This is a genomic window from Acinetobacter sp. (genome assembly GCF_039596015.1).
GTDB lineage: Bacteria > Pseudomonadota > Gammaproteobacteria > Pseudomonadales > Moraxellaceae > Acinetobacter.
Map to the genome: position 1 here is coordinate 115,344 of NZ_JBCNKN010000001.1, position 230,686 is coordinate 346,029.

General features: G+C 40.1%; 197 protein-coding genes, 2 tRNA genes, 1 other RNA gene, 7 pseudogenes and 1 CRISPR repeat array (2 of these 208 only partly in view). Of the genes and pseudogenes, 136 read left to right on the forward strand and 71 right to left on the reverse strand.

The genetic code is table 11. The features are described 5' to 3' along the window. The 3 genes from dnaE to ABDV70_RS00445 form a co-directional block, all read right to left on the reverse strand. A protein-coding gene (gene dnaE, locus ABDV70_RS00435; protein ID WP_343594558.1) for a DNA polymerase III subunit alpha crosses the window boundary here: on the reverse strand, positions 1-2,493 show its 5' portion. Its footprint begins 1,080 nt before the window's first position; the window shows 2,493 of its 3,573 coding nt (coding positions 1-2,493); it begins with the start codon at positions 2,491-2,493; the stop codon falls past the left edge of the window. Positions 2,494-2,664: 171 nt separating this feature from the next. Beyond that, positions 2,665-3,723: a type II asparaginase gene (locus ABDV70_RS00440; protein WP_343594560.1), complete on the reverse strand. Its 1,059-nt coding sequence runs from the start codon at positions 3,721-3,723 to the stop codon at positions 2,665-2,667. A gap of 331 nt (positions 3,724-4,054) precedes the next feature. Then, positions 4,055-5,485, reverse strand: coding sequence for a pyridoxal phosphate-dependent aminotransferase (locus ABDV70_RS00445; protein WP_343594562.1), 1,431 nt, complete (start codon positions 5,483-5,485; stop codon positions 4,055-4,057). Between the two features lie 229 nt (positions 5,486-5,714). On the opposite strand from ABDV70_RS00445, the gene msrB reads away from it, so the two are divergent. From msrB to ABDV70_RS00465, 4 genes are read left to right on the forward strand one after another with little or no spacing between them, the layout of a single operon-like run. Then, the gene (gene msrB, locus ABDV70_RS00450; protein ID WP_343594564.1) at positions 5,715-6,134 is read left to right on the forward strand and encodes a peptide-methionine (R)-S-oxide reductase MsrB; all 420 of its coding nucleotides are present in this window, start codon (positions 5,715-5,717) and stop codon (positions 6,132-6,134) included. Continuing rightward, positions 6,131-6,628 (forward strand): glutathione peroxidase, encoded by a 498-nt coding sequence (locus ABDV70_RS00455; RefSeq protein WP_343594565.1) that lies wholly within the window; start codon positions 6,131-6,133, stop codon positions 6,626-6,628. The genes msrB and ABDV70_RS00455 overlap by 4 nt, the downstream gene beginning before the upstream one ends. A gap of 19 nt (positions 6,629-6,647) precedes the next feature. Next, a complete protein-coding gene (locus ABDV70_RS00460) occupies positions 6,648-7,454 on the forward strand; it encodes an AraC family transcriptional regulator (protein ID WP_343594900.1) in 807 nt (268 codons plus the stop codon). Between the two features lie 51 nt (positions 7,455-7,505). Continuing rightward, positions 7,506-8,120: a LysE family transporter gene (locus ABDV70_RS00465; RefSeq protein WP_343594566.1), complete on the forward strand. Its 615-nt coding sequence runs from the start codon at positions 7,506-7,508 to the stop codon at positions 8,118-8,120. 47 nt (positions 8,121-8,167) lie between these two features. On the opposite strand, the gene ABDV70_RS00470 is transcribed toward ABDV70_RS00465, so the two are convergent. From ABDV70_RS00470 to ABDV70_RS00480, 3 genes are all read right to left on the reverse strand, one after another. Beyond that, a complete protein-coding gene (locus ABDV70_RS00470; protein WP_343594567.1) occupies positions 8,168-8,902 on the reverse strand; it encodes a hypothetical protein in 735 nt (244 codons plus the stop codon). A 200-nt stretch (positions 8,903-9,102) separates the two neighbouring features. Next, positions 9,103-9,852, reverse strand: a complete 750-nt coding sequence (locus ABDV70_RS00475) for a YebC/PmpR family DNA-binding transcriptional regulator (protein ID WP_343594568.1) — start codon at positions 9,850-9,852, stop codon at positions 9,103-9,105. Positions 9,853-9,960: 108 nt separating this feature from the next. Further along, positions 9,961-10,524 (reverse strand): 1-acyl-sn-glycerol-3-phosphate acyltransferase, encoded by a 564-nt coding sequence (locus ABDV70_RS00480; RefSeq protein ID WP_343594569.1) that lies wholly within the window; start codon positions 10,522-10,524, stop codon positions 9,961-9,963. Between the two features lie 277 nt (positions 10,525-10,801). On the opposite strand from ABDV70_RS00480, the gene ABDV70_RS00485 reads away from it, so the two are divergent. Continuing rightward, a tRNA-Ser gene (locus ABDV70_RS00485) sits at positions 10,802-10,891 on the forward strand. 385 nt (positions 10,892-11,276) lie between these two features. Here ABDV70_RS00485 and ABDV70_RS00490 read toward each other — a convergent pair. The 4 genes from ABDV70_RS00490 to ABDV70_RS00505 all read right to left on the reverse strand — a co-directional run bounded on the left by ABDV70_RS00490 (position 11,277) and on the right by ABDV70_RS00505 (position 17,893). Continuing rightward, positions 11,277-13,514: a TonB-dependent receptor gene (locus tag ABDV70_RS00490; protein WP_343594902.1), complete on the reverse strand. Its 2,238-nt coding sequence runs from the start codon at positions 13,512-13,514 to the stop codon at positions 11,277-11,279. 253 nt (positions 13,515-13,767) lie between these two features. Beyond that, entirely contained in the window at positions 13,768-14,097 is a 330-nt protein-coding gene (locus ABDV70_RS00495) for a multidrug efflux SMR transporter (RefSeq protein ID WP_343594571.1), read from the reverse strand. A 79-nt stretch (positions 14,098-14,176) separates the two neighbouring features. After that, positions 14,177-15,487 (reverse strand): ammonium transporter, encoded by a 1,311-nt coding sequence (locus ABDV70_RS00500; RefSeq protein ID WP_343594904.1) that lies wholly within the window; start codon positions 15,485-15,487, stop codon positions 14,177-14,179. Between the two features lie 45 nt (positions 15,488-15,532). Beyond that, positions 15,533-17,893, reverse strand: coding sequence for a DUF1989 domain-containing protein (locus ABDV70_RS00505; RefSeq protein ID WP_343594573.1), 2,361 nt, complete (start codon positions 17,891-17,893; stop codon positions 15,533-15,535). A gap of 267 nt (positions 17,894-18,160) precedes the next feature. Between ABDV70_RS00505 and ABDV70_RS00510 the strand changes: the two genes are divergently transcribed. The 9 genes from ABDV70_RS00510 to ABDV70_RS00550 all read left to right on the forward strand — a co-directional run bounded on the left by ABDV70_RS00510 (position 18,161) and on the right by ABDV70_RS00550 (position 27,804). Next, positions 18,161-19,324: an ATP-binding protein gene (locus ABDV70_RS00510; RefSeq protein ID WP_343594575.1), complete on the forward strand. Its 1,164-nt coding sequence runs from the start codon at positions 18,161-18,163 to the stop codon at positions 19,322-19,324. Between the two features lie 34 nt (positions 19,325-19,358). Continuing rightward, complete coding sequence (locus ABDV70_RS00515) at positions 19,359-20,060, forward strand: response regulator transcription factor (protein ID WP_343594577.1); 702 nt, start codon at positions 19,359-19,361, stop codon at positions 20,058-20,060. A gap of 31 nt (positions 20,061-20,091) precedes the next feature. Further along, positions 20,092-20,874 (forward strand): PAS domain-containing protein, encoded by a 783-nt coding sequence (locus ABDV70_RS00520; protein WP_343594579.1) that lies wholly within the window; start codon positions 20,092-20,094, stop codon positions 20,872-20,874. A 106-nt stretch (positions 20,875-20,980) separates the two neighbouring features. Next, positions 20,981-22,117 (forward strand): Fic family protein, encoded by a 1,137-nt coding sequence (locus ABDV70_RS00525; protein ID WP_343594581.1) that lies wholly within the window; start codon positions 20,981-20,983, stop codon positions 22,115-22,117. 130 nt (positions 22,118-22,247) lie between these two features. Continuing rightward, the gene (locus ABDV70_RS00530) at positions 22,248-23,630 is read left to right on the forward strand and encodes an NAD(P)/FAD-dependent oxidoreductase (RefSeq protein ID WP_343594583.1); all 1,383 of its coding nucleotides are present in this window, start codon (positions 22,248-22,250) and stop codon (positions 23,628-23,630) included. Positions 23,631-23,970: 340 nt separating this feature from the next. Then, positions 23,971-24,507 (forward strand): dimethylamine monooxygenase subunit DmmA family protein, encoded by a 537-nt coding sequence (locus ABDV70_RS00535; RefSeq protein ID WP_343594584.1) that lies wholly within the window; start codon positions 23,971-23,973, stop codon positions 24,505-24,507. Then, entirely contained in the window at positions 24,500-25,444 is a 945-nt protein-coding gene (locus tag ABDV70_RS00540) for a PDR/VanB family oxidoreductase (protein ID WP_343594586.1), read from the forward strand. The genes ABDV70_RS00535 and ABDV70_RS00540 overlap by 8 nt, the downstream gene beginning before the upstream one ends. Positions 25,445-25,459: 15 nt before the next feature. Beyond that, positions 25,460-26,476, forward strand: a complete 1,017-nt coding sequence (locus tag ABDV70_RS00545; RefSeq protein WP_343594587.1) for a DUF3445 domain-containing protein — start codon at positions 25,460-25,462, stop codon at positions 26,474-26,476. A 197-nt stretch (positions 26,477-26,673) separates the two neighbouring features. Next, entirely contained in the window at positions 26,674-27,804 is a 1,131-nt protein-coding gene (locus ABDV70_RS00550) for an aminomethyltransferase family protein (RefSeq protein WP_343594589.1), read from the forward strand. A 255-nt stretch (positions 27,805-28,059) separates the two neighbouring features. Here the strand turns inward: ABDV70_RS00550 and ABDV70_RS00555 are convergent, their stop codons facing one another. Then, the gene (locus ABDV70_RS00555; protein ID WP_343594590.1) at positions 28,060-30,219 is read right to left on the reverse strand and encodes a malate synthase G; all 2,160 of its coding nucleotides are present in this window, start codon (positions 30,217-30,219) and stop codon (positions 28,060-28,062) included. Positions 30,220-30,498: 279 nt separating this feature from the next. Further along, positions 30,499-31,671, reverse strand: coding sequence for a hypothetical protein (locus ABDV70_RS00560; RefSeq protein WP_343594592.1), 1,173 nt, complete (start codon positions 31,669-31,671; stop codon positions 30,499-30,501). Between the two features lie 467 nt (positions 31,672-32,138). Here ABDV70_RS00560 and ABDV70_RS00565 point away from each other — a divergent pair, with 467 nt between their 5' ends. The 5 genes from ABDV70_RS00565 (at position 32,139) to ABDV70_RS00585 (ending at position 37,557) form a co-directional block, all read left to right on the forward strand. Beyond that, a complete protein-coding gene (locus tag ABDV70_RS00565) occupies positions 32,139-33,503 on the forward strand; it encodes an MFS transporter (RefSeq protein ID WP_343594594.1) in 1,365 nt (454 codons plus the stop codon). A 48-nt stretch (positions 33,504-33,551) separates the two neighbouring features. Then, entirely contained in the window at positions 33,552-34,982 is a 1,431-nt protein-coding gene (locus ABDV70_RS00570) for an LLM class flavin-dependent oxidoreductase (RefSeq protein ID WP_343594596.1), read from the forward strand. Then, on the forward strand, positions 34,979-35,947 hold the full coding sequence (locus ABDV70_RS00575; RefSeq protein ID WP_343594597.1) for a flavin reductase: 969 nt from the start codon (positions 34,979-34,981) through the stop codon (positions 35,945-35,947). Before ABDV70_RS00570 ends, ABDV70_RS00575 begins: the two co-directional genes overlap by 4 nt. A 434-nt stretch (positions 35,948-36,381) precedes the next feature. Further along, positions 36,382-36,963: a helix-turn-helix domain-containing protein gene (locus ABDV70_RS00580; protein ID WP_343594598.1), complete on the forward strand. Its 582-nt coding sequence runs from the start codon at positions 36,382-36,384 to the stop codon at positions 36,961-36,963. A gap of 42 nt (positions 36,964-37,005) precedes the next feature. Continuing rightward, positions 37,006-37,557, forward strand: coding sequence for an N-acetyltransferase family protein (locus ABDV70_RS00585; RefSeq protein WP_343594600.1), 552 nt, complete (start codon positions 37,006-37,008; stop codon positions 37,555-37,557). Positions 37,558-37,638: 81 nt separating this feature from the next. Here the strand turns inward: ABDV70_RS00585 and ABDV70_RS00590 are convergent, their stop codons facing one another. Further along, positions 37,639-37,977 carry a P-II family nitrogen regulator gene (locus ABDV70_RS00590; RefSeq protein WP_343594601.1) on the reverse strand — a complete coding sequence of 113 codons (339 nt, stop codon included), beginning with the start codon at positions 37,975-37,977 and terminating at the stop codon, positions 37,639-37,641. Between the two features lie 450 nt (positions 37,978-38,427). On the opposite strand from ABDV70_RS00590, the gene ABDV70_RS00595 reads away from it, so the two are divergent. The 7 genes from ABDV70_RS00595 to ABDV70_RS00625 all read left to right on the forward strand — a co-directional run bounded on the left by ABDV70_RS00595 (position 38,428) and on the right by ABDV70_RS00625 (position 45,888). Next, the gene (locus tag ABDV70_RS00595; RefSeq protein WP_343594602.1) at positions 38,428-38,661 is read left to right on the forward strand and encodes a hypothetical protein; all 234 of its coding nucleotides are present in this window, start codon (positions 38,428-38,430) and stop codon (positions 38,659-38,661) included. Between the two features lie 254 nt (positions 38,662-38,915). Next, positions 38,916-39,782, forward strand: coding sequence for a formyltetrahydrofolate deformylase (purU, locus tag ABDV70_RS00600; protein ID WP_343594603.1), 867 nt, complete (start codon positions 38,916-38,918; stop codon positions 39,780-39,782). Next, a complete protein-coding gene (folD, locus tag ABDV70_RS00605; RefSeq protein WP_343594605.1) occupies positions 39,779-40,672 on the forward strand; it encodes a bifunctional methylenetetrahydrofolate dehydrogenase/methenyltetrahydrofolate cyclohydrolase FolD in 894 nt (297 codons plus the stop codon). The genes purU and folD overlap by 4 nt, the downstream gene beginning before the upstream one ends. A gap of 54 nt (positions 40,673-40,726) precedes the next feature. Continuing rightward, entirely contained in the window at positions 40,727-41,965 is a 1,239-nt protein-coding gene (locus ABDV70_RS00610; RefSeq protein ID WP_343594606.1) for an FAD-dependent oxidoreductase, read from the forward strand. A 12-nt stretch (positions 41,966-41,977) separates the two neighbouring features. Next, positions 41,978-42,301: a sarcosine oxidase subunit delta gene (locus ABDV70_RS00615; protein WP_343594608.1), complete on the forward strand. Its 324-nt coding sequence runs from the start codon at positions 41,978-41,980 to the stop codon at positions 42,299-42,301. Beyond that, positions 42,298-45,213: a 2Fe-2S iron-sulfur cluster-binding protein gene (locus tag ABDV70_RS00620; protein ID WP_343594609.1), complete on the forward strand. Its 2,916-nt coding sequence runs from the start codon at positions 42,298-42,300 to the stop codon at positions 45,211-45,213. Before ABDV70_RS00615 ends, ABDV70_RS00620 begins: the two co-directional genes overlap by 4 nt. Positions 45,214-45,216: 3 nt before the next feature. Then, the gene (locus tag ABDV70_RS00625) at positions 45,217-45,888 is read left to right on the forward strand and encodes a sarcosine oxidase (protein ID WP_343594611.1); all 672 of its coding nucleotides are present in this window, start codon (positions 45,217-45,219) and stop codon (positions 45,886-45,888) included. Positions 45,889-45,964: 76 nt separating this feature from the next. On the opposite strand, the gene ABDV70_RS00630 is transcribed toward ABDV70_RS00625, so the two are convergent. Next, positions 45,965-46,246: a DUF1330 domain-containing protein gene (locus tag ABDV70_RS00630; protein ID WP_343594612.1), complete on the reverse strand. Its 282-nt coding sequence runs from the start codon at positions 46,244-46,246 to the stop codon at positions 45,965-45,967. A gap of 62 nt (positions 46,247-46,308) precedes the next feature. Then, positions 46,309-46,971, reverse strand: a complete 663-nt coding sequence (locus tag ABDV70_RS00635) for a GntR family transcriptional regulator (protein ID WP_032034542.1) — start codon at positions 46,969-46,971, stop codon at positions 46,309-46,311. Positions 46,972-47,123: 152 nt separating this feature from the next. Between ABDV70_RS00635 and ABDV70_RS00640 the strand changes: the two genes are divergently transcribed. The 10 genes and pseudogenes from ABDV70_RS00640 (at position 47,124) to ABDV70_RS00685 (ending at position 56,849) form a co-directional block, all read left to right on the forward strand. Then, a complete protein-coding gene (locus ABDV70_RS00640; protein WP_343594613.1) occupies positions 47,124-47,726 on the forward strand; it encodes an amino acid synthesis family protein in 603 nt (200 codons plus the stop codon). Beyond that, complete coding sequence (locus ABDV70_RS00645) at positions 47,695-48,486, forward strand: alpha/beta hydrolase (protein ID WP_343594614.1); 792 nt, start codon at positions 47,695-47,697, stop codon at positions 48,484-48,486. The genes ABDV70_RS00640 and ABDV70_RS00645 overlap by 32 nt, the downstream gene beginning before the upstream one ends. A gap of 30 nt (positions 48,487-48,516) precedes the next feature. Further along, the gene (gene tgnA, locus ABDV70_RS00650) at positions 48,517-49,449 is read left to right on the forward strand and encodes a flavin-dependent trigonelline monooxygenase reductase component (RefSeq protein ID WP_109090544.1); all 933 of its coding nucleotides are present in this window, start codon (positions 48,517-48,519) and stop codon (positions 49,447-49,449) included. A 2-nt stretch (positions 49,450-49,451) separates the two neighbouring features. Further along, entirely contained in the window at positions 49,452-50,489 is a 1,038-nt protein-coding gene (gene tgnB / locus ABDV70_RS00655) for a flavin-dependent trigonelline monooxygenase oxygenase component (RefSeq protein ID WP_057086184.1), read from the forward strand. Between the two features lie 11 nt (positions 50,490-50,500). Then, positions 50,501-51,970 carry a (Z)-2-((N-methylformamido)methylene)-5-hydroxybutyrolactone dehydrogenase gene (tgnC, locus tag ABDV70_RS00660; protein ID WP_343594616.1) on the forward strand — a complete coding sequence of 490 codons (1,470 nt, stop codon included), beginning with the start codon at positions 50,501-50,503 and terminating at the stop codon, positions 51,968-51,970. A 122-nt stretch (positions 51,971-52,092) separates the two neighbouring features. Then, positions 52,093-52,236, forward strand: a pseudogene (locus tag ABDV70_RS00665) (hypothetical protein). A 35-nt stretch (positions 52,237-52,271) separates the two neighbouring features. Continuing rightward, positions 52,272-53,678 (forward strand): cytosine permease, encoded by a 1,407-nt coding sequence (locus ABDV70_RS00670; protein WP_000081163.1) that lies wholly within the window; start codon positions 52,272-52,274, stop codon positions 53,676-53,678. Between the two features lie 25 nt (positions 53,679-53,703). Next, the gene (locus ABDV70_RS00675; protein ID WP_343594618.1) at positions 53,704-54,873 is read left to right on the forward strand and encodes a hypothetical protein; all 1,170 of its coding nucleotides are present in this window, start codon (positions 53,704-53,706) and stop codon (positions 54,871-54,873) included. A gap of 138 nt (positions 54,874-55,011) precedes the next feature. After that, a complete protein-coding gene (locus ABDV70_RS00680) occupies positions 55,012-56,469 on the forward strand; it encodes an NAD-dependent succinate-semialdehyde dehydrogenase (RefSeq protein ID WP_343594620.1) in 1,458 nt (485 codons plus the stop codon). Further along, the gene (locus ABDV70_RS00685; protein ID WP_343594622.1) at positions 56,466-56,849 is read left to right on the forward strand and encodes a carboxymuconolactone decarboxylase family protein; all 384 of its coding nucleotides are present in this window, start codon (positions 56,466-56,468) and stop codon (positions 56,847-56,849) included. The genes ABDV70_RS00680 and ABDV70_RS00685 overlap by 4 nt, the downstream gene beginning before the upstream one ends. A 52-nt stretch (positions 56,850-56,901) precedes the next feature. Here ABDV70_RS00685 and ABDV70_RS00690 read toward each other — a convergent pair whose 3' ends face one another. Next, the gene (locus ABDV70_RS00690) at positions 56,902-58,215 is read right to left on the reverse strand and encodes an ammonium transporter (RefSeq protein ID WP_343594624.1); all 1,314 of its coding nucleotides are present in this window, start codon (positions 58,213-58,215) and stop codon (positions 56,902-56,904) included. 334 nt (positions 58,216-58,549) lie between these two features. Next, positions 58,550-59,146: an XRE family transcriptional regulator gene (locus tag ABDV70_RS00695; RefSeq protein WP_343594626.1), complete on the reverse strand. Its 597-nt coding sequence runs from the start codon at positions 59,144-59,146 to the stop codon at positions 58,550-58,552. Positions 59,147-59,439: 293 nt separating this feature from the next. On the opposite strand from ABDV70_RS00695, the gene glnT reads away from it, so the two are divergent. The 4 genes from glnT to ABDV70_RS00715 are packed head-to-tail and all read left to right on the forward strand — an operon-like array spanning position 59,440 to position 63,885. Further along, a complete protein-coding gene (gene glnT / locus ABDV70_RS00700; protein ID WP_343594628.1) occupies positions 59,440-60,831 on the forward strand; it encodes a type III glutamate--ammonia ligase in 1,392 nt (463 codons plus the stop codon). Between the two features lie 48 nt (positions 60,832-60,879). Then, positions 60,880-61,782, forward strand: coding sequence for a glutamine amidotransferase family protein (locus ABDV70_RS00705; protein WP_343594630.1), 903 nt, complete (start codon positions 60,880-60,882; stop codon positions 61,780-61,782). A gap of 28 nt (positions 61,783-61,810) precedes the next feature. Beyond that, positions 61,811-62,530 (forward strand): protein glxC, encoded by a 720-nt coding sequence (locus ABDV70_RS00710; RefSeq protein WP_343594631.1) that lies wholly within the window; start codon positions 61,811-61,813, stop codon positions 62,528-62,530. A 20-nt stretch (positions 62,531-62,550) separates the two neighbouring features. Then, the gene (locus ABDV70_RS00715; RefSeq protein ID WP_343594633.1) at positions 62,551-63,885 is read left to right on the forward strand and encodes an FMN-binding glutamate synthase family protein; all 1,335 of its coding nucleotides are present in this window, start codon (positions 62,551-62,553) and stop codon (positions 63,883-63,885) included. Positions 63,886-64,032: 147 nt separating this feature from the next. On the opposite strand, the gene ABDV70_RS00720 is transcribed toward ABDV70_RS00715, so the two are convergent. Beyond that, positions 64,033-64,980, reverse strand: coding sequence for a PDR/VanB family oxidoreductase (locus ABDV70_RS00720; protein WP_343594635.1), 948 nt, complete (start codon positions 64,978-64,980; stop codon positions 64,033-64,035). 11 nt (positions 64,981-64,991) lie between these two features. Continuing rightward, a complete protein-coding gene (locus ABDV70_RS00725; RefSeq protein WP_343594636.1) occupies positions 64,992-66,068 on the reverse strand; it encodes an aromatic ring-hydroxylating dioxygenase subunit alpha in 1,077 nt (358 codons plus the stop codon). 640 nt (positions 66,069-66,708) lie between these two features. Between ABDV70_RS00725 and ABDV70_RS00730 the strand changes: the two genes are divergently transcribed. Continuing rightward, complete coding sequence (locus ABDV70_RS00730) at positions 66,709-68,052, forward strand: MFS transporter (protein WP_343594637.1); 1,344 nt, start codon at positions 66,709-66,711, stop codon at positions 68,050-68,052. Between the two features lie 74 nt (positions 68,053-68,126). Beyond that, positions 68,127-69,410 carry an OprD family outer membrane porin gene (locus ABDV70_RS00735; protein ID WP_343594638.1) on the forward strand — a complete coding sequence of 428 codons (1,284 nt, stop codon included), beginning with the start codon at positions 68,127-68,129 and terminating at the stop codon, positions 69,408-69,410. 148 nt (positions 69,411-69,558) lie between these two features. On the opposite strand, the gene ABDV70_RS00740 is transcribed toward ABDV70_RS00735, so the two are convergent. From ABDV70_RS00740 to ABDV70_RS00760, 5 genes are all read right to left on the reverse strand, one after another. Beyond that, positions 69,559-69,972 carry a nuclear transport factor 2 family protein gene (locus ABDV70_RS00740; protein ID WP_343594639.1) on the reverse strand — a complete coding sequence of 138 codons (414 nt, stop codon included), beginning with the start codon at positions 69,970-69,972 and terminating at the stop codon, positions 69,559-69,561. A gap of 1 nt (position 69,973) precedes the next feature. Continuing rightward, positions 69,974-70,672 (reverse strand): alpha/beta hydrolase, encoded by a 699-nt coding sequence (locus tag ABDV70_RS00745; protein ID WP_343594640.1) that lies wholly within the window; start codon positions 70,670-70,672, stop codon positions 69,974-69,976. A gap of 10 nt (positions 70,673-70,682) precedes the next feature. After that, positions 70,683-71,042 carry a protocatechuate 3,4-dioxygenase gene (locus ABDV70_RS00750; protein ID WP_343594641.1) on the reverse strand — a complete coding sequence of 120 codons (360 nt, stop codon included), beginning with the start codon at positions 71,040-71,042 and terminating at the stop codon, positions 70,683-70,685. 15 nt (positions 71,043-71,057) lie between these two features. Continuing rightward, positions 71,058-71,900 carry a gallate dioxygenase gene (locus tag ABDV70_RS00755; RefSeq protein ID WP_343594642.1) on the reverse strand — a complete coding sequence of 281 codons (843 nt, stop codon included), beginning with the start codon at positions 71,898-71,900 and terminating at the stop codon, positions 71,058-71,060. A 107-nt stretch (positions 71,901-72,007) separates the two neighbouring features. Continuing rightward, positions 72,008-73,222: a LysR family transcriptional regulator gene (locus ABDV70_RS00760; protein ID WP_343594643.1), complete on the reverse strand. Its 1,215-nt coding sequence runs from the start codon at positions 73,220-73,222 to the stop codon at positions 72,008-72,010. A 141-nt stretch (positions 73,223-73,363) separates the two neighbouring features. On the opposite strand from ABDV70_RS00760, the gene ABDV70_RS00765 reads away from it, so the two are divergent. The 8 genes from ABDV70_RS00765 to ABDV70_RS00800 all read left to right on the forward strand — a co-directional run bounded on the left by ABDV70_RS00765 (position 73,364) and on the right by ABDV70_RS00800 (position 84,127). Next, on the forward strand, positions 73,364-74,095 hold the full coding sequence (locus tag ABDV70_RS00765; protein WP_343594645.1) for a PIG-L deacetylase family protein: 732 nt from the start codon (positions 73,364-73,366) through the stop codon (positions 74,093-74,095). Continuing rightward, on the forward strand, positions 74,092-74,805 hold the full coding sequence (locus ABDV70_RS00770; protein ID WP_343594646.1) for a 4-carboxy-4-hydroxy-2-oxoadipate aldolase/oxaloacetate decarboxylase: 714 nt from the start codon (positions 74,092-74,094) through the stop codon (positions 74,803-74,805). Before ABDV70_RS00765 ends, ABDV70_RS00770 begins: the two co-directional genes overlap by 4 nt. Position 74,806: 1 nt before the next feature. Further along, positions 74,807-75,883: a 4-oxalomesaconate tautomerase gene (locus ABDV70_RS00775; protein ID WP_343594647.1), complete on the forward strand. Its 1,077-nt coding sequence runs from the start codon at positions 74,807-74,809 to the stop codon at positions 75,881-75,883. A 151-nt stretch (positions 75,884-76,034) separates the two neighbouring features. Beyond that, positions 76,035-77,345 (forward strand): MFS transporter, encoded by a 1,311-nt coding sequence (locus ABDV70_RS00780; protein ID WP_343594648.1) that lies wholly within the window; start codon positions 76,035-76,037, stop codon positions 77,343-77,345. A gap of 546 nt (positions 77,346-77,891) precedes the next feature. Then, a complete protein-coding gene (locus ABDV70_RS00785) occupies positions 77,892-78,320 on the forward strand; it encodes a cation efflux protein, CzcI-like (protein ID WP_343594649.1) in 429 nt (142 codons plus the stop codon). A gap of 140 nt (positions 78,321-78,460) precedes the next feature. Next, on the forward strand, positions 78,461-79,783 hold the full coding sequence (locus ABDV70_RS00790; protein ID WP_343594651.1) for a TolC family protein: 1,323 nt from the start codon (positions 78,461-78,463) through the stop codon (positions 79,781-79,783). Then, a complete protein-coding gene (locus ABDV70_RS00795; RefSeq protein ID WP_343594652.1) occupies positions 79,780-80,994 on the forward strand; it encodes an efflux RND transporter periplasmic adaptor subunit in 1,215 nt (404 codons plus the stop codon). The genes ABDV70_RS00790 and ABDV70_RS00795 overlap by 4 nt, the downstream gene beginning before the upstream one ends. Further along, positions 80,984-84,127 carry a CusA/CzcA family heavy metal efflux RND transporter gene (locus tag ABDV70_RS00800; RefSeq protein WP_343594653.1) on the forward strand — a complete coding sequence of 1,048 codons (3,144 nt, stop codon included), beginning with the start codon at positions 80,984-80,986 and terminating at the stop codon, positions 84,125-84,127. The genes ABDV70_RS00795 and ABDV70_RS00800 overlap by 11 nt, the downstream gene beginning before the upstream one ends. Positions 84,128-84,215: 88 nt before the next feature. Here ABDV70_RS00800 and ABDV70_RS00805 read toward each other — a convergent pair whose 3' ends face one another. The 3 genes from ABDV70_RS00805 to moaC are packed head-to-tail and all read right to left on the reverse strand — an operon-like array spanning position 84,216 to position 87,231. Beyond that, entirely contained in the window at positions 84,216-84,866 is a 651-nt protein-coding gene (locus tag ABDV70_RS00805; RefSeq protein ID WP_343594654.1) for a response regulator transcription factor, read from the reverse strand. Between the two features lie 17 nt (positions 84,867-84,883). Further along, positions 84,884-86,749 (reverse strand): histidine kinase, encoded by a 1,866-nt coding sequence (locus tag ABDV70_RS00810; RefSeq protein ID WP_343594656.1) that lies wholly within the window; start codon positions 86,747-86,749, stop codon positions 84,884-84,886. Continuing rightward, the gene (moaC, locus tag ABDV70_RS00815; protein ID WP_343594658.1) at positions 86,746-87,231 is read right to left on the reverse strand and encodes a cyclic pyranopterin monophosphate synthase MoaC; all 486 of its coding nucleotides are present in this window, start codon (positions 87,229-87,231) and stop codon (positions 86,746-86,748) included. Before moaC ends, ABDV70_RS00810 begins: the two co-directional genes overlap by 4 nt. A 131-nt stretch (positions 87,232-87,362) precedes the next feature. Here moaC and ABDV70_RS00820 point away from each other — a divergent pair, with 131 nt between their 5' ends. The 8 genes from ABDV70_RS00820 to ABDV70_RS00855 are packed head-to-tail and all read left to right on the forward strand — an operon-like array spanning position 87,363 to position 92,598. Continuing rightward, positions 87,363-87,614 carry a MoaD/ThiS family protein gene (locus ABDV70_RS00820; protein ID WP_343594659.1) on the forward strand — a complete coding sequence of 84 codons (252 nt, stop codon included), beginning with the start codon at positions 87,363-87,365 and terminating at the stop codon, positions 87,612-87,614. A 2-nt stretch (positions 87,615-87,616) separates the two neighbouring features. Continuing rightward, positions 87,617-88,078: a molybdenum cofactor biosynthesis protein MoaE gene (locus ABDV70_RS00825; protein ID WP_343594661.1), complete on the forward strand. Its 462-nt coding sequence runs from the start codon at positions 87,617-87,619 to the stop codon at positions 88,076-88,078. Beyond that, on the forward strand, positions 88,066-88,680 hold the full coding sequence (locus ABDV70_RS00830; protein ID WP_343594663.1) for an NTP transferase domain-containing protein: 615 nt from the start codon (positions 88,066-88,068) through the stop codon (positions 88,678-88,680). The genes ABDV70_RS00825 and ABDV70_RS00830 overlap by 13 nt, the downstream gene beginning before the upstream one ends. After that, on the forward strand, positions 88,677-89,882 hold the full coding sequence (gene glp / locus ABDV70_RS00835) for a gephyrin-like molybdotransferase Glp (protein ID WP_343594665.1): 1,206 nt from the start codon (positions 88,677-88,679) through the stop codon (positions 89,880-89,882). The genes ABDV70_RS00830 and glp overlap by 4 nt, the downstream gene beginning before the upstream one ends. 8 nt (positions 89,883-89,890) lie before the next feature. Continuing rightward, positions 89,891-90,463, forward strand: a complete 573-nt coding sequence (gene mog, locus ABDV70_RS00840; RefSeq protein WP_343594667.1) for a molybdopterin adenylyltransferase — start codon at positions 89,891-89,893, stop codon at positions 90,461-90,463. Positions 90,464-90,478: 15 nt separating this feature from the next. Next, a complete protein-coding gene (gene modA / locus ABDV70_RS00845; protein WP_343594668.1) occupies positions 90,479-91,222 on the forward strand; it encodes a molybdate ABC transporter substrate-binding protein in 744 nt (247 codons plus the stop codon). Between the two features lie 12 nt (positions 91,223-91,234). Further along, the gene (gene modB / locus ABDV70_RS00850; protein ID WP_343594669.1) at positions 91,235-91,918 is read left to right on the forward strand and encodes a molybdate ABC transporter permease subunit; all 684 of its coding nucleotides are present in this window, start codon (positions 91,235-91,237) and stop codon (positions 91,916-91,918) included. Then, entirely contained in the window at positions 91,918-92,598 is a 681-nt protein-coding gene (locus ABDV70_RS00855) for an ATP-binding cassette domain-containing protein (protein ID WP_343594671.1), read from the forward strand. The genes modB and ABDV70_RS00855 overlap by 1 nt, the downstream gene beginning before the upstream one ends. Positions 92,599-92,721: 123 nt before the next feature. On the opposite strand, the gene moaA (ABDV70_RS00860) is transcribed toward ABDV70_RS00855, so the two are convergent. The 7 genes and pseudogenes from moaA (ABDV70_RS00860) to ABDV70_RS00890 form a co-directional block, all read right to left on the reverse strand. Continuing rightward, complete coding sequence (moaA, locus tag ABDV70_RS00860; protein ID WP_343594673.1) at positions 92,722-93,696, reverse strand: GTP 3',8-cyclase MoaA; 975 nt, start codon at positions 93,694-93,696, stop codon at positions 92,722-92,724. Positions 93,697-93,818: 122 nt separating this feature from the next. Continuing rightward, positions 93,819-94,559, reverse strand: a complete 741-nt coding sequence (locus ABDV70_RS00865) for a HesA/MoeB/ThiF family protein (RefSeq protein ID WP_343594675.1) — start codon at positions 94,557-94,559, stop codon at positions 93,819-93,821. Positions 94,560-94,629: 70 nt separating this feature from the next. Continuing rightward, complete coding sequence (gene narI, locus ABDV70_RS00870; protein WP_343594677.1) at positions 94,630-95,313, reverse strand: respiratory nitrate reductase subunit gamma; 684 nt, start codon at positions 95,311-95,313, stop codon at positions 94,630-94,632. A 10-nt stretch (positions 95,314-95,323) separates the two neighbouring features. After that, entirely contained in the window at positions 95,324-95,980 is a 657-nt protein-coding gene (gene narJ, locus ABDV70_RS00875) for a nitrate reductase molybdenum cofactor assembly chaperone (protein WP_343594679.1), read from the reverse strand. Between the two features lie 3 nt (positions 95,981-95,983). After that, the gene (gene narH, locus ABDV70_RS00880) at positions 95,984-97,522 is read right to left on the reverse strand and encodes a nitrate reductase subunit beta (RefSeq protein WP_343594680.1); all 1,539 of its coding nucleotides are present in this window, start codon (positions 97,520-97,522) and stop codon (positions 95,984-95,986) included. Positions 97,523-97,539: 17 nt separating this feature from the next. Next, positions 97,540-101,235, reverse strand: a pseudogene (locus ABDV70_RS00885) (nitrate reductase subunit alpha). A gap of 189 nt (positions 101,236-101,424) precedes the next feature. After that, on the reverse strand, positions 101,425-102,807 hold the full coding sequence (locus ABDV70_RS00890; RefSeq protein WP_343594681.1) for a NarK family nitrate/nitrite MFS transporter: 1,383 nt from the start codon (positions 102,805-102,807) through the stop codon (positions 101,425-101,427). Positions 102,808-103,242: 435 nt separating this feature from the next. On the opposite strand from ABDV70_RS00890, the gene dld (ABDV70_RS00895) reads away from it, so the two are divergent. Next, positions 103,243-104,934 (forward strand): D-lactate dehydrogenase, encoded by a 1,692-nt coding sequence (dld, locus tag ABDV70_RS00895; RefSeq protein WP_343594682.1) that lies wholly within the window; start codon positions 103,243-103,245, stop codon positions 104,932-104,934. A 125-nt stretch (positions 104,935-105,059) separates the two neighbouring features. On the opposite strand, the gene ABDV70_RS00900 is transcribed toward dld (ABDV70_RS00895), so the two are convergent. Next, complete coding sequence (locus tag ABDV70_RS00900; protein ID WP_343594683.1) at positions 105,060-105,959, reverse strand: LysR family transcriptional regulator; 900 nt, start codon at positions 105,957-105,959, stop codon at positions 105,060-105,062. Positions 105,960-106,045: 86 nt separating this feature from the next. Beyond that, positions 106,046-106,471, reverse strand: a complete 426-nt coding sequence (locus tag ABDV70_RS00905; RefSeq protein ID WP_343594684.1) for an HD domain-containing protein — start codon at positions 106,469-106,471, stop codon at positions 106,046-106,048. Between the two features lie 154 nt (positions 106,472-106,625). Here ABDV70_RS00905 and ABDV70_RS00910 point away from each other — a divergent pair, with 154 nt between their 5' ends. The 9 genes from ABDV70_RS00910 to ABDV70_RS00950 all read left to right on the forward strand — a co-directional run bounded on the left by ABDV70_RS00910 (position 106,626) and on the right by ABDV70_RS00950 (position 115,244). Continuing rightward, positions 106,626-106,949 (forward strand): hypothetical protein, encoded by a 324-nt coding sequence (locus tag ABDV70_RS00910; protein WP_343594906.1) that lies wholly within the window; start codon positions 106,626-106,628, stop codon positions 106,947-106,949. A gap of 11 nt (positions 106,950-106,960) precedes the next feature. After that, on the forward strand, positions 106,961-107,590 hold the full coding sequence (locus ABDV70_RS00915) for a 2'-5' RNA ligase family protein (RefSeq protein ID WP_343594685.1): 630 nt from the start codon (positions 106,961-106,963) through the stop codon (positions 107,588-107,590). A gap of 2 nt (positions 107,591-107,592) precedes the next feature. Next, positions 107,593-108,114 carry a bifunctional adenosylcobinamide kinase/adenosylcobinamide-phosphate guanylyltransferase gene (gene cobU, locus ABDV70_RS00920; protein ID WP_343594686.1) on the forward strand — a complete coding sequence of 174 codons (522 nt, stop codon included), beginning with the start codon at positions 107,593-107,595 and terminating at the stop codon, positions 108,112-108,114. After that, complete coding sequence (gene cobT / locus ABDV70_RS00925) at positions 108,111-109,163, forward strand: nicotinate-nucleotide--dimethylbenzimidazole phosphoribosyltransferase (protein ID WP_343594687.1); 1,053 nt, start codon at positions 108,111-108,113, stop codon at positions 109,161-109,163. The genes cobU and cobT overlap by 4 nt, the downstream gene beginning before the upstream one ends. Then, positions 109,150-109,761, forward strand: coding sequence for a histidine phosphatase family protein (locus ABDV70_RS00930; protein WP_343594688.1), 612 nt, complete (start codon positions 109,150-109,152; stop codon positions 109,759-109,761). The genes cobT and ABDV70_RS00930 overlap by 14 nt, the downstream gene beginning before the upstream one ends. 1 nt (position 109,762) lies before the next feature. After that, on the forward strand, positions 109,763-110,503 hold the full coding sequence (locus ABDV70_RS00935; RefSeq protein WP_343594907.1) for an adenosylcobinamide-GDP ribazoletransferase: 741 nt from the start codon (positions 109,763-109,765) through the stop codon (positions 110,501-110,503). A gap of 30 nt (positions 110,504-110,533) precedes the next feature. Then, positions 110,534-112,423: direct repeats of the CRISPR family, unit length 28 nt; unit sequence TTTCTAAGCCATCTGTGCGATGGGAAAC. Between the two features lie 279 nt (positions 112,424-112,702). Beyond that, positions 112,703-113,713 carry a 50S ribosomal protein L3 N(5)-glutamine methyltransferase gene (prmB, locus tag ABDV70_RS00940; protein WP_343594690.1) on the forward strand — a complete coding sequence of 337 codons (1,011 nt, stop codon included), beginning with the start codon at positions 112,703-112,705 and terminating at the stop codon, positions 113,711-113,713. A 12-nt stretch (positions 113,714-113,725) separates the two neighbouring features. After that, positions 113,726-114,817 (forward strand): chorismate synthase, encoded by a 1,092-nt coding sequence (gene aroC / locus ABDV70_RS00945; protein WP_343594692.1) that lies wholly within the window; start codon positions 113,726-113,728, stop codon positions 114,815-114,817. Positions 114,818-115,013: 196 nt separating this feature from the next. Beyond that, positions 115,014-115,244 (forward strand): hypothetical protein, encoded by a 231-nt coding sequence (locus ABDV70_RS00950; protein WP_343594693.1) that lies wholly within the window; start codon positions 115,014-115,016, stop codon positions 115,242-115,244. 129 nt (positions 115,245-115,373) lie between these two features. Here the strand turns inward: ABDV70_RS00950 and accC are convergent, their stop codons facing one another. The 4 genes from accC to ABDV70_RS00970 form a co-directional block, all read right to left on the reverse strand. After that, positions 115,374-116,753, reverse strand: coding sequence for an acetyl-CoA carboxylase biotin carboxylase subunit (gene accC, locus ABDV70_RS00955; protein ID WP_343594694.1), 1,380 nt, complete (start codon positions 116,751-116,753; stop codon positions 115,374-115,376). A gap of 15 nt (positions 116,754-116,768) precedes the next feature. After that, positions 116,769-117,197, reverse strand: a complete 429-nt coding sequence (gene accB, locus ABDV70_RS00960; RefSeq protein WP_343594695.1) for an acetyl-CoA carboxylase biotin carboxyl carrier protein — start codon at positions 117,195-117,197, stop codon at positions 116,769-116,771. A 26-nt stretch (positions 117,198-117,223) separates the two neighbouring features. Further along, entirely contained in the window at positions 117,224-117,673 is a 450-nt protein-coding gene (gene aroQ, locus ABDV70_RS00965) for a type II 3-dehydroquinate dehydratase (RefSeq protein WP_343594697.1), read from the reverse strand. 618 nt (positions 117,674-118,291) lie between these two features. Then, a complete protein-coding gene (locus ABDV70_RS00970; RefSeq protein ID WP_343594699.1) occupies positions 118,292-119,719 on the reverse strand; it encodes a coniferyl aldehyde dehydrogenase in 1,428 nt (475 codons plus the stop codon). A 503-nt stretch (positions 119,720-120,222) separates the two neighbouring features. On the opposite strand from ABDV70_RS00970, the gene lldP reads away from it, so the two are divergent. The 7 genes from lldP (at position 120,223) to ABDV70_RS01005 (ending at position 127,918) form a co-directional block, all read left to right on the forward strand. Continuing rightward, a complete protein-coding gene (gene lldP / locus ABDV70_RS00975) occupies positions 120,223-121,893 on the forward strand; it encodes an L-lactate permease (RefSeq protein WP_343594700.1) in 1,671 nt (556 codons plus the stop codon). A 29-nt stretch (positions 121,894-121,922) separates the two neighbouring features. Continuing rightward, on the forward strand, positions 121,923-122,675 hold the full coding sequence (gene lldR / locus ABDV70_RS00980; protein WP_343594701.1) for a transcriptional regulator LldR: 753 nt from the start codon (positions 121,923-121,925) through the stop codon (positions 122,673-122,675). After that, on the forward strand, positions 122,672-123,823 hold the full coding sequence (gene lldD / locus ABDV70_RS00985; RefSeq protein WP_343594703.1) for an FMN-dependent L-lactate dehydrogenase LldD: 1,152 nt from the start codon (positions 122,672-122,674) through the stop codon (positions 123,821-123,823). The genes lldR and lldD overlap by 4 nt, the downstream gene beginning before the upstream one ends. Before the next feature lie 80 nt (positions 123,824-123,903). After that, positions 123,904-125,604 (forward strand): D-lactate dehydrogenase, encoded by a 1,701-nt coding sequence (gene dld, locus ABDV70_RS00990; protein WP_343594704.1) that lies wholly within the window; start codon positions 123,904-123,906, stop codon positions 125,602-125,604. 128 nt (positions 125,605-125,732) lie between these two features. Continuing rightward, positions 125,733-125,963: a hypothetical protein gene (locus tag ABDV70_RS00995; RefSeq protein WP_343594705.1), complete on the forward strand. Its 231-nt coding sequence runs from the start codon at positions 125,733-125,735 to the stop codon at positions 125,961-125,963. Positions 125,964-126,397: 434 nt separating this feature from the next. Further along, on the forward strand, positions 126,398-126,736 hold the full coding sequence (locus ABDV70_RS01000; protein ID WP_343594707.1) for a hypothetical protein: 339 nt from the start codon (positions 126,398-126,400) through the stop codon (positions 126,734-126,736). 444 nt (positions 126,737-127,180) lie between these two features. Further along, a complete protein-coding gene (locus tag ABDV70_RS01005) occupies positions 127,181-127,918 on the forward strand; it encodes a D-Ala-D-Ala carboxypeptidase family metallohydrolase (protein WP_343594709.1) in 738 nt (245 codons plus the stop codon). Positions 127,919-127,982: 64 nt separating this feature from the next. On the opposite strand, the gene mutS is transcribed toward ABDV70_RS01005, so the two are convergent. Next, entirely contained in the window at positions 127,983-130,625 is a 2,643-nt protein-coding gene (mutS, locus tag ABDV70_RS01010; RefSeq protein WP_343594710.1) for a DNA mismatch repair protein MutS, read from the reverse strand. Positions 130,626-131,162: 537 nt separating this feature from the next. Here mutS and ABDV70_RS01015 point away from each other — a divergent pair. From ABDV70_RS01015 to ABDV70_RS01065, 11 genes and pseudogenes are all read left to right on the forward strand, one after another. Then, positions 131,163-132,920, forward strand: a complete 1,758-nt coding sequence (locus tag ABDV70_RS01015; protein WP_343594712.1) for a ShlB/FhaC/HecB family hemolysin secretion/activation protein — start codon at positions 131,163-131,165, stop codon at positions 132,918-132,920. A gap of 75 nt (positions 132,921-132,995) precedes the next feature. After that, positions 132,996-145,781: a hemagglutinin repeat-containing protein gene (locus ABDV70_RS01020; RefSeq protein ID WP_343594713.1), complete on the forward strand. Its 12,786-nt coding sequence runs from the start codon at positions 132,996-132,998 to the stop codon at positions 145,779-145,781. A 1-nt stretch (position 145,782) separates the two neighbouring features. Further along, the gene (locus ABDV70_RS01025) at positions 145,783-146,100 is read left to right on the forward strand and encodes a hypothetical protein (RefSeq protein WP_343594715.1); all 318 of its coding nucleotides are present in this window, start codon (positions 145,783-145,785) and stop codon (positions 146,098-146,100) included. Between the two features lie 80 nt (positions 146,101-146,180). Continuing rightward, complete coding sequence (locus ABDV70_RS01030) at positions 146,181-148,322, forward strand: VENN motif pre-toxin domain-containing protein (protein WP_343594717.1); 2,142 nt, start codon at positions 146,181-146,183, stop codon at positions 148,320-148,322. Then, the gene (locus tag ABDV70_RS01035) at positions 148,323-149,246 is read left to right on the forward strand and encodes a hypothetical protein (protein WP_343594718.1); all 924 of its coding nucleotides are present in this window, start codon (positions 148,323-148,325) and stop codon (positions 149,244-149,246) included. It abuts the gene before it with no gap. After that, positions 149,243-149,737: an endonuclease V gene (locus ABDV70_RS01040; protein WP_343594719.1), complete on the forward strand. Its 495-nt coding sequence runs from the start codon at positions 149,243-149,245 to the stop codon at positions 149,735-149,737. Before ABDV70_RS01035 ends, ABDV70_RS01040 begins: the two co-directional genes overlap by 4 nt. Positions 149,738-150,076: 339 nt before the next feature. After that, entirely contained in the window at positions 150,077-150,397 is a 321-nt protein-coding gene (locus ABDV70_RS01045) for a hypothetical protein (protein WP_343594721.1), read from the forward strand. 61 nt (positions 150,398-150,458) lie between these two features. Then, positions 150,459-151,327 (forward strand): annotated as a pseudogene (locus tag ABDV70_RS01050) (IS982 family transposase). Positions 151,328-151,545: 218 nt separating this feature from the next. Further along, positions 151,546-152,521 (forward strand): annotated as a pseudogene (locus ABDV70_RS01055) (IS256 family transposase); the annotation flags it as partial. An 80-nt stretch (positions 152,522-152,601) separates the two neighbouring features. Continuing rightward, a pseudogene (locus ABDV70_RS01060) lies at positions 152,602-153,465 on the forward strand (IS982 family transposase). A 23-nt stretch (positions 153,466-153,488) separates the two neighbouring features. Next, a pseudogene (locus tag ABDV70_RS01065) lies at positions 153,489-153,734 on the forward strand (IS256 family transposase); the annotation flags it as partial. Positions 153,735-153,782: 48 nt separating this feature from the next. On the opposite strand, the pseudogene ABDV70_RS01070 reads toward ABDV70_RS01065, so the two are convergent. Next, positions 153,783-154,633 (reverse strand): annotated as a pseudogene (locus tag ABDV70_RS01070) (IS256 family transposase); the annotation flags it as partial. A 70-nt stretch (positions 154,634-154,703) separates the two neighbouring features. Between ABDV70_RS01070 and ABDV70_RS01075 the strand changes: the two are divergent. The 11 genes from ABDV70_RS01075 (at position 154,704) to ABDV70_RS01125 (ending at position 167,142) form a co-directional block, all read left to right on the forward strand. Then, positions 154,704-155,078 (forward strand): hemagglutinin repeat-containing protein, encoded by a 375-nt coding sequence (locus ABDV70_RS01075; RefSeq protein WP_343594723.1) that lies wholly within the window; start codon positions 154,704-154,706, stop codon positions 155,076-155,078. Between the two features lie 72 nt (positions 155,079-155,150). Beyond that, positions 155,151-156,848, forward strand: coding sequence for a potassium-transporting ATPase subunit KdpA (kdpA, locus tag ABDV70_RS01080; RefSeq protein ID WP_343594725.1), 1,698 nt, complete (start codon positions 155,151-155,153; stop codon positions 156,846-156,848). Positions 156,849-156,864: 16 nt separating this feature from the next. Beyond that, on the forward strand, positions 156,865-158,874 hold the full coding sequence (gene kdpB, locus ABDV70_RS01085) for a potassium-transporting ATPase subunit KdpB (protein WP_343594726.1): 2,010 nt from the start codon (positions 156,865-156,867) through the stop codon (positions 158,872-158,874). A gap of 9 nt (positions 158,875-158,883) precedes the next feature. Continuing rightward, the gene (kdpC, locus tag ABDV70_RS01090) at positions 158,884-159,498 is read left to right on the forward strand and encodes a potassium-transporting ATPase subunit KdpC (RefSeq protein ID WP_343594727.1); all 615 of its coding nucleotides are present in this window, start codon (positions 158,884-158,886) and stop codon (positions 159,496-159,498) included. A gap of 10 nt (positions 159,499-159,508) precedes the next feature. After that, a complete protein-coding gene (locus ABDV70_RS01095; protein WP_343594729.1) occupies positions 159,509-162,154 on the forward strand; it encodes a sensor histidine kinase KdpD in 2,646 nt (881 codons plus the stop codon). Positions 162,155-162,164: 10 nt separating this feature from the next. Further along, on the forward strand, positions 162,165-162,860 hold the full coding sequence (locus ABDV70_RS01100; protein ID WP_343594730.1) for a response regulator transcription factor: 696 nt from the start codon (positions 162,165-162,167) through the stop codon (positions 162,858-162,860). A gap of 281 nt (positions 162,861-163,141) precedes the next feature. Continuing rightward, positions 163,142-164,107 carry a GTP 3',8-cyclase MoaA gene (moaA, locus tag ABDV70_RS01105; RefSeq protein WP_343594909.1) on the forward strand — a complete coding sequence of 322 codons (966 nt, stop codon included), beginning with the start codon at positions 163,142-163,144 and terminating at the stop codon, positions 164,105-164,107. A gap of 98 nt (positions 164,108-164,205) precedes the next feature. Then, entirely contained in the window at positions 164,206-165,129 is a 924-nt protein-coding gene (gene moaCB / locus ABDV70_RS01110) for a bifunctional molybdenum cofactor biosynthesis protein MoaC/MoaB (RefSeq protein WP_343594731.1), read from the forward strand. Next, a complete protein-coding gene (locus tag ABDV70_RS01115; protein WP_343594733.1) occupies positions 165,126-166,349 on the forward strand; it encodes a molybdopterin molybdotransferase MoeA in 1,224 nt (407 codons plus the stop codon). The genes moaCB and ABDV70_RS01115 overlap by 4 nt, the downstream gene beginning before the upstream one ends. A 71-nt stretch (positions 166,350-166,420) precedes the next feature. Beyond that, the gene (locus ABDV70_RS01120; protein WP_343594734.1) at positions 166,421-166,672 is read left to right on the forward strand and encodes a MoaD/ThiS family protein; all 252 of its coding nucleotides are present in this window, start codon (positions 166,421-166,423) and stop codon (positions 166,670-166,672) included. Between the two features lie 2 nt (positions 166,673-166,674). Continuing rightward, a complete protein-coding gene (locus ABDV70_RS01125; protein ID WP_343594735.1) occupies positions 166,675-167,142 on the forward strand; it encodes a molybdenum cofactor biosynthesis protein MoaE in 468 nt (155 codons plus the stop codon). A gap of 51 nt (positions 167,143-167,193) precedes the next feature. On the opposite strand, the gene ABDV70_RS01130 is transcribed toward ABDV70_RS01125, so the two are convergent. From ABDV70_RS01130 to ABDV70_RS01170, 9 genes are all read right to left on the reverse strand, one after another. After that, a complete protein-coding gene (locus ABDV70_RS01130; RefSeq protein WP_343594737.1) occupies positions 167,194-167,517 on the reverse strand; it encodes a hypothetical protein in 324 nt (107 codons plus the stop codon). A 265-nt stretch (positions 167,518-167,782) separates the two neighbouring features. After that, positions 167,783-167,998, reverse strand: coding sequence for a hypothetical protein (locus ABDV70_RS01135; RefSeq protein WP_343594738.1), 216 nt, complete (start codon positions 167,996-167,998; stop codon positions 167,783-167,785). 159 nt (positions 167,999-168,157) lie between these two features. Then, complete coding sequence (locus ABDV70_RS01140) at positions 168,158-168,385, reverse strand: hypothetical protein (RefSeq protein ID WP_343594739.1); 228 nt, start codon at positions 168,383-168,385, stop codon at positions 168,158-168,160. A 279-nt stretch (positions 168,386-168,664) separates the two neighbouring features. Then, positions 168,665-169,963, reverse strand: coding sequence for a branched-chain amino acid transport system II carrier protein (gene brnQ / locus ABDV70_RS01145; protein ID WP_343594740.1), 1,299 nt, complete (start codon positions 169,961-169,963; stop codon positions 168,665-168,667). Positions 169,964-170,214: 251 nt separating this feature from the next. After that, positions 170,215-170,571, reverse strand: a complete 357-nt coding sequence (locus ABDV70_RS01150) for a DUF1304 domain-containing protein (RefSeq protein WP_343594742.1) — start codon at positions 170,569-170,571, stop codon at positions 170,215-170,217. Between the two features lie 66 nt (positions 170,572-170,637). Further along, positions 170,638-171,615: a zinc-binding dehydrogenase gene (locus ABDV70_RS01155; RefSeq protein ID WP_343594743.1), complete on the reverse strand. Its 978-nt coding sequence runs from the start codon at positions 171,613-171,615 to the stop codon at positions 170,638-170,640. A gap of 31 nt (positions 171,616-171,646) precedes the next feature. Continuing rightward, positions 171,647-173,053, reverse strand: coding sequence for a coniferyl aldehyde dehydrogenase (locus ABDV70_RS01160; RefSeq protein WP_343594744.1), 1,407 nt, complete (start codon positions 173,051-173,053; stop codon positions 171,647-171,649). Between the two features lie 26 nt (positions 173,054-173,079). Beyond that, positions 173,080-173,760, reverse strand: coding sequence for a type 1 glutamine amidotransferase domain-containing protein (locus tag ABDV70_RS01165; protein WP_343594745.1), 681 nt, complete (start codon positions 173,758-173,760; stop codon positions 173,080-173,082). Positions 173,761-173,771: 11 nt separating this feature from the next. Beyond that, complete coding sequence (locus ABDV70_RS01170) at positions 173,772-174,383, reverse strand: TetR/AcrR family transcriptional regulator (RefSeq protein WP_343594747.1); 612 nt, start codon at positions 174,381-174,383, stop codon at positions 173,772-173,774. A gap of 143 nt (positions 174,384-174,526) precedes the next feature. On the opposite strand from ABDV70_RS01170, the gene ABDV70_RS01175 reads away from it, so the two are divergent. The 4 genes from ABDV70_RS01175 (at position 174,527) to ABDV70_RS01190 (ending at position 178,175) form a co-directional block, all read left to right on the forward strand. Then, entirely contained in the window at positions 174,527-175,549 is a 1,023-nt protein-coding gene (locus tag ABDV70_RS01175; protein WP_343594748.1) for an NADP-dependent oxidoreductase, read from the forward strand. A 17-nt stretch (positions 175,550-175,566) separates the two neighbouring features. Continuing rightward, positions 175,567-176,190, forward strand: a complete 624-nt coding sequence (locus ABDV70_RS01180) for a glutathione S-transferase family protein (RefSeq protein WP_343594750.1) — start codon at positions 175,567-175,569, stop codon at positions 176,188-176,190. Positions 176,191-176,472: 282 nt separating this feature from the next. After that, entirely contained in the window at positions 176,473-177,267 is a 795-nt protein-coding gene (map, locus tag ABDV70_RS01185) for a type I methionyl aminopeptidase (RefSeq protein WP_343594752.1), read from the forward strand. A gap of 20 nt (positions 177,268-177,287) precedes the next feature. Then, positions 177,288-178,175, forward strand: coding sequence for an alpha/beta fold hydrolase (locus tag ABDV70_RS01190; RefSeq protein WP_343594754.1), 888 nt, complete (start codon positions 177,288-177,290; stop codon positions 178,173-178,175). 603 nt (positions 178,176-178,778) lie between these two features. On the opposite strand, the gene argF is transcribed toward ABDV70_RS01190, so the two are convergent. From argF to glnL, 4 genes are all read right to left on the reverse strand, one after another. Continuing rightward, the gene (gene argF / locus ABDV70_RS01195; RefSeq protein WP_343594755.1) at positions 178,779-179,699 is read right to left on the reverse strand and encodes an ornithine carbamoyltransferase; all 921 of its coding nucleotides are present in this window, start codon (positions 179,697-179,699) and stop codon (positions 178,779-178,781) included. 107 nt (positions 179,700-179,806) lie between these two features. After that, positions 179,807-180,460 carry a TetR/AcrR family transcriptional regulator gene (locus ABDV70_RS01200; protein ID WP_343594756.1) on the reverse strand — a complete coding sequence of 218 codons (654 nt, stop codon included), beginning with the start codon at positions 180,458-180,460 and terminating at the stop codon, positions 179,807-179,809. A 609-nt stretch (positions 180,461-181,069) separates the two neighbouring features. Then, the gene (gene glnG / locus ABDV70_RS01205) at positions 181,070-182,551 is read right to left on the reverse strand and encodes a nitrogen regulation protein NR(I) (protein ID WP_343594758.1); all 1,482 of its coding nucleotides are present in this window, start codon (positions 182,549-182,551) and stop codon (positions 181,070-181,072) included. Continuing rightward, a complete protein-coding gene (glnL, locus tag ABDV70_RS01210; protein WP_343594759.1) occupies positions 182,538-183,644 on the reverse strand; it encodes a nitrogen regulation protein NR(II) in 1,107 nt (368 codons plus the stop codon). The genes glnG and glnL overlap by 14 nt, the downstream gene beginning before the upstream one ends. A gap of 362 nt (positions 183,645-184,006) precedes the next feature. Between glnL and rimO the strand changes: the two genes are divergently transcribed. The 12 genes from rimO (at position 184,007) to lpxA (ending at position 196,274) form a co-directional block, all read left to right on the forward strand. After that, a complete protein-coding gene (gene rimO / locus ABDV70_RS01215) occupies positions 184,007-185,350 on the forward strand; it encodes a 30S ribosomal protein S12 methylthiotransferase RimO (RefSeq protein WP_343594760.1) in 1,344 nt (447 codons plus the stop codon). A 55-nt stretch (positions 185,351-185,405) separates the two neighbouring features. Further along, entirely contained in the window at positions 185,406-186,134 is a 729-nt protein-coding gene (gene pyrH / locus ABDV70_RS01220) for a UMP kinase (protein WP_343594761.1), read from the forward strand. 75 nt (positions 186,135-186,209) lie between these two features. Further along, on the forward strand, positions 186,210-186,764 hold the full coding sequence (gene frr / locus ABDV70_RS01225) for a ribosome recycling factor (protein WP_343594762.1): 555 nt from the start codon (positions 186,210-186,212) through the stop codon (positions 186,762-186,764). A gap of 3 nt (positions 186,765-186,767) precedes the next feature. Beyond that, the gene (uppS, locus tag ABDV70_RS01230) at positions 186,768-187,517 is read left to right on the forward strand and encodes a polyprenyl diphosphate synthase (RefSeq protein ID WP_343594764.1); all 750 of its coding nucleotides are present in this window, start codon (positions 186,768-186,770) and stop codon (positions 187,515-187,517) included. Between the two features lie 3 nt (positions 187,518-187,520). Next, complete coding sequence (locus tag ABDV70_RS01235; protein ID WP_343594766.1) at positions 187,521-188,345, forward strand: CDP-archaeol synthase; 825 nt, start codon at positions 187,521-187,523, stop codon at positions 188,343-188,345. After that, the gene (gene ispC, locus ABDV70_RS01240) at positions 188,346-189,548 is read left to right on the forward strand and encodes a 1-deoxy-D-xylulose-5-phosphate reductoisomerase (RefSeq protein WP_343594767.1); all 1,203 of its coding nucleotides are present in this window, start codon (positions 188,346-188,348) and stop codon (positions 189,546-189,548) included. Continuing rightward, on the forward strand, positions 189,548-190,903 hold the full coding sequence (gene rseP, locus ABDV70_RS01245) for an RIP metalloprotease RseP (protein ID WP_343594910.1): 1,356 nt from the start codon (positions 189,548-189,550) through the stop codon (positions 190,901-190,903). The genes ispC and rseP overlap by 1 nt, the downstream gene beginning before the upstream one ends. A gap of 40 nt (positions 190,904-190,943) precedes the next feature. Beyond that, complete coding sequence (gene bamA / locus ABDV70_RS01250) at positions 190,944-193,394, forward strand: outer membrane protein assembly factor BamA (protein WP_343594769.1); 2,451 nt, start codon at positions 190,944-190,946, stop codon at positions 193,392-193,394. A 39-nt stretch (positions 193,395-193,433) separates the two neighbouring features. Continuing rightward, on the forward strand, positions 193,434-193,922 hold the full coding sequence (locus tag ABDV70_RS01255; RefSeq protein WP_343594771.1) for an OmpH family outer membrane protein: 489 nt from the start codon (positions 193,434-193,436) through the stop codon (positions 193,920-193,922). Positions 193,923-193,925: 3 nt separating this feature from the next. After that, positions 193,926-194,996, forward strand: a complete 1,071-nt coding sequence (lpxD, locus tag ABDV70_RS01260; protein WP_343594773.1) for a UDP-3-O-(3-hydroxymyristoyl)glucosamine N-acyltransferase — start codon at positions 193,926-193,928, stop codon at positions 194,994-194,996. A 2-nt stretch (positions 194,997-194,998) separates the two neighbouring features. Next, a complete protein-coding gene (fabZ, locus tag ABDV70_RS01265; RefSeq protein ID WP_343594912.1) occupies positions 194,999-195,478 on the forward strand; it encodes a 3-hydroxyacyl-ACP dehydratase FabZ in 480 nt (159 codons plus the stop codon). A 7-nt stretch (positions 195,479-195,485) separates the two neighbouring features. Then, positions 195,486-196,274 carry an acyl-ACP--UDP-N-acetylglucosamine O-acyltransferase gene (gene lpxA / locus ABDV70_RS01270; RefSeq protein ID WP_343594775.1) on the forward strand — a complete coding sequence of 263 codons (789 nt, stop codon included), beginning with the start codon at positions 195,486-195,488 and terminating at the stop codon, positions 196,272-196,274. A gap of 58 nt (positions 196,275-196,332) precedes the next feature. Here the strand turns inward: lpxA and ABDV70_RS01275 are convergent, their stop codons facing one another. Further along, positions 196,333-197,235, reverse strand: a complete 903-nt coding sequence (locus ABDV70_RS01275; RefSeq protein ID WP_343594777.1) for a YbgF trimerization domain-containing protein — start codon at positions 197,233-197,235, stop codon at positions 196,333-196,335. Between the two features lie 259 nt (positions 197,236-197,494). Here ABDV70_RS01275 and ffs point away from each other — a divergent pair. Beyond that, an RNA gene (ffs, locus tag ABDV70_RS01280) (signal recognition particle sRNA small type) lies at positions 197,495-197,591 on the forward strand. Positions 197,592-197,605: 14 nt separating this feature from the next. On the opposite strand, the gene ABDV70_RS01285 is transcribed toward ffs, so the two are convergent. From ABDV70_RS01285 to ABDV70_RS01295, 3 genes are all read right to left on the reverse strand, one after another. Continuing rightward, the gene (locus ABDV70_RS01285; protein WP_343594778.1) at positions 197,606-198,097 is read right to left on the reverse strand and encodes a regulatory protein RecX; all 492 of its coding nucleotides are present in this window, start codon (positions 198,095-198,097) and stop codon (positions 197,606-197,608) included. 58 nt (positions 198,098-198,155) lie between these two features. After that, on the reverse strand, positions 198,156-199,202 hold the full coding sequence (recA, locus tag ABDV70_RS01290; protein WP_343594780.1) for a recombinase RecA: 1,047 nt from the start codon (positions 199,200-199,202) through the stop codon (positions 198,156-198,158). A 145-nt stretch (positions 199,203-199,347) separates the two neighbouring features. Further along, complete coding sequence (locus tag ABDV70_RS01295) at positions 199,348-199,788, reverse strand: S4 domain-containing protein (protein ID WP_343594782.1); 441 nt, start codon at positions 199,786-199,788, stop codon at positions 199,348-199,350. Positions 199,789-199,990: 202 nt separating this feature from the next. On the opposite strand from ABDV70_RS01295, the gene ABDV70_RS01300 reads away from it, so the two are divergent. Continuing rightward, a complete protein-coding gene (locus ABDV70_RS01300) occupies positions 199,991-200,857 on the forward strand; it encodes a 3'(2'),5'-bisphosphate nucleotidase CysQ (RefSeq protein ID WP_343594783.1) in 867 nt (288 codons plus the stop codon). A gap of 47 nt (positions 200,858-200,904) precedes the next feature. Beyond that, the gene (locus ABDV70_RS01305) at positions 200,905-201,642 is read left to right on the forward strand and encodes a phosphoglycerate mutase family protein (RefSeq protein ID WP_343594784.1); all 738 of its coding nucleotides are present in this window, start codon (positions 200,905-200,907) and stop codon (positions 201,640-201,642) included. A 176-nt stretch (positions 201,643-201,818) separates the two neighbouring features. Here the strand turns inward: ABDV70_RS01305 and rpsT are convergent, their stop codons facing one another. Continuing rightward, positions 201,819-202,088 (reverse strand): 30S ribosomal protein S20, encoded by a 270-nt coding sequence (gene rpsT / locus ABDV70_RS01310; protein ID WP_343594785.1) that lies wholly within the window; start codon positions 202,086-202,088, stop codon positions 201,819-201,821. 203 nt (positions 202,089-202,291) lie between these two features. Here rpsT and ABDV70_RS01315 point away from each other — a divergent pair, with 203 nt between their 5' ends. The 5 genes from ABDV70_RS01315 to ABDV70_RS01335 all read left to right on the forward strand — a co-directional run bounded on the left by ABDV70_RS01315 (position 202,292) and on the right by ABDV70_RS01335 (position 209,178). Further along, positions 202,292-202,957, forward strand: coding sequence for an NAD-dependent epimerase/dehydratase family protein (locus ABDV70_RS01315; RefSeq protein ID WP_343594786.1), 666 nt, complete (start codon positions 202,292-202,294; stop codon positions 202,955-202,957). Between the two features lie 14 nt (positions 202,958-202,971). Beyond that, positions 202,972-203,478 (forward strand): ribonuclease E activity regulator RraA, encoded by a 507-nt coding sequence (rraA, locus tag ABDV70_RS01320; protein ID WP_343594787.1) that lies wholly within the window; start codon positions 202,972-202,974, stop codon positions 203,476-203,478. A gap of 128 nt (positions 203,479-203,606) precedes the next feature. Further along, positions 203,607-207,065 (forward strand): transcription-repair coupling factor, encoded by a 3,459-nt coding sequence (mfd, locus tag ABDV70_RS01325; RefSeq protein WP_343594914.1) that lies wholly within the window; start codon positions 203,607-203,609, stop codon positions 207,063-207,065. Between the two features lie 191 nt (positions 207,066-207,256). After that, complete coding sequence (locus tag ABDV70_RS01330; protein ID WP_343594788.1) at positions 207,257-207,691, forward strand: HIT domain-containing protein; 435 nt, start codon at positions 207,257-207,259, stop codon at positions 207,689-207,691. Between the two features lie 107 nt (positions 207,692-207,798). After that, the gene (locus ABDV70_RS01335) at positions 207,799-209,178 is read left to right on the forward strand and encodes an adenylate/guanylate cyclase domain-containing protein (RefSeq protein ID WP_343594790.1); all 1,380 of its coding nucleotides are present in this window, start codon (positions 207,799-207,801) and stop codon (positions 209,176-209,178) included. Positions 209,179-209,350: 172 nt separating this feature from the next. On the opposite strand, the gene fdx is transcribed toward ABDV70_RS01335, so the two are convergent. From fdx to ABDV70_RS01375, 8 genes are all read right to left on the reverse strand, one after another. Then, positions 209,351-209,689: an ISC system 2Fe-2S type ferredoxin gene (gene fdx, locus ABDV70_RS01340; RefSeq protein WP_343594791.1), complete on the reverse strand. Its 339-nt coding sequence runs from the start codon at positions 209,687-209,689 to the stop codon at positions 209,351-209,353. A gap of 10 nt (positions 209,690-209,699) precedes the next feature. Further along, the gene (hscA, locus tag ABDV70_RS01345; protein WP_343594792.1) at positions 209,700-211,562 is read right to left on the reverse strand and encodes a Fe-S protein assembly chaperone HscA; all 1,863 of its coding nucleotides are present in this window, start codon (positions 211,560-211,562) and stop codon (positions 209,700-209,702) included. Between the two features lie 26 nt (positions 211,563-211,588). Then, a complete protein-coding gene (gene hscB / locus ABDV70_RS01350) occupies positions 211,589-212,104 on the reverse strand; it encodes a Fe-S protein assembly co-chaperone HscB (protein ID WP_343594794.1) in 516 nt (171 codons plus the stop codon). A gap of 83 nt (positions 212,105-212,187) precedes the next feature. Continuing rightward, positions 212,188-212,508, reverse strand: coding sequence for an iron-sulfur cluster assembly protein IscA (gene iscA / locus ABDV70_RS01355; RefSeq protein WP_343594796.1), 321 nt, complete (start codon positions 212,506-212,508; stop codon positions 212,188-212,190). A 20-nt stretch (positions 212,509-212,528) separates the two neighbouring features. Continuing rightward, complete coding sequence (iscU, locus tag ABDV70_RS01360; protein WP_343594797.1) at positions 212,529-212,915, reverse strand: Fe-S cluster assembly scaffold IscU; 387 nt, start codon at positions 212,913-212,915, stop codon at positions 212,529-212,531. 76 nt (positions 212,916-212,991) lie between these two features. Next, entirely contained in the window at positions 212,992-214,209 is a 1,218-nt protein-coding gene (locus ABDV70_RS01365; RefSeq protein WP_343594798.1) for an IscS subfamily cysteine desulfurase, read from the reverse strand. A 1-nt stretch (position 214,210) separates the two neighbouring features. Then, complete coding sequence (locus ABDV70_RS01370; protein ID WP_343594800.1) at positions 214,211-214,684, reverse strand: Rrf2 family transcriptional regulator; 474 nt, start codon at positions 214,682-214,684, stop codon at positions 214,211-214,213. Between the two features lie 111 nt (positions 214,685-214,795). Continuing rightward, positions 214,796-215,446 carry a hypothetical protein gene (locus ABDV70_RS01375; protein WP_343594802.1) on the reverse strand — a complete coding sequence of 217 codons (651 nt, stop codon included), beginning with the start codon at positions 215,444-215,446 and terminating at the stop codon, positions 214,796-214,798. A 466-nt stretch (positions 215,447-215,912) separates the two neighbouring features. Here ABDV70_RS01375 and ABDV70_RS01380 point away from each other — a divergent pair, with 466 nt between their 5' ends. The 3 genes from ABDV70_RS01380 to ABDV70_RS01390 all read left to right on the forward strand — a co-directional run bounded on the left by ABDV70_RS01380 (position 215,913) and on the right by ABDV70_RS01390 (position 219,606). Further along, positions 215,913-216,185, forward strand: a complete 273-nt coding sequence (locus ABDV70_RS01380) for an HU family DNA-binding protein (protein WP_343594803.1) — start codon at positions 215,913-215,915, stop codon at positions 216,183-216,185. A gap of 128 nt (positions 216,186-216,313) precedes the next feature. Continuing rightward, on the forward strand, positions 216,314-218,182 hold the full coding sequence (locus tag ABDV70_RS01385) for a SurA N-terminal domain-containing protein (RefSeq protein WP_343594804.1): 1,869 nt from the start codon (positions 216,314-216,316) through the stop codon (positions 218,180-218,182). Between the two features lie 389 nt (positions 218,183-218,571). Continuing rightward, positions 218,572-219,606 (forward strand): 3-deoxy-7-phosphoheptulonate synthase, encoded by a 1,035-nt coding sequence (locus ABDV70_RS01390; protein WP_343594805.1) that lies wholly within the window; start codon positions 218,572-218,574, stop codon positions 219,604-219,606. A gap of 343 nt (positions 219,607-219,949) precedes the next feature. On the opposite strand, the gene ABDV70_RS01395 is transcribed toward ABDV70_RS01390, so the two are convergent. Further along, positions 219,950-220,441 carry a GNAT family N-acetyltransferase gene (locus ABDV70_RS01395; protein ID WP_343594806.1) on the reverse strand — a complete coding sequence of 164 codons (492 nt, stop codon included), beginning with the start codon at positions 220,439-220,441 and terminating at the stop codon, positions 219,950-219,952. An 87-nt stretch (positions 220,442-220,528) separates the two neighbouring features. On the opposite strand from ABDV70_RS01395, the gene ABDV70_RS01400 reads away from it, so the two are divergent. The 12 genes from ABDV70_RS01400 to ABDV70_RS01455 all read left to right on the forward strand — a co-directional run bounded on the left by ABDV70_RS01400 (position 220,529) and on the right by ABDV70_RS01455 (position 230,051). After that, positions 220,529-221,431: a LysR substrate-binding domain-containing protein gene (locus ABDV70_RS01400; RefSeq protein WP_343594807.1), complete on the forward strand. Its 903-nt coding sequence runs from the start codon at positions 220,529-220,531 to the stop codon at positions 221,429-221,431. A gap of 281 nt (positions 221,432-221,712) precedes the next feature. Beyond that, complete coding sequence (locus ABDV70_RS01405; protein ID WP_343594808.1) at positions 221,713-223,032, forward strand: integrase family protein; 1,320 nt, start codon at positions 221,713-221,715, stop codon at positions 223,030-223,032. 287 nt (positions 223,033-223,319) lie between these two features. Further along, positions 223,320-223,517: a helix-turn-helix domain-containing protein gene (locus ABDV70_RS01410; protein ID WP_343594809.1), complete on the forward strand. Its 198-nt coding sequence runs from the start codon at positions 223,320-223,322 to the stop codon at positions 223,515-223,517. A 14-nt stretch (positions 223,518-223,531) separates the two neighbouring features. Beyond that, positions 223,532-223,909, forward strand: a complete 378-nt coding sequence (locus ABDV70_RS01415; RefSeq protein WP_343594810.1) for a hypothetical protein — start codon at positions 223,532-223,534, stop codon at positions 223,907-223,909. Beyond that, positions 223,906-224,100, forward strand: coding sequence for an AlpA family phage regulatory protein (locus tag ABDV70_RS01420; protein WP_343594811.1), 195 nt, complete (start codon positions 223,906-223,908; stop codon positions 224,098-224,100). The genes ABDV70_RS01415 and ABDV70_RS01420 overlap by 4 nt, the downstream gene beginning before the upstream one ends. Before the next feature lie 195 nt (positions 224,101-224,295). Continuing rightward, entirely contained in the window at positions 224,296-226,578 is a 2,283-nt protein-coding gene (locus ABDV70_RS01425) for a VapE domain-containing protein (RefSeq protein WP_343594813.1), read from the forward strand. A gap of 1,115 nt (positions 226,579-227,693) precedes the next feature. Continuing rightward, a complete protein-coding gene (locus ABDV70_RS01430) occupies positions 227,694-228,713 on the forward strand; it encodes a hypothetical protein (protein WP_343594815.1) in 1,020 nt (339 codons plus the stop codon). 13 nt (positions 228,714-228,726) lie between these two features. Next, positions 228,727-228,996 (forward strand): hypothetical protein, encoded by a 270-nt coding sequence (locus ABDV70_RS01435; RefSeq protein ID WP_343594817.1) that lies wholly within the window; start codon positions 228,727-228,729, stop codon positions 228,994-228,996. Further along, on the forward strand, positions 228,980-229,153 hold the full coding sequence (locus ABDV70_RS01440) for a hypothetical protein (RefSeq protein WP_343594818.1): 174 nt from the start codon (positions 228,980-228,982) through the stop codon (positions 229,151-229,153). Before ABDV70_RS01435 ends, ABDV70_RS01440 begins: the two co-directional genes overlap by 17 nt. Further along, complete coding sequence (locus tag ABDV70_RS01445) at positions 229,122-229,475, forward strand: hypothetical protein (RefSeq protein ID WP_343594819.1); 354 nt, start codon at positions 229,122-229,124, stop codon at positions 229,473-229,475. The genes ABDV70_RS01440 and ABDV70_RS01445 overlap by 32 nt, the downstream gene beginning before the upstream one ends. Positions 229,476-229,487: 12 nt before the next feature. Then, positions 229,488-229,655, forward strand: coding sequence for a hypothetical protein (locus tag ABDV70_RS01450; protein WP_343594820.1), 168 nt, complete (start codon positions 229,488-229,490; stop codon positions 229,653-229,655). Between the two features lie 12 nt (positions 229,656-229,667). Continuing rightward, entirely contained in the window at positions 229,668-230,051 is a 384-nt protein-coding gene (locus ABDV70_RS01455; RefSeq protein WP_343594821.1) for a hypothetical protein, read from the forward strand. Positions 230,052-230,187: 136 nt separating this feature from the next. On the opposite strand, the gene ABDV70_RS01460 is transcribed toward ABDV70_RS01455, so the two are convergent. Together ABDV70_RS01460 and fdxA are read right to left on the reverse strand one after the other, a co-directional pair. Further along, positions 230,188-230,264, reverse strand: a tRNA-Ile gene (locus tag ABDV70_RS01460). Between the two features lie 255 nt (positions 230,265-230,519). Next, a protein-coding gene (gene fdxA, locus ABDV70_RS01465; RefSeq protein WP_343594822.1) for a ferredoxin FdxA crosses the window boundary here: on the reverse strand, positions 230,520-230,686 show its 3' portion. 163 nt of this gene lie beyond the right edge of the window; the window shows 167 of its 330 coding nt (coding positions 164-330); the start codon falls outside the window, past its right edge; it ends in the stop codon at positions 230,520-230,522.

A 230,686-nucleotide genomic window follows, 5' to 3' on the forward strand; every position in this document is an offset into this window, starting at 1 on the left:
GCCTTTAATTGCACCTAAACCATAGACAATGGTATTTTCATCGCTGGCATGGAAATGGTAGGTCGACATATTCACCGAAGGTGGCAGTACGGTTAACCCATTGGTTCGGCAGTCGTCAATTAAAAACACCACACTGTCGGTATTTTGCATTTCCGATGACATTACCGCAGCCATAAATTCGGCAGGGTAATGGGCTTTTAGCCATGCGGTATGGTAGGCAACAAGGGCATAGGCAGCCGCATGCGATTTGTTAAAACCATAGCCTGCGAACTTTTCCATATAGTCGAAGATATGGTTGGCAGTGGCTTCATCAATGTCTTTTTTGGCAGCACCTTCAATGAAGATTTGGCGTTGTTTGACCATTTCTTCAGGTTTCTTTTTACCCATCGCACGGCGCAGTAAGTCCGCACCACCAAGAGTATAACCTGCACAGTACTGGGCGGCCTGCATAACCTGTTCTTGGTAGACCATAATCCCGTAAGTCGGTTCTAAAACCCCTTCAAGGAGGGGATGCAAATATTCAAATTCGCCCCCGTGCATACGATGAATAAAGTCAGGAATCAGATCCATCGGGCCAGGACGATATAGTGACACGAAGGCAATAATTTCTTCAAATTTACTCGGTCTAGCTTCCTTGAGCATTTTTTTCATGCCGACGGATTCAAACTGGAACACCGCAGTCGTGTTCGCTTCTGCAAAGACCAAATACGCATCTTTATCGTCGAGAGGGACGTTGGCAATATTTAATGGCGTTTCAGACTGGATTCGCTTATTAATATTTTGTACGGCATCTTCAATAACCGTCAGGTTGCGTAGCCCCAAGAAGTCGAATTTAACCAGACCTGCTGCTTCAACGTCATCTTTATCGTATTGCGCAACACGGTTAGTACCATCAGCATCGCAGAGTACGGCAGAGAAATCGGTAATTTTGCCGGGGGCAATCACCACACCACCCGCATGTTTACCTGTATTTCGGGTAATGCCTTCGAGTTTGAGCGCCATTTCCCAAATTTCTGAGGCATCATCATAGTCAGGGTTAGATGGATTGGTGACCACATCTTTAAGCTGTGGTTCCATTTCAATGGCAGTTGCCAAATCGACCCCGAGTGGTTTGGTCGGCACCATTTTAGAAATACGGTCGGCTAAACCATACGATTTACCCAAAACCCGCGCCACGTCACGGATTGCACCTTTGGCTGCCATCGTACCGAAGGTTGCAATTTGCGACACTGCTTCACGTCCATAATGACGAGACACATAGTCGATCACACGGTCACGCCCTGCAATACAAAAGTCAACGTCAAAGTCGGGCATCGACACACGTTCAGGGTTTAAGAAACGTTCGAAAAGCAGGTCATAACGTAGTGGGTCAAGGTCGGTAATTTTTAAGCTGTAGGCAACCAGAGAACCTGCACCAGAACCACGTCCCGGCCCAACAGGGACGCCATTACTTTTTGCCCACTGAATAAAGTCCATGACGATGAGGAAGTAACCGGGGAATCCCATTTTAAGGATAATCCCAATTTCATACTCAATTCGCTCGTCGTAAGGTTTACGGATTTCTGGCCAGTCTTCATCTCGTTTTTCGGGCGGATAAAGGTGGTTTAAACGCTCTTCTAAACCTTCTTTTGAAAGATGTTCAAAGTAAGTGTCGATGGTGAAACCATCTGGAATTGGGTATTCGGGTAGAAAGTAAGTTCCTAAACGTAGGCTGACATTACAGCGTTTTGCAATTTGTACGGTGTTCTCAATGGCACTTGGAATGTCTGAAAACAATTCAGTCATTTGTTCGGCTGTTTTGAAATATTGTTCTGGGCTGTATAAACGTGGGCGACGACCATCTGCTAAAACATAACCATCGGCAATACAGACCCGTGCTTCATGTGCTTCAAAGTCTTCTTCGGTAACAAAATGCACATCGTTATGTGCAACCACACCCACATTATATTTGGCAGCAAGTTTAACGGCTTCGGCAATGAAGTCTTCTTCGTTGGGACGGTTGGTGCGCGTCAGGGCAAAATAAACCCGATTGCCAAATTTTTCTAACCATTCTTCAAAAAGTGGTTCGGCTTTTTGTGGGTTAGATGAAATCAGCATTTGCCCGACATCACTATGCAGTCCAAGCAGCACGATCATGTCTTGGTGCTGTTCTAAAATCCATTCTTTTTTGATACACGGAATGTCTAGGTGTTGACCTTCAATGAAGCCTCGTGAAATGACCTCGGTGAGGTTGCGCCAACCTTTGTTGGTCATAGAAAGTAAGGTAATACGATGGTCTGCATCATTGAGACGGACATTACTTCCCAAGATGGGTTTAATTCCCTTGCCGAGACAGCTTTTATAAAATTTTACTGCAGCGTGAATATTGGAGAGATCAGTCAAGGCCAAAGCTGGCATTTCTTCGCTTACCGCAGCTTTAATCAGATCAGGTATGCGAACAATCGACTCTGTAATCGAAAATTCTGTATGAATACCAAGATGTACAAACTGCATAAAGCTTTCCTTTACTAGACCAATGGCTATTTTAACATGCTATTGAGGCATTGGACGCTTGAAAAGATTCTTTGCGGAAAAACTATGCAGTCGATGAAAAAAATCCCGACCAAGTTTCAGCGAAGATGGACTTGATCGGGATTTTAGAGTACAGCTTATGCAAACAAGAAATTAATATTCATAGAACATGCGCTGAATTTCTTTTGGATCTTTGGTTTTAGTAAGTGCAAGTGCAGTCAATAAACGTGCTTTTTGTGGATTTAAGTCGTGTGCAGCAACCCAACCATATTTGTCGTCTGGTTGTTCTGCATTGCGGATAACAAAACCTTGAGGGACACGTGATGAACGAACAATTTGTACGCCTTCAGACTGTAACTTGGTGAGTGTTGGAACAATGTAGTTTGGAACGGAGCCGTTGCCCGTACCTGCATGGATAATGGCTTTTGCACCTGCCTGTTGTAATGCAAGATAAGACTGAGGCAGTATGTTATCTGAACCATAAACAATACCGACTAATGGCAGTGCATCACCTTTAATCGATTCAATATTAAATTCAGAAGCATTGTTAAAGCGTTTCACTGAATTTCTAAACCAATATGGCTTACCTTCGACCAATGTGCCTAAAGCACCCCATTGGCTATAAAATGCATTGGTATGAATATTAATGGTTTTGCTGACATCACGTGCCGCAAAAATACTGTCATTCATTAGTACCAAAACGCCTTTGCCTTTGGCTGTGTCCGAAGAGGCAAGTGCAACAGCACTATATAGGTTAAGTGGGCCATCCGCAGAAAGCGCAGTGCTTGGACGCATTGAGCCAACCAGTACAATCGGTTTATCCGTATGAATCACTAAATTCAGGAAGAATGCGGTTTCTTCCATTGTGTCTGTGCCATGTGTAATGACAACGCCATTCACATCTGGCTTTTTAACGAGGTCATTGACCTGACGTGCAAGGTTGAGTAATTCTTTATCGGTAATGCTTTCAGATGCAATTTGAAGTGCTTGTACACCACGAACATTAGCAAGATCACGTATTTGTGGCACAGCATTAATAAGTGCATCGACAGGAACTTTGGCTGCTGAATATGTTGCGCTGTTGGTCGAACTTGCCCCCGCACCAGCAATGGTGCCACCCGTCGCAACAACAACGACATTATTTTTAGCAAAAGCAGAAAATGGTACAGTTAAACTTAACGCTACAGTGAGCGCAGTTAAAGCTCTCTTCATGAGATGCATTCCTTGTCAAGTTTTTAAAATAGCAATATTTATGCCAATTCATTTGGCATGCGAAATATTAACTGACAATTGAGCCATTGGAAAATGGCAAAAGTGAAAAAATTATCTGATTAATAAATGCTGTAAAAAGTGGTGGGGTGTACGCTGTGGTTTGAAGATATAATGGTATTTAATAATTTGATTTATATAATTATTTTATATTTTTAATATGTAAAAACATTTCTAACAAGACCAAGAATAGTGATCTGATCAGAGCCATCTTACTACATAAAAAATGCCAGTTGAACACTGGCATTTTTAGGAGAGATGAATAATTAATCAATTAACGTAGCGTTGCCAGATAACGTCCAATGCGGGTAATCGCTTCTCTTAACTCATTTTCGGCAGGCAAGAACACCACACGGAAATGATCTGGTGTTGGCCAGTTAAAGCCTGTCCCTTGAACCAGAAGCACTTTTTCAGCTCTTAATAAATCAAGCATGAGCTTTTCATCATCTTGAATTGGATAAACTTTTGGGTCAAGACGAGGGAAGCAATACATTGCACCCTCGGGTTTGACACAACTTACACCTGGAATTTCATTGAGCATTTGCCATGCAATATTACGCTGTTCGTATAAACGCCCATTTGGACGGATTAGGTCATTAATGGATTGATAGCCACCAAGTGCGGTTTGAATCGCATATTGTGCTTGGTGGTTGGCACAAAGACGCATCGAAGCCAGCATATCCAGACCTTCGATATAGTCCAGTGCACGAGATTTATTGCCTGTAATAACCATCCAACCTGAACGATACCCCGCAATACGATAAGCTTTTGACAGACCATTGAAGGAAATACAAAGCTGATCACCTGCTAAAGATGCAAGGGCAACATGTTCAATGCCGTCATAAATAATTTTGTCGTAAATTTCATCTGCAAATAAAATCAGGTCATATTTTTTTGCTAAAGCAACAATTTGTTCCAAAATATGACGAGGATAAACCGAACCTGTTGGATTGTTCGGGTTAATCACCACGATCCCGCGAGTATTTGGTGTGATTTTCGCTTCCATGTCGGCAATGTCGGGATACCAACTGTTCTCTTCATCACATTTATAGTGAATTGCTGTACCGCCAGACAAATTGACTGCTGCAGTCCAAAGTGGATAGTCTGGCATTGGCACGAGCATTTCATCGCCATCATCAAGCAAGCCTTGCATTGCCATAACAATAAGCTCTGAAACGCCATTACCAACATACACGTCATTAACATGCATGTTTAAAATGCCTTTGTGTTGGTAATACTGGCAAATGGCTTTGCGTGCAGGGAAAATACCACGCGAGTCAGTATAGCCAATCGCATTTGGTAGGTTGAATGCAACATCGTTGATAATTTCTTGTGGCGCTTCAAATCCAAATGGGGCTGGGTTACCAATATTTAGTTTGATAATTTTATGCCCTTGTTCCTCCATCTCGTTGGCCGCTCGTAACACAGGTCCACGAATGTCATAGCAAACATGCTCAAGTTTTGATGACTTTTTAATTTCGCGTGGGGTTTGGATTGTGTTCGTCATTTTGAGGGTCTCGGAAGGCGTAGGGTCTACTTTTGCATAACGATATAAATAACTTTTGAATGTTTCCGTTGTCACTAGGTCAAGTTCATGTTGATCTCGAAGTAAGGCAACAATTTTTTCATGCGTAAATCCTGCCTGTTGATATTGTTTAATCACAGGCAGTAGATTTTTAAAAATAACGCTCTTTTTTTGCGACATTTTTTAATCCTAAGCAAGAAAGGTTCTAAGGGTAACACTAATATTGCTCACAAAAAAGCATTTGTTTTGTAATTGTTGCTTACTTTAATTTTCTTAATTGCTTTCTTTTTGCTTTTTACGATTTATAAGTGTTTTGTAAATTGTGAAGTAAAGACTAGAAATTTTGGAGTGAATAACGTAAATATAGGATTATCCTATTTTAAACAGCAAAATAGACAAGGAAAGAATAATGGGAAAAGTCAATAAAACAGAGAGAGAATGGCAAAGAGAGCTATCACCTGAAGCATATAGAATTACACGTCAGAAAGGGACAGAAGCACCATTTACAGGGAAATACTGGAATAGTCACCAGTCTGGAACCTATGTATGCCGTTGTTGCGGCGCTGAGCTTTTTACTTCAGATGCTAAATATGACAGCGGTTGTGGTTGGCCAAGTTTTTATAAACCCGTCAATAATAGTGCGATTGAAGAGCATGAGGACTTATCACATGGTATGGATCGGGTTGAAATTGTCTGTCACCAGTGCGATGCTCATTTGGGTCATGTTTTTGAAGATGGACCTCAGCCAACAGGGCTGCGTTATTGTGTCAACTCGGCTTCTTTAGACTTAAAAACACAACAAAAAAGTGATGAGGAAACTTATCCATGACCACACTTTACCAGTTTGAAGTTGAGCGTTTAGATGGACACATACAGTCGATGGCAGATTATCAGGGGAAAGTTCTGTTAATCGTGAATACGGCCAGTAAGTGTGGTTTTACTCCGCAATTTGCTGGTTTGGAAAAACTGTATGAAAAATATAAAGATCAAGGTTTGGTGGTTCTTGGTTTTCCGTGTAACCAGTTTGGTGGCCAAGATCCCGCAACAAATGAAGAAATAGGGGTGTTTTGCAAACGTAATTATGGTGTCAGCTTTCCTATGTTTGCCAAAGTGGATGTAAAAGGCCCCGAAGCCCATGCCATTTTTCGTTTGCTCACTCGTGAGGCCAAAGGCATTTTGGGGAGTCAGAGTATTAAATGGAATTTCACCAAGTTTTTGGTTGCGCGAAATGGAGAAGTTTTAAATCGTTACGCTCCAACGACTAAACCTGAAAACTTAGAACAGGATATTGAACGCGCCCTTGCGGTAACCCAATTTGCTTGAGTTCTGGTCTGACCCTCGCATGCCTTATGTGGAAACGCGGCGGGCATGTCAAAGCTGTATTTGTTATAAAGCGCATAGTCATCCAACTTTATCGATTGGGGCGGTTGATGCGGGGCAGAGTGTTTTTGCTAGTGCCTTTACCGATGAGGTAACGATTCAGAAAGGAAGTCTTGTCGTTATTCCTGCACATATTGAGCATTCTTGTAATCCAGTACCACATCAGCACTGGAGTTATCAAATGCTGCATATTGATGCAACTTGGTTAGAGCAATTATCGAGTGAAGTGCATGCTTTATTGCTTGAAAAAATGCCTATGCCGCAACTCAAGCCTTTTGTATTGCATGATTCTGTCGCCTACCATGCTTTTTGCCAGATGAATCAGACCTTGTTTGACTCACATGTATTAATTGCAGAAAAAGAACACACCTTAATTGAATGCCTTACACAGCTATTATTTCCATATATTGATTGGCAGCAACTACCACAACATGTTTATTTTTATCAGCATTTACAACGGCTCATGACCCTTTGCCACCAAGCACAGGGGTTTTTATCTTTACAGCAGCTTGCGGAAAAGATTGGTGTGAGTCGTTATGTCATCATTCGCCTCTTTAAAGCCAATCTTGGTTTAACGCCACATTTATTCCAAATTAATTTGAAAATCCATCAAGCACGTCAAATATTAAAAACAGGTGCAAAAATTAGTACCTTAGCAACCGATCTGGGCTTTAGTGATCAAAGTCATTTTCATAAAGTTTTTAAGGCGCATACCGGTGTGACTCCGAAACAGTATCAACAAGGTTTTTCCCGCACTTTTTTACAATAAAACGCATCAGCAATTTTCTAAGCTTAAGCCACATCAGTATTTGAGTGCGCTATGAATTTTTTTATTATTGCCGTTACACATTTTCTTGCTTTGCTTTCTCCAGGCCCCGATTTTTTCCTATTATTAACGACATTATTGCGTTATTCACATCGGGCAGCTCGCCATGTCGTTTGGGGGATTGTATTGGGTAATGCGCTTATTCTTGGAATATCCATATTGTTGCTCAATACCCTTGGGCAGTGGAGTTCAACTTTTTTGTATGGATTGCGCTATGTGGGGGCGCTGTATTTATTTTATCTTTCAAGTGTTTGTGTTCGTTATGCCCGCCAACATTTGAAGTTAGATCAGCTGGAAACTCGGCAGGTGAGTGGTGATGTACGTTGGCAATCTTTGTTTGGGTTGGGGTTACAGTCAAGCTTACTTAATCCTAAAAATTGGATGTTTTATAGTAGCTTAATGATTTTACTTCCACAGCAGCCCAGTGTTGGTTACAAAATTGCCATAAGTATTTGGATGGTCATGGTGGTTTTAATCTGGAATATACAAGTGGTGTCATGGTTGACCCGCCCAAAATGCTTACAATATTTGCAGCGTTATACGCCCTATATTTATTATTTGTCAGGCATCTGTTTTTCTATTTTTGCTGTCGTTTTGCTGTGTCTTTAAAAATAAGAGGAGAGCATATCAGTATGATCTCCTCATTAATTTTTAATTTATGTAGTTGCTTTTGATGTACGTTGGGAGATAAAAATAAAGATAAACATCACGACAATAAGAATGAATGATGCACCGAAACGACTTAAATCTAAACCACCATGAGAAATAGGTTTATCCAAGAAATCACCTAAAACTGCACCGAGTGGACGAGTGAGAATGAATGCACCCCAAAATAAAAAGGTGCGTGAGATTTTTGTCCAGAAATAGCTCAGCGTTAACAAGAATAATATGCTGCCAAAAATAATTGCAGAATATAAATAGCCTAAGCCTTGTGTATCTGCAACCCAGTCTCCCAAAGCAGTTCCCAGCGTTTGTGAGAACATAATGGTGACCCAGTAAAATATTTCGGTTTTAGTTGATTGAATATGTTCTACTGAGAGAGAACGCTCACTGTAATACCAGATTGCGAGTGAGCCCAATAGCAAAGAAAGCAATATTAGACTTCCACCGAAGTACCCAACACCGAGCGAACGGTCAACAAAATCGGCAATAGTTGTGCCCAAAGTTGTTGTGGTAATAATAGTGAGCCAGTAAAGATATGGATGATATTGTTTTGCTTTAATCTGTAAACTCACGAAAAAAGCAAATAGTAATAAAAAAATACCGCTACTGAGGATATAGCCCAAATTCAGTGACATTGAGAGCGCATCTCCCGCCGTTTCACCAAGTGTTGTCGCAGCAATTTTAATGATCCAGAAAATTAAAGTGACCTGCGGAACCTTATTAAGCATGAAGAAAAGCCTCTATTTTCTAAATAGGCATGAGTTTAAATGTTGTACATTAAATATTTATGAGATGGATTTTTGCTTTAAGTGATTGATATTAATTTTATTTTTAAAAATATGAGTGGTTGCTTAAATAGTGCAGTTGATCTTTTATTGAAATAAAAAGTGGGATTTAATGACTTAAATCCCACTTTAAGAATGCTATTTTAAGCATCTAGTTGTTCAAGCACTTCATCAGAAAATTCAACGTTGGTATAAACGTTTTGCACATCATCAAGGTCTTCAAGCATATCAATCATTTTCAGAATTTGTTTTGCTTGTTCGATGTCCGTGATTTCTGCTTTTGTTGAAGGGCTCATGACCACTTCAGCATTGTCAGATTTTAAACCAGCAGCAGTCAAAGCATCTTGTACATCACCAAAACTTTCAGGTGATGTAACGACTAGAATTTCATCTTCATCAATTTCGATGTCGTCTGCACCCGCTTCTAACGCAACTTCCATGATTTTGTCTTCTAAAGAAACATCTTCAAAAGTAATCTCACCACGTTTGGTAAACAGGTAAGACACAGAACCATTCGTGCCCAAGTTACCATTGTTTTTGCTAAAACAGTGACGGACATCTGGAACAGTACGGTTTAAGTTGTCAGTCATGGTTTCAACCAAAACGGCAACACCACCTACGCCATAACCTTCATAGGTCACTTCGTTTAAATCGTCGTTATCTTCACCACCAGCGCCACGTTGAATAGCACGGTTAATTGCATCACGAGTCATATTTACCGATAAAGCTTTCTCGACTACAGCTCGTAGACGCGGGTTGCTTGCAGCATCGCCACCGCCCAAATTTGCTGCGGTTACAATTTCACGGATATATTTGGTAAAAACTTTAGCACGGCTGGCATCTTGTTTTGCTTTACGATGCTTTGTGTTTGCCCACTTGGAATGACCCGCCATGTAAATATGCTCCTTAAAAGATTGGTCTTTGCCATATCAAAAAACCGCGTGATTTTAGCATAATCACTTTTATTTCACCAAGAGGATTTCGGTAAATCCCTATGTGTATTAGGTGTTTTTAGGTTCAGGAATCACAATATCTAATCCTGCAAGTTCCTTGTAGGTATTTTTCAGTATTTGCATGTCTTCATCAAGGTTATTTGGGTAAATCTTTCCAATAATGCCGCCTTGTTTGGTTTTTGGGTTTGCATACATGAGGACAATCGGTACGTTTGCTGCTTTTGCGATGTGCCAGAACCCTGTACGGATGGGTTTGCGGGCTTCGCCATTTTTTGCCCGAGTGGCTTCTGGTGCAATCACAAGATTGAATTGATCGTGACTGTTAAATAGTTCAACCATTTGAGAAACAATATTTTGGCTTGATTTACGGTCTACAGGAATTGCCCCGATTGTTTTTAAAATAGGTTTGAGAGGGCCTTTGAATAATTCTTTTTTCATTAATGTATGAATTTTTATTCCCATGATTTGAAACAATGCTAAAGATAAAATTGCATCCATCATAGAGGTGTGTTCAAAACCAACAATCACCTGTTTATCTTCTAAAATATGATCTGGCACATGATAGTTCCATCCTGAAAGTTTAAACGTGAGTTTGCCTAACTGTTGTTTCATGAATGGCGCCTTTAAATTCTAAATGAAGATGAAATGGCTGAAGATTGTAGGGGAATCTGCTTTTAAAGAGTAGGGTTAAAGTAAAAAGTGGGTTTCTAAATAGACAATAAATAGATCTGATTAAGCTGAATTTAGTATTGGTTTTTTGAAAAATAGATGATTATTTGATCTAAAATCAATAATTTGAACATGATTTGAGTTTATTTTGAACAAATAGAAAATGTTTTCTAAAAAATATTTGCCAAGATAAAATTTTACTTATATGATAGCGCACATTGGAAGCGTGGCAGAGTGGTTTAATGCACCGGTCTTGAAAACCGACGAGGGTTCACGCCCTCCGTGAGTTCGAATCTCACCGCTTCCGCCAAATATTTAAATAAGCCCTTGTTTTTACAAGGGCTTATTTTTTATCTATTAGTTTCTTTTCCTTTATTCATTCTGTTCTTAAGATGATGTCCTTATAAAGCATCTGTTATTTTGTGATTGGCTCATAGATTGGCTTGGTTAGAGTGAGTCAATCTATTTGGGGATAAAGCCATGCGTCATGCATCTAAAGATGAGTTTGGATGAGTTGGGCTAAAGATTCCTGTCGTGAGGCAGCTTCTCTTGAAGCTGCCTTTTATGGTTGTAGAAAGATCAGTTTTAACTTATCAGTTGTTGTTCAGGAACTTTGTGCAATAAAACGATAATGTTCTATTTAGGATACATCTGCTGAGGGCTATTTTATGTATTCAGGTTTATTTAAATTTTGATCACCATTTATGACTATACGTTACTTTAAGTGTTATACCATTGGCAAGTAAGTGGCTAGTGTTATTACCAGATCTTAATAATTGGCTATAGAGCGGATAGTACTTGCAGTTAAACATGTTTTCTAAACCAATTGTCATCGTGTCTTTTTTGTTTAGGGCAAAGCTACTGATTAGATCTGCTGTCGTATACGTTTTTACATTGGCACGACCAGAGGTGGTGGTATCATTTAGGCGATAATCTTTTGAACCAAAGTAAGTTGCTTGTAGACGATTCGTCCAAGTTTCAGTTGGGCTATAAGAAACGTAAGCTGTGAGTTTTAATGGTGGAATACGGAAACCTGTCATGTCCTGTTCAGCACCGTTTTGAGGTTTTTCACGGCCTTTCATCCACGTAACACTACCACCAGTTCCCCAAACATTTGCATCATCAAGATAATCAAGCGTTGCTTCAACACCAGTAACTTTTTCTTTGGTTCTTGCTAGTACTAAACCATTGTTGAATGATTGCACAGCACCCAAGTCAGAAGTAGAGTGGAATACCGCTAAGCTTGACGAGATGTTATTAAAGTTACCTTTCCAGCCGAGTTCATAATTATTAACTTTTACTGGCTCTAAGAATGATGACCCAAGGTTAAAACCTTCACCAGCATTACGGATAATCAAACCGACATCAGGTAACTGGAAACCTTGGTTAAACGATGCGTAAATCGAGTTTTGATCATTTGGAGAGAAAGTCACATTAGCATTGTATAACCATGCATCAGCTTTCACTTTTCCGCCCGGAACAGTGTAAGGGTTAGTTTTGCCTAATTGTGATAATGGAACAAAGCTATCAATTTGCGCATAACTGTCTTCATAGCGTGTCCCAGCTTCTGCTGACCATTGATCATTAAAGCGGTGTTTTAACTGTACAAAGCCACCAACACTTTGTGTGGTGAGTTCGGGTAAATAAATGAGATTGCCAGTTTTTACAAATTCTAGACCACCAGATTGATCATAAATTTTTTGATCGAAAATATCTAAAGGCATTTCGCTTTTTTCACGGCTGAAGTCACCACCCCAAACCAATGAGGTATCGCCTAAAAACTCAAGTGGTGTTGTAACAGTTAAGCGGCTACCGAGTACGTTATTTTCTTGATAAATCTGGTCGACTTGTTTTCCACGGTTAGCATTTCCACGAGCATCAAATGGTGAAAAGCGAGTAAAGAAATCACGATAATAAATTTGAGCATCAACTTTATTACCCAATAAGTCTTTATTGGTATAGGTTAAATTGTATATCTGGTTTTCATTTTTATTTTGGTCTTTGAGCTTTAATCCTTTAATTGCTTTGGCTGGCACAGTTCCAGCTGGAGCTTTTTTAACACTTGGGTCAGATGCATAATCTGAGTCTTGTGTCGCATTATAATAGTTTGCAGCAAACTGTAGATATTGGTTGTCATCAATGTGATAACCCAGCTTACCGCCGAGGCTATAACCATTTGAGTCGTAAAGGTCGCCCTGACTTGGTTCAGGTGCAACACGGTTACCACTTGCATCGTAAGGGCTACTAATACGTTGATAACCGAAGTCGAATGCATAATCAAAGGTGTTAAAGCCACCTGTGAAATATTGGTGAATATCTCCACCCAAAGCATCAGAACGGAAATTCGTTAAAGGTGTTTGTAGCCCAATGACGGTTTTTGCGGTAGGTTTACCGCCCGCAGCTTTCGTAGTAATTGAAATAATACCACCCGCAGCACCGCCACCATAAATTGCGTTACTACCACGAATCACTTCAATGTTGGCAATACTTTCAGGGTCAATGGCTGAAAGTCCACGTGATGTGTCACGTGTGAGGTTCATTGGAACGCCATCAACCAAAATGAGCGCATTACGGCCACGTAAAGTTTGACCATAATCGGTAATGGTTCGGCTTGAGTCGGATAGACCTGGTACAGCTTTGGCTAAAACAGTTGCAATGTTGCCAGACGATCCATTTTTTAAAAGCTCAATTTGTTTTTCATCTAATTTGGTGACTTGCTTAGCCGAAGTAGAAAATTCATCTGCACGTGAAGCGGTAATGGTAATAGTAGGAAGAACTTCAGGTTTTTTTTCTGTTTCTATGGTGTCAGAAGCTGATTCTGCAAAAGTTGGATTTGAGAGAAAGATGGTTCCACTAAGTGAAAGAAGTGGAATGATCTTCTTTGCATTAGATTTCCCTATAAAAAACTTATGATTTTTCATCTTATTTCCTATTGTTTTACTCTGAGGGGGATTTTAAATTTTTCAGATTGTAAATGATAATGATTGTAATTAAAAATATTATTATTTTTGATATTGTGTGTTTGGATTTTTAAATGTGTTGGCAAAAAAAAGAGGGGTAAAGTAGAGATGAGGGGAACGAAGTGAGGAAGATATATATTGTGTTATCTCCAGTCGAGTTAATTGAGGAAAAAAAGAATAAGTGTTTAGCCAAAATCATTATCACAGAATGTATAAAAACCAGAATTCATTTGATAAAAGAGGATAGTTTGAGTCCAACAATTCCCACTAAGATACACGCTAAGCACATTATTCGAGCGAGGTTATAAGCTTCACCTAAAACAAAAATACCATAAGCAGCTGTACCAATAGCCCCTATACCGACCCACACTGCATATGCAGTTCCAAGCGGAATACTACGGGTGGCTAAGGACAATAAATAAATACTGACACAGATAAAAATACAACAAAATATGCTCGGAATCAGTCGGGTAAAACCATCAGTTTTAACCAGAGTGGCTGCATAGAAAATTTCTGCAATGCCTGCGATGAATAAATATAGCCAGCCAATATTCATAATTTTCTAAAACTCCTATGCCACTTAAAAATAAAAAATCAGGAGAATAAAAGGCTTCATTCTCCTGACAATTATGGTTTTAGTTATATGCGCGTTCGTTGTGGTCAGAGATGTCTAGACCTTGTTCTTCTTGTTCATGGCTGACACGTAAGCCAACTGTTTTTTCAATAAGTTTAAAGATGACCCAAGACAGAACGCCACTGTAAATCACTGTAATGACAATACTGATGACTTGTGCTAAAAATTGGCTGCCAAACTGTAAGCCTGCAATATTTCCACCTAAAGTTGGTGAGGCGAAAATACCAGTTAAAATACAACCTAGCATCCCACCAATGCCGTGCAGGGCGAATACATCCAGTGAATCATCAATATTGATGATATGTTTTAGGCGCGTTACTGCATAGAAGCAGCCAATACCTGTAATAAGACCAATCGCCGCCGCACCAAAGACACCGACATAAGCCGCTGCTGGCGTAATCCCGACCAATCCGGCAATTGCACCAGATGCCAGACCTAAAGAAGAGACATGTGTATCAAGGAATTTTTCAACAATCATCCAACCTACAATTCCACCACAGGCTGCAATTTGTGTATTAATGAGGATGAGTCCCGCACTATTGTTGGCTGCAAGGGCAGAACCGACATTGAAACCAAACCAACCTGCCCAAAGTAAACCTGCGCCAATGAATGTAAAAACCAAGTTATGTGGTGCAAGACTTTGGCTTTTCCAGCCTTTACGTTTCCCCACTAAAATTGCGCCTACGAGTGCAGCAACACCGGCATTAATATGTACGGCTGTTCCACCGGCAAAATCCAAAGCCCCCAAATTGTGCATAACAGATCCAGGTCCCCCCCAAACCATGTGTGCCATTGGTGCATAAACGAATGTTGTCCAGAGAATAGCGAAAATGACAATCGCGCTGAATTTAACCCGTTCTACAAAACCACCGACCACAATTGCTGGTGTAATCATGGCAAAGGTCATACCAAATACAGAAGTGACATATTCTGGAATTTCACCCATTAACGTTTGGTCAGTAATGCCTTTCATTAAAGCTTTATCAAAACCACCGACAAAACTAGAGAAATTCCATGTGCCTTCAGCCATGCCAGTTGCATCTACAATCATGCTGTAAACAAAGAAAATCCAGAGTAGTCCGACAATACCTGCAAAAGCAAAAAATTGAGTACAGATGGACAGGATATTTTTACTGCGGATCATTCCACCATAAAATAATGCTAGTCCGGGAATGAACATAATCATGACAAAAACAATCGAGGTCATGACCCATGCAGTTGATGTTGGATTAAGTACTGCGGGTTCTGCTGCATGTGCGATGGGCATAAAGAGCAGGCTTGCCAGTAAAGCAGGGATAAAACGAGAAATCATCATGAAACCTCCTGACGGATGTACCGATATCGAAAAAATGTAAGCTCAAGAACGAACGCGGGTACGTTCCGGATCATAAAATGGTAAGGCAACGACAGTGGCTTTCAGGCGTTTTTGCTGGCCATCCAGTTTACCGATTTCTATTTCTGAACCTAATGCTGCATGTTGTGGTGCAATACGGCATAGCGCAATTTGTTTGCCTAAAGTCGGTGAGTTGGTCGCACTGGTGATGATGCCAACAGGGAAACGACCGTTATAGACCAGATCTCCATGTTCAGCAGCTTCAGTTTTTTCTAAAATTAAGCCGACCAACTTATGACGGCTGGCAGCCGTTTGATTTTGTATGGCCTGTTTGCCGAGGAAATCATCTTCTTTGCTTTTCAATGGCACTGTAAAACCGATACCCGCCTCAAAAGGATTAGTTTGGGCATCAAACTCATGTTGTGCAAAAATGAGACCAGCTTCAATACGCAGCATATCTAGAGCATCAAAGCCCATAGGTGCAATATCGAAGGCTTGGCCCGCTTGCCAGATGGCATCCCAAACTTGTTCGGCATGATTTGGATGACACCAGACTTCAAAGCCAAGTTCTCCAGTGTAGCCTGTACGGGAAACCATGACTGGAATGCCTGTTGCACCACCTAAACGGCCTAAAGTGAAATGAAACCATGCCAGTTTTTCAACACTGGGTTGATGTTCTGGTGTCCAGATAATTTGTGATAATAGTTCGCGGCTATTTGGGCCTTGTACAGCTACATTGTGAATTTGATCGGAAGATTGGCGAATGCTGACACGATAGCCCAACTCCTGTGCCTTTTGTTTGAGCCATGTCCCGCTATATTCATCGCCACAGACCCAACGGAAATTGTTTTCGCCTAAACGAAAAATAGTGCCGTCATCGACCATGCCGCCAGTATCTAAACATGCCGCAGAATAAGCAATTTCACCAATTGCCAGCTTACGGACATTTCGAGTCAGCATATATTGCAAGAAACTTTCAGCGTCTGGCCCTGTGACTTCAAACTTACGCAAAGGGGTCAGGTCAATCATTGCGACACGTTCACGACATGCCAAATATTCAGCTTTTGCGCCCCAATTGTTGTATTCCGATGCCACCCAGTAACCATGATATTCCACCAGTTTTGAGGTCAATGCAGAAATACGTGAATGAAAACCAGTCATTTTAGTCATGCGTGGCATCTCCTCTGGAGCAATACGATAAGGTTGTGAACGTGGAAAACTTTGAGATGCATCATAAATACGGACATGAATATCGGTGGGCACCCAACCATTAGATGGGTCGATATCATCGGGGCAGGCAGATGAGGCGCACAGTAAATCTTTTTGTGCCCGTAACAGTACATAATCGCCAGGGCGTGACCATGGTTCATCCATCGAAATCGTGCCGCAGGGTTCAACTTGTGTGTTGTAGAAGAAATTAATGGCAGGCCATGCACTTTTGGCTTGAATACCATACTGACTCAGGATTTGATTGAAATTATCGGTACAAGAAATATGCCCAAAATAACCAGAATCTTCATAAAATTTAGGGCTGCATGCGGTTAAAAACATATCATGTCTGCCCACAGTGTCTTGAACGACCTCGACCAATGTTTGCAGGTCGGAACCATAAAAACGGGAATGAAGACCAGGTGTTGGTGTGCTGTGCCCCAAAACGGTTCGTGTTGCAACGGCATCTAAACCAATTTCCTGCCCTTGGGTGAGTGCTTGTTGATCAAAAGCTAAAAAATCGGAACATTGTTTGCCTGAAACATCAATAATCTGAATCCATTGACCTGCTTTGACTTTATATGTTTTTGCCGAAGCGCGTGGGATACGAATTTCCTGAACAGGTTCTGCGAGTGCAGCAGGTAAATATTCAAATTGCGGTTGGGCTTTAATGAGTTTTACAAACACTTCATCGACAGAATCTTGTTGATCAACCTGCATATTTTTACCCGTGTTGAACACAATTAGTCGCAGTGGGGCTGTCGCTTTAAAACGCACCAGACCCGCATGTTGGGTTAGGCATTGAACCTGTTGTAAATCTGATTGTTGAAGCCCCAATTGCTGTAATTGTTGTTGTAATTTTTGTGATGATTGGTCTTGTTCTGCGAGTTGTGCCAAACTATTTTGTGCGATACCCGATGTTAGAACAGCTTGCTCAGTCTGCAATTGCAGATATTCAGGTTGGCTTTGCCCCTGTAAGTCGTGTACCAATAATTCAATCGACTGCTCTTTAGGAAAATGCAGTTCAATTTCGTCTTCTGATTCAAGCAAAAAATGTTCAACCGACTGTGGATTAACCCGCAGGTTCAGACAGTGAATGGCGGTTTGCAAATGAAAGAAATCTCTATTTTTTTCAAGACTATGATCAGATGCAAGATGTTGTTGTAAATGTCCCATGTACATCACCTGTAGCTGTGTGGACGGGAGTAAAACCGATAACAATAACGTCGGTTGTCCTATCTAATGTTATTCACTATCTCTAGTCGTAAAACAGAACACAATTGCACCGATTGAATACCTAAAACGAGGTAGATTTAAATTTTGGCATGAATCCTGCTCAAAAAAATTAACCGTGAAGAATATGTAGAACTAATCAATGATCGGTGAAAGTGCGAAATAAACAGCAATTTACCGAGAATTAAAAGTTTTGTTTTAGGTATGAATATGAAGTTTTGGCAGCACTGGTTTGAAAAACGAACGCAATTTAACGATCTGGAGTCGATGCAGCAGACCTTATTTGCCTGTCAATTTGATTTATTTTGTGCACGTCTGGAGTTACAACTGGCACAAATGGAGAATATTTCAGAGCAAATGCCACTATTTCTGGAACAGCTACAGCAGCAGTTACCCTTGTTTTTTCCAGTACAGGCAATTATGTATTGTCTAGTTTTTTGTTATCCATTTACGCAAGAATGCTTTATTTATCATGCACAAACACAAAAAATGATGCGATGTGACATCGAGTTGATTCAGCAAACTTTATTGAATGATTCGAGTTACATGCATCAGGCAGATCAAGATGCACCGCAGGAAATAACCATTTCATCCTATCAGGCAAAGTTGTTATTAACAGGACAAGATATTCTGATCTGGCGGTTACATACACCATTGTTCTCGGCAGAATTACCATCTGATTCTATGCGCTTACTTGACCAGTCTCTGGAACAGGGGTTACAGATTTGGCTGCAACAGCAACATAAATTACGCAGCATTTTATTGGAAGAACGCAAGGAAGTTGCCGCAGAACTCCATGACAGCATTGCACAGATATTAGGCTTTTTACGCCTTAAATCAGCGCAGTTGCATCAGCAGTGTAAAGAGAATACCCAATATGCAGCATTGCTCGATACCAGTTCCGAGCTTGCCAGTTATACCCATTATGCCTATCAACAAACGCGTGAATTGATTACAGCATCTCGTTTGGCTTATCAAGAACTGGATTTTTCTTCGGCATTAAAAAAAGTCATTCAGGAATTTGAGCATCAATCGAGTATTTCATTCGAGTTAGATAACCGTATCCCCCAATTTAAAGTGACGGCTAAACAGGCAGTACAGTTGCTCTATATCATTCGGGAAAGTCTGAGCAATATCGTGCGGCATTCACATGCTTCGGTGGCACAGATACGTCTGGAATATCTTTCATCTGGTGAGTTACAAATCTGTATAACTGATGATGGGCGCGGGCTAGATTTAAATCAGAAACGTAGCGATAGCTTTGGTCTGGAAATTATGCGGGAACGTGCTGAGCGTATTGGTGCCGAACTAAGTTTTGGGGCAAATCTACCGCAGGGAACCTGTGTCTTACTCAAGCTGGATTCATATTCATAAATTTGAGATTATTAAAAATCAAGAGGTCATCAAAATGTCGATGCCAAACTACACAGTGAGTATTGTTGATGATCATGCCTTATTTCGGCGTGGCGTTTTGGATATTTTACGACAATCAGGTCACTACCAAGTTTTAGGAGAGTATCCCTCGGGGAAAGAGTTTTTAGCTCAGATGCAGCAGGATTATCCAGATTTGTTGTTACTGGATGTACACATGCCAGATGAATCTGGTTTAAATATTCTTCGGGAAATTCGTAAAACAGATCAGCAATTAAAAATTGTTGTGTTAACTGCCAGTGATGATGAACAAATTATACTCGATGCTATTCAACTAGGGGCAAATGGTTTTTTACCAAAAGACACGCTGCCAGAGGTGATTTTGTCAAATTTACAGGATGTTTTAAATGGTCAGACGATTTTGCATCGTCAGGGTATTACTATTTTAGCGCGGCAATTACGGCTCAACCATCATGTATTAACAGATACATCTATGGAAATGACTGAATCGCTAGATGATAACCATGCCTTGCTTTCAGAAATGACCATGCGGGAACAGGAAACCTTATTACTGATTGCGAAGGGGCTCAATAATAAGTTAATTGCGAGAGAGCTGGGAATTAGTGACGGTACGGTCAAGGTGTATGTCAAAAGCCTATTGCGAAAACTGAATGTACATTCTCGTTTGGAGCTTTCAGTCTGGGCGCATCAACATCTAAAAATCATTCGACACGTCTAACGACGGACAGCCTTCATGGAAGGAGTGTAATATGCTCAAAATACTGCATAAAGTCCTGCATCCGACGGAAACTGCCGAGCAGCGTTGGTCGCCATTATTTCAACATTTTTCAGAACTGGTTTTATTGGTCGATCAATACTTAAATATTTATGAATATAATGTTGCATGGAGCGACTTTATTCATATTGATGCAGCAGGTAACACTCTGATACCACAACAGGATTTCTCCCATTGGGTCTATCCTGAAGATGTGTATTATTTAAAACATTTACTGAATCATCCACAGACAAGTCAATATCGGCTGCGTTTGATGGATGGCCATAAAAATTTGCACTGGTTTGAAGTTTCGGTCAACTATATACAACATGATCGTAAGCACAATCGGATGTATTGGTGTTTGGTATGTTCTAATCAAACACAGCAGATTAAAGCGCAATATTTGCAGTTTGCTCAGCAACGTAGTTTGAATGATCTATTAAAACGCTTACCCATCATGTTATATCGTTCGCGCAATGACCGTGACTGGACGATGGAATATGTCAGTGAAGGGGGAGAGAAAATAACAGGCTATGCCATACATGAATTGCTCAATACACCTTTATATGGACAGATCATTCATCCCGATGATGAAGATGAAGTCTGGGCGATATCGCAAACGGCTATTCGTACCCGAACCTTATTTCATCTGGATTATCGGTTAATTCGGGCAGATCAAAGTATTCTTCAAGTTCAGGAAATTGGACAGGGACTGTATTCGGAAAGTGATATGGTGCTTGGTGTAGAAGGTGTGATCTTTCCGAAAGATGGCTTATGAGCTGAATAATTTAAATATTCGGCTCACAAAAGAGTCATAATTATTGGTTTTATGAGCTAAATAAGAATTATAATCGGCTCATAAGATGAGAACAGGCGAGCACGTGATGAAAAAATGGATTTGGCAGCAACCAGATTGGACTCAATTTAGTTGGAATGAAACAATCATTGTACCTAAGACACGCCAACTCCATTTAAAAATAGGTATGCTGTTAGGCCATGATGCAGAGTCTATTCAAAAACAAAAACTGACTTTAGATGCTTTGGTGAATAACCTGATTTCATCTTCTGCAATAGAAGGTGAAGCCTTAAATGTCAATTCAATACGCTCATCTTTAGCTCGGCATCTCAATATACCCATTGAAAACGAAGCTTCAGTGACTATTCAAACAGAATTTATGGCAAAAATTTTAATAGATGCTTTGGAAAATACAGAGCGTCCTTTGACATTTGAGCGTTTGATCCAGTGGCATCAATGGTTATTTGCTGACCCTCAAAACTTACCACTTTATAAAATTCGTATTGGTGAATTACGCGGAGATGAACCTATGCAAGTGGTCTCTGGACGATGGGATGCACCGAAAGTGCATTTTCAAGCACCTGATCGTTTAGGTTTAGAAGGTCGTCTAGAGCAGTTTGTGCAATGGTTTAATCAAAGTTTGGACAATGTATTACTTGATCCATTTATTCGAGCGGGGATTGCACATTTTTGGTTTGTGACTTTGCATCCATTTGACGATGGTAATGGTCGTATTACACGGATGATTACAGATTTGGCATTAGCGCAAATGGATAAGCAAAGTATTCGATTATATGCCATGTCATCAACGATTCTAAAACGCAGAAGCAGTTATTATGAAATATTGGAACAATCTCAAAAAGGAACGTCAGATATTACAGAATGGTTGAACTGGTTTTTAGAAACACTTGAGCAAAGTCTTGATGAAACACTAGATAAAATCCAAAGAACACTATTTAAGGCACAGTTCTGGAAAAAATATGATGATTGTAATTTGAGTGAAGCTCAGATCAAGGTTTTAAATCGTCTCTTAGACGGTGGTGAACGAGGCTTTTTACAAGGGATTAATGCTTCACAATATCAAAAAGTGGCTAAAGTCAGTAAGGCCACAGCAACACGCCATTTGACTTATTTGTTACAAATGGGTTGCCTTGTAAAAATGGATGGGGGAGGTCGTAATACACGTTATCAGGTGAACCTTAGTTTATCCATTCTTGACGCATAACCTTTCCCAAAATGAACAACTAACCCCTTCGTCATACCCACTACAGGGAATTTCTCTCCTTAAAAATCAGACCTATTGTTATTTCAGGGTCAAAAATAATCTGGTTTTTAAACTTTTTGGGAGAATGACCATGACACGAGTTGCTATTATCGGTGCAGGTCCAAGTGGTACAGCGCAATTACGTGCATTCCAGTCGGCACTACAAAAAGGAATCGAAATTCCTGAGATTGTGTGTTTTGAAAAACAGTCTGATTTGGGGGGGCAATGGAACTATACATGGCGTACAGGATTAGATAAAAACGGAGAACCTGTCCACAGTAGTATGTATCGTTATCTATGGTCGAATGGGCCAAAAGAAGCACTAGAATTTGCTGATTATAGTTTTGATGAACACTTTGGCAAACCGATTGGTTCTTATCCTCCACGAGAAGTACTCTGGGACTATATTAAAGGTCGTATCGATAAAGCCAATTTACCTGATGGTTCTAATGTGCGAAGTTGGGTACGTTTTAATACCGCAGCCCGAAATATCGAGTTTGATGAAGCCACACAACAGTTCACTGTCACTGTTCATGATTATGAAAAAGATGAAGTTTATTCAGAACTTTTTGACTATGTTGTGGTCGCAAGCGGACATTTTTCTACACCAAAAGTCCCTGAATATAAAGGCTTTAAAGGTTTTGGTGGTCGGATTTTACATGCACATGACTTTCGGGATGCCCTAGAGTTTAAAGGTAAAACTGTTCTTGTGGTTGGCAGTAGCTATTCTGCCGAAGACATTGGTTCACAATGTTATAAATATGGTGCAAAACAAATTATTAGTTGTTACCGCAGCGCACCGATGGGCTATAAATGGCCAAAAAATTGGTCAGAACGCCCAGCACTACAATATGTCGATCAGACGCACGCTTATTTTGCAGATGGTTCAAGTGCCCAAGTTGATGCAATTATTTTGTGTACGGGTTATTTGCACTATTTCCCATTCATACAGGAAGAACTACGTTTAAGAACCGATAACCGTTTATATCCGTTGAGTTTATATAAAGGCGTGGTTTGGGAAAAAAATCCAAAACTGTTTTATTTAGGCATGCAAGATCAGTGGTATACCTTCAACATGTTTGATGCACAGGCTTGGTATGCACGTGATGTGATTTTAGGAAAGATTGAACTGCCAGCTTATGACGAGATGGTGGCGCATACCCAGCAATGGCATGACACTGAAAATGCCATTACCGAAGTACCCGATATGTATAAATTTCAGGGAGATTACATTCTGGAATTGATTGAAGCAACGGACTATCCAGATGTTGACATTGAAGCGATGCGTTTGATTTTTATGGAATGGAAACATCATAAAAAAGAAAACATTATGACCTTCCGTGATCATATTTATAAATCGGCAATTACAGGTACGATGGCGACACCACATCATACAACTTGGCTGAATGCACTTGATGATTCGTTAGAAGCCTATTTGCAGCCAGCTGAGGAAGAATGTAAGAAAGTTGGGTGAAGCTAAAGTTGGTTAAATACGCTTGTTTCACTTTCCACTATCTTGGATTGCCGTAAATGTGCAGATTCATTGTGTATAGATGATGACTTACTTTGCAAAGATGAAAAGCAATAAAAATCTTTTGTCGGGCTAACAACATCCTTGTGTTGTAGTCTGACATGGATTTCGCCTGTCACAATAGCCTATTGGAATTGAGCATTTTCTTAAAGCTTTTATTACTTTCAAAATATTTTCATTTCCAAATACCCCTAAAGAGGTATGCCTTCAAGGAAATTTTCCTGTCAAGAAAATAATTTTACTCTTGGTTTATCTTCTTATTTCACTAGATGGGGACTTCGCGATGCAAGAACACATGCTTAGCACGCCTGTTTATCAGAATGTCCATGATCTTCACATCCAGCATGGAAAAACATTATTTCTGGTTCAATCATCTCAGACAATAGCGGTTCAAGATCTACAGCAAAAAATGCAGGATGAGGATGGGAATCATTTTTTTGTTTTCCAAAATTCGGCAACATGGACAAAACAATTACATCGCATCGTTTCTCAACATTTAAGTCAGGCACAGGCAGGCTGGCATGCAGTGATTTGTGGTGAGGAACATTTTATCTGGATGGTTGACGCTGCACTGCGCCAAGCAGGGTTGTTCAAGGATGAAATCGCGAGAGTCTTAATTGCAGGCAAACGCCAAGTGTATTGTGTGCATTGTTTTCATATGCAGGACAGCGCTGCCGAAGATTTTTGCCAGTGTGAACATTGTGGTGTCGATTTACTGATCCGAACGCATTTTTCAGAACGCCTTGGTGCCTACATGGGGGTATGTGCCAATGCTGAAAGTCTTGGAAAACCCGAACGAAAAGAGGTGAGCCATGTCTAATTTAATTTCAGTGAAAGTCAGTCAGGTTCAGCAAATCACACCGATTATTCGTGAATTTACGTTGCAAGCGATAGATCAACCGTTACCTGCATTTTCATCTGGTAGTCATGTGGTGGTGTCTTTGCCAGTGCAAGACCGAATTTTACGCAATGCCTATTCATTACTCAGTGATCCTTACCAAGATCAACATTATAAAATTGCAGTGCGTTTGCAGGAAGATTCGCGTGGTGGTTCGCGTTATTTGCATCAACAGGTACGCGTGGGAGATGTTCTGAAAATTTCCACGCCGTTGAATTTATTTTCATTGCATTCACAAGCCAAACACCATGTGTTTATTGCGGGTGGGATTGGGATAACCCCATTTATGTCACACATTCGCCAGTTGGTACATAGCGGTGGCAGTTTTGAGCTGCATTATGCCTGTCGGGATCAGCTGAGCAATGCTTATGAGTCGGTGTTGAATCAACTTTTTCCAACACAGTTACAGGTTTATTCAGAACGTACCGAATGCCGTTTGGATGTATTAGAGCTATTAAAACAGCAGGATTTGCATACCCATGTGTATATTTGTGGGCCGGATCGTCTAATTCAGGCCGTACAAGAAGCCGCACAGCAGTTGGGATGGTCAAAACATCGGGTGCATTGGGAAGCATTTACATCACCACCTGCTGGAACGCCATTTCAGGCAAAGCTGAGCAAAAGCCAAAAAACCATAGAAGTTGCCAGTGATTACAGTCTATTAGAAGCGTTAGAGGCACAAAATATTGAAGTGCCAAGTTTATGCCGTGGTGGGGTTTGTGGGCAATGTGCTTTGAAATATAACAAGGGTGAAATCGACCATCACGATCATTTTTTAAATGACGAAGAACGTCAACACTTACTTATGCCTTGTGTATCGCGCGCCAAGCATGGCAGTTGCATTGAACTCGATTTATAGAAAGGAATATGACTTATGACGATTCAATTTAATCCATCAGAACGGATGCGTGATCAATTTTATTACTATAACAGCCCCAAAGCGATTGCACGTTTTCCGTTTCCATTTCCTGAAGACAATTATATGTATTCGGTGAATATTGAACCTGCGGTGTCAAAACCAGATACCATTTTTGAAAACTGGTTTGATATTGATGAACATTATTTAACGGAAATGAACGAACGGGCGTTAACCCTTGCCAGTGACCCTAAACGCTGCATTGTTTTACCACACATGCAGCAAGCAGCTTGGGATTTTCTGGAAATGGTGATGACGCATTTATCGCAAGATTATCCAGAACATTTTCAGTTAGAACAACAGGGAAAAGCGTGGCACTGGGTTAATAAGCCTTTAAATATCGACATTCATTTTACCTTTGGCGATGCTACAACTTTGCCACTTGAACCGTTTGAATATATCAGTCGCCAAGTACAGGGTGATATCGCCTTGCTTGATCAGCGTGATGGTGATTTGTATATGGATGCTGGCATGATCACAGGGCCAGCCGATTGGTCACTGAATTTTGATGCAGGAATGAGTTTCAAACAATGGCATGCACCTGTACCACAGCTTGCACATAACTTAGGGGTATTTGATCGCGCCTTAAAGTTTTTACTCAATATTCAGGTCGACCAACCATACCGCCGTTTGAACTGGACTATGACCATTAACCCTCGGATGGATACGTCTTCGGAAACATATCATTTATGGGGACATGAACGGGCATTGGTAACCGCAGAAAATGCAGGCGAGTTGGTACATTTACGTGTCGAATTGCAAATGATGCCACGTTTACCACGTAGTAATGCCTTGCTGTTTAGCATTCGTACCTACCTGATTAGCCTGAATGATTTGGTAAAAAATCCAGCATGGGCAAAGCGCTTACATCGGGTGATTCGCGATTTACCAGACCCCATTGCCGATTATAAAGGCATTAGCCATTACCGTGAGCCATTGGTGCAATGGCTGAGTCAGTTTGATCAACAAATTTAGATGTATTTAAAACCAAATTATTTGATACGTAACGGTTGCTCTTTGCATATTCGCATTCATTGCGGGCATAAATTATATGCCTTAAAAACAAGATCTTTATAGATGTGATTGTTGCTCAGATGCAAAGTCCGCTCATACGTATCAGAGGTTTATTCATTAGGATTTACTCCACATTATCGTAAAAAGGAAATACAACTATGGCAAACTTATGGCGCATTTCGGCATTGGCAGAACGTCACCGCCAACTCGGTTCAAAACTAGAAGACTGGAACGGGATGGGAACGGCATGGACCTATGACAGTGATACTGCCGATCACTACACTGCAATTCGGACAAAAGCAGGGCTGATGGATGTTTCGGGTTTAAAGAAAGTTCATTACGTTGGGCCACATGCAGAAAGTCTACTGGAATACGCAACATCTCGTGATATTTCAAAACTGTATCCAGGGAAATCTGCTTATGCCACCATGCTGAATGAAGAAGGCAAATTTGTCGATGACTGTGTGATTTATCGTACAGGCCCCAATGCCTTTATGGTGGTACATGGGACAGGGATTGGTTTGGAAATGTTGACCCGCTCAGCGACTGGGCGTCAGGCTGCGATTTTATTTGATGATGATTTGCATGATTTATCGCTACAAGGGCCATTGGCTGTTGATTTCTTGGCAGAGCATGTTCCAGGTATTCGTGACTTACCGTATTTTCATCACATTCAAACCCGCCTGTTTGGTTGTCCAGTGATGATTTCACGTACAGGTTATACTGGAGAACGTGGTTATGAAATTTTCTGTAAAGCCAACGATGCACCACTCATTTGGGATACGATTTTAGAAAAAGGGGAAAGCTACGGCATTGTGCCATGTTCATTTGTCACATTGGACTGGTTGCGTGTAGAAAGTTATCTATTGTTTTATCCATACGATAACTCTGAATATTTCCCATTCAAAAATGAAAAATCAGGCGATACATTGTGGGAACTAGGACTAGATTTTACAGTTTCACCGACCAAAGGCGAGTTTCGTGGCGGCTATGAGCATAAGCGTTTAAAAGACAAAGAACGCTTCAAAATTTATGGTGTGGTTCTAGACACAGAGCAAGCCGCACAAATGGGTGATACGTTGTGGGATGGCGATACGCAAATTGGCGTGATTACCTGTGGTATGTATTCTCCATTAAGTAAAAAGTCGGTTGCTATTGCCCGTGTAGATGTCCCGTATGCTGTCGATGGTAGGGCATTGACAGTAAAAGGAAGTTTAGAGGTGAAAGCCGAAACCCATAGTTTACCGTTTGATGATCCACAAAAATTAAAACGAACTGCAAAAGGCTAGTTTAGGCTGCAAAGAAGAATCCTGTCAGAACTGGCAGGATTTTTTATGGGGCTTTATTTATAAGAAATTGAAAGCCCAAATAATTTATGTTTGGAATACATATTGTATTGAGTTTCTCTTCCATCAGACTTATTGGTAGCGCTGTGCTTGGATTTTCTAATATAAATTTGAAGAATTTGTCATATTTTTTTATAATAATCAGTGTCTTGATTTAGCCTAATAAGCTCACAAAGTACTTATTAGGCCACAAATGTTTTAAGCCAACGATTTTAATTTCAACCGAGCTGTATGGAGCAATGGCTCGGTATATCCCGAAGGTTGTTCTGTCCCTTTAAAAATGAGATCAGACGCGGCTTGAAAAGCAATGTTTTCGGCAAAATTGGCTGACATTGGCACATAAGCAGGGTCATCGGCATTTTGTGTATCCACAATTTTAGCCATACGCTCAAGCACTTGCTGGACTTGTTCTTTGCCTACGACACCGTGATATAACCAATTGGCAATATGCTGTGATGAAATGCGCAAGGTCGCCCGATCTTCCATTAAACCGACATTATAAATATCGGGTACTTTGGAGCAGCCAATACCAAAATCAACCCAGCGCACGACATAACCCAAAATACCTTGGCAGTTATTTTCTAGCTCTTGATTGATCTGTTCAGCCGTCCAGTTTTTATCTGCTGCCAAAGGCGGCGTGAGCAAATCATCTAACGAAAGCATCGGTTCTTTTGCCAGTTGTTGCTGACGCTCAGCCACCGAACATTGATGATAATGAATTGCATGAATCACAGCCCCCGATGGTGACGGTACCCATGCACAGGTTGCACCCGCTTCAGGATGTTCAATTTTGGTTTTATACATGTCGAGCAACATATCGGGTTTAGGCCACATGCCTTTACCAATTTGCGCTTTGCCTTGAAAACCACATTGCAGACCAATTGCCACATTACGGTTTTCATAAGCAAGAAACCATTTCTGATTTTTCACTTCGGCTTTGCGCACCATTGCACCGGCTTGCATAAAGGTATGAATTTCATCTCCCGTGCGATCCATAAAACCTGTGTTAATAAAAATGGTGCGGTCTTTGGCTTGGGCAATACAGTTCTTAAGATTTACAGATGTTCGGCGCTCTTCATCCATAATGCCAATTTTGATACTTTTTTCAGGTAAGCCCGCTAATTTTTCGGCATGTTCGAACAATTTAACTGCAAAAGCCACTTCTTCAGGCCCATGCATTTTCGGTTTTACTACATACAATGAACCTGTGCGTGAATTATGTAAGTCATTTTGACCAAGAATATCCACCTTACTTAACACTGCTGTAATCAGCGCATCCATGATGCCCTCATGAATTTCCTCGCCATCTATTAAAATAGCTGGATTGGTCATAAGATGCCCAACATGACGTAACAGCATGAGTGATCGACCATGCAATTTTTGAGGATGACCTGCCATGTCGATAAATTCATGATCAGGATTGAGTTTACGAACTAAAGTTTTGCCATTTTTTTCAAAAGATTCTTGTAAATCGCCCTTCATTAAACCCAGCCAATGCCGATAAGCTTCGACTTTTTCTTCGGCATCGACAGCAGCCACCGAGTCTTCTAAATCCTGAATGGTGGTCATAGCGGCTTCAAGTATGATGTCCTTAATCTTTGCAGAATCCGACTGACCAATGATGCTGTTTTCATCAAATTGAATAATGGCATGTAGGCCATTATTTTTTAAAATAATTTCTTTCGGAGATTCTGGATTTCCATTGTAACCAATAAGGGCAGCAGGGTTTTGCAAGGTGGTATTTGTCCCGTCTGCGAGGCTTATTTTGAGTTGACCATTTTCGATGCGATAAGCAGTCGCCTCCTGATGTGTCGCTTTAAGCAACGGAAAAGTATCATTTAAAAAGTTTTTCGCAAATTCAATAACTTCGGCGCCACGTATTGGATTGTAGCCTTTGGTTTTTTCTGCACCCTGACTTTCAGAAATAACATCAAAACCATAGAGTGCATCATATAATGACCCCCAACGTGCATTGGCTGCATTTAAGCAATAACGTGCATTTCGGAGAGGGACAACCAGTTGCGGGCCTGCAATTTGGGTAATCTCGTCATCCACATTTGTTGTGGTAATTTTAAAATCATCAACTTCAGGTTCTAAATAGCCAATATCTTTTAAAAATTGAGTATATGGTGCAAGTTCGAAAGGATTATTCCGATGCCAATCATCAATTTGAGTTTGTAATATATTCCGCTTTTCTAATAATGCTTTATTTATGGGTGTTAATTTTAATACAATATTTTCAAATTCAGTCCAATATTCATCTGAATTTATAGATAAGCTATGGAATACTTCTTTTTCCATAAAGTCATACAAAGTTTTTGAAATGCTTAGACGGCCTTTAATAATACGATCAGTCATTGAATAATCCCTACTCGATAATAAATACTTAAAGAATATAACATGGGAAGTTTCATATTCTTTGAAATGTATCATTTTTTAAGAGGTATCACTTTAGGGATATTTAACTATTATTTTAGACTAAATTTTTGAATTTTAATGTTTCCAGATAAACCCATATTTTTATGATAATTAAGTCATTTTATTGAATGAGATATGAAGATGAAAGATAAATAGGGAAATATGAAATATAAAGAAAGAAGGTAATGGATTTACCTTCTTTATGAATAATATTATTGGTTAGAAATTATAAGATAAAACAACATTCACTAATTTATTCCATTTATTATCATTCCCCGCTGCAAGAGAGCTGCTTGATCCACCAATAAAAGGATCATTTTTACTCATCACATATTCGGTGTATAACGAAATTTTTTTATAGTCCCAAGCAAGTCCCACAATATTACGTTGAGAGGTTGCAAAACCTTGTTGTTTTTTGTCATAGCCACTAATGACCAAATATGGGGTAATATTTAAATGATCTCTTACATTTTTAAAGGTATACGTTGTATCGAGTGTATAGAAATAACCTTTATTTGCAAGGTCATATTCACTGTCAAATGAACCTAGTGTTGAGCTGTAAGGATGGGTTGTATCTTTGCTATTAATATCAAGTTTACCCCCTGTCAGCACAATATTAAGATTTTGATAATTTAGTTTACCAAAGAGTGACCACGCCTTTCGTGAACCATCTTGTGCATTTTTCTTATTTTCTATTTCAGAGTACCAATAACTTCCTCCTACAGACATTTTAAAATCATCATTGTTCAAAAAACTTAATGGTTGTTCGACTCGTGCGATCCACATATTTTTTTCTGATAATTGTGTTGTTGCTGGATCAGACGTTTGAACTAAATTGGCAGTATAACGTGCTGAATCTTTACTTTTACCATGATAATTCCCGCCATCCGTTGCAAAATATGCAAGGTCAAACTGAGTTTTTGAAGGGAGTTCAAAATGATAACTGGCGCCTAAATTGAGTGCATCTTCAAGCCCCATCGTATTATTAATGCCTTCATAAAAACTGCTATCCCAGTATCGACTTGGGCCAAAAGGGACGGGTTGTAGGCCAAGCGTAATATTGTCTGTTGCATTAATATGATATCCGGCATAGGCGTAAACCAATGTTGAAAAATCACATAACTGGTCATATTGATAGCAACGATAATCTAGTTTGCCAAACCATTTAGGGGATTCATACGCTAGGTTTAAAATTGCAGTATCAAATTTGATTTTCTGATCGGACGCTGCCTCGCCATAATGCTTATCGGTATAGCTTCCTCTTAATGCGCCCGAAATGGTCAATGCACCCGTGTCACTTTCAGCATTTCCAAAAGTAATCCCTGCAAAAGACGGGATGTTCAATCCTGCAACACAAAGACCAAAACTGATTTGCTGACAAATTTTTTTCATTGAAACATCCTATTTTGAGTGAATAACAATATTCGGGGCTGATCAAAGTTTAATATTTTGAATCACAATGACTTAAATATTTAGATAAATCATGTACTGGCTTCAATATTGCACAGAAGGGTGAATATCTGATTTTTATTTTACGCATTTTAAACAATAGGATAATTATCCTGCTTGTGTACTCATTTATAGGTATTGATCCAGAAAAACAGATTATAAAGTCATAAAGCTGATTTAAAAAAATTATATCTATGAGCATGTTACTTATAAATTAAGTAAATGAAATCTAAAAATTAATACGCCAGTTAAACAATAGTTACCTCGACTTGGGTATTGCCCAGTTTTTTTTAATCTTGTTTTATAAGTCTATTATTTAACCATTCATCCAATCACCCTCATTTAGGCAAATCAGCAATGTAATTCATTTGAATGCTTGTTCAAAAATAAGCATATAAGGAGATAGCAACATGTCCAATACATTATCACCCCCGAATAATATTGGGGTTACATCTGTAGACCAAACTAAGATGAAGTTTATTAAAAAACTGACTTGGTTAATATCTGGCGGTATGTTTCTTGATGGTTTTGTACTTGGCACAATTGGTATGGTGATGCCTGCCATTACCAAAGATCTTGCTTTAAGTTTAACTTGGCAGGGATTAATTGGTTCAGGTGCATTAATCGGTGTGTTCTTTGGGAGTTTACTTGGGGGCTGGTTAAGTGATCGAATTGGTCGTCGTCCAATATTTACGCTCAACTTAATTTTATTCCTCATTGGTTCAGTTGCACAATTTTTTGTATCGGATGCAGTTTCCTTATTTTTAATTCGTGTATTAATGGGGATTGCCATTGGTATGGAATATTCGGTGGGATGGGCATTATTGGCAGAGTTTTCACCAGCAAAAATACGTGGAAAATTATTAGTTATTCAAGAAGGAGGCTGGTTTTTAGGATATATGGCCGCTTATGTGGTGGGGTATATCCTTACGGTTAAATATACCATGCACTGGAATTTTATTATGGGGTTAAGTCTAATTCCAACAGTTATATTACTGATTTTAAGACATGGTACACCAGAATCTCCACGTTGGTTAATGAGTAAAAACCGTACAGCAGAAGCTTTGGAAATTTCAACAAAGTATATGGAAGCTGAAGAACAGCGTGATGCTTTAAAACAATTACCAACAGCAGCTGAACGTCATTATGGTTTTTCTGCGTTATTTACTGCACGAAATATTAAATCTACTGTCTTTATGTCGATTTTCTTTTTATGTGCTATTACGCCATATTTTGCGATTGGTTCATTTATTCCAATGGTGATGGAAAAATTGGGCTTTAAAGATGGATTTACTGGTGGTTTATTCCTCAATATTTTTTCAATTGTCGGAGTTATTTTTGCTGCATTACTGATTGAAAAACTTGGGCGCAGAAAACTCAGTATTCCTTCATTTTATATCCAAGCGCTTGCATTTTTACTCATTGGTTTATTTGGGTCAGCTTCTGCCACTTTAGTGATGGTGTGTTTCTTGGCTTTTTACTTCTTTACCACAATTCCACAAGCCATTACTGGCGTTTATCCAGGTGAAATTTTCCCAACAGAAGTGCGTTCAATCGGTTCAGGTTTTGTCGCAGCCATGTCGAGAGTCGGTGCTGCCTTGGGAACGTTTGTCATGCCAATGGGAATCGAGAGTTTTGGCGTGAACACGATGGTTTATTTGGCTGCCGCAGTTTGTTTGCTTGGGGCAGTGGTTACGCAACTTATGGCACCAGAAACCACGGGTAAAACGCTCAGTGAAACAGTCGATCATGCGCGATCCGATGCAACGATTTAATCAAAACCCAATTTTAAATTTATAAATAGGTAATGAAGGAGACAGTCCATGTCTAAAACCATGAAATTATTCGCATTTGACTGTGGCGCCCCAGCACATATGTCTGCTGGATTGTGGAAACATCCTCAAGATCGTGGGCATGAATATAAATCGGTCAAATATTGGGTTGAATATGCAAAGCTATTAGAAAAAGCATGTTTTGATGGAATTTTCTTTGCACATGCAGATGGTTATCATGATGTTTACAAGGGGTCTGTGGCTGAATCTTTAAAAGATGCAGCACAAATTCCAATCCATGAACCTTCTTACCTGATTCCCGCAATGGCTTCTGTCACGACTCATCTGGGTTTTGGTGTTACAGCATCTACTGCTTATAACCATCCTTATAAATTGGCACAGAATTTCGCAACTTTGGATCATCTTACAGATGGTCGGGTGGCATGGAACTTGGTGACATCCTACGCAAAAAGTGCCGCCAAAAATCTGGGAAATGGTGAGCTCAGAGCGCACGATTTACGCTATGAACATGCCGAAGAATTTTTAGATGTGGCACTTAAATTGTGGGAAGGTTCTTGGGAAGATGACGCTGTCGAGTTAGATGTAGATCAGTCTATTTATGTAAATCCTACAAAAGTACATGAAATTCAGCATGATGGGCAGTTTTTTAAAGTCCCCGGCATTTTTATGTGTGAGCCGTCTAAACAACGCACACCAGTTATTTCACAGGCAGGCGGTTCGAGTAAAGGCGTTGCTTTAGCCGCAGCCACTGCCGAAGTGGTTTTTATGAGTGTGTCGACCAAACACGCATTGAAAAAAAGCATAGATACATTGCGGGCGAAAGCCCTCGAGTGTGGTCGAGACCCTGAAAGTATCGCTGTGGTGCAATTGGTTACGGTCATTACCGATGTTTCCGATGAGGCCGCACAAAAACGCTATCAGGAATATCAAAAACTGGTGAGCTATCATGGTGGTTTGGCGCGTTATAGTGGCTGGGCAGGCATTGATATGGGGTCTTTCGAAGAAGACAAACCTTTACCGTATATCGAAACCCAACAAATCCAAACCATGATCGATTACTTCTTAAAAATGGATCCGAGTAAGCAGTGGACACCTCAAGATATTGGTGAATATATGGGGATTGGTGGTACATCACCTGTGATTGTTGGTGGCCCCGAAACAGTTGCCAACGAACTTTTGGACTGGATGGCAGAAACGGGTGTTAACGGCTTTAACCTTGCACCTGCAGTGAAGTTTGAAGACATTAAAAATTTTGCTGAAAATGTTGTACCAGTATTACAACAAAAAGGGGCTTTTCGTACCGAATATGAAGGCACAACCTTACGTGAAAATCTATTTGGAAAAGGCAGAGTTCGTCTGGCGGATGATCATCCCGGGGTGAAATATCGCAAAACAACAGAAAAGAAAATCACATCATCTCAACTAGAAGCCGAATCTGCCATTGCTGTGGAGTTAATATGATGAATGCATTTATGAATAACCCAACGATCATCTCGCCAGCCGAGCAACGAAAATTATTTTGTACACTCCCGACAGGCGTAACGGCAATTACAGGTTTTACCGAACAAGATAAACCGATTGGCATGGTAGTCGGGACATTTCAGTCACTCTCACTTGAGCCTGCTTTGGTCACGTTTTGTGTAGATAAATCATCGAGTACGTGGCCTGTTCTGCGCAGCAAAGGGCATTTTACCGCCAATATTTTATCGACAGATCAAGCAAGTGTCTGTAAAGCATTAGGTCGTAAAGGCGAAGAAAAATTCAAAGATGTTGCTTATAGCTTAAGCCCAATTGCCACTCCGCGTATTGATCATTGTGTGGCTTGGATTGACTGCAAGGTGATTTCTGAGGTGATTGCAGGCGATCATTTTATGATTGTTGGTGCAATTCAATCGGTACAACAAGGTGCTGGATCACCATTGATATTTAGTGAAGGGCAGTTATCACAATGTTCCGCTTTACCAAGTCCTGTTGCTGCTAGTGATGCGAGCAACGCACAACCTGACCCATTGAAATTTGTCGATGTCATTACCGATGCGTGGACACGGGCTTGGAGTTATGGTGAAACAGAAGCGTTTGAAAATATTGTCAGCCCTGATTATGTGCGCTATTCCAAACATGGACAAAACTACAAAATAGCCGATGTTATTGGTCATATTCAGGAAGTACGTGCAGCCTTTAGCCAATATCGGGTAGAAATTTTAAAGACGGTTGATGATGGTGACAGTATTGCGATTCACTGGCGAGCTATTGCCAAACATACAGGAAGCTATATGGGCGTACCGCCAACCCAGAAAGAAATGATCGTCAATGGCGCATCATTTATCCGACATCGAAATGGAAAAATTGTTCGAGAATGGATGATGTGGGATCCATCCGAATTTTTGTCTTCCATTGATATTTGGCATTTAGGCAGTACAGCCTAATATTTGAAAATAAATCAGGATGGTACATAGGCGAGAAATATGAACCATCCATTTTTAAGATTGATGATCAAAACTCATCGACTCATATATAGTCATGAAGTTGTACATAAATCAGGGACAGTCTGAGTCTGGAAGCTTATTTGGTATTAATACTGGAACTTGGACTTGATCACCTGCATTTAGCGTCAAGATTTTTGGTTCGCTTATCTTAAATATAAGAATATAGATAGACAGAGCAAAATGAATGATGGTTTGTTTGCATTTTAATAAATATGATAAGTATTTGAATTATATTTACTTCATGGTTTCCATATCTAAATTTTTTATATTTTCTGCATTTTAAGTCTAAAATTTTGGCAAAAGAAAAGTCTGTAAGTCTTGATTTTATTTCTAGTATATTAGATGATATTTCTATCATATTAAAAATTGCAGCTATGACCGAAAATACTGACATTAACGAGCGAATTGCACGTCATATCCGTGAGTTACGCACCGCAAAAGGATATTCGCTTGATGTGTTGGCAGCTCGCAGTGGTGTTAGTCGTTCGACGATTTCTTTAATTGAACGGGCTGCAACCAGTCCAACGGCTGTCGTGCTAGAAAAATTAGCAGCAGGACTCGATGTTTCTTTGGCGAGTTTGTTTAGTTATGAAGCTGAAGGGACAGCAATTCAACCACTGGTTCATCAAGCCCAACAGTTGCAATGGCGTGATCCTGAAACGGGTTATATTCGCCGCAATTTATCGCCTCCAGGATGGAAATCTCCTATTCAATTGGTAGAAGTCAATTTTCCAGCCCATACCCGTGTTGCCTATGACCTTACAGGGCGGGAGAAACCTGTGTATCAACAAATCTGGATGCTTAATGGTACGATGAACATTTTATTCGGTTCAGAAACTTATGTTTTAAATCAAGGTGACTGTCTGGCTTTAAAACTCGATCAGCCCCTGATTTTTCATAACCTGACTTCCAATTCTGCCCGCTATATTGTTGCGATCTGTGATGGCAGTATCTAATTTAAAACTCAGATTTTTATCTCACATGCCTAGGAATTTCAAATGAAAGATTCCACCCAAAATTCAGCAATGACACTCATAGAATGCAATGAAGCTGAACACGCGACTGCGATTTTAGATATCTTTAATGAAGCCATCGCCAATTCAACTGCATTATATGATTATCAGCCACGAACGGCTGAAACAATGAAAAACTGGTTTGCAACCAAGCAGAAACAAGGGCTGCCTGTCATTGGTGCGATTGATGAAACTGGGAAATTATTGGGTTTTGCCAGTTGGGGAACTTTCCGCGCTTTCCCTGCGTATAAATATACTATCGAACATAGTATTTATATCCATCACACCCAACGTGGACGAGGGTTAGGAAAAATATTGTTGCAAGCCTTAATTGAAAGAGCCAAACAATCTGACCAAGTTCATGTCATGATTGGTTGTATTGATGCAACCAATGCTGCCAGCATAGGTTTACATGAGAAACTTGGTTTTAGCCATGCAGGAACATTTAAACAAGTCGGTTTCAAATTTGGTGGATGGCTCGATGCGGCATTTTATCAGCTGATTTTAAATACACCATCACAGCCACAAGATGGTTAATTGAAAGAAATACAGCAGAAGATGAAACAGTCCATTTTTCTGCTGTATTTTTTAAGTGTTATTAAAATTTTACGATCAGATTTAAATGGCATCTACACCTGTTTCGCCAGTACGAATACGGATGACTTGTTCCAATGCGGACACGAAAATTTTACCATCCCCGATTTTTCCTGTAGATGCAGCTCGGCTGATGGCCTCAATGGTTGCATCGACCACGGTATTATCAAGCGCGATTTCTAATTTTACTTTTGGTAAAAAATCAACTGTATATTCTGCACCCCGATACATTTCTGTATGACCTTTTTGGCGTCCTGCACCTTTGACCTCAGTAACTGTAATACCGTGTATACCAAGTTCCGAGAGTGCTTCACGGACATCGTCCAGTTTGAAGGGCTTTATTACAGCCGTAATCATTTTCATAGAGTTCCCCTTAAATAAAGGTTAACGGGTCTGATTTTTGCGATTTGTCATCATCTCAAATTCTTTTTTTGTTATATAAAATTTTGACTGGACTGGTCTATATTTTTCGTAGAAATTCAGTGGCTTTTTAGGAGTATTCCTTTCGAGGTATCGGAATTGGTTAACTCTAAGATATTGTAAAATATTGTTTTATTTAAGGAATTTAAAATAACAATAGAATAAATCTTTAGAGCACAATATGGAAATAAAAGGCGTTGAAACAGCGCACAAAAGACGATTCATCGAGGTGCATTTTTTTGACTAAGATTGCGTAAATATGATGCAAAAAAAATTCTTTATAGGAATAAAAAATAGTCATTAACGTCTAATATGATGAAAAATAAATAAATCTAGCTTCTGGCACAGTCCTTGCTCTATGAAAACATGCAACTTCTTTCAGGAGCGAAGATTATGAGCGAATCCAGTTTGTTCAAAATTAAAAATATCCGTTTAATTGGACAAAAAACCTGTGAACTGTATATGGAAAATATAGAGAATCAGTCGATTAAGGGATGGATTATTAACTGTAATGATGCCTTTATTCATCAATTTCATGAACAGTTAAATCATCTGTGCCAATCAGATAATCCGTTTCATTCCCTCTTGCAGTTGAAACAGTACCATAAAGTTGAAGTTTTATGTTAAGCCCACAGTAGTGGGTGATATTTGCATAAATATCACCCATTTTTACCTTTGTTTTGTCGTAAATTTTATTTATTGATCTCTTTTTATAAAAGTTTCCTAACAAGAAAAAAAATTTCAAAAATCTATAGACGGTCTTCTAAAAATCCTTTATAAATTACCACTAAGAAAATTAATTTCCCAATAGGAAACTTTTCTAATGTGATTTGTCATCATCCATTACATTATGTTTAGGACTTAACCTTGAGGAATACGTCATGTCTAATGATCAAACCGAGCAATTTATTTTAAAAATTAGTTGTCCTGCAGCTCCGGGCATTGTGTCTGCGGTATCAAGCTATTTGGCAGGAAATAACTGCTATATCAGCGAGATGGCACAATACGATGATGAAACTACTGGACGTTTTTTTAGTCGTATTGTATTTCGGTTTAATGATGGCAAAGGCAATATTGATGAGCTCAAACAAAATTTTGGTGAAGTCACTGCAAAATTTTCAATGAGTGCAACATTTTACGATAAGAAAAACCCTGTGAAAGTACTGATTATGGTCAGTAAGTTCGATCACTGTTTACTCGATTTATTGTATCGCCATCGCAAAGGCGATTTAGATTTTCAAATTACTGCGATTGTGTCGAACCATCTGGATTTACGTTCAGTTGCTGAACGAGAAGGCATCCGCTTTATTTATTTACCTGTTACGAAAGAAACCAAATTGCAGCAAGAACAACAACTGCTTGATATCGTGGATGAAACAGGTACGGATTTGGTCATTCTTGCCCGTTATATGCAGATTCTTTCTAACAATTTATGTACTCAGCTTTCTGGCCGTGCCATCAACATCCATCACTCATTCTTGCCTGGTTTTAAAGGCGCTAGACCGTATCATCAGGCCTATGAGCGTGGTGTAAAACTGATTGGTGCAACAGCGCATTTTGTCACAAGCGATTTAGATGAAGGCCCAATCATCGAGCAAGAAGTGCAACGTGTGGATCATGCTTATTTACCTAGCGATTTGGTTTCGGTTGGGCGTGACACGGAAACAGTTGCCTTGTCTAAAGCGGTGAAATATTTCGTCGAGCATCGGGTGTTTATGAATAACGATCGTACGGTGGTGTTCAAATGAGCTTGAGTGTATTGCAGCAAGAAGATGGCAACATCATTGATGGTAAAGCCACAGCACAAAAGGTGCTAGAGGAAGTCAAATCTGAAGTTGCCAAAATGAAACAGCAGGGCATTGAGCCTTGTTTGGCAGTCGTTTTGGTCGGTGCAGATCCTGCAAGTCAGGTCTATGTGCGCAACAAAGTTGAAAAAACTCAATTTGTCGGTATGCGTTCTCTTGAGTTTCGTTTTGAAGCAGACCTGACTCAAGATGCGCTCCTTGCCAAAATCGATGAACTCAATGCCGATGCAAGCGTTCATGGAATTTTAGTGCAATTGCCATTGCCAAAACATATTGATGAAACTGCGGTTTTACAGCGTATTAACCCGATCAAAGATGTTGATGGTTTCCATAGTGAAAATGTAGGTGGATTGAGTCAGGGACGCGATGTGCTGACACCATGTACACCAACGGGTTGCATTCGCTTACTAAAAGATACGTTGGGTAATGATTTAAGCGGGTTACATGCTGTTGTGGTAGGACGTTCCAATATTGTCGGTAAACCAATGGCCGCTTTGCTTTTGAAAGAAAGCTGTACCGTGACAGTGGTGCATTCTAAAACGCGTCATCTTGAAAAGCTTTGTCAGCAAGCCGACATTATTGTGGCTGCTGTCGGGCGCCCAAAAATGATTACATCTGCCTATGTTAAAGACGGTGCTGTGGTGATTGATGTGGGCATCAACCGCATTCAGGAAAACGGCAAAAACCGTTTAGTGGGGGATGTCGATTTTGACGATGTATTGCCGATTGCCAGTGCGATTACCCCTGTACCAGGTGGCGTTGGCCCAATGACCATTGCTTATTTAATGAAAAATACCTTGCATGCTGCCAAGTTACAGCATGTTGAACTGTAAAAGAAATTATCCGAAAGATTATAAGCGTTTAAAACGCTGCGGAGGAATGTACCCATGCCATTTGGTCTACTGAAGTATGGATTGAGCCATGAATATCCTGTGGAAGTGGATTTGCCTCCACCCAAGGAACTGAAATCACATTATGATGTGGTCATCATCGGTGGTGGTGGGCATGGATTAGCAACTGCTTATTATTTATCGAAATATCATGGTATTACCAATATTGCGGTGCTTGAAAAAGCCTATTTGGGTGGTGGTAACACCGCACGAAATACGGCAGTAATTCGTTCTAATTATTTAACTTCGGAAGGGGTGAAATTTTATGCAGAGTCGGTGAATCTGTTTAAAAATCTCTCCAACGAATTTAACTTTAATATTATGTATTCCGAGCGTGGTCAGCTCACCTTAGCACATACCGACTCTACCGTAAGGGCGTTTCGTCAACGTGCTGAAGTCAATAAACATTTTGGTGGTCGTACTGAAATGATTGACCGCCAACAAATTAAAGAACTGGTGCCATGTCTGAATTTAGACCCAGCACATTTGCCAGTTTTGGCTGGGCTTTGGCATATTGATGGTGCAACAGCACGACACGATGCCGTGGCATGGGGCTATGCCAAAGAGGCAGCTAAACGTGGGGTCGAAATTCATCAGCTCACGGAAGTGCAGGATTTTGTGGTGGAAGGCAATAAAGTAACTGCCATCAAAACCAATCGAGGGACTGTGCAGTGTGGTTGTGCCGTTCAGGCGATTGCAGGGGCATCTTCTATTTTAATGAACAAATTGCATATTCGTGCCCCGATTCATACCTTTCCGTTACAGGCGATGGTGTCACAGCCATTTAAACCCTTTATCAATCCATTGGTGAGTTCGTCTGCACTGCATTGTTATGTACAGCAAACCAGCCGTGGAGAAATTGTGTTTGGTGGCGGTTCCGACCCTTATCCATTGTACAACACGCGTTCAACACTCGACTTAAAAGAAGGTCTGCTTGCACATGCCATTGAAATGTTCCCATTTATGGCAAATGTAAAACTGATGCGTCAATGGGCGGGAATCACCGATATGACACCAGATTATAGTCCGATTATGGGGAAATCACCCTATGACAACTATTACCTAGATGCAGGTTGGGGGACTTGGGGCTTTAAAGCGACACCGATTTGCGGAAAAACCATGGCAGAAATGGTGGCGACAGGTAAAACACCAGATTTAATTAAACCCTTTGAATTGTCACGTTTTAGCCGCTTCCAGCAAGTGAATGAAATGGGCGCAACGGCTGCCAGCCACTAAGGAGTAGATCTTATGAAAATTATGCATTGTCCTTTAAATGGCCCTCGCAATATCAGTGAATTTACTTATGGTGGCGAATTCAAAATCATGCCAGACCAAAATACCTGTAGTGATGAAGCATGGGCAGACTACGTTTTTAATACCAGTAATACTGCGGGTGTGGTACTTGAGTGGTGGATGCACACGCCAAGTAGTTACTGGTTTATTGCCGAGCGCCATACCGTGAGCGATGAAATTTTAAGAACCTTTGATGCCAAAGAACTTTTTTCAAAACGTATTGATTTTTCTACTTCTGAGCCGGCAGTAGCGGTACAGCACAAGGAGTCATTGACATGAACCAAAGTCAAACTTTCCAACGACTACCTTTACCTTATGGCAGCTTGATTGACCGTCAAAAAACCATTGAATTTGAGTTTGATCAGCAGAAATTTACTGGTTTTGCTGGGGATAGCATTGCCAGTGCTTTACTTGCCAACCAGCGTTGGGTGATGTCGCGTTCATTTAAATATCATCGTCCACGTGCACCGTTGACTATGGCGGGACAAGATGCCAATACGCTCATTCAACTGCCTCATGAAGCCAATGTGTTAGCAGATACCACTGAAATCGGCACAGACTTGAAGGTAGCAGGACAAAACTTTTCGGGTAGTTTGCTAAAAGACAGCGATGCTTCGTTGGGTAAATTTTCCAAATTTATGCCAGTTGGATTTTATTATCGATCATTTTTTAAACCCAAAGGGGCTTGGAAACTGTGGGAACCGATTATCCGAAAAAAAGCGGGTTTAGGTGTTGTCGATTTAAATTTTCAGCCTGAATATTACGACAAAGCCTATTTGTTTACCGATATTGCTGTGATTGGCGCAGGCCCAGCAGGGTTGCAAGCCGCACTGAGTGCAGCCGATGAAGGCGCAAAAGTCTTACTGATTGAACAAGAAAAGATTTTGGGGGGTAGCCTGAACTATGCACGGTTCGATTTGGCAGGCAAAAAAGCTGCTGAATTACGTGCTCAGTTGGTTAGTGCTGTCGAGCAGCATCGCAATATTACAGTCATGAAACAGGCAGTGTGTAACGCATGGTTTACCGACCACTATTTACCTGTGATTCAAGGCAAACGCATGTACAAAGTACGTGCTAAACAATGTGTTGTGGCAAGTGGTAGTTTTGATCAACCTGCTGTGTTTCGCAACAATGATTTACCAGGGGTGATTTTAACCAGTGCCGCACAACGACTGATGAAATTATATGCCGTTAAACCAGGGCAACGTATTGTCATTTTGACTGGCAATGACGATGGTTATTATGCTGCACTAGATTTTCTTGAAGCGGGTTTAAGTGTGGCTGCTTTAATTGATTTACGTCCAGCCGCAGCCAATACAAACTTGCAACAGGCTGTGCAGCAAAAAATCCAATGCTATATGGGCAGTACGGTTTATGAAGCTTTGCATGATAAAAGCATGCACCGTGTAACGGGGGTCGAAATCCGTAATATTGTCCACGAAGGACAGGTCGGTAATGACGTGAAAAAGCTGGATTGTGATGTGCTCTGTATGTCTTCTGGCTATATGCCAGTGTATCAATTGTTATGTCAGGCAGGCGGAAAACTGAGTTATGACGAACAAAAGGCAGAATTTAGCATTTCAGGGTTGCCGCAAGGTTTACATGTCACTGGTTCGGTCAAAGGTGTGCATCATATTGAAAATGTATTAAGTGATGCACAATACATTGCACAGTTAGCAACTGCAAAGGCTTTAGAACAAGCAGTACCTCAGGATCGTCCTGCAATGCTCAGCGAAGCAGCGGTCAATTTTCCGTGGCCGATTTTTGAGCATCCTAAAGGCAAAGAATTTGTCGATTATGATGAAGACTTGCAAATTCGTGACATCGTAAATGCGACTAAATCGGGTTACCGAGATGTGCAATTGGTGAAACGCTTTTCAACTGTGGGAATGGGGCCATCGCAAGGACGTCATTCGGCCTTGCCGACAGCTCGGTTGGTGGCGAAGTCGACACAACGTAGCATTAGTGAAACTGGGGTAACCACCGCACGCCCACCATTTACGGTTGAAAAACTGGCACATGTGGCAGGACGTGGTTTTGACCCGTACCGACAAACGGCAATGCATCATCGCCATATTGCAGCCGGTGCACAAATGATGCCTGCGGGCAACTGGCAACGTCCAGCTTTTTATGGCAATCCAAACGAACGTCTAAAAAACATTGCCAATGAAGTCAATAATGTACGACAAAATGTCGGCATGATTGATGTATCGACTTTAGGTGGTTTAGATGTGCGTGGGGCAGACAGCGCTGAGTTTTTAAATCGGCTTTACACCTTTGGTTTTGCCAAATTGCCAATTGGAAAGACCCGCTATGCAGTTATGGCAAATGAACATGGTGTTGTGATTGATGATGGTGTAGCAGGGCGTTTAAGTGAGAACCACTTTTATGTGACGGCAACGACTAGCGGGGTTGATCGCATTTATCAGCAAATGCTGAAATGGAATGCACAGTGGCGTTTAAATGTTGACATTACGAATGTCACCACAGCATTGGCAGCAGTGAATATTGCTGGACCAAAATCACGTGAAGTGATGAAACAGGTCTGTCATGATGTCGATTTATCCAATGAGGCATTTCCATATTTAGGGCTTCGCGAGGGAACCATTTACGGTATTCCAGTACGTATTTTACGGGTGGGTTTTGTGGGTGAACTCGGCTATGAAATCCATTTTCCAGTGCGTTATGGTGAGTTTATGTGGGATAAACTCATGGAAGCGGGCAAGCCTTTCAATATGAAACCATTTGGGGTGGAAAGCCAGCGATTACTGCGTTTGGAAAAAGGCCACATCATTATCAGCCAAGATACTGACGGTATGACGCATCCAAAAGAAGTTGATTTGGGCTGGGCTGTGGCACGTAATAAACCTTGGTTTGTCGGAAAGCGTTCGATTGCGATTTTAGAAGCGCAGCCGCTGAAACGTAAACTGGTGTCTTTTGTACTAGATAAATCGCAAGAACAGCCACTTGAAGGTCATATTGTGCTCGAAGGTGAAAATATCTCAGGCAACATTACTTCCTGTGAATATTCACCGACTTTGGACAAAATTATTGGTCTGGCATATGTCGGAATCAATCAAAGTGAAATTGGACAACAATTTCCAATTCGTGTCGAGAACGGTGCAGTTGTACTTGCAACTGTGGTGAAAGCACCATTCTACGACCCACAAAACCAACGTCAGGAGGTTTAAGCCATGCAAACTTTATACGATGCACAGCGCAGTCCGATTGCGAACACTGTTGCTGCCTCGCTTTATCAGCCTTTTGGTCAGGGTAAAAGGTTTTTTAAAGATGTGGCAACAGATACTGAAGCCCAAATTCAGAAATCTGCGATTGTGGATTTGACCAATCTTTCTCGTGTGGGTTTTCGTGGGACGAATGCAGCAACTTACTTAAGTAGTTTTGGATTTCATTTGCCAGATGCTGCAAATTTTGCTGTACAGCAAGCGGATGGCAGCTGGGTTGCACGTTTATCTGCCACAGAATATTTCTTGTTTGGTTCACTCAATGATTTTGGTGAACGAATCAGCCAGTTAGAAAATAACTGGACGATGGATGATCGCGCGAACTATTTATTACCGCGTCAAGACAGTCATGCATGGTTACAACTGACTGGAAATACTGCGGCATTGGTCATGGCAAAACTCTGTGCAGTCGATTTATCGAGTGAAGTTTTTGCTGTAGGGCAAGTTGCACAGACTTCGGTTGCGCGGGTCAATGCGATCATATTGAATGTAAGTGATGCCCAAACGCAAAAATTTAATATTCTCTGTGACCGTTCGGCTGCTTTATATATGTGGGAAGTCTTGCAAGATGCGATTGCCGAATTTGGTGGTAAGCCTGTCGGTATAGAAGGGTTGTTGTAAGCTGATCACTTATTTCAAAACAAAATGGGTATAGGCTGAGGTCTATACCCATTTTTCTATGTATAGCAATGCATTATTATGCTTCAACAATACTAATCATAACATCTGCACAGCCTTCACGTGCTGCGCGTGCTAAACCATATTCTTCTGAATCATAGCAGGCTTGTGCCGTTGCCAGATCTACAAACTCAATAACAACATGACGCTCAAATTCTTGTCCTTCTAGATTGAGGGCTTTCCCACCACGCGCCAAAAATTTAGCACCATATTTTTGAAATGCCGCTGGAGCAAGCTGCATATATTTTTTATATCGTTTCATATCATGAATAGTGACATGAGCAATCCAGTAAGCAGACATATCGTATTTTCCTATAATTTATTCAATAAAGGTCTATTTACCTTTTCCTAAAATTTGTGATTTCACGCATCTAAAATATTTTTTGCGACAGCAGCAGCCTCAGCAATATGTTCAGCGACCGCTTGTTTTGCTTTTTCAGGGTCTTTGTGAAGATAGATGGCTTCACACATATTTTTAATACGTTGATAACCTGAAATTTCACGTTTTGTCGATTTCATAGTCATGGCACGTAGACGGCTAATACGACCATTTAAGCGTTGAACCACTTCCCACGCAATATGGTGTTTTGCTGTAGTAAAGATGGTTTGATAAAGCTGGGTTGAGGTCTCAATAATCAGATTGATGTCATCGGCAGCAAAAGCAGCTTTAAGATCTTCTAATAGAAGCTTTAATTTTTCAGCAGTTTTTTCATCTAGATTTTTAGTGCAGTCAACCACAGCACTTTGCTCTAACAAAAGACGAATTTCATAAATTTGTGAAGCGATGTCCCAGTTAAGTAGCGAAACAATAGGTCCTTTGTTTGGCAAAATCTCGACTAAACCTTCTGCTTCCAAATAACGAATCACTTCGCGAACTACAGAACGGCTCACGCCAAGTTCTTCACATAACGTTCTTTCAACCAATCTTTTTCCTGAAGGGAAATAGCCCGTAATAATGGCATTACGTACTTTATCTAAACACAGCTCTCGTAAAGTTACGGGCGGGTTTTCAATTTTAAGATTCATAGGTAATTAAATTTTCCTGTTTTTTAACATGTTGAGTTTCATTACATGTTTTTCAATAAAAATTAGCATAGCAAACTCTTGCTTTTTTTTCAGTATGTATTATGGTATACCATAATACGAATAACAAGATAATTTACTGGTAAGGAAGAGCAATGGAACTCATACGTAAAACAGTGCTTCATGTAGAAACCACTTATGTAGATGGCGGCAAAGAAGCAGCAAATCCTTTAAAAATGGTGGCAGCCGCAGCGGTTATTAAAAATCCATGGGCAGGGCAAGGTTATGTAGAAAACCTAACACCGGAAATTCGCCGTATTGCGCCAATCTTAAGCGAACATTTAACCAAGCTTATTCTTGATGAAGTGGGTTCTGGTGAAGCTGTTGAAGCTTTTGGTAAAAGTGCAGTGGTGGGCTTAAATGGTGAACTTGAACATGCATCAGCTTTAATTCACACCTTACATTTTGGTAATACTTACCGTAGTGCTGTTGGTGCGAAATCTTATTTGGCATTTAACAATACCCGCGGCCCAGCAAACGCTCCGATTTTAATTCCAATGATGGATAAAAATGACGAAGGCCGTCGTTCTCATTACTTAACATTGCAATTTGCAATTCCAGATGCACCTGCTGCCGATGAGCTGGTTGTTGTGATTGGTGCAGCAACAGGTGGTCGACCACATCATCGTATTGGTGATCGTTATAAAGATTTGGAAGAGTTAGGTCATGATGTCAAAAACCCTGCAGCTGTCAAATAACCGTATTGCTCACTATTTTGAGCAAGGCGAAGGAGAGCCTCTGGTTCTGATCCATGGAGTGGGAATGCAAGCAGCGGCATGGTATCCACAAATTGAATATTTTTCTAAACATTATCATGTAATTTCAGTAGACATGCCGGGACATGGTCAAAGTACAAAATTACCGGCAGACGCAAAATTACAAGATTTTGTTGAATGGACCATCGAATTTATTACCGCCTTAAATCTAGGACCTGTAAATTTAGCGGGACATTCAATGGGATCACTGATTACGACAGGTGTCAGCGTTACCCGACCTGATTTGGTTAAACGAATGGCGGTGCTCAATGGTGTATATAAACGTACAACACAAGCACGTAATGCAGTCATCCAAAGAGCTGAAGAGTTAAAAACAGGCTGTATTGATGTTGAGACTCCACTACAGCGCTGGTTTGGCGAAAGTGAAGTCGAGCGTATAGCAGCAGCCAAAGTAAAAACTTGGCTCGAAAATGTTGACTTGTCTGGTTACACCACTGCGTATTCTGCTTTTGCGCAAGGCGATGAAACCTATGCAGATGACTGGTCAAAGATCACTTGTCCTGCTTTGGTATTGACCGGAACGGATGATCCGAACTCAACTGCAGAAATGGCTGTGCAAATGGCGAATCAGGCAAAGCATGGCACTGCAATTGTCATTGAAAATGAACGTCACATGGTGAACTTAACTGCACCTGACAAAGTGAATAATGCAATGCAAGCGTGGTTGGAAACCAGCGTTTAATTTGCCACACATTGCTGAAGGAATATAACAATGAGTGAAATGGATACTATCAATAAAATGCGTGAACTTCGTGATGCCTTCGGGTCATTTATGACGGGCGTTACGGTGGTCACAACCTGTAAAGAAGATGGAACGCCACTTGGCTTTACAGCGAACTCTTTTGCTTCGGTGTCTTTGGACCCAGCTTTACTTCTAGTGAGTATTGCCAAGACATCAAGCAATTATCATAACTTTGCAAATACCACTCATTTTGCAATTAACATTTTGGCAGAAGAGCAAAAGGATGTTTCAAATACTTTTGCTCGTCCAAGCGAAGACCGTTTTGCAAATCTTTCATGGACAAAAAGTGCTTGCCAGAACCCGCTGATCGATCATGTCAGTGCATGGTTTGACTGTACAACCTACCAAGTTGTCGATGCAGGTGACCATGCGATTTTAATTGGTAAAGTTGAAGATTTTGCTTCGACAGGTTTTGCAGGTCTTGGTTATTATCGTGGTGGATATTTCACTCCGGCCAAACTTTCTGCTGAGGTGATCTCTGGCCCTAAAGTGGTAATGAGTGCGATTATTGGTCATGAAAATACCATTTTGCTTGAAGAAACTGCCGATCATAAATGGACTATTCCACATGTCATGGTAGATAAAGACGGTGCAGATAAAGCGCTTGAGAAAATCTTTGCACAATATCAGCCAGATGCTTCTGCCAACTTCATTTACTCTGTATATGAAAACGTTGAAAACCAGCAGCAATATATTTCATTTTTATGCAACACACCCGTAGCTCAAGCCACCAAAGGTCAGTTTGTCGATTTAAATGATCTTGAAAAGCTAGAGTTTGTAGACAGCGCTTTAGAAAGTATGTTGATGCGCTATCGCAAAGAAAACCATTTGAAAACTTATGGTGTTTATTACGGAAATCAGACAACAGGTACAGTTCGTCAAATCGTTAAAGAGGAAGTTTAATCATGCGTTTTTCATTATTTGTGCATATGGAACGTGTTTCTGATCAGCAAACTCAGAAGCAGCTTTATGATGAAATGATTGAGCTTTGTCAGATTGCAGACCGCGGCGGTATGCATGCAGTTTGGACAGGCGAACACCATGCCATGAACTTTACCATTGCACCCAACCCATTTTTAAATCTGGTCGATTTAGCCAATAAAACCAAAAATGTTCGTTTAGGTACAGGCACGGTGGTAGCACCATTCTGGCATCCGATTAAACTTGCAGGTGAAGCTGCAATGACCGACATTATTACCAATGGTCGTTTAGATATTGGTATTGCTCGTGGTGCCTATTCGTTTGAATATGAACGTATGGTTCCCGGCATGGATGCATGGAGTGCAGGTCAGCGTTTACGTGAAATGATTCCCGCCATTAAAAACCTTTGGAAAGGCGATTATGAGCATAACGGTGAATTTTGGCAGTTTCCAAAAACTACCTCAGCACCTCAACCGCTTCAACAACCGCACCCACCAATTTGGGTTGCTGCTCGTGATCCAAATAGCCATGAATTTGCTGTGCAAAATGGCTGTAATGTACAGGTAACGCCTTTGCATTTAGGTGACGAAGAAGTTGAAAAGCTCATGGGACATTTCAATGCAGCTTGCGAAAAGTTCAATGAAATTCAACGCCCTGAAATTATGTTGCTCCGCCATACCTATGTGGCAGATAGTGAAGAAGATGCTCAACTGGCAGCAGATGAAATCAATACCTTCTATAACTATTTCGGCGCTTGGTTTAAAAATGAGCGTGAAATTAATCAAGGTTTAATCGCGCCTTTAAGCCCTGAAGAAATTGCTGCACATCCTTTTTATACACCAGAAGCGATGCGCAAAAATAACGTGATTGGACAAGCCCAAGAAGTGATTGACCGCTTAAAAGCTTATGAAGCAATGGGCTATAACGAATATTCTTTCTGGATTGATACGGGCATGAGCTTTGAACGTAAAAAAGCCTCATTAGAACGTATGATCAATGAAGTTATGCCGGCATTTGCATAGAGGCGAATATCATGACAGCAGATTTTAAGCTTTATATTAATGGTCAGTTTGAATCTGGTGCAGCGACTTTTGAAAGTATTAATCCTGCAACAGGTGAAGTCTGGGCACAGATGCCGGAAGCGAGAACCGATGAAGTCAATCGAGCAGTTCAGGCGGCATCTCGGGCATTAAAAGCACCGGAATGGGCAGATTTAACGGCCTCCCAGCGTGGTAAATTGCTCTATAAGTTGGCTGATTTAATTGAAAAAGCTGCACCGCAACTGGCTCAAATTGAAACCAGTGACACGGGCAAAATTATTCGTGAAACATCGAGCCAGATTGCCTATGTCGCTGAATATTATCGCTACTATGCAGGTATTGCCGACAAATTAGAGGGCAGTTTTCTACCGATTGATAAGGCAGACATGCAAGCGTGGATTGTTCGTGAACCCGTGGGTGTGGTTGCTGCAATTGTTCCTTGGAACAGTCAGTTATTTTTATCGGCAGTAAAGGTTGGCCCAGCTTTAGCGGCAGGTTGTACCGTCGTGCTAAAAGCCTCTGAAGACGGCCCTGGACCATTATTGGCTTTTGCTAAATTGGTCTATGAAGCGGGTTTTCCGGCTGGAGTGGTCAATGTAATTACGGGTTTCGGACCTGAATGTGGCGCCGTGTTGAGTAGTCATCCGGACGTTGCCCATGTTGCGTTTACAGGCGGTCCAGAAACGGCAAGGCACATTGTGCGTAACTCGGCTGAAAATCTTGCAAAAGTTTCACTCGAATTAGGTGGCAAATCACCATTTATTGTATTTGCTGATGCAGATATTCAAAGTGCGGTAAATGCTCAGGTCGCTGCTATTTTTGCTGCAACAGGGCAGAGTTGTGTAGCAGGTTCACGCTTATTGGTTGAAGAAAGCATTAAAGATGAATTTGTTCAACGTTTGGTTGAGTGCGTACAAACCATAAAAATTGGTTTACCCCATGAGATGGCAACCGAGTTTGGACCGCTTTGTACCTTACGCCAACGCCAAAAAATTGAGCAAGTCGTTGCAAGTTCAATCCAGCAAGGGGCAAAACTTCTTACTGGCGGTAAAAGCCTTGAGCGAGCAGGGTATTACTATCCACCGACTATTTTAGATTGCACTCATGCACCTCAAGCAGATTGCATTACCACTGAACTATTTGGCCCGGTGTTATCGGTAGATAGTTTCAAAGATGAAGCGGAAGCTGTGCAAAAAGCCAATAGTACGCCTTACGGGTTGGCAGCAGGCGTTTTTACCACCAATTTAAGCCGTGCGCACCGTATGACCAAAGTCATTGGGTCGGGAATTGTTTGGTTAAACACTTACCGCGCGGTTTCTCCACTTGCGCCTTTTGGTGGACATGGGCTTTCGGGACATGGTCGGGAAGGTGGCGCAAATGCGGTTCTAGATTACACCACCACCAAAACAGTTTGGTTACGTACCTCAGATGAGCCAATTGATGACCCATTTGTCATGAGATAAATCATGACTTGAGGTATGAAAATATATCGGGATTTTAATTTCAAGGATGAAAAAATGAATCAGTCAAACTTATCAATCGCCTAAAGCTTTAAATAGTTGAAAACGTAAAACTAGATGTATCGATGCTTAATCAAGTATTGATCGGACTGGCTTTACCTTTTTCTTGGCTAAAACAACACAAATAGAGAAATGAGCTATTTGTAAAAGGAAATAAAAAGATGAAGCCTAGTCATACCGACATGACTTTGGCTGGGCAGATTTTTTGATATTGAGGAAATGAATTCCTCAAAGAGAGATTGATATGAGCCAAAACGAAAATAGCAATAATGCTTTCGCTATCGAAAGTCATTCTATTGATTATGTTGCTCCCTCTGAACGTAATGGGAAAGTTCGCGATTTATTCACATTATGGTTTTGTACCAATATTGCACCGCTTGCCGTGATTACGGGGGCAATGTCAATTTTAACCTTTAACCTCAATATAGTAAGTGCATTGCTTGCGATCTGCTGCGGACACTTTTTTGGTGCAGCGATTCTTGCTTTAACTTCTGCACAAGGCCCGCAGGTCGGCATTCCTCAAATGATTCAGAGCCGCGCACAATTCGGACGTTATGGGGCATTGCTGGTTGTACTGTTCACGACCCTCATTTATTTAGGTTTTTTCATCTCTAACATTATTTTGTCAGGCAAGACCCTTCATACCGTTGTTCCTGCTATTCCTGTGCCGACCGCGACCGTGATTGGCGCAATCGCAGCAACTACCATAGGCGTGATCGGTTATCACTTTATTCATAAGTTCAATAAAATTGGAACTTGGTTTATGGGTGGTTCGTTGCTCATCGGCCTCATGATTATGGTGCCGCATATTAATGCAGATGTACTTGCCAAAGGCTCTTTCAATATGAAAGGCTGGTTTGCCATGTTTGGTTTGTGTGCAGTATGGCAAATTAGTTTCTCACCTTACACCTCAGATTATTCACGATATTTACCGAAATCGATTGGTATTTATAAGCCATTTATTTTTACCTATTTAGGCGCATCGTTAGGAACTATTTTTGCGATGGCATTTGGTACGATCGCGGTCAGTATTGGCTCAACCACAGATGCCATGGAAGCGGTAAAGTCAGGTACTGGGCTATTCGGTTATGTCCTTATGATTTTGTTCTTATGCAATATCATTGGACATAATGCCATGAATCTATACGGTGCGGTTCTGTCTTGTATTACCTCTATTCAGACTTTTGCAGGGCAGTGGATGCCAAGTCGAAATATCCGAGTCGTATTATCAATCATTGTATTAGTTCTAGCGACTTTAACGGCACTTTGGGCATCAAGTAACTTTATTAGTTTCTTCTTGAATGTGATTTTTGCGCTGTTATTTATTTTGGTCCCATGGGTATCTATTAATTTATTAGATTTCTATGTCGTAAATAAAAAGTCTTATGACATTCAATCTATCTTTGCACGTGATGGTGGTATTTATGGCAAATTTAATGCAAAAGCGCTTACGGCTTATTTCATTGGGATTGCGGTACAAATTCCGTTCTTAAAAAATGCCTTCTTCACAGGTGCATTGGCCGATGTAATTCCGGATGCGGATATTTCTTGGGTCATTGGATTGGTGGTGAGTCTGGTTGTGTATTACGTCTTTAATCTAGGAAAGATTAAATGTTCTGCACCCGCATTAAACGCAAAATTACCTCAATAAGCATTGTAGTGAAAGGAATCCCACAATGAAAAAAAGCTATTTACAAGCGGCTCTAAGCACAGCATTGATGGCTGTAATCTATCCAAGTTACGCAGGTGTAAGTTTTGGAAATAGCGATGGTGAATACGGCAAGCTCACCCTATCAGGCTATGTTCGCGCTAACTATCAAGATAAACACTATGGCGAAACTGCTTCTGATCAAAAAATTCGTTTTGATGCTGCGCAGTTAAAACTGGACTATGAGCGTGGACCGTTATTTGGTCATGCGGAATATCGTTGTTATCAATATGACCGTCTATGTGATTTTTCTACCTTAATTGATGGTTATGTAGGGTACAAATTAAATAAAACAGATCAGGTAGTGGCAGGTTTTCAGCCGATTCCATTTGGACCGGGACGTTTTTGGGGTAATAGCCTATATGGAAGTATGAGCACAACCGCAGGTTTAGAAGACGTTCACAATCTTGGTTTGAATTATCATTTTGAATTGCCGACAGCAACTAAGTTTGATGTGGGGTATTTTGCGGTAGATGGTGGAAGTTACACAGGCTCTACCCAAGATTCAGGTCGCTACACTGCAAATTATGTCAGTTCAGATGATCCCAACAAAACCGATTTGCAAGAAAAGAACATGTGGGTAGGCCGAGTGACTCAAGATATAAATCTTGGAATTAATGGTTTAACCACACAGCTCGGTGGTTCATATTGGACATCCGATATTGAAAATAAAGCTGCTTCGAGTGATGGGCGGCGTCATGCATGGGCACTTTTTGGCAAAGCCAATTATGGCAATTTAAATGTGACCCTTACTGGCGGTAAAAATGATGTAACTAATCAGGACCAGTTTAATCCTAATCAGTCGCTCATGGGCTCTTACGACAGTGAATATTATGTCGCTAACAAAGGAACGTTCTATACCGCAGATGTGGGTTATTCTTTCAAAAATGTTAAGCAGATCGGAAACATTACGCCGTACTTTATGTACAGTCAGTACGACAAAGATCAGGACAGTATGAAAGATTCGATTCGTAATATTATTGGTGTGTCTATTGACCATAAACAGCTATCTTTGGTGGCTGAATATATCATGAGTAAAAATGACCCATTCATTGGAGGAACTCAAGATTCATTGGCACAAGGGGATGATAACCAGTGGAATAAGTTGCTTAACTTAACGCTGTTTTATTATTTCTAAATACATTTAAACATTCGGGCATACCGAAGATTTTTTTAAATTAATTTTTGGTATGCCATAATACAAAGTTGATGGTGAGCTATTTAATTTATTTATCGCTCCACTATCAATGCAGAAGATCTCAATAGGATAATGATCATGCAGCTTAATGAACTCGCTTTATTTCGTCAGCAAGCCTTTGTTGCTGGAAAGTGGTGTGATGCAGACCATCAACAAACATCCGAAATTTTAAATCCGGCGACACTAGAGATTATTGGTACTGTCCCAAATATGGGCAAAGCTGAAGCCGAGCGTGCCATTGAAGCTGCCAAAGAAGCTTGGCCGCTATGGAAAAATAAAACAGCAAAAGATCGATCAATTATTTTAAAAAAATGGTTCGATTTAATTATTTCAAACGCAGATGAATTGGCTTTTATTTTAACAAGTGAGCAAGGAAAGCCTTTAGCCGAAGCCAAAGGTGAAATTTTATATGCTGCCAGTTTTATTGAATGGTTTGCCGAAGAAGCAAAACGAGTGTATGGCGATATTATTCCAAGCCCATATCCAGATGCTCGTATTGTTGTAAATAAACAGCCTATTGGCGTCGTTGCAGCTATTACGCCGTGGAATTTTCCCGCTGCCATGATTACGCGTAAGGTTGCTCCAGCCTTGGCGGCAGGTTGTCCTTGTATTGTAAAACCAGCACCAGAAACGCCTTTTACTGCTTTGGCTTTAGTGGACTTAGCTGTGCAAGCCGGCGTGCCTGCTGAAATTTTTAGTGTGATTACAGGTGATGCAGCTCATATTGGTGATGCGATTTTTGAAAGTGATGTCGTACGCAAGTTTACTTTTACCGGTTCAACACCAGTCGGCAAAATGTTGCTTGAGCGTTCAGCAAAAACCTTAAAAAAAGTTTCCTTAGAATTGGGTGGCAATGCGCCGTTTATTGTATTTGATGATGCCGATTTAGATGCAGCAATTGAGGGAGCACTCATCGCCAAATTTAGAAATGCAGGGCAAACCTGTGTCTGCGTCAATCGATTCTTAGTGCAGGCGGGCATTTATGAAAAATTTATTGCTGCCCTAAGCCAGAAAATTCAAAACTTTAATATTGGTAATGGATTAGAAGCAGGGCATGACATTGGGCCATTAATTAATGCCAATGCGGTAAAAAAAGTTGAAGCTCATATTCAAGATGCATTAGATAAAAATGGTCGTCTTGTGGTTGGTGGTAAAAAGCATAAAGCGGGTGAATTGTTTTTTGAACCGACACTGATTGCAGATGTTACCGCTGATATGGATGTGGCAACCCAAGAAACGTTTGGTCCGCTAGCAGCTGTATTTAAATTTGAAACCGAGCAACAAGCAGTTGAAATGGCAAATGCAACTGAATTTGGTTTAGCCGCATATTGTTATACCAAAGATTTAGGTCGTGCTTGGCGAATGAGTGAACAGCTTGAGTATGGCATGGTGGGAATTAATAAAGGCCTTATTTCAAATGAAGTTGCGCCGTTTGGTGGAATTAAACAGTCTGGTTTGGGGCGTGAAGGTTCTAAATACGGTATTGAAGATTATCTAGAAATTAAATACACCTTGTTTGGAGGATTGAATATATGAGTAATGAAAAATTTGAAAAGGGTTTAGCAATCCGCAAACAAGTTCTTGGTGAAGAATATGTAAATAATTCAATCAACAATGCTGATGAGTTTAATCTTCCTCTTCAAGAACTAGTCACTGAATATTGCTGGGGAGCTGTTTGGGGACGTGAAGAATTAAGTAAGCCTGAGCGCAGTTTAATTAACTTGGCAATGATCTCAGCTTTAAATCGTCCGCATGAATTAAAACTACATGTTAAAGGTGCACTTCGAAATGGTTTACCTAAAGAGAAAATTCGTGAAGTACTCTTACAGGTTGCAATTTACTGTGGCGTGCCTGCTGCTGTAGATAGCTTTCGAATTGCTAAAGAAGCGATTGCGGAATATCAGAACGAAGCATAATTTTGCTATAAAAAAAGCCTAAGACATTTCTCAGGCTTTTAAGCAGGTCACATCAATCATTATAAGCACGTTCATTATGATCACTAATATCTAAACCACGTTGCTCTGCTTCATCAGATACACGTAAACCAATTGTTTTATCAATGATTTTCATAATAATAAACGTCAGTACGCCACAATACACAACAGTTAATGCAATACTTGAAACTTGTGCAATGAGTTGGTGCACAACATTTACATTCTGATTACCGCCTAAGGCAGGAATACAGAAAATACCTGTCAAAATACAACCAATCATCCCGCCCACACCGTGTAAAGCAAAGACATCTAAAGCATCATCAAAACCAAATTTGCGTTTTAAGCCTGTTACTGCAAAAAAGCAGCCAATACTGGTGAGGATGCCAATAGCAATTGCACCTAACGGCCCGACATAAGCTGCGGCAGGCGTGATGCCAACCAATCCGGCAATAGCACCAGAAGCTAAACCTAATGATGTCACGTGTTTAAGCACCATTTTTTCAATGAGCATCCAGCCGAAAATACCACCACAGGTTGCAATCATTGTTGTGAGTAAAACCAGTCCTGCTGTGGTGTTGGCAGCTAAGGCAGAACCGACATTAAACCCAAACCAACCTGCCCAAAGCAGTGCTGCACCAATCATAGTATAGACCAAATTGTGCGGTGGCATGGCGGTTGTTGGCCAACCACGACGTTTGCCCAATACAATTGCACCGACCAATGCTGCAACCCCTGAATTGATGTGTACGGCTGTTCCGCCAGCAAAATCCAGAACACCCCAATTGTGCATAATCGCCCCTGGGCCACCCCATACCATATGGGCTAAGGGGCCATAAACCAAAGCCAACCATAAAGCACCAAAAAGTACCGCTGCACCAAATTTTATCCGTTCTGCATAGCCACCAAGTGCAATGCAGGGGGTAATCATGGCAAAGGTTAGACCAAAGGTTGCGATGACATATTCAGGTACGCCTGCAACAAGCGTCTGGTCATTGATCCCTGCAAAAAATGCTTTACTTAGACCACCGACAAAACTATTTAGATTTAAAGAACCTTCCGTCATATTGCTGGTATCTGCCACGAAGCTATAGACAAAAGCCACCCATAAAATACCGACAATACTCGCAACGGCAAAAAACTGTGAAAAAATAGACAGGATATTTTTAGCGCGAATCATCCCACCATAAAAAAGCGCCAATCCAGGAATGAACATGATCAGCACCAAAATAGCCGATATCATAATCCATACTGTAGATGCGGCATCAAAAGGGGCATCGGCGGCAAAACAATAGGTCGGTAAGATCGTCAGGCAACCCAGCAGCATTTTTTTTAACGCCTTGGAAATCATGTGTTTACTCCCATATCTAAAGAAAAAAGCGTGTTATTTCATATGTCCTTCAGATGAAGGAAGTGTTTGATATTCCTCAAGGGAATATTAATTTTATTTTATGAAAGCAATTCTTGTACCATGATGATTTTTAGTCTAAAAATTATTCAATTTATTGTTTTATAAATTTCTTATAGTGATGTGGCGGCTAAGAAAATGATTTTTAATTTGATCTATCTTGAAACATAAATTAGTCGTGTGATTGATTTTAAAGCATGACGATCTGCGGTTATCTCTCATGTCATGGCGACAGACAGCTAACCGCAAATGCGACCAATATGAACAGGTGAGTCTGTTATTCTTCACCCGGCCCATAGTTCATGACAGAAAGTAGACGAATAGGGACTTTGATTAATTTTTCTGGGCCATGCGGAATTTCACCTTCGAGTGTTAAGCAGTCGCCCGGTTGCATATGAAAGACTTCATGCCCGTGTCGATACATTAATTCACCTTCGACCAGATACAGCATTTCAGTACCCGAGTGTGCAAAGGTTGGAAACTCTTCACTTGCATCATCCATGCTGACCAGATACGCCTCAAAATTTTTACGCGGGCCTCTTGAATGGGTCATCAGTTGGTAGGTGTGTCCTTTTTCTGTGCCCCGACGCACCACCTCCATACCTTCTCCCGATTTCACCAACATGGCATGGCTCTCTTGCTGGTCATATTGGGTAAATAAAGTCGACATTGGAATACCCAACACTTCACTCAGGCGACTCAGTGTTTCAAGGCTCGTGGAAACCTGAGCATTCTCAATCTTACTCAACATGCCTTGGCTAATTCCGGCAATCTGTGCAACTTCTGAGAGCTTTAAGCTTTGCTCTTGGCGATAGCGTTTAATTTGGATGCCGATGTACTGTTCTAGCTTCAAGCTGTTCTTTGTTTGTCTCATTATGGTTCAACTCTGCACTGTTTTTGATAGTTCATTTTGTAGGATTTTACTAAAAACATTTCTGTCGTGTTGGAAAAATTAAAATCTTTGTAAGAAATTAATATTCTTTTTAGGAATATTAAACACTTATTTTCCTGAGTCAATTTTTTGATGAAATTTATAGAAAGTTGGCAAGAGAATTGCTTTCTCTTTAGTAAATAAAATTTCTTGCTATGAAACTTGTGTTGATGTAAATCTATATCCATGCAGTTTTCAAGCCAAATATAATTTTTGTCATATCAGGAGTATGTCAAATGTTGCAGCAGGCTGTTAAAGAAGTGGTTGATCATGACAATATCATTAATCGTGGAATGTACCGTCCCGAGGTACAGAAGATTATTGATCAATTTCATTTGAAATATGTGTTGGCTCAGTTTGTTGATATTCATGGGGCAGCAAAAACCAAATCGGTGCCCATTTCTGGGTTGAAAGCGATTGAAAAAGATGGGGTTGGTTTTGCAGGTTTTGCCATTTCAGGGATGGGCATGCAACCTCATGGTCCCGATTTTATGGTGAAAGGGAATCTATCTACCTTAACCCCTGTGCCGTGGCAACCGGGCTATGGTCGTGTGGTGTGTGAGGGCTATGTGAATGGTCAGCCACATCCGTATGACACGCGTTATGTTCTGCGTAAGCAAGTGGAACGTTTGAGTGCAAAGGGCTGGACTTTAAATACAGGTCTGGAACCCGAGTTCAGTCTGTTCCGTCGTGGTGAAGATGGCAAACTCAAAGCGGTCGATGATTCGGACAATCTGGCTAAGCCTTGTTATGACTATAAAGGTTTGTCTCGTTCTCGTGAGTTTTTAGAGCGTTTGACTGAAGCTTTAATTCCAGTTGGTTTTGATATTTATCAAATCGACCATGAAGATGCCAACGGTCAGTTTGAAATTAACTATACCTACAGTGATGCCATGAATTCGGCAGATATGTTCACTTTCTTCCGTATGGCGGCAGGTGAAATTGCCAATGATCTCGGCATTATCTGCTCATTTATGCCAAAACCAGATCCGAAACGTGCTGGTAACGGTATGCATTTTCATCTCTCTATTGGCAGTGATGAATCCAGCAATTTGTTCCATGACCCAAGTGACCCAAGCGGCATGGGCTTATCAAAAATGGCGTATCACTTTATTGCTGGACTATTGGCGCATGGGCCTGCGTTATGTGCATTTTGTGCGCCAACGGTTAACTCTTATAAACGGCTAGTGGTTGGTCGTTCTCTGTCGGGCGCGACTTGGGCACCCGCTTTCCTTGCTTATGGTTCAAACAACCGTTCAGCAATGGTACGTATTCCTTATGGTCGTATTGAACTACGTCTACCAGATGCTGGCTGTAACCCATATTTGGTATCGGCAGCGATTATTGCAGCAGGTCTAGATGGCATTGAGCGTGAACTGACACCACCACCTGCGTGTAATGAAAATTTATATACCTTGGAATTAGAAGAAATCGCTGCTCGTGGTATTGCCACTTTGCCGCAATCTTTAAAAGAAGCGGTGGAGGCATTAAAAGCCGATCCATTGTTTAAAGAAACATTAGGCGCAGAAATTGTCGATGAATTCATCGAACAAAAAAGCATGGAATGGGTGGAATACTGCCGTCATGTGTCTGACTGGGAAATTCAACGTTATACCGAGTTCTTCTAAGGACCTGTATAACCCAATAAATCAAGATGAAATGATTGGAGAAATCACATGTGTGGAATCGTTGGCTTATATTTAAAAAATCCTGCGCTTGAGTCGCAACTCGGTAAATTATTTGAACCTATGTTGGAGTCTATGACAGGTCGCGGCCCTGATAGCGCAGGCTTTGCCATTTATGGTGATGAAGTGCAAGACGGTTGGGTCAAATTGACATTGCAAAGCCCCGAAGAAGAATTTAACTGGCAGGCTTTTGCAGAAAAATTACAAGCAAAATTAGGCGCAGGCTTTGACTGGTTTCAAAATGCAACTGCTGCGGTCTTAAAAGTAGAATCGGATGAAACCAAGGTACGTGCTGCCATTGCTGAACTTGCACCACAACTCAAAATTATGAGCGTGGGGCAAAGCATCGAAATTTTAAAAGGCATGGGTTTACCTGTTGAAATTTCAGAGCGTTTCGGGCTTGCCAATATGAAAGGCAGTCACATTATTGGGCATACCCGCATGGCCACAGAAAGCGCTGTGACGATGGAAGGTAGCCATCCATTTTCAACGGGTGCAGATTTGTGTTTAGTTCACAACGGTTCTTTATCCAACCATGCTCGTTTACGCCAAGAATTGAAACGTGAAGGCATTACTTTTGAAACAGATAACGATACTGAAGTGGCGGCAGGCTATCTAACTTGGCGTTTACAACAAGGCGATAATTTAGAGCAAGCCTTGAATCATGCACTCGATGACTTAGATGGATTCTTCACTTTTGCAATTGGTACTCGTGATGGTTTTGCGGTAATTCGTGACCCAATTGCCTGCAAACCAGCCGTGTTGGCTGAAACAGATGACTATGTCGCAATGGCTTCTGAATATCAGGCATTGGCGTCATTACCAAATATTGATAAAGCCAAAGTCTGGGAACCTGAGCCTGCGACGTTATATGTCTGGGAACGTAGCGCCTAAAAGTATTTGCAAAATAAGGAAAAATCAAATGAATACAGTATTAGCAAAAGTTGAACACATTAGCAAAGACACGTATGACTTAAGCCGAGACAGCATCCGTGAGTTAAATCAGGCATTACATAACCCTGACATGGCTGCAGAAATACAAGACTGGACGGTGAAAAATCCGGGTGGGCAACACAATATTGCTGTTGGTATTAAAGCACCGATTAATGTCACTATTGATGGTCATGCTGGGTATTATTGTGCAGGTATGAACCAAGAAGCAGACATTGTGGTGAATGGTAATGTTGGCGTGGGCGTTGCAGAAAATATGATGTCGGGTTCAGTCCACATTAAAGGCAATGCTTCACAAGCCGCAGGGGCAACTGCACACGGTGGTTTGTTGGTGATTGAAGGTGATGCAGGCGCACGTTGCGGTATTTCCATGAAAGGTGTGGATATTGTTGTCGGTGGCAGCATTGGGCACATGAGCTGTTTTATGGGGCAAGCGGGTCGTTTGGTGGTTTGTGGTGATGCAGGCGATGCCTTGGGCGACTCACTTTATGAAACCCGCATTTATGTCAAAGGCGCGGTGAAGTCTTTAGGTTCAGACTGTATTGAAAAAGAAATGCGTCCTGAACATGTTGCAGAGCTTGCAGAACTCTTAGAAAAAGCAGGCTTCGATGAAGACCCAACCACATTCAAACGCTATGGTTCAGCACGTCAGCTTTATAACTTCAAAGTTGACAACGCATCAGCTTACTAAAACGTATCGGAGAATAAAATATGACTCAATCAACTACACAATTTGAACCAGTTTTACGTGAATCCGCTACGTTTGACCGTTTAACGATTCAAGAAATTCAACGTGCTGCGGCAACAGGGATTTATGACATTCGTGGTGGCGGAACCAAACGTCATCTACCACATTTTGATGATTTGCTTCTGCTCGGTGCAAGTATGTCACGTTATCCGCTAGAAGGTTATCGTGAAAAATGTGGAACCGATGTGGTACTTGGTACACGTTTTGCCAAAAAACCAATCCATCTGAAAATTCCTGTGACTATTGCGGGGATGAGTTTTGGTGCATTGTCTGCCAATGCTAAAGAATCTTTAGGTCGTGGGGCATCGATTGTCGGTACATCAACCACGACAGGTGATGGCGGTATGACCCCAGAAGAACGTGGGCATTCACAAACTTTGGTATATCAATATTTACCATCACGCTATGGCATGAACCCAGACGATTTACGTAAGGCGGATGCGATTGAAATTGTTCTTGGACAAGGCGCAAAACCAGGTGGTGGTGGTATGTTACTTGGGATGAAAGTGACTGAACGTGTTGCGGGCATGCGTACATTACCTGTCGGTGTCGATCAACGCTCTGCATGTCGTCATCCAGACTGGACAGGTCCAGATGACTTAGCCATCAAGATTGCAGAAATCCGTGAAATCACCGATTGGGAAAAACCAATTTATGTAAAAATTGGTGCAAGTCGTCCATATTACGATGTCAAACTGGCGGTAAAAGCAGGTGCAGACGTGATCGTTCTAGATGGTATGCAAGGCGGAACGGCAGCAACGCAAGAAGTGTTTATTGAACACGTGGGTATCCCAATTTTACCCGCTATTCCTCAAGCTATTCAGGCACTTCAAGAAATGGGTATGCACCGTAAAGTGCAGTTGATTGTTTCTGGGGGGATTCGTACCGGTGCAGATGTTGCTAAAGCAATGGCTTTGGGTGCAGATGCAGTGGCGATTGGTACAGCAGCGCTTATTGCATTGGGAGATAACCATCCACGCTTAAATGATGAACTGAAAAAAATCGGTTCAGCAGCAGGTTATTACGATGACTGGCAAAATGGTCGAGATCCAGCGGGGATTACCACGCAAGATCCAGAGTTGTCAAAAAATCTTGACCCAGTTGAAGGTGGTCGCCACTTAGCAAACTATTTACGTGTATTAGTGCTCGAAGCACAAACTATGGCGCGTGCTTGTGGTAAATCACATTTGCATAACCTTGACCCGGAAGACTTAGTCGCTTTAACGGTTGAGGCGGCTGCGATGGCTCGAGTGCCACTTGCTGGAACCAGTTGGGTTCCGGGGCAAGTTTTAGGCTAAGTAATTACTTAAATAAAGGCCTCTATATATGCATGATTCTAGACAAGACTGTATGAGTTATTGTCTAGAATCATTGCGTATAGAGGCTTTTTGTAGAAAAAACTCCTATGCATCGGATTTTGATGTATAGGAAAAAAACTAGAATATTTAAGCCAAATCAATCACGAGAGTCTTAGACTTGGCCCTAGAGCAACAGGGGGTAAATTGATTATTTAGAGCATGTTCTTCATCTGTCATGAACATATCTCGATGATCAGGTATCCCTTCTACAACACGCGTAATACATGTTCCACAAATACCCTGTTCACAGGAGACAGGAACATCAAAGCCATTTTCTAGCAAAGCTTGAGTGGCAGTCTGATGAGGCTGAACTTCAATTTTTCGATTTGAACCGAGCACTTCAATAGTAAATGTCTCGTTTTCACTATGATCCGTCTGTTGAGCAACAAAATGTTCTTGATGTAATTGTTGCTCTGACCAACCAGCTTGTTCGGCAGAGTTCATCACAAATTGCATAAATCCTGTCGGGCCACATACATAAAGGTGTCTATCGTTTGCGACTTCTTTCAGTACGGTTGCCATATCACAGATCGTTTCAGTCTGATCCTGTATATGAAAATGGATTTGTTCAGCAAAGTGCTCGGTCAAATTTCCATAAAAGGCAATCATTTCATGGGTTCTAACAAAATAATGCAATTCAAAAGGAATGTGCTGCTGTTTTAGGCGGTAAGCCATAGACAGGATCGGGGTAATACCAATACCACCCGCAAATAATACAGCCCGTTGTGTCGTAGGATGAATCTCAAATAAATTTCGAGGTTCACCAATTTCAAGCCGATCACCTTCTTTATATTCAGTATGAATACAGCGTGAGCCACCTCTTGAGTTTTCATCATGCAACACACCAATCACATAACGATGCGTTTCAGTACAACAATTGGATAGCGAATACTGGCGGATGAGCCCATTTTTAAGATGCACATCAATATGTGCGCCTGCCACGAATGTTGGTAGTGCTGAACCATTCGCTGAAATCAATTCAAAGGCACGAATACTTGGGGTGAGTTGGTGAATTTTATTGATAATCACATCCATGTGCTTGCTCCTTAAATCACGCGAATATTGGGGAATTTTCGATCTTGAGTTTGCGGAGTAGGTGTATGTTCTTTGGCAAGCAAGCGTTCAATCACTTTTCGAGACTGCACACCACCTGCATCAATATTCAACATAAGTAATTTGCGCTGTGGGTTGTTCAAAATATTTTGCTGCTGTTTTTCAAGCATTTCTAAATCTTCGGTAAAAATCTTACCTTGACCTTCACGAATCTGATCGGTTAGTTCGTTATTGTCTGGCTGAAAATTACGAGCCATCCCCCAAAAATACCAGTGTGAGGTTTCAGTTTCAGGTGTAATGAAATCAACCACGATAGAAGATACTTTTTTATCTTTTGGAGCGTGATAGCCCCCATGTCCTGCGTGGGCTACACCAACTTCAATATGAACATTACTTGGGGCAAAAAAATGGCAACGCTGCCAACGGTCAGTAGGTACATCATCTGCTAAATGATTGCCACGCAAGGCCATTTTCCAAAAAGGTGGTGCAATGACATTTTCCATATAGCGTTCGGTAATGACACGATCTCCCTCGGTTTTGGTGACAGGTAGGGACTCATCAATTTCTTTTTGACCAATACTACTCGAATGCACATAAGTTTCGTGGGTCAAATCCATAAGGTTATCAATCATCAGACGGTAGTCACAATGGATGTGAAACAAACCACCGCCATAACTCCATTCTGGATTATTTGCCCATTCCAACACAGGTAAATCATTTTCATTGGCTAAGGCTTTTTCTCCAGGCCAAACCCAGATAAACCCAAATTTTTCGATGACAGCATAGGATTTGTTACATGGGAAACCGTTTACACGTTGTGCAGGCATAGAGATGGCTTTACCTTCACAGCCCATCACTAACCCATGATAACCGCAAACTAAATTACCATCTTCAACATAGCCTAATGAAAGAGGGGCGCCACGATGCGGGCAAAAATCTTCAACAGCAGCAACTTTATTTTCTTTGCCACGATAGAAAACAATTTTTTCACCGCAGATTGTACGACCTAGGGGTTTATCCTGAATTTCCTCTGGGCGGCAGGCAACATACCAAGCGTTTTTTATAAACATGTGTGACGACTCCTTATCACTTATTGGATCCAATTTATGCGTTGTTGGTAAAATAGTCAATCTGTTTATGGTGGTATTTATTGTAAAAATGATCATTTATAATCAAGCTTATGATGTTTTAATCATCTTTATTTGTAATTATTTTATATAAATTCAGGTGGTTATGATGAGTTTTGAAATGTGTGGAGTATATTTTAAAAAATTGCGTTAAATTGGATCCATAAAAATTGGTTGTTCCAAACTTTAATTTTGGATCATGGTGTAATAATGGGGGATAGGAATCGATGATTGGAAGCTTCCTATTTTTTATTGGATCCATGTTATTTTTATTTATCAATATGATGTGAATTTTAAACTTGGTAATTAAGTTTTGTTTTGATTATCTTATTAATTTTATTATAAAAATAATTTATTTTTAATAGTCCTTAAAATTTGATTAAAAATAGATTGATTTTTTGGATCCAATTAATCAGTATAGAAAAAGAGCAGGACGCTCCAAAAAGTAGGCCAAGGGTTTGAGCCTATTTTTTGTAATCGAATTATTCCTTGTAGGCAATTATGGATACGGATATGCATAATCACCCAACATCTCGCTATGACATGTCGTGTGTATATCCTGTCCAAATTGGGAGATACACAAATGGAAAGAGATGTGCTCGATGAGATTAATCAACATAAAATGAGTCGCTATCAATGGTTTGTGATAGTGGTTTGTGTTTGTCTCAATATTATTGATGGCTTTGACGTGATGGTCATGGCCTTTACCGCACCTTCGGTATCTGCTGAATGGTCACTTTCAGGCGCGCAAATTGGTCTATTGCTCAGTGCTGGGTTATTTGGCATGGCAGCAGGTTCAATTTTTCTTGCACCACTCGCCGATAAAATCGGTCGTCGATTATTAATACTCATTTGTTTGGTCATTGCTGGGCTTAGTATGCTTGCCTGTGCTTTTGTACAGAGTCACACCATGCTGGCTGCTTTGCGCTTTGTAACAGGTATTGGGGTAGGTGGAATTTTAGCCAGTAGTAATGTGCTTGCTAGTGAATATGCTAATAGTCGCTGGAGAAGTCTTGCTGTCAGTCTGATGTCAACAGGTTATGGTATTGGCGCTACGCTAGGTGGCATTTTATCGTTGGCGTTAATTCAACATCTGGGCTGGCGTTCAATTTTTATGGCTGGTGGCTTTACTACGATTGCTATGTTGCTGATGAGCCTATGGTTATTGCCTGAATCATTAGATTATTTATTTGCGAAAAGACCTAAGCAGGCACTGGAGAAAGTCAATGCTGTGATGCAGCGTATGGGTTTAGAAACTTTGTCTACTTTATCGCAGTACGAGAAAAAACAACAAAATAAAGGCGGAGATATTGCCAGATTATTTCAGGGACAGCAGGGTTTTCAAACCATATGCTTATGGGCAGCCTTTTTTTTAGTGATGTTCGGCTTCTATTTTGTCATGAGTTGGACACCTAAAATTTTAATTTCAATGGGAATGTCACCACAACAAGGGGTAAGTACCGGAATCTTGATTAGTATTGGCGGGATTTTTGGTGCCGCTATTATTGGGCTACTCGCTTCACGGATGAAAATTTTCCATGCGTTGAGCTTGTTTTTAGGCTTAACCGCAGTGTGTGTCTTTTTATTTGTAGCTGTGTCTTCTCAGGTGAGTGTTGCACTCATGGTCGGTTTGTTATTGGGAACGCTGATCAATGGTTGTGTAGCAGGTTTATATTCGATTTCCCCAACCATTTATGATGCTGAAATTCGTAGTCGTGGTGTTGGTTATGCGATTGGCTTTGGTCGTATTGGGGCAATTTTATCACCAACTGTTGCGGGTATTTTTCTCGATCAAGGCGTAGCGCCAGCCACTTTATATGCCTATTACGGTGTTGTGTTTATCGTTGCAATATTTGTAATCCTTATGCTAGGCAATGCGTTTTATCGCCGTCAGTCCTTACCTAAAGAAGCAGTTGGACACGCTTAATCATGATCAAAAGAAGTCCTATTTGAAGTTTTAGGACTTTCTAATAACACCATAAAAAGCTAAAGGAATAGTGTATGTTAAGAACAACTTCGTTATGTATTGGCGTAAGTTTAGCAACGGTTGCACCTCAACTGGCATTTGCAGATTTTGTCGATGATGCTAAATATGAAATTGCATTGCGTAATTTTTATTTTGATCGTAATTATCAAAATCCAGGAGAGGTGTTTCCTGCCCAGCGAGATTGGGCACAAGGGATTATTTTTAAAGCTGATTCGGGCTATACCGAAGGGCCTGTCGGTTTTGGTTTAAATGTCGTTGCAATGGAAGGGTTTAACCTGTTAGGGGCAGATGCAAGCAACTATGCCAGAAGTGGTTTATTGCCAGTTAAAGATAATAATTCCCGAGCAAGCAATTACGGCAAAGTGGGTCTGACAGGAAAAATGAAATACAGCAAAACCGAATTGAAAGTTGGTGAGCTTGTCCCTCAGCTTCCGACAATATTTGCTTCACCTGCGCGGTTATTTATGCAAGCTTATCGCGGTGTTCATCTGAAATCGAATGAGATTGATGGTTTGGAACTTGAAGGCTTTTATGTAGATAAAGTTCGCCAGCGTGACTCAATTCACTATACTGCTGTTGGTACTGACAATGTCAATCATCGTTTTAAAACCGCAGCGACAGCAGATGATTTCTATACTGTTGGTGGTAGTTATCAATTAAACTCTGCCTATAATATTCGTGCTTATCACGCTGAGCTAAATGGTATTTATCAACAACAATTTTTGGGCTTTACTGGCAAACAGCCGTTAAATAAAAATCTTAATTTGCTCAGTGATGTGCGTTTCTTTAATAGTTACGATACTGGAGCGAAGAAGATCGGGGAAATTGATAACCGACATCTTAGTGCTTTGGTGGGTTTAAATAAGAATAACCAGACGTTGTCTATCGGTTATATGCAGTCATTTGGTGATACAGGGTTAATTTTCTTGTCGGGTACCGAAAGTCCTGTGGTACTTGACTTTATGAGTTCAGATTTTTCAAATCATGGTGAACGTGTCTATGCCATTCGTTATGACTATGACTTTAAAGATGTGATGTTAGGTGATTACTCACTCAATGGATTTAAAGCGATGGTTCGATACGGTAAAGGGGAGCATGTCAATCTTAATCAATATGGCAAGGGTTTTGAAGAAAAATCAACCGAATTGGATTTATCTTACCGTATTCCTGAAGGAAAATTAAAAGGGTTGGGGGTTAGAACGCGTTTTGCACGTTATCGCAATAATTTCCCGAGTAACATGACGTTCCGCTCTCAGGATGAAACACGATTATACGTCGAATATGCCCGTAAATTTTAATCACTAAAGGTGCTGCTGTATCTATTGGAGCAGCACCTTTTAAGTTTGCGTATTAATAAAAAACCTCGATTAATTTAAAATTGATCGAGGTTTACTTTTTGCATTATTTACTACGTGTTTTTTAGTGCAGAGATTCCATCATAAAAGATTAAAACTTGTGATTGAAAGTCACAAAACCGCGACGTTCCAAAAACAACCATTGATCATTTTGGCGCACCAGTTTGTCGTGAAAACCACCAATTACCATCATGGAGCATTGTTGTTGCTCATTACCGCTATAGAGCACAATTTGACTGTGTGCAATGACTAAATCCTCAGACTGTTGATCCAGTAAAATATTGCCAACTACATGCTGCGTTGGTTTTTGTGGACGATTGATAAAAGAATCCAGAATATCTGTTTTCCCTGTGATGATTTGATCGGGTTGGCTAGGGCGGGCATAACTTGCATCGTCGGTAAACAACTGAACTAGGTTTGAATACTGTTTTTGATCATTTAAATACGCAAAATAACGAATTTGATGCTCAATTTGTTTTTGAGTCTGTAGGTCGGGTGAGTTCATATTAATGTGCCTTTAACCATTCATTTAAACTTAAATTGACTTGTGTTGCGGCTTCAAGTGGTGACATATGACCGCTATTTTCATAAATGGCAAGAGTCGCTTTCGGATTGAGTTCAAGCATTGCTTGATGTTGTGCCAGCGTACTCCATTGATCTTGACGACCAACGCCTAAATACAATGGAATGTTGATTTGGCTAAACAAGCTCTGTACTTCTGGGCGTTGCAATAAAGCCTGAATTTGTGCTTCAAAACTCATGACATCCTGACTTAAAACCATCGTTTTCATCGGATCAAAAATTTCGGGTATTGCAATATTGGGCGCATATACCATGGGTTCTAACCAGTTTGGAATCAGGTATGCCATACTATGCTCACGTGTCGCTTGAATTAAGCGTTCGCGTTTTTCAGCTTCACCTTCTTTGGTGGCATGAATCCCAAAATCTAACAGCGCCAAATGTGTGATGAGCTGTGGAACTCGTCGATAGACCTCTAATGCAACTCGTGCTCCCATCGAATGACCGACCATAATGCAGGGCGTATGCATCTGCTCAATTACTTGATGTGCCATCTTTTCAAAATGGTCTAGGTTTTTAAAATCAATGGCTTGTACATCGTGCGTTTTTGCAAAAAAATCAAGCTGTGGTTGCCAAACGGTAGCATCACATAATAGGCCTGACAAAAATATTAATTTAGGTTTCATCTATATTACCTTATTTTAAATCGGGCACTTGGCGTGTTTTTAAAAAGTCGTCTAGCGATTCACCACGCATAATGGCATACACTTCCATGTTGCTTTTTTTCACTACCCGCGCGTATTTTTCGAGAACAAAAAAATTCACGCCATGTTGAACTAAGCCTAACCAATCTTCATTTAAAATGAGCTGTTTTTCATGTTGGGTTAAACCCGCTTCAGTCATCACTTGATCGGGATTGGCGACAAAACGCTCTCGCCATTCTTTCTTGGTCATATACCAAAAAAAGGTATTAATTTTTAAACGCTGATTACTGGTGATGAGATCAAACACATAAGTGCCTGCAATATTTTCGATGCCTTGTAATTGTGGATTCATTCATCATTCCTTTGATTAGGCTTCAACCACTTCATAAAGCACGGCTGTCATTGCTGTGGTGGTGGCCAAATAATAATTGAGGTGTTTTTGTTCGATGTGTTCACCTAAAGCACCGCGCATCGCAAGCCACATGATTTGCTCAACACTTTCTGCACCGCCACGATCGATATAATCTTTATGGGTAAGCTTGGTGAGAGCTTCAGGCTGATGCTGCAAAAGCTGTAAAAATTCGTGATCCCATGCTGTGTTGTTAAAGCCTGCACGTTCACCGTGGATCTGGTGAGACAAGCCACCTGTGCCAACCACAGCCACACGCAGGTCTTTAGGATAACTTTCGATGGCTTTTTTTATGGCTTGGCCCAGCTTATAACAACGTAAACCTGTAGGTAATGGATATTGCAAAACATTAATTGCAACGGGCACAACCGTACCCGGCCAATCAGGAACGGGTGACCAAAGCAAAGGCAAGGGTGCCGCGCAACCATGATCAAGCGGTTTATTTTGGAAGATTGTTAAATCAAACTCGTCATTGACGAGGCTCTCTGCAATATGTGCTTGGAGTTGGATATCACCTCGAATATTAGGTAAATCACGTACTCCTGCGCCTTCATCTGCAATGGGAAATGACTCGCCAAGCCCTAAAGCAAATGTTGGATAAAAATCGAAAAAGAACGTAGAACAGTGGTCATTATAAAAAAATACTAATGCATCAATTTCCTTATCTTTGAGCCACTGAGCAATGGGTTTATACCCATCAAATAAAGGCTTCCATGCAGGGTCATTTTGCTTGCCTTTATCGTATGCTAGACCAATGGTCGGAACATGAGAACTTCCGATTCCACCAATAATTTTCGCCACGTTGATATCCCTATTTTCTTTTGACTAACATGCAGTATTGGGCTTTTTGGGCATAGTGACTAATTATATTCATTAAATCGGGTATGATTTTTATTTATAGTGATGAATTAAGACGTTCTAGAAGAGTTTAACAACGAATCTAAAAACAATTGTGCTGCATGGCTTAAAATGGCATGTTTTCGGTAACTTATACCAATTTGACGGTGGGTATTAGGTAATGTGATCGGCAGTTGTACCAATTGTCCTTCATCAACTTCTTGACGCATTTGCGAATACGACACAATGGCCAATAAAGATGAGGATTGAAGGAGCCCACGAATGAGCGTTTGGTCGCCAGTTTCGATGGTCGGGTTGGGGGCTTTGAGTCCAAGTTGTGCAAAGCTTTTTTGAATTAATTCCCGAGCAGGGCTATAGGCACGGGGAAGGATCCATGCATAGTTCAATAAATCATTTAAACGAATTTGTTCAATGGCTTGATTTAGCAAAGGATGTTGGCGTCCCATCACAATGACCATATCTTCTGAAAATAAAAGATGTTGGCTAAAATCAGCGCTGCCTTGATCGGGTCGGATCGCACCGATAATAAAATCAATATCGCCCACACGGAGTTGTGCACTTAAAATTTCATAGGCACTTTCATAAGTTACAAAACGAATAGCAGGATGTTCAGTGGTCATTTGTCCCATGACATGAGGAAGCACTTCGGCACGGATGAGTGGGAGTGCGCCAATGTGAACGGTTCCTTGTAACTGTCCATGAAAGGTCAGTAACTCATCATATAAAGGCTTGAGTTCATTTAGACAAAGTTGTACTTGTTTTTGGATGAGTTGGCAACTCAGACTAGGTTTCAGCCCCTGTACAGTACGTTCAAACAGTTCTACACCAAAGGATTGTTCTAAAAGCTTAATTGCAGCACTAATTGCAGGTTGAGTTAAACCTAAAAGTTGTGCCGTGCTTTTCATATTTTTGGTGAGACACAACGTAAAGAAAATTTGTAGTCGTTGATAGTTGTATAAGAAAAATGGCTCAGATTGGCCTGTCGAGTAGAGCGATGACTCCCCATGATGCTTAAGATGAAGTGTGATATTTTGCAGATGAGCGAGACCATTTTGAACCCGAGGTAAAATAAACCGACCTGCATCGCTGAGCAAAACTCCTTGATGGTGTCGTTCGAATAAGGTGACATTCAATTGTTGTTCAAGTTGTAAAATGCCACGCGTCACCGCAGATTGGGTACGAAAAAGCTGATCGGCTGCTTTAGAAATAGTTTGATGCTTAGCCACTTCAATAAAAAACCGAAGTTGCATAATATTCACAGTCATTTTTCGCTCAAATCTAAACGATTACGGGTGTAATTGTATCAGGCTATAAATAAAACTCATATCCTCAAAAGTCATTTGAATTGTTCAAGCCCTTAGTCAGCATGCCACTATGCCGTTAAATTAAAACTTTAAGGAAGAGGTATGGCGGCTCAAAAAACAGGTTTGGTCATTAGTGCACATTCGGCAGATTTTGTTTGGCGTGCAGGTGGTGCAATCGCTTTACATCAAGAACAGGACACGCAAATGCACATTGTCTGCTTATCTTTTGGTGAGCGTGGTGAGTCGGCAAAATTGTGGCGTCAGCCCAACATGACAGAGGCTAAAGTCAAAGCTGTTCGTCAGCAAGAAGCTCAAGCTGCTGCGGATGTATTGGGGGCAAGTATTGAGTTTTTGGATCTCGGCGATTATCCATTGGTTGCTGACAAAGAGGTGTTATTTAAGCTGGCAGATATTTATCGTCGGTTACAACCGAGTTTCGTATTAAGCCATTCGTTACATGATCCATATAATTATGATCATCCACGCGCGACCCATCTTGCCCAAGAAGCACGAATTATTGCGCAAGCCGAAGGTCATCATCCGGGGGAGAAAATTGTAGGCGCACCGCCATTTTATTGCTTTGAACCACATCAACCAGAGCAATGTAACTGGAAACCTGATGTGTTGCTCGACATTACCCGTGTTTGGGACAAAAAATATCAAGCCATTCAGTGTATGCAAGGCCAAGAGCATTTGTGGGAATACTACACGCGCGTTGCACTACAACGTGGTGTACAAGCCAAGCGTAATATTGGAATTACCAGTGCGAAAAACATTATTTATGCTGAAGGATACCAAAGCATCTTCCCACGCGTGACGGAGACTTTGGAATGAGTTTAATTGGTAAAAAAGGGGTTGTGGTTCGACATATTGATCGTGCACCTCAGAGCGTAATTCATCAGATGGCGAAGTATGGCGTTGCAACTGTCCATGAAGCCCAAGGACGAAAAGGGTTACTCGCACCTAGAATCCGTCCAATTCAGCAGAACGTATGTATTGCAGGTTCGGCCGTGACTTTATGGGTTGCTCCGGGAGATAACTGGATGTTTCATGTCGCTGTTGAGCAGTGTCAGCCCGGCGATATTCTCGTGGTTTCACCAAGTTCACCTTGCTATGACGGATTTTTTGGCGATTTGCTTGCCACCTCAATGAAAGCCAGAGGTGTCATTGGTTTGGTGGGAGATATTGGTATTCGTGACAGCCAAGTATTACGCGAAATGGGCTTTTATGTATGGTCACGCGCTATTTTTTCTCAAGGTACGGTAAAAGAGACTTTGGGTTCAGTCAATGTACCGATTGTCTGTGCTGACCAATTGGTATACCCCGGAGATGTTGTGGTTGCGGATGATGATGGCGTGGTGATTGTGCCGCGTGAACAAGCAATCGAGATTGAACAAAAAAGCCAGCAACGAATGCAACTTGAAGAGTCTAAAAGACAGCGTATGGCTGCGGGAGAATTGGGCTTAGACATTTATGAGATGCGACCGCGATTGGCTGAAAAAGGCTTACGTTATGTCGATCGCTTGGAAGATCTGGAGGGTTAAGATGCAAACCCGAATTCGCTGTATGTTGATGCGAGGAGGAACCTCCAAAGGTGCATTTTTTTTGGCAGAAGATTTACCTGTACAGCCTGAACATCGAGATCAAGTTTTACTTGCTGTAATGGGTTCGCCAGATGTTCGACAAATCGATGGCATAGGAGGAGGTAACTCTTTAACCAGTAAAGTGGCGATTGTACAAACTTCTAAGCGTGCCGATGCCGACGTCGACTATTTATTTGCTCAGGTGAGTGTTGAAAATGCGCAAGTCAATTATGGACAAAATTGCGGCAATATTTTGGCAGCCGTTGCGCCATTTGCGATTGAGCGAGGTTTGATTCAGGCGAAAAAAGGCATTACCACGGTACGAGTCTATATGCAAAATACCGATCAATTGGCACAGGTGAGCATACAAACGCCCAACGCACATTTGGATTATGTCGGCGAGACCTATATTGATGGTGTGGTGCAGCCTGCTGCCGAAATTATTTTGGATTTTGCAAATATTGAGGGTTCAACCTGTGGAAGTCTGCTGCCAACGGGTCATGTTAAAGACCAAATAGACGGCATAGCAGTCACCTGTATAGATAATGGCATGCCAGTGGTGTTGATTGCAGCACAAGATTTGGGATGTAGTGGCGCAGAAAGTAAAAAAGAACTCGATCAAAATCAGGTACTCAAACAACGCTTAGAACAGATTCGTTTACAAGCAGGCCCGATGATGAATCTGGGGGATGTTCGTACAAAAACAGTGCCTAAAATGTGTTTAATTTCGCCACCAGTCAAAGGCGGAACGCTGAATACGCGCAGTTTTATTCCACATCAATGTCATGATGCTATTGGTGTATTTGGTGCAACCAGTGTTGCTACAGCTTGTATTTTACCCGGCAGTGTGGCCTATGAGTTGGCCGTTACCGAGCAAAAACTCGAACAACGATTAGACATAGAACATCCTTCAGGTCGCTTTACTGTGGTCTTAAAACGAGATCATGCTGGAAAGCTGACGGGTTGCGGTTTTGTTCGCACCGCACGAGCATTATTTGATGGGTGGGTGATGATCCCTGAGCGAATTTGGCAAGGATGAACAAGAGCACCTGAGTGGGATGGGGGCACAAAGTAGATGATGTCGCATCTTTAGGAATTTCACACACAAAAACCATTTGGCTAGAGGTTAGATGAACCTCAATGGTTTGCCCATATTGTGTAAAACAACAAAAGTTCAAGGAATGAAAAATATGGATTTAAAAGCACAACTCGCCCAAAAACCAATGAATCATTATCAATGGTTTGTCGTGGCACTATGTATTTTATTGAATATTGTGGATGGGTACGATGTCATGGTCATGGCATTTACATCTACAGCAGTTTCAGCCGATTGGCAATTATCAGGATCAATGCTAGGAATATTATTAAGTATTGGTTTTATTGGCATGGCTTTGGGGTCATTTTTAATCGCCCCTCAAGCCGATAAAATTGGTCGCCGTAAATTGATTTTATTATGTCTTGCGATCTGTGGTCTTGGGATGTTCTTGAGTACCTTAACCAGCAATGCCTACCAACTGGCAACGTGTCGATTGCTTACGGGGCTTGGTATTGGAGGTATTTTAACCAACTCGAGTGTGGTTGCCAATGAATTTGCATCTCAGAAATGGAAAAGTTTAGCGGTGAGTTTATTGTCTATGGGATATGCCGTAGGCGCAGTTATGGGTGGAATGATTGCATATCATTTAATTGGTTCACAGGGATGGCGCAGTGTATTTCTATTTGGTGGAGGCGTAACCTTAGTCGTATTTTTAGTATGCTTATGTGTTTTACCTGAATCACTTGAATATCTGGTGGTCAAACAGCCTAAAAATGCTTTAGATAAAATTAATGTCATTGCCCGTAAAGTCAGTTTAGATCAATTATCTAGTATGCCAACAATGGCGCCAAATACCCAAAAAACCTCAGTTAAAAAATTATTTTCAGAACAACTTGCTGTACAGACACTTTGTATTTGGGTCGCATTTTTTACGGTTATGGCAGGGTTTTACTTCATCTTAAGTTGGACACCTAAAATTTTGGCAATGGCTGGCATGAGCATGCAGCAAGGGGTGAACTTAGGTGTCTTTTTAAATATCGGAGGTATTTTAGGGGCTATTTTAATGGGAAGTATTAGTGCCCATTTTAAAATTCATCGGATTTTAGCTTTATTCTTAGTCGTGACGGCATTGTCTATTTTACTGTTTGTGAGTTTTGCACATGTCTATCATTATGCACTTTGGATCGGTGTTTTAGTCGGGATGATGGCAAATGGCTGTATAGCAGGTTTATATGCTTTATCTACAGTGACTTATCCAACAGAAATTCGTGCAACAGGTGTTGGCTTTGCTATTAGCCTAGGACGTATTGGTGCAATTTTGGCGCCTCTAGGAGCAGGTTATTTTCTTGATGCTGGTATTTCACCTCTCAATTTATATTTATTTGCAGCATTCCTTTTTGTGATTGGCTTTATTATGTTATTGATTAGCTACCGTCATTATAAAACGATACATGCTCCAGTTTAATCGGTATTTTAATTGTCCACACCAGAGCTTATTTTGGTGTGGAGTGTTAAGTCATATAATGTATTGTTTAATAATTTTGTGTTTATAGGTGTTTATGTCGAAAATATCTGTGAAATATCAAGAGAACTTAATCAACTTATTGTTTTACTCTAACTGTTATTGCTTCTGATACACATCTAAAGCTCTTTTTACAAACACGTATTTTTATAGGTCTCCTCACATAAACGGTTGGTGGCATCATTGGTGATTCGACAGATTTCGATGAGTTTGAATAACTGTTTTAGGTAACTTGAATCGAGCCTTATTTAAGCAACTGTGTTAAATCAAGTTGTTGGCGAATTACTCAGTATTTTTACAATTATCTGATTTATGGCTTGGGGCTAACTCTTTTATTTCAATCATTTAAAAAGTTTTTAATACAAATGAAAACACGCCAAGTGTTTATACCTTGACGGTGGTTTGTAGATCAAATAAAAAGAAACGAACTTGAAACAATTTCCTAATTAGATTATCGTCTAGGCAAATTGAGATTTCATAGCAGGTAATATGCAGCGGGTAGGCGTTTTTGTAACACTTCTTGCTTGTTTATTCATGTTCCAAAGTGTTTGGAACGTGGCGGCTGCTTTTTGCAACCATGAACGGATTTTGAGTACAGTCATCTCAAAGCAACATCCGATTAAAGAACATTTCGGACATCATGTGATTGCTGCCGAACATTGGCAACAACACACCTCGCAGGGTAAAAATCAACCCTCCGAGATTAAAAATGCACTTCAAGAAGATCGGCAAGATCATAGTGATCATTTACCCTCATTTGCACCTGTTTTATTAGAAGTAGACCGTCAAAAAGCCCTTTTGCCCGAATATATTGGACATACGGTTTTGGCTCGGTTTTATTGGTCGAATTTATATCAATCTCCTGATTTATATCAACTCACCCCGCCTCCTGTTTTGACCCCGCTATTGGTGGGGTAGCCTAAAACAAGCCCACCGTAAATATTTTATTTATTTGCGGGGCAATTCTTATGCTTTTTCAAAAAGGGTATTTTACCCAAAAACAGCCTTACACTGGGCTGAGACCATGTGTCGCCTTCGTTTTGATGATCAGTGGTTGCATGTCAGTTTTTGCAGCATCTCAGAGTTTTGCGGTCAGTCAGAACAGTTCTCAAGCTTCAAATGCTGTATTGCAGACGCTGAATTTTCAGCAGATCTTATTGCAGGTAGAGAAATATCAAGCACAGCAAGGCATTTGGGAAACCCAGATGCGTATTGCTGATGCCAATCTCAAGCAAAGTCAATTACGTTCTAACCCTAATCTAACGGTTCAACAGACAGGATTTGGTTCTGGACAGGATCGTGAGTTAGAAATGGGGATTTCACAACAAGTGGATGTATTTGGCGTGCGGAAAACAGCACGACAACTTGCGCAATTGCAGCATGAGCAGGTTGCGTTAAACCAACAATTATATCAGGCACAGATGCAATTGGCAGTGAAGGCGCAATGGGCTCAAGTTCTGGTTTTACAAATGGAACAACACGTTGCACAGGCCCAACTAAAAACCAGTCAGGAAAACTTAAATGCGACCCGATTACGTTATCAGGCGGGGAGTATTGCTCAGGTCGATTTAGATCGACAATTGATGGCACATATTGAAAATCAGCGACAGGCACAGCAAGCACAGTTGAATCTTACAATTGCAAAGCAACAACTGGCCAATTTATGGGGAGGAGATCGCGCTAGTTTCCAAATAGACAGTGAGTCAGACAAGGCTTTACTTCAGACGGATGATCTCATTCGTCGTTATGAGAAAGAAAATCTCTATCAAAAATCGCTGCAACTTCAGCAGAAACAACAGCAAGCGCAAATCACGCATTTAAAGGCACATGCAAAGCCTACTCCAACAGTATCTGTGGGAATGGTACGTAGTCAGGATCAGGGTGAGAGCCGTGTAGATCATCGCTTTAGAGTGGGGGTTGAAATTCCTTTGACAATATTTGATCGCCAGCAATATCCACAACGAGCACTACAAGCCAAACAGGCTTTTTTAGATCAAAAACAGCAATTTTATCGTCAGCACCAGCAACAGGCGATTCAAACAGCATTGTCTGAATTGCGTGGATTAAAACAGCAATTTGATTTGGTGAAGGATCAACAAGTACCGTTATCCGAAGTGGTACAACGTAAGACATTGCTTGGTTTTCAGGCAGGGAAATATGCCATTACCGATGTGCAACAAGCCACGCTACAGCTCCAACAGCAACGCCTGCAAAAGGTACAACTATTAAAGTCTGCATGGCAAAAGGCGATAGAAGCTGAAAGTCTGGCATTGGGCGTAGACCCTAATTTAGTACAGTCCAAAGATGCACTTTGGCAAATCAATCAAACCCTTTGGCAAGAAACAGATCAGTTGCCAGTTGTAAAAGGAGCTTCAGAATGAAAAATCAAGGTCAACAACGCCAATGGGTTTGGGTGGGTATCGTCGCTGTGATTACAGCATTGATTGCATCAATCTTGTTATTTAAGGGCAAAACATCAGGTACGGCAGCATCTAAAGATGAGCATGCCGAAAATGAACACGGTGCAGATGAGAAGGGCGAACAGGAACATGCAGCTGAGCTGGCATTTACCAGTAAGCAGTTGATTGAACAAGGGATTCAACTGGCTAAAGTAGAGCAGGGGCCGATTACACAGCAAATGAGCTATCCTGCAAAAGTGGTGGTCAATACAGATCAACAGGCACATGTCTCGCCAAGTTTTGCAGGGCAAGTTGAAAAAGTGAATGTTGAACTTGGACAACAGGTGAAAAAAGGACAGCCTTTAGCGACGTTATTTGTTCCAGATTTGGTTGATCAACAAGCCAATCTGAAAATCGCGCAGGAAAATCTGACTTTGGCACAGCAAGACTATGCACGAGAACGTCAACTACTGACGCAAGGTATTTCGGCACGTCAAGATTATCAACGTGCATATAATGCCTATCGTCAGGCGCAGATTGCAGTACAGGCTGCACGTTCCCGTTTATCTGCTTTGGGTGCAGGAACAAATAGTCAGGGGCGATATACTATTTATGCCCCGATCTCTGGTGTTGTGAGTAATAAAGATGTCGTTGTGGGGGAAAATGTTCAGTTAACCGACCAACTGTTTACGATTAATCAGTTGGATCAACTTTGGCTTGAGTTTGTATTGCCCGCATCTGATGCTCCGCAGATTCAGTTAAATCAGAAGATTGAGTTCAAATCGTTACAGACAGGACAAATTTTTCAGGCACAGGTTCATAGTTTAATGGCAGAGGCAGATACTCAGTCTGGGCGATTGAAAGCCAATGCGAAAATTTTGAATGCAAACAACCAACTTCGTCCAAATTTGATGGTCAATCTATTGTTGACCAATCCCCAACCAACTGTGGGGCTGCGGGTTGCGAAATCTGCAATTCAACAAGTAGAAGGAAAGCAGGTGGTTTTTGTTGCCGAAACTGAAAAAGATAAAATTCATTTTAAAGCAACACCTGTGAAGGTTGGTGCATATTCAGGCGATGGTGCATGGGTCGAGATTCAATCGGGCTTAACGGCAAACCAACGTTATGTTCAGCAAGGGAGCTTCCTTTTAAAGTCTGAAATGGAAAAGGGAGAGGCCGAACATGGACATTAATCAGCCTATGAAGCTGCCTCCAGCACAGGGTATTTTTGATCGGATCATTCAGTTTGCAATTAAAAATGCCCTATGGGTGATGTTGTTTAGCATGGCATGGATTGCGGTAGGGGTGTTGAGTTATCAAAAACTTGCCATTGATGCCGTGCCAGACATTACCAATGTACAAGTCCAGATTAACAGTCAAGCCAATGGGTTTACTGCACTTGAAGTCGAGCAGAGAATTACCTATCCCATTGAAAATGCGATGGCGGGTATTCCAAATTTAGAGCAAACACGTTCTATTTCACGTTATGGGCTATCGCAAGTCACGATTATTTTTAAGGATGGTACAGATGTTTACTGGGCCAGACAGTTAATTAATCAGCGCATACAAGAAGCCAAAGGTGAATTGCCCGACAATATCGAACCGCAAATGTCACCGATTTCTACGGGGTTAGGTGAAATCTATCAATGGGTGGTGAAAGTCGAACCTAATGCCAAGAAAACGGATGGGACAGCCTACACCGCCATGGATTTACGAGAAATTCAGGACTGGATTGTACGTCCCCAAATTCAGCGTGTGACAGGCGTTGCCGAGGTTAATAGTATTGGTGGATATAACAAAACCTATGTGGTTTCTCCAGATTTAAAACGTCTACAACAGCTACAAATTCCACTGAGTGATGTGCAAACGGCATTGCGTGACAACAATGAAAACCGTGGTGCAGGTTTTATTGAAGACAATGGACAACAACTGACCGTTCGTGTTCCCGGTGTTTTAAGTTCAGTAAGAGATATCGAAAATATCAGTATTGCCAATAAAAATGGTGTGCCTATCCGTGTTGCAGACGTTGCAACGGTTTCTATTGGACATGACCTGAGAACAGGTGGTGCGACCTATAACGGTCAAGAGGCTGTTTTAGGCATTGCAATGATGATGATGGGTGAAAATAGCCGCACCGTTGCTAAAGCTGTTGACGTTAAAGTAAAGGAAATTCAGAGCAGTTTACCGAAAGGCGTGGTGATTGAAACGGTTTATGATCGGACATCACTGGTGGATAAAGCCATTAAAACCGTTGCGAAAAACCTTGTTGAAGGTGCAATTTTGGTGATGGTGATTCTATTCATCTTTTTAGGCAATATTCGGGCTGCATTCATCACTGCATGTGTGATTCCTTTGTCGATGCTGTTTACATTGACAGGTATGGCCGAGCAAAAAATGAGTGCCAACTTGATGAGTTTGGGTGCACTCGACTTTGGCATTATTGTCGATGGTGCAGTGGTGATTGTTGAAAACTGTATCCGTCGTTTGGCAGAGGCCCAACATCAAAAAGGACGCATGCTGACCAAAACCGAGCGTTTTACAGAAGTTTTTTTGGCTGCAAAACAGGCACGCCGTCCTTTGATTTTTGGTCAAGCTATTATCATGGTGGTGTATTTCCCAATTTTTGCTTTAACTGGTGTTGAAGCAAAACTTTTCCATCCGATGGCAATTACAGTGGTCATGGCGTTGATTGGCGCAATGATTCTTTCAGTGACTTTTGTGCCTGCCGCAGTCGCTTTATTGATTACGGGAGAAGTCAAAGAGAAAGAAAGCCGCTGGATGATGGCTTTAAAAAATACATACGCCCAAATTTTGGATCGTGCTTATGCAATGCGTTTGGTTGTGGTGAGTGTCGCGATTGGAATTTTAATCTTGACGGGGATTTTGGCAACACGAGTTGGCAGTGAGTTCACTCCGACATTAAGTGAAGGCGATTTTGCTGTGCAATTAATGAGATCGCCAAGTACAGGCATTGAAGAATCCTTGCGTATACAGGAAAAAGCAGAACAACAGTTGTTGGCACATTTTCCAGAAATTAAAGCCATTTTTGCCAGAACAGGAACAGCCGAAGTAGCAACCGATGTGATGCCCCCGAATATTTCCGATGGGGTGATTTTGATCAAACCTCGTGAGCAGTGGCCTAATCCGAAAGAAACGATGGATGAGCTTCGGACAAGAATGTTGGCATTTGTCGAAAAATTACCCGGCAATAACAGTGAGTTTTCACAACCGATTGAACTACGTTTTAATGAGTTGATTTCAGGGATTCGTAGTGATGTCGGAATCAAAATTTTTGGCGATGATATGCAGGTTTTAAATCAGGAAGCTGAAAAAATTGCGCAAAAAGTCAGAGCCATTTCAGGTGCTAGTGAAGTAAAAGTTGAGCAAACAACTGGGTTGCCTGTGCTCAATGTTGCCATAGACCATGCGTTGGCTGCCCAATATGGATTATCGATCCGAGCCATTCAAGACTTGGTAGCAAGTAGTGTTGGGGGACAAAACGTAGGACAAATTTTACAAGGAGATCGCCGTTTTGATTTTGTGGTTCGACTTGCTGATGATTTGCGTACACCGCAACAACTTGAATTACTGCCAATCCAACTACCTAATGGTGGATTAATTCAGCTAAAAGACGTGGCAAAGGTTGAAAATGTCTTGGGGTTGAGTCAGGTCGGTCGAGAAAATGGCAAGCGTAGAGTGGTGGTGACGGCCAATGTCCGTGATCGTGATTTGGGGTCTTTTGTTGAGGATATGCAACAAACCCTGAAACAACAAAAATTACCTGCGGGTTACTGGTTGGGGTACGGTGGACAATTTGAAAATCTGGCTTCAGCGAAAGCACGGATGCAAATTGTTGTTCCGATGGCATTGCTGATTATTTTTGCATTGTTAATGGCGGTTTTTCATCATGTTAAAGACAGTTTATTGGTGTTTAGTGGTGTGCCATTTGCACTTTGTGGTGGACTAATTGCGCTTTGGCTTAGAGGAATTCCACTTTCAATGTCGGCAGGGATTGGTTTTATTGCACTCTCTGGTGTGGCGGTGTTGAATGGTCTGGTGATGTTAAGCTTTATCAAAGAACTTCGCGGGAAATATGATGTGCATACGGCAACATGGCAAGGTGCAATTTTACGCTTACGCCCAGTGCTGATGACCGCATTTGTGGCTTCATTGGGATTTGTCCCAATGGCGATTGCAACAGGTACAGGTGCAGAGGTACAACGACCTTTGGCAACGGTGGTGATTGGAGGGATTTTATCTTCAACCCTGTTGACGCTGGTGTTATTGCCTGTGATTTATCGATGGTTGAATGATAAAAAAAGCTAAATAAAATAGGATGTAAACCAGTGGCTTCGGCTCGCTGGTTTACTTTTTTAAGATGTTATTTGGGCATTATAATTTGATTATTATGGTTTTAGTGATGATCCAGTTCATGCTCAACCGCAAAAACGGCTGCCTGAACACGACTATTTAGATTCAGTTTTCTTAAAATATTCTGCACGTGTACTTTAATGGTCGATTCTGCAACATTCATGGATTTTGCAATGACTTTATTACTTGCGCCTTTGGCAAGCCATGCCAGTGTTTCTTTTTCACGTTGTGTCAATGTCGATAGCTGTGAATCTTCTGCAACAGGTGTCGGACTCCGCAGTTGAGAAATCAGTTTACTGGTCATTTCAGGGGACAAAATACTATCGCCTTCAACAGCTTTATGAATACTGTTAATTAAAAAATGAGTTTCGATATTTTTAAGCAAATAACCTCGTGCGCCTAAACGCATACACTCGGTTAAATCAATGGCATCTTCTGAAACCGTTAAAATGATTACCGCCAGATTCGGATTGCTATTGAGCAGTTGTGGCAATGCTTCCAAACCATTCATAACAGGCATGTCCAAATCTAGCAGCACCACATCAGGTTGTAATTGCGCTGCAAGTTTAATCCCTGCCAATCCATCTGCTGCTTCGCCAATGACATTGAACTGGTCTTCTTGTTCAAGCAGAAAACGAAGACCTGTGCGGAACAGGGTATGATCATCAATCAGTAATATATTGGTAATTGCCATTTTTTGCCTTTGATGGATTAGATTGTTGCTTCAATGCGTGTACCTTGATTCAAAACAGAATGAATCGTCAAGGTGCCCCCAATTTGCTGGATACGTTCTTGCATAATGGATAATCCAATATGATGACCTTGATGTTCCTTACTCATTGAGGTATCAAAACCAACGCCATTATCTTCAATGAATAAATAGGTTTCGTTTTGATTGTTTCTAAAATGAATGGTAATTTCACTGGCTTTTGCATGTTTGCGAATATTGGATAAGGCTTCTTGCAAAATAAAAATCAGTTGTAATTGTTGCTGTGGCGTTAAGTCTGCACCTGTCGATTGATAATGAAATGTGACAGGTAAATGCGTTTGCCCTTTAAAGCGGTCAATCACAGAGATTAAAACATCATGAAATGACTCTTGTGCCAGTTTTAAACGGAAATTATTCAATAATTCACGAATATCTTCATAACATTGTTGTAAACCTGTATTTAAAAAAACAAGATGCTGTTCGATTTTATCCTGATCATTCTTTTTCCATGCCTGATTGAGCATTTGAAATTGCATATTCATAAACGAAAGAGATTGGGCGATACTGTCATGTAGCCCTTGAGCCATGATATTGCGTTCTTCCAATACGGCATATTGTTTTTCTTTGAGAATTAAGCGTTCATTTTCAATGGCCGCTGCAAGTTGATTGCACAGCAGTTTAATCAGTGCATGATTATGTTCGTCTTTAGAATTTTCATTTTTAAAATATAACGTCAAAATTCCCAAAGTCTGTTCTCTTAATCGGATGTGATAAACCATTAAGTGATCCATACCCAATTTTTTACATAACGATTCTTGATGATGTTCTTGGAAAAAAATTCGGGTATCCGATTTTTGCAGAGTATTACCACAAAAACAGGCAGAGGTTTCAACACAGGCGGGATTAGTTAAAATCTCATCTGGAACATTAATACTATGACTGGTCCACATTTGTGAGCCTTGTTGATTGAGTAGCCGAATACTGCCTGCACCTGCTTGCGACAAGGCAATAATTTTTTCTAAAAATAAGTTTAAGGTCTGCTTATTATAAGGATTTTTATGCAGAAAATGAGTCATTTCATACAGGGTTGAAAGCTCAAAATTACGCTGTTCAAGGTCGAGCGTTTTTTGTTTTACTTTTTCTTCAAGATGTTGATAGGCATCTTGTAAACTTTCCGCCATTTGATTAAAACCGTCAGAAACATGATGAAATTCATCGTTGGTTTGAATATGAAGCCGTGTGTTTAAATCACCTTGAGTGATCTTTTTTAAGCCCTGATTGAGCGTGGAAAGTGGTCGAATAATCAAATGATTTAACAAAAATAATGAAATAACAGCAGATAAAAACACCATGAAAATCAACAGGGTTTGTGCTAAACGCATAATCTTGATATTCAGGGTATTTTGTTGCTCAATATTGGTGACTAGACGATCAATCGACTGGATGAACGCAGCAGTGTCGTTCAATAAATTGGGCTGTTGTTTAAGGTCATGCTGTGCTGCCAAAATCTTGCGTTGATACCGCTGAAACTCTTCTTTTACACGGTTTAATTGGGGTAAAGACAGTGCATTGTTTTGTAAAAGGCTGGTTTGAGATTCTAATTGTTGCAAATGACTTAATTTTTTTTCAAATAAGGCAATTTGCTGTTTTAGAGGTTGAGTCTGATGTGACAAAAGCAATGTCGTCATCAGATAGGTTTGTTTTCTTAAACTACCTGCCTCGTTGATGGCAATGCCACGATTTTCCAGTTTCCATGTAATATTGAGCGTTAAACCCACAAAAAATAATGCACCAAGCAGCCAAATCACAATGGCGAATTTCAGCTTATTGGAAATGCTGTTGAGATATTTTTTGATTAATTTCATCATGGGTGCTGACGATTCCATTCACCTGAGCGACCCCCTTGTTTATGGAATAGCTCGACATCTGTTATTTTCATGGATTTATCGACTGCTTTTAACATGTCATAAATGGTGAGAAGTCCGACATTTACAGCACAGAGGGCTTCCATTTCGACGCCTGTTTTGCCGCATGTTTCGGTTTGTACTGTAATTTGAATACAGGATTGTAATTCATCAATTTCAAACTCAACGCTCACGTGTGTTAAAGCCAGTGGGTGACATAGCGGAATGAGCTGGGCAGTTTGTTTACTTCCCTGAATGGCGGCAATACGGGCAATGCCCAATACATCACCTTTTTTGCTATTGCCTTGTTGTACACAAGCCAAAGCTTCGGCAGAAACAAAAATTTTTCCTTTGGCAATGGCAATACGTTTGGTGTCAGGTTTGTCACTGACATCAACCATGTGTGCCTGACCTGCATTGTCAAAGTGCGTTAATGGGTTTCCCATGATTAAAATCCTCCTTTTAACGAGATATTACTACACTAAAGTGGGAGCTAATATCGGTCAAAGTGATTATTGCTGATCGATATTTGCAGGGTTAAGCTACAGTCAGGTTGGTTTTTAGGTAATGGGAACGCATGATTTATATTCAATATTTTGGGCCGTTGGCATCTGAATTGGGCACACGTGTTGAAACATTACCTTGGGAAAATGGTGGTACAACCGAAACTTTGATTCAACTCCTTCGTGCTCGTAATAAACGCTGGTACGATGCTTTGGCCGCAGACAAAATTTTTAAACTGGTGGTTGATAAAAAAATTTGTCATCAAGCCACAATGATTCCAGATGGTGTTGAAGTGGGAATTTTACCTCCTGTTACTGGAGGATAGCGATGAATATTCTCATTAAAATAGAAAATGAACGATTACAGATTGAAGAATACTGTGACTATGTTCAATTGCTGCATCATGACTGTGGTGCAGAGGTGACATTTACAGGTTATGTCCGAGAAAATGACTATGCCGAGCCAATTACGCATTTGTGTATTGAACATTATCCTGATGTTACAGAACAAGAGATTAAAAAAATTGCAGAACAGGCGGCACAACGCTGGCGATTAACGGCTGTGGTGGTTGCGCATCGTGTTGGGGAAATTGCGGTAGGAGAACCGATTGTCTGGGTGATGACGCAAAGTAAACACCGCCGTGATGCTTATGCAGCCAATGAATTTATTTTGGATTATTTAAAAGTTTCAGCACCATTTTGGAAAAAAGAATATTTTAAAAGTGGTCAGTCACACTGGGTTGCAGCAAAGCAATCGGATCAACAGCAATATCAAGTATGGGCAGTATAAATATGGCATTGGGTGGTTTGGTCTTGTCAGGCGGAGAAGGCCGACGTATGGGCTATCAAAACAAAGGTTTGATGCCGTTGGGCAATAACATTGACCTGATTGACCCTGTATTACGACTACTTCGTGAACAATGCCAATACGTGGCGATTAGTGCCAATCAGGATATTGCTGTTTATCAACAAAAAAAACTGGATGTCTGGACAGATGTGAAGCCGTGGGTCAACTGTGGGCCGCTTGGTGGGGTTTATAGTAGTGTGTTGCAATTTCCACCTGAAATTGATGTGATTCAGGTTGTACCTTGTGACTCGCCATTTATTGATCAACATGTAATTCAACGACTTTCAGCTCAACGAATTCAGCAAAACCATTTGGCGGTTTATGCTGCAACAAAATCGCAGATTTACCCAGTGATTTTCCAGTTTAAACGTGAGGCAATGTCGCATTTGCAGCATTATTTACAAACCGAACTGAAACACAGTATCCGAAAATGGTTAGCACAAATTCATGCCGAAGCAGTCATGTTTGATGACGATTCACCATTTACAAATATTAATGATGTAACAACATTGCAGCGCTATAGCCGAGAAGGAATCTATCCATGAGTTTAATGCACTATGATCAGGCGTTAAAACAGCTCCTTGAGTCATTCACGGCAGTAGAGCAACAGCAATCGGTTGCCCTAATGCAGGCGCAGGGACGAGTTTTGGCGCAGGACATTGTGGCACAGCAAGACTCTCCACGTTTTGATAATAGTGCGATGGATGGTTATGCCATTTGTGGTGTGGACTGTGCCCAGTGGCAAGTCGTGGACTATATTGCAGCAGGTGATTCAACTCAGCACCAGACCTTATCTGACGGGCAAGCGGTGAGAATATTTACTGGGGCAGCCGTTCCCAAAGGTGCCGATGCGGTTTTGCCACAAGAAGATATTTTTGTGGATGAGGATTGGATAACTGCAAAAGTACAGGTGAGAGCTCGTCAGCATATTCGGTTTCGTGCTGAAGAATATGCCCAAGGTGCAATTTTAATTGATCAGAACCAACCAATTTCAGCAACCCATATTGGCATTATGGCGACACAAGGTTTTGCCGATGTGTTGTGTTATCGGCAAGTCACAGTCATGGTTTTTTCAACAGGCAATGAACTTCAGCAATTGGGTCAGCCATTACAAGAAAACCAGATTTATGACAGTAATCGCTTTATGGTGATGGCGCTGGCGAAAGAATATCCATTTTTAAAAGTAATTGATGGTGGCGTGTTGCCTGATGACCTGCAAGCCATTCAACAACAGTTGGATCAGGCAGCTAAAACCAGTGATGTCATTTTACTGTCTGGTGGCGCGTCGGTTGGAGATAAAGATTACACCCGAGTTGCTCTGGATCAACTTGGAACGATTCAACACTGGAAACTGGCGATAAAACCCGGTAAGCCATTTGGTTGGGGCGAAATTAATCACAGCAAAGTTTTTCTTTTGCCAGGCAACCCTGTGGCGTGTTGGGTCACATTGCTGATTTTAGTTTTACCTGCGTTAAAAGTGTTATCAGGCATTAAACAGTGCAGTGCTTTACCTCAGGTGGTACAGGCAGAGGCACAATTTAGTTTGGATCATCCACAAAGTCGGCAACAGTTTTTACTTGGGCAGTTAGATTTTGACTTGGGAAAATGCAAGGTCAATATTCATCCATTTCAAAGTAGTGCCATGTTGGCAAACTGTGGCAAGAGTAATGCGTTGGTGATGGTGCCTGCACAGCAAACCGTGGTGTCTGGACAGCAAGTTTCAGTGATGTATTTACAAAAAATTTAGGTGAGAAAATGGAAAAAGTCAAAATAGGGCTTGTGTCGGTGAGTGATCGTGCTTTTAATGGTATATATGAAGATCAAGGTCTTCCTGCACTCAAAGACTGGTTAACGTCGGCGTTAAAAAATCCATTTGAATGTATTGAAAAGTTAATTCCAGACGAACAGGATTTAATTGAACAGGTACTGATAGACCTTGTTGATGTACAAAAGTGTGATTTAATTTTAACCACAGGTGGTACAGGGCCGTATCCACGGGATGTTACGCCAGATGCAACCTTGAATGTTGCAGATCGTATTATCCCTGGGTTTGGTGAGCAAATGCGTCAGGTGAGCCTACATTTTGTACCAACTGCAATTTTATCTCGTCAAGTTGGGGTGATTCGTAAAAATAGTTTGATTCTAAATTTACCCGGTCGTCCCAAAGCCATTGCAGAAACCTTGTCTGGTGTAAAAGATGCACATGGAAAAACCATTGTGCATGGGATTTTTTCGGCAGTTCCACTGTGTATAGATGCCATTGGTGGGCCATATATTGAAACGCATCATCATATTTCAGAAACATTTAGACCGAAGAACTTTGCTTAATTTGAGGTATTATCCATGATGAAGCGACAACTACTTTTGGGTGTCGGGGTGCTGGTACTGCACTCGATGGCATGGTCTGCCGAAATTACTGTAGCTGCGGCAGCAAGTTTGACCGATGCTTTTAAAGTCATTGCGCAGTCTTATGAAAAGAAAAACCCAGAGACCAAAGTGAATCTGACATTTGCTTCTTCGGGGACGTTGTTACAACAGCTTCGTTATGGCGCACCTATCGATGTGTTTGCCAGTGCCGATGAGCAAACCATGAATGAAGCGCAAAAGTTAGCCCTGATTCAGAAACAGACCCGAACAGATTTTACTCAAAATCGTCTGGTTTTAATTAGCCCAATCAATAGTAAAGTCGCAGTTAAAAGCTTAAATGACTTGAAACGCAACGAAATTGAGCATATTGCGCTTGGTAATCCTGCACATACACCTGCGGGGCGTTATGCTCAGGCAGTGCTAGAAAAGCAAGGTTTGTGGAATGCGGTGCAACCTAAGGTCATTAACACCCAAAATGTACGTCAGGCACTGGATTATGTTGCCCGAGGTGAAACACAGGTTGGATTTGTGTTTTCGTCAGATGTATTGAGTCAAAAAACCAAAGTCCGCACATTGTTGCAAGTTCCAACCGTGACACCGATTCACTACCCAATTGCTGTGACGCAAACCTCAAAACAAGTGAAACAGTCACAACAGTTTATTTCCTATGTTCAAAGTGCAGAAGGGCAAAAAGTATTGCGCCAATACGGTTTTCAATAATGTAATGTTTTTATGATGGATTTAAACGATTTACAAGGGGTCTGGATTGCATTATGGCTTTCACTAAAAGTCGCTATTTGTGCGACGTCGATTAACTTTGTGCTTGGCGTGTTGACGGCTGCTTTTTTCTTTCGTGTACGCAACCAGTTCACCTCTTTACTTGAAAGTATTTTGACTTTGCCGATGGTGCTACCCCCGACGGTTTTGGGCTATTTCTTACTGGTCTGTTTTGGAAGCAATAGCATTTTGGGGCAATGGCTTGCATCCATCGGGATCAAAATGGTATTTACCTTGAATGGCGCAATTATTGCAGCAGCTATTGTGACTTTCCCATTGGTGTTAAAACCGATTCAGGCAGCATTTGAGCAAATCCCTCAAAATATTTTAGATGCCAGTAAAATCATGGGGTTAAATTTTTGGCAAAGCCTGTTTATGATTATTTTACCGATGGTATGGGATTCGGTTCTAGCTGGGTTATTGCTTGGTTTTGCCCGTAGTTTGGGGGAATTTGGTGCAACGTTAATGATTGCAGGCAGCATCCCCGGTAAAACACAAACCATTTCAATTAGTATTTGGGAGGCAGTACAGGCGGGAAATAATCAACAAGCCGCATATTTGGTGGTGATTATTTCGGTAGTATGTATCAGTATCTTGATGTTAGCGAAGGCATTAAATAAGCGTCGATGGAAACAATAATGAGTCGTCCCATGCGGTATAATGTAAAACTCACCAAACATGTCGATAAGCAAAAACAACATGTAATTTTAAATAGTGAGTTTTGTTCTGATTCATCCTCGGTTGTGATTATGGGAGCTTCGGGTGCAGGAAAAACTCAGTTTTTAAAAAGTATTGCAGGGTTAATTCTACCTGAAACAGGGTATATTCAGTTTCAAGACCGTGTGTTATTTGATGCTCAGAAAAAAATTAATGTTGCAGTCAAAAATAGAAAAATATCTTATCTTTTTCAGGAGTTTGCACTTTTTCCACATTTAACTGTCGCACAAAATGTATCGTTGGCATGTAGTCGGTCTATTCTAGATTTACGACAAAAAAAAGCACAAAGCATTGCACAGCCCTGGCTAGAAAAAGTCGGCTTATCTACTTATGCCTCTGATTATTTAAATGTGTTGTCAGGTGGGCAAAAGCAGCGTGTGGCACTGGCAAGGGCTTTAGCGGCACAGCCCGAATTATTATTACTAGATGAACCATTTTCAGCATTAGACCAAGCGTTAAGGTATGAAATGCGAAAGTTCGTAAAAGAAATTGTGCAGGAAAATAATCTGCCTATTATCTTGGTCACCCATGATTATGAAGACGCTGCTTATTTCTCAGATGAGTTATGGCAAATGGAACAGGGGGTTTTAAGTAAAGCTTAGCGACTACAGGCTTTTTTATATATAACGATGTGATGTATCTAAAATGGTGATATTTCATCGTTACAGCTTTTAAATATAAATAAAATTTATGTCATGAGTGTGATCTATCAAAAAAACTCATTTTTAACCGCCAGTCATAGACATAATCCGAATCATTTTTTTAGGTTTTTCTTGGAACTCGTGCTTGAGTGGTTTGAGCTGAATGGCGTGTTGAATAGCCATTTGTAGTTCTTGGTCGCTGGCATGGTTTTTTAGTAATGGTGCAAGCGCATATTGATGGTCTTGCCCTAAACACATGTACAACGTACCATCAACTGCTAAACGGACACGGTTACAAGTTTGGCAAAAATGCTGTGACATTGGGGTGATGTAACCCATTAAAAAGGTTTTTTGCTGGTTTTGCCAATACCTTGCGGGGCCACCGCCGTAGCTGTCTTCGGTGGGGTGCAGGTCGTATTGATCACTTAAACGGGCAATGATCGGTTGCAGGTTGATATATTGATGCCGTTGTGCTGTTGCGCCCATCGGCATTAATTCGATGAGCCGTAAAATAAAGCCATTTTCCATGCAGAATTCGACCATTGCATCAATTTCATGGTCATTGATGCCAGCCAAAGGCACCATATTAATTTTTATTTGTTTAAAGCCCGCTTCTTTTGCCGCTCGCAGACCTGACATAATTTTTGCCTGAACATCTGTACCGACAATTTTTTGAATATTTTTTTGGGTTAGGGCATCTAAGCTAATGTTGAGTCGGTCTAAACCTGCCTGACGTAAATCGTGAGCATAATGTACCAATTGGGTTGCATTGGTACTTAATGACAGATCCTCTACGCCATCAATACGTTTTAGCCGTGCCACCAGTTCCACAATGTTTTTGCGCAGCAATGGCTCGCCACCCGTTAAGCGAAAACGTTTTGTGCCTAATGCTGCAAACTGAGTCACCACACGTTCAATGTTATCGAAACTGAGCCAGTGGTCGGGCTTTTCAAATTCGGTAAAACCTTTGGGCATACAATAAGTACAGCGCAGATCACAACGGTCTGTAATCGAAATCCGTAAATAATCTACAGTACGTCCATAGGTGTCAATGAGCATTGCATGTCCAACATTTTAAGTGGTTCTATTGCATTATAATTCGGATAAAACAGAAGCACCTTTCCTCAAAAGGAGAGTATGCCTAGTTCAAAAGGTGTAGAGATATATGCCGAGAAGATGGTTTAACCACAAACAGGACAGCAAGGATTTTTTGTGAGTTGCCATTGGTGAGTTGCAAAATTCAGAGTTTCAAATTGAACCATTTTCCCTACCGAAGGTTCACCAAAACCAATAATGAGTTTTAAAACTTCTGCCGCTTGTGCCGCTCCGACCTGATGCACCAAAGCTGAAAATACGCCGTTTTGGCTACAGCTTTTATCTTCTTGCTGCATGAGGGGGAACAGACACGCATAGCAGGGCGAATCGGCCAAACGGGCATCAAAAACCATCAGTTGTCCACTAAACTGAATAGCTGAAGCACTGACCAAAGGGACTTGATGCTGAACACAGGCTTGGTTAATGAGATGTCGAGTAGCGGAGTTGTCGGTGCAATCGACTACGACATCACATTCGGGTAGGTATTGGTCTAAAAGTTGTGCGGTGATTTTTTGAGAACATGAAGTAATGCGTAATTCTGAGTTTCTTAACTGTAAATAGTCCACTAAAACATCCGCTTTAGATCGATGGATATCGAGTGGGGTAAAAGCAAATTGTCGTTGTAGGTTACTGAGTTCAATTACATCATGGTCGCACAAAATCAGATCTCCAATCCCTGCACCTGCCAAAATCGGGATACAGGCATTGCCTAAACCGCCACAACCAATCACCATGACCTTGGCATGCTGTAATTTTTCCTGTCCATCCAGATCAATTTCATTGAGAAAAATATGGCGGCTATAGCGTAAAAGTTGAGCTTCGTTCATGGCAAAACCTGAGGATAACGGGCAAATGAAAAAAAGCCTTAATGGAAAAATTCATTAAGGCTGGAGAACTTTAACGACGACGAACCAGTTGTGGACTACGACGTAAATAAGTAAGCGTTCCAAAACCACTCCAAATATGGACTAAGCGGGTAAATGGGAAAATCACAAAGAGACTCATGCCCATAAACAGATGGAATTTAAACACAGGGCTGGCATTGACAATGTATGATGCTGCATCACCTCTAAAAGTGAGGATATGCTGTGCCCATGTCATCAGCGAAACCATTTCTTTACCATCGGTGTGTTGTGATGACACGACGATAGTGGAGAGCCCAAGCAATAGTGTAATCAGCAACCAGATCAAAACCAGTTTGTCACGCCATGTACTGTTGACGTTTAATCGAACAGAACTGAAACGACGCACGATCAAAATCAATAATCCAATCAGACCAACGGTTCCCATGATGCCACCTGCGCTCATGGCAAAAATTTGTTTGGCATGGTGCGAAACACCAATGTAATCCCAAAAGGCAACAGGCGTCAGTAAGCCAAATAAATGACCAAAAAATAAGCCTAAAATACCAATGTGAAATAGGATATTGCCCAGACGGAGTTGTCCACGGTACAACAACTGGCTGGATTCACTTTTCCAGCTATATTGTTCACGGTCAAATCGAATCAGGCTACCGAGTAAGAAAATCGCCAAGGCAATGTATGGATAGATTCCGAAGACAAATTGATGTAAATAATTCATGTCTTTGCTCCTAGCTATTATGATTCATCTGCTGACGAGGGCGGATTTTAAGGACTTGAACGTCCTGTGGTTTTTTATTAAGCAAGGGTTCAGTACCATCGACCAGTGGGCCAAAGGTTTCCAATGCTTCATCCATATCCCGAATTGGGGCAACTTTCAGTGTTTCAGGGGCAACGGGTGATTGCTCAATAATGAGGTCAAACACCAAAGCATATAAAGAGCCATTACTTTTTAATTGGTCTCGAATATAGGCAATTACATGCACGGCATCACCTAACAGTGCCTTTGCCTGCGCTTCATCTTGCTGTAAGGCCAAAAACTCAAGAAACAATGGCAAATAATCGGGCAATTCATAGCCTTGTGGTTCAAAGCCTTGTTGTTGATATTCATGTAAAAGATTGACCATGGCACTGCCCCGATCCCGATTTTCTCCATGCAAATGCTCAAACAAGTGCAAAGCGTGGCTTGGGTTGCGGTCAAAAGTGGCAACGTAATTTTCCTGAATAGTGATTAAATCTGTATTTGCCAATTCATTGAGCAGTGGTTGAAGTTTCTCCTTCAGCGTAGGCGTTGTTTCGAGTCGTGGCTGAATCTCCTGCCAAATCGCGCTTTGCAATTCGGCAGTTGGGTAACTTAAAAGAATGGAAAACAGTTTGAATGGATTCATGATTTATTTCCCGCCACGTGTACTAAAGAAAACAGTTGGAGAGGCTTTCTTTTGTCCGAATAAGCTTTCTGGAGACGTTCCATCAGAGCAGCCATTGCCAAAAGAAAAACCGCAAGAACCTTTATCTGCAAAGGTATTTTCCGCATATTCTTTGTGTGAAGTTGGAATTACGAAACGATCTTCATAGTTGGCAATCGCCATAATCTGATACATTTCTTCAATTTGCTGACCTGATAAATGCGTACTTTGTAAGATGTCGTGCATGCTAATGTCTTGCTGAGGTACATTTTTTTGACGCATATAACGACGCATGGTGAGCATGGTTTCTAATGCATTCAAAATTGGTTCTTCTTTGCCAGCAGTCAGCAAGTTGGCTAAATATTGCAGCGGAATCCGCAAATCTTTCACTTCTGGAATTAGGCCGTGTTTGCCAATCACGCCACTTTCTACCGCAGATTGAATAGGCGATAAAGGTGGGATATACCAGACCATCGGCAAGGTGCGATATTCAGGATGAAGTGGGAATGCGACTTTCCATTCGACTGCCATACGGTAAACAGGCGAGGTTTGTGCTGCATCAATCCATGCTTGTGGAATGCCTTGTTTTAAGGCTTCGGCTTGAATTGTTGGGTCATTTGGGTCTAGGAAAATATCGAGTTGAGATTGATATAAATCCTGTTCATCTGCAACAGCCGCTGTTTGCCCAATTTTGTCTGCATCATAGAGCAATACGCCCAAGTAGCGGATTCGCCCAACACAACTTTCTGAACAAATAGTTGGTTCACCCGCTTCAATCCGTGGGTAACAGAACACACATTTTTCAGCTTTGCCACTGGTCCAGTTGTAGTAGATTTTTTTGTATGGGCAGCCTGATACACACATCCGCCAGCCACGACATTTGTCTTGGTCAATTAAAACAATGCCGTCTTCTTCACGTTTGTAAATTGAACCCGATGGGCAAGATGCCACGCAGGCAGGGTTTAAACAGTGTTCGCAGAGTCGTGGCAAATACATCATGAAGGTGTTTTCAAAAGTGGAATACATTTCTTTTTGAATGCCTTCAAACAACTGATCTTTGGCACGTTGCTGGAATTCACCGCCCAAGTCATCTTCCCAGTTTGGCCCCCAGTTAATTTTGTCCATTTTTTTGCCTGTCAACACTGAAACAGGGCGAGCTGTTGGCGGTGTTGGCATTTCGGGCGCATTTTGCAGATGTTCGTAATCGTAAGTAAATGGTTCGTAATATTGGTCGATACTTGGTAGATTCGGGTTAGCAAAAATGTTCGATAAAATCTTTAATTTGCTGCCTTGTTTAAGTTCTAGTTTACCGTTGGATTTACGAACCCAGCCACCTTTATGAATCTCCTGATTTTCCCATTGTTTGGGATACCCAATCCCTGGTTTGGTCTCGACGTTGTTAAACCACGCATATTCCACACCATCACGGCTGGTCCAGACATTTTTGCAAGTCACTGAACAAGTATGACAGCCAATACATTTGTCCAGATTCAACACCATGCCAATTTGTGCTCTGATTTTCATATTATTTTCCTTCAATCTTAAGCTTGTTGTGCTTGAGCGACAGGTGTATCAAGCCAATCGACCTTATTCATTTTGCGTACCACCACAAATTCATCACGGTTGGTGCCGACAGTACCGTAGTAGTTAAAGCCCCAAGCGAGTTGCGCATAACCGCCAATCATGTGAGTCGGTTTGAGAACAGTTTTGGTCACAGAGTTATGAATCCCGCCCCGTAAACCTGACACCTGCGCTCCCGGAACATTGATAATTTTTTCCTGTGCGTGGTACATCAAAATCATGGTTTCAGGGACACGTTGGCTCACCACGGCACGGGCAGTCAGTGTGCCGTTGACGTTAAAGACTTCGACCCAGTCGTTATCAACAATGCCTGCTTTTTGCGCATCGACTTCAGAAATCCAAACATGTGGCCCACCACGAGATAAACTGAGCATGCGAATGTTGTCAGAATAGGTACTGTGGATGCCCCATTTTTGGTGTGGCGTAATGAAGTTGAGGACAATTTCTTTTTCACCATTGCCATGTTGACCGAGCATTTTCGCTGTAGTTTTTAAGTCAACCGCAGGTTTATAGACACAGAAGCCTTCGCCAAACGCACGCATCCATTGGTGGTCTTGGTAAAATTGCTGACGGCCTGTAATCGTGCGCCACGGAATTAACTCATGTACGTTGGTATAGCCTGCGTTGTAGCTGACTTCTTCACTTTCTAGGCCTGACCATGTTGGTGATGAAATAATTTTACGCGGCTGCGCTTGGACATCTCGAAAGCGGATAGAGTCGTGTTCACGTGGAATCGCCAAATGGGTATGGTCAATCCCTGTATTTTTAGACAATGCTGCCCATGCTTTGACTGCCACATGACCATTGGTTTCAGGTGCAAGGGTTAAAATCATTTCGGCGGCATCAATTGCGGTGTTGAGCTGCGGCTGACCTTTGGCGATACCATCTTGTTTGACTTTATTTAAGCCTTTTAAAATTTCAACTTCGTGATGCGTATCCCAATTAATTCCTTTACCGCCATTGCCTAATTTTTCTAGTAATGGCCCAATAGAGGTATATTTTTCATAAATTGCCCCATAGTTACGTTCGACTACGGTCATGGCTGGCATGGTTTTCCCCGGAATCGGGTCGCATTCACCTTTTTTCCAGTCTTTGGCGTCAAAGGCTTGTCCAAGTTCTTGTGGGCTGTCGTGCATCAATGGTGTTAACACCAAATCTTGCTGTGTACCCAAGTAATCCTTGCTCATGGCAGAGAATTTTTTCGCCAAGCCTTTGTAAATTTCCCAGTCCGATTTACTTTCCCATAGCGGTTGAATGGCTTCGCTCAGTGGGTGGATGAATGGGTGCATATCTGAGGTATTTAAATCATCTTTTTCATACCATGTAGCGGTTGGTAATACGATGTCGGCATAAAGACAGGTGGTCGACATCCGAAAATCAAGCACGGTCAATAAATCAAGTTTGCCTTCAGCCGCAGGGCGTACTTTAATTTCTTTGGGCTGGATACAGTCATCTTCATTGCTCATGACCGCATTTTGTGTACCAAGCAAATATTTTAAAAAATATTCATGTCCTTTGCCCGATGAACCTAAAATATTGGAACGCCATACAAATAAATTTCGTGGGAAATTGACTGGGTTGTCAGGGTCGTTACATGACATATCGATGCTGCCATTTTTTAACCCTTCAACGGTGTAGTCGATGACATTTTGTCCTAATGTCTTGGCATCGTGAGTGATTTTTAGTGGATTGACTGAAAGCTGTGGAGCGGAAGGCAACCAGCCCATACGTTCAGATTTGGCATTGTAGTCAATCATTGACATGTTGCTGAGTTCATGCCCTTGAGTCGGTGCTAAAATTTCATCCATACCCAATTTTTCATGACGCCATTGGCTCGTGTGGGCATAAAAGAAAGATGTACCGTTCATTTGACGAGATGGACGTTGCCAATCAAGCGCAAAGGCAAGTGGTGTCCAGCCTGTTTGTGGACGTAATTTTTCTTGTCCGACATAGTGACACCAGCCACCACCTGATTGGCCAATACAACCACACATCATCAGCATATTGATAATGCCACGATACGACATATCCATGTGGTACCAGTGGTTGAGACCCGCACCGACAATCACCATTGATTTACCCTGAGTTTCATGTGCGTTTTGGGCAAACTCTCGTGCGACCTGAATGACTTTTTCAGCAGGAACACCTGTATGTTTTTCTTGCCATTTTGGTGTATATGGCAAGTCTTGTTCGTAGCTTGAAGCCACATTACCACCACCTAAACCACGGTCTATGCCGTAGTTGGCAATCGATAAATCAAACACAGTAGCAATATAAGCGGTTGTGCCATCGGCAAGCTGGATGGCTTTAACAGGGACTTTACGCACCATTACATCGCTAGCGTCTGTGCCGCCAAAATAGTCGAAGGCAACATCAAGGGTTTGATCATGTTCGTGGATTAAACTGAGTTGAGCCTTAATTTCAGCGCCTTGGCTGTTTTCTGCTTTTAAGTTCCATTTACCATGTTCGCCCCAACGGAAACCGATTGAACCTTTTGGTGCAGCAAGTTGTTTTGTGTTTTCATCAATGACGAGGGTTTTCCATTCAGGGTTGTTGGTTTCATCAAAGTCCTGATTGAGTTGGCTGGCTCGTAAGTAATACCCTGGGGTATAAACACCATCTTTTTCGTTAAGCACCACCAACACAGGCATATCGGTTAGACGACGGCAATAATCCTGAAAATAATCGGATGGGTTGTTGAGGTGAAATTCTTTTAAAATTACATGCCCCATTGCCATCGCCAATGCAGCATCTGTCCCTTGTTTTGGTGCAAGCCAAATATCGGAAAACTTCACCATTTCGCCGTAGTCGGCAGATACCGCTACAGTTTTTGTGCCTTTATAACGAACTTCGGTATAAAAATGCGCATCTGGAGTACGGGTCATCGGAACATTAGACCCCCAAACCATTAAAAAGGTTGAGTTATACCAGTCGGCTGATTCAGCAACGTCAGTCTGTTCGCCCCAGACTTGCGGGCTAGATGGAGGTAAGTCGCAATACCAGTCATAAAATGAAAGCGGAACACCACCAATCAAACTTAAATACCGTGTTCCTGCGGCATAACTGACCATCGACATGGCAGGAATTGGGGAAAAACCAAAAATACGGTCTGGCCCATAGGTTTTGATGGTATAGGCATTGGCTGCGGCAATCATTTCATAGGCTTCATCCCACGAACTACGCACAAAGCCACCTAAGCCACGTTTTGATTTATAAGATTGCGCCAGTTCAGGGTGTGTGGTGATATGTTCCCATGCAGAAATCGGGTCTTTGTTTTGACGAAGCTCTCGCCATAATTTTGCCAATTGCCCACGTAACATTGGATATTTGACGCGCTGTGCAGAATAGACATACTAACTGTAAGATGCACCACGAGGGCAGCCACGAGGTTCGTGGTTGGGTAAGTCTGGGCGAGTACGTGGATAGTTGGTTTGTTGTAATTCCCACGTGATGAGTCCATTTTTAATAAAAACTCGCCAACTACACGATCCTGTGCAGTTTACGCCATGTGTTGAACGCACAACTTTGTCATGACTCCAGCGATTGCGATAGGCTTTTTCCCAGTCTCGACTTTCATTGGTCACGCTACCATGGCCATTTGAGTAAGTTTCAGTCGTATGATTTAAAAAGTTTAATCGATCTAAAAAATGACTCATAGAAATCTCCGTCTAACACGGCTGTATAATGATTGTTTATAGATTCTACAAATCAGAGGGTGGCATCACTATTCGTCAGAGGTAGCGTAAAAAGTGCAGCGAACTACTCCTTTTGGTTGAGGTGGATTAGTTCTTTTAGAACGCAAACATCCTGCAAAGTGCAGGATGTCTGAAGATGTAAATTTTGATTTAGCATTTAATTTCAGCATTTTTTCGGGCATAAAACCACCAGTTCACTGCAATGCAAACGCAATAGAACAGAATGAAACAGATCAATGCCGCAATAAAACTTCCTGTTAAATCAAAAGATGTCCCAAAACTTTTTGGAATAAAAAATCCACCATAAGCCCCAACAGCACCCATAAAACCTACAACAGCAGCAGATTCTTTGGTGGCATTAATATCGGCCTCGGCTTCATCCAGACCAAACCGTTTTGCCTGATTGCGGTGGAAAATAGCAAAAATACGCGGTGCTTGAGCAAAGGTAGAGGCGTTACCAATCCCAGTTGCGGCAAATAAAATCATGAAACTGATGAAGAAACCAATGAAAGAGCCGCCTGCTGTTGGGCTAGGTAGAGAGAACAACACACCAAAAACAGCAACCACCATCAGGATAAAACTGGCTTGGGTAACTTTAGAAGCAGCAAACTTATCCGATAACCATCCGCCCACGACACGCATTAATGCACCGACAAGTGGGCCTAAAAATGCGTATTTAATTGGGTCAACATCTGGAAAGACCTGTTTGGTTAACAGTGCAAACCCTGCTGAAAAACCAATGAAAGAACCAAATGTACCGATATAGAGTAAGCACATAATCCAGTTGTGTTTACGGGTAAAAATAATGGATTGCTCTTTAAATGATGCTTTTGCTGAGGCAATATCATTCATGCCAAACCATGCCATCAAGGTTGCAAGAATAATAAAGGGAACCCAGACAAAACCTGCATTTTGTAGCCAGATATAGCTGGTTGAATGGTCAGTATTGGTTGCGATTTGTGGACTGCCAGCATAATGACCAAAGATAGACAATGTAATGACAATTGGGACGACGAACTGAACAACCGATACGCCTAAATTGCCTAAGCCCGCATTGATTCCTAGCGCACTTCCTTTTTCTGATTTTGGAAAAAAGAAACTAATATTTGACATGGACGAACTAAAATTAGCTCCACCAAACCCACACAATAACGCCAAAACTGCCATGGTGAGATAACTGGTATTGGGGTCTTGTACTGCAAATCCTAAACCAATAGCGGGGATCAGCAGACTTGCTGTTGAAAGTGTTGTCCAGCGACGCCCACCAAAAATGGGAACGACAAATGAATAAAAAATGCGCAGTGTTGCACCCGATAAAGCAGGCAAAGCTGCTAACCAAAAGAGCTGGTTTTTGCTGTAAGTGAAACCAATGGAGGGCAATTTAACCACGGCTACACTCCAGACCTGCCAGATTGCAAATGCAAAGAGCAATGCAAAAACTGAAATCCAGAGATTTCTCCGTGCAATTTTTCGCCCTGTCTGATCCCAAAACTGGCTGTTTTCTGGTTGCCAGACCAATAAATTTCTAGCCATGAAAATACCTTTATTTTTCACTTTGAAACTTTGGTGTAGAGGGTTTTTTCATGTCTTTAAATGAAGCCAGCATATGAAAGCGTTATCATTGTTTTTCTGAAACATATGCTGAAATAAAGCATGTAAAAACACGCTGCTACTATGAGGGTTTATGAACCAAGTGGTTGTGCTCTGGTTCATAAACCTGATTTATTATGACTAGAGTAAAGCTTCATTTTAGGATGGGACATTCTTCAAAATGTCTAAACGGACTGGTCTTTTGGATAGGGTGAACTAGTTATTTAGTCGAAATAGAGGCTACAGAATCCAAAGTATGAGCAAATACAATTCATCTTTTTTTACGGTTATCTTTTGATCTTGTTTTGAACCATAGAAAAAGAATAGGTGTACAATTTCAAAACAATAATTTTCTTAGTTAATCCACATAGGCTGAAAATGAATCCAGTTATTTTATTGTCAGAATTAAAAGAGGTTGTTGGTTCTGCAAATGTTCTTACAGAGGAACTGGATAAAGTCCCATACACCAAAGGCTTTCGCGTTGGAAAGGGAGATGCTTTGGCAGTCGTCATTCCCGCAAGTTTTATAGAAACATGGAAAGTTTTACAGGCGTGTGTTGCACATGATGTGATTATCCTGATGCAAGCTTCTAACACTGGTGTTACAGGAGGCTCAACGCCAGACTCAAATGATTATGACCGAGATATTGTCATTATTAGCACACGAAAACTAAAAGGTGTTCAGTTACTTGATGATGCGAAACAAGTACTGGCTTTTCCCGGAAGCACATTAACAGAGCTTGAAAATGCTTTAAAACCTTTTCAAAGAGAACCACATTCGGTGATTGGGTCTTCTTGTATCGGTGCATCGGTGATTGGTGGTGTGTGTAATAACTCTGGCGGGTCACTTATTCGTCGTGGGCCTGCATTTACTGAAAAGTCTTTGTTTGCCCAAATCAATGCAGATGGTCAACTTGAACTGGTCAATCATTTAGGAATTGAACTCGGGCAAACACCAGAAGAAATTTTCCAGCGACTTGAACAACAAGATTATCAGGCAGGCAATGCTGAGGATTGGTCAGGGCGAATCTGGGCAGAAGGTTATGCACAGGATTTAAGAGATACAGAATCATCCAGACCGACACGTTTTAATGGTAATCCTGACTATTTACATGACAGTGCAGGTTGCTCTGGAAAATTAGCGGTTTTTGCAGTCAGACTACCGACATTTGAAGCCAGTGGTGCTTCGACGACGTTTTATATTGGAACCAATGATGAGTTTGAACTGGTTGAGCTGCGTCGTTATTTATTAAAACATTTAAGTGTTTTACCTTCGCAAGCAGAATATATTCATCGTAACGCCTTCGAGTTAACCAAAACCTATGCCAAACATATTTATAAGGCGATTGATCGTTTAGGCGCAGAAAAGATTCCAGATTTATTTGCAGCGAAAAATGCATGGACAAAACGTGTACAACAAATTCCATTTTTACCGAAAAACACCTTAGACCGCATGATTCAATGGGTCAATCGGGTGACACCATCGGGTATTGAACCTCGTATTATGCAGTACCATCATCAGTTTGAGCATCATTTAATGATTAAAACGGATGCAGACCAAAAACAGGAATTAGAACAGCTTTTGAACCAGTTTTTTGAAAAAAGAACAGGTCAGTTTTTTGAATGCACCGCAAAAGAGGAAAAAAATGCCTTTTTGATTCGTTTTGGTGTTGGTGGTTGCACAGTGTATTACTGCGAAAGCCATGCTATAGATGCCAATGAACGATTAATTGCTTTTGATGTCGCATTGCGCCGTAATGATGATGAATGGAGAATCCGTTTGCCGAAAGAATTGGAACAGCAAGTCATGCTCGATTCTTGTTGTGGGCATTTCTTCTGTTTTGTAAATCATCAGGACTATATTTTAAAACCGAATGTCGATGGTAAAAAGTTCAAACAAGACGTTTTAAAATATCTGGATACACGTGGGGCGAAATATCCTGCTGAACATAATGTCGGGCATTTATATCATGCTTCGGAAGCGTATAAAACACACTTGCAACAACTTGACCCAACCAATAGTTTTAACTGTGGTATAGGCAAGACCAGTAAATGTAAGCACTGGCATTAATATCATTTTAAAAAAGGGCAGTTCGATTTGAATCTGCCCTTTTTTTAGGTTTGATGAACGCTTGGTTTATGGCTTTGATGACAGGTATTTTCTACCGCAAATCATTGGTAAAATGCCAACATGCTTTAATGGTTTTCAAAGTATTCAACTAAATAGTCAATGAAGACACGCACAGCAGGAAGCATGCCCTGACGGGTTGGATAGACTGCATGGAATACCCCATGAGGCGCTTTCCATTCAGGTAATACCTGCACAAGTTCACCGCTTTTGACATAGTCTTCGGCAATAGAGTCGGGTAAAAGTGCAATGCCTGAATTTTGGCGGGCCAACTGCATCAGCATCATTAAATCAGAGCCCATAACCACAGGATTGACCTTGATTTTAATGGTTTCATCCTGAGCATTATGCAAAACCATATTTTGGTCGGCATGTTCATCGACCATGCTTAAAATACGATGATTGGTTAACTGTTTTGGATCTTTGACATCGCCATATTCATTTAAATATGCCTGACTTGCAAAGAGATGCTGCTCGATACGTTCAAACTGACGGACAATCAGTCCCGGATCATCATCGATTTTTGAGCGTACACGCAGCGCAACATCAATTCCTTCGTTAATCACATCGACCCGACGGTTACTCACAACTAACTGTAAGCGGATTTCTGGGTAACGCTTTAAAAATTCAGGGATAATTTTGGGAAATTCGTTTTGCGCAACCGATACAGGAAGGCTCACTTTAATGATGCCCCGAGGTTCAACACTTAAATGATCGACTAAATCATGTGCCGCCTGTGCAGCATTCATCATGACCTGAGCATGTCGGTAGATATTCATACCAATATCAGTCACGGCAAAATGACGCGAGCTACGCTGAATGAGCCTGACACCTAAATGTTCTTCTAAGTTATAGACTCTACGGCTTAATTTTGACTTTGGAATATCTGTAGCACGTTCCGCTGCACTAAAGCCTCCATGCTCGACAACGAGCGCAAAACAATAAAAATCATCCAAATCACTGAGCATAAATCATCTTCGCCTTGTTTCAAGCTATGAGGGTATATTATGTAACTTCATCTGAGTGGTGATGTTAGCCTAATCTATTTCAATATTCAAAAATGCCGTAATAAAATTGCTTGTACTTGTTGGTATTCTTTTAAACGTAAATAATCTCGCTCGGTTGGGTGATGAATACGACTAATATCCATATTATCAGCGACATCGGCTAATTTAACTTCACGCGCTAAAGTATTTCTGACGGCTCGCCAAGCGGCTTCTATGCGGCTTTCACCTTCACGTCGTGTTAATGCCTGAATCGCTTCAATGATACTGGGTGAAAAACCTAATGAAATCAAGTCTACAACGGTTGCATCGGTGTCTTCGAGGATATCGTGGAGTACCGCAATAATTTGTTGTTCTTCTGTCTTCATTTTTGTCATAAGCCTTAAGGGATGCAGGATATAAGGCTGTCCTGCTTTATCGACTTGTCCCGCGTGTTTACGTGTTGCGAAAATGATGGCTTTTTCCAGATTTGCCATAAATATTGTCCTTTTGAGAAATTATAGGAAATAAGAGTAAAGATGTGCCTATAACGCTTCTTTTTCCTTCAATTTATCTTGGCTTTCAGTCCTTTGCAAATGCTATTTATGAAAAAATGTTTTAAGATATTCGTCAAGTTGAGGGTATTTTATGATGATTAAACAAGTGATTGAATTGGCAGCAGATCAGAAAAATGTATCTTGCCCGTTTTGCCAGCACGATATTTTGGATTGGAATCAAGAGCAATATCTTCAACCCTGTCAGCATACGGCATTTATTGCTTTAGATTTAGGTTTTGAATATATCTCGGATGTTTTTGAACATCAATTACCTCACACTGTCGATGAAATCCATGAGCAAGAGTTAAATGTCTGGCAGGAAATTAGCGCCACACAATGCACAGATCTGATTGTCCTAAAGCAGGATTTAGGTGTGCACCAGCTATTTCGTTATGTTGGAATAAGTGAAAGTTTGTAGTCTGTTATCTTATGTTTTTAGCGGATGTCCCATCTACTTTTGCAAGTCGAGGGCAGAACTATGATGAATGGCATCAAGGACGTCCTCACTTTGGTTTGTGGTATCTGGAAATCAAAGATCTGGCGCTAATAAGTTATTTAGAACAATTACAAAAACAATGTGCTGATTTTTTATATGTTCCAAATCGGCGGCAGTGGCATATTACTGTGCTGGTGTGTGGTTTTTGGGATGTTCCCGTAGAAAAACAGCATTTATCCAATCATTTTAGCTCGGTACACTTACAACAGCAGATTGCTGCATTACAGTGTAATCCACCATGCCCATTTCAGTTAAAACTCGGTAAACTCAATAGTTTTTATAGTGCATTATTTGTTGAAGTGGTTGATATCAATCATCAATTAGACACATGTCGCCAACAGTTACAGCAATATTGTCCTGAGTTTGATGCAATTCAATATTATCCGCATATTACTTTGGGATTATATCGGGAAGAATTTCCCGCACAGCAGGTGTTACAGCATATACAATCAATCGCTACAACGCCGTTTGCGTTTTCTATTGAGCATTTAACCTTTGGTTATTATCACACACATGAATTACAAGGCGCTTTAACAGCAGCGTGTCAGATGGACTTGAGGTAAGCATGTTACATTTTGTTTTGGGCGGGGCACGTTCTGGAAAAAGTCGTTATGCAGAGCAATTGGCAAAAAACAAACAACGTCCATGTACGTATATTGCAACTGCTGACGCCCTAGATGCAGAAATGCAACAACGAATAGCACATCATCAGCAACAAAGACCTGCTGAATGGCAACTTATAGAAGAACCGATTTTTTTAGCAGATACATTACAAAAGTTAGATCAACCGCAGCAGGTCGTGGTTGTCGATTGTTTGACTCTATGGATGAATAATCTATTGCTCAATGATCAGGCAGATTTACAGCAACAGCAATGTCAGCAGCTTTTAACCGTATTACCTCAGCTTAAGGCCGATGTTATTTTAGTTAGTAATGAAACAGGACTAGGCGTTGTCCCTATGGGACAATTAACCCGACGTTTTGTGGATGAATCAGGCTGGCTACATCAGGCACTTGGGCAAATTTGTGACCATGTTACATTTTGTGTGGCAGGGTTTCCTATGCATCTAAAAGGAGAAGCACCATGAATTGGTGGTTAGCATCATATAAACAACCAGATCAAAACTCGAAAGATCTGGCTTTGGCTCGGCAGGCACAGTTAACCAAACCAACAGGCGCTTTGGGTGATCTGGAAACGATTGCGGTGAAGATTGCAGCATTACAATGTACTAGTCGACCTTATGTGAATGCGCCGTGGATTAGTTTATTCGCAGGCGATCATGGTGTTATGGCGGAACAGGTATCTGCTTATCCACAAGAAGTGACACGTCAAATGTTACTCAATTTTGCCTCTGGCGGGGCATGTATTAGTGTGATTGCCCAACAGTATCAAGCAAAATTACAAGTGATTGACTGCGGGACAGTAGGCGAAGCGCATCACATGCAAGGCGTGGAGTATCAGGCGGTTGCAGCAGGAACCCAAAACTTTGCAAAAACACAGGCAATGACCGAAGAACAATGTGTTCAAGCCATGACCATTGGTAAAAACAGCGTTGACCAAGCCGCAGCTCACCATGCCGATATGTTTATTGCAGGTGAAATGGGGATTGGAAACACCTGTTCAGCATCGGCATTGGCATGTTTACTGTTAAACGAATCTGCTGAAGTTTTAACGGGTGTTGGAACAGGCATTACAGATGAAAAACTGGTACATAAAAAGCAAGTGATTCAACAGGCAGTTGATTTACATCAGGCACAAGTCGGTAATGATCCTATCCAGATTTTGGCAGCAGTAGGTGGTTTTGAAATCGCAGCGATGGTGGGTGCGTATTTACGTTGCGCTCAAGTTGGTTTACCAATACTGGTTGATGGGTTTATTAGCTCTGTTGCAGCATTACTGGCAGTTCGTATTCAACCACTCACCCAACAATGGATGCTATTTGGACACCAATCTGCGGAATATGGACATCGTCGTATTTTACAGGCTTTAGATGTACAGCCAATTGTCCAGCTCAATTTACGTTTAGGCGAAGGAAGTGGCGCAGGCGTGGCTTTGGGTGTTGTGAAACTGGCATGTGCCTTACATAATCAAATGGCGACATTCTCGGAAGCGGCAGTCACGGGTGATAAACAATAACTTTTTAAGGCTCGATGTCCTGCGTCATGGTGAAACCACACTCAGCCATACCTTACGCGGACATCTAGATGATGCGTTAACCGAGCAAGGGTGGCTGCAAATGCAGCATACCCTTGACGCTTATTTACAGCAAAAGCCAGATTGGGATGCCGTGATTACATCATCACTTCAACGGTGTCAGACGTTTGCGCAGCATGTTAGCCAAACTTTACAGTTACCCATCGTTATTGAGCCAAACCTAAAAGAATATAACTTTGGCGATTGGGAAGGGAAAACAACCCTAGACATTTATCAACATACCCCAGAGCAACTGGCACAGTTTTGGGAACAACCGAGTATTTATAGCCCGCCAAATGCTGAAACATTATTTAATTTTCAACAGCGAATCCAACAGGGATTGGTTGATCTCATTCAAAATGCAGATGTATATCGGTGGAAAAGAGTGCTGATGATTGGGCATGGTGGTGTTATAAAATTACTCAAGTGCCTTGCAGAACCATGTGAAATTGACCAGTTACTGACACAGTCAGCACCATTGGCAACCATTCATTCTTTTTGTTTAGACCGTACTCAGGCAGGAGTTCATTTTTGTGAGTAATATGTTCATGCCTGCACTGATAGCAATCCAGTTTTTAACGATTATTCCTATTCGTTTTAAAAACATCCCGACAGCACAACAAAATGCATTGTCATTACTCTTTTATCCATTTGTGGGACTCATGATTGGTACGCTGTTATGGGGAATGGCAATTGAATTATCCCATAGCCCTGTCATTTTGGCTGCAAGTTTAATTACAACGGTTTGGGTGGTGATTACAGGTGGTCTGCATTTAGATGGTTTGGCAGATACAGCCGATGCATGGGTCGGTGGCTATGGCGACAGGGAACGAACGCTTAAAATTATGAAAGATCCCCAAAGTGGGCCAATTGGAGTATTAAGCTTAGTTTTACTGGTGTTACTCAAATTTTCTGCGGTTTATACCTTGCTTGATGTACATCAATATCTGGTTTTGTTGATTATTCCCATGATTGGGCGCTTAACGGCATTATTTTTATTACTGAGCTGTTTATATGTACGTCCACAAGGGTTGGGGTCATTATTTTTAACAGGAATGCCACGTATCCGACTCATTTTACTTATGTTGTGTTGCGGTCTATTTTTATTGGGGCTATTTTTATGGCAAGCCATAATCTTAATGGCTGTGGTTTTATTGCTTTGGTTGGGATTACGTAAATTATTTATTCAGCGTTTAGGTGGAGTCACGGGTGATACCATTGGCGCGAGTATCGAAATTGCTGAATGCGTGGCTATTTTTGTGATGGCATTATTGATCTCATAATCTAAGTACCTTAAACATAAAAAATTTGAAGATTTAAGCCATCTATGCGATGGGAAACCTTTAAAAGCAAAAGCTTACCTTTCAGAGAAATTTCTAAGCCATCTGTGCGATGGGAAACGCAAAGGATTGTTTGATGCTTTGGTTTGTAATTTTCTAAGCCATCTGTGCGATGGGAAACTCTGATCCGCAGACGAAGGCCGGGATCAGTGATTTCTAAGCCATCTGTGCGATGGGAAACTACCTATTACTTTACTGGTGTCGCGTGTGCCATTTCTAAGCCATCTGTGCGATGGGAAACCCAACAATGACTTATCAAGCCAAAAAATTAAATTTCTAAGCCATCTGTGCGATGGGAAACAAGCAGACGGTTGGTATGAAGTCAGGGTTACATTTCTAAGCCATCTGTGCGATGGGAAACTAAATAACACATAATTGACAAAATTTCTCAAATTTCTAAGCCATCTGTGCGATGGGAAACATAGGCGCTAAGGTTGACAATATCAGGGGTGACTTTCTAAGCCATCTGTGCGATGGGAAACAAAACTACAAATAAAACAAATACATGAACTTATTTCTAAGCCATCTGTGCGATGGGAAACGAATTTGGCAGGCTTGGAATAAGACTGGACAATTTCTAAGCCATCTGTGCGATGGGAAACATTCAATCGGGGTTTCAAAACCCAATGCCGCATTTCTAAGCCATCTGTGCGATGGGAAACACCTCTCGGAAGTGTGCCATACCCGTTGGAACTTTCTAAGCCATCTGTGCGATGGGAAACGGAATGTCTGGAACTTGTTACACTACCAACGGATTTCTAAGCCATCTGTGCGATGGGAAACATAAGTATTATGTTGTGGTCGAATTACCACGCTTTCTAAGCCATCTGTGCGATGGGAAACTTGCAATCGGCCTGCCCTTGCTGTTAGTCAATTTTCTAAGCCATCTGTGCGATGGGAAACAACGATATTGCCGGGTGTTGTAGATGTATATTTTTCTAAGCCATCTGTGCGATGGGAAACCCTCACTTGATAAGTATGTTATCCCTGATACATTTCTAAGCCATCTGTGCGATGGGAAACCGGCCACAAGTTCACCGTCTGCAACTTCCAGCTTTCTAAGCCATCTGTGCGATGGGAAACGGTTTGCCGAATGAATGATAGTCTGTCTACTATTTCTAAGCCATCTGTGCGATGGGAAACGAGTTACCTTCGACATTGAATTAAATAAATGTTTTCTAAGCCATCTGTGCGATGGGAAACATTATATAAATAGTTATATTTCTTCGTTGTCTTTTCTAAGCCATCTGTGCGATGGGAAACGCGCATCATTCCGCCGCTGCGGGATGGGCGAATTTCTAAGCCATCTGTGCGATGGGAAACCGCTTCTTCTACCGTTAGAATGCAGTCTTTTATTTCTAAGCCATCTGTGCGATGGGAAACGTGGTGGGGATTGATCAATTATTCCGAAGATCTTTCTAAGCCATCTGTGCGATGGGAAACAGTTTTTCTAAAGATAAATTTAGAACCTCAGATTTCTAAGCCATCTGTGCGATGGGAAACATGAATTAACTTCATCTTTATCTAACAATCGTTTTCTAAGCCATCTGTGCGATGGGAAACACCATAGGCAAGCACATACAAACCGAACGTCTTTTCTAAGCCATCTGTGCGATGGGAAACTGTCAGCACATCACACCCCCATTTTTCGATAATTTCTAAGCCATCTGTGCGATGGGAAACTTGTTGCCAACAGCTGACAGCATCATGACAACTTTCTAAGCCATCTGTGCGATGGGAAACGTGGATAACCTAAACAAGATGTAGTGACTTGTTTTCTAAGCCATCTGTGCGATGGGAAACACCCAGCGCGCCATTGGTGATTGCTGACCTGCTTTCTAAGCCATCTGTGCGATGGGAAACAGGAAAATAATAAATAAAAAGTAATCAATAACAAATAGATAACTCAAAAAAGTACAATACACCAACTTTTTTTAGAGGCGGTATAAGTTATTGATTTTGATAAACTGTTAAAGAATATAAAAATATTGGGTAAAATATTATTGATAAAAGTGCTGGGCTTTTCAACAAGAAATAAGAAAAAGAAGCGATACCCGATGCTTTCATGAGATGAGGCATTATAAAACACCCCAAAACAGGGTAGAATACAAAAATATTTCACATTAAAAATTGGAGTTCTGAGTGGAGCGATTGACGATTAGCCCTGAAAGTTTAAATGAAGCGGCTGAAAATTTAAGTACGATTCGTGATTTTATTCGGTTTGGGGTCACTGCATTACGTCAATACGATGCACATTTAGGGCAAGGTACAGAAGACTTCTTTGCTGAAAGCTCGGCGTTGGTTTTGCAAACGCTTTCTCTAGAATGGTCAGCAGATGCTGAAATTTTAGATGCCAAACTATTACCAAGCGAAAAAGCTGAATTTCTCAGCCTATTAGAAAAACGTATCAATGAACGAGTGCCAACATCTTATCTTTTAAACTTGGCCTATTTCTTTAATAAACCATTTTATGTAGATGAGCGTGTTCTGATTCCACGTTCACCGATTGCAGAATTGATCGAACAGCGTTTTGCACCGTACTTTCGAGATGAAAATGGTCAGATTCGTGAAGCATTAAACAACTTGCCATTACGTGGTGATGCAACGACTCCACACCGTATTTTAGATATGTGTACAGGTTCTGGATGTATTGCAATCGCACTGGCTTATGCTTTCCCAGATGCCGAAGTTGATGCAACGGATATTTCACGTGAAGCGCTCGAAGTTGCCACCATTAATACGGAACACCACAGCAAACAATATCAGGTTGCATTAATGGAATCTGACCTATTTGCAAAAATTCCTCCTGAAAATCAATATGATTTGATCGTATCAAATCCACCATATGTTGATGCAGAAGACATGGCAGATTTACCAGAAGAGTTTTTGCATGAGCCAGAATTGGCTTTGGCAGCAGGGCAGGATGGTTTAGATTTAGTCCGTAAAATGTTGGCTCAGGCAGCAGATTATTTAACCGAAGATGGTTTAATTGTGATTGAGGTTGGTAATTCTGAGTGGGCAATGCGCCAAAACTTTAATACGGTTGATTTCCATTGGCTCACTTTCCAAAAAGGTGGTTCAGGTATTTTTGCCTTAACCGCAGAGCAATGCCGTAAATACCAGAAAATTTTTCAAGACTCACTCAATGCATAAGGAATTGCCCTCATGGCAGGAAATAGTATAGGTCAACTTTTTCGTGTAACGACATGTGGCGAATCACATGGCGTAGGTCTAATGGCAATTGTTGATGGTGTACCACCAGGTCTTGAGCTGATCGAAGCGGATTTACAGGCAGATTTAGATCGTCGTAAACCCGGCACATCCAAATTTGCGACGCAGCGTAAAGAACCTGATCAGGTTGAAATCATTTCAGGTGTGTTTGAAGGTAAAACAACAGGTACACCAATCGGTTTACTGATTCGTAATACTGACCAAAAATCCAAAGATTATGGCAATATTGCGCAGACATTCCGCCCGGGACATGCCGATTATACCTATACACAAAAATATGGTTTCCGTGATTATCGTGGTGGTGGTCGTTCAAGCGCACGTGAAACTGCAATGCGTGTTGCTGCGGGTGCGATTGCGAAAAAATACCTGGCTGAAAAGTTCGGTATCGTCATTCGTGGGCATGTCACTCAAATTGGAAGTGAAGTTGCTGAAAAACTGGATTGGAATGAAGTTTCACAAAACCCATTTTTCTGTGGTGACAAAGATGCAGTTCCACGTTTTGAAGCATTGGTGACATCATTGCGTGAACAGGGTACAAGCTGTGGCGCTAAACTGGAAATTTTGGCTGAAAATGTGCCTGTAGGTTGGGGTGAGCCAGTTTTTGACCGTTTGGACGCAGATATTGCCCATGCCATGATGGGAATCAATGCTGTTAAAGCCGTTGAGATTGGAGATGGATTTGCTGTTGCAGGTCAATTCGGACATGAAACTAGAGATGAATTAAGTTCTCAGGGCTTCTTGGCCAATCATGCTGGTGGAATTTTAGGGGGTATTTCGAGTGGTCAGACCATTCGAGTTGCGATTGCCTTGAAACCGACGGCAAGTATCACGACTTCGGGGAAAACAATTAACCTAAACCGTGAAGATACGGATGTTTTAACCAAAGGGCGACACGACCCATGCGTTGGTGTTCGTGCAACCCCGATTGCTGAGGCAATGTTGGCGATTGTGTTGATGGATCATTTCATGCGTCATCGTGCACAAAACGCAGATGTTATTGCACCATTTGAGCCAATTGCACCATAAAGTTCAAATGAAAAATTGCGAAAAAGCCTATAGCGAATTGCTATGGGCTTTTTTTAATTGATTGTTGTTTATGATGAAATTAATGCTAAAGACTACTTGTCTAAAAAAAATACAAAATTGACGATTTTCTAATAGGCGAAAGCACAAAAACTTGATAAAACTAAAAATAAAGTGTGTTCAGAAAGGTGAGACTAGAATGAAAACGACAGTGAAGTATATTGTATTAAAAAGCAAGGACTATCAACTTGGTCACTCTTTATTTGAAGATGAGCTGGATGAAACAGCGGATTACTTTGACCGTATCCCACAACATATCAAGTTTCAAAATTTAGAATTTAAAGTGAAGTCTAAGGAGTTGTTACGAAAGCAGGTATTTGATGAATGGGAAGAGTCACAGACCATCATTGTTAAAGTGATTGCTGTTTAGATCACATTTATTCCTAAGTCTTAGCCATTCAAAATGGAATTGAGCATAAAGAATGGTTCTTTTTGACTTTAAATTTTTGGAAAGCAAAAAAGAAGCGAACAAGTCGCTTCTTTTTGAAAGAAGAAAAAATTAAGCGGTTTTTTCTTCTTTTTTCTCTGCATTTGCTTCAAGTTGTTTGAGCAAATGATTTTCCAAATAATGAATATCCATTGCCGTTTCACAAAATGCTTTATCTTGTAGGATCAAGTCTTTATGTAATGGAATATTGGTTTTTACGCCAGTTAGGATCATTTCATCAAGTGCTTGTTTCATGCGGGCAATAGCCGTTTGACGGTCTTTACCATGTGCAATCAATTTGGCAATCATTGAATCATAATATGGTGGGATGCTATATCCTTCATATATATGAGAATCTAAACGAATACCTGCACCACCTGGGGTGTAGAAATGCTCGATCTTGCCTGGAGATGGCATGAACGTAGTTGGATCTTCAGCATTGATACGGCATTCAATTGCATGTCCACGAACCTCAATGTCAGATTGCTCAAGGTTTAGACCTAAACCAGCAGCAATACGTAATTGTTGTTCGATAATATCAATACCAGTCACCATTTCTGTTACTGGATGTTCTACCTGAACACGAGTATTCATCTCGATAAAGAAGAATTCACCTTCTTCAAATAAGAACTCGAATGTTCCTGCACCGCGGTATTGCATGAGTTTACACGCATGCACACAGGCTTCTAAGATATCTGCACGTGCTTGTTCTGGTAAGTCAGGTGCTGGTGCTTCTTCTAACACTTTTTGATGGCGGCGCTGTAAAGAACAGTCACGGTCATATAAGTGAACCGCATGGCCATTACCATCAGCAAGAACCTGTACTTCAACGTGACGTGGTTTTTGAAGGAAACGTTCCATATAAACCGTGTCATCGCCAAACCACATTTCAGCATCACGCTGTGCAGCTTGAACAGATTCTAATAATGTATCGATGCGTTCAACAATACGCATACCACGACCACCACCACCAGATGCTGCTTTTACAATCAGCGGGAAGCCGATTTTTGCAGCTTCTTCTTTGGCATTGGCAGGGGTTACAGCGTGTTGAGAACCCGGTACAGTTGGTACGCCTGCTTTACGCATAGCGGTAATGGCAGAAACTTTGTTCCCCATTAAACGAATGTGTTCAGGACGTGGGCCGATGAAAATGTAACCTGAGCTTTCAACCATTTCGGCAAATTCAGCATTTTCAGACAAGAAGCCATAACCAGGGTGAATGGCATCTGCACCAGTTACTTCCGCAGCTGTAAGTAGCGCAGGAATGTTCAAGTAACTTTCGCTTGTTGCGCCAGGCCCAATACATACGGCTTCATCAACAAAACGCAAATGCATTAGGTCTTTGTCGGCACTCGAATAAACGCCGACTGTTTTAATGCCTAAGGCTTTGCAAGCCCGGGTGATTCGCAAGGCGATTTCACCACGGTTTGCAATGAGTACTTTTTGCAACATTGTGAGTCCCCGTAATTATGCGCGGTAACGGAATAACGGTTGACCAAACTCAATCACTTCGCCATTTTTAACTAAAATTTCTTCAATCACACCACTTTGAGTTGCTTCAATTGGGTTCATGATTTTCATTGCTTCAATAATACCTAAAGTATCACCCGCAGAAATTGTTTGTCCAACTTGAACAAAAGGAGCTTCGCCTGGGCTTGGTGCTGCATAGTACACACCAACCATTGGTGCTGTTTCAACAATACCGCGTGCTTTTGCTTTTGGAGCAGTAGATGCAACTTCAGCAGAAGGTGTAGGCATAGCTGCAACGCCCATTTGGATAGGAGCAGGACTACGGCGAGTCAAAGCAATCGATTGATCACCTTCTTTCACTTCAATCGCATGAAGATCAGATTCAATCATCAAATCGATAAGCTTTTTGATTTTACGAATATCCATAGTGTTCGTATTCCTTGGTTGGAAAATTAATGAGAAGGTTGAAGGGTTGAAATCGCGAAATTAAGCGCAAAGTGATACCCCTGCGCTCCTAAACCACAAATCACGCCCACTGCTTTATCTGATAAGTATGAGTGATGGCGGAAGGGTTCACGTGCATGTACATTTGAAAGATGCACTTCGATAAAAGGGATATTGACGCCCAAAAGCGCATCACGTAAGGCAACAGAAGTATGAGTAAATGCAGCAGGATTAATAATAATAAATTGGATTCCCTGCGACTGCGCCAAATGAATTCGGTCAACAATTTCGCCTTCGTGGTTGCTTTGAAAGCTTTCCAAAAGACAGTTTTGTTGTTGTGCTTGAGCAATTAATGTTTGGTTAATGTCATTTAAGGTTTGATGCCCATATACTTCAGGTTCTCGCTTTCCTAGCAAATTCAAATTTGGTCCATGAATGACCAAAATACGTGAAGTCATGCAGCTAGCTCCATTAAAAAATGTAATCATTTCTTGCTTGATGTCTGCAAAGTTTGCCTATTATGACCTAAAACTCTACAATTTTAATAAACTTTGCAATAATTATGAAAAATCACAAAATCAAAATATGCGTATATCTTGTAAACTTTTGCTGAAATTGACAATGTTAAAAAATGACAATTTTTACGAATGCAGGGCAAGGTACTTTCATCATCGGAAAAAATATGTAAAACAGATAAAGTCAGGCGTCATATAGGTTTTATAGCTGTAATTTTATGTGCGCGTATTTTAGCATGATGAATTAAATAAATAGTATAAATAAATGATTTTTATTGTAAAAAATAGGTGATATGAATGGTTTTGATACTGATTGACTTTAATTGATCATAGCTGAATAAGCCATCATCTCCTCAAATTAGTTTTAAATAGCCTAAGCTGTACACCACAATAAAAATACAATTTATCAAATAATCGCGATAGAAATCGAAATAAATAGAAAAGTTATCCAGCCGATAGCGAAAGCTGCATTGACCATTTTGATCAAAATATTGAAATAAACCGAATTTAGATGGTTAAGTAAACAACACTTAGCCATCTTGTGCAGCGAATTTAACTTTTTTAGCGTAAGAACCATTTATAAATCATTTTTTGTACTTTTGTCCCATATGGAGGGTAAATGAATTTCATAAAGCTCAGTTGTGGACGTACAAAAACCGATTTGGCATGACTAAATGTCAGAAAGCCTTCATAGCCATGATAATGCCCGATGCCTGATGAACCGATACCGCCAAAAGGCATGTCATCCTGTCCGACATGAACCAGTGTTTCATTTAAGCAAACACCACCACTGTGTGTATGTGTCAAAACATACTGTTGTTCCTGCTGCTGTGTACCAAAGTAATAGAGTGCAAGAGGACGAGGATGCAGATTGATATGATCCACAACATCTTCAATTTTTTTATAGGTGATGACAGGCAAAATTGGACCGAAGATTTCTTCTTGCATCAAGCGCATAGATGAATCAACCCCATAGACAATACAATGACTCAGACTACGGTTTTGAGCATCTTGTTGTTCATAAATAGGAACAATCGTTGCGCCTTTTTGTTTGGCGTCATCTAAATATTGTTTTAGACGTTGATATTGTCGATCATTAATAATGGTTGTGTAATCTGCATTGTCAGATATTTCAGGATAGAACTGGTGGACGGTTTTTTGATAGTGTTCAATAAAACGTTCAAGCTGTGTTTCTGGCACAAAAACATAGTCTGGTGCAACACAGGTCTGACCACTGTTAACGCATTTTCCAAAAGCAATACGCTGTATTGACTCAACAAGGTCAGCCTGACTGCCAATAATTGCAGGTGATTTTCCACCTAATTCTAAAGTTACAGGGGTTAAGTTCTGTGCTGCGGCTTGCATGACGTGTTTCCCAATACTGGTTGCACCTGTAAACAGTAAATGGTCGAACGGAAGCGTTGTAAATTTTTGAGCAATCACAGCATCGCCCGTAATCACCTGAACTAGGTCTGATGGAAATATTTCTGAAATGAGTTTTTGAAAATACGCTGAAAAATCAGGCGTGAATTCACTCATTTTGAGCATGACGCGATTACCTGCTGCCAATGCTTGACACAACGGCCCAATGGCTAAAAACAAAGGGTAGTTCCACGGCACAACGATTCCGACAACCCCAACAGGTTGATACATGACATAGGCCTGAGCAGGTTGAAAAAGTAATCCAACATGACGTTTACTCGGCTGCATCCAGTGTTTTAAATGCTTGAGTGCATAATTAATGCCCATGATACTTGGCAGTAATTCAACTAAGCGGGTTTCGTCTTGGCTACGGTTGCCAAAGTCTTGACTGATGGTGCGTGCAATTTCAGCTTGTTGTTTGAGGAGTTGTGTTTTGAGTTGTTTTAGCCAATGTTTGCGTTCAGCCAAAGATGGGTTGGGCTGTTTGAGATAAGCCTGTTTTTGTTGTTGGAAAATTTGCTCTAAAAACGCATCCTGTACTTCGGAGGAAAGAATAGGCTGATCCATATGGCTACACAAACTGGTTTAAAGTTTAATGCTAGCGGAAATCCAGTTAGAACAATAGTATAATTTTGCTAAATAAATAGAATGTCAAGTGCAAAAAATATGATGTCATTATAATGAATTAAGTCTTAAGTGTATCATTCTATCATGAAGCTATAGTGTTGTTTATACAGGCAAAGTCATGATGATTTACTTTAAAAATGTCCTCTTATCCGATAGTCTTTTAGACTAAAGTTGCATGTTTCTAAGTTTAAGTCCTTTTTTATTTTAGAAATAGAGTAATTAAATGATAAATAAGAAAAAATAAATAATGATAATAGCTTGGTGATGATGAATTGATTTTAACATTGGTCTGACCTTTGGTGGTGGGTTTAATGTGTTCTTGCTATATTTGGGATGTATTATTAAGATTTACATACTAAATTTGATCATTAAATGATAATGGTCTGACCAATAATGAATGGCAGATATCAATCAGGTTAATCTGCTGTGAGCATTTCAAGGAGATGAGAATGCTTTCACAATGGCAACAGATGTATGATCCTACTGGAAATATTTGGCTGTCGAGCGCAGTTGCATTAATTCCTATTATTTTCTTTTTTCTGGCATTGGCGGTTTTTCGTTTAAAAGGTAGCGTGGCAGGAACAATTACCGTTGTTCTGGCGTTATTGGTTTCTTTGTTTGCTTATCAAATGCCGACAAGTATGGCATTTGCTTCAATTATCTATGGTTTCTTTTATGGTTTGTGGCCAATTTCATGGATTATTATTGGGGCAGTTTTTTTATACAAGGTTTCTGTAAAAACAGGGCAATTTGACATTATTCGTTCTTCAATTTTGTCCTTAACAGAAGACCAACGCTTACAAATGCTTTTGGTTGGTTTTGCATTCGGAACATTTTTAGAAGGTGCGGCAGGTTTCGGTGCACCTGTTGCGATTACTGCCGCTTTACTTGTTGGATTAGGTTTTAAACCGCTTTATGCTGCTGGTTTATGCCTCATTGTAAATACTGCACCTGTTGCCTTTGGTGCAATGGGGATTCCAATTATTGTGGCGGGGCAGGTTTCAGGTGTTGATACACATGAAATTAGCCAGATGGTCGGTCGTCAATTACCATTTGTTGTACCAATCGTTCTGTTCTGGATTATGGCCATTATGGATGGTTGGCGTGGTGTGAAAGAAACATGGCCAGCAGTTGTTGTGGGTGGTGGTGCTTTCTCTATCGCACAATATTTGACGTCTAACTTTGTTGGCCCTGAATTACCCGATATTACTGCTGCAATTGCATCTTTGGTGAGTTTGACTATTTTATTGAAATTTTGGAAACCAAAACATATTTTCCGTTTCCAAAACGAAGATGGTGCTGTAAACCAAGAAGTTTTAGCAGACCAAAAGAAAAGCCATTCAATTGGTCAAATCGCAAAAGCATGGTCACCATTTGCAATTTTAACTGCAATGGTCACCCTTTGGAGTATTAAACCATTCAAAAGCTTATTTGCTAAAGATGGCGCACTACATGACTGGGTAATTAGCATTAAAGTGCCTTACTTACATCAGATCGTGCAAAAGATGCCACCTGTTGTGAGCCATCCAACCGACTATGACGCAATTTATAAATTTGATTGGCTTTCTGCGACAGGGACAGCGATTATCATTGCTGCAATTATCTCAGTGGTTGCCTTGAAAATGCGTCCATCAGTAGCGGTAGCGACTTTTGGTGAAACGATCAAAGAGTTAAAAACACCGATTTATTCGATTGGGATGGTTTTGGCATTTGCTTTTATTGCGAACTACTCTGGTATGTCTGCAACGCTAGCATTGGCTTTGGCACATACAGGTCAGGCATTTACGTTCTTCTCACCATTTTTAGGATGGATGGGCGTATTCTTAACGGGTTCAGATACTTCAGCCAACGCATTGTTTAGTGCATTGCAGGCAACAACAGCGCACCAAATTGGCGTACCAGATGTTTTACTGGTTGCAGCCAATACCTCTGGTGGTGTGACTGGCAAAATGATCTCACCTCAATCTATTGCCATCGCATGTGCGGCAACAGGGTTGGTTGGGAAAGAATCTGATTTGTTCCGTTTCACAGTGAAACATAGTATTTCATTTACCATCATGATTGGTATTATCATTACCCTTCAAGCGTATGTATTCCCATGGATGATTCCATAATTGATGGTGGGCAAATGAAGGAAGTGAAGATGAAGATCGTAGATCAGGTGGTACAAAAACTGTCCCAGTTGATTGAACAGCAAAATATGCAGGTCGGAACTCGGCTTCCTTCAGAACGCCAATTATGTGAACAACTTGCAGTTTCTCGCTCATCACTGCGTGAAGCGTTGCAAAAAATGAATAGTAAGGGAATTTTGGTCAGTAAAGTTGGGGATGGAACCTATCTGGAAAAACTTCCTCAACACTGGTCGGATGAATTCATTATCCAACCGATTAGTTTTTTGATTGATGAAGACCCTCTATATCGTTTTGATGTGCAAGAAGCACGGTTGGTTTTGGAGGGCGGAACAGCATGGTATGCCGCACAACGCTCGACAGAAGAAGATCGGGCAAAAATTCATTACTACTATGATCAAGTGCTCCATTTTCAGTCGATTGGCGATGCAGATAAAGCCTCAGAAGCAGATGCAAATTTTCATTTAGCCATTGCAGAAGCATCTCATAATATTGTGCTGATTCAGATGATGCGTAGTCTATTCAACCTGCTGCAATACAATGTGGTACTGGGGCGTCGTAAGGTATATACCGATACGCATAAATTTGAACAGTTGCATTTACAACACTTTCAGGTCATGGACGCCATTGACCGACAAGATGCACAAATGGCACGTGCCAGTGTGTGTAGCCATATTGAATATATTATTCAACAAGTCCGCGGGATTGATGAAGCCGAAGCTCGTCTTAAACGTGTCTCTAGATTAAAAAGGATAGATTTAAAATGATCATTTCATCAGCTAATGATTATCGTGAAGCGGCGCGTCGTCGCCTACCACCATTTTTATTCCATTATATCGATGGTGGCGCTTATGCCGAGTATACGCTTAAACGAAATGTTGAAGATTTATCCAAAATTGCACTTAGGCAGCGTGTACTCAATGACATGTCATCATTGAGTCTGGAAACTGAAATTTTTAATGAAAAACTGGCATTGCCTGTCGCGTTATCTCCCGTTGGTTTAACAGGGATGTATGCCCGTCGTGGCGAAGTTCAGGCGGCCGTTGCAGCGGATAAAAAAGGGATTCCTTTTACGTTATCGACCGTTTCAGTATGCCCAATTGAAGAAGTTGCCCCTGCAATTCAGCGTCCAATGTGGTTTCAGCTTTATGTACTACGTGACCGTGGTTTCATGAAAAATGCGCTTGAACGTGCCAAAGCAGCAGGTTGTTCAACTTTGGTGTTTACGGTGGATATGCCTGTCCCTGGCGCACGTTATCGTGATGCACACTCTGGAATGAGTGGCCCAAATGCGGCAATGCGTCGTTATTTACAATCTTTTGCACACCCTCATTGGGCATGGAATGTTGGATTACTTGGACGTCCGCATGATTTGGGGAATATTTCTAAATATTTAGGTAAGCCAACGGGGTTGGAAGATTACATTGGCTGGCTAGGGTCAAACTTTGACCCATCAATTTCATGGAAAGACCTAGAGTGGATTCGTGATTTTTGGGATGGCCCGATGGTGATTAAAGGCATTTTAGACCCTGAAGATGCCAAAGATGCTGTCCGTTTCGGTGCAGACGGAATTGTGGTTTCGAATCATGGTGGTCGCCAACTTGATGGTGTGCTTTCAACAACACGTGCATTACCTGCCATTGCCGATGCCGTAAAAGGCGATCTTAAAATTTTGGTGGATTCAGGGATTCGTAACGGTCTGGATGTTGTGCGTATGTTAGCGATGGGTGCTGACCTTTGTATGTTAGGGCGAGCATTTGTGTATGCCTTAGGTGCAGAAGGTGGTGCAGGCGTTTCGAATTTACTTGAATTGATTGATAAAGAAATGCGGGTTGCTATGACCTTAACAGGCGCAAAAAGCATTCAGGAAATTAACCGTGATTGTTTGGTCAACCTTGATCAGCTAACAAGATAAAAGAAAAATGTCAGAAGAAGGATTAAGGTCTTTCTTCTGATTTTAACAATAGACCTTATTCAACCAGAACGGGCGTGATAATGCTAAAACAGGAATATACCCAAACTTTAACTCAACTCAGAAATATTGTTGGCGAGCAATATCTGTTGACAGATGATCAGCAAACACGAATGTATCGTCAAGGGCGTCGTTATGGAGAGGGGAAGGTTTTAGCAGTTGTGATTCCGGGAACGCTGTTACAACAGTGGCAAGTGTTACAGGCGGCTGTTGCAGCAGATTGTATTGTCATCATGCAAGCGGCAAATACAGGACTAACAGGCGGGTCAACACCTTTTGGGGATGACTATGACCGACCTGTTATTTTGATGAGTACCCGCCGACTCGAAGGTGTGCAGGTCATCAATGAGGGCAAACAAGTCGTGTGTTTGCCGGGTGCAACACTGGATGTCTTAGAGCGTAAACTAGGGCAGTATGATCGTGAGCCACATTCTGTGATTGGTTCATCGTGTATTGGTGCATCGGTTCTTGGTGGAATCTGTAATAATTCGGGTGGTGCATTGGTTCGTCGAGGGCCTGCCTATACTGAACTTGCGTTATATGCACGAATTACTGAACAAGGACAACTTGAGCTGATCAATCATTTAGGGATTGATTTGGGTGATACACCAGAAGAAATATTACAGCGTTTAGAGTCAGGGCAATATCAAACCCAAGATATTAAAAATGATCCACAATGCTGTGCATCAGACCATCGCTATTCTCATGATGTTCGACAGGTGGATGAACATACACCTGCACGATTTAATGCAGATCCGAGTCGATTATTTGAAGCATCAGGATCAGCAGGAAAAGTCTGTGTTTTTGCAGTCCGTTTAGATACTTTCGAGAAAATTCCAAGTCAGGTCTTTTACGTTGGCTCAAACTCAATTAATGATCTAACAGAAATACGTCGTTATTTATTAACTCAACTTCCTCGTTTGCCTATTGCTGGGGAATATATTCACCGTGTTGCCTATGATATTGGTGCGAAATATGGAAAAGACAGTTTTCTATTTATTGAAAAATTTGGTACAGCCAATGTTCCAAAAGCATTTGCATTAAAAGACAAGGCAGATGGATTTTTAGAGCGCTTTGGCATTCGAGGGCTGACCGATAAAGTTTTACAATGTGTGACGCATCTTTTGCCGAATCATTTACCAAAAAGAATGAATGAATTTCGTGATTTATATGAACATCATTTGATTTTACGGATTGAAAACAAGGATGCTGAACAGGTAGAACAATTCTTAAAGCAATATTTTATTCAGAATACAACAGGGCAATATTTTTTGTGTGATGCTGACGAGGGGCGAAAAGCATTTTTACACCGTTTTGCTGTGGCTGGTGCGGCGATTCGTTATCGAGATACCCATCGTAATGAGGTTGAAGATATTGTTGCTTTAGATATTGCGTTACGACGTAATGACCGTGACTGGCTAGAAACCTTACCAAAAGAAATGGATGATGCAATTATTCATAAATTATATTATGGTCATTTTTTATGCCATGTGTTCCATCAGGATTATATTGTAAAAAAAGGGGTTAATCCTTTAGAGATGGAACATCAAATGTGGGCATTATTGGACCATCGCGGGGCTGAATATCCTGCCGAGCATAATGTAGGGCATTTATATGTGGCGAAACCTGCGTTAAAACAGCATTATCAAAAGCTAGATCCAACCAATAGCTTTAATGTCGGAATTGGTCATACGACCAAGTTGAAAAACTGGATGATTCGATAAAATAAATGCTGATAAATTTGAAAAGAGCACAATATGTGCTCTTTTTTATGAGGATAAAATAGGTGACTTAAAATTGTCATATCAACATGTTAAAAAAATATAAGTCATGAATATTATTAGGAAATTTTATGTCAGATCTTAATGTGAATCATTTAGATAAAATGATTAAAGCATTTAAAAAAGCCAAAGATAAATCTCCACAGAAAATCTATATTGGATATCGAGCTTATGCCCATTTAATGCGTGATCAAAAATTTGCTCAAGAGGTTATTGATTCTTCGCTAAACCCAGAAAAACGTCGTTATCAGCAAATTAAAATTAAAGTAACGCAAAATGATGAACAGTTAGAACTTGAATAAACATTAGATAATAATGAGTAAATTTGTTAACTAAATCGGTTTATATTTTATTTTATGTTCAATTAGTAAAGTTTAGATGATGATTTGTAACTATTTTTTAAAAATAATTTTAAATAAATATTTTTTCTGTATTATAAGGGGTATAGCAAGAGGCAAAGATTTACCCCTTTACAGCCTGTAGTTTCCCCAAACTACAGGTTTTTTTTATTGAAAATTAGGTTCTTATTTAAGTTTCTGATCAAGTTATATATGGAAGTTATTTTTTAAAGAAATCTCAATTAAAAAGGATTAAAATTGAACAGGGAGTGATGATTATTTTTTAGACTAAAATCATTACTATGATGATGTGGTTGATCCATCATGGAGCTATAAAATTATATAAAGGTTATATTCTTTAGAATATTACAGATGAGAAATGATAAATAGGGGTAAAAATGAAACAACTTGATTTTTCACGTATACCTGAAAAATATCAGGAACTATTAAAAAAAATTCTTGATTTGCCTTTGGTAAAAGAAGAACTTGCGTTATTAAAACAAAGCTGTGTACAGCATCCTCGTGTGGAGTTGGAAGCCACTTATGAGGGATATACGCTAGTTTCAATTCCCCATGCGAATATCTGGTTATTGAATTTACCAGACGGGGCATGGAAAGAGGCATTTATTGGTTACGATGAACACTATACAAAGACAGTGCTCAAAGACTATAACTTTCTGGAGGTCTGCCAAACCTATATTCGACGATTTGGAAAAATGTTGCCTATTTATATTTAGACTCCATTGATATTTCAAGATTTTGTGTTTTATAGAATGAAGATGCTGTGCTAATTAAATAAAGAGGATACAGACCAAAATGGTGTCATCGCATTGAGTTTTGGTCTGTAACAATTTTTTAAAGAATTTTAAAGGGCCGAATAGTTTTTCTATTGAAATAGAGGGGATAAATTCTAAACAGTATGATGAACGAATATGGCTTGGAATAGGTCGTATAATTGGATAATAATCATTTAATATTATGTGATTTTGTATGTGAAATAGATAGTATTTTAAGTGGGATAATTTAAAAAATAGGGCGTGTTAATATTTCACAGACCCTATACAAAATATCAGCAAATATTGATTCTTTTATACTGAAAAAGAACATTTAATATCGAAAATTCAAATTTTAGAAGTTAAATTGCAGTAAACTATACACACTTTCTTTTTAGTTTATTTCTAATGACTCAAGCTGCATACAAGTCTTTTATCATTACAGGTGCAGTGTCGTTATTATTAGCCAGTTGTACCACGACCACAACAACGACACGCCAGACAGGTTATAATTATTCACAAACTGGTAAAAGAATTGAAATTCCCCAAGAACAAGTGATTACAGGACGACCTATTCCGCAGAAAGTTGTACCTGCCTCTTATCTGCAATGGCTTTCTGAAGGAGAGAATCGTGAACGTGCTTATGAATATGAAAGATTTTTAACCAAAAATAATGTAGGCAATATCATTCCATCATTTGAGCTTTTACGTACAGCACGTGATTGGCAGAAATGTGGAGGCTCAGAGTATGCTGTGCCGAATAGAGAGTTGTGGAATAATCAAATTGCAACCTTGCGTGTTTTTAAATATCTGGTTGCAACAAAAGTTCTGACAGATTTTGAAGTAACGTCAGTATATCGTGATTTACCAACAAACCGCTGTGCAGGCGGGGCAAACTCATCCCGACATTTATTTAATTCAGCAATCGATTTCCGAATAGGCCCACAATATCCTCAAGGTTCTGATTTGGCATTTATTGAGAGTACCAAATATAAGCTTTGTCAGTTCTGGTATCAGTATGGGCAAAATCTGAATATGGGCGTTGGGCTATATGCCTCAGGTCAAATTCATATTGATACACAAGGTTATCGAACTTGGGGGCCGAATCTGTCACGGAGTTCTTCGATGTGTAGTGGTGGCTATTAAGCCTTATACTGTTTGTGAAGCATTAACCGATAAAGAAGAGAGTCATAAAGACTCTCTTCTTTTTTTAGAGTAATTTTTTTAATTCATAGAGTTGTTCTAAGGCTTGTCTTGGTGTGAGGTTATCTATATCAAGATGTGCAATAAAATCAATGACAGGCGATTGAATCTCTACTTCAACGACTTTTTCAACAATGGTTGGTTCAACACTGATTGTTTGAGTGCTTTGTTCTGCAAATAAATCATTTTGCACGGCATTTTGTAAATGCTGCTGTTGTTGCTTCTCCAAAATTTTCAGACGTTTTTGTGCTTCTTTAATTACATTGCCTGGAATACCCGCCAATTTTGCAACTTGTAAACCATGACTCTGGCTGGCTGGCCCTTGTTGGACTTTATGTAATAAAATTAAATTGCCGTTAATTTCCTTGGCTGTGACATGGTAGTTATCAATGCCTGCCTCTTTGGAAAGTTCAGTGAGTTCAAAATAATGCGTTGCAAATAGACATAAACATTTAATGCGTTTGGTTAAATCCAGTACACATGCCCAAGCGAGTGATAATCCATCATAGGTACTGGTACCACGCCCAACTTCATCCATCAAAACAAGCGATTGTTGAGTTGCATGATGTAAAATTTGAGAAGTTTCTGTCATTTCAACCATAAAGGTTGATTTGCCTGTTGAAAGGTCATCGGCAGAACCAATACGAGTAAATACACGGTCAATCGGGCCAAGCTGGGCAGATTGTGCAGGGACAAAACTACCACAATAGGCCAAAAGGCAGATTAGGGCAGTTTGACGCATAAAGGTCGATTTCCCGCCCATATTTGGACCAGTCACAATCGCCATGCGATGATTAAAGTCCAAAAGAGTATCGTTTGGTGTATAAGGCGCTTTGTTTAAGGCTTCGACAACAGGATGACGACCAGCCACAATTTTAATGCCAACTTCAGGGCTAAAGGTTGGGCGTGACCAATGGTGTAGACGAGATAAATGCGAAAAATTGCTTAATACATCAATCTGAGCAATCGCTGCACTCATCATTTGTAAATGGGCAATATTTTGACGCAGATTTTCAAGTAATGCTTCAAATAACATTTTTTCACGGGCCAATGCACGTGATTCACTAGAAAGGACTTTATCTTCAAATACTTTTAGCTCAGGGGTGATGTAGCGTTCGGCATTTTTTAAAGTTTGACGGCGAATATAATCGGTAGGTGCTAACTCTGCTTGGGCACGGGTCAATTCAATATAATAGCCACTCACACGGTTATAGCCAATTTTGAGTGTATTGATCCCTGTACGTTCACGCTCCTTGATTTCCAAATCGACCAGATACTGTCCTGCATGATCACGAATTTTACGCAACTCATCCAATTCGGCATCATATCCTTCAGCAATGACATTGCCGTCGCGTAATAGGACGGGGGGATGTTCAACGATTGCTGAAATAAGATGGTGATGTAGGGTTTTGAAATCTCCGAGCTGTTTGTCTAAATCTTCTAATAATGGACATGATTTATTTTTGAGTAATGTTGCAAGTGCCTGATGTAAAGCTGGAATTTGGGCACAGGCATGGCGAAGTAAGACTAAGTCGCGAGGCCTTGCACTGCCAAGTGCAACACGACTTAAAACACGCTCGATATCTCCAATTTCCTTTAATACATCACGGATAGGTTCTTCATGATAACCTTGAATGATTTGTTCAATGGCATCTAAGCGGGCATCTAAAATTTTGGTATCCCGAATAGGTTGCATAAGTGTGCGGTTTAGGAGACGTCCACCCATTGCGGTCTGGCAATGATTAATTAATTGGAATAAGGATGTTCCGTGTTCAAATAATGGATCAATAATCTCTAGATTACGTCGGGTAACAGGATCTAAAGCAATAAAATGACTGCTGTGTTCAACCTGTATTGAGCGAATATGCGGTAACGCTGTTTTTTGGGTTTCTTTGGCATAGTGAATAAGCGCTGCCGCAGCGGCTTGCGCGAGAGGAAGGTGCTCAAGACCAAACCCTGCAAGCGTCGCTACTGAAAGTTGGTCACATAATGTTTTTGAAGCATTGCTTAGTGTGAAATCTACATTTGGACGTTTGGTAATTGGGCAGTCCATTTGTTTTTTAATGAGATCGACAATATTTTGATCTACGAGGTCTTCATCAATCAAAATTTCACTTGGCATTAAACGCGCCAATTCTATAGGAAGTTGTTCTGGTTTAAATTCTTGTTGTTGAACTTTAAAAATACTGGCACTTAAGTCAAGTAAAGCTAAACCAATTTGATTTTGGTGAATGCAAAGCGCAACGAGATTAGACGATTGGTAGCTGCCAAGGAGTGCATCATCTGTCAGTGTCCCTGGGGTGAGAATACGTACAACTTTACGTTCTACAGGTCCCTTGCCTGTAACTTCACCGACCTGTTCACAAATGGCAACAGTGCGACCTGCTTTGACTAATCGGGCTAAATACCCTTCGGCAGAGTGATAAGGTACGCCTGCCATTGGAATTGGCTCGCCATTGGCCTTACCCCGATGGGTGAGTGTAATGCCTAAAAGTTTGGCTGCTTGGTGTGCATCATCGAAGAATAATTCGTAAAAATCTCCCATTCGATAGAACAATAAGGCATGAGGATGCGCCATTTTTACTTTTAGGTATTGTTGCATCATCGGAGTGTGGGAGGATAGGTCAGCCATTGTTTCGGTGCTATTCATATATATTAAATCCTTAAATTTAAAAAGAATAAAGATTGTTTATTTGAAAGTTTGGCTGTCTAACCAATTCTAACAACTGTTGTCTAAACCTGATTGATTTATCACGGTTGCCATCTTAACAAATTGGAACTGATTCACAAAAAGGAATCCTTTGGGGAATGAAGAAATAACCAACAAAAGTAAGGTTTGGGTGCGGGTGTCTGGTTGTTTGGGTGAATATGTCATTTAGTTATAAATAAAACTTGAAATGTCTTAGATTATTTTTGTAGTGAGGATGCTACCGTAGCTTTATCTACGTTGTTATTAACAAGTCAATAATTCATATTTTAGAATATAAATTGAGATAGGATTTAAATTAAGTTATAAATTGTTATTTGATATATAAAATATTATTTTATATAATTTATGCTAAGAACTTAAGCGATAGATAAAAACTTTTGATTTAGGCTTTCGTCTATTTGATTATGAACATTTTTGCTATTTACAATAAATACTGTATTTATAACAATAAGTATTAATAGAATTCATATTTAATTCATGTTTATGTCGAAGTTGAAAGCAAATAGAGTGATCTTTGTTTTTCTGATTACTTTGAGTGGAACAGCAGTCCACGCAGTAGATCCAAAGCAACAAAGTGCGTTATTGAGTACTGACCAGCAAATTAGGCAGCAACAACGTGATCAGTCATTAGAAAAGATAATTCAACCTGATTCATCTGTGAATTTGGGATTAGAAAAAATATTACAGAATTCATCACAATTACAATATTTAAATTCGCATAGTGAAAATATTTGTTTTGATATCAATAAGTTTGTGTTGATTGGAGAGGACGCACAAAAATTTACTTTTGCTATGCGCTCAGTCACACAAGGGAAATTTAATTTGATTGGCCGTTGTATTGGGGTGCAAGGTTTAAATCAGGCAATTAATTTGATTCAGAATAGTGTTATTAGTCGCGGTTATGTGACAACCAGAATACTACTCCCACCGCAAAATATTGCATCTGGCGCCATTCAGTTAAAAGTCATTGCCGGTAAAGTGGATCAAATCAAGTTCACTAAAGGAACATCTAAACGTGCACATTGGCACAATGCACTTCCTGTTCAATCAGGTGATATTTTAAATATACGTGATATTGAACAAGGGTTAGAAAACTTTAAACGTGTCCCAACAGTTGAAGCAGACTTTAAGATTAAACCTTCAGAACAGCATTTAGAACCAGGATACAGTGATATTGACCTAACTTGGCATCAGGTGAAACCTTACCGCATTTACTTGGGTATTGATGATGCAGGTTCAGATTCAACAGGAAAATATCAGGGTACAGCTACCATATCCCTAGATAATTTACTGACTTTAAATGATTTATTTTACATGAGTTATAATCATGATTTAGGCGGTGGTGATTCAGGAAAGCATGGGTCAGATGGTTACTATGTTAGTTATAGTATTCCATTTGGCTACTGGTTATTGAATACCAATTTAAGTCAATCAGACTATGATCAGACTGTTGCAGGTGCAAGTCAAAGTTATCATTATAGTGGAAAAAGTAAACTTATAAATGCAGACATCTCTCGTGTACTTTACAGAGATGCTCACCGAAAAACGATAGCTTCTTTTGGCGGATGGTATCGGAATTCACATAATTACATTGAAGATGTTGAAGTAGAAGTTCAGCGTAGAAGAACGGCAGGCTGGAAAGCAAGTATTGATCATACTGAATACTTTTCAAATGCAATATTGAATGCCAATGTCACGTATAAGCGTGGTACAGGAGCATTTAATGCAATGCGAGCGCCTGAAGAGAAATTTGGTGAAGCTTATACCCATGTTGGTATTTTACAGGCCAATGCCAGTTTGCAAGTACCTTTTTATGTGGGGCAACAGAACCTGCAATATTTAGCTGAGTGGCGTATTCAATCTAGCAATAAACCCCTGACCCCTCAAGATCGTTTTTCAATTGGAAATCGTTATACCGTGCGTGGCTTTGACGGAGAACAGACGTTAATGGGAGATAAGGGGTTTTTAGTGAGAAATGAACTGAGTGGTTCAATCTTTAAATTGCCGATGCAATGGTATGCAGGGATTGATTATGGTGAAGTTGGTGGTCAAACAGCTTATTATCCAAACCCATTACCAGGAACCAGTCTACTTGGTGCTGTCATTGGCTTACGTGGAAAAATTACCCCGCTGCATTTGAATTATGATGCTTTTGTTGGCGCGCCATTAAAGAAACCGGATCACTTCAAAACAGATGACTACACGACTGGATTTAGTGTGAACTGGACCTATTAATTAGGGTTACTTGAGCGACATTGCTGCTCATATTTAATTTTTTGTATTAAAAAAAGATTTAGAGAGTTTTTTAAAATGAATAAGAATCGTTATCGTATTATTTTTAGTCATGCTCGCGGTATGTTTATTGCTGTTGCTGAGACTGTAAAAAGCAAAACCAAGCAAGCAGGGCAAAGTCTGGGCGCAATGCCAACAGATACGGTTACGGCTCAGGATGATCGGATTCATTATAGAAAACTCAATCTGCTTAACTTTGCTGTGATTGGCTGTTTAGGGGCATTGGTCATTAGCTTACCTATGAGTAGTGTGGCCGATAGTCAGATTATTGCCGATAAAGGTGCTCCGACGGCTCAACAACCGACGATTTTAAACAGTGCCAATGGCACCACGCAGGTGAATATCCAGACGCCGAGTGCCGGTGGTGTGTCACGGAATACCTATACTCAGTTTGATGTGGGACAAGAAGGCGCCATTTTAAATAACTCACGAAATAACACCCAAACTCAAATCGGTGGTTGGGTACAGGGCAATCCTTGGCTTGCAAAAGGTGAAGCCAAAGTTATTTTAAATGAAGTCAACTCGAGCAATCCGAGTCAACTCAAAGGCTATATCGAAGTCGCCGGAAAACAGGCACAAGTGGTCATTGCCAATCCGTCTGGTTTGGTCTGTGATGGCTGTGGTGTGATTAATGCAGATCGTTTTACTTTAACTACAGGTCAAGCGGTGATGAACCAAGGTTATCTTGAATCATTCCGCGTCCGCGAAGGACAGGTCACGATTGAAGGTAAAGGTTTAAATGGAAGTTTAACGCCTTATACCGATATTTATGCGCGTGCTTTAAAAGTCAATGCTGGCCTATATGCAAATGCACTCAATACGGTACTTGGACAAAATGATATTCAAGTCAAAGACCAAGTAGCTCCTCAAATCACGGCAACAACAGGACTAACAACCACACCTCCGCCAAACTTTGCTTTAGATGTAGGCCAACTCGGTGGGATGTATGCGGGTAAAATCTTTTTGGTGGGGACAGAGCAAGGCTTAGGTGTCCGTAATGCAGGTACGATAAATAGTATTCAAAGTACGCTTACGCTGAATGCAAATGGTGATTTGGTCAATAATGGTAACTTGATCGCGAATAACGATCAGGTACAGCTTAAAGCTCAAAATGTTCAAAATACGGGTAACGTGAGTAGTGCCACGTCACAAATTTCTGTTGAGAGTCAAAATTTAGACAACGCGGGTTTAATCAGTAGTGCCGATGAGTTGCATCTGAATCAACAGAATCTTTTAAATAATAGCGGCACATTGAATGCAGCTCGAATTGCACTTGATACCACAGACCTCAAAAACAGTGGTTCGATTGAACAAACTGGAATTCAAGCATTAGATCTTAAAGCGGGTCAAATGAGTAACCTTGGCGGTAAAATCGGCATTGCCAAGACAAGTACTCCTAGTGGTGATACTGGCAATACCGGAGGTAGTACAACAGTTCCCACTGTTCCAGCAGATCCATCTCAAGATGGTGGAAGTTTAGGTGTTGTAACTCCAGTAGATACAACTCCGAAAACCTACGATACAGGCTTTATCCATGCGAAAGGAACCTTCAATAATGATCAAGGTACAGTGGTTGCCAATGGTGGCGTGGATTTAGACAGCCAAAATGGTTTAAATAACCAAGGTGGCCAATTGCATTTAGGGACGGTCACGATTAAAGGGAATAATTTTAATAATGATCAGGGGCAACTCAGTGTTAAACAAGCTGATATTCAGACTACAAGTTTCACCAACCAGCAAGGGTTGTTGCAATCACTCACTTCTTTAGATGTAAATAGCCAGTCTATTGACAATCAAGGCGGTAAAATTAATGCCTTGAATAATATTCGTATGATCTCAAGTGGAAACATCTTAAATCAAGCTGGGCAGATCGCGAGTTCGTCTGAACTTTATTTACAGGGACTGGGTCTAAATAACAGTGGGGGGGATCTTGAGGCTGAACAATTATTAAAACTTAGTTTTTCAGGTCATTTGAATAACCAGAAAGGAAAAATAGTCACCAATAATAACTTGGAGAGTTCACTTTTTGGTCTAGATAACGATCAAGGTGAAATTTCTGCAAAAAATATTACCATTCAAAATAAAGATCAGGCTTTAAATAATGGATCAGGAACGATTTATGCTGACCAAAGTTTAAAAATTCAAACTGGATCTTTAAATAATGCAGTAAACGGTACGTTATCTAGTCATGGAAATCTGCAAATTGATAGTCAGCAACTTGTCAATCAGGGTTATATTCGTGCTGATCAACAGTTAAAAATCAATAATACAGGTGCTATGACACAGCAAGGAGGAGTTCTTTCTGCCTATGGTAATATTGATTTAACCAGTCAGCGTCTTGTTAGTGATGAAAAAAGTGTTATTGCGGTCGGTATCAATGCTCAAGGTGAGCAAGATCAAAATACTCAAGCAGATTTAAATATTAAAACAGAACAGTCACTTGAGCATCACGGGAAACTACTTGCAAGCCGTAATATTGATCTAGATGGAGCAAATGTAGATGTATCGCAAGGCTCGGCAGCAGCTCAAAATATAAATATTACAGCTCGTGATGGAGATATAAATAATCAGTCTGGTATGTTGCAGGCTGACACTATCCAATTCAATGCAGTACAAAACCAGCAAAGTTTGATTAACCAGAGTGGTCGAATTCTTGCGAAAAAATTGAATCTGAACATTGGGACAGATATTAATAACCAACAAGGTTTGATTCAGCACACTGCGTCAGATGACCTGAATTTAACCGTTCAGGGAGTCATTAATAACCAACAAGGCCGTATTCTCACAAATGCAAATCAGTTAAATATTCAAGCACAGGGATTAAATAGTGACTCTGGTGTGATCTTGCATTCGGGCCAAGCTGGCTTAAATATGGATATACAAAATATCCATGCTCAAAAGGCTGAATTGAGAAGTAATAGCATACTTAAGGTTAAGACGGATCAAACACGATTAGACCAATCAAAAGTGTCTGCTACTCAAGTCAATATTCAAGCTAATCAATTGACTGACAGCAATGGTGAAATGCTGTTGAGTGCGGTAAATGGACAAAGTTCAATTCGTGTAAATGGTGACTACCAACATCAAGGAAGTGTATTACAAAGTAATCATAGCTTAGACATTCAAACAGGTTCGCTTAATAATCAAAGTGGGAATATCTTAGTCACCCAAAATGGTTCATCTTCACAACCTGTTCAGTTAAATATTGTCAGCCAAAATGATATTCAAAATGATCTGGGGAATATTATAAGTGAAGGCCAACTTGCATTAAAAGCTGGAAAAGGGCTAAGCAACCAACAAGGAAATATAATTAGTTCTAATGTACTTGAGCTGAAAACAGATAAGTTAATTAATAATCAGTCAGGGCAAATACAAGCGAAGGACATCAAGTTATCTGCATCAAACTTAGATAATAGTTCAGGAGTGATTGCTGCTAAAACTGGTGATGTATCACTCAATATTAATAATCAGCTGAATAATGGTCGTGTCGAGCAAGGTAAGTCAGCTGGTATTATTCAGGCCGCACAAAATATCGATATTCAGACTGGGCGATTAGACAACAGTGGTCTGATTTATGCTGGTCAAAATCAGCAACTGAAAGTCGCTCAAAATCTTAAAAATGCTGGACAGTTAGCTGCTCAAAATAACTTAAATATACAGACGGCTACACTTACGCAGACTTCTGCAGGGAGCATTATTGCAGGTTTAACATCAGATGGTGCATTAGCAAATCAGGGTAATCTTAATATTGATGCCACAGGTGCTATAAATGCGCAGGGGCAACTGATCGTGGACGGTGATTTAAATAGTCAGGCAGCTAGCCATGTCTTAAACCAAAGCCTTGTTCAAGCAAAAAATATTTCGATCAACAGTAAATCTGGTCAATTGAGTGCTCAACAAAGTACGATTCAGGCCGTACAACAACTTAATTTAGTCACTCCAGATACGCTAGATACTCAACAAGCCAATTTAAAGGCGAATAAAGTTCAAATTAATGCAAAAGACTTAAATAACCAGTCAGGACATATCCAGCAAACAGGTTTAGATGACACTCAAATTTTGTTGACGGGTGATTTAAGCAATCAAAACGGGCAAATTGACAGTCTAGGCCAAAAACTACAAATAAATGCTAATAATTTAAATAACCAGAATGGTCTCATTCAATCTGGTACAGTAGACAGCCAACTTATACTCGCTATAGCTAATACGCTCAATAATAATCAGGGTAATATCAAAACTGCTGGTAGTTTGCAAAGTAATAGTTCCGAGTTAAACAATGATGCTGGAACGCTACTTAGCCTCAATGGCTTTAACATCAATACACAGCAGCTTAGCAATCAAGCGGGTCAAATTGTTGAGGCTGGAACACAAGACAATATTGTTAACCAATTCATTGTTAAAAACCTTCTAAACAATAGTAATGGCAAGATTCAGACCAATCATAATCTTGAAATTCAGGCTGGTGCGTTAAAAAACAATACGGGCAGTATTGTGACCGCAGGCACAGCAGGTCTTAATTTCAACACGACATCACGACTCGATAACCAGTCTGGAAATATTCATTCTAGTGGTGATCTCAATGTAAATGCACAAGACATTTTGAATGGTCAGGGACAAATTCTTGCTGCAAAAAATGCTCAGCTTAATAGCCAAAACACCTTAAGTAACCAAGCGGGATTAATTGCAGCACAAAAACAATTAATGATTCAAAGTGTTGCTTTGAATAACCAAGCAGGTCAAATTGGATCGGTAGATGCGGACGTAAATATCCAGACGACACAGCAAGCATTGAATAATCAGAGTGGTAAGATTCAGGCGAATCAAGCGATTAAACTTGATGTACAGGGGCTTGATAATAGCCAGCAAGGCTTGATTAGTAGCACTAAAGGTGACCAAAGTAAAATTCAGATTGATACTCACCAGCAGAGTCTGAATAACCAAAATGGACAGATTAATAGCGGTTATACATTACAGATTAGTACCAATAGTCTGAACAATCAGCAAGGTCTAATCACTGCACAAGGTGATCTTGGTATAAACGCCGTGCAACTGATGGATAACCGACAAACCTATCTAAATGCTACCCTGCCAGAGTTGGCCCAAGGTATTCAATCGTTAGGGCAAGTCATTTTACAAACGTCAGAATTAAATAATGAACAAGGTCAGGTCATTGCTGGAAATGGATTAACTATTCAAGCGCCTAAGGTGAATAACAGTAATGCGGGCTTGTTAGCCAGTGGACAAGATTTACTGATCGATAGTGTTGGACAAGCAGGTACGATTAATAATCAGCAAGGCAAAATCAGTGCTAATCAGAACATTAGCCTCAATACAGGTCTGAGGAGTGGAAGCCAACTCGATAATAGTCAGCAGGGCCTCATTAGTGCTGCAAAGCAAGTCAAAATTGTTAGTCAAAATATTGATAATTCAAATAATAACCAGAATCAGGGTATTCAGGCAGAGCAAATAGAAATAGCTGCTAGTACTTTAAATAATAGTGCTGGTCGCATCTCTGCTGAGCAGCAACTTAATTTAAATATTTCGGATAATTTAAATAATACTAAAGGCTTAATGAGTAGTCTTGATCAATTAACAATACAAGGCCAGAAAGATAATAACCGTCTAATCGTAAACAATCAGCAAGGGACTATGATTGCAGGAGAAGAAGGCTCATCAACTGCAGGTTTAAATATTCTGGCCAAAGGTTTAACAGGCGATGGTAAGGTCTTAAGTCAGGGACAGCTCAATCTTCAGCTCAATGATGATTATGTACAAGATGCTCAAGGTCAGTTGCAGGCACAGGGAAATTTAAACCTTAGCTCTAAGGGTAAAATTACCAATCATGGTGCAATCAAAAGCAACGGACAGTTATCTATTTCAGCAAATACAATTGAAAATGCTGTAGATGGCAGTTTGGAAAGTCAGCAAACTCAACTTGAAGCTGTAGGCGTACTCAATAACTATGGACTCATTAATGGTTCAAATACGTATGTTAAGGCAGGCCAACTCAATAATATTGCCGGACGTATTTATGGTGACCATATTGCAATTCAGGCGAATACTTTAAATAACCAAAGCCTAAATGGTTTAGCGCCAGTTATTGCCTCAAGAGGTGATCTGGATCTAGGCGTACAGGTTTTAAATAATCTGGAAAATAACCTAAATCATCAAAGTGGTTCGCAAATTATTGCCATGGGAGACTTGCGCATAGGAGGTTCGCTTGACTCACAGTGGCATGCTCAAGGAACTGCGCAGCAAGTCAATAACCGAAGTTCTGTAATGAATGCTAATGGCAATATCGACTTGAATGTTGATACTGTTAATAACCAGAATGTCTTTTTTACAACCAAACAACAGCAGACCACAGAGCAACTGGATTACTGGAATATGTATATTTCGGATTCGCGTGCCGGATGGTATAACCCTGGCCCTCAGTCATTAATTACTCAGGAAATCTATAGCCAGAATCCAGATTTATTTACTAAATTAAAGCCAGCCCAACAACTGAACAGTTCCTATGGGAACGCGACGATGAAAGATTATCTGAGTCGTCCTGAGGGTTATTTTTTTATTGTAAATAACGATAACGATAGCTCTGCCGGCAATATGTATAAGGGCTATGTGGTTTATAACGGACAACTCTATAGTACAGACCACTATGAACATGTGAACAGCACCCAAACGACAACGACGACTGTAGCAGATGAGTCAGCACCTGCTATGATCAGCGCTGGGGGGAATTTAAGTTTCACAGGCACAATTCAGAATGACAAAAGCCAAATTATGGTGGGTCAGAAGCTTATTGGAGATGCAAAAGCAATTCATAATACCGATGCCAAAGGTTCTAAAATTACTCACGAACAAGGAACTGTAACGCCGAGTTATGGTAGTTACGGCGGTAAGGGGCACGATAGAATCTGGGCTTCGCCTAAACAAGCTTATAACCCAGCAGATGTTACCAAAGGAGTAGATTTATTTATCTATGAAAATCCAACCAGTGCGACGCCTGTTAAAGTGCAAGACCAAACCCAGCAAGTCAATAAAGACAATTTGGCTGAACAGGCGCTTAGTCAAAACCATGACTCTACTATTGTTGGTCAGCAAAATACACAGGTTAATCAAACAGAAACTGTTCAACAAACGACAGCTCAATCTGATCGTATTCAATCAAATGAGGTGAAAACTGGTCAGGCACAGCTTGAAGGCGTAGTCGGGGCAAACACTACCGATCATAAAGCCATGAGTAGTAGCGCAGTCGATCAAATTCAAAACACTGATACTAAGGCTGCATCTGTTCAGAGGCAAACAACACAGATTGATGGTAGTGGTTTTGAAATTCGTACCAACAACGCTAACGTTAAAGTCCCAAATAATGCGTTGTATAGTAAAAACCCAGACAGCCGTGCTAACTACCTTGTTGAAACAGATCCAGCGTTTAGTCACTATCGCAACTGGTTATCTTCAGATTATATGTTGAATGCATTGGGACTTGACCCAGCGCTTCAGCAAAAAAGATTGGGTGATGGTTACTATGAACAACGTATGGTACAAGACCAAGTTGCTCAACTAACAGGCTACCGTTTCTTACAGGGGTATGGTTCTGATGAAGAGCAATACAAAGCGCTGATGAACAATGGGCTGAGCTATGCCAAACAATACAACTTACGTCCGGGTATTGCACTCACTCCAGAACAAATGGCTCAATTAAGCAGCGATATTGTTTGGCTGGTAGAAAAAGAAACCATCTTGCCAAATGGTACAAAAACCAAAGCTTTAGTCCCGCAAGTTTATGTTAAAGCACGTGTAGGTGACTTAAAAGGCGATGGAACTTTAATGAGTGCCGATAGTATTCAGCTCAATTTAAGTAAAGATTTGACCAACGCGGGAACAATTGCTGGACGACAAGTTGTTCAAATTAATAGCCAGAATTTAAACAATCTTGCTGGAAACATCCGTGGTGGTATCGTTAGCCTTGGTACTGAAAAAGATTTAAATAATATTGGCGGTATGATTCAGGCCGATCAAGCCATGAATTTGCAGGTAAAAGGTAACCTGAATATTCAGTCAACCACACAGAGCAGCCAAAATGCATTAGGCCAGAGCAACTATAGCTGGACAGGAATAGATCGTATTGCTGGTCTTTATGTAGGTTCAGCACAACAGCAAGCGTTGAGCGATCAGCCAACCTTGGTGATGAACGTGGGTGGTGATACTCGCATATTGGCTGCAAATATCCAGAATAATAGTGGTGGGCAAAGTATTATCCGTACGGGCGGTGACCTTAAAGTCGGTAGCCTGAATACGGAAGTCACTAACAATGTGGTAGGTAGCTCAAAAGCTTATCATTTAGATACACGACAAGTCGAAGTTGGCAGTCAGATTAAGAGCCAAGGTGATTTAAGCTTACAAGGCAATAATATTCAGATTCATGGTTCACAAATTAGTAGTTCAGAAGGCTTAACTGCGTTACAGGCGAAAGAACAGCTACAGATTGAAGAAGGTCGAAACAAACTTGATCAACAAGATCAGTCAAGCTTTAGTAAGAAAGGTAAGCTGAGTAGCTCTACGACCAGTGACTTTAGCCATCGTAGTTCAGATATTGTGGTTGGTAGCATTGTTGAAGGCAAAAAAGTGCTATTGGATGCAGGAAATATCAATGTCCGTGGCAGCAATATTGTTTCTGATGAGTTGACGCAGATTCAAGCCAAAGACAATGCAAATATTGAGGGAGCTCAGAACCAATACAACAGCCAAACCAATAGTGTTGTTAAAAACTCTGGTTTTTCTGCAAGCCTTTCAGATGGTGTGGCAAGTGTTGGTTACGCAAAATCGAACGTAAACACAAAAGAGGATGGAAAATCTACTACGCTGACTCAAAGTGTAATCCGTAGTCAAACGGGCGATACGACGATTATTGCTGGCAAGGATTTAACGACAGAAGCAGCTATTTTGGATGCAGGTAAAGACATTAATCTGAAAGGGGCAAATGTTAATCTAAATACAGCTTATACAACTGATGAGCAACATTCAGAAGTTCATAGCAAACAATCTGGTATTTCTGTTGGTGTGACTTATTCACCAGCATATGCGGCAAAATCTGCATATGACAAGAGCATGGGCGATAACCAATACTCTGACAGTGCTGTCGGGAAAATCATGTCGCAAGCCAATGGCATTGATAAAGGGCTCATGGCAGCACAAACCCCAATCGTGATTTCTGGAGGAAGCCACAAAACAGAACAAATAAAGAATACTTCTAGTCGCCAAGCCGTTGTTACACAAGCCACAGCCAAAGGCAATTTAAATATTATTGCGACAGAAGGTAGCATTAATAGTCAAGGTGCACAGCTTTCTGCGGAAGGTGATGCTTTATTACATGCTAAAGAAAATATAAATCTTGGCTTTGCACAAGACCATCAGGAACAAAATGCACAAAGCAAGCAAAGTGGCTTTAGCATAGACAACCGAGATTGGGCTGCACCTGGTGGTGTATATAACAATAAGAATCAAGGCAATGCAACTATAGATAAAGTTACAGGCACACAACTCTCAGTGGGCGGAAAAACCACCTTACAGACTGAACAAGGTGATATCAACATCTTGGGAAGTTCGATTGCCTCACAGGGGGATGTCAATCTCAATGCGGCTCGCGATATCAACATCAAATCAAGCCAAAACAGCCAAAGCCAAAAAGAGAACAGTTCAAACAAAGGCATTGGTAGTGCGCAGATTTCAGATACTGAAAAATTCTTTGGATACATGCGTGGCAATAGCCAAAGTAACAGCAATGATGTTGAACAACAACGCAGTCAAGTGGGAAGTCTAGCAGGTAATGTCAACATACAGGCAGGCAACAACTACACCCAACAAGTTGCGGATGTTGTTGCGAAAAAAGACTTAAACATTTCAGCGCAACAAATCAATATTTTAGAGGATCATACGCGAGGCAGTTCATCTAGTGCAGCAGATGACTTAAAAATTGGCATATTTGCCAAAGTCAGCTCACCGATTTTGGACTTAATCAACAGTGCAGACAAGACAGCACATAGCAAAGCAGATGATCGTACACAAGCATTACAAGCTGTTGCAGCGGGTGCTCAGGGTTATCAAAGCTATAGTGATATCAAAGGTGGCGCATTATTTAAAGCAGAAGCTGGCATCGGGTTTAGCACTAAAGATAGCCAGCAAAACAGTAGTTATGCCACTTCACAACAAAACAACCTGAAAGCTGGTGGTAATGTCAACTTAACCAGTACCAATGGCGATATTCATCTCCAAAATACACAGATGAAAGCGGAAGATAAGATCAATCTCGATTCAGCAAAAAATATTGTATTGGAATCAGGACAAAGCCAAAACAAAGCAGATGGCAAAAACAGCAATGCAGGACTCAGCGTAGGTTATGGCGTTTCCGTTGGAGCTCAAACAGGGGTCTACATTTATGGAGAGGCAGGCTATGGTAAAGGTAGCAACCATTTAGACAATACCACTCAAAATAATACGACTTTGGATGCAAAGAATATTAGCTTAACCAGTAAAGGGGACACCACTTTACGAGGGGCACAAGCGAATGCTAACCGTATTGATGCAAATGTAGGTGGTCAGCTTAAAGTTGAAAGTTTACAAGACACGGTTGAGCAAAGCAGTAACCAAACTGGAGTAGGAGGACGCGTCCAAGCTTCGTTTGGTACAGCATGGCAGGCATCTGGTAATTTTAGTAGTAGCAAGGCCTCAGGCAATTCTAATAGCGTTAATCAACAATCTGGTTTATTTGCAGGAGATGGTGGTTACCATGTGAAAGCAGATAGTGTTGACTTAAAAGGTGGTGCGATTGTTTCGACAGCGTCTAAAGACAATAATGACCTAACCACAAATCGTTTAACTTTTAGCAATATCGAAAACCAAAGTCAGTACGATGCGACGACAGTCAGCTTATCTGGCGGAACTAAATTTGGCAAAGAAACAAACACCGACAGCTCAGGTGTTAAATACACCAATAACGTCAACTGGCGTGATAACACCAGCTTTAGCCCAAGTTTACCGCAACATGAGTCTGATAAAGACAGCAGTACCACCTATGCCACTTTAAGTGCAGGTAATATTACGATAGGTGGTAAGTCGACTACGGTTGAGCAATTGGGTATTCATAGTGATGCCTCGACAGCCAACAGAGCGGTTGAGACTTTACCAAACTTACAAACTATTTTAGATAAGCAAAAAACAGTAGCAGACGCGACATCTACGATTGCAGCAGCTTCACGGACTTATGCGCAAGACCAAGTTAAACAAGCGGCTTCTGAAAAAGAAGCGATTGGCAAACAACTTGCGAGTCAATTAAGTCAAGAGGAACAAACTAAACTCAAAGGAATGACAGCAGCAGAGAAGGATAGCTATTTATCGCGCTATGGTGTTTATGATGCTGCCCTTGCCAATGAAAAAGCAGTAACTCAACAATGGGGTATGGGCGGTGACAAGAGCCGTGCATTGAATGCAGTAACGACGGTAATTACGGGTGCATTGGGTGGGCAGACTGACATTCAGGTTGCAGCCAATGCCTTAGCACCGTATGCAGCCAATGTGATCGGTAAAGAGTTTGGGCATGGTGAGGACAAGAATAAAGCTGTTCAATTGGCGAGCCATGCAATTCTTGGCGCAACCTTGGCTTACTTAAATGGTGGTAACCCAGCAGCGGGTGGCAGTGCAGCCGTTGCGAGTGAAGCAGCGGCAGATTATTTGGCAAATCAGTATAAAGATGACCCAGCTTACAAGAATGGAAAAGGTGAGTTTGATGCAAATCTATTACCTGAAAATGTGAAATCCAGTATACGAGATTTAACAGCAGCGATAGGTGCTGTAGTTGGAGGTACGGTAGGAGATTCAGCATCGAATGCACAGTTAGCGGGTGTGATTGGGCAAAATGCTGTTGAGAATAATGCATTAGAGAATGTGTTATTACCACATGAAATTGATGAAATCAAAAATGATCAGAATGGGCAATATGCAAAAGAGCAGTTACAGGCTATTAAAGATAATAGTACTTATAAAATTAATGCTGATGGAGATTTCATTATCTGTGTAAAAGTTGCAGGATCTTCATGTGCACCAAGAGAAGGTGAGCGTTATGCAACTCAGCAGGAGATATTGGAAAAAGGAGGTGAAGCGGTAGCAACAGCAGCAGCTTCATGGGGAGCAACAAAATTATTAGAGCCAATCGTTGTAGTTGCCAAGGACTCAGGCGTTTGGTCGAAAGTAGTGGGTACGGTAAAAGGGTGGTTTGGGAAAGATGATGTAACAAAAGTCTCAAAATTACCAAATGATGATATTGTTGGAAAATCTAGCTTAGATCATATTGATTTTAGTGGCGGTAAGCCCGCATTACCAAATGACTCATATGCTCCTGATATTACCAATCAACGGAGTGCAGAATTCTATGCACAATATGGAGATAACCCAACTAGAGGTACATTGTCAAATGTTGAAGCTAGACAGTGGTATGTTGATCAAGAGAAAAGAATTCCTGATCTAATTGATAAGACCCAATCACTAGAGGATCAAGCTAAGCAATCATTTGATCTACGAAACTCATTTAGGACAGATGCTAGAACGCTTATGCAAGATCGTATTACTGCTGATCGTCTATTTAGTGAAGAGACGAATATGACTTGGGAACAGTTGGTTAATAAAACTTCAACCAAATTAAGTCAGCAAGGTATTACTCCATCATCTGATAAAATTTATCAAGAAATTATTAAAAGTTCACAAAGATCTAGATCAAGTGTAAATAAAGCGTTGGGAGTAAAATAGTATGAGTAGTAAGGTTATATCACAACAGTTGTCAAAATCAGGGATTGTTGAGTACCATATTTTAGGGCTTGATGATACAGATTTTTTTGATACTTTATTAAGTTTTATTAAACAAGAGTTTGGTGCTATTTTGATGAACCTTGATGAGGGGATATATACCAAAAAAGCTTATTTAAATATTAATAATATAAGTTTAATTTTAGAACATCATGATGATATAGGAAATTATTTTTATTCAACTGATTTAAAATCTAAAGAAATTCTTGAAAAGATTGTAATTGAATTGGAGTCGAGGTTGCATGATTGTCCGTATGAATAATAGGTGTATGGATTACCAATAAGGTAAAAGGTGATCCTTGGTATACAGATGTACCTAAATCAGCAGTTGTAGGAGCATTAGTGCCAGCAATTAGTGGTGAGGCTGCAGTTGCGGCAGCATCACGTACCTATGCTCAAGACCAAATCAAGAATGCAGCAGCTGAAAAAGAAGCGATTGGAAAGCAGATTGCCAGTCAATTAAGTCCAGAAGAACAAGCAGAGATTAAAAAAATGTCTGCGGTGGAGAAGGATAACTATTTGGCGCAAAATGCTGCTTATGCTTCAGCCCTCGCCAATGAAAAAGCAGTGACCCAACAATGGGGTGTGGGAGGAAATAAAGGACGTGCCTTGAATGCGGTTACGACTGTAATTACGGGTGCTTTAGGCGGACAAACGGACATTCAAGTTGCAGCCAATGCACTTGCACCTTATGCAGCACAGCAAATTGGTGAGAAGTTTGGACATGGTGAAGATAAAAACAAGGCAGCGCAATTAGCGTCTCATGTGATATTGGGTGCAACATTGGCTTACTTAAATGGAGGCAATCCAGCAGCTGGAGGTGGTGCAGCAGTTGCAAGTGAAGCAGCAGCAGATTACTTAGCGAATCAATACAATGATGGTAAGACAGCAATTAATCCAGAAACAGGCAAGTTCGATGCCAATCTATTACCAGAAAATGTGAAATCGAGTATTCGAGACTTAACGGCAGCGATTGGAGCAGTTGTTGGTGGAACAGTTGGTGATTCTAAATCGAATGCACAGTTGGCGGGTGTGATTGGGCAGAATGCGGTGGAGAATAATTATTTAGCTAAAAAAGATGTTCAAAATTTAATTAAGGATTTAGAGTCTACTAAGTCTGAAACCGAAAAAGCTGAAATTTACAAAAAATATGCTGAACTGAGTGAAGAGAAAAGAGAGTTAGCTGCTAAGGCTTGTGTTGATATATCTTCAAGTGCGTGTCAACAAGCCATTATTGATATGAAGGATGGGTATAATTTCAGTCAAAATCAAAATGCTGTGTTAGATTATAAATATACACTTGAACCCGAAATTGAATGGACATCAGGACAGGGGCCATTAAAGTTAGAAATTACCAAAGCATCAGAAGATGTCTATAAAAATACTCAAGAAGTACGTTTTGTTGAGTATGAAAATTTAAGCGATTTGGCAAAATATTCTAATTCTGAATCCAGTGAAAAAATTGAAGATTATTTAGGGTCAAAGGACTATAAATATACAAATCAGCCAGTTTTAGATAAACCATTAGGAAATATGTACATATTTCCATCTTTGCAGATTGCCGGCGGAGCCTTAACTGTCGCGGGAGGAGCCTTGTTAGGGGCTACAACCTGTGAAACTGGTATTGGATGTATAGTCGCTGGTTATGGAGTAGCATCAGGATTTGATGATGTTAGAACTGGGGGATTAAATTTTGGTAAGGAACCTGAAAGTCATAATTCAACACTAAGAGAAGATGCTTTAAAATCATTAGGAATGAGTGATCAGGCGGCAGCATGGACTTCATTAGCTGTTGATTTAACTTCTGCAGGTGGTTTAGCTAAATTAGGTGCAAATTCGAGTGGTGTATTAGACATTGCCGAAGCAGCTCAAAAGGCTAAAGTCGATTTGCCACCTATCAATTTTAGCCAGCCTCCTTTAACTGGTTCGGCTAATTCTGTTGACTCTGCAGCTAAATCTGCCGCACAAGAGATAATTACCTCAGGCGAAAATTTAAAACAGGCGGCTGCAGTTGCTGTTGCAGGTGATCACATTCTAGGTATTGAAACAAAAGAATTTACAAATGCTACGTTAAAGAAAATGCAAAATTATAAAAACTTAAAGAATGAGGGCGTCATTGAGGCAATAGATGAAAGTACTTATAAGATAACTGATGTAAATGCTTATATGGAATATTTGAAAACAGCTTATGAAGCGTCAGGAAATGTTATGAATTCAGCTACTGAAAGTCAAATTAGGAGTTTTATTGACTCTCAAAAAACACTTTCAATTCTTGCTGGATTGCCTGGTGCCCATGCTGAAATTCAGGCACAAAATGCTTTATATAATATGTCTAATGTAGTGAGACCTGAAAATGCTACAATATCAACATATAAGTTAGGTAAATCGAATAAAATTGATTCACAAGGTGGTCCATTTACAGCTTGTACTAACTGTAGTGGCATTATTCCTCAAGAAACAAATATTCCAACTGGACGTAAGTAAATGCAGAAAAGAGTAAAAGGTACAATTTTAATCGAAAAGAATAAATTGTTGTTTGAGGACAACAATTTATTCTCTGGAATTGTATTTTTTGAAAAAGATAATGGTTTTTTAACTGCGAATTATGTAGAAAAAGGGATGGTTACTGATGAGTACATTCCTTTCTGTCTACCAGATGATGTCGATAAAAATGTAAAGATCATTGATGGTGATACTATTGAATTTGATGGTGAGAGAGCTACTATAAATGATGGTGAAATCTATAGTGGTATAGCTATAGATTTTGATCACAATGGATATTCATATATTGAAGAATATTATGATGAAGATGGTATAAGAGCTTCTGACGTCTGTTGGAATAAAGACATGACAGTGAGGTCTTTTTATTTAGATCATGGAATAATTTCTGAAAGTGGAGAATTAGAAAATAATAATCTAAAATCATATGGATTAATTGGGTATTTATATATGAATTTTAATTGTGAAGGGGAGGTTGAATATATAAGAATTAATAAGAAAGTTGAAAATTTAAATCAAGATAAAATTAAATTATTGAAATTTCTTCCAATACGAAATATACATGATATTGAAAAATTTAATTTTTCTTCTAAGGTGCTTTTTTCAGGAAATTATTTTGACAATAATTATATTTTTAATTTTTTTAAGGGAGGGAAGTTAGATGATACTAAAAAAATCACTTTTAATGAAACTAATATCAATGATTATGGTTTTTTATTAAAGTTTAATGGAATTAAAGAAGTTAGTGTTTTTACCAAAAACTCATTATCAATGTCTGAGGAGGAGAAAATATGTAATAAAAAAAACAATGAGTTTTTACGGGAACATTTATCTCAAATACTTAAAGAATTTAAGCTAAAAAATAGAAATGTTAAAATTATTTTAAACAAGATTGAGTTGAATTTATGATTCTAGTTGTAGATGTTTTTTATAATGATGAGGGGGCAAAAAGTGTTGCAGGTGTTTTTGAGAATTGGGGGAGTCAACATTTTTATAAAACTTATGAAATAAATATTGGCAATGTAGAAGACTATGTGCCTGGTCAATTCTATAAGCGAGAATTACCATGTATTTTGAGTGTGCTAGAAATTGTTGAAGAAGAATATGAATATATTCTGATAGATGGTTATGTCTTTTTAGGTGCAGAGAGTAAAGCGGGATTAGGTAAACATTTATGGGATGCATTAGCCATTAAAAAGCCAATTATTGGTGTAGCGAAAAACTACTTTAAAGATACCCCAGAAGATTGTGTTGTTTTGCGTGGTAAGAGCCAGAAACCGCTCTATATTACCTCTATTGATATTCCATTAAATGTTGCAAAAGAAAATATTATGCAAATGTATGGTAATCATAGAATTCCAAATTTAATTAAACAAATAGACTTGGAGAGTAGATCGTAGTGTTGGCTTTTAGTGTTACCTGTAAATAAATACATAAAAAATAGGAGGGATTGGCCTCCTATTTTTATAGGATAACTCATGTTAATTTAATTAAAACTATTTATTTATCAAATGTTTTTAATATTTTTTGAATTGGAAGTTGAACCTCAAACGGTCGACAAAATGTTTAACGGGAAATTAGGTGGGATGCTTAGTAAAGCTGATCTTGATAATGCTATCCTTAATAGGAATATGATGAATTTGGCTTAGTAGCACATTTAAATCCGGTGATTTAAATGTGCTTTTAAGTCTTGATAAGAAGCATGTAATCACCATTGTGACAGAAAATGAGTAGTTAAAATGTGTAACAGTGTACTGAAAAAGTTAGAAGAATTAGTCTCAAAATATATTCATGATAAAATCAACTTTTATGATTTTAAAGGCTTTATAATTGGTAAAAGTAATACTTTAAATGATTATATAAACTTTAAATATAATTTAGTCATGATAATAGAGAATTGGTTTGAATATGTGGAGTTCTGCTATTTTGAGAAAAATTGGAAAGAGTATTCTTTAGAGTTAGGAGTTTTTTTAATTAAAGGTATTAAAAGTTATCCTGAAGAGGTTTCTTTGCCATCAGATTCTATAATAACCCGAATCTCGGATAAGGAATTGACTTGAAAAAAAGAAGGACTAGAGCCATCAGTTGAGTTACCACACCAAACTCACAACTCTAGTCCTTATGTTCAATAGTACCGAATTATTCTGCTTAATTGATGATTTCTTTCTTAAATTTGAAGCAACTTATTGGAAATTTCTTAAACAAAGCGGCAGATGCTTAAGAATTCGCCCCTCACAGCTCAGTATTTCAGAAATTATCTTTATTGCAGTTTGGTATAAGTGTTCCAATTTTACTCATTTCAAAGCATTTTTCTTATGGTTAAAACATGATAGATATCATTTATTTAAAAGCTTACCCTGCTATCAACGTATGATTCATTTGATTAATGCACATCAACTGGCTTTGCATGCCTTACATTTTGCCTTGATGAGAAATCATCAAAGCTCATATTTATGGATTGATTCAACCACATTGCCTGTTTGTAAAAATCAAAGAATACAACGCCATAAGTCCCTATCCGCGATAGCAACGCGTGGTAAAAGTTCAATGGGATGGTTCTTTGGCTGTAAATTACATTTACTTATGAATCCATCAGGAGAAATTGTAAATACAGCATTATCTAATGGACATACAGCAGACATCAAAATGGTTGAACAGTTGGTTAAGGGACTCAGAGCAAAACTCTATGCTGATCGTGGGTACATTAGTCAAGATTTAAAATTAAGACTAAAGAGTCAAGGTATTGATTTAATTACCTATCATCGTAAAAACATGCAATCGATTGATCTATTGAAAGTAGATGAATATCACTTGAAACAACGGAATAGGATTGAAACTTTATTCAGTTTGCTTAAAGGGGGCTATAATTTAGTCACGAGCAAAGCCCGAAGTGTTGCAGGCTATCTACAGGTATTTATGCTTCTTTGTGTGCGTACCAACTCTGTCATCAAAATAAGCCGATGATTCGTATTATGGAAACATCAGCTTAAACAGGATTCGGGTTATAATAGTAAAGGAGCAATTTTCTCGTTATTTATCCTAATTTGAAAGTTGAAAGAAAGGAAATATTCAGGGTTGTGATTAAAAAGAGTAAAATGTACTTTCTTTAGTGAAATAGTGTCTCGTCCTAAAAGGGATTGTTCTAAATTTTGTGTAAGTACTTAATTTTCATTTATCCTTCAGAGGATAATTACAAAAGGTACTTCGCATGGATGAAGCAACAATCAAAGGTATGGCTGCCGAATTGGCTAAAGGTCTAAAAACACCAGAAGACTTAAACCAAATGACAGCAGTCTTTAAAAAATTCATGATTGAAACTGCACTCAATACAGAACTTTCAGATCATCTTGGATATGAAAAGCATCAGACAAAGAAAGGCTCAAATAGCCGTAATGGTTTTAGTTCGAAAACTGTTTCAACTCAAGATGGGCAATTGGCTTTAGATATTCCACGTGATCGGGAAGGTTCATTTGAGCCACAAATTATCAAGAAGCACCAAACACGCATCACCAGTATGGATGATCAAATTCTCTCACTGTATGCCAAAGGAATGACCAATAGGGAAATTGTCGCATTCTTCAAAGAAATGTACGATGCAGATGTCTCAGCATCACTCATAAGCAAAGTTACAGATGCAGTGATTGAACAAGTGACCGAGTGGCAAAATAGAGCATTAGACAGTCTTTATAGTCTATCTTGACTGTATCGTTGTAAAAGTCCGTCAGCACTCCAATGTGATGAACAAGTCTGTATATCTTGCCTTAGGTATCAATATGGATGGGCAGAAAGAATTGCTGGGTATGTGGATTGCTCAGACGGAGGGTGCCAAGTTTTGGCTGTCCGTCATGACAGAACTCAAAAATCGAGGGGTTCAGGATATTCTTGTTGCCTGTGTAGATGGATTAAAAGGCTTTCCTGATGCTATTGCTTCTGTTTATCCTCATACGGACATTCAGCTGTGTATTGTGCATGTTGTACGCAATAGCCTGAGATTTGTGAACTGGAAAGACTATAAAGCTGTGACAGCGGGTCTCAAAGCAATCTACCAAGCAAGTACAGAGGAAAATGCCTTAAAGTCTCTAGATATCTTCTGTGATCAATGGAATCATCAATATCCAAAGATTGGAGAATCTTGGCGAGCCAATTGGGAAAATATCCGCACTATATTTAACCTGAGTTCGATCTAAAAAAAGAGTAGAAAAAAAGCCTTTGTATTTGTAACGTATTGGTTCTCAAGACAAAACGTTAAAACACAAGGCTTTCTATGGATCATATTACCGAATTATTTTGTATTTTGGATGATTTTTGCAAAGTATTTGATGAGTCTTTAGAAAAATCTCTTATTTCTCATCAGAATAAACAAGATCAAAAATCTGCGTTGAGCCTTTCTGAGGTGATGACAATCGTCATTCTTTTTCATCAATCAGGCTTTCGTTTCTTCAAATATTTTTATTGCCAAATGATCATTCCTTTTTGGAAATCAGCCTTTCCTAAGCTTCTAAGCTACAACCGATTTATTGAAATTATGCCTCGTTGTTTGCAAGCATTAAGCTGTTTCTTTCATCAAGTCAAAGGAATGGATACAGGTATTAGTCTCATTGATTCCACCAAATGAGTAGTTTGTCATAATCTTCGAATTAAAAGACATCGTGTATTCAAAAATTTGGCAAGCCGAGGGAAAAGTAGTACAGGATGGTTTTATGGATTTAAATTACATCTTGTTATCAATAATTTAGGCGAAATCATAAATCTAAAAGTGACATCAGGTAATGTCCATGATGTCTCCGTTTTGGAAGCACTTACCTTAGAATTGAAAGGGGTATTATTAGGTGATAAAGGTTATTTGAGTAAAGCAAAGACTGAAATTTTAGCTGCTAGGGGGCTAAAATTATTAACACCAGTTCGAAAATCGATGAAAAACGCCAAACTAAAAACACAGCAAGAAAAAGAGTTATTATCAAGACGTGGTTTAATTGAAACAGTGAATGATCAGTTGAAAAATTTACATCAGATAGAGCACTCACGTCATAGATCGATCAATAATTTTATGGTGAATGTTATGGCTGGGGTAGTGGCTTACTGTTTAAATCCCAATAAGCCAACCTTTAAAAATTTGTTAAATGGCTGATAAATCCTGTCGAACTCAGGTTATTTAGCTATCCGGCTGAAATACGTCATGCAATTTATACAACGAATGCGATTGAATCATTGAATAGCGTAATACGCCATTCAACCAAGAAGCGAAAGATCTTCTCTTCTGATGATTCAGTCAAGAAAGTCATTTACTTGGCAACATCAAATGCTGCCAAGAAATGGACCATGCCAATTCAAAATTGGCGTTTAGCAATGAATTGGTTTACGATTCAGTTCGATGATCGATTAAAAGATCATTTATAAAAAATGGAACTTACACAAAATAATTTACAGGCTCTCCTAAAAACCGAGTTAACCAATTAACTCGGTTCTTGCTTTTTCAGACATTTGATTTGGTGTCAGCATACCTAAACTTAAATGAGGCCGATAACAATTATAAATCTCTATCGACTCCGCAATCAGGTGATCCAACTCCTCCATACTATTACAACGTGTTGTTAGAAATTCTTGCTTGAGTATTCCATTAATGGCAGGATAAGCAAAAAAAGTATTTAGATTCTCCCAGTGTGTACGCCAGCTTTTGCTGATCTGTGGGTACTTGTCATCCCATGTTTGAGCAAATTGATCCAAGGCCATCAAGGCTGCCTCTTCAGTAGGTGACTGATAAACGGCTTTTAAATCCTGAGTGACGGCCTTGTAATCTTTCCATGACACGTATTTCAAGCTGTTACGCAGCATGTGGATAATGCACAGCTGGATATGGGTTTCGGGTATACGCTGTTAATAGCATCAGGAAAGCCTTTTAATCCATCTACACAGGTGATCAGAATATCCTGCAACCCTCGGTTTTTCAGCTCCGTCAGAACATTTAGCCAGAACTTGGCACCTTCATTCTCAGCCATCCACATGCCGAGCAGTTCTTTGTGCCCATCAAGATTAATGCCTAAGGCAAGGAATACAGCTTTGTTGATGACACTGCCATTATGACGGACTTTAACCACAATACAGTCCATATAGACGATGGGATAGAGTGCATCCAGCGGACGGTTTTGCCATTCAGCAACCTGCTCCTTGACGGCATCAGTCACCTTGGAAATGAGCGTTGGAGATACATCGGCATCGTACATTTCCTTGAAGGTAGCAACGATTTCACGGGTGGTCATGCCTTTAGCATAAAGGGATAGAATCTGGCTATCCATTTGCGGAGGTAGTTCATCTAGTGCAGCAGATGACTTAAAAATTGGCATATTTGCCAAAGTCAGCTCACCGATTTTGGACTTAATCAACAGTATAGATAAGACTGCTCATAGCAAAGCAGATGACCGCACACAAGCATTACAAGCTGTTGCAGCAGGTGCTCAGGGTTATCAAACTTATAGTGATATCAAAGGTGGCGCATTATTTAAAGCAGAAGCAGGTATTGGCTTTAGCACCAGTGAAAATCAGCAAAACAGCAGTTATGCCACTTCACAACAAAACAACCTAAAAGCGGGCAGCAATGTCAACCTGACCAGTACACAGGGTGATATCCACCTACAAAACACACAGGTGAAAGCGGAAGATAAGATCAATTTCGATTCAGCAAAAAATAAGGATGTTTCAAAAGCTTGGCCTAAAATAATTTTACGCAAAATTTACGCATTCTGATTTTTTCAATATAGAGAATTTACGCAGTCAATTTCCATACTAACACTAACTTATTTTCTAGTGATCTCGACAATGTGGGAATTTATTTCCGTATTTATATTTGCACTGGTTTTGGCCTATCCACTGGGTCGTTACCTTGCCGACGTAATGCAAGCAAAACCGATGAAAAGCGATTTATTCTTTAAATGGCTTGAACAACCCATTTATGCAGCGTTGAAAATTAAACAAACAGGGATGAACTGTCGACAATATTTACTTGCATTTATCTGGAGTAATGTTTTATTGCTCGGTGCTAGTGTTGCAGTTCTCATGACGCAAACATGGTTACCGTTGAACCCCGACCATATTCCAAATATGAACTGGGATTTGGCGCTCCATACAACCATCTCTTTTCTGACCAATACAAACCAGCAGCATTATTCTGGGCAAACGCAACTGTCTTATCTTTCACAAATGACAGTGATTGTCGGACTGCAATATTTATCGCCAATTATGGGTTTAGCCTTATGTGTGGCGATGCTGCGTGCGCTATTTCTGCAACCAGACAAAAAACAAACAACGGGTGAAAAAAGCTGGAAAGATATCAATCTGGGGAATTACTGGATGGATATGATCCGTCCGTTATTTCGATTTTTTATTCCTTTAGCTTTTGTTTTTTCCTTGCTGTTTAGTTTTCAGGGTGTGCCATCGACACTTTCTGCTGGCCCGACAGCGCAGGTACTCGATCATTCGGCAGAGGTCAAAACCCAACATATTCCGCTTGGGCCTGTTGCTCCCATGGTTGCAATTAAACAATTGGGAAGTAATGGTGGGGGATGGTATGGCCCAAACAGTAGTGCGCCTTTAGAAAATCCAACACCATTTTCAAACGTCCTTGAAATGATTGCGATTTTACTGATTCCGCTTTGTGTGGTGTTTATGATTGGACGTCTGATCCAACGTCGGAAATTGATGTGGATGGTCTTCGGCAGTATGTTTTTGATGTCCATGGCATCAACAGTCCTCACCTTATGGACGGAAAAATATTCCTTACTTCCAGATTTGGCTTTAATGGAAGGTAAAGAAACCCGCTTTGGGGTGGATGCTTCTGCACTTTGGGCAAGTTTAACCACACAGGTGAATAATGGCTCGGTCAATATGATGCACGACTCTGCTTCACCATTAACAGGACTGGTTACGCTTTGTAATATGTTGATTAATGCCATTTGGGGCGGAATCGGCTGTGGCTTATTACAATTCTTTATTTATCTGTTCTTGGCTGTCTTTATTGCGGGCTTGATGACGGGGCGTACACCTGAGTTATTCGGACGCAAAATTGAAGTGACAGAAATTAAACTCCTCGCCTTTGTCATTATTTTACAGCCCGCTGTCATCCTGATTTTAACGGCCATTGCCATCGCATTCCCATCCATCACTGCAAATTCAAACCCTGCCTTTCATGGTATTAGTCAGGTTTTTTACGAGTACGTTTCTGCTTTCGCTAACAATGGTTCGGGTTTTGAAGGGCTAGGTGACAACACGTTATGGTGGAACCTAAGTACCAGTATTGCATTGCTTGCGGGTCGTTATAGCGTTTTGATTATCCCTGTTCTAATCGCTGTAAGTTTGGCAAACAAACCACAAGCGATAGAAAGCAAAGGTTCTTTACAGATTGAATCGGTCACATTTGCTTTGGTATTGATTGGGATTGTCTTGATTTTAACGTTATTGCAATTCATGCCTGTGTTGGTCATTGGACCAATTGCTGATTATTTATCACTACGTCTTTAAGCATGGAGCCAGAGCAATGAAACATTCAAATGCGACACAAATGGATATTTTGAATAAAGAAATTATTCAGCAAACTTTTTATAAACTATTACCACAACATGTATTTAAAAACCCTGTCATGGCATGTGTTTGGGTTGGAACGATTCTGACGATTATTGCAACATTGATGGGCAGTACCCATTTAGGATTTGGTTTATTACTCACCCTGATTCTCTTTGTTACGTTGCTCTTTGCTAATTATGCCGAAGCGATTGCTGAAGCCAAAGGGCGAGGTCAGGCTGCATCTTTACGTCAGGCACGTGAAAACCTAATAGCGAATAAAATCGCAGAGATCAATGCAACACCCACGACCATTTCGGCAAATTTACTTAAAAAAGATGATTTGGTGATTGTGAATGCTGGTGAGATTATTCCAGCCGATGGTGAAATTATTCAAGGTTTTGCAACCATTAATGAATCTGCTGTTACAGGTGAATCAGCGCCCGTTTTACGTGAAGCCAATACCGACCGTTCCGGTGTCATTGCGGGAACGAAAGTCTTGTCTGATTGCATTATTGTTCGTGTGAGTACCGAAGCGGGACATAGTTTTCTAGATCGTATGATTGCATTGGTTGAAGGTGCAAATCGTCAAAAAACGCCCAATGAAATTGCGCTGAGTATTTTACTCAATATCATGACCATTACTTTTATTGTGGTGGTAGTGACCTTACCGTTTATTGGTTCAATGGTGGGGATTAAAATTAGCGTTGTATTATTGATTGCGCTATTGGTGTGTCTGATTCCGACCACGATTGGGGGGTTATTACCTGCTATTGGGATTGCAGGGATGAACCGTGCCTTAAAGGCGAATGTGCTGGCAAAATCGGGTAAAGCAGTTGAAGTTGCAGGGGATATTGATGTGCTGTTATTGGATAAAACAGGCACAATTACCTATGGCGACCGTCAGGCAACCGCATTTTATCCATTGGCTGGTGTCAGCTTAACCGAATTGCGTCAAGCGGCTATGCTGACATCGTTTGCAGACCCAACGCCCGAAGGGAAATCAATTGTAAAATTGGGAAAAGAAATGGGAGAAACACTGCAAGAACCTGAACATGCCGAATTTATTCCATTTAGTGCAGTAACGCGTTTGTCGGGTATTGATTTATCAACAGGGCAAAAAATCCGTAAGGGTGCGGTAGATGCAATACTGGATTTTACTCATCAACAAATTGAACACAATATCGAGCTGAAAACCCGAGTGGAGCAAGTCGCTTCAAAAGGTGCAACGCCACTGGTAGTGGCTTCCCATCATGACATTTTAGGGGTAATTGAACTTTCAGATGTGATTAAACAAGGGATTAAAGAGCGTTTTGCACTGTTACGTGAGATGGGCATAAAAACCATTATGGTCACAGGAGATAATCCTTTAACCGCAGCAGCAATTGCAGCTGAAGCGGGAGTAGATGATTATATTGCCGAGGCTAAACCTGAAGATAAACTGGCCTGTATTCGTCAGGAACAATTTGAAGGGAAACTGGTAGCAATGGTCGGAGATGGTACTAATGATGCACCCGCACTGGCACAGGCAGATATTGGCTTAGCCATGAATTCGGGAACACAGGCAGCCAAAGAAGCCAGTAATATGGTGGATTTGGACTCAGACCCAACAAAATTGCTGGATGTGGTTGAAATTGGAAAACAACAGTTAATTACACGTGGCGCATTAACCACATTTTCATTGGCGAATGATGTTTCTAAATATTTTGTGATTTTACCTGCATTGTTTGCAGCCGCTATTCCTCAATTGGGCATTTTAAATATCCTGCACTTGCATAGTCCAAGCAGTGCGGTGGTTTCAGCCCTGATTTTTAATGCGTTGATTATCCCAATGTTGATTCCGCTTGCTCTCAAAGGTGTGCAATTTAAGCCTGCCAGTGCTTTGCAGTTGCTGCGTCGTAATATGCTGATTTATGGTGTAGGCGGTGTCATTTTCCCTTTTATCGTGATCAAGTTGATTGACCTTGTTGTGGCATTGTGGATTTAGGAGAACGACATGAATAGCTTAGAACATCTTCCATTATCAACAGACACTCAAGCAATATTACGCCCGAGTTTAGGTCTAATCGCAATTGGTTTTTTGGTTGCAGGGGTGTTGTATTGCAGTAGTAGCGTATTGTTCGCCCAGTTCCTTTTTCCGAAACAGGCCAATGGCAGTTTAATTGAATTAAATGGCAAAATTGTTGGTTCAAGTCTGGTGGGACAAAACTTTGTAAGTGCGGATTATTTTCATGCGCGACCAAGTGCGGTAAATTATAATGTTGATGCCATGAGTGGAAGCAATATGGCGGTATCCAACCCAGATTTACAGAAAAAAATGCAGGAAAGAAAACAAGCCTTTGCTCAACAAAATCAGATTGCTGAACAACAAGTTCCAAGTGATATGTTGACTGCTTCAGCAAGCGGAATCGATCCTGATATTTCCCCACAGGCGGCATTATTACAGGTAAAACGAATTGCACAGCAACGCCATTTACCTGAACAACAACTGGAAAAACTGCTACAACAACACATCCAATCTGCCCAGTTTGGGGTATATGGATCATCACGCGTCAATGTTCTTGAGTTAAATCTGGCACTCGACCGTTTGTCATCGACTTCATCTCAATAGGACAATACGCATGCAAATCGACCGTAACCATAAAGCCGATGCATGGTTGGCTCAGACCCAACGTGAACAATCTGGACGTTTGACGCTATTTTTGGGGGCGGCTCCTGGGGTTGGTAAAACCTATGCCATGTTGACACGCGCGCATGAGTTGATCCAACAAGGCACAGAGGTGATGGTCGGTTTGGTGGAAACGCATGGTCGAATGGATACAGCGCAGTTGCTAGAGGGGCTACAGGTTATTCCAAGAAAGCGCATCGAATACCAAAAACATATTTTAGAAGAAATGGATCTGGATCAGATTCTAAAATTAAAACCTAAAATTGTTCTGGTCGATGAACTGGCTCATCGTAATGTCCCGCAAAGTCGGCATGAATATCGCTGGCAGGATGTGAATGAACTGCTCGATGCGGGCATTGATGTCTACAGCACGCTCAACATTCAGCATTTAGAAAGTTTAAATGATGTGGTGTATCAGATTACAGGGATTCGAGTCACCGAAACAGTACCTGATGCGTTACTTAAACGGCTGAAAGATATTCGGCTGGTTGATTTACCTGTGCCTGAATTATTGGAACGTATGAAAAATGGCAAAATTTATTTTGCTGACGTTGCACCGCATGCATTACAAGGTTTTTTTAAACCTGCGCATTTAACAGCTTTACGAGATCTCGCCATTCAAACCATGGCGGGACAGCTTGAACTGGATTATCGAGAAACATCGGTTGCACAAGGACAACTCATCCCCATTCAAAACCATGTGATGCTGGCAATTGATGGGTCTGAATTTTCACAAGATTTGGTGCGACGAGCGCATCGGATTGCACAAAGACGCAATGCAACATGGAGTGTGATTTCGATTCAAAAAAATCAGCAGGACAATACACACACATTTGCAGTGACGCAGGCATTTAATTTAGCCCGTAAACTGGGGGCAGATACTCATTTACTCTACAGTCAGCATATCGCATCGACCATTTTACAGGCGGCTTATGATTATGGTGCATCGAATATTTTATTGGGTAAAAGCTCACGAAAAAGGATCTGGCAGCGACTATTTTCAGAGCATATTGCAGACCAGCTTTTAGAAAAGCAGCATCCTTTTGAAATTACTTTTGTCCAGCCACTGAAAAAAAAGTCAGATACAGACCTAAACATCAATCGTTCACAGCAAGCGTTTGGAAAACAACGATTTACCTTTAATTTACGTGAAAGTATTGAAAGCCTATTGATTGTTTTAATCGGGCTAATTGCAGCCGCCGTGAGTGATCAGTTTATTGGATATAGCGAGCTGGCTTTAATTTTTGTGGTGACGGTACTTGTGGTCGCGATGCGGGCACAGATGGTCACAACATTGATGAGTGTTCTGATCTGTTTTCTACTATATAACTACTTTTTTATAGAACCACGATTTACCTTTAGAATCAGTGCTGAACATGGTGTGATGACCATCATCATTTTTATTTTTTCTGCGTTGTTGGTTGGACGTTTAGCGAACCAGTTACGTGCGCAGGTACTGAGTTTACGTGCTGCCAACTCGGTTTCATTGCAGTTGCAGGAACTCGAAAGAAAGCTTTCAAGTTGTGTTGATATTACACAGGTTTTAACGGTTGCCAAACAGCATCTGGAAAGTGCGTTAAGTGCGCATGTCTGGCTTCGGGTGAGTGATCAGGAGTTGGGAGATCGTACTGCATTCAATGAAAAAGACCTTATAGCCGCAGACTGGACACAGAAAAATGCCAAACCTTGTGGACGATTTACCAACACGTTGGTGAATTCGGAATGGTGGTTTAATCCTTTAAATTTAGTTGATAACTGTGGTGTGGTTGCCATTCGTTTTCATCAAAATATCAACAGTATCAGTTTCGAGCAGCAACGTCTGACCGAATTAATGATTGAAGACATTGCGCAGACGCTCTCTCGTGTACAACTCTCGTTACAGTTGGAAAACTCCAGAGTAGTGGCAGAAACAGAAAAGTTACGTTCTGCATTACTTTCTTCAGTTTCTCATGATTTGCGTTCGCCACTTGCTGCCATGATCGGCTCGGCAGATACGCTTAAATATTATGGCAAGCAAATACCAGAAAGCGACCAACAAACCTTACTCGATACCATTCATATAGAAGGTGAACGTCTAGATCGTTATATTCAAAATTTGCTGGATATGACCCGACTCGGACATCAGGGCTTAACGCTGAGCCGTGTCTGGATTGGTGTTGATGAACTGATCGGATCTGCAACACAGCGCCTTAAACGCTATCAGCCTGATGTTAATATTGAGGTATCTATTGAGGATGATTTGCCTCAACTATATGTCCACCCTGCATTAATTGAACAGGCCATTTTTAATGTACTGGAGAATGCTGCCAAATTTGCACCAGATGCAACCCCGATTACGGTGGGCATTAAACAGGATGAAATGTACTTTCAGATCGACATTGCTGATCAGGGCGTGGGGATTCCTGAAAATGAACGTGAACAAATTTTTGATATGTTCTATACCATGCAGCGTGGTGATCGTGGAAAAACGGGGACAGGCTTAGGACTAGCCATTGTGAAGGCGATTATTGGGGCACATATGGGAAGCATTGAAGCACTGGCTGCCCGCTATGGTCAGGGAACCCTAATTCGGATACGATTACCATTCCATCAGGATTAAAACCTTTTTTATGGCGCAGCTTAACCTTCAAACGTCGATTCTTATTATTGATGATGAACCGCAGATTCGTAAATTTCTGGATATTGCGTTACGTGCGCAAGGTTATCAGGTTCATGTTGCTGAAAATGGTATGAAAGGTTTGGAAACCCTTGCGACACGTGGTGCAGATCTGTTGATTCTGGATTTGGGGCTGCCTGATATGGAAGGAAAAGATGTTTTGACCGAGTTAAGGCAGTGGTCGGATATTCCTGTAATTGTGTTGTCGGCTCGCCCCGATGAAAATCAAAAAATTGAACTGCTCGATGCAGGCGCAAATGATTATGTGACCAAACCCTTTAGTATTCAGGAGCTAAGTGCACGTATTCGGGTCATGTTTCGCAACAAACCACTACTTGAACAAAATATCATCTTTAATGATGGCTACCTTTGGGTAGATGTTGCTGAGCATCTGGCGAAAGTGGAAGGCGCAGAAATTGTTTTAACCAAAAAAGAATTTCAGCTTTTGGCGTTGCTGATCCGTCATCAGGGTAAAATTGTCACACAAAAACAAATTATGACCGAGCTATGGGGCATCACCCATAAAGAAGACACGCATTATTTAAGAATTTTAGTGAAAAAACTCAGAACCAAAATAGGAGATTCGGCACTGAGTCCAAAATATATTTTTACCATCGCGGGTGTTGGGTTAAGGTTTGGTGGCGTTTAAAGAAAGCAGCCTAAAACGATCAAAAATAAGATTCGATAAAAAATTCATTGATTGATCAGTCGATATGGTGTTAATAAATATAAAGCTTAATTTGATTGATGTACTACGCTAATCAAAGCACATTCAAATTGAAAACTGATTAAACGACTGACGGATTGCACGATCATTCAATGAACAAGGGAAGTGAAATGGAGAGAGCATTGGACAGGGAACCTGAGATTTTAGATGTTCCTTCTCATGCACTCTTAGAGACATCTACATCAGACCATTCTCAGGATTCAATGCTGGTCGACCAATATCAGCGACAAAAAAGAAAACTCCGTATTTCCTTAACCGACCGTTGTAATTTCAAATGTAGTTATTGCATGCCAGATCATCCTACATGGTTGAGCAAACAGGATATTTTAAGTTTTGAAGAACTGTATCATTTTTGCGCTGTCATGGTAAAACTCGGCATTCATCAAATTCGTTTGACGGGCGGTGAACCGTTAATGCGTAAAGGCGTGGTGAATTTTATCTATAGCCTGAACCAGCTCAGGGCGATAGGTTTAGAACGTATCTCCATGACCACCAATGCCTATTATTTGGAAAAATATGCCGATGAACTGAAACGTGCGGGTTTGGATGATTTAAATATTAGTCTGGACAGTATTCAGCCTGATACATTTTTGAAAATGACCCAAAAAGAATTGGCCCCTGTGCTTCGGGGAATCTTTGCAGCACAACATGCCAAAATTCCGATTAAACTCAACTGTGTGTTGGTACAAGGTGAAAATGACCATGAAGTGTTACAACTGACACAATGGGCATATCAGCAACAGATTCCACTACGTTTTATTGAATATATGCCACTTGATCAGCCGAAACAATGGACACGTGACAAAGTGGTGATTGAAGATGAAATTATTCGAATATTGTCACCACATTTTCAGATTGAACCCCTAAAACGCAGCCAAGACCCCGCCACACTTTATGTGTTAAATCAAAACTTTCAACTTGGCATTATCTCGACCATTAGCAAACCATTTTGTCAAAGTTGTGACCGCCTGCGTATCACGGCAACAGGCGAATTATTCACCTGTCTGTTTGCAAATACAGGAACACCGATACGAAATTTACTCAAATCTGACTGCGAACAGGACTTAATGGACAGGATTTTGCATGCAGTATGGCATAAAAAGGCAGGATATATTGCCTATCAGGCTGCCCCTATTCGTAAAATCAGTATGCACTCGATTGGGGGCTAGATTTGCTGTTTATGCGGTGATGAAGTTGAATAGATTTTATTTCACATCGGTTATTGGTTTCTCAAGAATTTGATTCTTTGCATTTGTGGAAAAACTTTATGAAAAACGTAAGCATGAAGCCCGAGAGCTTTCGTGTTGCCAAAGCAACCTCTGAGTTATTTGCCCCGCCACATTGTTTACAGTTATTGGCACAGGGCAATACTGAAAAAGGAGATGCCTTAAAGACGGCACGTATCGCAGGAATTCTTGCTGCAAAACGAACCGATGAACTTATTCCGTTGTGCCATCCATTACCGATTTCCCATGCTGATATTGACTTTGAGCTGTTGGAAGACCGTGTTCTTATCCATACCACCATCGAAACCATTGCAGCAACAGGGGTGGAAATGGAAGCATTGACGGCTGCAAGTTTGGCAGCTTTGACGATTTATGACATGTTAAAGCCGCATTGTGAACCGCACGAGTTGATGATTGGACAATGTAAGCTTGATCTAAAAAAAGGTGGAAAATCCCACTTTAAACACCATTTACGTCAGCCTGTTGCCGCAGCAGTATTGGTGTTGTCTGACACGGTTGCAGCAGGTAAAAAGCCAGATACAGCAGGACGTTCAGTTGTTGAAACACTAACCGAGGCAGGTTTTGACCCGATTCACTATGAAATTTTGCCTGATGAAGCTGAACAGTTAAAACAAAAAATTGTAGCCTTGACACAATCTTATGGTTGCATCATTACGGTGGGTGGAACAGGAATTGGCAGTCGAGATATTACTGTCGATACAGTACAGCCAATGCTAGAACGTGAGTTGAATGGACTCATGGAAGCGGCACGTGCCTTTGGGCAACGCCGCACACCGTATGCTGCAATGTCACGTGGAGTCGCAGGGTTTATTGATCGTTCGTTGGTGATGACCTTACCAGGAAGCCGAGGTGGTGCATCCGAATCCATGGCAGCAATTTTACCTGCAATGGTTCATATCTTCGATGTATGTCGTGACTTACCCCATCCAGGAGGTTATCAATGAGTTGTGCTGAAACAGGATTGATGAGTGTAGATCAGGCATTGGCGGCATATGCGTTGGTTCAACCTTTGCCACAGATAAAACTTCCGCTAATAGACGCACATCGACATTATTTGGCGTGTGATGTGGCATCTGAGATTTCCTTACCCTTATTTAACCAAAGTGCAGTCGATGGCTATGCGCTCAGAGGTGAGGATATTCAGGCAGGGATGACCGAGTTTCAACTGGTGGGTGAAATCCGTGCGGGGATAGAGGAACACTTACAGCTTGAGTCTGGACAATGTATCCGTATTTTTACAGGTGGGCGTGTGCCTGATTCTGCCGATACGGTAGCGAGACAGGAGATTATGACGGTTAATGACAATACCGCTTCATTGCATCAGCACATTTCAAAAGGTACCGATATCCGTTATCAAGGTGAGGAACTGGTTGTCGGCACAGTTCTTGCAGAACGTGAGCAGTATTTAAAAAGCGGTGTCATTGCTGCGTTGAGTATGGCAGGTGTGAAACAGGTTAAAGTGAGTGCACAACCTCGGATTGCGGTACTGATCACGGGCGATGAAGTGAGTCAGGAACTGGATAACGATGCAAAAGTATTCGATGCAAATACACCGATGGTTTTGACATGGTTTAAAGCGCAAGGTTTCGATCATATTCATATTGAACATGTGATTGATGATGAGCAGCAATTAAATGCAGCCCTCAAAAATGCAATGCAACATTATGATCTTGTTATTACAACAGGTGGTGTTTCGGTTGGAGATTATGACTTGATTCGCCCTGTTTCTATGGCTTTAGGTGCAAAAGAGATTTTTTGGAAAGTTGCACAAAAACCGGGTAAACCACTTTATTTTGCACAATATCAAACATCGCAACACGTGTCGTATTTATTGGGCTTACCGGGGAATCCTGCTGCTGTTTTTGTGTGTTTGGAGATTCATGTTTCAACCTTATTGAAGGCGTTACAGGGTGTTAAAAATGCTCAACCGAAATGGAAAAAGGCGCGCTTGAATGATTCGGTAAAACTTGATCATCGTGAACAGTTTCTAAGAATGAAGCTTGAAGTGAATGAACAAGGACAATTGAGTGTTTCAAAATTGAAAAAACAACAGTCGCATATGCTAAGTAACCTCAACGAGGCAAATGTGATCGGAAGAATTCCAGTTTTAGCAGATGTGAATGAAACTGAGCTTCAATATATTGAATTTATTGATATTCAATAAAATCAATATGGTTCTATTTTAGAGCCAAGTGATTAAGTAATGAATGGAAAGATGCGCTAAAAGAGGGCTAAATGGCTGAAATTAATATTAATATCGAATCTTATGGTGCTATTTGTGCGCATCTTCCATCCGATCTGACACTTTTGTGTGAAGCAGATTGTCGCGTTGTTGACGTATTGGATCAAATCGCAAACCGATATCCTGATTCGGCTGCCATTTTGGCGAAATGTGCTTGTGCGATTGGGGATGAAATGATTCCTCGTTCTTATTTATTAGATAAAAATGCTACCTTGGTGTTACTTTCACCTGTTGCAGGAGGTTAGGTGTGATCGATACGCATCGGATTCAGGACACAGATTTAAGTCTGGATAATTTTGAGGATATTTCAAATTATCCAGAATGTGGTGGCATTGGAATTTTTATCGGTACGGTACGCAACCATCATGAAGGGCGCGGTGTTAAGGCCTTGAAATATACAGCATATAAGCCTATTGCTGAAAAGATGATTCGTGAAATTGAGCAGCATGTCAAAGCAAAATATGCAGTTTCCTATTTACAGGTGATTCATCGGATTGGGGCTTTAGAAATTGGTGATAAAGCGATTATCGCCGTTGCTTATGCTGCACATAGAAAAGAAGCTTTTATGGCATGTGAAGAATTGGTCGAGCGAGTAAAACATGAAGTGCCTGTCTGGAAGGAAGAGTTTTATGTCGATGGAACCAGCCAATATGTTGAAGGTTGTTGTATCCGAAAAGCAGATGATCATGTGCATGATCATCACCATTCACATTAGATAAAAAGTTACGCTGTAAAAAAGCCTGATGTTACAGGTGGATAAATGATTTTATTCAACTTTAATTAAATTTGGTGCTTGCTTGGCTATTTTTAGCGATGTCCCTTGAATTGCGAGTTTTACCGCCTCTCTAGGGGTGAAATTCCCTTGAACTGGATTTGGTTTAATTGCACCTGTCACACTTGTATTTGTCTCAATAAAACATCCAGTACCGTGTGCAATTTGCTGGGCGACTTCATCAAATCGGTTAAAGTTGATATTGTAGTCTAGTTTCTTATCGCATGCTCCATTGGGGTGCGGTGATGTTATTGCACGGTCACTGGCACACGCAACCAAATTCATTGCAATGACCCCTACACAAAATAGTTTTTTCATTTCGTTTTCCTTGAAATTATATTCAAGGCTGATTTTAAGTGGGTGAAGATGAAATACCTTAAATAGAATAAAAAAACGACAAAAAGTCACAAATGGATGTAGGTTGGATGAATTTTTAAGGTGAGTATTTCAATTTTAGTTTTTGTATATTGGAAATAAAAAATAGGATATTCAAATAATAAAGGGTTTCCTTGTCGGGAAACCCTTTATCAGCTATTCGCAATTCGAAGCGGACTGAATATCTACTTCTTTATACAACTTGCAATTATGCTTTAGGTTTTGCTGCTGGAGCATGTGTTGTTGTTGCTTTTTGAGTTTTTACGTTTTGTTTATCTTTTTTCATAACAGATGCAACACATTTTCCACCTTTATGATGCGGTCCTGTACCACCTTGTAATGAACTTCCTTTAGGGCAAGCCATTGCATTTGCACTAACAACAGCAAGACTAATTACAGCAATAGATGTAAGAATTTTTTTCATAGCCTAAATACATTTCGTTGTCAGGTAAAATTACCTACTTGTATCATAATAAAAATTATGGAATAAATTATGTAGTTAATGTGTATTTTTTAAATTTTAAAAGTCTGAACAGTTAAAAAACACCAGAGGATATTTCTGGTGTTTGCTTGGATGAAGTTATTAGCAGTCTTCGGAACGCTTTCGATATTTATGGTCAATTATGGCCCATAGTGCAAAGGCAGTCGAAACGATGAACGCATATAAAAAATATTCGGGTTTTAGATTTCCACTAATGACACCTTGAAATGCAAGCGCAACCATCAAGGCCACTGTGGTAATACAATAGGTCAGCATGTGCTGATTGCTTTTTACAGCATTGATGAAGACTAATTTATTTGTTGAAGTCATCTTCATTCCTCCTGATTGTTTACGATTCGATAAATGTGTTGTTTATGATTTAACTAATCTTTACTGTTTTACTTTGTATTTAAAGTTATTTCAACAGTCATTAGCGTATTTTTGTTAAGGAAATATGACAATGGTGGAAAAACTTTAATTTTTTTGCAAAACAGTGTGACAAATTGGGTGTTCATGTTGCCTTATGGTGATCAAACCGATTTCGTCACAGTAAAAAATAAGCAAAAAAAATGCCTGAATCATTCAGGCATCTTAAAAATATTGCTTATTTTACTTTTGGGTATTGAACTTATCAATGACAAAGCACACTGCAAAGACAATAACCGAAGGAAGTAACCATGCAAGATTTTGTTCGTTGAGTGGTAAGTTCTGTAAAAATGATGGGACAAGAGAACTTAAGCTTGATGCCTTTAATCCTTCAAAAACACCAAAAACCAATGAAATTGTGGTGACAGGTAAGATAATTGTAGAAGGCTTATTAAAGAATTTCCAAAAGAAGCTTAATATAATCACGACAATGGCTGGTGGATAGATTGCAGTTAAAATCGGCACAGAAAAAGCAATCAGTTTTGTTAAACCTAGGTTTGAAATCACCAATGCGAAAAGCACCAAAATGAAAACTAGAATTTTGTATGGAATCTTAGTTAATTCATTGAAATATTCAGCACATGAACAGGTTAAGCCAATTGCAGTCACCATACACGCTAGGAAAATAAGCGCACTGAGGAACAGTGAACCAAGATTACCAAACGCATGTTGTACATAGGCATGCAAAATAACCGCGCCATTGCTTGCATTTGGAATAAATGCGTGACTTTGCAGACCAAGACGGAATAAGCACAAGTAAAGCAATGTCAAACCGATACCCGCCATTAAGCTTGCAATAATCGCATAGCGCATTACCAGTTTTTTATCTGTTACACCACGGGAATGGATCGCTTGAACAATGACAATACCAAATACAAGCGCACCGAGCGTATCCATTGTGAGGTAGCCATTGACTAAACCTTCAGAGACTGGGCGGTCTATATAGTGCTGTACAGGTAATGAAGATCCAATGACAGGAATCAGTAATGTCGTGATACATAAAATCGCTAATGCAACAATTTTAAGCGGTGCAAGGACATGTCCAATCGTATCTAACAGTTTGTTTGGATAGAGTGAAACCAATGCGACCAACGCAAAGTAGATACAGCTGTAAATAAACAAATGGCTTGAAGAATCACCAAAATATGAAGAAAAGCCAATTTCATAAGATACAGTTGCTGTTCGTGGTGTTGCAAATAATGGCCCCACAGAAAGATAACAGACAATCGTTAAAATCAGACTTGCAGTTCGACCAAGGGGCGCACTGAGCGTTTCAATAGAACCCTCAACACGTGAAAGCGCCATGATGGTTAATACAGGTAAACCGACTGCGGTAATTAGGAAGCCAAATGCAGCAAGCCAAACATGGTCACCGGCTTGTTGGGCAACGATAGGGGGAAAGATAATATTACCGGCACCAATGAAAAGTGCAAAGGTCATAAAACCAAGGGCAATAATATCCCCAAGATTAAGCTTAGTCATAGACTTGGAAATGCCTTCTAAATGAAGCGCTAGATTTTAGTGCAAAAACAATCTTTTTCAATCCTTGTTGCACTAAAAATATGCTAAAACCTGAATAGACTTTTGTTTTGGGCAATACATTTTTTCAATAAAAAGAATAAAGTTGGCGTAAAACAGAGGTGGGTGAGCTTTTATTATATTTTAAGTTGATTCAGTATTATTTTAAATAAAAAAGCGACTTTCAAAAAAGCCGCTGATTTGTTCATTCTAAATTAGTACCCGATATTGACCAAAAGAAGTGTAATGAGTGCTGGGACAGCCTGAATAAAAATGATTTTACGGTTTGCAGTAAGACCACCATAAATCCCTGCAATGAATATGCAAGCTAAAAAGAAGTTCGCTAATACTGTTGAATAAAGTGGATTTGCAAGAAGTGACCAAAAAAGCCCCGCTGCTAAGAATCCGTTATATAACCCCTGATTTTGTGCCATAACTTTGGTGATTTTGGCTTTTTCTGGTGTATTCCTAAATGCTTTTAAACCATAAGGTTTATCCCACAAAAACATTTCTACAACCAAAATGTAGACATGAAGTAACCCAATAAGCGTAATTAAAATAGTGCTGATCATGGTGATTTATCCTTCTATTTGTTTGAATTAATCTGCCTTAGCGTATAAGACAGATTAATTATGGATTTAAGGTTTTAGCAGGATTTTTCCTTTTCTTGCCATTTGAGTCGCTTTTTGGGCAGCCTGCTGAATGTCCTTGAACTGATAAATGCCATCGGTTGGTAAAATGAGCTGTTTTTGACTTGCTAGCGTGAGTAATTCAATAATCAGCGATTTTTTCTTTTCAGGAGCCATATTCTGGCTAATCACACTTGCCCAGAATCCTTTAACAACGGCTTGTTTAAAAATAAGGTCACCTGAAGAGATTTGCATTGGTTCCCCAGTCATGCTGCCAAAAGAAACCAAAACACCGTTATTGCCTAATAGTGAGAGCAACTCACCGCTCGTACGGCCACCAATTGAGTCTACAGCGGCAAATAAGTCGTTTTCACCTAAAATGTCTTGTACCTGCTTTTTCCAGTCAGGATGATGGGTTGCAATGACATGTTCGATCCCCAGTTCATGGAGTTCACTAATTGCTTCTTCACGACGGACAAGGTTAATGACATGAATACCGCGCGTTTTGGCAATCATTGCAACGGTTTTACCAACGGCACCATTGGCAGTGTTCTGAATCATCCATTGTCCAGATTGGATATTCAAAAATTCCAAAAGCATGAGGGCGCTAATTGGCATACCAATCAATTGTGCTGCTGTTTCATCATTGATGGTGTCTGGCACAGGAACCAGACCTTGTGCAGGTGCAATGAAATATTCAGCCCATGTTTCATGTACCGAAGCAACCGCAACACGTTGTCCGATTTGTACATGCTGGACGTTTTCACCCAAAGCATCAATTATCCCAACGGCTTCACTACCGCCAATTGCAGGTAATTCTGGCTTGTAGCCATATTGACCTCGTACCGTCCAGATATCATGGTTATGCATTGGAGATAGAATCATTTTAATGCGGACTTCACCTGCTTTGGGTTCAGGTTTTGGCATGTCTGCTTGTTCTAGGACATCAACAGGTTCGCCAAATTGGCGGTGGATAATACTCTGCATGGCAATCCTCTTATATAAATATGAAAGCGGTTTAGGCTGAAAGCAATGCTTTTAGTTCAGCGAATTTATCCTGATAAGGCGCACGTAAACGTAGATTGGACTCTCCGTTCTGATTTTGTACGACAACGGCTTTCGCATGGCTAAATCGTCTAAAACCATGAATACCGTGATATGCCCCCATTCCTGAAGCACCAACCCCTCCAAAAGGTAAGTCTTCCACAATGGCATGGGTCATAACGTCATTGATGACCAATGCGCCAGATGTTGTGCGCTGTGCAAAATCATTTTGCTGTGCTGTATCTTGCCCAAAGTAGTATGCAGCAAGCGGGCGAGGATGCGAGTTAATGTAATGAATGGCATCTTCAAGTGTTGCAGTCGTTTTTAAAGGCAGTAGTGGCCCAAAAATTTCCTCTTGCATCACAAGCATATCGTCAGTTGCATTTAAAATGAGTGTAGGCACAATTTTACGTGTTTGTGCATTGGTTGTTGCTTCAGATGAATCGCTTGCAAGAGGGACGATGGTTGCGCCTTTTGCCTGAGCATCTTCGAGTAAACCAATTAAGCGTTGATAATGACGGTCACTTACAATCGCCGTGTAATCAATATTTTCCTGAAAGGTTGGAAAAGTTTGCTTGATAAAATCATGTGCATGTTCAACAAAAGCACTTTGTAGATGTTCTGGTAATAAAACATAGTCTGGGGAAATACAAATTTGCCCTGCATTGAATGTTTTGATGGTAAGTGTACGTTCAACTGCTGTCTGAATATCGGTATCTGCTGTAATGACAACAGGTGATTTGCCCCCAAGTTCCAACGTGACAGGAACTAGATTTTCCGCAGCAGCCCGCATGACATGTTTACCAACCTGTGTACTGCCTGTGAAAATGAGATGATCAAATGGCAATTCACTAAAGGTTGCACCAATACTTGCATCACCCGTTACGACATGAAGTTCATTTTCAGAAAAATATTGTGGGACTAATTGAGCAAGTAAAGCACTGGTACGGGGTGTGAGTTCGGAAGGCTTCAGCATGGCGCGGTTACCCGCAGCAAAAACGCCTGCCAATGGGCTAAAAGCAAGGTTTAATGGAAAATTCCACGGGCTAATAATGCCAACAACGCCCAATGCCTGATATTGAATTTCAGTTTTCATTCCTGCAACAGGTGCAGTTACTGTTTCATTTTGCATCCAGACATTTAGGTTTTCACTTGCCATATCTAACGCTCCCACAGAAGCGAGAATGTCTGAAACTAAACTTTGATAGGGACTACGATGACCAAAATCCTCACGAATGGCATCAATGAGTGCCTGATGATGTGTCAATAGTAGCTGTTTTGCCCGTGCTAAACGATCAATACGTAATTCTAGGCTGGCAGGCCCATCTTGAAGATGTGCCTGTTTCATTGCATTGAGCTTTTCTATTAATTGTTGTTTCATATTGTATATCCTGAATGAGTCCATGATTAGACTTGAAGTTGCTTTAACAACTGTTCTGCCACGGCTTCCGAGCTAGCAGGATTTTGACCTGTTACCAGATGTCCATCGACAACAACAAAAGAATGCCAGTCGGCACCTTTTTCATAGTCCGCACCTTGTGCTTTAAATTCATCTTCAATCAGGAAGGGAACCACATCTGTTAATTGAACGGCTTCTTCTTCACTGTTTGAAAAACCAGTTACTTTTTTATTTTTTACAAAAGACTCACCATTGTCTTTTTTCACGTTTTTGAGTACAGCAGGCGCATGACATACAAAGCCGAGAGGTTTATTGCTACGTGCAAAGGCTTCAATCAGCGCAATTGATTTTGCATCATTGCTTAAATCCCATAATGGGCCATGACCACCAGGGTAAAATACGGTGTCAAAGTCACTAGCATGAATTTGATCCAGTGGCAAAGTATTAGCGAGTTGTTGTTGTGCAGCAAGATCTTTTTCAAAACGACGTGTAGAGTCTGTCTGAAAATCGGGTAAATCGCTTTTAGGGTCAAGAGGCGGTTGACCGCCTTTAGGAGAGGCGAGAACGATTTCTGCCCCTGCATCCTTAAATACATAATAAGGCGAGGTAAATTCTTCTAACCAAAAACCTGTTTTATGACCTGTATTGCCTAATTGGTCGTGTGAGGTAAGTACCATTAATACTTTCATTGTGTATATTCCTATGACGATTGGCAACCACTGAGCATGAACGCTGTTGCATGGTATGCCTGATGTAATGGGGTTTTATCTTTATGTAATTTGCTGAGTAGCGCAGCGCCAAGCCACATTTGATAAATGACTTGTGCGACTGCTGCCGGATTTGTTTGTGTTTGGATGGAATGATCTTCCATTCCCTGATGAATTAAGTCTGTAATGCGCTGGATCAGATTTTTGGTACCTTGATCCATAATCAGTCGCATATCTTCGGAGAGATCCGCAACCTCGGCAGCCAACTTAACGATAAGGCAGCGATCTGCCCAACTTTCCTGTTGTTCTGGATCTTCAATCCATTTTTGAAAATAGCTTAAAATTTTTGCTTTTGCCGTGTCATTGTTTGCCCACAGCAGGTTTAAGCGTTGTTGATAGTCATTAATATAATGTTGTAGCAATTCACAGCCAAAGGCCTCTTTAGACTCAAAATAATGATAAAAAGAACCTTTAGGAATTCCACAATTTTTTAAAATTTCCTGTAGACCAACACCAACAAACCCTTTGTGCAGAACCAGTGTGAAACTAGTATCTAGAATATGCAAACGTTTCGCTTCCGATTTTTTTGCTTGATTTGTAGACATTATGTTACTACCTAAATAAAAATAGACCAGTCGTCTTGTTTTTTAGTATATCTGATTTAAGATGTTTGTAAAGAAGATCAAAGCGTCACTTTTTAGTCATTTGTAAATTTTATCTTTATACCGTTATGTAGGAGTGATTGAGTATGAGTACTGTCACCAATGAGCGTATTGTTTTAGCTTCTCGTCCTTATGGTGCGCCAACGCAAGCGAATTTTCGTTTAGAGCAGCAACAGTTACCCGAAATTCAGAATGGTCAACTGCTTTTGAAAACAGTGTATTTATCATTAGACCCTTATATGCGTGGACGGATGAATGATGGTCCTTCTTATGCTGCGCCTGTTGGTATTGGGGATGTAATGGTGGGTGGAACCATTAGTCAGGTGGTTGAATCTAAAAATCCAAAGTTTCAAGTGGGTGAATGGGTGCTATCTGGCGGTGGCTGGCAGCGTTATAGCATTACTGATGGTGCACAGTGCCAGAGTTTAGGTATGCAACCTGATCATCCATCATGGGCACTTGGGATTTTGGGAATGCCGGGCTTTACCGCATATATGGGATTATTGGATATTGGACAACCCAAAGCAGGTGAAACGCTGGTGGTTGCTGCGGCTACAGGGCCTGTGGGGGCAACGGTTGGACAAATTGCAAAATTAAAAGGCTGTCGTACTGTTGGTATTGCAGGTGGAGAAGACAAATGCCGTTACGCCGTTGAAGTGCTTGGTTTTGACGTGTGTTTAAATCATTACGATGCTGATTTTGCAACACAACTGGCAGATGCGGTTCCGAATGGAATTGATATCTACTTTGAAAATGTAGGCGGAAAAGTATTTGATGCAGTATTACCATTATTAAATACGGCTGCACGTATACCTGTATGTGGTGTTGTGTCTCAATACAATGCAACAAATAAGCAACCGCAAGGGATGGATCGTTTACCCGAATTTATGACGATGCTGATTAAAAAGCGCGTTCGTGTTCAAGGCTTTATTATTTTTGATGATTATGCATCGCATTACCCAACTTTTTATAAAGAAATGTCGGAATGGCTCGCAGCAGGCAAAATTCAATATAAAGAACAAGTTGTAGAAGGTTTGGAAAATACGGTGGATGCCTTTATTGGGTTACTTGAAGGGAAAAACTTCGGAAAACTGGTCATTAAACTTTAAATTTGGGAATATTCGACATGATTGTACTACACCATTTAAACCAATCTCGCTCATTACGTATTTTGTGGTTGCTTGAAGAAATAGGGCAGCCGTATACGTTAAAACCGTATTATCGAGATGCTACAACGAATTTGGCGCCCCCAGAACTCAAAAATATTCACCCATTGGGTAAATCACCTGTCATTGAACTGGATGGGAAAGTAATTGCTGAGTCTGGCGCAATTGTAGAACTCCTTATACAGCGATATGCGCCTCATCTAGCGCCGCAACCCCATGAAGATGCTTATATCGATTATTTACAATGGGTTCATTTTGCAGAAAGCTCGGCGATGGTGCCTTACTTATTAAAGGTTTTTACTGCGATAGAAATGCAAAAGGGAACGATGCTGACCTTTTTAGATCATTATGCACAGGTTGAGTTTGATAAGGTTTTTGGTTACCTAGAGCAGTATTTACAAGGAAAACGCTTTCTTGTGGATAATCGTTTGACAGGTGCAGATTTTATGCTTGGCTTTGTCATTTATGGTTTGGTTTATAAATTAAAAATAGCCGATCAATACCCAAATATTATTCAATATTTACATAATTTAGAAGCATTCCCGAGTTGGCAACGTGCATTAAAAATTGAAAAAGACATGTAATCTAAAGCAAAAATGGAAAGGTTGTTATTTATGACAGCCTTTCCTGATCGTAGTAAATAGCCTAAGTATTTAAATAATTTTGCACAGCGCACAACATCTGGCGCATTGGTCATCAAAGTGAGATCAGTGGAATAGCAAAATGAACACATCGTAAAGTCATCCTGTCCATTTTCAATTAAATATTAGAATGGTTTATCAGATTCTTGTACAATCAAAGCATTATCATTTCAAAAATTTTCTTAGCAGATTTAAATAGCCTAAGTTTTTAAATAGGATTCTCACATGCGCGCTTCAAAAGTTGTCATTAAAACAGAACAAGATATTGAAAAATTGAGAATATCTGGTCGTTTAGCGGCAGAAGTATTAGCAATGATTGGGGAATATGTCAAACCAGGGATTACCACTGGAGAATTGGATCGCATTTGTCATGAATTTATTGTGAATACATTAAAAGTGATTCCAGCCAATATTGGTTATTATGGTTATACAAAATCAACCTGTATTTCTCCAAACGAAGTGATTTGCCACGGAATTCCATCGGACAAAATTATTTTAAAAGAAGGCGATATTATTAATATTGATGTCGCGATTATTAAAGATGGATATTTTGGTGATACGAGCCGAATGTACTATGTCGGTGAGGTGAGTCCTAAAGCTAAAAAACTTGTAGAAACCACGTATGCTGCAATGGTTGCAGGGATTCATGCCGTAAAACCAAATGCAACCTTGGGCGATATTGGTCATGCCATTCAAACAGTTGCCGAAAAAGAAGGTTATAGTATTGTTCGGGAGTACTGCGGACATGGCATTGGGAAGGTCTACCATGAACAACCGAGTGTCGTACATTATGGTACACCTGGTTTAGGCTTAGCCTTGAAAAAGGGGATGGTTTTCACCATTGAACCTATGGTGAATTTAGGAAAACCACACGTAAAAGAACTTGCCGATGGTTGGACAGTTGTCTCTGTTGATGGCTCGTGGTCTGCACAATGGGAACATATGGTTGCAGTGACCGATACTGGATTCGAGCTGTTAACGCCGTGGCCAGAAGGGACAGGAAATTTCCCTGCAATATAATAAATCTCTGGAGAATCATCATGCCGTATAAAATTCAAACTATTCAATTTCAAAGTGAGGGAGAAACTTTAGCGGCAGATTTTTATTCTCCAGAACAAATCACTAAACCACCTGTCATCATTATGGCAAATGGTTTTGCGTGTGAACGCCGTTTTAGTTTGCCAGATGTTGCTGTCGAATTTGTAGCTCAAGGTTTTGCAGTTGTTTTGTTTGATTACCGAGGCTTTGGCGACAGTACAGGCGAGCCAAGAGAGTTGGTGTCTCCTGCGCATCATTTAACCGACTGGCGAAATGTGATTGCTCAAGTTCAGCAATGGCAGAATGTCGATCTAGACCATTTATTTTTATGGGGTGTTTCCTTTAGTGGAGGGCATGTACTTACACTTGCCTCGGAACTTCCTAACATTCGAGCAACTATTGCGCTTGTTCCTCATGTCGATGGGTTAGCAAGCGCTATGCTTTATCCTAAAAAATACTTCTTTTCAGCACTAAAATTAGCATTACAAGATCTACTTTCTATAGCAACGCACAAAGCGCCTGTACGAATTCCAGTTATTGCAAAACAAGGCGTGTCTTGTCTAGCAGGGGAGCAGAGTTATGATGAGTTTATGCAAACCATTCCTGCCGATTCTAAATGGACAGGGCAAGTACCAGCTCGAATTATGCTCGATATTAATCGTTATCGACCAATAACAGTCGTACATAAAATTAAATGCCCTGTACTTATTATTGCTGCGGGAAATGATACGTTAATTCCATTTAAGGCGATTGAAAAGACAGTATCTAAAATTAGTAATATCCAGTTCTTTCATTTTCCTATGACACATTTTGATAGTGTAAATAAACAAGGACCTTTTTTTAAACAGGAAATTGATTTACAGGTTCAGTTCTTGAAGCAGAATTTATAAAAGACTAAATTTGATTTAATAAATACTTGCATGATAATACGATTAAAAAATAGAACCTAGTCAGTAAATTCATGAAAATAAAAATGACATTTATCGCTTAATTAGTGGAAATTTTTATTCATAATCCAGATTAAAATAGGAATAAATTGATGGTGATTTTAATTTTGTATTTTAAAATAGCCTAAGCATAAAAATTTTTAAAACGAATTTCTGAACTCAGGATAAAAAAATATTGGTAGTTTGTTGGTATTTTATTCATAACTCACGTTCCTAAACGATCTAAATTGGAAATAAATGAAAATATCGGCTAGTTTAAAATAAGATTAAAGTGTTGCCATGATTTTAAGATGTGGTTATTTTATATACTTTGTTGAGAGTGGTTAATTTGGATTCAATTATTTTTACTTTTAAAATTTGGGTCATTAGCATCTAAAAGATAGATTTTCTATTTATTTTACAGATACTTGAAATACAAACCTATATGACTGAAAATTTAGAAGACAGAAGACCTGTATTATCGAATAGTCAGTTTAAGGATTCTTGAAAATAAAAAGCCCATGCTTATTGTTGATAAACATAGGCTTAAAGAAGTGTAATTTGAAATTAATTTTTCTTTAAATTTTCAAGAATTAAAAATTCCATTAATGCTTTTTGAGCATGTAAACGGTTTTCAGCTTCATCCCATACCACAGCATTTGGATGTTCTAACATGGTTTCAGAGATTTCTTCACCACGATGTGCAGGTAAGCAGTGCATAAATAAGCAGTCAGGATGAGCTAAACTCATTAATTTTTCATTTACTTGATAATCAGCAAATGCTTTTTCACGAATTTTTTGCTCTTCTTCTTGTCCCATAGATGCCCAAACATCTGTCACAATCAAATCAGCATTTACTGCTGCATCTTCAGCAGAATCAACCAACTCAACACAATGTGCAAATTCAGACAAAAACTCTGGTTTTGGTTCATAGCCTTTTGGAGAAGCGATTTTTAATTTAAATCCCCACATATGTGCAGCTTCAATATATGAATTACACATATTGTTACCATCACCAATCCATGCAACGGTTTTTCCTTCAATGCTTCCGCGGTGTTCTACAAATGTTTGAACATCAGCTAAAAGTTGGCAAGGATGGTGGTCATCGGTTAAGGCATTGATTACAGGAACTTTTGAGTATGATGCAAAGCGCTCAACAATATCGTGACCAAAAGTACGGATCATTACAATATCAAGCATACTTGAAATTACACGTGCAGAATCTTCAATTGGCTCACCACGTCCCAGTTGGGTATCACGAGGAGACAAGAAAATTGCACTACCACCAAATTGGCTCATACCAGCTTCAAATGAAACACGAGTGCGGGTACTCGACTTCTCAAAAATCATCCCTAAGACCTTACCAACGAATGGTTGATAGACTTGGTTTTCGTGTTGAAGATGTTTTAATTCTTGCGCACGGGCAATGACACGATTTAATTCGGCGGTAGAGAGGTCACGTAAAGTCAGAAAATGCCGTAGAGCCATGAGTTACTCCACTATTGTTGCTACATTAAAGATGCAACAATGAGTCGTTTGTTAAAAGAAAAAAGGAATCGGTTAATATACTGATAACCATGTAGAAATGCAAAGAATTATCGATATTGAACTGATTTTAAGAGTAATTTAATACTATATTGAATATAGGATTGAATCTCTTCAAAGTTTTGGGAAAGTGGGACGCCCATTAAAATTTGCCATTCTATATGCCAAAGTATTCCTAAATACATCTGAGATGTATAAATCGGGTTTTCACATACAATAATATTTTTTTGATGTGCACAAATGAGTTTTTGGCTGACAAGCTCCAAAATCTTTTCAGGGCATTCTTTATATAAATATTCTGATAAATCAGGATTATGTTTTACTTGTTCAACAAGAAGTCGAATAAATTTTTGGTTCTCAATTTGACTAATATGTCGGTAAAAGTTCTCGAGTGTTTTAAATAAAAAAGCTTCAAGGTCAAGTTGTTCAAAAGTGCTTTTATCTCGAAATAGTTCCTGAAAAAACATATCTCGTCTATAGTCACAAATGGCTTTAAATAGCCCTTTTTTATTTCCGAAATATTTATAAATAGATGCTTTAGAGCCACCAGCGTGATTGACAACATCATCTAAAGAAACATCGTCATATCCCTTTTCTAAAAAAAGGGTAGTCGCAGACAATACAAACGCAAGACGGCGCTCAAAGCCACGTTTGGTTTGAGGTGGAATGTTGCAATGGCAATGATCCAATTGATCTGCTGACATATTCATAAAAAATTAAAGATTTCTAGTTTAGTATAACAAATCCAGTCATAAAAATAAGGTGTTGTCTGAGATGATTTGGTTATTTGGATAGGAGAGATTTGTTGTCATATTTTGTTATTCTCTCTATAGTTGCTGTATTGTTTAATATTTGTTCTTATTGAGCTTCAGTTCGTGTGAAAAATACATCATATTTTTATAAAATATTTGGTTTTTCGTACAGGAAGAATTCTTAGATTTTTAACATATCTAATTTTATTCTCTTATAAAATAAATGGTCTTTTTTTATGAATTAATAATAATGTGGTCTTTTATTTTAACTTAAAAATTATATTAAAAAGAGTATGGGAATATTTTATAGCGCTAGTCTTTTGTGTATTAATCAAAATTAATATAGTGGATTTTTGAAAGTACATTAAAATTTTTCCTGAAGAGGATTTTTATTATGTGGATATAAATATTTAATCTTTATAAAAACGATTCATTTTCTTGGGCATAATGTTGGGTTACATAATTATTTCTGATCATGAAATATAATTTAGTTTTATGTGATTTTATAAAAAAATCGCACCAAAGTTGATGCGATTTTTGAAGCACGAAACGGATTGAGGCTTACTCTATGGTTGAAACTTCTTCTTCCTCGTCATCTGTTGCATCCATTCCAAGTTCTTTTAGTTTGCGGGTGAGTGTATTTCGCCCCCAACCAAGTAATTCAGCCGCATGGCGCTTACGTCCACGTGTTTGTTGAAGCGCTGCATTGATCAGGGTTTTCTCAAACATTGGCGTTGCAATGTCTAAAATTTTCATTTCGCCATTACGCAGTTTTTGAACAGCCCATTGTCCGAGCAATTCATCCCAATGCTGATTGTTCGCACGCTCTGCGTTGACAGCAGGAGTAGCACTATCGGCTGCTTTATGGATTGGAATTTGTTTCAATTCATTAGGAAGATCTTCGGGATAAACTTCGCGTCCAGTGATCATCACTGTTAACCAGCGACAAGTATTTTCTAACTGGCGGACGTTACCCGGCCACGGAAGTTGCTGCATATAGCTGATGGTTTCTGGACGTAAAATTTTAGGGCTTACGCCTAGTTCTTTACCGGCATCTTCCAGAAAATGTTGTGCTAGCATCGGAATATCTTCACTACGATGAGACAGTTTAGGAATATGAATACGGATTACGTTCAAGCGGTGATATAAGTCTTCACGGAAACGACCTTCATTTACCAGTCTTTCTAAATCCTGATGGGTTGCTGCCACAATACGAACATCTACTTTTACAGGAATATGTCCACCTACGCGATAAAATTCGCCATCGGCTAAAACACGTAACAACCGTGTTTGTGTTTCAAAAGGCATATCGCCAATTTCATCTAAAAATAAAGTACCGCCATTGGCCTGTTCAAAACGACCTTGTCTTTGTGTATTTGCACCTGTAAATGCGCCTTTTTCATGCCCGAAAAGTTCTGTTTCGATCAAATCTTTTGGAATTGCAGCCATATTCAGTGCAATAAAAGGCTTTGCTTTTCGTGGAGAATGGCGATGTAGCGCATGAGCAACAAGTTCTTTACCTGTTCCAGATTCACCATTAATTAATACAGTAATATGTGATTGCGATAAACGACCAATGGCACGGAATACTTCCTGCATAGCAGGGGATTCGCCAATGATTTCTGTAGATTGAATTGGAGAACTGGTTTTTGCAGATTCTTGTTGTTGTAACTTGGTGATATGTAAAATCGCACGATTCACCAAAGCCAAGGCTTCATCAATATCGAATGGTTTTGGTAAATACTCAAACGCACCTGTCTGATAGCTTGAAACAGCAGATTCGAGGTCAGAGTGTGCAGTCATAATAATGACAGGTAAGTCAGGGTAGTTGCTTTTGACTTTGCCTAAAAAAGTCAGCCCATCAATTCCGGGCATACGGATGTCGGTTAAGATAACGTCAGGCGCATCTTCTAATAGCTGATCTAAAGCACTTTGCGCTTCTTCAAAGCTTGTAACATCGAAACCTTCTTCCTTAAAGGTTTTTTCCAATACCCAACGCATGGCGCGATCATCATCAATCACCCAAATTTTATTTCGCGACATGTTGCGACTCCCAAGGTAGATATAAGCTAAATACAGTTTTTCCAGCGACAGAATGACAAACAATCATTCCGTTATGTTGATGCATGATATTTTGCGCAATGCTGAGTCCAAGTCCTGTGCCGTTGGCTCGACCTGTCACCAGTGGATAAAAGACGGATTCTAAAATTTCTTCAGGAATACCAGGCCCATTGTCTTCAATGTCCACTCGAATCGCTGAACGATTCAAAACACCATTGATGGTAACTAAGCGCTGTATTCGAGTACGTAATGTCAGCTCAGGCTTGTGGTCTTTAAAAAAGTCTTTATTTTCAAGCATTGCTTGTACAGCATTGACACTAATATTGAGCATGACTTGAATCAGTTGATCCCGATCTGCTTTTACATCAGGTAATGACAAGTCGTAGTCTCGAATAATGGTAATTTTCTTTTTGGTCTGATTTGCAATCAGTGAGCGAACACGTTCGAGAGGTTCATGTATATTGACATCAATATAGCTTGGAAGTTGTCTTGAACCAAGCATGGTATCTGCAAGGGTGCGTAGCCGATCAACTTCATTAATAATAATGTCGGTAAATTCATTGTATTTCGGATCATTTAAACTTCTGGCAAGAAGTTGTGTTGCACCCCGAATCCCACCAAGTGGATTTTTAATTTCATGCGCAACACCGCGAATCAGTTGACGTGTCACTTGGTGCTGCTGAATTAAGTTTTCTTCTTTTGAAATTTTCAGCATGCGGTCAATTGGGTTTAGTTCAATCAGCAACAAAGGGTGGTACGGTTTTCCAGTGTTGAGTTGGGATACTGAATAGTCAACATGAATATCCCGAAAGTTCACATTAATGGTTGCTTCACGGCGTGTATATGCTTGGCTCGTTTTTAGCGTATTGAGTAAAGCTTCACGTGTATCAAAACTATCATTTGGTGCTTGTAGTAGCTGAGTGACAGGCATACCCGAGGCACGCAACAAGCTAATATCAAAAAGTGCTTCACACGCAGAGTTTAGATAAAAAATATTTAAGTTTTTGTCTACTAGCAAAATAGCAGTTGTTAAGTTATCCACTAAAAGTCGGTAATCAATTGTGGGCTGATCCATTAGTGAAATCTTCCTGATGTAAAATGGCGCAATGGCATCTTTTTTATACCTTTTGCTCCCTGTTATGGAACATTGCATACATTGAATATTCTTAAATTTAAGCAAAATACAAGCCAACTTTTAAAAATGTTTTATTTTTAGGCAAAGAAACTCTAAATAACCTGCTAAATATAAGCATATTTAAAAAATTAGAATTAAAATGTATCAGAAGTACAATGATTTTGCACAGATATGGTGCATGATATTTGAGTAGACAAAACTTAAGCAATATTTTGGTGCGTTGATGATTCTGTGCTTTTTATGCCTATGCTTATGCAAGGAAAAGACATACAATACGCGCATTCTAGTGGAGTAGTTGTTGCATGAAATCCCCCAAAGTCGGTTTTGTATCTTTAGGTTGTCCTAAAGCATTGGTCGATTCTGAGCGTATCTTAACCCAGTTGCGTACTGAAGGTTATCAGGTTGCATCTGATTATGATGGTGCAGATCTAGTTGTTGTCAATACATGTGGTTTTATTGAGTCGGCTGTTCAGGAATCGCTTGATGCGATTGGCGAAGCGATGAGCGAAAATGGACGTGTGATTGTCACTGGCTGTCTAGGCAAGGATGAAGACAAAATCAGACAAATGCACCCAAATGTTTTAAAAGTAACAGGCGCGGCTGCATATCAGGATGTCATGGAAGCTGTACACGAATATGTACCAGCACCACCGAAACACAATCCATTTATTGATTTGGTTCCAGAGCAAGGTATTCGTTTAACACCAAAACACTATGCTTACCTCAAAATCTCTGAGGGCTGTAATCATCGTTGTACGTTCTGTATTATTCCAAGCATGCGTGGTGATTTGGTTTCTCGCCCAGTTGGATCTGTTTTAGAAGAAGCAGCAGCACTTAAACGTGCAGGTGTAAAAGAAGTTCTTGTCATTTCACAAGATACCTCAGCGTATGGTGTCGATACTAAATACAAATTAGACTTCTGGAACGGCCAGCCTGTAAAAACCAAGTTCTATGACATGTGTGAAGCACTTGGTCAGCTTGGAATTTGGGTTCGTCTACATTATGTCTATCCATATCCACATGTTGATGCGGTGATTGACTTGATGGCACAAGGTAAAATCTTACCTTATCTGGATATTCCATTCCAACATGCCAGCCCTCGTATTCTAAAACTGATGAAACGACCAGCGCATAGTGAAAATACACTAGAGCGTTTAAAAGTCTGGCGTGAAAAATGCCCTGAACTTGTGATTCGTTCAACATTCGTTGTTGGCTTCCCAGGTGAAACAGAAGAAGACTTCCAACTGTTACTGGACTGGTTAAAAGAAGCTAAACTTGACCGTGTAGGATGTTTTACCTATTCACCAGTTGAAGGCGCTACAGCAAACGATTTACCTGATCATGTACCTGAAGATATCAAACAAGCGAGATATGAGCGTTTTATGCAGGTTCAACAAGAAATTTCTGCTGAAAAACTAAAACAACGTATTGGTCAAACCATGACAGTTTTGGTTGATGGTCTGGAAGATGACTATCCAGTTGCTGTTGCACGTTCATATGCAGATGCACCTGAGATTGATGGAAATGTCTTTGTAGAAGATATTGATAAATCACAGATACAACCTGGTGCGTTGCTAGAGGTAGAAATTACCGATGCAGACGAATATGATTTATTTGCTAAATTGATTAAAATTAAAGCAAATTAATTCACTCACCCCAAATTAGCATTCATTCAAATACTCGCTTTCGGAGCAAAAAGTCATGGCGGATAAAAACAGCCCTCATTACTCACGTATCTTACTCAAATTATCAGGAGAGGCACTTTCTGGTAATAAAGAAATGGGTATTGATGCACAAGTGCTTGATCAAATGTCATTATCAATTGCACATTTGGTTGGTTTGGGTGTACAGGTTGGTATTGTTGTTGGGGGCGGAAACTTATACCGCGGAAGCCAACTTCAAAAAGATGGTTTGGTTGGACGTGTCACTGGCGACCAAATGGGAATGCTTGCAACTGTGATGAATGGTTTGGCAATGCGTGATGCGCTTGTACGTCGCAACATCAAAACGCGTTTAATGTCAGCACTTTCAATTGGAACAGTGGTAGAGCCATATTCTAGCCGTGATGCAATTCGTCATTTAAGCAATGGCGAAGTATGTGTGTTTGTTGCAGGAACAGGAAACCCGTTCTTTACAACAGATACCGCAGCGTGTTTACGTGGTATTGAAATCGAAGCCAAACTTATTCTAAAAGCAACGAAAGTAGACGGTGTTTATAACAAAGACCCAAGTAAATATGACGATGCTGTTAAATATGATCACTTAACCTTCGATCGAATTTTGGATGAAAAGTTAGGTGTAATGGATTTAACAGCAATTTGCTTGTGCCGTGATCATAACGTTCCATTGCAAGTTTTTGATATGAACAAAGCTGGTGCACTATTATCTGTGATTATGGGTGAAAAAGAGGGAACTCACGTAACGAATTGATGTACGTGAGAGATAAAGCTCTTTATACTAACGCTAATTTTTATTTAGAAGTTTTGAGAAAGTAAGGTAAATCAGATGATTAACGATCTTAAAAAAGACAGCGAACAGCGCATGCAAAAGTCAATCGAGTCTTTAGAACAAGGTTTTGCTAAAGTTCGTACTGGCCGTGCACACCCATCTATTTTAAATGGTGTTATGGTTCCTTACTATGGCTCAGATGTTCCATTGAATCAGGTTGCAAACGTCGGCATTGAAGATTCACGTACGCTTATCGTTCAACCATTTGAACGTCAAATGGTATCAACAATTGATAAAGCAATCCGTGAAAGTGATTTAGGTTTAAACCCAATTACTGCTGACTCAATTCGTGTTCCTTTACCAGCATTAACAGAAGAAACACGTCGTGACATGCAGAAAGTTGCACGAAGCGAAGCTGAAAATGCAAAAGTTGCCATTCGTAATATCCGTCGTGATGTTTTGGGTGACATTAAGGCATTGTTGAAAGAAAAAGAGATTTCTGAAGATGATGAACGTCGTGCAAGCGATGATATTCAGAAAATTACCGATAAATATGTAGCAGAGGTTGATAAACGTCTTGCTGCAAAAGAAGAAGAGCTAATGAAGGTTTAATGAATGACGACTTTAGACGACATTCATCTTCCTCAACATGTTGCCATCATCATGGATGGCAACAATCGGTTTGCTAAAAAAAAGCATCTTGAAAAAGGGGATGGTCACAAGGAAGGGAAGAATACTCTTGATCCTATTGTTGAGCATTGTCGTGAATTAGGTGTCAAAGCACTGACTGTTTTTGCTTTTTCAAGTGAAAACTGGAACCGACCGCAACCTGAAGTGGATTTACTCATGCAATTGTTAGAACAAACAATTTATGAGCAAATACCACGGATGATTCGGTTTGAGATTGCTTTACGTTTTATTGGAGATCGCTCTCGTCTTTCTGCCGATTTACAGCAACTTCTACTTTCAGCAGAAGCAAAAACTGCTCATTTTAATAAAATGACGCTTACTATTGCGATTAGCTATGGTGGAATGTGGGATATTGCGAATGCTGCAAAGCAAATCGCAGAAAAAGTTGCACGTCAGGAAATTCGGACAGAAGAGATTGACACCACGCTATTTGGTCAATATGTTCAATTAGGTGATCTACCTGCTGTAGATTTACTCATTCGAACGGGTGGCGATTATCGGATTTCAAATTTCTTGCTTTGGCAAGCTGCTTATGCAGAGCTCTATTTTACAAATACTTTGTGGCCAGAATTTACAACGCAAGAGTTGGATCAAGCCTTCAAAATTTTTACAAAAAGAGAGCGACGTTTTGGAAAAACTTCCGAACAAATCTTACAAGAGAAAATTGAGAAATAATTCATGTTTGAGCGGATAAAAACCGCACTCGTGTTAGTGGCAATTGTTTTAAGTTGCATGTTTGCCACACCATCTCATTATCCTATGCTTATTTTAATGGTTGTCGCGGCAACTTTGGCAGGGTATGAGTGGTATAAATTAATGCCAGTGCATAACCCATCAACACGTCCCGTATTTGCTTGGGCATATGCTTTTCTAGCGTTTATTATTACAGTTATTGCACTTTACTATCACGATATTACATTATTGTTTTGGTCAGCATCGATTCTTGTCTGGATGCTGAGTGTTTATTGGGTAAAAAACTTTCCAGATTACGATGGTTGGTATAATAAAAGCCTAAATATTATTGGATTAATCCTGATCTCATCTGCTGTAACGGCAATCTTTTCTGTATGGGAAAATTCGCCTTGGTGGCTCATGTACTTATTTTCACTGGTATGGGGTGCAGACAGTGGCGCATACTTTGTAGGTCGCAAATTAGGTCATCGTAAAATGGCACCTAACGTGAGCCCGAATAAGTCTGTAGAAGGATTGGTTGGTGGGATAGTTACAACACTGGTTATCACATTATTTGTGCAAAGTTACTATCTGCATCTAACTTTAATTCAACATATTTTATTTTTAATATTGTCTATGATTACAGTGTTTGCTTCAGTACAGGGTGATTTGTTTGAATCGATGATCAAACGTCGTGCTGGTGTGAAAGATTCTGGACAAATTTTACCAGGGCATGGCGGAATTCTAGATCGCATTGACTCATTGTTGGCTGCAGCACCTATTTTTGCTACAGGTCTTTATCTTTTAAAACTTATTGGTGTAGATTTATAAATGTTACAAACTGTTTGTATATTGGGCGCTACAGGTTCGATTGGTGAAAGTACACTAAAAGTATTGGCAGAACATCCAGACCAATATTCTGTATTTGCTGTCACGGCAAATAGTCGAATCGAAAAGTTAATCGAAATATGTAAACAGTTTAATCCAAAAATAGCAGTAGTTCCGTCTGTTCATGTTGATCGATTTGCGCAGTTATTAAAGCAGCATCAACTTCAGCATATTGAAATTCTGGCAGACGAAGCTGGGTTGCTTGCTGTTGCGGCTCATCCCGATGTAGATATCGTTATGGCAGCCATTGTCGGGGCGGCAGGTTTGTTACCAACTTTAGCAGCGGTCAAGGCAGGCAAACGTATTTTACTTGCCAATAAAGAAGCCTTGGTGATGTCTGGTGAAATTATGTTGCAAGCTGCCAAGCAACATAATGCGCTCTTACTTCCTGTAGATTCGGAGCATAATGCGATTTTCCAATGCTTACCACAAAATTACTTACAACTAGAAACAAATAATCAGCCTCAGCTTGGGGTGTCAAAAATTTTATTAACTGCTTCAGGTGGGCCATTTTTAAATTTCTCTTTGGATCAACTTCAAACAGTAACACCTGCTCAGGCATGTAAGCATCCAAACTGGTCTATGGGGCGAAAAATATCAGTTGATTCTGCAACTTTAATGAATAAAGGTTTAGAATTAATCGAAGCATGTCATTTGTTTTCAATTTCTGAACATTTTGTTACAGTTGTTGTGCATCCACAGAGTATCATTCATTCTATGGTTCAATATGTGGATGGTTCAACGTTGGCTCAAATGGGTAACCCAGATATGTGTACGCCAATTGCACATGCATTGGCTTGGCCGAAGCGTATCTCTACATCTGTTCCTGCACTAGATTTATTTTTAAATCAACAGCTCAATTTCCAAGAGCCTGATATCCAGCGTTTTCCAGCTTTAGCATTGGCGAGACAGGCAATGCGTATAGGTGGGACATCGCCTGCGATCTTAAACGCTGCAAATGAAATTGCAGTAGCCGCTTTTCTCGAAGAAAAAATTTCATTTACCGCAATACCTGAAGTTGTTGAATTTACAATAAATAAGATCACTCCAAATAACGCAGAGTCTCTAGATGTTATTCTCCATGCAGATCATTTGGCGCGAGATGTCGCACGGCAGCGTGTAGAACAGTTGATTGGAGGTCAATGATGAATATTTTATTTATGATATGTGCCGCCATATTATTACTTGGACCACTTATCGCAATTCATGAGTTTGGGCATTATTGGGTTGCACGTCGTTTGGGGGTTAAGGTTCTTGTTTATTCTATTGGTTTTGGCCCGACAATTTTAAACTGGACATCTAAAAAAACAGGTATTCAGTATCGGCTTTCGGCATTACCTTTAGGTGGTTATGTAAAAATGCTGGACGAGCGTGAGGGTAATGTAAGTCAAGATGAATTACCTTATGCCTTTAATAAACAACCTGCATGGAAACGTATTGCGATTGTTGCAGCGGGACCATTAATTAATCTGCTTTTTGCTGTCTTATTATTCTGGGTTTTATTTCTACCGAAACAAGAACAATTAAACACCCGTATTGGTAAAGTTTTGCCCGAAACATCTGCTGCAATTTCAGGATTGCAGGCTGGAGATAAAGTGGTTGCTGTAGATGGCAAATCTACACCGACTTGGGAAGCACTGAATTTTGCTTTGGTTGATCGTGCTGGTGAAACTGGACAAATTCAGGTACAGGCTGAACATCAAGGGCAGCTAAAAAACTTTAGTCTACCTATTCAGCATTTTTTACAAGATCAAGGTACATCTGCTGTAGAAAGTTTAGGTTTCTTACCTTATAGACCTCACATTCCACCTGTTATTTCACAGCTTAGTGAAGATGGTGCGGCAATTCGTCAAGGGATGAAAGCTGGTGATACGATTGTTTCGATTAATCAGGTTAAAACACCAGATTGGTTTGATGTGGTTGATATTATTCAAAAATCTCCAGAAAAATTATTGAATATTCAGGTTGAAAGAAATGGAAAACCTGTAAATTTAGCGGTAATGCCTCAGGGTAAGCGGGATCAGATGGGTAATGTAACGGGTATGCTGGGTGTTCAGGCACGTACAGAAAAAATTATTATTCCCGATGTATACAAGCAAACGATTCAATATTCACCTGTACAGGCGTTTGAAAAAGCGCTACAAAAAACTGGTGAAATTTCGAGTATGATTTTAAACTCTATGGTTAAAATGGTGCGCGGATTAATCGGTTTAGAAAATTTATCGGGACCTATTACGATAGCAAAGGTAGCAGGCCAAAGTGCAGAGATGGGATGGCAAACATTCATTTCATTTATGGCATTAATGAGTGTTAGTTTAGGTATTTTGAATCTTTTACCTATTCCAATGCTTGATGGTGGTCATTTAGTTTATTATTTTATCGAAGCAATTAGAGGGAAACCTGTTTCGGAACAAATACAACTTATTGGGTTTAAAATCGGTATGGTATTGTTGGGAAGTATGATGATTCTCGCTTTATTTAATGATTTTATGCGGTTATAACAGGTTTCACACAATATTCAACTTAGTGGAAAAAATAGGCATGCGTCACACACATATTTTTATGCCTTTGGCACTGATTAGTGCAATGGCTGCTGTACAACAAGTCTATGCGGCAGACGAATTTGTTGCTCAAGACATTAAATTTGAGGGATTGGTTCGTCTTACACCTGCCAATTTATATAGCATGTTGCCCATCAAAAGTGGTGATCGTGTCAATGATGCAGTTTTAAATAATGCGATACATTCCCTATATAATTCAGGGTTGTTTGATGATATTAAAGCATCACAACAAGGCAATACATTGGTTTTCAATGTCGTTGAGCGCCCAGTTATTTCCAAAGTTGAGTTTAAAGGGAACAAGCTGATTCCAAAAGAAGCTTTGCAAGACGGTCTGAAAAAGATGGGAATTGCAGAAGGTGAAGTACTTAAAAAATCAACATTACAAAATATTGAAACCGAGCTTGAGCAACAATATGTTCAACAAGGGCGATACGATGCAAATGTTTCTGTAGTTACAACGCCACGTCCGAATAACCGCGTTGACCTTACTATTAATTTTAAAGAAGGTAAGCCTGCAAAAGTTGTAGAAATTAACATTATTGGTAATACCGTCTTTAGTGATGACGAAATTAAACAAGCCTTTGCTTTAAAAGAAAGCAGCTGGTCGTCAATTGTGACACGTAATGACCGTTATGCGAAAGAACGTATGGCGTCGAGCCTAGAAGCATTACGCGCACTTTACTTAAATGATGGTTATGTGAATTTTGCAGTTAACTCATCAAACCTTAATATTAGTGAAGATAAGAAAAAAATCTTTGTAGAAGTTTCTATTGATGAAGGTCAGCAATTTAAAGTTGGTAAAACCAAGTTTTTAGGGGATACCTTATTTAAACCTGAAGAACTTCAAACATTGCAAGTTTATAAAGACGGCGATACTTATTCTCAAGCAAAAATTGATTCTGTAAAAAATTTACTGTTACGTAAATATGGAAATGCAGGTTATTACTTTGCCGAAGTCAATGTTGTTCCTCAAATTGATAATGACAACAAAGTGGTTGATGTGAACTATTACATTAATCCGGGTCAGCAAGTGACAATCCGTCGTATCAATTTTACAGGTAATACAAAAACACAGGATGAAGTATTACGTCGTGAAATGCGTCAGATGGAAGGTGCATTGGCAAGTAATGAAAAAATTGATTTGTCAAAAGTTCGTTTAGAGCGTACGGGCTTCTTTAAAACAGTTGACATTAAACCTGTACGTATTCCCAATGTCCCTGACCAAGTTGACTTGGATGTGAATGTTGAAGAACAGCACTCTGGTACAAGTACGCTTGCAGTTGGTTACTCACAAAGTGGTGGTATTACCTATCAGGCAGGGATTAGTCAGTCTAACTTCTTGGGAACAGGGAATAGCGTAGGATTTGACTTTACCAAATCTTCATATTCAACAAACTATAATTTATCGGTTACAGATCCATACTTCACCATTGATGGTGTAAGTGCGGGTTATAACGTCTATTATAAAAAGACAAAACCGTATGATAATTACCATGTCAGTGATTACTACTCTGAAAGCTATGGTGCGAATGCAAGCTTGTCATACCCAATTGATGAGAACCAAAGTTTAAGTGGGTCTTTAGGTATTGAGAAAACCAAGATCTCGACAGATGAGTATGGTTCGACAGCATTTAGAGATTATTTGCTTAGCCATGGCGGTAGTGTTAAAGCAACAGCAACAAATAATGGTACAACTTACGATAGTGAGTTCCAGGGGGATTATCTAAATTACCTTGTAAACTTAGGATGGTCTTTTAATACATTAAACCGCCCAATGCTGCCAACCTCTGGTCAGCTACATAATGTGAACTTGGAAATTGCTTTACCGGGTAGTGATGCTGATTACCAAAAAATCACTTATAGTGGTCAGGTGTTCTTCCCAATCGGTAAAGGCTTTGGTTTACATGGTTATGGAAAACTTGGCTACGGACATGACTTGCCATTCTGGAAAAACTTCTATGCAGGTGGCTGGGGTTCAGTCCGTGGTTATGAAGATAATACTCTAGGGCCACGTTATCCGGGTGTTTACTACAGCGGTACAAATACAACTGATCCAAGTAAAAATTCAACAGGTGGTAATGCACTTGTTCAGTTTGGTGCAGAAGTCATTTTACCTGTTCCAGCTAAAGGTGATTGGGCGCGTCAAGTTCGACCAACATTATTTGTCGAAGGTGGTCAAACATTTGATACTGAGTGTAAAAACGTAGGTGACTTTAACGATCCATCGATTAGTTCGACAACAATTAATGGTAAACAATACTGTAAAGACAACTTTGGATTTGATGCTGGAAATTTACGTTATAGCGCAGGTGTCGGTTTAACTTGGATTACAATGATTGGTCCATTATCGATCAGCTATGCATTCCCATTGAATAAAAAAGATGGTGATAACACCCAAGCGGTTCAGTTCCAGATTGGTCGTACTTTCTAAGTACGATCTTTAAAAAATGAATGATTAAAGGAATTTAAAATGAAAAAATTATCAACATTATTACTTGTTGCTGGCTTTAGTGTAGCAGGTTTAACACACGCTGCTGGTTATGGCGTTGTTGATATGCAGCGTGTTGTTGAAAGCAGTACATACTTAAAACAACAAAACACTAGCTTACAATCAGCAGTAAAACCATCGGCTGATCGCGTTGAACAATTGAATAAAGATATTCAAGCGTTACAAGCAAAAGCTGGTTCTGCAAAACCTGCTGAAGTTGCTCAGTTAAAAACACAATACGATACAAAAGTACGTGAAATTAACTCTCTTGAACAAAATATTCAGCAACGTGTTCAGACAACGAGCCAAACAACAAGTCAAACTTTTACAGCTCGAGTGCAGCAAGCAGCCGAACAATTACGTAAAGAAGGCAATTTAGATTTTGTTTTGAATAAAAACTCAGCACTTGCCTATGACGCTAAGAACGATTTAACTGATAAAATGATTCAAAAGGTTAATACGATGAAGTAATTAATGAATCAACATATTTATTCGTTACAAGAATTAGCTCATCTGGTTAAAGGTGAGCTAATTGGTCAAGCTGAGGTTAAAATTTCAGGCTTGGCCAGTTTAGAACAAGCAACAACACATCATATTTCATTTGTAAACGGTGAAAAATATATCGAGCAAGCACTGCATTCAAAAGCGGGTGCATTGATTATTTCTCGTGATTTACAATCTCAGCTTATCCATCATCAAAACTTCATTATTGTCGATAATCCCTACCTTGCTTTTGCAATGTTGACACATGTTTTTGAAATAAAAAGAATGTCACGTGGGATAGAAAGTACAGCCAAAATTCATCCTTCTGCAATGATTGCTGATAATACCTATATTGGACATTATGTCGTCATTGGCGAAAATTGTGTAGTTGGTGAAGGAAGTATTATTGAATCACACACAAAACTCGATGATGGTGTGGAAATCGGGAATCAATGCTTTATTGATTCGCATGTAACACTTACCGGTTTAACTAAAATGGGGAATCATGTCCGTATCCATGCGAATACTGTAATCGGCAGTGAAGGGTTCGGTTTTGCACCGTATCAAGGAAAATGGCATCGTATTGCACAATTAGGATCTGTCCGCATTGGAAATCATGTCCGTGTTGGGTCAAATTGTAGTATTGACCGAGGGGCATTGGATGACACAATTTTGGAAGATGGTGTCATTATTGATAACCTTGTGCAAATCGCGCATAACGTCCATATTGGAGAAAATACAGCAATTGCAGCAAAAACAGGCATTGCGGGTAGCACAACGATTGGCAAAAACTGTATACTAGCGGGCGCATGTGGTGTCGCAGGACACCTAAAAATTACCGATAATGTGACTTTGACTGGAATGTCAATGGTCACAAAAAGTATTTTTGAGTCTGGAACATATTCTTCCGGAACAGGTTTATTTGAAAGTGGCCAGTGGCGTCGGACAATTGTTCGCCTTCGACAATTAGCAGATGTGCCATTGACCAAAATCGGTAAACGACTAGATCATATACAGGCTCAGATTGAGTCCCTTGAATCAACTTTGAATACACGTAAATGAATATGGTCACAGAGTCTAATACCCCAACTTTTAATAAACCTGAATTACCTATGAGTATTCAGAAAATTCGTGAATATTTGCCGCATCGTTACCCATTTTTATTGGTCGATCGTGTCACTGAAATCACAGATAACAGCATTGTTGGTTACAAGAATGTGTCAATTAATGAAGAATTTCTTCAAGGACACTTTCCTGAATATCCAATTATGCCAGGTGTTTTAATCATTGAAGCGTTAGCTCAAATTTCAGGTGTTTTGGGGTTTGTTTTAAATAATGAAACACCAAAACCTGGGTCTTTGTTCCTGTTCGCAGGTGCGGAAAAGATCCGTTTTAAGAAGCAAGTTGTTGCAGGTGATCAATTGGTTCTGAAATCAGAGCTGGTTATGCAAAAGCGTGGTATTTACAAATATAATTGTACTGCTAGCGTAGATGGTGTAGTTGCAACAACGGCAGAAATTATTATCTCTCACCAAAGAATATAGAGCAGGTATGAGCAATAAAGAATATATCCATCCAACCGCTATTATTGACTCGTCTGCTGTTATTGCATCAGATGTAGAAATTGGGCCGTATTGTATTGTTGGCCCTCAAGTAACAATTGATACGGGGACAAAACTCCATTCTCATGTTGTGATTGGCGGATATACTCGTATTGGTAAACACAATGAAATCTTTCAATTTGCCAGCGTTGGTGAAGTTTGCCAAGACTTAAAATACAAAGGTGAAGAAACATGGTTAGAAGTAGGGGATCACAATATTATTCGTGAACACTCTACTTTGCACCGTGGAACAACCCAAGATCAAAGTTTAACCCGTATCGGCAGTCATAATTTACTTATGGTAAATACGCATATTGCACATGATTGTCAGATAGGAGATCACAACATTTTTGCAAATAATGTTGGGGTTGCGGGTCATGTTTATATTGCAGACCATGTGATCGTTGGTGGTAATTCAGGAATTCATCAATTTTGTAAGGTTGGTTCTTATAGCATGATCGGCGCAGCATCTTTAATTGTAAAAGATGTTCCTGCGTACGTGACAGCTTCTGGAAATCCAGCGCATGCTTTTGGTTTAAATCTTGAAGGTATGCGTCGTCGTGGATGGTCAAGACAAGTGATTCAAGGTTTACGTGAAGCATTTAAAATCATCTATAAAGAAAACCTAACAACAGTCGAAGCAGTTGAACGTATTCGTACAGAAATATTGCCAGAGGTAAAAGAGGTGCAATTGTTAATTGACTCTTTAGAACATTCTGATCGTGGTATTGTGCGTTAAGCATTTGTTTCTACTAAAAAAGGCTAAACCAGATGGTTTAGCCTTTTTTATTTTTAACTTAAGAAGTTTTGATAAACCCTGCTTCTTGAGATTTTGGATATTTGGTTAAAAGTTGTTGGCGATATAAATTTGCTGAAACTGTATTGTGATCTATATTTTTGGCAATACTATACAGTTGATAAATCGACCTTGGAGTTTTTGAAGACTGAGGGTATTGCTTGGCAACAATTTCATAATTTTTCTTTGCTTCATTGTAATTTGGCGGTTCGATTGCAAGATAAAATTCAGCAAGCCAAAAATGAGCATTACCAATATAAATGCTCTTTGGGTATGTTTTAATAAAACTCTGCATTGGTGTAATTGCTGATTTTGCACCTCCTTGTTTATACGCGTCCAGAGCGACTGTATATGCCTCTTTTTCATTCAGGGGCTTTTTTGTTGGGGTTACTCCTGTCGCTGTAGAGGCTGTATTTTTTACTGTTGAAGATGTGGTAGGAGGTGCTTTGTTATCTACTTTCTTTGTTGGTGCGGTTGAGGGTGGAGTGTTGTTATTTGAAGATGCTGCAGGAGTAGCCCCTTGAGTGGCATCATTACTGCTATCTGTGCTATTCGTATCTTGGGATGAAGTGTCTGGATCTACTTTTTGCTGTAATAATTGAATACGCTGATCCAGATCATTATAGTGATTTTCTGCATCTTTTTTTAATTGATCAATCGTATTTTGCTGTTCCTCTAAAGCTCCTCTTAAAGATCGTACTTCGTTTTCAAGGCGTTCACTTTTTTGTACCAGTTCCCAGTTTAAATTGGTTGGAACATTGATGGCGCTCGCAACAGGAGTAGTTGCAGCGATATTATTACTGTCACTATTTTGACTTAAATTGACATTTTCAATTGGTGCAGCCCAAATAGTGCTCACCATCATGAAAGTAATACATCCCAAAGCCGTTTTTTTAAACTTCATAACAAAACCTGAAAAGAAAAAAGTCGAAATATATCGAGAAAGCGGATGTTTAATTATCAAGTTTATATGGGAATAGGCAATAACTATTTACAATGAAGCATCATTTTTCTGGTAATTGCTTAATAAGTATCCTAAAAATAAGAAAGGTGAATGATTTTGTACTTTTTACAAACAAACAAACTAAATGAATGTAATTTCACATGAATTTTACTTGCATGGCTTTTTAAAATCTCTATAATTGTCCTTGCAATGGTAGCCCTGCTGGTAGCCTCGCAATTGTACTCTGTGAACCCCGCCAGGACCGGAAGGTAGCAACGGTAGCAGAAATATGATGTGCCGAGGTTTTGCTGGTAGGGCTGCCACCATTTTATTAGTAGCAGTCCTCATCATTCGCTTCTCTGCGAATCGCTTTAAAAATTACATCCATATCATAACCTCGATATTGTAGATATCGGATCTGTTTTGCAATTTCTTTTTGATCCTTACTTACCGCTAATCCAAATTTTTTGATTTTTAGCTGATAGGCATGTTCTAGCCAATCAATATCATGTAAGTCGTTTTCTATATATTCTTGATCAATTGATTTTTTCTGAAGTGTTTGAGCAATACGACGAGGACCTTTGCCTTGTCTAATCTGGCTAGATAGAACTAATTTTGCAACGCGTTCATTACTTTGATAATGCTGTTCTGCGAGTTCCTGAATTAAGACATCTACCTCATCAGGGTTTATAGCATAGCGTTCTAATTTGTCACGAAGCTCTTTTTGGGAGTGTTCACGTTTCGCCAATAAAGCAAAAGCATACGCACGTAGGCGAGCACCTGTGAGTGTTTTCTGATGTTCGGATGGTCTTTTTTGAAACATAAATAAACCTATATGAAAGAAAAACGCCCCTAAGGGCGTTCTATATGATGATTGGCTTTTAGCTTTCTAAAAATTCTGGAGTCTCATCTTCTTCAGTTCGTGCAGGAGCAATATCTTTTGTGGTTAATAACTGTTCACGAATGAGTGCTTCAATTTCTTTCGCCATTTGTGGATTTTCTTCTAAATGACGAATGACGTTATTTTTACCTTGCCCGATTTTGCTTCCTTGATATGAATACCAAGCACCTGCTTTTTGTACAATATCCTGCTGAACAGCTAGGTCGACCACTTCACCTAATTGATTGACACCTTTCCCATATAGGATTTGGAAAAGTGATTCTCTAAATGGAGGTGCCATTTTGTTTTTAACGACTTTAACTTTGGTTTCTGAACCAATAATTTCGTCGCCTTCTTTAACCTGACCAATACGGCGAATATCTAGACGTACAGACGCATAGAATTTTAAGGCATTACCACCTGTCGTAGTTTCAGGGCTACCAAACATAACCCCAATTTTCATACGAATCTGGTTAATGAAAATGACCATACAATTAAGTCGTTTTGCATTACCTGTAATTTTACGCAATGCCTGACTCATTAAACGTGCTTGTAAGCCCATGTGAGAATCACCCATTTCGCCTTCAATTTCAGCTTTTGGGGTGAGGGCAGCAACAGAGTCGACAACGATTAAATCAATTGCACCTGAACGTACCAGCATATCGGCAATTTCTAACGCTTGCTCACCATTGTCAGGTTGAGAAACCAAAAGGTTATCGATATCGACGCCTAATTTACGTGCATATTGTGGATCTAAAGCATGTTCAGCATCAATAAAAGCGCATGTACCACCTGCCTTTTGACATTGTGCAATGGCCTGTAGGGTCATTGTGGTTTTACCTGATGATTCAGGCCCGTAAATTTCAACAATACGCCCTTTAGGCAAGCCACCAATACCTAATGCGATATCGAGTGTTAAAGAACCTGTAGATATAGCTTCCACTGCCTGAACGGTATTGTCACCTAAGCGCATTACCGTATTTTTACCAAATTGTTTTTCAATTTGACTCAAAGCGGCATTTAACGCTTTGCTCTTATTTTCATCCATCTTACAACCTCAAAACGATGATAATGTCACGTACACATAAAGTGGATGTATAGGGAAGATAATCTCGACACCACTTCACTATAGTGACAGATTTAAATTAATTTATCTATGTTGATTTTGCTACATGCGACATAAGTTGTCGCCATTAAACCCCATCATGGTAACTCCATGAATCATCATATTGTTGGTCATGATCTTGCTTAAATTTTTGAATTTGTCGACGATCTTTTTTATTCGGGCGGTGGTCTGGTCGCGCTAAATTATTTAGTTTACGCTGAGCCGCAAACAACTCCCGACGTGCAACGCTTGTGACTGTTTCTTCATATAATTGCTGAGCAATGGGTGCTGGCCCACGGACTTCAGAAAGTGCTTTTACTACAACTGTTTTTTTATCTATGCCTTGTTGAATTGTAAGCTCCATTCCTATACGAATTTCTTTTGAAACTTTTACCCGTTCATTTTGATGGTGTACTTTCCCACCTTCAATGGCTGCTTTTGCGATAGAACGTGTTTTAAAAAAACGGGCAGCCCATAACCATTTGTCTACACGCATACCTTCAGTAACTGGCTCTTCATACTTTTTCATGCACATCCTATAATAATCAATAGAGTGTCTAAATCTTGTGACTACACATAAACGCTAAAAGGGATTTCTTTTGCCATCTTATGAGAGTCAACACACTGATATAAATCATCAACCTATTATACAATGAGGGTGCTGATTTAATTTGCAAGTATGTTTTGAAATAAGTAAAAAATCTTTAATGTAGATGAAAAGGAAAAGAACAATGTTTGTTCCCTGTGCTGCACCTTGTGATGTTTTAATTCAAAGAATTTTAGAAATTGTATGTGATGCAAATTCAATTCTAGAGCAAGAATATGAGGCGTATTGTGGAGAGCAAGAATGTTTTGATATTCAAAGAAAAGAGGATAATTCTCCTGTAACGCAAGCAGACTTAAAATCAAATGCCTTTATTTTGCAAAAATTGGCACAACTAACACCTGAAATTCCTGTTTTGTCTGAAGAAAATGATGCAACATTGCGACACCAATGGGAAAAATGTTGGTTATTAGATCCATTAGATGGAACCAAAGAATTTTTAAAAAAACGACCAGAATTTACGATTAATCTGAGTTTGATTGAACATGGGAAAACGATTTTTTCGGTCATTGCTGTGCCTGCTCAGCGTTTGGTGTATTTGGGCTATACGCATCAAATGCCATATAAATACGTTCAGGATAATCAACAATGGTTGCTTTATCAGCAAACGCATCATCTGTTTCAGCATCATGTCAAACTTGGTTTAAGCCATCGAAGTCGAAAAACGGAATATCAGTCCTTTTTAGAAATTTTACAACATTCATATTCGGTAGCGTCTGTGCAAGCGGGAAGTGCTTATAAGTTTTGTATGATGTTAGAGGGTGAAATTGATCTGTATCCTCGTTTTCATCCGACTTGTGAATGGGACACCAGTGCTGGGCAAGGGTTGTTAGAGAGCATCGGTGGCGGGTTGGTTAGCCTAGATGGCCATCCTTTTACCTATAACCAACGAGAAACTTTGCTCAATGATGGATTTATTGCTTTTATGTCACCTGAAGGTAAAGCGCTAGGTCTACGGGTATTAGATGAAATGATTAAATCGCAGCTTCTTTAATTGTGACATGATATAGTGAAGTATGGAATGTAGTTGAACGGATTGGAATGTCTTTAGAGCGATTACCTAAAAGCATGATACAGGCGATAGATTTGTTGCCTGATCATAAAACGCCTGTAACTTTATTTACTCGACATTCAATACGAGAAATTGTTTCTGGGCAGGGGTTGGCTGGCTATGATTTGCAATTAACCAATGAAGGTAAAGACTTAGCAGAAGCTTGGGGAAAATATCTCATCCAAAATACAGATCGAGTGATTCAACACTGTATTTCAAGCCCGATTCAGCGTTGTGTTGATACTGCGGCATTAATGATTCAAGGTGCAGACCAAATTACAATGCGCCAAAATACACATCATATAGAGATTGTTGAGCAGGGGCTATTAGTTGAGCCAGGGAGCTTTGTGCTAGATATCCAACAAGTCGCGCCTTATTTCAAAAAACAGGGTGCTTTGGGCTTTATTAATAGTTTTGTGAATAATGCCTTACCCGGAATGAAACATCCCATTACGGGGGTTGTTGATGTATTAGAGTTGATTTATAACACACACCCACGTCACGCTAGAGGATTAAGTCTGGCTGTGAGTCACGATACGATTATTGCAGCGATGCTTGCAGTGATAAGAAATCAAAATCAGCTTAATAGAAGCGACTGGCCGCAAATGATGGAAGGTGTTTTTGTCTGGTTTGAGGGTGATTGTTTTGCTGAGAGTGTATTAAAGTGGATTTGGAGAGGGGAATTGCATCAACTCTCGATTCGTGAATTTCAGCAACAAAGACCTTGATGGAATATTTTGTTAAGCATGTATTTTGATTTTTCAGAATAGTATTTAGTGATTTTTGATCTATGACTTTTTTGTATAAGGGAAATGCTTTAACGATGGAGCATATTGCTTTAGGTTAATACTATTTTGCTAATTTTAGATATTAAAAAAGCCCCTGTGGGGCTTTTTTAATGCAATTAGTTAGAAGCTAAAGCTTTAACTTGTGCATTTAAACGGCTCTTATGACGAGCAGCTTTGTTTTTATGGATGATGCCTTTGTCAGCCAAGCGGTCGATAACAGGAACAGCTTTTTTGAAAGCTTCTGTAGCAACAGCGTGGTCACCAGTAGCAATAGCACTTACAGTACGTTTGATGTAAGTACGAACCATAGAACGCAAGCTTGCGTTGTGTTTGCGCGCTTTGATGTTTTGACGCGCACGTTTTTTAGCCTGAGCAGAGTTTGCCACTCTTGCACTCCTTGAATTAGATTGGTCTGGGCGGGCTGAAACACATTGAAACTACTCAATTTGCTTGAACCAGCCCGTAAACAAGTGCGTTATTTTGATAAAACCTTGCTCTAAAGTCAAGTATTATCAAGGTTTGATGTAATTTAGATTTTGAAAAAGTGTAAAAAATGTGCAAAAATAGAAGTTTAAAATGGTAAATAATAATGAAAAATATTCAATTTGATAAAAAAGCCATTGTGATCGGTGCAACTGGGTTAGTTGGAAAACAGCTCGTTTCCTTGCTTATTGCCTCAGAAGCATTTGAAAATATCACGATTGTAGTTCGTAAATTACAACCTCAATATACCGAACTCAAGAAAGTTCAGCAGTTGATTTTAGATGATTTTCTTATGCTGAATGAAGAAGATGTGAATGGCTATACATATGCTTTTAGTTGCTTAGGTTCGACCTTGAAACAGGCAAAATCGAAACAAAATTTTTACAATATCGATTATGGCATTAATATGCACTTTGCAGAATTGTTACAAAATAAAGGCGTCCATTACCTTTTAATTAGCGCAGCAGGAGCATCTAGCCACGGATTATTTTTCTATGGTCGAGTCAAAGGGCAGTTAGAACAAGATATTCAAGCATTAAATTTTCAGAAAATATCTCTTTTTCGGCCATCATTGTTGATTGGTGAACATCAAGATACTCGGTTTTTCGAAAAATTAGCCCAGATGGTTTTCTTGCGAACTCAAAACTATCTGCCTAAACGCTATAAATATAAGCCTGTTACAGCAATGCAGGTAGCTAAGACTATGGTCGAGGCTGCATTAACACAAACTGAAAACTTCAAAATTTATGATAATTTGGACATACAACACTGAAGAGGGAGAACAGTATGGTTTCTTTTGTGACTTGCGATTTATTGGATGACCATCCTGATGAAGAAATTCAAGTTATTGGGCCGAGCATTGATGGAAAGTTTTTTAGCAGTTATGGAAAAGTAAAAACTTTTGGCGGCGAAATTGCAACCATTAAATGTCATGAAGATAATTCACGGGTAAAAGAAGTTCTGGCAACCGATGGAACAGGTAAGGTTTTGATTGTCGATGGTGGTGCATCTATGCGTTGTGCATTGATGGGTGACATGATTGCGGAGTCTGCGGTCAAAAACCATTGGAATGGGGTTATTATCTATGGCTGTGTGCGGGATGTAGATGCATTGGCAACGTTGGAGCTTGGTGTACATGCATTGGCAGCGATACCTCGAAAAAGCCATCGTCAAGGCATTGGTGTGGTCGATGTTGCATTACAATTGGGCGGCGCGATTATTATTCCGGGACAATACGTCTATGCGGACAATAATGGCATCATCATCTCAGAAAAAAAACTAATTGATCTGTAATATACAAAAGCGCCTTTAAAGTGATGTCTTTTGAGGGGCAAAATTTACCGAATGCTCTGAACAGATAAAAATAGACGTGCTACTATTATCAGATATCTGAAAACAGGCTACTTCTTAGATCCATGTCTATTTTTTCAAAGCATATTCAATTATTAAATTTAGAGCAGTTAAGACAACATGAAAAACGTTGGGCGGGTGGTTTGCTTGGTTCAGCGAGTGCGTTGTTATTTAAAGAGATTGTTGAGCAATCTTCTCATTTATTTGTATTGATTGCCCGAAATAATCAACATTTGGCTCAACTAGAAAGTGAATTTGAGTTTTATGGCGTAAAACCAACAATTTTCCCTGATTGGGAGATTCTTCCTTACGACCGTTTATCTCCACATCAAGATATTGTGTCTGAGCGATTGGCTATTTTATCCAATATGCCAACGTCTGGGATTTTATTGCTTTCAGCAACTACTTTGGCGCAACGTGTTTCACCTGTTTCTTGGGTACTAGGTGAGCATTTTGATATTCAGGTGGGGCAAAGATTAGATTTAGAACAACAAAAGAAACGCTTGATTCAAGCAGGTTATCAACTGGTCGATACGGTTTATGACCATGGTGAGTTTGCAGTACGCGGAAGTATCATGGATATTTATGCGTCTGGTCAGCAAGCACCTATTCGAATTGATCTATTTGATGATGAAATTGATAGCTTAAAATTTTTTGATCCAGAAACGCAGCGTACAACGCAAAATCTGCAAGAGTTTCGGGTTCTACCCGCTAAGGAGTTTCCGCTTAAAGAGGCTCGTGCTACTTTTCGAGATCGGTATGCAGAGAAGTTCCCAACAGCAAATCCGAAAAAAAATCCTGTTTATCAAGATGTATTAGAAGGAATTGCTTCGCCAGGGTTGGAATTTTATTTTCCTTTGTTTTTTGGCGCAGCAGAAATGGAAACACAAAGTAGCTTGAGCGACTATTTGCCTCAAGATGCGATTGTGATTGCAACAGATGATTTAGACGGTATTTTGTTACAGTTTTGGCAGGATGTTTATCGGCGTTATGAAGACCGTCGACACAATATTGATCAGCCGATTCTTGCACCTGAAGATATTTTTCTAGCACCGCAAAAAGTTGCGCAGGTGATGAATCAATTCAGACGAATTATTGTGTCATCTGACGTATTGCCAGAAAAAGCAGGGGTGGTAAATTTTGATACATTAACGCCTCCTCAATTACCTGTTGATGCAAAATCAGAACATCCTTTTCATAAAGTAAAACAGTATGTTGATGCTGCGCATTATCCTGTGCTTTTTGTGGCTGAAAGTGCGGGTCGTCGGGAAACATTAAAAGATGCTTTACGTCCAAGTTTGGGAGATATTCCTCAGGTCGAGTCTTTTGAACAGTTTATTCAATCGCAGTATTCCGTTGCGATTACCAATGCACCTTTAGACCGCGGTTTAGTGATTGCAGATCAACTGGCTATTATTTCTGAAAATCAGTTGTATGAACATCGTGTTATGCAGCGACGCAAAAAACGTCAGCAGGAAATTTCTGAAGAGTTTTTAGTCCGAAGTTTAACCGAGCTGAGTATTGGTGCACCTGTGGTTCATATTGATCATGGTGTGGGGCGTTATGCGGGGTTAGTAACTTTAACGATTGATGAACAGGAATATGAATTTTTACAACTGAACTATGCTGATGAAGCGAAAATTTATGTCCCTGTATCAAATTTAAACCTGATCAGTCGTTATAGTGGTGGTGATCCTGATTTGGCGCCATTGCATAAAATTGGAAATGACCAATGGGGTAAAGCAAAACGTAAGGCGCTAGAGCAAATTCATGATGTTGCCGCAGAGCTGTTACATATTCAGGCACGTCGTCAGGCAAAACCGGGTTATGGCTTTGAAATTGATCAGCGTTTATATATGCAATTTGCCAGTGGCTTTGCCTATGAGGAAACATTAGATCAAGCCAATGCGATTGATGCGACATTACACGATATGCAACAGGCTCGACCAATGGATCGACTGGTCTGTGGTGATGTTGGATTTGGTAAAACAGAAGTCGCGATGCGCGCGGCATTTGTTGCAGTACAAAATAATAAGCAAGTTGCAGTGTTGGTTCCAACCACGTTGTTAGCCCAGCAGCATTATGAATCATTTAAAGACCGTTTTGCCGATTGGCCGATTCGCATAGAAGTATTGTCACGTTTTGGTTCGAATAAAACACATCTTTCTACAATTGAAGACTTGGCAACAGGTAAAGTCGATATTGTGATTGGAACGCATAAAATCTTACAGGAAAATATCCAGTTTAAGCAGCTTGGTTTAATGGTTGTTGATGAAGAACACCGCTTTGGTGTTCGAGATAAAGAACGCATTAAGGCCATGCGTGCAGATGTTGATATGCTAACCCTAACAGCCACACCTATTCCACGTACATTAAATATGTCGTTTAGTGGTATGCGGGATTTATCTATCATTGCAACACCTCCAGCAAGACGTCTGGCGGTGAAAACTTTCGTTCAGGAAGAAACCGATGCAACCATTAAAGAGGCGATTCTGCGTGAATTGCTGCGTGGTGGTCAGGTTTATTTCTTGCACAATGAAGTCGAAACGATTGAACGTACTGCTGAAAATATTCGTGCACTTGTTCCTGAAGCACGTGTTGCAGTTGCGCATGGTCAAATGCGTGAACGTGAACTCGAGCATGTGATGCAGCAGTTTTATCATAAAGAATATAATGTTCTGGTCTGCTCAACGATTGTGGAAACGGGAATTGATGTTCCAAATGCCAATACCATCATTATTGAACGCGCAGATAAATTAGGTTTAGCACAACTGCATCAGTTACGTGGTCGTGTAGGACGTTCCCATCATCAGGCTTACGCCTATCTGTTAGTGCCTTCAATGAAAGGCCTAAAAGGGGATGCCGAGAAGCGTTTAGATGCGATTCAGCGTGCTTCGACTCTTGGGGCAGGCTTTATGTTGGCTACGGAAGATTTGGAAATTCGAGGGGCTGGTGAGCTGCTCGGTGAAAAACAAAGTGGCTCTATGCAGGCAATTGGTTATAGCCTTTATATGGAAATGCTAGAAAAAGCGACCAAGGCCATTCAAAAGGGTAAAACTCCAAACTTTGATGCACCATTGAGCTTAACCGCAGAAATTAACTTACATATGCCAGCGTTAATTCCAGATGAATATTTAGGCGATGTGCATCAACGTCTATTGTTTTATAAGCGAATCAGTAATGCGAATTCTGAGGAAAAACTATCGAACATTCGTATGGAACTCATTGATCGTTTTGGTGTGTTGCCTATAGCCGTTAAGCAATTGTTTAGTGTCCACGAAATACGTTTACAGGCAGAAAATTTAGGTGTGACAAAAGTTGATATTCATCAAAATGGTGGATATATCGAATTTTCTCCTGATACGCCTGTGCAAGCCATCAGCATTATTCAGATGATGCAAAAGCAACCGACCTATTTCCGAATGGAAGGCGGGCAGCGTTTAAAAATCATGGTGGCATTACAGGAATACGAAAAACGTATACGTTTTATTAAAGACCTTTTTCAGCAATTACAGCAAGATTTAAGGTAATTGTTTTGGTTGTGATAGGGTAAATTGTAAGTTTTGAATTTTTATCAAAAAACCAAGAATCCTTCTGCTGATCAATGAAAGCTTTTGTTCTATGCAATTAGCAGAACAAAAGCTTACAGAGTTCATATTCATGTCAAATTGGATATGATAGTATTAGGCTACTTTTCGTTATTTTTACGATTTATAAAGATATGTTTAGTTTACATCCCCAATTAGCCCAAGATACGTTTCTTGTTGGCGATTTTCCATTATCAACTTGTCGTTTAATGAATGACATGCAGTTTCCATGGCTTATTTTAATTCCACGTGTTCCTGGAATTACAGAATTATATGAGCTAAGCCCTGCCGATCAAGAACAATTTCTTCGTGAATCAAGTTGGTTATCTAGTCAGCTTTCCCGTGTTTTCCGTGCAGATAAAATGAATGTCGCTGCATTAGGCAATATGGTGCCACAACTTCATTTTCACCATATTGTACGCTATCAAAATGATACAGCTTGGCCAAAACCAGTGTGGGGATTACCAGCAGTACCATATAGCAATGATGTGCTTGCACACATGCGCCAGACATTGATGCTTGCTTTACGTGGTCAGGGTGATATGCCTTTTGATTGGCGTATGGACTGATCATCAGGAACATAATGTTGCTTAGAGGTTAGGCAAAAGTGCCATTTGAACGGACAATAAAAATTAGATTGATTCAGGAATGTGTTTTCCGACTCATGGCATATCTTATGTTGTCTTTTGCTGTACTTTTATATTACTTTCCATCGCCTCTAACCATGCAGCATTATGTTGCATTTCTATTTTTCGCTTCTATTTTCCTGATAGGGCAATTGCTATCTTATTTTGCAAAGCAACGCGCATTTAATCAAATCAGACAAATTATTTTTATTCTTGATTCGGCTGTTGTTGCATTTGGATTTTCAGCCGTTCATTGTTCTCTAGTGTTTAGCGGTCTAACCTTAATTTGTCTTTGGTATATCAGTCATATCTATAAAATTCATTTTATGACCTTGAGTATCGCCTTTTTGATTGCTGTTTTTGTCTTTTATTTAGGTGGTTATTTTCTTTACGATTTCGATAATTATTTTAATCAGGGCAGCAGTATTCTGACCATTTACAGTTTAATTTGTTTTGGGGTTTGTATCGGATTGACGCATTATTTTAATCGAATTAAATTACAGGAATTGCTTGCGACAAAAGATTATTATCAAGAACAAATGAATCGATATGTTCAATTCTCTAATCAACTCAGCCGATATGCACCTTTGCAGTTATGGCAGTCCATCATGAGAGGGGAAACACAAGCAAAAATCGATTATAAACGAAAAAAAATGACGGTCTTTTTTTCTGATGTTATTGGTTTTACGCAGTTAGCAGAAAAATTAATTCCAGAGGATCTAGCATTTGTCTTAAATGATTATTTAAGTCATATGGCAGAGATTGCAAAGCGCTATGAAGGAACGCTAGATAAATTCATTGGCGATGGTATGCTGATTTTTTTTGGCGATCCTCAGTCTAGTGGTGTAGAGCAAGATGCCAAGCGCTGCGTTCAGATGGCATTGACTATGCGTCAACAAATGCATGTTTTACGTGAGCGATGGTTGAAAATGGGGTTTCCAGAACTTCATATTCGCATGGGAATTAGTACAGGATATTGCCATGTAGGCAACTACGGTTCAGATTATCGAATGTCATATACGCTGATTGGTCATGATGTGAATTTAGCTTCTCGGCTACAAGCAGCAGCAAGTCCAGATGAAATTCTTATTTCAGGTTCAACATATAAACTGATTCGAGATGCTTTTATTTGTATTCCCAAAGAACCGATGCAGTTAAAAGGGCTAAGTGAATCAATTGACACCTGGCAAGTCATGGATAAACATACAGGCGTTTATTCTGAATTACAGCAATGGTTTGATTACGAATATAAGGGCTTTCATTTATTATTAAACCTTGAAGAAGTTCAACATTATGAACATGAACAGCTGATTGAAATATTAGAAAAAATGATTGTTCGGATTCAACAGGAACAAATGTTTACCGCAGAATCTGGCGTAAAACGTTTATATTTAAAATCTGATATTATCCAGAATGAAATTAATAGATAAAAATTTTAAAAACTTAATTATGAATATCTGAATCGAAAACAATTAAGCCTAGAAGCGATAACCTAAAAGTACAATATGAATTTAATTGTACAAAATAAAAAAACCAAGCTAATAGCTTAACTTGGTTTAGTTCGATTAAAGATAAAACTTATCTCTATCAAAAATGATAAAATTAATGGCTTTCTGAAGCATGATTAATTGTATATTTAGGAATTTCGACTTCTAAGTCTTCATCCTTTACAACAACCTGACAAGATAGGCGTGAATCAGGCTCTAATCCCCAAGCCCGATCAAGCAAATCAGCTTCAACATCATCCATTTCTGTCAAACTATCAAAACCTCGACGTACAACAACATGGCATGTTGTACATGCACAAGACATGTCGCAGGCATGTTCAATTTTGATTCCATTTTGCAAAAGACTTTCGCATAAGTTGCTGTTTTCATCTACATTAAACTCAGCACCTTCTGGACAAATTTGTGCATGAGGAAGAACTTTAATACGTGGCATTCATCTTTACCTATTCAGAAGTTGAGTTTGACCAATCGTCTAATTTAGTACCTTTGAGTGCATGGTCAATATGGCGATTCATACGAATTGCTGCAAAGGCATCACTATGAACTTTCAGTTGCTGAACAGCGTGTTCAATCGCTTTAATATCTTCATGCTCAAGTTGTTTTTGAAGTGCTTTTTGAGCAGTTTCAAGTGCAACCAACTGTTCTTTATCAAGTAAGTTAGCATCAACATTGAGGGCTTGTTGTAATGCTTCAAGTTCTCGTTGAGCTTCAACTTTGGTTTCTTGCAAATGACGTAGTTGCTTATCTTGTTCTGCGTATTCAAAGCCTTCAAGCACTAAGCGCTGCATATCCTGATCAGACAAACCATAAGATGGTTTGATATCAATATGTGCTTCAACGCCTGATGTGGTTTCTTTGGCTGATACGGCTAATAAACCATCCGCATCGACCTGAAAAGTCACTTCAATGCGGGCTTGTCCTGCCGTCATTGGCGGAATGCCATGAAGAATAAAACGACCTAAAGAGCGACAATGTTCAACAAGATCTCGTTCGCCCTGAACAACATGGATCAGCATTGCAGTTTGACCATCTTGATAGGTTGTAAATTCTTGACGACGAGCAACCGGAATAGCTGTATTTCTGGAAATTAGACGTTCAACTAAGCCGCCCATGGTTTCTAAACCAAGAGAGAGTGGAGTCACATCAAGCAATAATGAGCCATCATTACGATTGCCGATCAGTTGGTCTGCTGTAATTGCAGCACCAATCGCAACGACTTCATCTGGGTTAATCGAGCACAAAGGGGTTTGATTGAACAACTGAGCAACAATATTTTGCACAGCATAAGAGCGAGTAGAGCCACCTACAAGGACAACACTGTGAATATCATCAAATGTAAGTTTTGCATCGCGTAGCACACGTTTACATACAGTCACTGTGCGATCTAATGCCACTTGAATAATCGATTCAAATGTTGGACGGTCTAAAGTTAATGTATGATTAGGCAGTTCGAGTTGCACAGTTTCAACATCAGACAATTGCTCTTTGGCTTTTCGTGCTGCAACCATAAAGTGTGCATATTCGATATCATTTAAGTTTTCTAAATGAAGTTGTTGTTTTGCCCATTTTACGATTAAACGATCTAAATCATCACCACCGAGTGCGGTATGTCCACCTGTTGCTAGAACTTCAAATACACCTTTAGAAAAGCGTAAAACAGAAACGTCAAATGTACCGCCACCTAAATCATAAATCACATAATTACGGTCTGTGGTTAAACTGCTTTCTTGGTCCAAGCCATAAGCAACCGCAGCGGCAGTAGGTTCATTCAAAAGACGTAAAACATTGAGTCCAGCCAGTTGTGCTGCATCTCGGGTTGCCTGACGTTGTGCTTCATCAAAGTAAGCAGGAACTGTGATTACAGCACCATTAATTGGCTGTTCGATACTTTGTTCTGCACGGTTTTTCAGTTGTTTGAGAATATCTGCTGAAATTTCTACAGGTGTTTTAGCGCCAGCTGCTGTTTGAAATGCTGGCATTTCATGGTCTGCACCGATTAATTCATAAGGATGCTGGAACTTAATATCTGCTTTTGAACGCCCCATAAAACGCTTTACAGATACAATTGTATTTTTAGGATCTTGCGTAATAAATGGTTTAGCGTCGTCTCCATAAGCGAGAGGAGAGCCATAATAAACAATGGATGGAAGCAGAACACGCCCTTGTTCATCTTGCAATACTTTGGCTTGACCTGAACGCATGGTCGCAACTAAAGAATGCGTTGTTCCCAAGTCAATCCCTATCGCAATTCGATGTTCGTGAGGGGCACTAGACTGACCTGGTTCAGCGATTTGCAAGAGAGCCATTGATAAAAATCCTTGAAAAATTAAAACTAAAATTCATCATCCAGGTCAAAATGATCATCATCCAATAATCGATCTTCTGCCTTTTCGATGTCATTGATCACCCGCTGGAAAAATCTGAGTTTGCGTACAGTATCGCGCGCTTCAGACCAGTCTTCAGCCGTAAAATCAATCTTAAATTCATTCACTAAACCTGACATCCACTGCTGAACTTCGAGTTTTAGACCTTGAAGTTGCTCGTCGGTTGTGGCTTCGTCAAGTTGCTCACGAATTTCTAATGCCGATTGCAAAAACTCAAAATCATGAATGGATTGATCTAATTGTTGATCCTGTTTTTTGAGTGACAATAAGTAGGCTGCACGGCTATCTACCAAAGACAGCGTTTTATACGCCTGATTAATCTCACTTGATTGAATGAGTGCCTGTTCTTTATCTTGTGCTTTATCTGGATGATATTGTTGCTGTAATTTTAAAAATTGTGATTTTAAAATAGTTAAATCAATATCGAGAGCGACAGGTAAATTAAACAACTCAAAATGATTCATGGGAATTTTCCACGAGATATAAATGTCAATAAAACAGTGGATTATACACTGTTTTATTGCGAGGAAGGAGCGGATGTGGCAAGTTAAACCGTGAAGGATTCACCACAACCACATTCACCTTTTTTATTTGGGTTGTTGAATTCAAAGCCTTCATTTAGTCCATTTTTGACATAGTCCATTTCTAGACCTTCTAAATAAACCAGACTTTTAGGATCAACAAAAACCTTTACGCCAAAGTGTTCGAACACTTGATCGTGTGAATCGGCTTCATCTACAAATTCAAGCACATATGCCAAACCTGAACAGCCTGAAGTTTTCACACCAACACGGATTCCTTCGCCTTTCCCGCGGTTAAGCAGGTAATTACGAATATGAGTCGCCGCATTTTCAGTTAAGTTAATCATGAAAACCCCATTTGCCTGTTTTAGGCATCCGCTTGTTTGTGACGATAGTCTTCAATTGCTGCCTTGATAGCATCTTCTGCAAGAACAGAGCAGTGTACTTTTACTGGCGGTAATGCAAGTTCTTTGGCAATGTCAATGTTCTTGATGGCTTGTGCTTCATCAAGTGTTTTGCCTTTTAGCCATTCAGTAACCAATGAGCTTGATGCAATTGCGGAACCACAACCGTAAGTCTTGAAGCGAGCTTCTTCGATTACACCTTGATCATCAACCTGAATTTGTAGGCGCATTACATCACCACAAGCAGGTGCACCAACCATACCAGTTCCTACATTTGACGCATTTTTGTCTAAGATACCCACATTACGAGGGTTCTCATAATGGTCAATGACCTTATCGCTATATGCCATGTTATTTCTCCTAACCTAGGTTGTCAGCCTGAGTATTCATAATCTATATGAGGGTGAAAACATTAATCTCAATGGATTAATGTTCTGCCCATTCAACTGTTGAAAGATCAATCCCTTCTTTATACATATCCCAAAGCGGAGAAAGTTCACGAAGTTTTTCTACAGAGGCTTTGGTGACTGCAATAACATGGTCAATTTCTTCTTCAGTTGTGTATTTACCAAAACTGAAACGAATAGAACTGTGTGCGAGTTCATCAGAAAGACCTAATGCACGTAGAACATAAGAGGGTTCTAGTGTTGCAGATGTACATGCTGAACCACTTGAAACAGCAATATCTTTCAAAGCCATCATTAATGATTCACCTTCAACAAAGTTAAAGCTGACATTCAGATAGTTTGCGACATTATGTTCAGGATGACCGTTTAAGAAGACTTGTTCTAAACTTTGTAATCCATTCCATAATTTATCGCGCAGGACGCGTAAACGTGCTTGTTCGGCTGCAAGTTCTTTCCCTGCAATCTCGAAAGCTTCTCCCATACCAACAATTTGGTGGGTCGCAAGCGTACCAGAACGCATACCACGTTCATGACCGCCACCGTGCATTTGTGCTTTTAAGCGGACACGCGGGCTACGGCGTACAAATAAAGCACCAATTCCTTTAGGGCCATAAACTTTATGACCAGAGAAACTCATCAAATCAATTTTCATTTGAGTTAAGTCGATTTCAACTTTTCCTGCGGCTTGTGCTGCATCTACGTGGAAAAATGTTTTATTTGCGCGGGTTAATTCACCAATTGCAGCAACGTCTGTAACAGTCCCAATTTCATTGTTGACCATCATAAGTGAAACAAGAATGGTATCAGGACGAAGCGCTGCGGCAACCATTTCAGGTGTAATTAAACCTGTTTGTGGCTGTGGGTCTAAATAGGTAACTTCAAAACCTTCTTCTTCAAGCTCACGGCATGGATCTAAAATGGCTTTGTGCTCGATTTTGCTGGTAATAATATGCTTACCTTTCGATGCATAAAATTGAGCAACACCTTTTAGTGCAAGGTTATCTGATTCTGTCGCACCAGAAGTCCAGACAATTTCTCGTGGATCTGCTTTAACAAGATTCGCCACTTGCTCTCGTGCATATTCAACTTTTTCTTCTGCTTGCCACCCATAAGCATGAGAGCGCGAAGCTGGGTTACCAAATGTACCATCAACAGTTAAACATTCCATCATGCGTTCAGCAACCTGTGGATGCACAGGAGTTGTTGCCGCATAGTCAAGATAAATAGGGCGTTTCATGTTAAATACCTGTAACCGATAATAGTTCTGAATCAAAAGATGCTGACTTTTGTCGAATTGCGACAGTTTGAACATTATCGCGAGCGATGAGATCAGCCAAAGAGATTTTTTCTAGATAATCGGCAATATGGTTTGATAGGTTGTGCCATAAATCGTGAGTAAGACACATCGCACCATTTTGGCAATTGCCTTGGTGATCACAACGTGTCGCATCCACTGTTTCATTTACAGCTTCAATGATTTCTAAAACGGTAATTTCCTCTGCGCGTTTAGCCAAATGGTAACCGCCATTTGCACCACGAACACTAGAAACCAAGCCATGACGTTTAAGCTTCGCAAATAACTGCTCTAGGTAGGCAACAGAGATAGTTTGACGCGTTGCAATTTCTGCAAGCGTAATCGTTTGATCAGCAGGCTGCAATGCGAGGTCAAGTAGAGCAGTCACTGCGTAGCGACCGCGAGTGGTTAGGCGCATGATTCGATACACATGTTTAGACTAGATACTTGAATTTTATGAATCCTGACTAAATTAGTCAAGTTTTTTTAATGCTAAATTAGAGCGCGGTGATTTGAAATATTATGATAGTTATTGCATTGTTTTAGTATAACCTAAAATCACAGCAAGTACGACAATAATACAAATGAAAAAAATATTTAACCGGCGTTGTTTCGTCTGTAAGTTACGAACCCTATTTTTATATTGTTTTACTTCAACTTGTAATGAATTGATCTTAGAGCGCTGATACTCAATTTTCTCTAATAAAGGTGTAATACGGCGTTTGGATGCAAACGTATCCCCATCTTGATTTGGGCGAAATAACCACTTTTTCCAGTCAGAAAGAAGTTTAGGCAATGCAAGTTGAACCAGTAAATCCTTAAACTGATCTTTTATATGCGCATCGCCTCCATACATACGAATCGATCTGACGCTTCGTGTGTTACCAAGAAGTAATGCCTGTACATAACCAAAAACGGTAGCACTAATTTCTAAATCAGGTTCTGAAGCGGGTGGTTGCAAATCAAATAAAATACCTTGTCGGGTGAATCTGACATAAAAGTCGACATAGGGAATATAGCAGTTCACTTTAACGGTAAGCTGTTCATTAATAAATTGTTGAGCATGTAATTGAATAACATCATCGTGTTTGAACACAAAGCTGTAAAAAGTTTCAAGCGCAATCATACTGACATTTAATAAAAAGTGTGGCTGTTCTTGTTTCTGTTGTGACTTATTCATACTGTTAAAAATTCCTCAATGAACATTTTCACTCCATTGATATGCTCAAACAATCTTAGGTTGGCTTTTTTAAAATAGTTTCAAGAAATGTGCAAGTGATATATGTAATTTAAAGATACAACATTTAGGCTTTTAGGCAAATTTTCTACAATTTTGGTGTGATTCTATTCTTTGAGACAAACCTTTTTATTGACTGACGGGTTCTCATTTTTGATGACCTTAAAGGATGTACAAACACTTTAATTTTATAGATTGCCTAGTAAGTTGCAGATCTGAGAAAAACGCGGAAGTTTTCAGCAAAAAATGTCAGATTGCGCTTTTTTTGTTAAGTTTTCCTCTGAAATTTCTACAAAAGCATTTATAGAGTATTGCGTTTTGCCCCTAAGCATTGCTATAAAGGCATTATACGGTATATTCAAAAGCCTTGGATCTTAAAACCCTATATTATTAAGAGGACGTAACCTTCATGAATAAATCAGAATTAATTGATGCGATTGCTACAAAAGGGGGATTGTCTAAAACTGATGCTGGTAAAGCATTAGATGCGACTATTGCTTCAATTACAGAAGCGTTAAAAAGTGGTGATACTGTTACTTTAGTCGGTTTTGGTACTTTTAACGTAAAAGAACGTAGCGCTCGTACAGGTCGAAACCCAAAGACTGGTGAAGAACTACAAATTAAAGCAAGCAAAGTTCCAAGCTTTAAAGCAGGAAAAGGCCTAAAAGATTCTGTCGCTTAATAAAGAATCTATAGAACGCGCCTTCAGGCGCGTTTTTTATTAGATAAAGAAAAATAATGCCTGTGAATACATTCATTCATTTCCCGATTTCAGTTAAAATCGCACGCAAATAAAATATTGGAATACTTATGGAATCGTTTCGTAAACTGATTAAAGGTTGGTTAGGTATAGCATTGCTTGTGTTATTTCTAACTCCTTTAGCGTTAGTAGGTATTGAAGGATATTTTAGTGGATCGAACAAAACCGATGTAGCTAAAACAGTTAATGGTCAAGACATCTCAAATAAAGACCTGGATGATTTGGTCAAAGCATATCAACAGCAATATCTACAATACGTACAAGGGGATTCATCACTTCTGAATATGGATGTGATTCGTAATTCAGCCTTGGATACGCTCATTGCAAAATCTTTACTTTTACAACAAGCACAGAAATTAGGCATTAGTTTAAGCGATACTCAATTTGTGCAAATGTTGTCACAGCTTCCTGATTTTCAGGTAAATGGTAAATTTAGTGATGAGGCATTTGGTAACTACCTACGTAGTAAAGGGATGACAAAAGACCAACTGATTGCAAGTTTGCGTCAGGATCATTCTTTAAAAATGCTATCTGGAACGATTTCTAATTATGCCGTAGTCAGTAAGTCAGATATTGAACAACTGGCAAATATTGAAACAGAGCAACGTGAACTATATTTGGCAAGCATCAAACTTGATGAATATAAAAAACAGGTTCAAATCACCAATCAAGATATTGCAAACTATTATAATCAGCACAAAAACAGCTTTAAACAAAACGCTGCGGTTGATGTTGACTATGTTGTTTTATCTCCAGATATGTTGACGACTGCAGCACCAGCAGCGACCGATGCAGAAATTCAGCAAGCATATAAAAAGTATGCGGATAATCTGAATAAAACTGCCAATAAAGTTGTACATCATATTTTGATCACGCGTGACTCACGTAGTGACGCAGACGCTTTAAAATTAGCGAATGAAGTTGAAGCGAAAATTAAAGCGGGTATGAGTTTTGATGCTGCTGCAAAACAATATTCTGAAGATCCGACATCGAAAGCCAAAGGTGGCTTGCTTGAGGGTTATCAAACAGGAACTTTAGGTTCTAAAGAGTTTGATGCGGCTGTTGCTTCTTTAGCAAATGGTCAGATCTCTCAACCTGTAAAAACCAGTTTCGGTTATCATATTATTGAAGCAAATGCGCCAACAACGCATGTACCAAGTTTAGAGGCTGTAAAAGGACAATTGGTTGCAGAGATTGAAAAATCGAAAAAGACCAATGCTTTTACTGATGCTGTTAATAATTTAAATGAAACAGTTATTAGCAATGATGCGTTAGATACTATTGTTCAAACATTTAAAACAGCAAAAGTTTCATCTGCAAAAAATGTGACTGCTTTGACTAAAGATCCTGTTTTGGGTGATTTAAATGTAAAAGCAAAACTATTTAATGACGATGTAAAAAATGGTGATCGAAATGTGTCGAGCAACATCCAATTAAGCAATGGCAATGTTGTTTGGATCAAAATTAAAAATTATCAGCCTGCTGGAGTTCAATCATTGGCTCAGGCAACGCCTGCTATTAAAGTGAAAGTGCTGAACCAGAAAGCTGAAGCCTTGGCAAAAGCAAAAATTGCAGCGACATTAAATGCATTTAAAAAACAGCCAGCCGCTCAAGTGTTAGCATCGAATACGCTTAAATTTGTAAAAGCGGGTGTACTTACACGTCAAAATTTAAAACCAGAAATTGCAAACATTGCATTTACATTGCCAACGCCTAAAGCAGGTATGTGGTCAGTGGGTACGGCAGCGTTGCCAAATGAAATGGTTGTGGTTGGTGTATCGAATGTGATACGTAGTGGTGTTAAATCTCTGAGTGCTGAACAACAGCAGCAGCTTAAAAATTGGTATCAACAATCACGTAACGAACAAGAACTTGCGGATTATATTGAATATTTAAAATCTAAAGCAAAAATCAAATAAGTTTAAAAAAGCGCTTCGGCGCTTTTTTATTTGCCATAAAAAGGGGATTGCATTCTTAAAAAAACAGGCGTATTTTAATAGTAAGTTTTTTGATTTTTCAAAATATTATGTTACTTCAGCAACCTGTTATTACTTACGCGTATTTTTGGCAATTTACATAGTTGCCTGAACGCGTTTGGGCAAAATAAATAGGTTGCCCAAGTTGAATTTTGAAACCTGACTGGGCAACCCCAGTCAGGTTTTTTTATGCTTTATCGGAGTTAAAAATGGTTCACTATTATTTCTCATACTTTAAACAATATTTTTGGATGTCATTTTATTTGAGTCACCAGCAACATAGAACCCAATTATTAACATGAATTTAGAGGAGGAATCCTCAGGAAACGAAAATGAATACTTGCATCTCGACACAGCAAAACTTGGATACACCGCAGCAATTAAAACAAAAATATCCTTTGGATATCTTGTCCATGCAGCAAATCGCAACCCAGCGCAAAATTATTGAGAACATTTTGTCTGGAAAAGATCATCGTTTATTGGTGATCGTTGGCCCTTGCTCAGTTCATGATCCAGTTGCTGTACTTGAATATGCTGAAAAATTACAGGCTTTACAGCAATCTGTTATAGATGACTTATTCATTGTCATGCGAGCATATATTGAAAAACCAAGAACCACTGTTGGCTGGAAAGGTTTTTTATATGATCCAGATTTAAATGGACAAGCAGATTTACAAAAAGGATTGGAGCAGTCGCGCCATTTATATTTACAACTTGTCAAAATGGGGTTGCCAATTGCCAGTGAAATTTTAAACCCAATGGTTACTGGTTATTTTGACGATTTATTAGCATGGGGGGCGATTGGTGCACGCACGTCAGAATCTCAAATTCATAGAGAAATCACCAGTAGCTTAAACTTTCCTATCGGTTTTAAAAATGGGACAGATGGTTCAATACAAATTGCATTAGATGCGATATTAACTGCAAAAAAGCCGCATCAATTCTTTGCTATGAGCCAAGCAGGTTTACCCACGGTATTACATACAGTTGGGAATCCATTCCCACATCTTATTTTGCGTGGTTCAAATACAGGTACTAATTATGATTTGGATTCTATTGTAAAAATAAAAAAACAGTCGGTGGATTGTCCTGCATTGATTGTTGATTGTAGTCATGGAAATAGCCAGAAAGATCCGCTACAACAACAAGCAGTATTACAGCAAGTCATTATGGAAAGAGTTCAGACGTCTGTGAAGGGGGTTATGCTCGAAAGTCATCTAGTTGATGGCCAACAAAAAATCTGTGCCAATATGACTTATGGTCAATCTGTAACAGATGGTTGTTTAGGCTGGGTTAAAACAGAAAATCTTTTGTTAGGTGCCGCCCAACGATTACATGAACAAAGACAGCTTTCATTAAGTGCTTAAGCCAAATTTTATTGAGGTAAACTTCAAAACAGAAGCTTACCTCAAGTTTTTAAAGAGATGAGCCCAAATAATGTGAACATTTCGTTAGGTATATTACACAAATAACTACGAGGTATTTATCTGAAATACAAGTATTAATTTTTAAGACCAGTAAAAATCAAGAGTAGAAAAATCCCGACTAACATTCCTTCTGGGGATTTTCCATAGGAGAAAAACATGATTATTATCGCAAAAAAAGTCCCTAGAATGAGATAATATTTTTCTCCACCATAAATTAAAACAGCAAGTAATATACTCGCTATGCCAATAAAACGGAGGAACATTGACAAATTCTCCGCTGTTATTAGATTAACGCTAACTGCATTTCATACCATTTTGCATGGCCATGTGAGGATTCGGACACTTGCGTGAATTTAAAGCCAAACTTTTCATAAAGTTTGATGTATTCAGCTTTACACATCAGATAAATCGATTTTTTATTTAATGATTTTGCCAAATCAATGAATGCATTCATTAGTTTGGCCGCATATCCTTGTCCTTGAAACTCAGGGTCGACAACAACAGACATAATCACCAAATGGGCGCCTGAAGATATGTGACCTACAAGCTCTTTAAAATGATCATCGGACATCACAACGTGATCTGTGCAACCGCTATTAATAAAACCAATGATTTGATTTTGATCTTCTAAAACAATGAACCCCTCAGGATATTGTTTGGCTCTGATTTGGATTTTTTCTTTTGTAGCGGCTTCGTCTACAGGGTACGCCAAAGACTCAATTTCATAACAGCGTTCAACGTCTGAAAGCTGTACTTGTCGAATTTGATAATGCATCGAATTTACCTAAAGAGAATTTATGAATATTTTAAATTAAAAATAAAATGTATATACTGCATTTTTTACACTCGTAAAATGAATTAAATGCACTCTATTCCACATGGGTTTGACCTGAATTTACTTTTGGTATTTGATGCTTTATATCGACATAGAAGTGTATCGAAGGCCGCGGAAGCCATCTATCTCAGCCCATCCGCATTTAGTCATGCACTCAATCGACTTAGAAGTGTATTTGATGACCCACTATTTATTCGGATGGGGGGAAAAATGGCGGCAACAAAAAGAGCAGAGGAAATAGCACCTATTGTTTCAGAAAGTCTGAGGAATTTATCTCATCATCTTTTTAAAAGTCATGAATTTGACCCATCGATAAGTGATGTGGAATTGACGATCGCAACTACAGATTATACGGCTTTTTGTATATTGCCTTTACTTATGAAGAAGTTAAAAGGTCTTGCGCCGAATATCAAATTAAAAATTGTTTTCAGAAATATGGAAGCATCTATGCAAAATTTGATTCTTGGTAAAGTAGATCTGATTGTAGGGTACTCAGAGCAGGAAGAAATGAATTCTGCTTTGATTGACGTATCTCCATGTTTTACAGACAGATATGTCGTTGTGGCACCCAAAGGGTTATATCAAGATATAACCTTAGATGATTATGTTCAGGCTGATCATATTAAAATAAGCGCATGGAATGAGCATGATGGCATTATTGATGAATCACTTAAAGCACAGGGTGTGTATCGAAAAATTTCTTTGGAATTACCGAATATGATGATTGCACCTTATATGATGCAATCGGCTGATCTCATGATTACACTTCCAAGTAAAGCTGTTGAAATCCTTAAAGAAATTCATGAAATTGATGTTTTTAGTCTGCCAATAGCAGTGCCTGAATATCGTGTGAATATTTATTCTGTAGAGTGTGATAAATTGAAATCTCCGCAAGCTTGGTTGAAAAATCAAATTCTTTCGATATTTTAGTTGCTTACATGAGTTTATAAAATAAAAAACCACTTAGGGTTAATGCACCTAAGTGGTTGTTTTATATGGTGGGCCCACACAGACTCGAACTGTTGACCAACGGATTATGAGTCCTCTAATTTTTTATATTTTTGAGTTTTTTGCAGTTGAAGAAACTTCACAATTATACATATATACAATAAGTTACCTAACATTACCCAATATTTGCTGTTGATAATTGTTGACAAATATTCCTTTATTTTGCTACCTATATGCTACCTAAAAACATTCAGGTATCAAAAATGGCTTCTAATAAAACCCGCTTAACTGTTAACCGCGTTAAAGATTTTAAATGTCCTCTTGACAAGAAAGAAGCCTTTTTATGGGATGAGGAAATAACAGGACTGGCTGTCAAAGCCAATCCCGGCGGCTCAAAAAAATATGTTTATCATGGACGTATAGGAGGCAAACCGTTAAAGATTACTTTAGGCGATTGTTCAACTTGGACACCAGACTCCGCCAAACAAGAAGCCAAACGCTTAAGCTTGCTTTGTGCTCAAGGCATTGATCCCAGAAATGAAAAGCAAGACAAAATAGACTTTGCTGAACAACAACGGCAACAAGCTATTAGAGAGCAACTAACTTTTGGCAAAGTCTGGGATGCATATATAGAAGCCAATAAAGGCAGATGGGGCAAACGCTATGTAGATGACCATATCAGACTTGCCCAACGTGGTGGCAAACAAGCTCCCGCCCGATCAACAAAGAAGATCACTATTGCCCAGCCTATTGCATCACTATTAGATATTCGATTAAGTGAGCTTTCAGCCTCAATGCTTGAGGAATGGGTAAAGAAAGAAAATCAAACACGAGCCACCAGCACTGCTACATCATATCGTATGGTACGAGCCTGTCTTAACTGGTGTGAGGAACAAAATGAATTTTCAGGCTTACTCCCAGACAAGTCCTATAATGCTAAAAAGGTGAAGCAGCAGGTTAAGAAGGTCGGAGCTAAACGTGATTGTTTGCAGCGTGAGCAACTAAGGCCATTTTTTACCGAGATACTCAAAATCAATAATCCTATAGTATCAGCATATTTGCAATTCACTTTGCTTACAGGCGCAAGACGTAATGAGGTGGAGCGTCTTAAATGGGTGGATATTGATTTCAAATGGAACCATGTTTTACTACATGACAAAGTTGATAGTGATGGGCGTACTATTCCATTAACACCTTACCTGTCACAAATCATATCAGCATTACCAAAACTAAATGATTATGTATTTGCCTCCTTAGATGCTGAGGCTGGAGTTATCACAAACCATCTGACACACCTACAATGTGCTGTGCAACGTGCTGGGATACCTCACTTAACTATTCACGGTCTAAGACGCTCTTTTGAAACTCTTGCAGAGTGGGTGGAAATGCCTAAAGGGATTTCATATCAAATATCAGGACATAAGCCGAGCGGGACAGTTGAACGTCATTACATTATCCGGCCTTTAGACCTATTGAGAATTTGGCACACTAAATACGAGGCATGGATATTGAATGAAGCAGGCTTTATTCAAACCCCAGAAAATCAATACAGGCACACTGGTAAATTGTCCATGAAAGCTTAATTGTACCCATTACAAATATAATTCCCGTAACAGCCCCTTATCTGGCAATAATTCTCCCACTGTTACGGGTAAAATAAACAAGCTGACGTAACACCCATTACAAGACTAAATTAAGTCGGTTTAATTGTTGTTTTTATGTAAACATAATCTTCACGCCACATCATGCAATATCACGCCACATCACTGTTAATCACAATAAATCATTTTAATACAAATACTTAACTTTGACTTAGAACTACAATCAGCGTAAAAGTGCACCTATCAACACTACAACGGTGCAAACAACGATGAATAACAGCGCAGTTTTATTAGACACCAAAACAGCCGCCCAAAAACTTGGCTTTCAAGCCCAAACCTTGCGCGTATGGGCTATGAACGGATCAGGCCCAATTCAGCCCATCAAGATAGGCAACCGCTTACGCTGGCGTGTGGCAGATATTGAGCAAATCGCACGTCCTCAATTTTCTGAAATAGTCCAGAATTAAAGGGGGCGTTTTCTATGAATACTCAAAAATCTCGTGTGTACTGCCCACAAAATCGTGAACACTTATCTGCTATATGGAAAGCCAAAAATAAAGGCCAGCAACGTGCAGCTATCTGGAACTTCCTGAAAACAGTTGATCCTTCACCGTATGTGAATGACTTTGGTTCAAATCAGAGTGAAGTCCAAGCTGCTGTATCCGTGATCTGGGCCTATTCCTACGTTAAGCCAAGTCGCAGGCTCTCTAAAATTCAAGTATGGGGATTGGTACATACCTATCTTGAATGGAAACAAGCTCAAATAACAAACAAAGCAATGGAAACCGGGCCGGAGGAAACCAGCACGTCCTTGGACGTACATTATGGGAATAAAGGCGACAGGCATTCTACTCAATGAAATTTCTAACCAGAGCACAAGTGATTGAGCAAACATCACTATCAAAAACAGCTCTATATGTTCAGATAAAACAAGGGAATTTTCCAAAGCCAGTGCTTATATCTGCAAAGCGTAAAGCTTGGCTTCAATCTGATATTGAGCAATGGATACGAGAACGGATTGAAAAATCACGATCTTCAAATGAGGTGTAATCGTGAAACGTAATTCTTTTCTTTCAACAAAAAATAAAGGGAACGATTCGCGGTCATTCCCTTTTGAAAAAATCATCAATGGTAATCGCCAATGAATAAAATTTTCATGTTCATGATTATAGCTTTTGTCTTAGGTTTAAACAACTCCCATTCAATTAACAAAGAGCACGATAAGCAAAATATAGGCGGTGAAGCATGATCAAAAATGCCTATCACTTGACCTTGGACACAGTTGCCCGAGCTCTTTCTTATCTTGACTACAACGACCGCAAAGAGTGGTACGAAATGGCTTTTGCTATTCGTTCTGAGTTTGGCGAGAATGGTTTTAGTACATGGGAAGATTGGGGTAGCCAATACGACAAATACGATAAGGCAGAAGCACGCGCGCAATGGCGATCAGACAAGCCGGGCGGCGGGATTACCATTCGTACGCTTATCTATAGAGCGCGGCAGGCTGGATTTCCATTTAACGACAACGACCGCATTCAGATTTCACCAGAGGAGATCGCAGCACGTAAGGCCAAGAGTAAAGCTGATGAACTTCGGTACGCGGCAGAGCTTAAACAGATTCATGATGAAGTCGCACGCATAGCAAATATCGCTTGGGAAAATGCAACGCCAGCGCATGAGCATCCGTATACCACACGCAAAGGCGTCAAAATTCACGGTGCTAGGATTGGGAATTTTCCAGTTTACAAAACGCCTGAACCGGGAAAACCAATTAAACCATTCAAACGGATTCCCGCGCTGCTTGTTCCTATCTATGCAAAGAATGGGAAGATCGTTTCATTGCAAGCGTATTTCTTTGAAGATCAGGAATACTACGGAGATCGTGCATATTTGAAGTCTGGCAAAAAGTCAGGCGGATACTTCTTAATCGGTACACCAAGCGAAAAAATTGCAATCGTCGAAGGTTATGCAACTGGCTTATCAGTTCATGAAGCGACAGGTTGGGCGGTCATGGTCGCGTTTGATTGTAGCAACATGGTCAATGTCGCCAATATTGCGCGCGATCATTTTCCACAGTCTGAAATCATCATTGCTGGGGACCACGACAAACCGGACGACTCAAAAACAGGTAAGCGGCCGGGCAATGAAGCAGCAGAAGCAGCAGGCAAAGCCATCAATGCGCGTGTGATCCTGCCCGACATTGAAGGCATGGACTGGAACGACGTTCACGTCACTGGTGGACTGGAAGCAGTTCAGGCGCAGCTTATGGCGCACCAATTGCCGACGCCAGCGAATGACAACACGTCTCCAATTCAATTCGATGAATACACGCCATTTCTATACGTCACAGGGAACGGCAAGCCAAAGGCTGTGATTGAGAATGTCGAAGACCTATTGCGCCGAATGGGTGCAGTAGTGCGCTACAACGTGATCGCCAAAGACGTTGAAATCCTTATCCCGGGTCACAGTGCAAGCCGTGATAATAGACTTGTGTCGTGCCTTTCTCACATAATTTCCAAGTGTAATCTTGTAGGCATTCCGACAGGAAACCTTGAAGGTTTTCTGACGACCATTGCCGACCGCAACCAATACAACCCCGTCCTAACTTGGGTGAACTCAAAGCCTTGGGATGGCGTCAAACGCTGGGACGAGTTTTGCAATACGATCACGCCTAAAAACGTAAGACCTTTGCCCGATGGTACGCCGATGCATATCGCCCTAATCAAGCGTTGGATGGTATCGGCCATTGCTGCGGCAAGCCGTGACGGCACATCACTGCATGGTGCGCTTGTTTTGCAAGGTGATCAGGGTCTAGGAAAAACAAGCTGGCTTAAGTCGTTGGCTCCCTCAAGTCTTGACGTTGTTAAAGACGGCTTGAGCCTGAACCCAGACAACAAGGACAGTGTCAAAAAGGTGATTTCATTCTGGTTGGTTGAACTTGGTGAAGTCAACGGGACACTCAAAAAAGCAGATCAGGAAGCACTGAAAGCCTTTCTAACAAAAGATAGCGACGAAATCCGTTTGCCTTATGCGCGCGCAGAGTCTGATTTTGGTCGTCGTACTGCTTTCTTCGGTTCAGTGAACCCTAAAACATTCCTGAAAGATGAAACTGGTTCGCGTCGCTGGTGGGTTATTGAGTGTGAAAGCATCGACTATCAACATACTTTTGACATGCAGCAGGTCTGGGCAGAGGTACAGGCGGCATACGAAAGCGGTATGCAATGGCACCTTACAAAAGATGAAGATACAGCCCTAAATGCCAGCAATGAAGATTTTCAGGTCGTTGACCCTATTGAAGAGCGCATTTTATCGAGTTTGGACTGGGAATCTAATCACTCAAGCTGGGAATGGGTTACAGCCACGGAAATACTTACCAAACTTGGAATAGACCGACCAACACAAGGCGAAGCTACCAAGGCAGCAATGTGCATTCGCAAACATAATGGCGGAGAGTCCCGCCGATATGGAGGGAAAACTCAATTACGTGCGCCTAAGTTGGTACCGCCAAAACTAATTAACGGAAAATAAAAATCCGACAGCAGCATTGCCCCGTCAACTCAAGCTCAAAGATAAAAACCATCCTAATTGCATAATGCCAGTCAGTTAAGAAATTGACTGGCATTACGTCTAGTTGTGGTTTTTTTAGTGCCGATCCTGTGCACCCTTATAGTATTTTGTGCACCCTTTTGTGTACCCTTTATTTCAAGGGTACACAGACTGAAACCGTTGCTATATAAGGATTTGATGTATCTTGTGCACCCATATTAATAAAAAAGATATAAGAAGATAAATAAGAGATAGCTATATATTGACGTATTAGACCCTGTGTAGAAAAATGCAAAAAGGATGCACAAGGGTGCACAAAAAATATTTTATTGTTTTAAATCAATTATTTATTTTGGAAACCCTTTTGTGCATCCTTTATTTCGAGGGTGCACAAAGATGTATAGGGTGCACAAAGACTTATCATAGATAACATGCGATAGGCCGACCCGACTTGATCACATTCATCCTTGGTGATGCTGTTCACTTGGTGAGTATTCACCCTTGGTGATGTTGTTCACTGGTGAGTAGTGAATGATGCACTACCATGTGGCGACCCACACCCACTCGTATCCTGACTATTCCTTGATCTTTTCTGACGTGTGTACGCGCATGAAATTATTTTTTGCGGGTCATTGTGCTGTTTCATTCACGTAGATGCGTTTGCTCAAGATAAGCAACTTCATGTAGGTCAGGCATGTAAAGCTTGTGTTCATGCAGCAGGAGCGTGACAGTGAGTAAGTCTTTGGGATTGCGTTTGCATAAGTCATTGATTCTAAACAAAAAGGTACTTTCTGGGCCGCGCGGCGCCTCGGATGGCGAAATTCCCAAAGAAACAAATCTCGGTGATATTTCAATTCATAACTTACTATTATAAGTTTAACTGATATTCTATGAGAAAATCATAGAAAAAGCCCATGTTAAAAATTTTTTTGTTATTTTTCAGTAAGTTGACTTACTACCTGTGTCGGCAGTTGTGACAGTTAATAAAACTCATGATTTTTATGTAAACATTCACGGTATTAGAAACCGGGCCGGAGGAAATCGCATTACCGACCAAGGATAATGTCCTTAATCCACAAAGGACGCCGATTTAAAAAATGAAAGATGACCTAGAAACCCTAAAGTTTAAACGCCAATTAGAAGAGTTCGTTCAGAAACTTAACGAGCCAGAACCTCAGCCACAACTCGATGTGACCACAAGCTCTGATAAGTTGAAAGAGGTCATGTTACAGGCACAAAATGAAACTGGTGTAGTTGAGCATCAAATCCCCGGTTTTGAACCAAAGTTATTACCTAAACCGGCCGTTGCATCGATCGAGCTTGATCTTGGCGTTGACTATGCACCGCTTGTACCACAAATTGACGGCATCGAGCGCAATATCAACTTGGTCAGCAATGAAGCCTTTACTTTATCTGCGGCCGTCGCAAACGCGGCTCGCACCGTTCAGGCAGGTGCAAAACTTATCGTCGCAAATGAGCACTACATTGGTGAAACATCAGGACTTCATATCTTCCAGTCGGATGCGGCTAAACTACGTGTTATTGAAGCTGCAAATTTTGCAACGGTTACAGAAGGTACGCAAATCACATCTTCGGCACTTCCATTCACCGATGCTTCAATTAACTGGCGTGGCGATACGCAAAACCATATTGCCTGCCGATTCACTGTTTCACGTCGCACGCGAAAGGCAGCCGGGAACGAGGGTATTGAATACGATATTATTACTGGGATTGCCCTCGGTTTAGCCAAGGCTGTAGACAATGCCTTGCTTAATGCGATCACAGCTTTAACGCCGGCAAACTTCACCATTGGTGCAGCAGCAGCTCGCAACCTAACGTATGGTGAGCTACAAGGGTTTATCGGGACAAATGGCACTGGCGCGACTGTTCAGAACTGCAACCTTTTCGCGGGCGGCCTTGTTCAAGCTGAATTAACATCGCAAACAGCAGCAACAGTTATTGGCGCATTCAACCGCGTGGGTATAGCGATTAACCCTCATGTGAACGTCATTATTGAGCGGTTGAATGCGGCCAGTGATCTAAATATTACGGTGTATGCAGATATTCAAGCTGTAATCCCATCAGGTTCGACATCCGCATTCTGGTTAGTGTCTTAAGGAGGCTGCCAGAGTGAATATTGCAAAAATCGGTAATGTCTTATCGTTCAACATTGATCGTGATCAGCAAGGCTTGCTTACTGACATCTCGGCACAGAATAACGGATCAAAGCTGTTGCTATCCATTGGTGACAACGAACCAATCTTGATCCGCAATCCACACAGCCTTGCAGTGGTCTTGGCTGGGAACTTTGAATTGACCGTTGCCGAGTCGACGTCAATCGCAAACCAACTGCTCACCGGGCTTGGTATCGAGGTCGAGAACAATGCCAGCACAGCATAACCCGTGGATCGTGTTCTGGCGCGTTCCAGATAAAGAAATAACGATCATCATTAATAGCGATGATTTCGAAATAACACCGAACCATATCCAACAAATTACCACTGGTTGGCTGGAGCAAAAAAAATATGAAACGAAAAAACCACAAACCCAAAGCTGAAGCGGTACTGGTTCCAGCAGAAGTCTTGGCACAGCTACAGTGTGCTGAGTTTTATGACCGCTCGACTGGTGACGTAAATCGGATGGTCTGCAAAATTCCCCAGATGAAAGACTTTATTATTGGCGATGATTTAAAACCAGTGGCAAACCTTTTGCGGAATTTCTATGGATTAGATTTCGAACAAGCAGAAGTAGCAGCGTCGTATTTGGCTGCACAACCCAATGTACGCGCCAAAGCTGAAAGACAAGCCCGCGCTGAAGCACGCCGAGCTAACAATGAGAACTCATGGGCTGGATGGAAGCCATCAACCAGAAGCTATTAGGAGAAAAATTTCATGTCAAATTTATCAGCAGACCCACACCGCGTTCTAACGATCAGTTTGCCCCAAAGCCTACTTAATGCTCTTGAGAATCAGCAACGCAAAATCGAAGCTGAAGCAGGTGTCATTGTGCCAATGAGCCGACTTGTCGCGAATTGTGTACGTCGTCAGATTGAAAAATAATGGCGGTGATCAATGTCCGACTATCCGCTACCAAAAAATATGCAGGCCATTGCCGAAGTTATTGGCAGAGAAAAAGCTTTATTTCTACTGGGCCAGTTACCCAGAACCAAACAGGTTAAACGTGATACTCGGACAAGGTACAGAATCTATCTATATATTCCCAAAACACTAAACCCTAAATCACGTCTTGTCGAAATTCTTGGCTGGAATGATGCGTTTAAACTTACTCAGGTATTTACGGGTGAAACTATTTGCCTAGAATCCTGCAAACAAATGGCTACAGATTTCTTACATAGATCAATACGCACCCAATTTGAAGCTGGTGCCAGCATTGACACTTTGGTAATTTCATTTGGTATGAACCCAAGGTCAATTCTAAAAATAATAATCCAGTGATGTCTGCCGATGCTATGTAGTTTGGTATTGACGCAAACTGCTACCTATTTACTACCTAGAATCAAAAATCATAAAAACCGCTATACAAAAAAAGCCCTTACAGAAACGCAAGAGCTTGATTTAAATAACTAAAATTTGGTGGGCCCACACAGACTCGAACTGTGGACCAACGGATTATGAGTCCGCTGCTCTAACCGACTGAGCTATAGGCCCTATATTATTGCAATTCCTTGTATTTTAAGGAATTTGCTACGATGCGAATAATATAGAAATTTACTGCATATTACAAGTATTTTTTATAAGTAGGTGTACACTAGACAACCAGAATACATGTAATACACTTCTATACTGCAACGGACAAGATCTTAGCGCATGTCAAGAATTAGAGTAAAGTGAATAAAGCTATTTATTAAGCCACTTTAACCAATTAATTTATATAACAAATATCTATTAAAGGTTTAAGTAAATTTACTCGCCTTTGTCTAAATATTGCAATTTATCAGCTTTACCATTCCATTCTTCACGATCAGCAGGTTGATCACCAATCTGTGTAATGTTAGGCCATTTTTGAGCCAATTCAGCATTTAACTCAATAAAGGCTTCTTGCCCTTCTGGTAACTCATCTTCAGAGAAAA

Bases quoted from the DNA above. Each gene is read 5' to 3' on its own strand.
- ABDV70_RS00440 (WP_343594560.1), bottom strand. From the start codon at position 3,723: ATGAAGAGAGCTTTAACTGCGCTCACTGTAGCGTTAAGTTTAACTGTA.
- ABDV70_RS00445 (WP_343594562.1), bottom strand. From the start codon at position 5,485: ATGTCGCAAAAAAAGAGCGTTATTTTTAAAAATCTACTGCCTGTGATT.
- msrB (WP_343594564.1), top strand. From the start codon at position 5,715: ATGGGAAAAGTCAATAAAACAGAGAGAGAATGGCAAAGAGAGCTATCA.
- ABDV70_RS00455 (WP_343594565.1), top strand. From the start codon at position 6,131: ATGACCACACTTTACCAGTTTGAAGTTGAGCGTTTAGATGGACACATA.
- ABDV70_RS00460 (WP_343594900.1), top strand. From the start codon at position 6,648: ATGCCTTATGTGGAAACGCGGCGGGCATGTCAAAGCTGTATTTGTTAT.
- ABDV70_RS00465 (WP_343594566.1), top strand. From the start codon at position 7,506: ATGAATTTTTTTATTATTGCCGTTACACATTTTCTTGCTTTGCTTTCT.
- ABDV70_RS00470 (WP_343594567.1), bottom strand. From the start codon at position 8,902: ATGCTTAATAAGGTTCCGCAGGTCACTTTAATTTTCTGGATCATTAAA.
- ABDV70_RS00475 (WP_343594568.1), bottom strand. From the start codon at position 9,852: ATGGCGGGTCATTCCAAGTGGGCAAACACAAAGCATCGTAAAGCAAAA.
- ABDV70_RS00480 (WP_343594569.1), bottom strand. From the start codon at position 10,524: ATGAAACAACAGTTAGGCAAACTCACGTTTAAACTTTCAGGATGGAAC.
- ABDV70_RS00495 (WP_343594571.1), bottom strand. From the start codon at position 14,097: ATGAATATTGGCTGGCTATATTTATTCATCGCAGGCATTGCAGAAATT.
- ABDV70_RS00500 (WP_343594904.1), bottom strand. From the start codon at position 15,487: ATGATTTCTCGTTTTATCCCTGCTTTACTGGCAAGCCTGCTCTTTATG.
- ABDV70_RS00505 (WP_343594573.1), bottom strand. From the start codon at position 17,893: ATGGGACATTTACAACAACATCTTGCATCTGATCATAGTCTTGAAAAA.
- ABDV70_RS00510 (WP_343594575.1), top strand. From the start codon at position 18,161: ATGAAGTTTTGGCAGCACTGGTTTGAAAAACGAACGCAATTTAACGAT.
- ABDV70_RS00515 (WP_343594577.1), top strand. From the start codon at position 19,359: ATGTCGATGCCAAACTACACAGTGAGTATTGTTGATGATCATGCCTTA.
- ABDV70_RS00520 (WP_343594579.1), top strand. From the start codon at position 20,092: ATGCTCAAAATACTGCATAAAGTCCTGCATCCGACGGAAACTGCCGAG.
- ABDV70_RS00525 (WP_343594581.1), top strand. From the start codon at position 20,981: ATGAAAAAATGGATTTGGCAGCAACCAGATTGGACTCAATTTAGTTGG.
- ABDV70_RS00530 (WP_343594583.1), top strand. From the start codon at position 22,248: ATGACACGAGTTGCTATTATCGGTGCAGGTCCAAGTGGTACAGCGCAA.
- ABDV70_RS00535 (WP_343594584.1), top strand. From the start codon at position 23,971: ATGCAAGAACACATGCTTAGCACGCCTGTTTATCAGAATGTCCATGAT.
- ABDV70_RS00540 (WP_343594586.1), top strand. From the start codon at position 24,500: ATGTCTAATTTAATTTCAGTGAAAGTCAGTCAGGTTCAGCAAATCACA.
- ABDV70_RS00545 (WP_343594587.1), top strand. From the start codon at position 25,460: ATGACGATTCAATTTAATCCATCAGAACGGATGCGTGATCAATTTTAT.
- ABDV70_RS00550 (WP_343594589.1), top strand. From the start codon at position 26,674: ATGGCAAACTTATGGCGCATTTCGGCATTGGCAGAACGTCACCGCCAA.
- ABDV70_RS00555 (WP_343594590.1), bottom strand. From the start codon at position 30,219: ATGACTGATCGTATTATTAAAGGCCGTCTAAGCATTTCAAAAACTTTG.
- ABDV70_RS00560 (WP_343594592.1), bottom strand. From the start codon at position 31,671: ATGAAAAAAATTTGTCAGCAAATCAGTTTTGGTCTTTGTGTTGCAGGA.
- ABDV70_RS00565 (WP_343594594.1), top strand. From the start codon at position 32,139: ATGTCCAATACATTATCACCCCCGAATAATATTGGGGTTACATCTGTA.
- ABDV70_RS00570 (WP_343594596.1), top strand. From the start codon at position 33,552: ATGTCTAAAACCATGAAATTATTCGCATTTGACTGTGGCGCCCCAGCA.
- ABDV70_RS00575 (WP_343594597.1), top strand. From the start codon at position 34,979: ATGATGAATGCATTTATGAATAACCCAACGATCATCTCGCCAGCCGAG.
- ABDV70_RS00580 (WP_343594598.1), top strand. From the start codon at position 36,382: ATGACCGAAAATACTGACATTAACGAGCGAATTGCACGTCATATCCGT.
- ABDV70_RS00585 (WP_343594600.1), top strand. From the start codon at position 37,006: ATGAAAGATTCCACCCAAAATTCAGCAATGACACTCATAGAATGCAAT.
- ABDV70_RS00590 (WP_343594601.1), bottom strand. From the start codon at position 37,977: ATGAAAATGATTACGGCTGTAATAAAGCCCTTCAAACTGGACGATGTC.
- ABDV70_RS00595 (WP_343594602.1), top strand. From the start codon at position 38,428: ATGAGCGAATCCAGTTTGTTCAAAATTAAAAATATCCGTTTAATTGGA.
- purU (WP_343594603.1), top strand. From the start codon at position 38,916: ATGTCTAATGATCAAACCGAGCAATTTATTTTAAAAATTAGTTGTCCT.
- folD (WP_343594605.1), top strand. From the start codon at position 39,779: ATGAGCTTGAGTGTATTGCAGCAAGAAGATGGCAACATCATTGATGGT.
- ABDV70_RS00610 (WP_343594606.1), top strand. From the start codon at position 40,727: ATGCCATTTGGTCTACTGAAGTATGGATTGAGCCATGAATATCCTGTG.
- ABDV70_RS00615 (WP_343594608.1), top strand. From the start codon at position 41,978: ATGAAAATTATGCATTGTCCTTTAAATGGCCCTCGCAATATCAGTGAA.
- ABDV70_RS00620 (WP_343594609.1), top strand. From the start codon at position 42,298: ATGAACCAAAGTCAAACTTTCCAACGACTACCTTTACCTTATGGCAGC.
- ABDV70_RS00625 (WP_343594611.1), top strand. From the start codon at position 45,217: ATGCAAACTTTATACGATGCACAGCGCAGTCCGATTGCGAACACTGTT.
- ABDV70_RS00630 (WP_343594612.1), bottom strand. From the start codon at position 46,246: ATGTCTGCTTACTGGATTGCTCATGTCACTATTCATGATATGAAACGA.
- ABDV70_RS00635 (WP_032034542.1), bottom strand. From the start codon at position 46,971: ATGAATCTTAAAATTGAAAACCCGCCCGTAACTTTACGAGAGCTGTGT.
- ABDV70_RS00640 (WP_343594613.1), top strand. From the start codon at position 47,124: ATGGAACTCATACGTAAAACAGTGCTTCATGTAGAAACCACTTATGTA.
- ABDV70_RS00645 (WP_343594614.1), top strand. From the start codon at position 47,695: ATGATGTCAAAAACCCTGCAGCTGTCAAATAACCGTATTGCTCACTAT.
- tgnA (WP_109090544.1), top strand. From the start codon at position 48,517: ATGAGTGAAATGGATACTATCAATAAAATGCGTGAACTTCGTGATGCC.
- tgnB (WP_057086184.1), top strand. From the start codon at position 49,452: ATGCGTTTTTCATTATTTGTGCATATGGAACGTGTTTCTGATCAGCAA.
- tgnC (WP_343594616.1), top strand. From the start codon at position 50,501: ATGACAGCAGATTTTAAGCTTTATATTAATGGTCAGTTTGAATCTGGT.
- ABDV70_RS00670 (WP_000081163.1), top strand. From the start codon at position 52,272: ATGAGCCAAAACGAAAATAGCAATAATGCTTTCGCTATCGAAAGTCAT.
- ABDV70_RS00675 (WP_343594618.1), top strand. From the start codon at position 53,704: ATGAAAAAAAGCTATTTACAAGCGGCTCTAAGCACAGCATTGATGGCT.
- ABDV70_RS00680 (WP_343594620.1), top strand. From the start codon at position 55,012: ATGCAGCTTAATGAACTCGCTTTATTTCGTCAGCAAGCCTTTGTTGCT.
- ABDV70_RS00685 (WP_343594622.1), top strand. From the start codon at position 56,466: ATGAGTAATGAAAAATTTGAAAAGGGTTTAGCAATCCGCAAACAAGTT.
- ABDV70_RS00690 (WP_343594624.1), bottom strand. From the start codon at position 58,215: ATGATTTCCAAGGCGTTAAAAAAAATGCTGCTGGGTTGCCTGACGATC.
- ABDV70_RS00695 (WP_343594626.1), bottom strand. From the start codon at position 59,146: ATGAGACAAACAAAGAACAGCTTGAAGCTAGAACAGTACATCGGCATC.
- glnT (WP_343594628.1), top strand. From the start codon at position 59,440: ATGTTGCAGCAGGCTGTTAAAGAAGTGGTTGATCATGACAATATCATT.
- ABDV70_RS00705 (WP_343594630.1), top strand. From the start codon at position 60,880: ATGTGTGGAATCGTTGGCTTATATTTAAAAAATCCTGCGCTTGAGTCG.
- ABDV70_RS00710 (WP_343594631.1), top strand. From the start codon at position 61,811: ATGAATACAGTATTAGCAAAAGTTGAACACATTAGCAAAGACACGTAT.
- ABDV70_RS00715 (WP_343594633.1), top strand. From the start codon at position 62,551: ATGACTCAATCAACTACACAATTTGAACCAGTTTTACGTGAATCCGCT.
- ABDV70_RS00720 (WP_343594635.1), bottom strand. From the start codon at position 64,980: ATGGATGTGATTATCAATAAAATTCACCAACTCACCCCAAGTATTCGT.
- ABDV70_RS00725 (WP_343594636.1), bottom strand. From the start codon at position 66,068: ATGTTTATAAAAAACGCTTGGTATGTTGCCTGCCGCCCAGAGGAAATT.
- ABDV70_RS00730 (WP_343594637.1), top strand. From the start codon at position 66,709: ATGGAAAGAGATGTGCTCGATGAGATTAATCAACATAAAATGAGTCGC.
- ABDV70_RS00735 (WP_343594638.1), top strand. From the start codon at position 68,127: ATGTTAAGAACAACTTCGTTATGTATTGGCGTAAGTTTAGCAACGGTT.
- ABDV70_RS00740 (WP_343594639.1), bottom strand. From the start codon at position 69,972: ATGAACTCACCCGACCTACAGACTCAAAAACAAATTGAGCATCAAATT.
- ABDV70_RS00745 (WP_343594640.1), bottom strand. From the start codon at position 70,672: ATGAAACCTAAATTAATATTTTTGTCAGGCCTATTATGTGATGCTACC.
- ABDV70_RS00750 (WP_343594641.1), bottom strand. From the start codon at position 71,042: ATGAATCCACAATTACAAGGCATCGAAAATATTGCAGGCACTTATGTG.
- ABDV70_RS00760 (WP_343594643.1), bottom strand. From the start codon at position 73,222: ATGACTGTGAATATTATGCAACTTCGGTTTTTTATTGAAGTGGCTAAG.
- ABDV70_RS00765 (WP_343594645.1), top strand. From the start codon at position 73,364: ATGGCGGCTCAAAAAACAGGTTTGGTCATTAGTGCACATTCGGCAGAT.
- ABDV70_RS00770 (WP_343594646.1), top strand. From the start codon at position 74,092: ATGAGTTTAATTGGTAAAAAAGGGGTTGTGGTTCGACATATTGATCGT.
- ABDV70_RS00775 (WP_343594647.1), top strand. From the start codon at position 74,807: ATGCAAACCCGAATTCGCTGTATGTTGATGCGAGGAGGAACCTCCAAA.
- ABDV70_RS00780 (WP_343594648.1), top strand. From the start codon at position 76,035: ATGGATTTAAAAGCACAACTCGCCCAAAAACCAATGAATCATTATCAA.
- ABDV70_RS00785 (WP_343594649.1), top strand. From the start codon at position 77,892: ATGCAGCGGGTAGGCGTTTTTGTAACACTTCTTGCTTGTTTATTCATG.
- ABDV70_RS00790 (WP_343594651.1), top strand. From the start codon at position 78,461: ATGTCAGTTTTTGCAGCATCTCAGAGTTTTGCGGTCAGTCAGAACAGT.
- ABDV70_RS00795 (WP_343594652.1), top strand. From the start codon at position 79,780: ATGAAAAATCAAGGTCAACAACGCCAATGGGTTTGGGTGGGTATCGTC.
- ABDV70_RS00800 (WP_343594653.1), top strand. From the start codon at position 80,984: ATGGACATTAATCAGCCTATGAAGCTGCCTCCAGCACAGGGTATTTTT.
- ABDV70_RS00805 (WP_343594654.1), bottom strand. From the start codon at position 84,866: ATGGCAATTACCAATATATTACTGATTGATGATCATACCCTGTTCCGC.
- ABDV70_RS00810 (WP_343594656.1), bottom strand. From the start codon at position 86,749: ATGATGAAATTAATCAAAAAATATCTCAACAGCATTTCCAATAAGCTG.
- moaC (WP_343594658.1), bottom strand. From the start codon at position 87,231: ATGGGAAACCCATTAACGCACTTTGACAATGCAGGTCAGGCACACATG.
- ABDV70_RS00820 (WP_343594659.1), top strand. From the start codon at position 87,363: ATGATTTATATTCAATATTTTGGGCCGTTGGCATCTGAATTGGGCACA.
- ABDV70_RS00825 (WP_343594661.1), top strand. From the start codon at position 87,617: ATGAATATTCTCATTAAAATAGAAAATGAACGATTACAGATTGAAGAA.
- ABDV70_RS00830 (WP_343594663.1), top strand. From the start codon at position 88,066: ATGGGCAGTATAAATATGGCATTGGGTGGTTTGGTCTTGTCAGGCGGA.
- glp (WP_343594665.1), top strand. From the start codon at position 88,677: ATGAGTTTAATGCACTATGATCAGGCGTTAAAACAGCTCCTTGAGTCA.
- mog (WP_343594667.1), top strand. From the start codon at position 89,891: ATGGAAAAAGTCAAAATAGGGCTTGTGTCGGTGAGTGATCGTGCTTTT.
- modA (WP_343594668.1), top strand. From the start codon at position 90,479: ATGATGAAGCGACAACTACTTTTGGGTGTCGGGGTGCTGGTACTGCAC.
- modB (WP_343594669.1), top strand. From the start codon at position 91,235: ATGATGGATTTAAACGATTTACAAGGGGTCTGGATTGCATTATGGCTT.
- ABDV70_RS00855 (WP_343594671.1), top strand. From the start codon at position 91,918: ATGAGTCGTCCCATGCGGTATAATGTAAAACTCACCAAACATGTCGAT.
- moaA (WP_343594673.1), bottom strand. From the start codon at position 93,696: ATGCTCATTGACACCTATGGACGTACTGTAGATTATTTACGGATTTCG.
- ABDV70_RS00865 (WP_343594675.1), bottom strand. From the start codon at position 94,559: ATGAACGAAGCTCAACTTTTACGCTATAGCCGCCATATTTTTCTCAAT.
- narI (WP_343594677.1), bottom strand. From the start codon at position 95,313: ATGAATTATTTACATCAATTTGTCTTCGGAATCTATCCATACATTGCC.
- narJ (WP_343594679.1), bottom strand. From the start codon at position 95,980: ATGAATCCATTCAAACTGTTTTCCATTCTTTTAAGTTACCCAACTGCC.
- narH (WP_343594680.1), bottom strand. From the start codon at position 97,522: ATGAAAATCAGAGCACAAATTGGCATGGTGTTGAATCTGGACAAATGT.
- ABDV70_RS00890 (WP_343594681.1), bottom strand. From the start codon at position 102,807: ATGGCTAGAAATTTATTGGTCTGGCAACCAGAAAACAGCCAGTTTTGG.
- dld (WP_343594682.1), top strand. From the start codon at position 103,243: ATGAATCCAGTTATTTTATTGTCAGAATTAAAAGAGGTTGTTGGTTCT.
- ABDV70_RS00900 (WP_343594683.1), bottom strand. From the start codon at position 105,959: ATGCTCAGTGATTTGGATGATTTTTATTGTTTTGCGCTCGTTGTCGAG.
- ABDV70_RS00905 (WP_343594684.1), bottom strand. From the start codon at position 106,471: ATGGCAAATCTGGAAAAAGCCATCATTTTCGCAACACGTAAACACGCG.
- ABDV70_RS00910 (WP_343594906.1), top strand. From the start codon at position 106,626: ATGATTAAACAAGTGATTGAATTGGCAGCAGATCAGAAAAATGTATCT.
- ABDV70_RS00915 (WP_343594685.1), top strand. From the start codon at position 106,961: ATGTTTTTAGCGGATGTCCCATCTACTTTTGCAAGTCGAGGGCAGAAC.
- cobU (WP_343594686.1), top strand. From the start codon at position 107,593: ATGTTACATTTTGTTTTGGGCGGGGCACGTTCTGGAAAAAGTCGTTAT.
- cobT (WP_343594687.1), top strand. From the start codon at position 108,111: ATGAATTGGTGGTTAGCATCATATAAACAACCAGATCAAAACTCGAAA.
- ABDV70_RS00935 (WP_343594907.1), top strand. From the start codon at position 109,763: ATGTTCATGCCTGCACTGATAGCAATCCAGTTTTTAACGATTATTCCT.
- aroC (WP_343594692.1), top strand. From the start codon at position 113,726: ATGGCAGGAAATAGTATAGGTCAACTTTTTCGTGTAACGACATGTGGC.
- ABDV70_RS00950 (WP_343594693.1), top strand. From the start codon at position 115,014: ATGAAAACGACAGTGAAGTATATTGTATTAAAAAGCAAGGACTATCAA.
- accC (WP_343594694.1), bottom strand. From the start codon at position 116,753: ATGTTGCAAAAAGTACTCATTGCAAACCGTGGTGAAATCGCCTTGCGA.
- accB (WP_343594695.1), bottom strand. From the start codon at position 117,197: ATGGATATTCGTAAAATCAAAAAGCTTATCGATTTGATGATTGAATCT.
- aroQ (WP_343594697.1), bottom strand. From the start codon at position 117,673: ATGACTTCACGTATTTTGGTCATTCATGGACCAAATTTGAATTTGCTA.
- ABDV70_RS00970 (WP_343594699.1), bottom strand. From the start codon at position 119,719: ATGGATCAGCCTATTCTTTCCTCCGAAGTACAGGATGCGTTTTTAGAG.
- lldP (WP_343594700.1), top strand. From the start codon at position 120,223: ATGAGAATGCTTTCACAATGGCAACAGATGTATGATCCTACTGGAAAT.
- lldR (WP_343594701.1), top strand. From the start codon at position 121,923: ATGAAGATCGTAGATCAGGTGGTACAAAAACTGTCCCAGTTGATTGAA.
- lldD (WP_343594703.1), top strand. From the start codon at position 122,672: ATGATCATTTCATCAGCTAATGATTATCGTGAAGCGGCGCGTCGTCGC.
- dld (WP_343594704.1), top strand. From the start codon at position 123,904: ATGCTAAAACAGGAATATACCCAAACTTTAACTCAACTCAGAAATATT.
- ABDV70_RS00995 (WP_343594705.1), top strand. From the start codon at position 125,733: ATGTCAGATCTTAATGTGAATCATTTAGATAAAATGATTAAAGCATTT.
- ABDV70_RS01000 (WP_343594707.1), top strand. From the start codon at position 126,398: ATGAAACAACTTGATTTTTCACGTATACCTGAAAAATATCAGGAACTA.
- ABDV70_RS01005 (WP_343594709.1), top strand. From the start codon at position 127,181: ATGACTCAAGCTGCATACAAGTCTTTTATCATTACAGGTGCAGTGTCG.
- mutS (WP_343594710.1), bottom strand. From the start codon at position 130,625: ATGAATAGCACCGAAACAATGGCTGACCTATCCTCCCACACTCCGATG.
- ABDV70_RS01015 (WP_343594712.1), top strand. From the start codon at position 131,163: ATGTTTATGTCGAAGTTGAAAGCAAATAGAGTGATCTTTGTTTTTCTG.
- ABDV70_RS01020 (WP_343594713.1), top strand. From the start codon at position 132,996: ATGAATAAGAATCGTTATCGTATTATTTTTAGTCATGCTCGCGGTATG.
- ABDV70_RS01025 (WP_343594715.1), top strand. From the start codon at position 145,783: ATGAGTAGTAAGGTTATATCACAACAGTTGTCAAAATCAGGGATTGTT.
- ABDV70_RS01035 (WP_343594718.1), top strand. From the start codon at position 148,323: ATGCAGAAAAGAGTAAAAGGTACAATTTTAATCGAAAAGAATAAATTG.
- ABDV70_RS01040 (WP_343594719.1), top strand. From the start codon at position 149,243: ATGATTCTAGTTGTAGATGTTTTTTATAATGATGAGGGGGCAAAAAGT.
- ABDV70_RS01045 (WP_343594721.1), top strand. From the start codon at position 150,077: ATGTGTAACAGTGTACTGAAAAAGTTAGAAGAATTAGTCTCAAAATAT.
- kdpA (WP_343594725.1), top strand. From the start codon at position 155,151: ATGTGGGAATTTATTTCCGTATTTATATTTGCACTGGTTTTGGCCTAT.
- kdpB (WP_343594726.1), top strand. From the start codon at position 156,865: ATGAAACATTCAAATGCGACACAAATGGATATTTTGAATAAAGAAATT.
- kdpC (WP_343594727.1), top strand. From the start codon at position 158,884: ATGAATAGCTTAGAACATCTTCCATTATCAACAGACACTCAAGCAATA.
- ABDV70_RS01095 (WP_343594729.1), top strand. From the start codon at position 159,509: ATGCAAATCGACCGTAACCATAAAGCCGATGCATGGTTGGCTCAGACC.
- ABDV70_RS01100 (WP_343594730.1), top strand. From the start codon at position 162,165: ATGGCGCAGCTTAACCTTCAAACGTCGATTCTTATTATTGATGATGAA.
- moaA (WP_343594909.1), top strand. From the start codon at position 163,142: ATGCTGGTCGACCAATATCAGCGACAAAAAAGAAAACTCCGTATTTCC.
- moaCB (WP_343594731.1), top strand. From the start codon at position 164,206: ATGAAAAACGTAAGCATGAAGCCCGAGAGCTTTCGTGTTGCCAAAGCA.
- ABDV70_RS01115 (WP_343594733.1), top strand. From the start codon at position 165,126: ATGAGTTGTGCTGAAACAGGATTGATGAGTGTAGATCAGGCATTGGCG.
- ABDV70_RS01120 (WP_343594734.1), top strand. From the start codon at position 166,421: ATGGCTGAAATTAATATTAATATCGAATCTTATGGTGCTATTTGTGCG.
- ABDV70_RS01130 (WP_343594737.1), bottom strand. From the start codon at position 167,517: ATGAAAAAACTATTTTGTGTAGGGGTCATTGCAATGAATTTGGTTGCG.
- ABDV70_RS01135 (WP_343594738.1), bottom strand. From the start codon at position 167,998: ATGAAAAAAATTCTTACATCTATTGCTGTAATTAGTCTTGCTGTTGTT.
- ABDV70_RS01140 (WP_343594739.1), bottom strand. From the start codon at position 168,385: ATGACTTCAACAAATAAATTAGTCTTCATCAATGCTGTAAAAAGCAAT.
- brnQ (WP_343594740.1), bottom strand. From the start codon at position 169,963: ATGACTAAGCTTAATCTTGGGGATATTATTGCCCTTGGTTTTATGACC.
- ABDV70_RS01150 (WP_343594742.1), bottom strand. From the start codon at position 170,571: ATGATCAGCACTATTTTAATTACGCTTATTGGGTTACTTCATGTCTAC.
- ABDV70_RS01155 (WP_343594743.1), bottom strand. From the start codon at position 171,615: ATGCAGAGTATTATCCACCGCCAATTTGGCGAACCTGTTGATGTCCTA.
- ABDV70_RS01160 (WP_343594744.1), bottom strand. From the start codon at position 173,053: ATGAAACAACAATTAATAGAAAAGCTCAATGCAATGAAACAGGCACAT.
- ABDV70_RS01165 (WP_343594745.1), bottom strand. From the start codon at position 173,760: ATGAAAGTATTAATGGTACTTACCTCACACGACCAATTAGGCAATACA.
- ABDV70_RS01170 (WP_343594747.1), bottom strand. From the start codon at position 174,383: ATGTCTACAAATCAAGCAAAAAAATCGGAAGCGAAACGTTTGCATATT.
- ABDV70_RS01175 (WP_343594748.1), top strand. From the start codon at position 174,527: ATGAGTACTGTCACCAATGAGCGTATTGTTTTAGCTTCTCGTCCTTAT.
- ABDV70_RS01180 (WP_343594750.1), top strand. From the start codon at position 175,567: ATGATTGTACTACACCATTTAAACCAATCTCGCTCATTACGTATTTTG.
- map (WP_343594752.1), top strand. From the start codon at position 176,473: ATGCGCGCTTCAAAAGTTGTCATTAAAACAGAACAAGATATTGAAAAA.
- ABDV70_RS01190 (WP_343594754.1), top strand. From the start codon at position 177,288: ATGCCGTATAAAATTCAAACTATTCAATTTCAAAGTGAGGGAGAAACT.
- argF (WP_343594755.1), bottom strand. From the start codon at position 179,699: ATGGCTCTACGGCATTTTCTGACTTTACGTGACCTCTCTACCGCCGAA.
- ABDV70_RS01200 (WP_343594756.1), bottom strand. From the start codon at position 180,460: ATGTCAGCAGATCAATTGGATCATTGCCATTGCAACATTCCACCTCAA.
- glnG (WP_343594758.1), bottom strand. From the start codon at position 182,551: ATGTCGCGAAATAAAATTTGGGTGATTGATGATGATCGCGCCATGCGT.
- glnL (WP_343594759.1), bottom strand. From the start codon at position 183,644: ATGGATCAGCCCACAATTGATTACCGACTTTTAGTGGATAACTTAACA.
- rimO (WP_343594760.1), top strand. From the start codon at position 184,007: ATGAAATCCCCCAAAGTCGGTTTTGTATCTTTAGGTTGTCCTAAAGCA.
- pyrH (WP_343594761.1), top strand. From the start codon at position 185,406: ATGGCGGATAAAAACAGCCCTCATTACTCACGTATCTTACTCAAATTA.
- frr (WP_343594762.1), top strand. From the start codon at position 186,210: ATGATTAACGATCTTAAAAAAGACAGCGAACAGCGCATGCAAAAGTCA.
- uppS (WP_343594764.1), top strand. From the start codon at position 186,768: ATGACGACTTTAGACGACATTCATCTTCCTCAACATGTTGCCATCATC.
- ABDV70_RS01235 (WP_343594766.1), top strand. From the start codon at position 187,521: ATGTTTGAGCGGATAAAAACCGCACTCGTGTTAGTGGCAATTGTTTTA.
- ispC (WP_343594767.1), top strand. From the start codon at position 188,346: ATGTTACAAACTGTTTGTATATTGGGCGCTACAGGTTCGATTGGTGAA.
- rseP (WP_343594910.1), top strand. From the start codon at position 189,548: ATGAATATTTTATTTATGATATGTGCCGCCATATTATTACTTGGACCA.
- bamA (WP_343594769.1), top strand. From the start codon at position 190,944: ATGCGTCACACACATATTTTTATGCCTTTGGCACTGATTAGTGCAATG.
- ABDV70_RS01255 (WP_343594771.1), top strand. From the start codon at position 193,434: ATGAAAAAATTATCAACATTATTACTTGTTGCTGGCTTTAGTGTAGCA.
- lpxD (WP_343594773.1), top strand. From the start codon at position 193,926: ATGAATCAACATATTTATTCGTTACAAGAATTAGCTCATCTGGTTAAA.
- fabZ (WP_343594912.1), top strand. From the start codon at position 194,999: ATGGTCACAGAGTCTAATACCCCAACTTTTAATAAACCTGAATTACCT.
- lpxA (WP_343594775.1), top strand. From the start codon at position 195,486: ATGAGCAATAAAGAATATATCCATCCAACCGCTATTATTGACTCGTCT.
- ABDV70_RS01275 (WP_343594777.1), bottom strand. From the start codon at position 197,235: ATGAAGTTTAAAAAAACGGCTTTGGGATGTATTACTTTCATGATGGTG.
- ABDV70_RS01285 (WP_343594778.1), bottom strand. From the start codon at position 198,097: ATGTTTCAAAAAAGACCATCCGAACATCAGAAAACACTCACAGGTGCT.
- recA (WP_343594780.1), bottom strand. From the start codon at position 199,202: ATGGATGAAAATAAGAGCAAAGCGTTAAATGCCGCTTTGAGTCAAATT.
- ABDV70_RS01295 (WP_343594782.1), bottom strand. From the start codon at position 199,788: ATGAAAAAGTATGAAGAGCCAGTTACTGAAGGTATGCGTGTAGACAAA.
- ABDV70_RS01300 (WP_343594783.1), top strand. From the start codon at position 199,991: ATGTTTGTTCCCTGTGCTGCACCTTGTGATGTTTTAATTCAAAGAATT.
- ABDV70_RS01305 (WP_343594784.1), top strand. From the start codon at position 200,905: ATGTCTTTAGAGCGATTACCTAAAAGCATGATACAGGCGATAGATTTG.
- ABDV70_RS01315 (WP_343594786.1), top strand. From the start codon at position 202,292: ATGAAAAATATTCAATTTGATAAAAAAGCCATTGTGATCGGTGCAACT.
- rraA (WP_343594787.1), top strand. From the start codon at position 202,972: ATGGTTTCTTTTGTGACTTGCGATTTATTGGATGACCATCCTGATGAA.
- ABDV70_RS01330 (WP_343594788.1), top strand. From the start codon at position 207,257: ATGTTTAGTTTACATCCCCAATTAGCCCAAGATACGTTTCTTGTTGGC.
- ABDV70_RS01335 (WP_343594790.1), top strand. From the start codon at position 207,799: ATGTTGTCTTTTGCTGTACTTTTATATTACTTTCCATCGCCTCTAACC.
- fdx (WP_343594791.1), bottom strand. From the start codon at position 209,689: ATGCCACGTATTAAAGTTCTTCCTCATGCACAAATTTGTCCAGAAGGT.
- hscA (WP_343594792.1), bottom strand. From the start codon at position 211,562: ATGGCTCTCTTGCAAATCGCTGAACCAGGTCAGTCTAGTGCCCCTCAC.
- hscB (WP_343594794.1), bottom strand. From the start codon at position 212,104: ATGAATCATTTTGAGTTGTTTAATTTACCTGTCGCTCTCGATATTGAT.
- iscA (WP_343594796.1), bottom strand. From the start codon at position 212,508: ATGATTAACTTAACTGAAAATGCGGCGACTCATATTCGTAATTACCTG.
- iscU (WP_343594797.1), bottom strand. From the start codon at position 212,915: ATGGCATATAGCGATAAGGTCATTGACCATTATGAGAACCCTCGTAAT.
- ABDV70_RS01365 (WP_343594798.1), bottom strand. From the start codon at position 214,209: ATGAAACGCCCTATTTATCTTGACTATGCGGCAACAACTCCTGTGCAT.
- ABDV70_RS01370 (WP_343594800.1), bottom strand. From the start codon at position 214,684: ATGCGCCTAACCACTCGCGGTCGCTACGCAGTGACTGCTCTACTTGAC.
- ABDV70_RS01375 (WP_343594802.1), bottom strand. From the start codon at position 215,446: ATGAATAAGTCACAACAGAAACAAGAACAGCCACACTTTTTATTAAAT.
- ABDV70_RS01380 (WP_343594803.1), top strand. From the start codon at position 215,913: ATGAATAAATCAGAATTAATTGATGCGATTGCTACAAAAGGGGGATTG.
- ABDV70_RS01385 (WP_343594804.1), top strand. From the start codon at position 216,314: ATGGAATCGTTTCGTAAACTGATTAAAGGTTGGTTAGGTATAGCATTG.
- ABDV70_RS01390 (WP_343594805.1), top strand. From the start codon at position 218,572: ATGAATACTTGCATCTCGACACAGCAAAACTTGGATACACCGCAGCAA.
- ABDV70_RS01395 (WP_343594806.1), bottom strand. From the start codon at position 220,441: ATGCATTATCAAATTCGACAAGTACAGCTTTCAGACGTTGAACGCTGT.
- ABDV70_RS01400 (WP_343594807.1), top strand. From the start codon at position 220,529: ATGCACTCTATTCCACATGGGTTTGACCTGAATTTACTTTTGGTATTT.
- ABDV70_RS01405 (WP_343594808.1), top strand. From the start codon at position 221,713: ATGGCTTCTAATAAAACCCGCTTAACTGTTAACCGCGTTAAAGATTTT.
- ABDV70_RS01410 (WP_343594809.1), top strand. From the start codon at position 223,320: ATGAATAACAGCGCAGTTTTATTAGACACCAAAACAGCCGCCCAAAAA.
- ABDV70_RS01415 (WP_343594810.1), top strand. From the start codon at position 223,532: ATGAATACTCAAAAATCTCGTGTGTACTGCCCACAAAATCGTGAACAC.
- ABDV70_RS01420 (WP_343594811.1), top strand. From the start codon at position 223,906: ATGAAATTTCTAACCAGAGCACAAGTGATTGAGCAAACATCACTATCA.
- ABDV70_RS01425 (WP_343594813.1), top strand. From the start codon at position 224,296: ATGATCAAAAATGCCTATCACTTGACCTTGGACACAGTTGCCCGAGCT.
- ABDV70_RS01430 (WP_343594815.1), top strand. From the start codon at position 227,694: ATGAAAGATGACCTAGAAACCCTAAAGTTTAAACGCCAATTAGAAGAG.
- ABDV70_RS01440 (WP_343594818.1), top strand. From the start codon at position 228,980: ATGCCAGCACAGCATAACCCGTGGATCGTGTTCTGGCGCGTTCCAGAT.
- ABDV70_RS01445 (WP_343594819.1), top strand. From the start codon at position 229,122: ATGAAACGAAAAAACCACAAACCCAAAGCTGAAGCGGTACTGGTTCCA.
- ABDV70_RS01450 (WP_343594820.1), top strand. From the start codon at position 229,488: ATGTCAAATTTATCAGCAGACCCACACCGCGTTCTAACGATCAGTTTG.
- ABDV70_RS01455 (WP_343594821.1), top strand. From the start codon at position 229,668: ATGTCCGACTATCCGCTACCAAAAAATATGCAGGCCATTGCCGAAGTT.